Source organism: Streptomyces sp. SYP-A7185 (assembly GCF_046103685.1).
GTDB lineage: Bacteria > Actinomycetota > Actinomycetes > Streptomycetales > Streptomycetaceae > Streptomyces.
Genome location: NZ_CP122310.1, coordinates 2,859,590 through 3,087,769, shown reverse-complemented (window position 1 = coordinate 3,087,769; position 228,180 = coordinate 2,859,590). Strand labels below are relative to the sequence as shown.

Here is a 228,180-nt window from a genome sequence, read left to right as displayed (position 1 = left end):
TCCAGGGCGAGGAGGAGAAGCTCACCCTCGCGGCGCAGCGCCTCCAGGCCAAGGTCGACGCCTTCCGCACGAAGAAGGAGACGATCAAGGCCACGTACACCGCCGCCCAGGCGCAGACCCGGATCGGCGAGGCCTTCTCCGGCATCTCCGAGGAGATGGGCGACGTGGGCATGGCGATCCAGCGTGCCGAGGACAAGACCGCGCAGCTCCAGGCGCGGGCGGGCGCGATCGACGAGCTCCTTGCCTCCGGGGCCCTCGACGACTCCTCCGGGCTCGCCAAGGACGACATCCAGTCCGAGCTGGATCGCCTCTCCGGTGGTACTGATGTAGAGCTGGAACTGCAGCGCATGAAGGCCGAGCTGGCCGGGGGCTCGACGTCGAAGCAGGCCATCGAGCCGGGTCAGGGACAGCCCCAGGCCCAGCAGCCGCAGGACACCCCGCGCTTCGACAAGCAGTAGTCCACCGCTCACGTCCGAGGAGGGCGACATGATCGCAAGGATCATGGGGGAGGGGCAGGTGAAGCTGGCGGACAGCCACTTCGCCGAACTGAACGAGCTGGACGACGAGTTGCTCTCCGAGATGGAGAGCGGCGACGAGTCCGGCTTCCGCCGCACGCTGTCCGCGCTCCTGGGCAAGGTCCGGGAGCTGGGCGAACCCCTCCCGGACGACTCCCTGGAACCCTCGGAGCTGATCCTGCCCGCCGAGGACGCGACCCTGGACGAGGTCCGCCAGATGCTGAGCGACGACGGCCTGATCCCGGGCTAGGCGAAGACCCCGGCGCTGCCCCGTGAGGACGAGCACGTCGGACCGGCTCCCGCAGCCCGCAGGGCCCCGTACCGTTCGGGGTGTGACCACTCTCGTGCGAGGCCGCTGCTGGGCCAAGGCGCACCCCCTGGCTGTGGACGGCACCCTCGCGGCGGCCGTCCTCGTGTGCATGGTCATCGGCTCGTTCGCCGAGCCGTACGGACACGGCGGCGCCCCCACCTGGGGCACCCGCACCCCGAGCGCGCTCAGCCTCGTCCTGATGCTGCTCGGCGCCACCGCCCTGGTCTTCCGCCGCCGCGCCCCCTGGATCGTGCTCGCGGCGACCTGCGCCTTCACCGTCGTCGACCTGGTCACCGGCGAGTACCGCGGCAGCGTCGTGATGAGCGCGGTCATCGCCCTCTACACCGTCGCCGCCAGAACCAACCGCCCCACCACCTGGCGCGTCGGCCTGATCACCATGGCCGGCCTCACCGGCGTCGCGATGCTGGCGGGCCCCCTGCCCTGGTACGCCCAGGAGAACCTCGGCATCTTCGCCTGGACCGGCATGGCCTCGGCCGCCGGTGACGCCGTCCGCAGCCGCCGCGCCTTCGTGGACGCCATACGCGAGCGCGCCGAACGCGCCGAGCGCACCCGCGAGGAGGAGGCCCGGCGGCGCGTCGCCGAGGAGCGGCTGCGCATCGCCCGCGACCTGCACGACGTGGTCGCCCACCACATCGCCCTCGTCAACGTCCAGGCGGGCGTGGCCGCCCACGTCATGGACAAACGCCCCGACCAGGCCAAGGAAGCCCTCTCGCACGTCCGCGACGCCAGCCGCTCCGCGCTCAACGAACTGCGCGCCACCGTCGGCCTGTTGCGGCAGACCGGCGACCCGGAGGCGCCCACCGAACCGGCGCCGGGCCTGGCCCGTCTCGACGACCTCGTCGAGACGTTCCGCCACGCGGGCCTCCCCGTGGAGGTCACCGTCGACGACGCGGCGACGGACCTGCCGGCGGGGGTCGACCTGGCCGCCTACCGCATCATCCAGGAGGCCCTCACGAACGTGCAGAAGCACGCGGGGGCGGGCGCCAAGGCCGAGGTCAGCGTCATCCGCGTGGGGCCGAACGCCGAGGTCACGATCCTGGACGACGGAGGCGGCGAGAAGAAGGAGCCGAGCGGTGACGGCGACGGCGGCGGGCACGGACTGCTCGGCATGCGCGAGCGCGTCAGCGCCCTGAACGGCCGCTGCACCGCGGGACCCCGCTACGGCGGCGGTTTCCGCGTCCATGCGATCCTGCCGGTCACGGCAACGCCGGTCAGCCCGGCAGAGGGAGGGACCGCGTGACGATCCGGGTGCTGCTCGCCGACGACCAGGCCTTGCTGCGCAGCGCGTTCAAGGTGCTCGTCGACTCCGAGCCCGACATGGAGGTCGTCGCCGAGGCCTCGGACGGCGCGGAGGCCGTGGAGCTCGCCAGGACCCGGGCCGCCGACGTCGTCCTCATGGACATCCGCATGCCCGGCACGGACGGCCTCGCCGCCACCCGACTGATCAGCGCCGACCCCGACCTGGCGCACGTACGCGTGGTGATGCTGACGACCTTCGAGGTCGACGAGTACGTGGTGCAGTCGCTGCGCGCCGGCGCCTCCGGCTTCCTCGGCAAGGGCGCGGAGCCGGACGAACTGCTCGGCGCGATCCGGATCGCCGCCGCCGGTGACGCCCTGCTCTCCCCGGCGGCCACCAAGGGCCTGATCGCCAAGTTCCTCGCGCAGGGCGACGGTTCGGACGGCGACGGCGGGGCGCGCGGCGAACGGCTCGACGCGCTGACCGGGCGCGAGCGCGAGGTCCTCGTCCAGGTCGCGGGCGGGCACTCGAACGACGAGATCGCCGAGCGGCTCGAGGTCAGTCCGCTCACCGTGAAGACGCACGTGAACCGTGCGATGGCGAAGCTGGGAGCCCGTGACCGGGCACAACTCGTCGTCATTGCCTACGAATCGGGCCTGGTACGCCCAAGGGTGGAGTGAGGGCGGGCGTGACGTACTGCACCCGCAGTATGCGCCGCATAAGAACGGGTCCTCGGAGGGACGTTTCCTGCTCTGGACATGGCAGATCGTGTAGGGGGCACTGGCCTGCCGGTGCCCGTTCCTGCGCAGTACGCCACAGAGAGAGACCACCATGTCCTGGCTGTCCCGGTTCAGCCTCGCCCAACGGGCCCTCGTCGGGCTGATCTCGATCATCGCCCTCGTCTTCGGCGCGATCGCGATCCCCCAGCTCAAGCAGCAGCTGCTGCCCTCCATCGAACTGCCGATGGTGTCCGTCCTGGCCCCGTACCAGGGCGCGTCCCCCGATGTGGTCGAAAAGCAGGTCGTCGAACCCCTCGAATCCTCCCTGGACGCGGTCGACGGCATCACGGGCATCACCTCCACGGCGAGCGAGGGCAACGCCGTGATCATGGCCCAGTTCGACTACGGCAGCGGCTCCAAGCAGCTCGTCGCCGACGTCCAGCAGGCCGTGAACCGCGCCGGGGCGCAGCTCCCCGACGACGTCGACCCGCAGGTCGTCGCGGGCTCCACGGACGACATCCCGACCGTGGTCCTCTCGGTCACCTCCGACAAGGACCAGCAGGCGCTGTCCGACCGGCTCGACACCACGGTCATCCCCGCCCTGGAGGACATCGACGGCGTCGCCCAGGTCACCGTCGACGGCGTACGCGACCTCCAGGTCGACGTCACACCCGACGACAAGAAGCTGGCCGAGGCGGGCCTGAGCCCGGCCGCGCTCGGCAAGGCGCTCCAGGCAGGCGGCGCCACGCTGCCCGCGGGCTCCTTCGACGAGGACGGCAAGAACCGCACCGTGCAGGTGGGCGGCGGTTACTCCTCCCTGAAGCAGATCAAGTACCTGATGATCACCCCCGAGGCCGAGCCGGGGGAGCGGCCGGGCAAGCCGGTGCGCCTCGACGAGGTCGCCACGGTGAAGCAGCAGCCGTCGGAGGCCACCTCCATCACGCGCACCAACGGCAAGCCGAGCCTCGCCGTCGCGATCACGATGGACCAGGACGGCAGCGCGGTCGCCATCTCCGACGCCGTCAAGGACAAGCTGCCCGACCTGCGCAAGGACCTGGGCGCGGGCTCGGACCTCACGATCGCCAGCGACCAGGGCCCGGCGGTCTCCAAGTCCATCGACGGCCTCACCACCGAGGGCGCCCTCGGCCTGGTCTTCGCGGTCCTGGTCATCCTGGTCTTCCTGGCGTCGATCCGCTCGACGCTGGTCACCGCGGTCTCCATCCCGCTCTCGGTCGTCCTGGCCCTGATCGTGCTGTGGACGCGGGACCTCTCGCTCAACATGCTCACGCTCGGCGCCCTGACCATCGCCATCGGCCGCGTCGTCGACGACTCGATCGTGGTCCTGGAGAACATCAAGCGCCACCTCGGATACGGCGAGGAGCGCGAGGCCGCGATCATCACGGCGGTCAAGGAGGTCGCGGGCGCCGTGACGTCCTCGACCCTGACGACCGTCGCGGTCTTCCTGCCCATCGGCCTGGTCGGCGGCATGGTGGGCGAGCTCTTCGGCTCCTTCTCGCTGACGGTCACGGCGGCGCTCCTGGCGTCCCTGCTCGTCTCGCTGACGGTCGTGCCCGTCCTGTCGTACTGGTTCCTGCGTCCCCCCAAGGACGTCCGCGGCGCCGACCCGGAGGAGGCCCGCCGCAAGGCCGAGGAGAAGGAGGAGCGCAGCAGGCTCCAGCGCTTCTACGTGCCGGTGCTGCGCTTCGCGACCCGCCGCCGCTTCACCAGCCTCGCCATCGCCGTCGTGATCCTCGTGGGCACGTTCGGCATGGCACCGCTCCTGAAGACCAACTTCTTCGACCAGGGCGAGCAGGAAGTCCTGACCATCAAGCAGGAGCTGAAGCCGGGCACCAGCCTGGCCGCGTCCGACGCCTCGGCCAAGAAGATCGAGACGATGCTGGACGGCCTCGACGAGATCAAGGACTACCAGGTCACGGTCGGCTCCTCCGGTTTCATGGCGGCCTTCGGCGGCTCCACGGACACCAACCAGGCCTCGTACACCCTGACGCTCAAGGACAAGTCCTCCTACGACGCGACGCAGGACAAGGTCGAGGAGGAGCTGGGCAAGCTCTCCGGCATCGGCCAGACGTCCATCGCGGCCGGTGACGGCTTCGGCAGCCAGGACCTGAGCGTGGTCGTCAAGGCCGCCGACGGCGACGTGCTGCGCAAGGCGTCCGACGAGGTGCGCGACGAGGTCGCGAAGCTCGACGACGTCACGGACGTGCAGAGCGACCTGTCGCAGAGCATCCCGCGGATCTCGGTCAAGGCCAACGCCAAGGCCGCGGCGGCCGGGTTCGACGACACCACGCTCGGCCAGGCCGTCGCCCAGGCGGTCCGCGGCACCCAGAGCGGCAAGGCGATCCTGGACGACACCGAGCGCGACATCGTGATCAAGCCCCGGAAGCCGGCGACGACCCTCGCCGAGCTGCGCGCGCTCGACCTCGGCTCCGCGAAGCTCGGTGACATCGCCTCGGTCGACCTGGTCGACGGCCCGGTCTCCATGACCCGCATAGACGGCGCCCGCGCCGCGACGATCACCGCGAAGCCGACCGGCGAGAACACCGGCGCGGTCAGCGCCGACCTCACCAAGAAGCTCGACGCGCTGAAGCTGCCGGAGGGCGCCACGGCGTCCATCGGCGGTGTCTCCGAGGACCAGGACGAGGCGTTCGCCTCGCTGGGCCTGGCGATGCTCGCGGCGATCGCGATCGTCTTCATGCTGCTCGTGGCGACGTTCCGCTCGCTGATCCAGCCGCTCATCCTGCTGGTCTCGATCCCGTTCGCGGCCACGGGCGCCATCGGCCTCCTCATCGCGACGGACACCCCGATGGGCGTCCCGGCGATGATCGGCATGCTGATGCTCATCGGCATCGTGGTCACCAACGCGATCGTCCTGATCGACCTGATCAACCAGTACCGCAGGCAGGGTCACGGCGTGGTCGAGGCGGTCGTCGAGGGCGGCCGTCACCGGCTCCGCCCGATCCTCATGACGGCCCTGGCGACGATCTTCGCCCTGCTCCCGATGGCCCTCGGCATCACGGGCGAGGGCGGCTTCATCGCCCAGCCGCTCGCGGTGGTGGTCATCGGCGGTCTGATCACGTCGACGCTGCTCACCCTGCTCCTCGTCCCGACGCTGTACGCGATGGTGGAGCTGCGCAAGGAGAAGCGGCGTACGAAGCGCGAGGCCAAGCGGGCGAAGAAGGCGGGCGTCCCGTCTCAGTCGGGCTCCGAGGCAGCCGGCCAGGAGCCGGCCCAGGTGTAGCCACGCCGCCGATCTCCCGCCCGACCAGGAATGCGTAAGGGGCACCCCGCACATGCGGGGTGCCCCTTACGCGTGGCTCACGGCCCGCCTACGGCAGCGCCAGCATCCGCTCGAGTGCCAGCTTCGCGAACTGCTCGGTCTCGCGGTCGACCTCGATCTGGTTGACCAGCTTGCCCTCGGCGAGGGACTCCAGGGTCCAGACCAGGTGCGGCAGGTCGATGCGGTTCATGGTCGAGCAGAAGCAGACCGTCTTGTCGAGGAAGACGATCTCCTTGTCCTCGGCGGCGAAACGGTTCGCCAGGCGGCGTACGAGGTTCAGCTCGGTCCCGATCGCCCACTTGGAACCGGCGGGAGCCGCTTCCAGGGTCTGGATGATGTGCTCCGTGGAGCCCACGTGATCTGCCGCGGCCACGACCTCGTGCTTGCACTCGGGGTGGACCAGGACGTTCACGCCGGGGATCCGCGCGCGCACGTCCTCCACCGACTCCAGCGAGAAGCGCCCGTGCACCGAGCAGTGCCCGCGCCACAGGATCATCTTCGCGTCGCGCAGCTGCTCGGGGGTGAGGCCGCCGTTCGGCTTGTGCGGGTTGTAGAGGACGCAGTCCTCCAGGGTGAGGCCCATGTCCCGCACCGCGGTGTTGCGGCCCAGGTGCTGGTCGGGCAGGAAGAGGACCTTCTCGCCCTGCTCGAAGGCCCACTCCAGGGCCCGCTTGGCGTTGGACGAGGTGCAGATCGTCCCGCCGTGCTTGCCGGTGAAGGCCTTGATGTCGGCCGACGAGTTCATGTACGAGACGGGCACGACCTGCTCGGCGATCCCGGCCTCGGTCAGCACGTCCCAGCACTCCGCGACCTGCTCGGCGGTGGCCATGTCGGCCATCGAGCAGCCGGCGGCCAGGTCGGGCAGCACGACCTTCTGGTCGTCGCCGGTCAGGATGTCCGCGGACTCCGCCATGAAGTGCACGCCGCAGAAGACGATGTACTCGGCCTCCGGCCTGGCGGCGGCGTCCTTGGCCAGCTTGAAGGAGTCGCCGGTGACGTCCGCGAACTGGATGACCTCGTCGCGCTGGTAGTGGTGGCCGAGCACGAAGACCTTGTCGCCGAGCTTCTCCTTGGCGGCGCGTGCGCGCTCCACGAGGTCGGGGTCGGAGGGCGACGGCAGGTCGCCGGGGCACTCCACGCCGCGCTCGCTCCTGGGGTCGGCCTCGCGGCCGAGCAGCAGCAGGGCCAGCGGCGTCGGCTGGACGTCGAGATCCACGGGGGACTGGGCGGTGGTCACGAGACACGCACCCTTTCTTCGGAAATTAATGAGCGCGGCCGCAGCCGCTCCAGTGGAGCCGGTGCACGCACCGGAGGCTTTTCGTCTATTTGACGTTATCTATCATAACCGCTTCACGTCAGTTTGACGATGGCCATTGTGTCGATGTGACGCGTTCGCCTTCGACGGGCCGCTGCCCCCCGCGGCGGCATGTGCGAGCATGAAGGGACAGAGCCGAGAGACACAGCACTCGGCCCGGAATGAATCCGCGGCCCCGCCGGTTGAAACCGTCGGCAAGCAGTCTCCGTACAACCCGGGAGAGAAGCAGATGTCCGTATCGGACGAGACCACCACCGTGAGCGACGGCATCCTCCTGTCCGACGCCGCCGCGGCCAAGGTCAAGGGCCTTCTTGAGCAGGAGGGCCGGGACGACCTGGCGTTGCGCGTCGCCGTTCAGCCCGGCGGCTGCTCGGGCCTTCGCTACCAGCTCTTCTTCGACGAGCGCTCGCTCGACGGCGACGTGGTGAAGGACTTCGACGGCGTGAAGGTCGTCACCGACCGGATGAGCGCTCCTTACCTGGGCGGCGCCTCCATCGACTTCGTCGACACCATCGAGAAGCAGGGCTTCACGATCGACAACCCGAACGCCACGGGTTCCTGCGCCTGCGGTGACTCGTTCAGCTAGAGCTCCCCGCAGTGAGCTGAGCACGTACGAAGGCGGCCCCCGGAGAACTTCGGGGGCCGCCTTCGTGTGTCCGGATGTGCCGCGAGGCCGCCGCTACTTGCGCGGCACCGTCCCGCCGCCCGCCGCGTCCACGACCTTGCGGTCGCCGAGCGGCTCGTCGAGGGTCACGGTCTCGGTGAACTCCTTGGCCATCATCACGCAGACCTCGCCCTTCTTGTGGGTCTCGGTCACCTTCACGCGCACGCTGTCCGCGCTCTCGTCGGCCGAGGCCTTGAAGTCGGAGCAGACACCGCCGTAGAAGTGCACCGTCAGGGACGTGCCGTCCGCGCGGTAGGACTCGACGTGCGCGGTCAGGTCCTTCTGGCCCTGGCCCGGCTTCCCGGTGGGCGTCGGCTCGGCGGACGGGGCCTGCGTACTCGGCGAGGTGAGGAACTTCGGCTCGACCGCCGGGTGCGTCACGGTGAACGTTTCCTGCGCGCCCTGCGGCTTCACGTCGAACAGCCAGGCGGGCACGAGCGTCTGGCGCCCGTCCACGAAGTGCACCGCGAGCCCGAAGGTGGCGTCCTTCACCGTGACCGGCTGCGGCTTCGGGGGTGCGGAGGAGGGCTCCTCGCACGGCGCCTTCGTCCCGGTGCCGGCTTCCGCCTTGCCGGTCGCCGTGTCGCCGTCGGCACGCTCGCCCTTGGCGTTCGGCACCGCGGACGCGCAGCCGCCGATGCCGACGCGGCCGTCGCCGCCGCCGGACTTGTTGAGCTCGTCCAGGGTCTCCTGGGCGCCGATCACGGGGTACGTGGCGCCCTTCACCGGCGCCTTCAACTGGCCGCTGCCGCCGACCACTTCACCGTCCGAGCCGATCTGGACGCCGGTCGACCAGCCGTACGTGGGGAGTCCGCCCACCTTCGGGTCGGCGTTCACCACCCGTACGCCGCCCATGAGTTGGGTCGCGTCCAGCTTCGCGTCGTCCTGGCCCACGGCCTTCAGGACCGGCGCCGCCGCCTTCTTCGCCGCGCTCTCGCCGACCGGGTCGCCCTTGCCGTCCGGCGCGGTGGACGACTCCGCACAGGACTTGCCCTTCCGGCAGTTGTCCGTGCCGCCGGTGGCATACCGGGTGAACGTCCAGGTGCCCGGCGCTTCCTTGCCCACCTGGAGCGAGGGTCCCGAACCGTCCTTGGTGGGGCCGATCTTCCAGGCGCCGCCCTCGGAGACCGGCTTGCCCGCCACGCCCAGGGCCTTGGCCAGCGCGGAGACCTGCTCCTGGCTCACCGTGCCCCGCGCGTGGTACACGGGCGCCGTGTCGGGGCCGCCGGGCAGCTTGCCCTCGGCGCGGTAGGTGGCGCCGTTCGGGTCGGGCTCGCCCGGGGCGATGCCGTTCTCGCCGCCGGTGCCTTCGCCGCCCTCCTGGCGGTCACCGTCCGTGTGGCCGTCGAGAGCGAGCGGGGGAGGCGCGCCGCCGTCACCGGCCGGGGAACTGCCGGTGCCCCCGCCGCCGCCCGAGGCGGTCGCGGCGAAGTAGGCGCCGCCACCGCCGACGAGCAGCACCGTGGCCGCCACCGACGCGACGGCGAGGCGGGATCGCCGCCTGGGCTGCTCGGCCGCGTCATCAACGTCTCGGTCGGTGCTCACCGCATCGCTCCTTCGACTGCACTGCTGTCCCTGGAGGCCCGTGCGTGGGCCTCGTTCGTATGCCGCGTCCCCTTTACGGGGGACAGCGGTGGGACGCAGCGGGGGAGCGCGCGGTTCCCTCGGCGCGCGCCGAGGCGCTCGCCTCAGTCGCCGTACTCCGACATGCCGTCGATCAGCCGCGCGGACGCGGGCGGCACGCGGACGCCGTGGATCAGGGCGGGCGACACCGGGGCGCTCGCCGCCGCCGCGGGGGCCACCCAGTGCGGGGCCATGCGCGCGCAGTCGCCGCGCAGGGTCTCCATGGACTCGTGGGGCAGCTCGGCGGGACGGGGGGTGACGACATGCTTCGGGATAACGGCCATAACCGCACCGTACGCATCGCACACCTCGCGAAAAAAGACCTACTAACGGGTAGTTTGGCCTCTTCAGCAGGGGTGTACCGACCCGGTAGCGTGAAGTGTCAACCCCTCGCCCACCCGTCTCCCGCCACCGCCCTTGCAAGGTGCGCTTCGCGCGCGCCTCTGATTCCTCCACAGGAGCATGCCGCCGTGCGTATCGCAGTCACCGGCTCCATCGCCACCGACCACCTGATGACCTTCCCCGGCCGCTTCGCCGACCAACTGGTCGCGGATCAGCTGCACACGGTTTCTCTCTCTTTCCTGGTCGACGCCCTAGACGTCCGCAGGGGAGGCGTCGCCGCCAACATCTGCTTCGGCATGGGCCAGCTCGGCACCGGGCCGATCCTGGTCGGGGCCGCGGGCTCGGACTTCGACGAGTACCGCGCCTGGCTCGACCGGCACGGCGTGGACACGGCCTCGGTCCGTATCTCCGAGACCCTGCACACGGCCCGCTTCGTGTGCACCACGGACGCCGACCACAACCAGATCGGCTCGTTCTACACGGGCGCGATGAGCGAGGCCCGCCTCATCGAACTGAAGACCGTGGCCGACCGCGTGGCGGGGCTCGACCTGGTCCTCATCGGCGCGGACGACCCCGAGGCGATGCTGCGCCACACCGAGGAGTGCCGGACGCGGAAGATCCCCTTCGCCGCCGACTTCTCCCAGCAGATCGCGCGCATGGAGGGCGAGGAGATCCGGACCCTGCTCGACGGCGCCACGTACCTCTTCTCGAACGAGTACGAGAAGGGGCTCATCGAGTCCAAGACCGGCTGGACCGACGCCGAGATCCTCTCGAAGGTCGGCCACCGCGTGACGACCCTCGGCTCGCGCGGCGTGCGCATCGAGTCCAGCGGCCAGGACCCCATCGAGGTCGGCGTCCCCGAGGAGGAGGCGAAGGTCGAGCCCACCGGCGTCGGCGACGCCTTCCGCGCGGGCTTCCTGTCAGGCCTCGCCTGGGGCGTCTCCCACGAGCGCGCGGCGCAGGTCGGCTGCATGCTCGCCACACTGGTCATCGAGACCGTCGGCACGCAGGAGTACGAGCTCCGGCGCAGCAACTTCATGGACCGCTTCACCAAGGCGTACGGCCATGAAGCGGCGTCCGAGGTCCAGGTCCACCTGGCCTAGTCAGGAACTCCGGCGGACCACGTAGGCGACACCGTGGTCCGCCGGCTCCTCGCCCACGTACTCCTGGCCCCGCATCTCGCACCACGCCGGGATGTCCAGCCGGGCCGCCTCGTCGTCGGCGAGGACCGTCACCGTGCCGCCCACCGGCACGTCCCCGATGACCTTCGCCAGCTCGATCACCGGGAGCGGGCAGCGCTTGCCGAGCGCGTCCACGACGAGCGAGGCCGACTCCGGCCCCTTCACCAAAGCCGCCGGCGCCCCCAGCTGTTCCCGTACGCCGCTCACCACGCCCGGCAGAACCGCCAGGAAACGCTCGACGTCAGCTTCCTGGGTCCCCCGTGGGAGTGACACCCGGACGTTGCCCTCGCTCAGCACGCCCATCGCCTTCAGGACGTGGCTCGGGGTGAGCGTCGAGCTGGTGCAGGAGGAGCCGGACGAGACCGAGAAGCCCGCCCGGTCCAGCTCGTGAAGCACGGTCTCCCCGTCGACATAGAGACACGAGAAGGTCACCAGGTGCGGCAGGCGCCGCTCCGGGTCGCCCACCACCTCCACGTCCGGCACCAGCTCGGGCACCCGGGCCCTGATCCGCTCCGTGAGCTCCCGCAGCCGCGCGCCCTCCGCGGCGGCCTCGGCCTGCACGGCCCGCAGCGAGGCCGCGGCGGCGACCACCGCCGGGATGTTCTCGAAGCCGGGGGCGCGCCCCGACTCCCGCTCGTCGGCGGGCCCTTGCGGGGCGAACCGCACCCCCTTGCGCACCACCAGGAGCCCCGCACCCGCGGGCCCGCCCCACTTGTGGGCACTGGCGGCGAGCAGCGACCACTCCCCGCCCACCGGGCCCCAGGCGAGGGACTGCGCCGCGTCCACCAGGAGCGGCACCCCGGCGGCCCGGCACGCCGCGGCGGCCTCGGCCACCGGCTGCTCGGTGCCCACCTCGTGGTTGGCGGACTGGAGGCAGGCCAGCGCCGTGTCGGGCCGCAGGGCGGCGGCGTACGCGGCGGACGACACCGCGCCGGACCGGTCCACCGGGACCTCCGTCACCGCCCCGCCGTCGGCCACGAGGGACTGGGCCGCATGGAGCACCGAAGAGTGTTCGACCGCCGACACCACCAGATGCCGTCCGACACGCCGACGCCCCGCGAGGGTTCCGGCCATCCCGGAGTGCACCGCCCGGGTGCCCGACGAGGTGAAGGAGAGCTCGTCCGGACGGCATCCGACCGCATCGGCCGCGGCCTCCCGCGCCGCGTCCAGCAGCAGCCTGGCCCGCCGCCCCTCGCGGTAGAGCCGGGCCGGATCGGCCCACCCCTCGTCCAGCGAGGCCTGGAGCGCCTGCCGGGCCACGGGGTGCAGGGGAGCGGAGGAGGCGACATCGAAGTAGGGCACGGGCCAACGCTAAGCCGTGGGCCCGGGGGAGTGCCCCGAAGGGTCGCGGGCAGCGGGCGCGATCAGCCACGACGCGCCCGCAGTCGCGGACCGGCGGATTCCGCCGAGCCGGCGGGCGCCCGACCCCCCGTCAGAAAGGAGTGGACGGCGCAGGGTCCCACCCTTCGGAGTGACCCGCGGCGCGTTAGGCACCCTCCCCGCGCGACCCCAAATAGCGTCCAGTAAGGTTTGGCCCGCATAAACATCCAAACCCCTGCCCGCCGCAGGGCGGCGACCGACGACCGAGAAGGCCGCACCCGACCGCGCGGGCCGAGACTCTCGGGAAGGCGCTACGTGAGTCCCAACGGCTCCGACCGCTCGTCGCGGCGCCCGATGCGGCGGAAGCTGCCGCAGGTGCTGACTGCGGGCCTGATCTTGGCAACCGCGACAGGTTGCACATACAAGGACTTTCCCCGCCTTGGTATGCCCACCCCCGTAACGGAGGAGGCTCCCCGGATCCTCTCCCTCTGGCAGGGCTCGTGGGCGGCTGCGCTCGCCACGGGCGTGCTGGTCTGGGGTCTGATCCTGTGGAGTGTCATCTTCCACCGGCGCAGCCGCACCAAGGTCGAGGTACCTCCGCAGACGCGTTACAACATGCCCATCGAGGCGCTCTACACGGTGGTGCCCCTCATCATCGTCTCGGTGCTCTTCTACTTCACGGCACGTGATGAGTCGAAGCTCCTCCACCTGGACAAGAAGCCCGCCCACACGGTCAACGTGGTCGGCTACCAGTGGAGCTGGGGCTTCAACTACATCGAGGACGTCCCGGGTTCCAACAAGGACGACGCGAAGACGGCCAAGGAGCTGGAGGCCATCCCGGACAAGTTCCGCGATGCCTTCCCGTCCAACGCCGGCGGCGTCTACGACGTCGGTACGCCCGGCCAGCGGAACCCGCAGAACGGCAACCCGGGTCCGACCCTCTGGCTCCCCAAGGGCGAGAAGGTCCGCTTCGTGCTGACTTCGCGTGACGTCATCCACTCCTTCTGGGTGGTGCCGTTCCTCATGAAGCAGGACGTCATCCCGGGCCACACCAACGCCTTCGAGGTGACTCCGAACAAGGAGGGCACCTTCATGGGCAAGTGCGCCGAGCTCTGCGGTGTCGACCACTCCCGGATGCTCTTCAACGTCAAGGTCGTTTCCCCCGAGCGCTACCAGAAGCACCTCGAGGACCTGGCGAAGAAGAACCAGACCGGTTACATCCCGGCCGGCATCGAGCAGACGAAGCACGAGAAGAACCGGGAGACGAACAACCTGTGAGCATCCTCAACGAACCTCAGGGTGCCGCGGCAGCAGAAGACTCGTTCGAGAACGAGCTGCCGGTACGGCGCGCACAGCCGGGCGCTGTGGTCATCAAGTGGCTCACCACCACCGACCACAAGACGATCGGCACGCTCTACCTGGTCACGTCGTTCGCGTTCTTCTGCATCGGCGGCGTCATGGCGCTCTTCATGCGCGCCGAACTCGCTCGTCCCGGCTCGCAGCTCATGTCGAACGAGCAGTTCAACCAGGCGTTCACGATGCACGGCACGATCATGCTGCTGATGTTCGCGACGCCGCTGTTCGCCGGATTCGCGAACTGGATCATGCCGCTCCAGATCGGCGCGCCCGACGTGGCGTTCCCGCGGCTGAACATGTTCGCGTACTGGCTGTACCTCTTCGGCTCGCTCATCGCGGTGGCCGGCTTCCTCACCCCGCAGGGTGCGGCCGACTTCGGCTGGTTCGCCTACTCCCCGCTGTCGGACGCCGTCCGCTCGCCGGGCATCGGCGCCGACATGTGGATCATGGGTCTGGCCTTCTCCGGCTTCGGCACGATCCTCGGCTCGGTCAACTTCATCACCACGATCATCTGCATGCGCGCACCCGGCATGACGATGTTCCGGATGCCGATCTTCGTGTGGAACGTCCTGCTGACCGCCGTGCTGGTCCTGCTGGCCTTCCCGGTCCTGGCCGCCGCGCTGTTCGCCCTGGAGGCGGACCGTAAGTTCGGTGCCCACATCTTCGACGCCTCCAACGGCGGCGCACTGCTGTGGCAACACCTCTTCTGGTTCTTCGGCCATCCAGAGGTGTACATCATCGCGTTGCCGTTCTTCGGCATCATCTCCGAGGTCATCCCGGTCTTCTCCCGCAAGCCGATGTTCGGCTACATGGGCCTGATCGGCGCGACGATCGCGATCGCGGGTCTCTCCGTGACCGTGTGGGCGCACCACATGTACGTCACCGGTGGCGTGCTCCTGCCGTTCTTCTCCTTCATGACGTTCTTGATCGCCGTACCGACAGGCGTGAAGTTCTTCAACTGGATCGGCACGATGTGGAAGGGCTCACTGAGTTTCGAGACACCGATGCTCTGGGCCGTCGGCTTCCTGATCACCTTCACCTTCGGTGGTCTGACCGGCGTCATCCTGGCCTCGCCGCCGATGGACTTCCACGTCTCCGACTCGTACTTCGTGGTCGCGCACTTCCACTACGTCGTCTTCGGCACCGTGGTGTTCGCGATGTTCTCCGGCTTCCACTTCTGGTGGCCGAAGTTCACCGGCAAGATGCTGGACGAGCGGCTCGGCAAGATCACCTTCTGGACGCTGTTCGTGGGCTTCCACGGCACGTTCCTGGTGCAGCACTGGCTGGGCGCCGAGGGCATGCCGCGTCGATACGCGGACTACCTCGCGGCCGACGGCTTCACCGCCCTGAACACGATCTCGACGATCTGCTCGTTCCTGCTCGGTCTGTCGATCCTGCCGTTCTTCTACAACATCTGGAAGACCGCCAAGTACGGCAAGAAGATCGAGGTCGACGACCCGTGGGGCTACGGCCGTTCGCTCGAGTGGGCGACGTCCTGCCCGCCGCCGCGGCACAACTTCCTCACTCTGCCGCGGATCCGTTCCGAATCCCCGGCGTTCGACCTGCACCACCCTGAGATCGCGGCTCTCGACCAGCTCGAGAACAGCGGCCACGGTGCCACGGCGCTCGCGGGCGGCAAGGAGGCCGGCAAGTGAAGGTCCAAGGCAAGATGTTCATCTGGCTGAGCGTCTTCGTGCTCGTCATGGCGATCGTCTACGGCTGGTGGTCGAAGGAGCCGGCGGGTACGACCGCGCTGTTCCTCGCCTTCGGTCTGTGCATCATGATCGGCTACTACCTGGCCTTCACGGCCCGGCGTGTCGACGCGGCCGCACAGGACAACAAGGAAGCCGACGTGGCGGACGAGGCCGGCGAGGTGGGCTTCTTCAGCCCGCACAGCTGGCAGCCGCTCTCGCTGGCCATCGGTGGCGCGCTCGCCTTCATGGGCGTCGTCTTCGGCTGGTGGCTGCTCTACTTCTCGGCCCCGATCCTGATGATCGGTCTCTTCGGCTGGGTCTTCGAGTACTACCGGGGCGAGAACCAGACCCAGTGAGTCTGTGATCTCCTGCTCCACCGAGGGGCCCGGACACTCCGTCAGGAGCGTCCGGGCCCCTCGGCGTGTCGCGTCCGCCCCTCGTACGGGTCACTCGACGCGCCGCGGGCGATGAACCTTCATACCGTGTGTTCATGAGCCACTCACCGCGAATCCGCACGGTACTGAGCTGCACCATGCTGGTGGCCGCCCTCGGGGTGGGAACCACGGCGTGCGGCAGCTCCGACGGCCACCCGCTCTCGGCTAAGCCGTACGACGCGGCGGGCCAGATCGCCTTCAACGCCCCGGCGGGCACCCGGAAGGCGGATCCCGACAAGCCTCTCGAGGTGACCGCCCAGGGCGAGGACGGGCGCATCACCGACGTGACGGCCACCGACGCGCAGGGTCGGTACGTGGCGGGCGAACTCGCCGCCGACGGCGCCCGGTGGCACAGCACGGAGCCCCTCGCGGCGGGTGCGCACTACACGGTGCGGGTGAGCACGGAGGACGAGGAGGGCTCGCCGGGCCGCAAGGTCCTGGCGTTCGACACGGACGAGCCGACCAAGAAGAAGCGGCTCGACGTCACCTTCGGCCCCGACTCGGGCAAGTACGGCGTGGGCCAGCCGGTCACGGCCAAGCTCAGCGCCAAGGTGAAGGACAAGAAGGCCAGGGCGATCGTGGAGCGCTCGCTGAAGGTCGAGACGCAGCCCGCCACCCAGGGCGTGTGGCACTGGGTGGACAGCAAGACGCTGCACTACCGGCCCAAGGAGTACTGGCCCACGGGCGCCACCATCAACGTCCGGAGCAACCTCGAGGGCATCAAGGTCCGCGACCGGCTCTGGGGCGGCGAGGCCAAGCCGCTGAAGCTGACCATCGGCGACCGCATCGAGGCGGTGACGGACGCCGGGTCGCACTACATGACGGTCTACCGCAACGGCGAGGAGATCAACTCCATGCCGGTGACGACGGGCAAGCCCGGCTACTCCACGCGCAACGGCGTCAAGGTGGTGCTGGGCAAGGAGTACTCCGTACGTATGACCAGCGCCAGCATCGGCGCATCGGACTTCTACGACAAGATGGTCTACTACGCGACGCGGGTCACCGACTCCGGCGAGTACGTGCACGCCGCGCCCTGGTCGGTTGGCTCGCAGGGGTACGCGAACACCAGCCACGGCTGCACGGGCATGAGCACCGGCGACGCCGCCTGGTTCTACGAGACCGTCCGGATGGGCGACATCGTGAAGGTCGTCAACAGCTACGGCGCGGACATGGATCCGTTCGGCAACGGATACGGCGACTGGAACGTCGGCTGGAAGAAGTGGCGGGAGGGCAGCGCCCTGGTCGGAGGCGCCAAGGAGGGCCCCGCGGAGGTCGACGCGGCCCGACTGCGGCCGCAGGTCTAGAAGCCCCGCAGAACAGCACAGAAGGCCCCGTGCCCGGGCACGGGGCCTTCTGCCGTGGTCTCAGGCCTCGACGGCCAGCCTGGCGCGCAGCAGGGAGGCCAGGGCGTCCGCGAACTCGACCGGGTCGACCGGAAGGGTCACCGCGGACTCCGCGCGGCTCCAGGTGGCCAGCCAGGCGTCCTGGGGGCGCCCCATGAGCAGGAGCACGGGCGGGCAGTGGAAGATCTCGTCCTTGAGCTGACGGCAGACCCCCATGCCGCCGACGGGGGTGGCCTCGCCGTCCAGGACGCAGACGTCGACACCGCCCCGGTCGAGTTCCTTCAGCACGGCGGGCAGCGTCGCGCACTCGATGAACTCGACCGCGGGAACGTCCGCCGCCGGCCTGCGTCCGGTGGCCAACCGGACCTGCTCGCGGGTGCTCGCGTTGTCGCTGTAGACCAGCACCGTGGCGGTCGGCTGCATTGTTCCTCCGCTTCGTTGAGGGCATTCGGCCGGGGACCGATGCGCGGATGCTACTCCTCCGGACACCCCGTCAACAGCGGTTCGGACAGCCCTTCGATGGGCCATACGGGCTGGACACACCCCGCAGACACTCCGAACGGCACCCCCCGGGGTGAGGGCGGGATAAGCGACCGACATAATGTCGGTCGTGGCGACAGCAACGACAGTAGATACCGGGCACGCGCACCCGCCGGTCAATCGGCCGAACCTCACCAGCGTCGGAACCATCATTTGGCTGAGTTCCGAGCTGATGTTCTTCGCGGCCCTCTTCGCGATGTACTTCACCCTGCGATCGGTGACAGGACCTGAGCACTGGAAGGAAATGGCGTCCGCGCTGAACTTCCCGTTCTCGGCGACGAACACCACGATCCTGGTGCTCTCCTCCCTCACCTGCCAGCTAGGCGTGTTCGCCGCTGAGCGTGGTGACGTGAAGAAGCTCCGGATGTGGTTCATCGTCACCTTCATCATGGGTGCGGTCTTTATCGGTGGTCAGGTGTACGAGTACACCGAGCTGGTCAAGCACGAGGGCCTCTCGCTCTCGTCCGACCCGTACGGCTCGGTGTTCTACCTGACGACCGGCTTCCATGGCATGCACGTGACAGGCGGCCTCATCGCCTTCCTGCTGGTCCTCGGCAGGACGTACGCGGCCAAGAGGTTCACCCATGAGCAGGCGACCGCAGCCATCGTCGTGTCCTACTACTGGCACTTCGTCGATGTTGTCTGGATCGGTCTCTTTGCCACGATCTACATGATCAAGTAAACGGGGCCGGGCTCACGAAGGGCCTGACGTTCCGACTCATTCCAGAAGCATCGACGCAGAAGATCCTGACACCGGGGTAATCCGTGAAAAAGCTCTCCGCACGACGACGCCACCCGCTGGCGGCGGTCGTCGTCCTACTCCTCGCGCTGGCGGCCACCGGGGGGCTGTACGCCGCGTTCGCACCCGCGGACAAGGCGCAGGCCGACGACACCGCCCAGTCCCTTGCCATCGAAGAGGGCAAGAAGCTGTACTCCGTGGGCTGCTCCAGCTGCCACGGAACCGGCGGTCAGGGGTCCACCGACGGTCCTAGCCTGGTGGGCGTCGGCGCAGCCGCCGTCGACTTCCAGGTCAGCACCGGCCGCATGCCGCTCCAGCAGCCGGGCGCCCAGGCGCCGAAGAAGAAGGCCATCTACAACCAGGCCCAGATCGACCAGCTCGCGGCGTACATCGCCTCGCTGGGCGCGGGCCCGACCATCCCCACCGAGAAGCAGTACAGCCCGGACGGGGCGGACATCGCCAAGGGCGGCGAGCTGTTCCGCACCAACTGCGCGCAGTGCCACAACTTCACCGGTGAGGGCGGCGCGTTGACGAAGGGCAAGTTCGCTCCTTCGTTGGAGGATGTCTCCCCGAAGCACATCTACGAGGCCATGCAGACCGGCCCGCAGAACATGCCGTCCTTCCCCGACACGACGATGCCGGAGAAGAACAAGAAGGACATCATCGCGTACCTCGACGCGGTCAACGGCGAACAGACCGAGAGCCCTGGCGGTCTGAAGCTGGGTGGCCTGGGTCCGGTCAGTGAAGGCCTGTTCGGCTGGATCTTCGGTCTCGGCTCGCTGATCGCGGTCGCCGTGTGGGTCGCCGCTCGGACCGCAAAGGCCAAGAAGTCATGAGTAGCCAAGAGAAATCAGAAGAGAACCTGCCCAGCGCGCAGGAGACCGAGCACGGCTCGGTGGCTGTCGCGGACGAGAACCCGTTCGCCGACCCGGGGCTGCCGCCCCATGAGCACCGCGTCCAGGACATCGACGAGCGGGCCGCCAAGCGGTCCGAGCGCGCGATCGCCTTCCTGTTCACGCTCTCGATGCTCGCCACGATCGGCTTCATCGCCTCGTACGTGGCGTTCCCGGTCGACAAGCGCGTCTACATCTGGCCGATCGGCCACATCAGCGCGCTGAACTTCTCCCTGGGCATGACCCTGGGCGTGGCGCTCTTCTGCATCGGCGCGGGCGCGGTCCACTGGGCCCGCACCCTGATGTCCGACGTGGAGGTCGCCGACGACCGGCACCCCATCGAGGCGGAGCCCGAGGTCAAGGCCAAGGTCATGGCCGACTTCAAGGCCGGTGCCGCGGAGTCGCAGTTCGGCCGGCGCAAGCTGATCCGCAACACGATGTTCGGCGCGCTGGCCATGGTGCCGCTCTCCGGCGTCGTCCTGCTGCGTGACCTCGGTCCGCTGCCCGAGGACAAGCTGCGGCACACGCTGTGGTCCAAGGGCAAGCTGCTCGTGAACATGAACACGAACGAGCCGCTGCGGCCGTCGGACGTCCAGGTGGGCTCGCTGACCTTCGCCAAGCCCGAGGGCCTGGAGGAGCACGACCACGACTTCCAGAAGGAGATCGCCAAGGCGGCCCTGATGATCGTCCGCATCCAGCCGGACAACATCAAGGACAAGCAGGAACTCGAGTGGTCGCACGACGGCGTCGTCGCGTACTCGAAGATCTGCACGCACGTCGGCTGCCCGATCTCCCTGTACGAGCAGCAGACGCACCACGTCCTCTGCCCGTGCCACCAGTCCACCTTCGACCTCTCCGACGGTGCCCGAGTGATCTTCGGCCCGGCCGGTCACGCGCTGCCGCAGCTGCGCATCGGCGTGAACGAAGAGGGCTACCTCGAGGCGCTCGGCGACTTCGCCGAGCCCGTCGGTCCTGCTTTCTGGGAGCGCGGATGAGTACTCCGTCGAACGACAACCGCAAGAAGCAGGCACCCGCAGGTGAGCGGGTCGCCGATTGGGCCGACGGCCGCCTCGGGATCTACTCCCTGGCCAAGGCCAACATGCGCAAGATCTTCCCGGACCACTGGTCCTTCATGCTCGGTGAGATCTGCCTGTACAGCTTCATCATCATCATCCTCACGGGTGTGTACCTGACCCTGTTCTTCCACCCGTCGATGAACGAGGTGGAGTACCACGGCAGCTACATCCCGCTGCAGGGCCAGCTGATGTCCGAGGCGTTCAACTCGACCATGCACATCAGCTTCGACGTGCGCGGTGGTCTGCTCATCCGGCAGATCCACCACTGGGCGGCGCTGATCTTCCTCGCGGCGATGTTCGTGCACATGATGCGCGTCTTCTTCACGGGTGCCTTCCGCAAGCCCCGCGAGGTCAACTGGGTCTTCGGCTTCCTGCTGTTCGTCCTGGGCATGTTCACCGGCTTCACCGGTTACTCGCTCCCGGACGACCTGCTCTCCGGTACCGGTGTGCGCTTCATGCAGGGCGCCGTCCTGTCCGTGCCGATCGTGGGCACGTACCTGTCGATGTTCCTGTTCGGCGGGGAGTTCCCCGGCGGCGACTTCGTGGCCCGGTTCTACTCGGTGCACATCCTGCTGCTGCCGGGCATCATGCTCGGCCTCGTGGTGGCGCACCTGATCCTGGTCTTCTACCACAAGCACACGCAGTTCGCGGGCCCCGGCAAGACCAACAAGAACGTCGTCGGCATGCCGCTGCTGCCCGTCTACATGGCGAAGGCCGGAGGCTTCTTCTTCCTGGTCTTCGGTGTGATCGCGGCCATCTCGGCGATCGCCACGATCAACCCGATCTGGGCGCTCGGTCCCTACCGTCCGGACCAGGTGTCCACCGGAGCGCAGCCCGACTGGTACATGGGCTTCTCCGAGGGCCTGATCCGTGTCATGCCGGGCTGGGAGATCAACGCCTGGGGTCACACGCTCGTCCTGGGCGTGTTCATCCCGCTGGTCATCTTCCCGCTGGTCCTGGTCGCGATCGCGGTCTACCCGTTCATCGAGTCCTGGGTCACCGGGGACAAGCGCGAGCACCACATCCTGGACCGCCCGCGCAACGTCCCGACCCGTACGGCCTTCGGCGTCGCGTGGATCACCTGGTACTTCGTGCTGCTCGTCGGTGGTGGTAACGACCTCTGGGCCACGCACTTCCACCTGTCGATCAACTCGATCACCTGGTTCGTGCGCATCGCCTTCTTCGTGGCACCGGTCCTCGCCTTCATCGCCACCAAGCGGATCTGCCTGGGTCTGCAGCGGCGCGACAAGGACAAGGTCCTGCACGGCCGCGAGTCGGGCATCATCAAGCGCCTGCCGCACGGTGAGTTCATCGAGGTCCACGAGCCGCTCAACCGGGAGCAGCTGCACACGCTCACCGCGCACGAGCAGTACGCGCCGCTCGAGATCGGCCCCTCGGTCGACGAGAACGGCGTCGAGCGCAAGGTGTCCGGCACGCAGAAGCTCCGGGCCAAGCTGAGCAAGGGCTACTACGGGGAGGACAACCAGATCCCCAAGCCCACCACCGAGGAGTACAAGGAGATCACCAGCGGCCACGGCCACCACTGACCGATTGACCGACTGACAAGGTCGCCACGGCGAGAGCCCCGTCCCGCGCACGTTCAGTGCGTGGACGGGGCTCTTTGCCGTCCTTCGAGCTGGATAAGGTGTTCCTGTCCCATGTCTAGACGAACCCAGGAGCGGCAGATGAGCGCTGTGACCCCCGCAGGAGGCGACACCGCGGCGGCCCGTTCCTGGCCGAGTGTGCTGAACGGGCTGCTCGAGGGCCGTGACCAGAGCACGGAGGACACCGCCTGGGCCATGGACCGCATCATGCGCGGCGAGGCGACCGACGCGCAGATCGCCGGCTTCGTCGTCGCGCTGCGGGCCAAGGGCGAGACCGTGGAGGAGATCTCCGGCCTCGTCCGCACGATGTACGAACACGCCAACGTGATCGAGGTGCCGGGGCAGACCGTCGACATCGTCGGCACCGGCGGCGACGGCGCCAAGACCGTCAACATCTCCACGATGTCCGCGATCGTGGCCGCGGGCGCGGGCGCGAAGGTCGTCAAGCACGGCAACCGCGCGGCCTCCAGCGCCTCGGGCGCCTCCGACGTCCTGGAGAAGCTCGGGGTGAACCTGGAGCTGCCGCTGGACCGGGTCGTCGAGGTGGCCGAGGAAGCCGGGATCACCTTCTGCTTCGCCGTGAAGTTCCACCCCGCGCTGCGGCACGCGGGCGGGGCGCGCAGCCAGCTGGGCATCCGGACCGTGTTCAACGCGCTGGGTCCGCTCACCAACCCGGCCAAGGTGCGGGCCCAGGCGGTCGGCGTCGCCGACCCGCGGATGGCGCCGATCGTGGCCGGGGTCTTCGCCGAGCGCGGGAACTCCTCCCTCGTCTTCCGCGGCGACGACGGCCTGGACGAGCTGACGACCACGGCGACCTCCCGGGTCTGGGTCGTGCGCGACGGAGCCGTGCGCGAGGAGGCCTTCGACCCGCGGGACGTCGGCATCGACCTCGTTCCCGTGGAGGCCCTGCGCGGGGCCGACGCCTCGTACAACGCCGAGGTCGCGCGGCGGCTCCTGGACGGCGAGAAGGGCCCGGTGCGGGACGCCGTGCTGCTCAACACGGCGGCGGCCCTGGTGGCGCTCTCGCCGGGCGAGGGGACCCTCGTGGAGCAGATCGGCGCCGGTATCGGGCGGGCCGCGCAGGCCATCGACTCCGGGGCCGCGAAGAAGGCCCTTGAGCTGTGGGTGGCGGCCAGCAACCGCTGAATGTGGCGCACACCGCAGTCCGGATGCCGGACTGCGGTGGGCACCGGGAAGATCGTGTGGCAAGATGCTGCGCAGGTCATGAGTGACAGCGATTAGGCCCCGGCTCGCTGTCCGGCAACCCTCCGTCCGTGGCGGGGTGCCCCGGGTGAAGACCAGGCCGTGGACAGCAAGGTCCGTGGCAAGCGCGGACCCCTGCGAACCCTGGGGTCCTGGTCCTCAAGGGAGCAGTCTCGTGAGCAAGCGAATGCGATAGGGCTTCCGGCCCCCTTTCCGCACCCCCTTTTCTCTTCGTCACTGCAACGCCCTTCGTGCGCCCTTGCAGTGAACTCGCCTGCCTTCCCACGGGAGTTCGCCATGTCCGTCACCACCGCCGCCGCCGACCAGACCCTCTGTGCAACCCCGCTGCCCGTCCTCGGCCGTGACGTCACCGTGCCGCTCGTCACCGGCGGCGAGGTGACCTACGCGGCGCTCGACTACGCGGCGAGCGCCCCCGCCCTCCAGCGCGTGTGGGACGACGTGGCCGCGTACGCGCCGTACTACGGCAGCGTGCACCGCGGTGCCGGATACCTCTCGCAGCTCTCCACGGACCTCTTCGAGAACAGCCGGGTCACCGTCGCGGAGTTCCTCGGCTGCCGCGAGGACGACCAGGTCGTCTTCACCCGCTCGACCACCGACTCGCTGAACCTGCTGGCCGCCGCGCTGCCCGCCGACTGCCAGGTCTTCGTCTTCGAGACCGAGCACCACGCCTCGCTGCTGCCCTGGCGCGACGCCCGCGTGACCTACCTCAACGCCCCGCGCACCCCCGAGCAGGCCGTCGCCACCCTGGAGCGCGCCCTCGCCGACCGCGACCCCTACGGCCCGGCCCTGGTCTGCGTGACCGGCGCGTCGAACGTCACCGGCGAGCTGTGGCCGGTCAGGGAGCTCGCCGCCGCCGCCCACGCGCACGGCGCCCGCATCGTCCTGGACGCCGCGCAGCTCGCGCCGCACCACCCGGTCTCCATCAGCGAGCTGGACGTCGACTGGGTCGCCTTCTCCGGCCACAAGCTGTACGCGCCCTTCGGCTCGGGCGTCCTCGCGGGCCGCTCCGACTGGCTGAAGGAGGCCGAGCCGTACCTCGCGGGCGGCGGCGCCTCGCGCAAGGTGGCGCGGCGCCCCAAGGAAGCAGGCGGCGGCGTGGACGTCGAGTGGCACGACACCGCCGCGCGGCACGAGGCCGGCTCGCCGAACGTCATCGGCGTGTACTCCATCGCCTCCGCCTGCAAGGCGCTGACCGAGGCGGGCTTCGACTCGCTGGTGGCGCGTGAGCGCGAACTCATCGCGAAGGTCCGCGAGGGCCTCGCGGAGGTGCCCGCCGTGAAGGTGCTCTCGCTCTTCGGCGACGACGCGCCGCGCGTCGGCGTCATCTCCTTCGTCGTGGAGGGCTGGAACAGCTCGCACTTCGCCGCCGCGCTCTCCGCCGAGTACGGCATCGGCGTACGCGACGGCCTGTTCTGCGCCCACCCGCTGGTGCGCACCCTGCTCGGCAGCGACCCGCAGACCCAGGGCGAGTGCGGCGCCCCCGAGGCCGCGCCCGGCGAGAAGTCGCTGAACGCGATCCGCGTCAGCTTCGGCGCCGGCACCCCCGACGAGCACGTGGAGCGCTTCGTGCGCGCCGTCAAGGAGCTCGTGGCGGACGGCGCGCGCTGGAACTACCGCACCGAGGACGGGCGTTGCGTGCCGGACACCACCGCCTGAACCCGGGGCCGCCCCGGCAGGCGTGACCCCAGGACGATCATCCGCAGAGCGCGCTCGGTCGCGTCGGTGAGGAACTCGCCGCCCCGCCCGAGCGCCTCGGTGAGCGAGACCGGCGCGGGCAGGATCGCGCTGTAGGCGTCCACACCGATGGCCCGTACGTGGTGGGCGCCCTGGCCGATCGTGCCCGCGAGGACCAGGACCGGGCGGCCGGACCGCTTGGCGCGCCGGGCCACTTCGGCGGGGACCTTGCCGCGCGGGGTCTGGTGGTCCAGGGCGCCCTCGGCGGTGACGACGAGATCGGCGCGGGCCAGCCGCGCGTCCAGGTCCAGATGGCCGAGCAGGACGTCGAAGCGGGGCAGCAGCTGGGCGCCGAGCGCCGCGAGACCGGCTCCCAGGCCGCCGGACGCGCCCGTTCCGGGGCCGAGGGCCAGGTCCGAGGGGGCGCGCAGGTCGCGGGTCAGGACGTGCGCCCAGTGCTCCAGGGCCGCCGCGAGCTGCTCGACCTGTGCGGGAGTTGCGCCCTTCTGGGGGCCGAAGACGCGGGCGACGCCGCGCTCGCCGGTCAGGACGTTGAAGGGGTTGCAGGCGACCCGGATCTCGGTGTCCTTCAGGCGCGGGTCGAGGCCCGAGGGGTCGATGCGGCTCAGGCGGGTCAACTCCCTTCCTCCTTGCGGCAGTTCCCAGCCGTCGGCGTCCAGGAGCCGGGCGCCGAGCGCCTGGAGCGCGCCCGCGCCGCCGTCCGAGGTGCCCGAGTCGCCGCAGCCCACCAGGATCCGGCCGGCGCCGGCGTCCAGCGCGGCGCGGATCAGCTCGCCGACGCCGTACGTCGTCGTGGCGCCCGGGTCGCGCAGATCGCGCGGGACCAGCGAGAGCCCGGCGACGGCGGCCATCTCGACGACCGCCGTGCCGTCCGGCAGGAGGGCGAAGTGCGTGCCGATCCGCTGCCCGACGGGACCGGTGGCGGGCAGCGCGACCAGGCGGCCGCCGCCCGTGTGGGCCAGGGCGCGGGCGGTGCCCTCGCCGCCGTCCACCAGGGGGATCAGATCGGTCTCGGCGTGCGGGACGACCCGGCGTACTCCTTCGGCGATGGCCTCGGCCGCGGACCGCGCGGACAGGGACTCCTTGAAGCCGCTGGGGGCGATGGCGAAACGGGTCAGCATGGGGTCTCCAGTGCGGGCGGGATCAGGGCGGGATCAGCGGACGGGGACGCCGAGCAGCGGCCAGAGCGCCACGGCGAAGAGCAGGACGAGGGCGGCGGTCAGGGGCGCCAGGACCGCGGAGAGGCGCAGCAGGTCGCGCGGGGTGTAGGTGGGGGTGCCGGGGATGTCGGCGAAGAGCGTGACGGGCTTCGCGGAGGCGGGCAGGGTGTGGCAGAACCCGGCGGCCGCCGTGGAGGCCAGGGCCGCCGCGACCGGGTTGACGCCCGCGCCGACCGCCGCCGCGACGACGAGGGGGACCAGGACGGAGGAGCGGGCCGAGCGGGACTGGAGGACCAGGTGCGCGGCCGTGCTGACCGTCACCACCACGGCCAGGAAGAGCCAGGGCGAAACCTCCAGCGGGACCCCGCCCACCAGCCACTTCGCCGCCCCCGACTCGGCGAGCGCGACCCCCATCGCCATCGTCGCGGCCATGAAGAGGAGCAGCGACCACGGCACCGTCCGCAGCGCGTCCTTCAGGCGTACGGTGCCCAGGGCGGGGGAGGAGGCCACGACCGCGCCGATCAGCGCGACCACGGCGGGCGGCACCTGGTGCAGGGGTTCGCTGCACCACAGGGCGACGACCGTGGCCAGCAGGAGGGCGCAGCGGGTCTCGCCCGGCTCCCAGGCTCCGGTGACCGGCTGCTCGCTGTGCTCCTGGAGCTGCTCGACGGTGATGTGGACCGGGCCCTCGCGGTCGGCGCGCCGGGTGGTCGTCAGGAGGACGGCCTCCGCGGCCAGATGGGACGAGGCGACGGCGAGCGGCAGGCCGAGCAGCAGCCACTGCGTGAAGCCGATCCGCTCCCCGGTGGCCTCCCACAGCACCGACACGGTGATCAGATGCGCGCCCGCGCCGATCAGGGTCGCGACCGCGGAGAGCAGGATGACGGTCGGGAACAGCAGCGCGAGCATCACCACAAGCCGCCTCCGGTCGGAGAGGACCTTGGCGAGCGCGAGGAAGACCGGAAGCGCGAGCGCGGCCCGGCCCGAGGTGGCCGGCACCGCGAAGGCCGTCACGACCAGGGCGGCCGTCGTCAGATGCGTCAACTGCCGTACGCTGCGCGCCCCGCTGACGAGGAAGGCCGCCGCCCGGCCCGCCAGACCGCTGCGGGCCACCGCGGCGGCGAGCACGAAGGCGCAGATCAGCAGCCAGACCGTCTCGTCACCGAGGGTCCCGAAGAGCGTGTCGCTGCTGATCACGCCGGTCGCGGTGAGCGCGAGTCCGGCGCCGAGCGCGATGTACGTGTCGTCGATCGGCGTCGCGATCCACGCGCAGGTCGCCAGGGCGAACACGGCGAGGGTGATCCGCGCGTCGCCGCTCAGGCCGGGGAAGTTGCCCGGCACCACGAGCAGCGCGCACAGGCTCAGCGCGGCGCAGAGGGTGAGGGCCAGGCGGGGATTCAGGGTCACGCTTCGAGCCTCGGCCCCGGCCGTGAGTCCTCAATGAGGCGTGGATGAAAGGAAATTCACCCACGGTCCCGGCGCCCGGCTCCCGGCGCCCGCGCTCAGCTCGGCAGGCGGTAGCCCATCCCGCGTACGGTCTCCACCCGCTGGGCGCCCAGCTTCTTGCGCAGCGCCCGCACGTACACGTCCACGATGTTGGACCCGGGGTCGAAGTCGTACCCCCACACGTGCGACAGGATCTGCTCCCGGGAGAGCACCTGGCCCGGATGGCGCAGGAAGAGTTCGAGGAGCACGAACTCACGTGCCGTCAGATCCACCGTCCGCTCGCCCGACCGTGCCCGGCGCGTGCGCAGATCCAGGGTCAGGTCCCCGCCGCGCAGCACCGTCACCTCCGGGGCCCCGGCCGCCGTGCGCAGCCTCAGGCGCACCCGCGCGAGCAGCTCCTCGAAGCGGAACGGCTTGGTCATCCAGTCGTCGGCGCCGCCTTCGAGGCCCGCCACGGTGTCCCGGACCGAGTCGCGCGCGGTCAGCACGATGACCGGGGTGCTCACGCGGGCCTCGCGCAGCTGCCGCAGGACCGTGAAGCCGTCCTTGCCGGGCAGTCCGATGTCCAGGACGACCAGGTCGAAGCCGCCGGTCAGGGCGTAGTCGTAGGCGGCGTCGCCGTCCCCGACGACGCTGGTGGTGAAGCCGTTGGCGCGCAGGCCCTTCTCGACGAAGGAGGCGATGCGCTCCTCGTCCTCGACGATGAGAATCCGGTTCATGGCAGTCCTGGTTCCTGTTCTCGCGGTGCTTCTCGCTGTCCTTCTCGCTGTCCTTCTCGCGGTACTTCTCGCAGTACGAGCACGAAGGTGGCGCCGCCGCCTTGAGTGGGGCGCAGTTCGACCCGGCCGCCGTGTCCTTCGGCGATCGCCCGCACGATGGCGAGGCCGAGTCCGGCGCCGGTGGCGCGGGCGCCGCGCCGTGCGGTGCCGCGCCGGAACCGCTCGAAGATCACCGCCGCGTCCCGCTCCTGGACGCCGGGTCCGCTGTCGGCGACGTACAGCTCGATCCGGTCCGCGCCGGCGCGTGAGCCGATGCCGATGCGCTGGCCGGGGACGGTGTGCTGGACGGCGTTCTGGGCGAGCTGCACCATCGCCTGGGTGATGCGCTGCGGGTCCAGCGTCGCCTCGCCCTCGGCCACTTCGGCGAGCCGCCAGTCGCGGTCGCCGAGCGCCCGCGCCTTGACGAAGACGTCCGCGGTCAGCTCGGCGAGCTGCACCGGTTCCGGAGCGACGAAGTCGGGGCGCTCGGACTTGGCGAGCAGGAGGAGGTCCTCGACGATGCGGCTCATCCGGTCGAGCTCCTCCATCACGATCCGGACGGTCTCCTCGCGCTCGCCCGGATCGTCGCCCATCAGTTCCAGATGGCCGCGCACGATGGTGATGGGCGTGCGCAGCTCGTGCCCCGCGTCGTCGACGAACTCGCGCTGCGCGGCGAACGCCCGCTCCAGGCGGTCGAGCATGGCGTTGAACGTCTCGGCGAGCGCCGCGACGTCGTCCCTGCCCTGGACGGGGATGCGCTGGGTCAGATCCTGCTCGGTGAGCTGCGCGGCGGTCGTGCGCACCAGGCGTACGGGCCTGAGGATGCGGCCCGCGACCGCCCAGCCGATGCCGGTCGTCATCAGGAGCGCCACTCCGGAGATCGCGATCAGCATCGTGAACACCTCGCCCGCCTTGGCCCGTTCGCCCGCCGGGTGGAAGGCGACCACGAAGGCCGCCGGGGGCCGGCCCGCGCCCGGGTCGATGTCCACCTTCGCCCAGCGGACCTCGCCCTGGGCGCGGTGCAGGGTCCCGGTGGCGTGGGGGGAATCGAACACGGCGGTCAGGGCGGCGTCGTCCTTGGCCAGCGGGTGGTCGATGCGCTGCTCCCGGGACTGCTCCTTCTTGGCGGGGGCCCGGCCGGGGCGTGCGACGAGGCCGAGGAGCTCCTCGTCGGGGTCGGCGTACTGCCGCTCCAGGAAGAGCCGAAGCAGCGGGTCGGGGTCGGTGAACTTCTCGCCGGTGCGCGGATCGACGCCCTCGCGCACGAGGTTGGTGAACTCGCCGGTCTCCTGGGCCAGGAGCCGGTCGATGCGGTGGTCCACGTCCCGCAGGAGCACCGAGCGGGTGGTGGCGACCACCGCGGTCAGCGCGACGGCCATCACGAAGAGGAGCCAGAGCAGGATGCGGACCCGGGCGGAGACCCGGCGGCGCGCGGACTCAGCCGTCGTCACCGGGGCCGTCGTCGTCGTTGTCGTCACCGCTCCCGAGGCCGCCGCTGCGTCCGGTCGTCTCGTCCCCGTCGTCGTCGTTGCCGTCGCCGGAGGGGTTCTCGCTGACGGGCGGGGGCGACACGGTCTCGTCGCTCGGCGTCGGCCGCGGGGAGGCGGGCTTCGTGGTGGGCGAGCCGCTGTCGAGCCGGACCTTCGGCGGCACCTTGGGGGGCTCAGGGCTGTCGGTCAGGGCGTAGCTGGTCGCGGCGATGCCGAGGGGGATCGCCACGACGGCGGCCAGGGCGGCCATGCGGTGGGTGAAGACCATGGCAGTGAGCGTGCGGGGCGTACCGCGTCGGCAGCATGAGCCGCAGATGAAGAAACCCTCATCCGGAGCCTGCCCGCACGGACGGCCGGCGGACGCCCGTCGGCGGACGCCCCTCGGCGGACCCTAGGAGTCGAGGCCGATCGCGAACGCCGCTTCGAGGTCGTGCTGCGAGTACGTGCGGAACGCGACGTGCGTGTCCGTGCCCTCGACGCCCGGGATCTTGCTGATCTTGCCGGGGATGATGTCGGCCAGGTCGTCGTGGCGCCCGACGCGCACCATGGCGATCAGGTCGTACGTACCGGTCACGGAGAAGACCTCGCTGACGCAGTCGAGGGCGGCGATCGACTCGGCGATCTCCGGGATCCGGTCCACGCTGGTCCTGATGAGCACGATCGCGGTGATCACGGCTGACTGTCTCCCTCGGTAGCCGGTGCTGGCTCATTCACTCTAGCCGTCCTCCTGTAGCGCCCCCACGCGTACAGAAAGCCCAGCGAGAACCCGACCAGGTGGGCCAGATAGGCGACCCCCGGACCCTGCCCGCCCTGCCAGGCCGCGAGCCACTGCAACACCACCCAGAACGGCAGCACCACCCACGCGGGAAACCGCAGCGGCAGGAAGAAGAGGAACGGGAAGAGACTGGTGACGCGCGCCTTGGGGAAGAGGCGCAGGAAGGCGCCGAGCACCGCGGAGATCGCCCCCGACGCGCCCACCAGGGTCTGGTCGGAACCGGCGTGCGCGACCGCGTAGGCGAAGAGGGCGAGATAGCCGCAGCCGAGGTAGAAGAGCGCGAACTGAAGGTGGCCCATCCGCTCCTCGGTCATCGCCCCGAAGACGAAGAGGAACAGCATGTTGCCCAGCAGGTGCAGCCAGCTGCCGTGCACGAAGAGCGCGGTGGCCGGGGCGAGCAGGGGCCGGGCCGTCCCGCCGAACAGCTCCGAGGGGATCACGCCCCAGCGCTCGAAGTAGGTCCGCTGCGCGGCGAGCAGCTCGTCGCCGGTGCCGTACGCGGGATTGAGCCCGGACACCGGCGAGATCAAAAAGACCAGACAGCAGACGGCGATCAGGCCGTACGTCACCGGGGCGGACTGTCCTCTGAGCATCCGGCCGGCCGTCGAGCCCCACGTCTTGATCATGAACAGAGCATGACGTAAGGGCGGCAAACCGTACAGACCGCCCCGCCGCACGAGAGGCCGCCGCATGGAGACCCTTACAGGCCTTAGGGTTACGGGCACCACGCACCATGGAATTCCGAAGGAAAGCGAACAGCCACGATGACGGTTCCTCTGCCGACCGACACCACCAGGTGGCGCTGCCAGCTCTGCGGCAACCTCACGCGGTTCGACGTGACCCGCAGTTCGAAGGTCGTCGAATACGTGCACCTCGACCTGGCCGGTGAGTCGAACGTCGAGGAACGAGAGGTGGTCAGTGAGACCATCGAGTCGGTCCGCTGTCGCTGGTGCAACGCGGTGGACCAGGTGGAACTCGTGGACAGGCCGGGCGCCGGCTCCTGAGGGAGCGGGCCCCGCACAGCTAGTGGGGTGACGGATGGTGGAGAGCGCAAGCGGGGAGCCGGACGACGGCACCGCTGAGGTGCTCGACCGTCCGCTGCCCGACGGAGTGCGCCGGCGGGTCGTCCAGATCGTCTCGGACGGCTTCGGCGGACTCACGGTCGGCGAACTGCCCGCACAGCTGAGGCAGTACGCCCGCTTCACGCCGACCCGGCGCGTGAAGTTCGCGGGCAACGCGATGGCGGCCGCCCTGGAGGGCGACACGCTCTTCCGCCAGCGCATCGGCGAACGTCTCAGAGAGGCGCAGCCCGAGCTCACCGGCGCCCTGGACGCGGGTTCACCGCCCCCGGCCGCGGACCCCCTCGACGTGGCGGCCGCGGCCTATGTACTGCGTCCGGCCGGGTGGGTGAAGCTGGTGACCGCCGCGGGCGAGGAGGCCCTGCGGGCGGACGCCGAGCGCGTCGACGACGAGACCCGCGCCGAGCTCGAACGGCTGCGCGCGGAGCTCTCCGCGGCCCGCGGCCAGACGAAGGCCGACACCGAACGGCTGCGCGCGGAGCTGGAGTCGGCGAAGAAGGAAGCCGAATCGATGCATCGCAAGCTGCGCGGCGCTCTCAGCGACGTCAAGCGCGGCGAGGCGGCCCTGCGCAAGGCCGCCGCCGAGTCCGAGGCCGCGCGGGCCGAGGGCCAGGCGCAGCTGTCCGCCGCCGAGAGCGAGTCCCGGCGGCTCAAGGCCCGGCTCAGCGAGACCGAGGCCGCCCTGGAGGCCAGCCGCCGGGCGGCGCGCGAGGGCCGCAGCGTCGAGGACATGCGGGTGCGGCTGCTGCTCGACACGGTCCTTGAGTCCGCCCAGGGGCTGCGCCGCGAACTGGCCCTGCCGCCCGTCTCCGTACGGCCGGCCGAGACCGTGGACGCCGTGGAGCCGGGGCGGATGACGCCGAAGGACATCGCCGCCCGGGCGCTCTCCGAGAACGACCCGGCCATTCTCGACCAGCTGCTCGCGCTGCCGCAGGCGCACATGGTCGTGGACGGCTACAACGTCACCAAGACGGGCTATCCGACGATGCCCCTGGAGAAGCAGCGGCTGCGCCTTCTCGGCTCGCTCTCGCAGCTCGCCGCGCAGACCGGCGCCGAGATGACCTGCGTCTTCGACGGGGCCGAACTCGCCGCGCCGGTGCTGCTCGCGCCGCCGCGCGGGGTGCGGGTGCTCTTCTCCAAGCCCGGCGTCACCGCGGACGAGCTGATCCGCCAGCTGGTGCGCGCCGAGCCTCCCGGGCGCCCCGTGGTCGTCGTCTCGACCGACCGCGAAGTGGCCGACGGCATCGCGAAGGCGGGGGCGAGGCCCGTCGCTTCGGCCGTTCTCCTGAAGCGGCTCTCGCGGGGCTGACGCGCGCCGTTCCCGCACTCCGGCGTACGCCGGTTTCACGCACCTAAGGGCACGCAAGTAACTCCTGTTCCCTATGCCCGAATTGAGGCGTCGGCAGCGCGACGTAGCGTCAAGCATTCATCACCGCCTGTGCGTTATCGGTAAAATATGCGCCCCGCCCCTCACTTTTTACCCTTCAGGATTTGAACTGATCACAAGGAGGTCACTAAGGTCACGGCTCGAACCTCCGCTCGGTTGATCACCCATCCGGGGTGACGGCGGTGGTCCCCGCCGACCGGATCTCGGTAGGCGGCTGGAGGAAGAAGGAGCCGCCTTCGTGGCGTCCCACCGTCGACCCAAGCAGCCGAGCCGCGCGCGCGTGACCGTGCTCACCGCCACCGCCGCCGCTGCCGTCGCACTCACCTCCCAGGCGGCCAACGCGGCCCCGAGCGAGAAGCCGAGCAAGGACGAGGTCAAGTCCAAGGTCGACAAGCTCTACGAGGACGCGGGCCGGGCCACCGACCGGTACAACGGCGCCAAGGAGAAGCAGGAGAAGCTCGAGAAGGAGATCGGCGAGCTTCAGGACAAGGTCGCCCGCGGCCAGGAGGACCTCAACGACCTCCGCGGCGGTCTCGGTTCGATGGCCAGCGCGCAGTACCGCACCGGCGGCATCGACCCCTCCGTCCAGCTCTTCCTCTCCGCCGACCCGGACGACTACCTCGACAAGGCGTCCACCATGGACCAGTTGAGCGGTCAGCAGGTCGAGGCGCTCAAGAAGGTCCAGGAGAAGCAGCGGACCCTCGCGCAGGAGCGCAAGGAGGCCTCCGACAAGCTCAAGGACCTCGCCGACACGCGCAAGGAACTGGGCAAGAAGAAGCAGGAAGTCCAGAGCAAGCTCGGCGCCGCCCAGAAGCTGCTCAACACGCTCACCGCCAAGGAGAAGCAGGAGCTCGCCGCCAAGGAGCAGCGCGCGAGCCGCAGCGCCGGCGACCGCGTGGACCTCGGCAAGGAGGTCCCGGCCTCGCAGCGCGGCCAGGCCGCCCTGAGCGCCGCCGCCACGCAGATCGGCAAGCCCTACGTCTCCGGCGGCAGCGGCCCCAACTCGTACGACTGCTCGGGTCTCACGCAGTGGGCGTACAACCAGGCCGGCGTGCAGATCACCCGGACCACCTACACCCAGCAGAACGACGGCACGAAGATCGGTCGCGGCGAGCTCAAGCCGGGCGACCTGGTGTTCTTCAACAGCCTCGCGCACGTCGGTTTCTACGCCGGCAACGGCCAGGTGCTCCACGCCCCGAAGCCGGGCGCCGTCGTGCGCTACGAGTCGATGTCCACGATCGGCTCCTTCCAGTTCGGCGTCCGCATCTGAAACGACCGGAGCACCGCCCAAACGGGCGAATTCCGGTAACTCGGGCTGACCCCACGCCCCGTCGGTGACCTGCGTCTCCGGCGGGGCGTCACTTTGCGTACACGGCCGGGTCTTTGGCCGTGACGGGATCCCACGGCTACTGTCGCGCGCATTCCCCCGACGGATCGGGGGGGCTTTCCCCCGGTTCGTCCGTCGTCCGGGGGTCCGTCAGCGGAGGGAGAGCGGCTTCCCGTGGGGTCCCATCGTCGTCCCGCGCTGTCCGGCCTGGACCGGAGCACGCGCGTCACCGTCTTGTCCGCCGCGGCGGCCACCGCCGCGGCCGCACTCGCCGCCACACCGGCGGGCGCCGCACCGCAGGACACCCCGGCGACCACCAAGGCCAAGGTGGACCGCCTCTTCGAGCAGGCCGAGCAGGCCACCGAGGCGTACAACAAGGCCGACGAGCGCGCGGACACCCTGCGCGAGCAGGTGGAGCGGGCCAAGGACAGCGTCGCCCGCGGCCAGGAGCGCATCAACACGATGCGCGGCGCGCTCGGTTCGCTCGCCGGGGCGCAGTACCGCTCGGGCGGCATCGACCCCGCCGTCGCCCTGATGCTCTCCTCCGACCCGGACGGCTATCTGGACAAGGCGGCGGCGCTCGACCGCGTCAACGCCCGGCAGGCCCATGAGCTGACCGACCTCCAAAAAGCCCAGCGCGGCCTCGCCCAGGAGCGCACCGAGGCGGGCCGCAAGCTCGCCGAGCTGGAGAAGAGCCGCACCGCCGTGGCCCGCCACAAGCGCAGCGTCGAGCACAAGCTCGCCAAGGCGCGCAAGCTGCTCAACTCGCTGTCCTCGCAGGAACGCGAGAAGTACGACCGGGCCTCGCGCTCGGGACGGGACGAGATGCCGGCCCCCGGGGGCGCCGGGGCGTCCTCGTCGCGGGCCGCCGCCGCGCTCGAAGCGGCCCGGTCGGCGGTCGGCCGCCCGTACGTGTGGGGCGCCAACGGGCCGTCCGGCTTCGACTGTTCGGGCCTCACCCAGTGGTCGTACGCGCAGGCGGGCGTCGGTCTTCCGCGCACCTCGCAGGCGCAGCGGTACGCCGGGCGCCAGGTGCCGCTGTCCCAGGCGAAACCCGGTGACCTCGTCGCCTACCGCGACGACGCCAGCCACATCGGGATGTACGTCGGCGACGGCCAGGTCGTGCACGCCCCCTATCCCGGCGCTCCCGTGCGGTACGACCCGGTCGGCATGATGCCGGTGTCGTCCGTGACGCGGATCTGACCGGCCGGCCGCGGCCCGCTGCCCGTACGATCTGAAACGTGGCTGGTCGCGGGCGTGGGTCGTGGGTGCTGGGGATCTGTGTCGCCCTGCTCGTGGGGTGCGGCGGTCCTCCGTCGCCCGATGCCGCGCCCGGCGACGTGCGCAGACTGCTCGACCGGCGGGCGGACGCGGTGCTCGACCGGGACGCGGAGACCTACCGCGCGACGGGCGGCGGCGCCGCGGCCGACCGGGCCTTCGACAACCTGCGCGAGGTCCCGCTCCAGTCCTTGCGGTACCGCCTGACCGCGTTCCGGCGCGAGGGCGCGCGCGCCACGGCCACCGCCGACCTCCGCTACCGGATCAAGGGCTACGACAGCGAACCGCTCACCACGGAACGGGCGCTCACGCTGGAGGAGCGCGACGGACGGTGGTACGTCGCCGCTGAGCGGCCCGCGAAGAAGGCCACGCAGCAACTCTGGGACCAGGGGCCCGTGACGTCCGTACGGGGCGCACACAGCCTCGTGCTGGGCATCGGGCGCGGCGAGCGCCAGAAGGCGACGCTGCGCGGGTACGCACGGCTCGCCGACCGTGCCGTGCCCCTGGTGCGGGACGCCTGGCGGGAGAAGTGGCCGGAGCGGGTCGTCGTCATGGTGCCCAAGTCCCTGGACGGCATGGCGGGACTGCTCGGGGCGCCCGCGTCCGGCTACCGCGGGATCGCGGCGGTGACCACCGGGGAGACGGGCGGCTCCGGGGCGGCGCCCGCGGACCGGGTCATCGTCAACCCCGAGGCGTACGGCGTGCTCGGCGAGTTCGGCAAGCAGGTCGTGCTCACCCACGAGACGACCCATGTCGCCACCCGCGCGCACACCTCACCGGCGACCCCGCTGTGGCTCTCCGAGGGCTTCGCCGACTGGGTGGGATACCGCGGCACGGGCCGCACCGCCTCCCAGGCCGCCCCCGAACTGCGCCGCGCCGCCCAGCGGGAGCGGCTGCCCGCCGAGCTCCCCGACGACGACGCGTTCGGCTTCAGCGGTGACGCGGGCAAGCTGGCGCAGGCGTACGAAGGGGCGTGGCTGGCCTGCCGGATGATCGCGGACCAGTGGGGCGAGGAGGTGCTCACGGACTTCTACGAAGCGGTCGGCGCGCACGAGAAGCGGCCGGGCGCGCTGGAGGACGCGCTCCAGGACGTCCTGGACATCACCCCGGAGGAGTTCACGGCGCAGTGGCGTACGTATCTGCGCGCCGAGCTCGGCTGACCTCCTCGGGCGCGGGCCCGCGCTCCCGGGCCCTGGGTTCGGACACCGTCTGGCGCCACAGGGTGCGGCAGGCGATCAACGCGGCGGCGACGAGCAGGCCGTTGCGCACGACGAGCAGGCCGATGCCCAGCGGGTCGCTCGCCACGACGTGCGAGAACCAGACGGGGAACTCCAGGAACGTGACGAGCGTGGCCGCGAGCACCAGGCGCACGGGCAGGGCCATACGGCTCGCGCGGAACGCCGTGCACACGGCGGCGACCCCGACCAGCCACAGGAGGTACTGCGGGCTGATCACGCGGCTGGTCGCGGTGAACAGCAGGACGGCGACGAAGGCCGCGTCCGCGACCGTGCTCGCGGACCGGACGCGCGCCCGCAGGCGCCACACCAGGAGCCAGCAGAAGGCCGCCGCGGAGAGCCCCTGCGCCACCGTGCTGACCAGCGGGACGTACGGGCCGAGGAACTCCACCGAGCCGTAGTTGAGCTGCACCTCGCCCCGCCAGCCGGCGTGCCGCGCGACGTGGAAGACGAGCGCGCCCAGCGACTCGACCTCGGTGCCGCGGTCGCGCTGGAAGGTCAGGAAGGCCAGCGCGCCCGGCATCGTCACCAGGAAGGCCAGGGTCAGTCCGACCGCGGTGGCGAGCGCCGCGCCCCACGCACTGCGGGTGGCACGCGCGCGTGGCGTGCCGACGAGCAGCAGGGCGGGCCACACCTTGAGCAGCGCGCCGAATCCGGCGAGCGCCCCCATCGTGCGGGGATGCCGGGCCCCGGCGAGCAGCGCGGCGACCGCGACGGCCGTCACCATCACGTCGTAGCGGGCGTAGACGGTCGGCCCTAGCAGCGCCACGCCCATGACCCACACCCAGGCCCCGCGCAGGCACTTGCCGGGCCGCCGGCCCGCGTACAGGAGCAGTCCGCAGACGAGCGTGTCGGCGAGGAAGGCGAGCACGAAGAACGCCGACGCGTAGCCCATGAAGGGCAGCAGGGCGGGGGAGAGGACCGCGAGCGCGGCGGCCGGCGGGTACTGCCAGGTCACGTCGTCGAGGGGGAAGGTGCCGGTGCGCAGGACCTCGTACCAGCCCTGGTAGATGACCTCGACGTCGCTGGTCACGTCGGGGCCGGGGGCGGTCAGCACCCCGAAGACGCAGAGCAGCAGCACTGTCCTGGTCACGCCCCAGACGGTCAGGATCCGCACCACGCGCACCACGCCCCTTTTCGGCTGCTTCGTTGTGGTTCGGGAAGCCATGATGCCGGGCGCGGCCGTGCGGAGGCCATGAGGCGGGGCCGTCCCACGCGCCGCCGGGCTTTGGGTACTGTCGGCGACGATGCACAAGACCCTGATCGTCACGAACGACTTCCCGCCCAGGCCCGGTGGCATCCAGGCGTTCCTGCACAACATGGCGCTGCGCCTGGACCCCGAGCAGCTCGTCGTCTACGCCTCCACGTGGAAGCGGGGCCGCGAGGGTGCCGAGGCCACGGCCGCCTTCGACGCCGAGCAGCCCTTCACGGTCGTACGCGACCCCACGACGATGCTGCTGCCGACCCCGCGCGTCACGCGGCGCGCGGTCTCGCTGCTGCGGGAACACGGCTGCGGGTCGGTGTGGTTCGGGGCCGCGGCACCGCTGGGGCTCATGGCGCCCGCGCTGCGCAAGGCGGGCGCCCGGCGCCTGGTCGCCACGACGCACGGGCACGAGGCGGGGTGGGCGCAGCTGCCCGCCGCACGCCAACTGCTCCGCCGGATCGGCGAGTCGACGGACACGATCACCTATCTGGGTGAGTACACGCGCTCGCGCATCGCCGCCGCGCTGACGCCCGACGCGGCGGGGCGGATGGTCCAACTGCCGCCCGGCGTCGACGAGAAGACCTTCCACCCGGGATCGGGCGGGGACGCCGTGCGGGCCCGCCTCGGCCTCACCGACCGGCCGGTCGTGGTGTGCGTCTCGCGGCTGGTGCCGCGCAAGGGGCAGGACACGTTGATCCTGGCCATGCCGCGGATCCTGGCGGCGGAGCCGGAGGCGGTCCTGCTCGTGGTGGGCGGGGGGCCCTACGAGAAGGACCTGCGGAAGCTTGCCGCCGAGACGGGGGTCTCGGACTCCGTGCGGTTCACGGGGTCCGTGCCGTGGGAGGAACTGCCCGCGCACTACGGGGCGGGGGACGTCTTCGCCATGCCGTGCAGGACCAGGCGCGGGGGCCTTGACGTCGAGGGCCTCGGGATCGTCTACCTGGAGGCTTCGGCGACCGGGCTCCCGGTCGTGGCCGGTGACTCCGGAGGGGCGCCGGACGCGGTGCTGGACGGGGAGACCGGCTGGGTCGTCCGGGGCGGCTCCCCGGAGGCCGCGGCGGACCGGATCGTCACCCTGCTGGATGACGCGGAGCTGCGGGCGCGGATGGGGGAGCGGGGCCGGGAGTGGGTGGAGGAGCGGTGGCGCTGGGATCTCTTGGCCGAGCGTCTTAAGGAGCTTCTGTAGCGCCTACTGGGCTGCTGCCGCAGGTTCGTGCGCGACTGACTGCCGTCGTGGGCTGGTCGCGCAGTTCCCCGCGCCCCTAACGGGGCTCAGCTGGGCGCCCCTTAAGGGGCGCGGGGAACTGCGCGAGCAACCACAAGAGACCGTGAGCCGCGAAGAGGCAAGGCCCCCCACGGCGAGTGGGCGCCCCTGCTACCGCTACCCGCGGTAAATCGCCTCGATCTCGTCCGCGTAGTCCTTCGCCACGACGTTGCGCTTCAGCTTCAGCGACGGCGTCAGGTGCCCCGACTCCTCCGTGAACTGCGAGGACAGGACACGGAACTTCCGCACGGACTCCGCCTTGGAGACCGCCGCGTTGCCGTCGTCAACCGCGCTCTGGATCTCCGCGAGGAAGTCCGCGTCCTCCCGCAGGGACGCCGCCGTGGAGTCCGCCGGCTTCCCGTGGTCGGAGGCCCAGCGGCCCACGAACTCGTCGTCGACCGTGACGAGCGCGCCCACGAAGGGCCGCCCGTCGCCCACGACCATGCACTCCGCGACGAGCGCGTGCGCGCGGATGCGGTCCTCGATCACCGCGGGAGCGACGTTCTTGCCGCCCGCCGTCACGATGATCTCCTTCTTGCGGCCGGTGATCCGGAGGTAGCCGTCCTCGTCGAGCGTGCCGATGTCGCCGGTGTGGAACCAACCGTCGGCGAGCGCCTCTTCGGTCGCGCCCTCGTTGTTCCAGTACTCCGTGAACAGGTGCTCGCCGTGCAGCAGCACCTCGCCGTCGTCGGCGATCCGGACGACCGAGCCGGGCAGCGGCTGGCCGACCGTGCCGATCTTCTGGCGGTCCCACGGGTTGAACGCGGTGGCCGCGCACGACTCCGTCAGGCCGTAGCCCTCCAGGACCGTGAAGCCGATGCCGCGGAAGAAGTGGCCCAGGCGCTCGCCGAGCGGCGCGCCGCCCGAGATCGCGAACTCGCCGCGCCCGCCGAGCACGGCCCGCAGCTTGCTGTAGACCAGCTTGTCGAACGTCTTGTACTTGATCTTCAGGCCGAGCGAGGGGCCGCTCGGGGTGTCCAGGGCGCGGCTATACGCGATCGCCGTGTCCGCGGCCTTGTCGAAGATCTTGCCCTTGCCGTCGGCCTGCGCCTTGGCGCGCGCCGAGTTGTAGACCTTCTCGAAGACGCGCGGGACGCCCAGGATCATGGTCGGCCTGAACGACGCCAGCTCGTCCGTGAGGTTCTTGACGTCCGGCGCGTGGCCCAGCTTGATCGGCGCCATCAGGGCGGCGACCTCGACCAGGCGGCCGAAGACGTGCGCGACGGGAAGGAAGAGGAGGACGGAACACTCACCGGTGCGGAACAGCGGTTTCAGGCGCTCCACCACGTTGCCGCACTCCGCGAAGAAGCTGCGGTGGGTGAGCACGCAGCCCTTGGGGCGGCCCGTGGTGCCCGAGGTGTAGACGATGGTGGCCGGGTCGTCGGCGCCCGCGACCGCGCTGCGCTCGTCGACGGTCTCCTCCGGGACGTCGGCGCCCGCGCGGTTCAGCTCGTCCACGCCGCCGCGGTCGATCTGCCAGACGTGGACCAGGTCGGGGAGGCGGTCGCGCACGGCGTCGACGGCGGCGCTGTGCGCGTCCAGCTCGACGATGATGCCCACGGCGCCGGAGTCACCGAGGATCCACTGGATCTGCTCGGCCGAGCTGGTCTCGTACACCGGCACGGTGACCGCGCCCGCGCTCCAGATCGCGAAGTCGAGGAGCGTCCACTCGTAGCGGGTGCGGGACATCAGGGCGACGCGGTCGCCGGGGCGCACTCCGGAGGCGATGAGCCCCTTGGCCGCGGCGCGCACCTCGGCGAGGAAGGTCTTGGCGTCGACGTCCTGCCAGCTGCCGTTCACCTTGCGGCCGATGACGGCGACATCCGGGTGCTGCGCGGCATTTCTGCGGACGATGTCGGTCAGATTGCCGTCCGCAGGGACCTCGTACAGGGCCGGAAGGCTGAACTCGCGCAAGACTGCTGCTCCTACATAGGGCGCCGGCGCCACGACGTTGTGCGATGCGACGGTGCGGTCCAAGATCGGGCAGGTGCTCCGTGAACATGGGGGAAAGGCTGGAGCACTACTGGACTGCCCGGACGTTACCCATGGGTATGGCTTGTTCGGTAGGGGGTCCGGGCCAGATGTTCGGTGCGTCACACGTCGTTGTGGTCTGAACCGCACAGTACGCCACGCCCTTCCCGACTCGGAAGTAACCGCAGGTCCGCCCGCTTCTCCGCGCCTGCCCACGCCCCTACCCGAGTTTGCCCGCTCGTTCTAGGGTGATCGGCATGTCAGGTTTCCGGGTCAATGTGGTCAGTGACGTGCACGGCAACGCGGAAGACCTCGCCCGCGCGGGCGAGGGAGCCGACGCGCTCGTCTGCCTCGGCGACCTGGTCCTCTTCCTCGACTACGCCGACCACTCGCGCGGCATCTTCCCCGACCTCTTCGGCACGGAGAACGCCGATCACCTGGTGGAACTGCGCACGGCCCGCCGGTTCGAGGAGGCCAGGGAGTTCGGCGCCCGGCTGTGGGCCGGGATCGACCGCAGGCCCGCGATCGAGAAAGCGGTGCGCAAGCAATACGCCGAGATGTTCGCCGCCTTCCCCGCACCGACGTACGCCACCTACGGCAACGTCGACATGCCGGCCCTCTGGCCGGAGTACGCGGGCCCCGGCACCACCGTCCTCGACGGCGGCCGGGCCGAGATCGGCGGCCGGGTCTTCGGATTCGTCGGCGGCGGCCTGCGCACCCCCATGCGCACGCCCTACGAGATCAGCGACGAGGAGTACGCGGCCAAGATCGAGGCCGTCGGCGAGGTCGACGTGCTCTGCACGCACATCCCGCCGGAGGTCCCCGAGCTCGTGTACGACACCGTGGCGCGCCGCTTCGAGCGGGGCAGCCGCGCGCTGCTCGCGGCCATTCACAAGACCCGCCCGCGGTACGCACTTTTCGGCCACGTTCACCAGCCGTTGACGCGGCGGATGCGTGTCGGGGCGACGGAGTGTGTGAACGTGGGGCACTTCGCCAGCACGGGCAGGCCGTGGGCCCTGGAGTGGTGACGGTCGGCCACTTCGTGCGCGGTAGCCTTCACACGTCACACATGTACACACCACCCCCCGTACCGGACCGCATCTGGAGGAGCCACAGAGATGGCGGAACACACCAGCTCGAGCATCACGATCGAGGCGGCACCGGCCGAGGTGATGGGGGTGATCGCCGACTTCGCCCGCTACCCGGACTGGACGGGTGAGGTGAAGGAGGCGGAGGTGCTCGACACCGACGACCAGGGCCGCGCCAAGCAGGTCCGCCTCGTCATGGACGCGGGCGCCATCAAGGACGACCAGACCCTCGGATACACGTGGACCGGCGACAACGAGGTCAGCTGGACCCTCGTCAAGTCGCAGATGCTGCGCTCGCTCGACGGGTCCTACCTGCTGCGGCCCGTGGGCACCGGCACGGAGGTCACGTACAAGCTGACCGTCGACGTCAAGATCCCCATGCTCGGAATGATCAAGCGCAAGGCGGAGAAGGTCATCACCGACCGCGCGCTGGCGGGCCTGAAGAAGCGGGTGGAGTCCGGCGCCCAGAAGTGACGCCCGCGGAGTGACGCCCGCGCAGTGACGGGCCGGCGGGCGGGACACATCCCCCGCGGAGCGGGCGGAGAGCCCACGGTCCACGGGGCCCGCGGCCGAGGACGCCCCCGCCGGCTCCCGTACCGTTCACCCCTATGCGCACCCTTCTCCTCACCGGCCCCGGCGGCTCAGGCCGAACCACTGTCGCCGCGGCCACCGCGCTCTCCGCTGCCCGCGAGGGGCACCGGACCCTGCTGATCTCCGCGGACCGTGCCCTGGATGCCCTGGACGCCTTCGCCGCGCCGGGCGCGGACCATCCGAACCTCACCGTCCGCAGGCCGGCCCCCGGCGACGAGTTCCGCGACGACCTGCTCGCCCTCCAGGACCGCGCCGCGTCCGCGCTCGACCTGCTCGGCGCCGGACGCCTGGAGGGCGAGGAGCTCACCCCCCTGCCCGGCAGCGACGAGCTGGCCCTCCTGCGCGCCCTGCGCGACGCCGGGCAGAGCACGTACGACACCGTGGTGGTGGATCTGCCCCCGGTCTCCCGCGCCCTCGCGGTCCTCGCCCTGCCCGAGCAGCTGCGCCGCTACCTGCGCCGGCTCCTGCCGCCCGAGCGGCAGGCGGCACGCGCCCTGCGCCCCATGCTCGGCCGCATCGCGGGCGTCCCGATGCCCTCCGCCTGGCTGTACGAGACCGCGGCCCGCTGGGAGACCGAACTCGCCGCCGCGCAAGCCGTGATCGAGGCCCCCGGGACCACGGTCCGCCTGGTCGCCGAGCCCGGGCCCGGCGGCGCCGACGCCGTGCGCGCCGCCGCCACCGGCCTCGCCCTCCAGGGCTTGCGCACCGACGCCCTGCACGCCAACCGCGTCCTGCCCGACGACACCGCCGACCCGTGGTTCGCCACGCTCATCGCCCAGCAGCGCAAGACCCTGGCCGAGTGGCAGGAGACGTACGGCGCGAGCCTGCTCCCGCTGCCGCACCTGGGCCACGACCCCCGCGGCGCCGACGACCTGGCCGCCCTCGGCGTGCCCGCCCCCGGCCCGGCGCCGGAACCCGTGCGGTGGCCCGTGGTCGACGCCCTCGCCGATGACGGCGTCCTGGTCTGGCACATCCCGCTCCCCGGCGCCGTCCGCGAGGAGCTCGGACTGATCCGGCGCGGCGACGAACTCGTCGTGACCGCGGGACCCCTGCGGCGCATGGTGACCCTGCCGTCGGCCCTGCGCCGCTGCACGGTCGAGGGCGCCGGGCTGCGCGAGGGGGAGCTGCGGGTGCGGTTCGCGCCAGACCCTGGTCTGTGGCCGCGCGCACGGTGAACGGGCAACCGCCGTTCGGGTAACGTCGGGAGTACGAATCCATCCGCCCTCCGCAGGAGTCTGTCCGTCATGAGCGATGCCACCGGGCGCGAAGTGCCCGAACCGGAAGCGGCCGACACCGACGCCGACGCGTGGGCGAAGGCGTGCGCCGAGGACCTCGCGGCGGAGAAGGCCCGGCGCCGCGCGCAGTACGGCACCCAGCCCGGATCGGCCGCCGAGGAGCTGCGCAAGCTCGTCGACGCCGTGTCGGAGAAGCTGTCCGGGCTCCAGACGCCGCTGCTCGGCGCGGTCGCGCAGGGCGCCGTCGAGCAGACCGTCCGGCAGGTCGTCCAGCAGGCGAAGGCCGCCGTCGAACCGGTCATCGAGCGCAACCCCGACGTCTTCGACCACCTCGCCACGGCAGGCAGCGAACTGCTCGCCGCCTACCGCTCCGCGGTCGAGGGCCAGGAGGGCCGCTGGACCCGCGGGAGCGACGCCGCGAAGGGCCCCGAACCGCGCGACGAGGGGCCCGGCCCCGCGGAACACATCGACCTGGACTGAACACCCCTCGGGTACGGTTGCCCATAGCGGGGCTCGACCGAAACTGAGGGACACATGGGACTCACCATCGGCGTCGATATCGGCGGCACTAAAATCGCGGCCGGAGTGGTCGACGAAGAGGGCACCATTCTCGACACCCACACGGTGCCCACGCCGCCGACCGCCGAAGGCATCGTGGACGCGATCTGTGCCGCCGTCTCCGGGGCCGGCAAGGGGAACGACGTGGAGGCCGTCGGCATCGGCGCCGCCGGATACGTCGACGACAAGCGCGCCACCGTTCTCTTCGCACCGAACATCGACTGGCGCCACGAGCCGCTCAAGGACAAGGTCGAGCAGCGGGTCGGCATGCCGGTCGTCGTGGAGAACGACGCGAATGCCGCGGCCTGGGGCGAGTACCGCTTCGGCGCGGGCCAGGGCCACGAGGACGTCATCGTCATCACGCTGGGCACGGGCCTGGGCGGCGGCATCATCATCGGCAACAAGCTGCGGCGCGGACGCTTCGGCGTCGCCGCGGAGTTCGGCCACATCCGGGTGGTGCCCGACGGCCTGCTGTGCGGGTGCGGCAGCCAGGGCTGCTGGGAGCAGTACGCCTCCGGCCGCGCCCTCCTGCGGTACGGACGCCAGCGCGCCAACGCGACGCCCGAGTCCGCCGAGATCCTCCTCGGCATGGGCGACGGCACTGTGGACGGCATCGAGGGCAAGCACATCAGCGAGGCGGCCCGGCGGGGCGACCCCGTGTCCGTCGACTCGTACCGCGAGCTGGCCCGCTGGGTCGGCGCGGGCCTCGCCGACCTGGCCTCGCTCTTCGACCCCTCCGCGTTCATCGTCGGCGGCGGTCTCTCCGACGAGGGCGAGCTGGTGCTCGACCCGATCCGCAAGTCGTTCCGCCGGTGGCTCATCGGCGGCCAGTGGCGTCCGCACGCGCAGGTGCTCGCCGCCCAGCTGGGCAACAAGGCGGGGCTCGTGGGCGCCGCCGACCTGGCGCGCCAGGGCTAGTCCACGCCGGTCCCGACCGAGGCCCGCCGCCCCTTCCGGGGGCGGCGGGCCTCGTCGTGGCGCCGCCCCGCGGCGCGTATCTTGATCCCCATGGTGACGCTGCCCAACTCCCGGACCGAAGCCGACGGTTCAGCCGTGATCCGGGTGCTCAGTTACAACATCCGGTCCATGCGGGACGACACCGACGCGCTGGCCCGCGTCATCGCCGCCTGCGCGCCCGACCTCGTGCTCGTCCAGGAGGCACCGCGCTTCTTCCGGTGGCGCAAGAAGCTGGCCCGGCTCGCCCGCGCCGCCGACCTGGTGCTGCTCTCGGGCGGCGCCACCGCGTCGGGCCCCGCGCTGCTCTGCTCGCTGCGGGCCACCGTCGAGCGGACCGAGGACGTCCTGCTCCCGCTGACGCCGGGGCTGCACCGGCGCGGCTTCGCGACCGCCGTCGTACGGTTCGGTGGCGCCCGGCTCGGCGTCCTGAGCTGCCATCTGAGCCTCCAGACCGACGAGCGGTACGCGCAGGGCGGGATGCTGCTCGACCGGCTCGCCGGGATGGGCGTGGAGCACGCCGTCGCGGGCGGCGACCTCAACGACCGGCCCAAGGGGCGTACGTTCCGCAGGCTCGCCTCCCAGCTGCGGGACTGCTGGGCGACCGCGCCCTGGGGCGGCGAGAACACCTCCACGCCGGGGGACCCGCACCAGCGCATCGACGCGATCTTCGCGACCCCGGGGATCGAGATCCTCGCCTGCGGGGTGCCCCTGGAGCTCGACGGGGTGAGCGAGGCGGACCTGCGGGCGGCCACCGACCATCTGCCGGTGCTCGCCGCCCTCAGGATTCCCGCCGCCGCGAGGGGCTAGCTCCCTCAGACCACCGCGCCGCGGCCCGGGTCCTCGTCCTCTTCGTCGTCGTCGCCCTTCATCCGCCCCACCAGCGTGGCGAAGCCGCCGAGGAAGCCGCCGATGCTGAGCGTCGCAAGCCACCAGGTCATCTGCCAGCCGAGCAGCACGGTCAGCAGGAGCAGCAGCGGGCCGCCGAGCACCGCGAGCCAGGCGAACTTCGCCGTGACGTCCGCCGCGGGCAGCGGCGGCGGCTCCGGCGGCACGAAGTGGCCCTCGTCGTCCGGGCCCAGGTCGTCGTCCGACGCCTCGGGGGCGTCGTAGTCACGCGGGCCGCCGCCCACGCCGGGGGCGAAGGAGACGGAGCCGCCGAGCGACTTCTTCGACCCGGAGTCGTCCGGGTCCTCGGGGGCCGTGGGGTTCTTGACGGCCGTGCCGGCCTGCCCCGGGGTGTCGTTCGTCTCCGGTTCGAGCAGCGCCAGATCCTCGACGGACTTGAACGGCTTGGCGCCCGGCGGGTCCGCCGGCTCCTGGCCGTACCCCGCGACGATCGCCTGCCAGGCCGCGTCCTCGTCCAGCGGCAGGCCCCCGGAGGGCTCCTGCCGCTTCTCGGGCTCGCGGCTCTCGTCGCCGTCGGGTTCGATTCGGTCCTGCTCAGCCACCGGTGGCCGTCCCTTCCTTACCGACACTGGGGGCGAGCCGGCCGATGAACGCGTAGCTCTCCTCGAAGATCCGGTCCGCATCGTGGTCCAACGTCGCGACGTGGTAGCTCTGTTCCAGGATGGTCTCGGTGACATCCGTGGACGACACGCGGCTGAGGATCCTGGCCGAGTCCGCGGGCGGCACGACGTGGTCCTGCGGGCTGTGCAGGAGCAGCAACGGCTGGGTCACCTGCGGCAGTTCCCCGTCCACCCGCTGGAAGAACCGGCGCAGGGAGTGCGCCGCGTGCAGCGGGATGCGGTGGTAGCCGACCTCCTCCGAGCCTTCGAGGGCGATGTCGCTCACGATGCCCTTCGTCGACGGCACCAGATGCCGGGCGACCGGCAGGGCGTGCGCCGCGAGGCCGTGCACCTTGTTCCCCGGGTTGACCACGACGATGCCGCGCACCGCGTCGCCGTGCTTGGCGGCGAGCCGCAGCGCCAGTGCCCCGCCCATGGAGAGGCCGAAGACGAAGACCTCCGTGCACCGCTCGAGGAGTGCGCGCAGCTCGCGCTCCACCTCCGCGTACCAGTCCTGCCAGCCGGTGACCTGGAGGTCCTCCCAGCGCGTGCCGTGCCCGGGCAGCAGCGGGAGCGAGACGGTCAGGCCGCGGCCCGCGAGGTACTCCGCCCAGGGGCGCAGGGACTGGGGGGTTCCGGTGAAGCCGTGGCAGAGGAGGACGCCGACCTCGCCGCCCTCGTGGCGGTACGGCTCGGCTCCGGGGAGGACCGGCACTTCGGTCTCCTTCGTGAGATGTGGCTGCGGGGTGGGAGTACTTCACCGTACGCGACCGGACCGACACCGACCAGGGTCGTCGGGCCCTTTGGGCTTACTGCGGGTTAAGGTCTGATCCACACTTAACAGGAGGCACTCGGTTTGATCTACGGCGCAATGAAGGTCGCCATCGGAGGGCCGCTGAAGCTCGGCTTCAGGCCCTGGGTGGAGGGCCTTGAGAACGTACCCGCCGAGGGACCGGCCATCCTGGCGAGCAATCATCTCTCCTTCTCGGACTCCTTCTTCCTGCCCGCGGTGCTCGACCGCAAGGTCACCTTCATCGCGAAGGCGGAGTACTTCACGTCTCCGGGCGTGAAGGGCAAGCTCACGGCGGCCTTCTTCAAGGGCGTCGGCCAGCTGCCCGTGGACCGCTCCGGCGGCCGCGGCGCGGGCGAGGCGGCCATCAAGAGCGGCATCGAGGTCCTGGAGCGCGGTGAGCTCTTCGGCATCTACCCGGAAGGCACGCGTTCGCCCGACGGCAGGCTCTACCGTGGCAAGCCCGGCGGCCTCGCGCGCGTGGCCCTCGCCACGGGGGCGCCCGTGCTCCCCGTGGCGATGATCGACACGGAGAAGATCCAGCCGCCGGGCAAGGTGATGCCGAAGCTCATGCGGCCCGGCATCAAGATCGGCGAACCGCTCGACTTCAGCCGGTACCACGGCATGGAGCACGACCGGTTCGTCCTGCGGGCGGTGACCGACGAGGTCATGTACGAGATCATGAAGCTGTCCGGCCAGGAGTACGTGGACGAGTACGCGACGGCGGCCAAGCGCCGCATCTCGGACGCGGCGAAGGCCGAGAAGGAAGCGGAGAAGAAGGCGGAGAAAGCGGCGGCGGCGGCCGAGAAGGAACGGTCGGGCGCGTAAGCGCGTCGTTGCCGGGGGGAGCGGGGGAGCCGTCGGGCGACCCCAGGGGGTGCCCAAGGGGTGGGGACATGACCAAGCGGGTGCGTGTCATGAGGATGTCGGTCGAGCAGCCGCTGTGGCGTGCGCTCACGGGCTACCGCGTGCTGACCATGCTGTACGCGATCGGCCTCTTCGTGGCCGCGCACCAGAACTTCGACCGCCCCTGGGTGGCCGTCGCGTACTACGTGGTGCTCGCCGGCTGGACCGTCGGCACGCTGCCGAAGGTCGCGAACGCCGCGAGCTGCACCAAGCGGTTCCTGATCACCGACCTGACGATCGCGCTGGCCGGCATCCTGCTGACACCGGTCGCCGACTCGCACCAGCGGATCGTCCACGACGGCCCGACGCTGCCGTCGATATGGACGGCGGGCGCGGTGCTCGCCTTCGCGATCAAGGGCGGCTGGCGGTGGGCGGCGTTCGCGTCGGCGCTCGTCGGCGCCGCCAACATCGCGCAGCGCGGCCGGCCCACCCAGGACACGCTCCACAACGTCCTGCTCGTCTGCATCGCGTCCATCGCCATCGGCTACGTCGTCGAGGTGGCCCGCGCCTCCGAGCGCACCCTCGCCCGCGCCCTGGAGATCGAGGCCGCGACCCGCGAGCGGGAGCGGCTCGCCCGCGACATCCACGACAGCGTGCTCCAGGTCCTCGCGATGGTGCAGCGGCGCGGCAGCGCGCTCGGCGGCGAGGCGGCGGAGCTCGGCAGGATGGCCGGGGAGCAGGAGGTCGCGCTGCGCACCCTGGTGGCGGGCGGCCTGGTCCGGACGTCGCACGAGTCGGAGGACGCCTCGCTCGGGGCGGTGGTCCGCGCGGTCGAGGAGCCCGACGACATCGCCGACCCGGATGCGGGTGAGCCCTGTGACCTGCGGTCGCTGCTCTTCCCGTACGCGGGCGCGAAGGTCACCGTCTCGGAGCCGGGCGCTCCGGTCGCCCTCGCGCCGAAGGCCGCGCGGGAGCTGGCCGCCGCCGTCGGCGCGGCCCTGGACAACGTCCACCGGCACGCGGGCCCGGACGCCGGAGCCTGGATCCTGGTCGAGGACGAGCCGGACGCCGTGATCGTGACGGTGCGGGACGACGGCCCCGGCATCCCCGAGGGCCGGCTCGCGGAGGCCGAGGGCGAGGGGCGGCTCGGGGTCGCCCTGTCGATCCGGGGGCGGCTGCGGGACATCGGCGGCACGGCCGAGCTGATCTCGGTACCGGGCCAGGGAACGGAAGTGGAACTGAGGGTCCCGCGGCCGGCGAAGGCCGCGGCGCACCCTGCGCACGTCGGCAGCACACGGGGGAAGGCAGGCAAGGAACGATGAACGAACAGCGACTGCGGGACGCGGACGGCGGCAAGGGCCCGGTCAGGGTGATGGTCGTCGACGACCACCCGATGTGGCGGGACGCGGTCGCCCGCGACCTCGCGGAGGCCGGCTTCGACGTGGTCGCCACGGCGGGCGACGGCGAGCAGGCGGTGCGCCGCGCCCAGGCGGCGGCGCCCGACGTGCTCGTGCTCGACCTGAACCTGCCCCTGAAGCCGGGCGTCCAGGTCTGCAAGGAACTCGTCGCGGCCAACCCGGCCCTGCGCGTCCTGGTCCTGTCGGCCAGCGGTGAGCACGCCGACGTCCTGGAGGCGGTCAAGTCCGGTGCCACCGGCTACCTCCTGAAGTCGGCCTCCACCGCCGAGCTGACCGACGCGGTGCGCCGCACGGCCGTCGGCGACACGGTCTTCACGCCGGGGCTCGCGGGCCTCGTCCTCGGCGAGTACCGCCGCCTGGCCTCCGACCCGGCGCCCGGCACCCCGGACGAGCCGAAGGCCCCGCAGCTGACCGACCGCGAGACCGAGGTGCTGCGGCTCGTCGCCAAGGGGCTGAGCTACAAGCAGATCGCCGAGCGCCTGGTCATCTCGCACCGCACCGTGCAGAACCACGTGCAGAACACCCTGGGCAAGCTCCAGCTCCACAACCGCGTGGAGCTCGTGCGGTACGCGATCGAGCGGGGCCTCGACGACGAGTGACCCCTCGGGAAACCCCTCGTACGGGTGAACCCATGTGATCAACTCCCCATATCCGGACAGGAATTGACCATCCGGACCGTCCCTGAGTGACCTGGATCACCATTAGCGTGACTCGCATCAGGTCAACGAGGCGAAGGGACGTTTCCATGGCGGCCAAGAAAATCGGAGTACTGACCGGAGGCGGCGACTGCCCCGGGCTCAACGCCGTCATCCGGGGCGTCGTCCGCAAGGGCGTGCAGGAGTACGGCTATGACTTCGTCGGCTTCCGGGACGGCTGGCGCGGTCCGCTGGAGGGCGACACCGTCCCGCTCGACATCCCGGCCGTGCGCGGCATCCTGCCGCGCGGCGGCACCATCCTCGGCTCCTCGCGCACCAACCCGCTCAAGGCGGAGAACGGCATCCGCCGGATCAAGGAGAACCTCGCCAAGCACGAGGTCGACTCGCTCATCGCGATCGGCGGCGAGGACACCCTCGGCGTCGCCGCCCGGCTCACCGACGAGTACGGCATCAACGTCGTCGGCGTACCGAAGACGATCGACAACGACCTGTCCGCCACGGACTACACCTTCGGCTTCGACACGGCGGTGGGCATCGCCACCGAGGCGATCGACCGGCTGCACACGACCGCCGAGTCGCACATGCGCGTCCTCGTGGTCGAGGTCATGGGGCGGCACGCGGGCTGGATCGCGCTGCACTCCGGCCTCGCCGGCGGCGCGAACGTCATCCTCATCCCGGAGCAGCGCTTCGACATCGACCAGGTGTGCGCCTGGGTGACCTCGCGGTTCAAGGCGTCGTACGCGCCGATCGTGGTCGTGGCCGAAGGGGCCATGCCCAAGGACGGCGAGATGGTCCTCAAGGACGGGACGCAGGACTCCTTCGGGCACGTGCGGCTCTCGGGCGTGGGGGAGTGGCTGGCCAAGGAGATCGAGGGGCGCACCGGCAAGGAAGCGCGCACGACCGTCCTCGGACACGTCCAGCGCGGCGGGACGCCCAGCGCCTTCGACCGCTGGCTGGCCACGCGCTTCGGACTGCACGCGATCGAGGCCGTGCGGGACGGCGACTTCGGCAAGATGGTCGCGTTGCAGGGGACGGACATCGTGCGGGTGCCGATCGCCGACGCGACGGCCCGTCTGAAGACGGTGGATCCGGCCCTCTACCAGGAGGTCGGGGTCTTCTTCGGCTGAGCCGGACCACGTCGCCTCGCGACCGGACGGCACCCGGCGCTCCGGGTGCCGTCCCACCGGGCGGTACATAGACTCCCCGCATGGAGATCCTCGCCTTCGGCGTGCAGGCCGACGAGAAGCCGCTGATCGAGAAGGCCTTCGCCGGGCACCACGACGTGCGCTGCCTGGACGTCTTCCTCACCGAGGACACCGCCCCCATCGCCGCCGGCTACGAGATCGTCTCGACCAGCGTCAACGCCGATCTCGGCAACCGCGTCCTGCAGACCCTCGCCGCGGGCGGGACGCAGATGATCGCCCAGCGCTCGACCGGGTTCAACAACATCGACCTCCAGGTCGCCGAGCGCCTCGGCTTCACCATCGCCCGCGTCTCGTACTACTCGCCGTACTCCGTCGCGGAATTCGCCTGGACCCTGGCGATGGCCGTCAACCGCCGCATCGTCCGCGCCAGCAACCGCACCCGCGACTTCGACTTCCGCCTCGACGGTCTGATGGGCCGGGACCTGCGCGGCCGCACCGTCGGCGTGCTCGGCACCGGGAAGATCGGCGAGGCGTTCACCCGGATCGCGCACGGCTTCGGCATGCGCCTGCTCGGCTGGGACGTCGCCGAGAACCCCGCGTGCGTCGAGCTCGGCATGGAGTACGTCGCGAAGGAGGAGCTCTTCGCACAGGCCGATCTGATCAGCCTGCACGTCCCGCTGCTCCCCGCGACGCAGCACATCATCGGCGCCGACGCGCTGCGCACGATGAAGGCCGACGCGATCCTGGTGAACTCCAGCCGCGGAGGTCTGATCGACACCGACGCCCTGGTCTCCGAGCTGCGCAGGGGGCGCTTCACGGGCGTCGGCCTCGACGTGTACGAGGCGGAGGCCGGGCTGTTCTTCCTCGACAAGTCGCTCGAAGCCGTCGAGGACGACACCCTGGCCCGGCTGGTGACGTTCCCGAACGTGGTCGTCACCTCGCACCAGGCGTACTACACCGTGGACGCGGTCGGCCAGATCATCGACACCACCGTGCGCAACGTCCTGGACTACAAGGAGGGCCGCCGCAGCGAGAACGTGCTGGTCCCGGCGGCCCCCACGGCCTAGACCAGGACTCCGGACAGCAGGTCGCGCACGATCGCCGTCCCGCGCAGCGAGAGCACCGACTCCGGGTGGAACTGGACGCCCGCGAAACCGGCCCCGCGCAGTGCGTGCACCTCTCCCGTCGCCGTGTCCCGGCTGACCTCGATGCCGTGCGCCGCCAGCTCCTGGGCGCTCTCCTCGTCGCAGCGGGCCACGAAGCTGTTGTAGAAGCCGACCGTCTCCGGCCGCCCGAACAGGTCGATCCGCGTCTGGGCGCCCTGGTACGGGACCTCCTTGCGGACGATCTCCAGACCCAGCTCGGCGGCCAGCAGCTCGTGCCCCAGGCAGACGCCGAGGATCCCGTGCCGGTGGTCGCGCACGGCGTCGGCGGCCAGGGAGCGCAGGAAGACCATCTTCGGGTCGGCCGGGTCCGAGGGGTCGCCGGGGCCGGGGCCGAGGACCAGCGGACCCGCGTGCGACCGGACCGCTTCCCGCAGGCCCGGCTCGTCGTAGCGGCGCACCGAGACCGTCAGGCCCGAGGAGCGCAGCAGGTGCGCCAGCATCGCGGTGAACGTGTCCTCGCCGTCGATCACCAGGGCGTGCCCGCTCAGCTCCGCCGTCGGTGCCTGCATCCGCAGCCAGAACGGCGCGAGCCCGGCCCGCCTGCCGTCCAGGGCCGCCCGCACCCGTGGATCGTCGGCCAGGGCGGGGCGTACGCGCTCGGCGCGGGGCCGCCCTGGCCGCACCCCGAGGGCGGCGAGCACGCCCGCCGCCTTCGCGTGCGTCTCGGCCACCTCGCCCGCCGGGTCCGAGCCGCGCACCAGCGTCGCGCCGACCGGGACCCGCAGCCTGCCCTCCGGAGAGATGTCGGCGGTACGGATCAGGATCGGGGAGTCGAGGGTCTGCGCGCCGCCCGCGTCCCGGCCGAGCAGGGCGAGCGCGCCCGCGTAGTAGCCGCGCCCGCCCGCTTCGTGGCGCTCGATGACGCGGCAGGCGTTCTGCACGGGCGAGCCGGTGACGGTGGCCGCGAACATCGTCTCCTTGAGGACCTCGCGCGCGTCCAGCGACGACTTGCCGCGCAGCTCGTACTCGGTGTGCGCGAGGTGGGCCATCTCCTTGAGCCGCGGCCCGACGACGACACCGCCCATGTCGCCGACCGTGCACATCATCTTGAGCTCCTCGTCGACGACCATCGACAGCTCCTCGGTCTCCTTGCCGTCCGCGAGGAAGCCGAGCAGATCGTCCGCCGTGGGGCCCTCGGCCGGGTAGCGGTAGGTCCCGCTGATCGGGTTCATGACGACCGTCCCGCCGGACATCCGCACGTGCACCTCCGGGCTCGCCCCGACCAGCGTCCTCACCCCGGTGTGCACGACGTACGTCCAGTACGCGCCGCGCTCGCCCACCAGCAGCCTGCGGAAGAGGGCCAGGGCGTCCGCGCGGGAGAAGCCGGGGATCTCGCCCTCGTACGTGCGCCGGATGACGAAGTTGGCGCCCTCGCCCCGTCCGATCTCCTCGCGCAGGACCCGCCCGACGATCTCCCCGTACGCGGTGTCGTCGACGTCGAAGCCACCGCCCTCGACCCGCACCTCGTGCGCGGGCAGCGCCGCCAGTGCTTCGGCGAGCGGGAGCGCGTACGTCGTCTCGGGGGTGAGGACCGCGAGCGGCGTGCCGTCGTCGCGTACGTCGAAACCGCGCTCCCTGATCTGCCGGAAGGGGATGAGCGCGAGTCCCTCGTCGGGGAGGTCCGCGAGCCGGTCGACCGTGTGGACCGCGCCGATCAGGACCTCGACCGTGTCGTGGTCGTGGCCGGGCGTGCGGCGGCGGAGCACCGCGAACGGGCGGTCGTCGTCGAGGAGATCGGCCAGGTCGGGCTGGTGGTGCTGGTGGGTGGGAGCAGGCATCGGTTCGGTTCCTTCTCACTCGGAGGGGAACGGCCCGGCCCGGCGATCATCGCCCGGAAAACACTGAAGGCCGCCCCTCGGGCGGCCTTCGCGAGTCTTGGTACGCGCAGAATCAGTGGGCCGCCGGATGAGCGGGCCACCACCAGTTACGAGTCGTCTGCGCGTGCATGTCCCGCACCTTAACGCATCACGCCGTGTCTGGTCCGTCTCACTTGGTGAGCGGGGGGATGGACGGCGGACATCACCCCGTAATGTTGTGCGGGTGACCGTGAACGCTAAGACCACCCCTACCGGTGGCAACACCTGGCGAGACCTTCCCGCGGCGCAGCAGCCTGAGTACCCCGATGCCGAGGCTCTGCGCGATGTGATCGCGGACCTCGAGTCGTATCCGCCGCTCGTCTTCGCGGGCGAGTGCGACCAGCTGCGCGCCCGACTGGCCTCCGTCGCCAAGGGAGAGGCGTTCCTGCTTCAGGGCGGCGACTGCGCCGAGGCCTTCGACGCCGTGTCGGCCGACCACATCCGGAACAAGCTGAAGACGCTGCTCCAGATGGGCGCCGTCCTGACCTACGCGGCCTCCGTGCCCGTGGTGAAGGTGGGCCGCATCGCCGGGCAGTACTCGAAGCCGCGCTCCAAGGGCACCGAGACCCGCGACGGCGTGACCCTGCCGACGTACCGCGGCGACTCGGTCAACGGCTTCGACTTCGACGAGAAGTCCCGCGTCCCGGACCCCGAGCGCCTGAAGCGGATGTACAACGCCTCCGCGTCGACGCTCAACCTGGTGCGCGCCTTCACGACCGGCGGGTACGCCGACCTGCGCCAGGTGCACGCCTGGAACCAGGACTTCGTGAAGTCGTCCCCCTCGGGCCAGCGGTACGAGCAGCTGGCGCGCGAGATCGACAACGCGCTCAACTTCATGCGCGCCTGCGGGACGAACCCGGAGGAGTTCAAGACCGTCGAGTTCTACGCCTCGCACGAGGCGCTCCTCCTCGACTACGAGTCGGCCCTCACCCGGGTGGACTCGCGCACCGGCCGGCTCTACGACACCTCGGGCCACATGGTCTGGATCGGTGAGCGCACCCGTCAGCTGGACGGCGCGCACATCGAGTTCGCCTCCAAGGTGCGCAACCCGATCGGCATCAAGCTCGGCCCGACCACCACGTCGGAGGAGGCGCTCCAGTACATCGAGCGCCTCGACCCGGACCGTGAGCCCGGCCGTCTGACCTTCATCGTCCGCATGGGCGCCGACAAGGTCCGCGACAAGCTCCCCGAGCTGGTCGAGAAGGTCACCGCGTCCGGCGCGACCGTCGCCTGGGTCACCGACCCCATGCACGGCAACACGTACGAGGCGGCGTCCGGTCACAAGACCCGCCGGTTCGACGACGTGCTCGACGAGGTCAAGGGCTTCTTCGAGGTCCACAAGGGCCTGGGCACGCACCCGGGCGGCATCCATGTCGAGCTCACCGGTGACGACGTCACCGAGTGCGTGGGCGGCGGCGACGAGATCTTCGTCGACGACCTGCACCAGCGCTACGAGACGGCCTGCGACCCGCGCCTGAACCGCAGCCAGTCCCTGGACCTGGCGTTCCTGGTGGCGGAGATGTACCGCGACCAGTAGGTATTCCCGCACGACGCGAAGGTGGGGCACGGATCCATGTGATCCGTGCCCCACCGGCGTATCGGGGCTTTTGTGGACCCGGGGACGTGGGTAAGGTTAGGTTAGCCTCACCGATTAATCGGGACGGCGCCGCCGATAAGTCCTGTCCGGGAGGTGAACCGCGTGTACGTCTGCAACTGCTTCGGGGTCACCGAGGCGCAGGTGAAGCAGCACGCGGCCGACGGTGCCTGCACACCCCGCCAGATAGCGTCCGCCAGCAAGGCGGGCACCGACTGCGGCTCGTGTGTGCGCAGCATTCAGGCGCTCCTGGGCCGGGGCACGTGCCCCCGCAGGGAGCTCGCCGACCAGGGTCAGCCCGTCCTGACCGGCCTGGACGCGGCCGTGGACGCCGGTGTGAGTGCCGGTGTGGGCGCCGCCCTCGACGAGGCCGCCTAGCCCGTCAGCCCTCCGGCTGCTCGATGAGCTGCGCGATGTAGAGCGGCTCGCCCAACTTCTCGACCAGTTCGAGCTGGGTGTCGAGATAGTCGATGTGGTGCTCCTCGTCCGCGAGGATCGACTCGAAGATGTTCGCGGAAGTGACGTCTCCCTTGCCGCGCATCACCTCGATGCCGCGCCGCAGGCGGTCGATCGCCTCCGCCTCGATCTGCCGGTCGGCCTGGAACATCTCCGTGACGGTCTGGCCCACGCGCACGTGGAAGAGCCGCTGGTAATTGGGCAGGCCGTCGAGGAAGAGGATCCGGTCGGTCAGGATCTCCGCGTGCTTCATCTCGTCGATCGACTCGGACCGGGTGTATTTGGCGAGCTTGGGCCAGCCGAAGTTTTCCTGCATCTTGGCGTGGAGAAAGTACTGGTTGATCGCCGTGAGTTCGGCGGTCAGCTGCTCGTTGAGAAATTCGATGACCTCGGGGTCGCCCTGCATCGCAGAGGCTCCTTCCACGTGGTAACTGGGCAGGTTCCGCGCATCCTCGCACCGGTACGACAGGCCGTCCAGTAAGTGCATGCTTAGTAGGAGTTGCCCCAATCGACGTCCGGTCGGCGGCTGTCGGTGGCTGTCGGTGGGCTCCTGGTCACGTCCACCGCCCCGGGTCTGTCAGGATGGAGACATGGGTCAGCCGGCGGATCGCGCATCTCGGGAAGCAGTGGAGCCGGAGCTCCCGCCGGGCCAGCGACTTCAGCGGGGCTGGCCGGTCACGCACTACGGCCCGGTGCCGAAGTTCCGCCCCGAGCGCTGGGAGTTCAGGGTCTTCGGGGCCACCGCCGACGGCGACAAGCACTGCTGGACGCACGAGGAGTTCTCGGCTCTTCCGTACGCCACCGTGGTCGGCGATCTGCACTGCGTCACGAAGTTCAGCATGCTCGGCGCCGAGTGGGGCGGTGTGCCCGCGCGGGCGCTCCTGGAGATCGCGCCGCCCGCGCCGGACGCCACCCATGTGATGGTCTGGGCCGAGTACGGCTTCAGCTCGAACCTGCGGATGGTCGACTTCATGGACGAGCGCACCATCTTCGCCACCCATAAAGGGGGCGAGCTCCTGACGGCGGAGCACGGCTTTCCGCTGCGGCTCGTGGTGCCCCATCTGTACGCCTGGAAGGGCCCCAAGTGGGTCCGCGGCGTCGAGTACATGACCGCCGACCGCCGCGGCTTCTGGGAGGAGCGCGGCTACCACAACGTCGGCGACCCCTGGACCGAGCAGCGCTACTCGTACCAGGAAGAGCCCGGGGACGGCCCCGAGCTCTAGTCAGTGGTGGTACTGGTGCACCACGGCGTGGCCCTTGCCGCGGCCGATCATCCACTTGTTGACCGGGGTGGTGATCACGAACGCGGCGGCCAGCGCGATGGCGAGGATCCACCAGAACATGGCGTCCGACAGATGGGCGTCCATCGCCCCCGGCCAGAGCGCGATCACCCCGTTGTCGATCAGCTCCATCACCGCGATGGACAGGGTGTCCGCGGCGAGCGCGACCCGGAACGCCGTCCTGAAGCCGACGCCGGCCCTGAGGATGCCGCGCAGGGTCAGGGCGTAACCGAAGACGAAGGCCAGGATGATCGCGAGGATCATCGTCTCCATGTTGCCCCAGCCCAGCGCGGTGCCGATGACCATGCCGAGGATCTCGCCGATGGCGCACCCGGTGAGGCAGTGGAGGGTGGCCTGCGCCGCCATGCGCCAGCTGACCTTGCCGAGGCCGTGCTGTCCTTGACCATGCTGCCCCTGGGCATGGTGTGCGTGTTCGGCGTGCGTGCCGTGATCGTGCTGCATGAGAATCCCCCAACGTCGGACAGCGGTCCCTGCCGCTCGACAGGAACCGTATACCCCTAGGGGGTATTCCTCAAGAGATCTCTGGGACCTCTGGGATCTCGGGGATCGCCGGCAGCGGGGTCAGCTGCTCCTCAGCTCCTTCAGCCGCGCCACGTCCGCCGCGTGCCCTTCCTTGCCGCCGGGGGTCTCGATGATCAGCGGGACGTTCTCGGTCGCGGCGTGCGTCATCAGCTCCCGGAAGGGCTCCGCGCCGATGTGGCCGGTGCCGATGTTCTCGTGGCGGTCCTTGTGGGCGCCCACCACGTCCTTGGAGTCGTTGGCGTGCACCAGCTTCAGGCGGCCCTCGCCGACGGTGTCCACCAGCAGGTCGAGGGTCTGCTTCATGCCGCCGGGCCCGGCCAGATCGTGGCCCGCCGCGAAGATGTGGCAGGTGTCCAGGCACACGCCGAGCTTCGGGTGGGCGTCGAGAGCCTCGAAGTACGGGCCGAAGTCCCAGGTGCGGGAGCAGAGCGAGAAGCCCTGGCCCGCGGTCGACTCCAGGAGCAGGAACGGGTCGTCGTCGTGCGTCAGCTCGTCGAGCAGCGGCAGCATGCGCTCGCGCACCTGGCGCAGCGCGACGGCACGCTCCCGGCCGCCGGTCGCCGAGCCGGTGTGCACGACGACGCCGAGCGCGCCGATGTCCCGGGCCCGGCGCAGCGAGTGGCGCAGGGACTCCACGGACTTCTCGACGGTCGCCTCGGTGTGCGAGCCGAAGTTGATGAGATACGGCGCGTGGACGTACGCGGGAATGCCCTCGGCGGCGCAGGCCGCGCGGAACTGTTCGTCCTGCTTGGGGTTGCCGGGCGGCGTGGCCCAGCCCCGCGGATTGGCCACGAAGACCTGGACGGCCTCGGCGCCCAGCTCGCGGGCGTACGAGAGCCCGACGGAGGCGAGGCCGCCGGCCACGGGGACATGGCCGCCGACGGGGTTGCGGGACGGGATGCTGGGGGACTTGTCGCTGCTCACGCGCTCAAGGGTGGCACGAGCGCGGGAGCGTCACGTCAACGGATCTGGAGGGTGACCGTCGAGCCCTTGGGAGCCTCGTCGCCGCCCTCCACGGACTGGCCCTTCACCGTGTCCCCGAAGAGGCCGAGCAGGCCGCGGTCCTCGTCGACCTCGAAGCCGGCGTCCTCCAGCTCCCGGGTGGCGTCGTCGACACTCATGCCCTCGACGTCGGGGACCTCGACCATCTCCGGGCCGATGGAGATCGTCAGCGTGACCGTGTCGCCCTCGGCGAGCTGCTTCTGGCCCTCGCGCGGGGACTGGTCGAGGACCGTGCCCTTCTCCTCGTCGGTGTGGTCCCGGGCCTTCTCGGTCTTGACCTTGAGGCCCTCTTCCTCCAGCTCGGCGATCGCGTCCTGCCGGGAGTCGCCCGTCACGTCCGGAACGTCGATCGCGGGACCCTTGCTGACGACGAGCGCGACGGCGGAGCCCGCCTTGCGCTTGGTGTTCCCCTTCGGGTCCGTGCTGATCACCTGGCCCTTGCGGACGTCCTCGCTGAAGGCCCTCTTCGTCATCCCGGGGGCGAACCCGGCGTCCTTGAGCTCGTCCTTCGCGTCCGCCAGGCCGCTGCCCGCCACGTCCGGGACCTTCACGATCTCGGGGCCCAGCGAGACCGTCAGCTGCACGCGTCCGTTGTGGCGGATGCGCTCGCCCGCCTCGGGGTCGGTGGCCATGACCGTGCCGCGCTTGTCCGTGTCGCTGTAGGCGCGCTTGACGCCTTCGACGTCGAGTCCGGCCTCGCTCAGGCGCTTCTTGGCCGCCGACTCGGTCTTCGCCAGGACCGGCGGGACCTTCGTGAACTGGCCGGAGTTGATGTACCAGACACCGGCGCCGAGGCCCAGCGCGAGCAGGACGGCGGCGACGACCGTCATCGTGCGGCGGCGCGGGTCGAGGCGCCTGCGGCCGGGTGCCGCCGGGGGAGCGGGCGGCGGCGTCGCCAGGATGCTCGTGCGGTTGAGCCGGTCCTGCTCGCCCTCGGCGGGGGCTTCCGCGGGGAGCGGCGGCTGCACGGGGCGGCCCGTGCGCGGGATCACGTTCGTACGGTCGTTGGAGTTGTCGGGGGTGTCCGGGCCGTCCTGAGCGGCGCTCGCGGTCGCCGGGAGCGCCTGCGGCGGGATCGCGTCCAGCTGCTCCAGGGAGAGCGCGGCCCGCGCTTCCCTGGCCTGCGCGAGGAGCGCCACGGCGTCGTACGGGCGGACGTCCGGGGTGCGGGCGGTGGCGGACGCGACCAGCTCGTCCAGCTCGACGGGGAGCCCCGGGACGGCCGCCGACGGGGGCGGTACGTCCTCGTGGAGGTGCTGGTAGAGCACCTGGGCGGGCGACTCGCCGGTGTGCGGCTTGGCGCCGGTCAGCATCTCGTAGAGCACGACCCCGCACGCGTACACGTCCACCCGGGTGTCGGCCGTGCCGTGTTCTATCTGCTCGGGAGCGAGATAGGAGACGGTGCCGAGGATCGTGCCGGTCGTGTTCGTGACGGTGTCCACCGCGCGCACGAGGCCGAAGTCGGCGACCTTCACCCGTCCGTCGTCCCCTATGAGGACGTTCTCCGGCTTCATGTCGCGGTGCACGAACCCGGCGCGGTGCGCGGCGCCGAGCGCGGCGAGGACCGGCTCCAGGATGTCGAGGGCCGCGCGCGGCTGGAGGGCGCCGCGGTCGCGCAGCACGTCCCGCAGGGTGCAGCCGGCGACGTACTCCATGGCGAGGTACACGTACGCCCCGTCGGCGCCCTGGTCGAACACCCCCACGACGTTCGGGTGCGAGAGGCGGGCGATCGACTTCGCCTCGCGGATGAAGCGCTCGACGAACGAGACGTCGGTGGCCAGTGTCGGGTGCATCACCTTGAGCGCGAGCACGCGGTCGAGGCGGGTGTCCACGGCCCGGTAGACCGTGGCCATCCCGCCGACCGCGATCCGCCCGTCCACGCGATAGCGGCCGTCGAGCACTTGCCCGACGAGCGGGTCCTGGAGGGTCGTGTCCACGCAGGGAGTCTACGAGCCACCGCCGACACCGTTGCCCGCCCGGGCGTGCCCGGAGCCCGACTGCAGCCGAGCTGTGACAGGCGGGAGACGCCCTGAAAGCACGCGGCAAGCAGACGGAAAGCACGTGTAGAGCACGCGGAAAGCGCTCAGAAAGCGGGCCGCTCCGGATCCAGCCTGGCCATGCCCTCCACCGGCGAGGACGCCTCGGCGAAGTGTCGCCGCGGGATGCGCCCGGCCCGGTACGCGAGCCGCCCCGCCTCCACCCCGTGCCGCATGCCCTCGGCCATCAGGACCGGCTCCTGGGCGCGGGTGACGGCGGAGGCGAGCATCACACCCGCACACCCCAGTTCCATCGCGAGCGCCGCGTCGGACGCCGTTCCCGCCCCCGCGTCCAGGATCACCGGCACACCCGCCCGCTCGACGATCAGCTGGAAGTTGTGCGGGTTGCGGATGCCGAGCCCGGAGCCGATGGGCGAGCCGAGCGGCATGATCGCCGCGCAGCCCACGTCCTCCAGCTTCCGGGCGAGGACCGGGTCGTCGTTCGTGTACGGCAGGACCGTGAAGCCGTCGTCGACGAGTGTCTCCGCGGCGTCGATCAGCTCGATCGGGTCGGGAAGCAGCGTGCGCTCGTCCGCGATGACCTCCAGCTTGACCAGGTCGGTGCCGAGCGCCTCCCGCGCGAGGCGGGCGGTCAGGACGGCCTCGCCCGCGGTGAAGCAGCCCGCCGTGTTCGGCAGGACCCGGATGCCGAGCCGGTCGAGGACGGAGAGCACCGAGCCCTGTACCCCGGGGTCCAGGCGGCGCATCGCGACCGTCGTCAGCTCCGTACCGGAGGCCACGAGGGAGCGTTCGAGGACGTCCAGGCTCGGCGCACCGCCCGTTCCCATGATCAGGCGCGAGGAGAGCGTGAGCCCGCCGAGGACGAAGGGATCGTCTGCCATGCCGGTTCAGCCTCCTTGGACGGCGGTGAGGACCTCGACGCGGTCCCCGTCGGTGAGCGGCGTCGTGGACCACCGCGCGCGCGGGACGACGGTTTCGTTGAGCGCGGCGGCGACCCCGGAGGGGGCCGCGGTCAGCGTGGCGACCAGGGCTTCGAGCGTGGTGCCCGCCGCCACGTCGCGGGCCTCTCCGTTGACGGTGACGGCGGTGACGGCAGGGGCGGGAGTGCCGGGGGTGGCAGGAGTGCCGGGAGTGGTCATACGGGCTGCTCCATGAAGCGCGGCGTACGGGGGGTGCGGGCGAAACGCAGCGGTGTGAAGGGCCGCGCCTCGTCGGGGAGTTCGCCGGTGGTCAGGGCGTGTGCCATGACGTCGCCGGTGACGGGCGTCAGGAGGACGCCGTTGCGGTAGTGGCCGGTGGCCAGCTGGAGGCCGGGCAGCGCGGTCGGGCCGAGCAGCGGCGCGTTGTCGGGGGAGCCGGGGCGCAGGCCCGCGCGGGTCTCCGTCAGCGGCAGCTCCGTGATGCCCGGCACGAGCTCGTGGGCGTCCCGGAGCAGCTCGTACACGCCGCCCGCGGTGACCGTCGTGTCCCAGCCGAGCTCCTCGCTGGTCGCGCCGACGACGAGCTCTCCGTTCTCGCGCGGCACCAGATAGACGTGGCTGCCGCGCACGACGGCGCGCACGGTGCGGCTCAGGAACGGCGCGTACCGCTCCGGCACCGTGAGCCGGAGCACCTGCCCCTTCACCGGGCGCACGGGCGGCAGCACGCCCTCGGGGACACCGCCGAGGCGCCCGCTGAGGCTGCCCGCGGCCAGCACGGTCTGCCCGGCCTCCAGGGCCGTGCCGTCGGCGAGGACGACTCCGGTGGCCCGGTCCCCCGCGACCGACAGGCGCTCCGCCCACGTGCGGTGGAAGGCCACGCCCGCCCGTTCGCAGGCCACCAGGAGGGCGGCGGCGAGCCTGCGCGGGTCGATCTGGTGGTCGCCGTCGACCCGCAGCCCGCCCCGGACGCCCGGCGCGAGCATCGGTTCGAGGCGGCGGCACTCGCGCCCGCTCAGCCACTCCGACGCGAGGCCCGACCGCTGCTGGAGCGCGTGCAGCTCCCGCAGGTGCGCGCGGTCGTCGGCGTCCAGCGCGACGGCGAGCGTGCCGCACGCGCGGTAGCCGAGGTCGCGTCCGCTCGCCTCCGCGAGCTCGGCCGCGAAGTCGGGGTAGCGCCGCGCGGAGGCCAGGTTCAGGCCGAGCAGCGTCTGCTCCCCGTGGTGCAGCTCGGTGACGGCGGCCAGCATGCCCGCGGCGACCTGCGCCGCGCCGCCGCCCGGTTCGGGGTCCACGACCGCGGCCGTCAGGCCGCGTAGCGCCGCCCGCCAGGCCGTGACCAGGCCGATGATGCCGCCCCCGACGACGAGGACGTCAGGCGTCCCGTGGGGTGGTGTACGTGGCTGCATGGGTGTCCAGCCCCTCCCTTCGCCGGCATGACCCGGATCAGGTTCGTACGGTCGGAGGCCGTCCAGCCTCCCTCTCAGCCCGGTGCGTCCGGGCTCCCGCGAGTGCTCTGCACGGCAACCTTAGCCCTTGGCGCCCCGGGGCAGATAGGGCGGCCGTGCGGTCATGGGCAGTGACGGTGTGTCAGAGATCTCCCCGTCGTGCCCTCAGGGCGACGTCGTGCGCCGCCCTAGAGTGACCGGGTGAACGAGCAGAGGCGGGAAGAGCGGCACGTCGTCATCGTCGGCGCGGGAATGGCCGGTGTGCAGACCGCCGTGGCCCTGCGCGAGCAGGGGTTCCCCGGTGCGGTCACCCTGATCGGCGCCGAGCCCCACCAGCCGTACGACAGGCCGCCGTTGTCCAAGGCCGTGCTGCTCGGCAAGGCGGAGGGATCCGCCTTCGACATCGACTTCGAGGCGCTCGGCATCCGCCTGAGCCTGGGCCACGAGGTCACGGGCGTCCGCCCCGCCGACCACGAACTGGACACCGCTTCGGGCCCGGTCTCCTACGACGCCCTGGTCCTCGCCACCGGCGCCGAGCCGATCCTGCTGCCCGGCGTCGCCGGTGTGCCCGGCGTCCACCTGCTGCGCACCCTCGACGACGCCGAGCGGCTGCGCCCCGTGCTCGCCGAACAGCACCGCATCGTGGTCGTCGGCGCGGGCTGGATCGGCGCCGAGTTCGCGACCGCCGCACGTGAGGCGGGCTGCTCGGTCACCGTCGTCGAGGCCGCCGGGCGGCCGCTCGCCGGGGCGCTGCCCGCCGAGGTCGCCGCCCCCATGGCGTCCTGGTACGCCGACTCCGGAGCCGAACTGCGCACCCACGCGCGCGTGGAGCGCGTCGAACCCGGCAGCGTCCTCCTGGACGACGGCACCCGGCTGCCCGCGGACGCGGTCGTCGTCGGCATCGGCGCCCGCCCCGCCACGGCCTGGCTCGCGGACTCCGGCATCGCCCTCGGCGCCCACCGCGAGGTCCTCGCCGACGACCACCTGCGGACCTCGGAGCCCGACGTGTACGCGGTCGGCGACTGCTCCTCCTTCCCCTCGGGGCGGTACGGCGAGCGCCTCCTGGTCCACCACTGGGACAACGCCCTCCAGGGCCCGCGCACGGTGGCGGCGAACATCATCGGCGAGACCCCTTCGGCGTACGACCCCGTCCCGTACTTCTGGTCCGAGCAGTTCGGCCGCTTCGTCCAGTACGCCGGGCACCACGCCTCCGCCGACGAGCTGGTGTGGCGCGGTGACCCCTCGGGCGCGGCCTGGAGCGTGTGCTGGCTGCGCGAGGGCGCCCTGGTGGCCCTCCTCGCGGTGGGCCGCCCCAGGGACCTGGCGCAGGGCCGCAAGCTGATCGAGGCCGGCGCCCGCCTCCTGCCCGAGCTGGCCGAGGACCCCTCGGTACCGCTGAAGAAGGCCGTGCTGCCCTAGCCGCGGCGGGGCGGGGAGAGCCGGCGGGACCCGCTGCCCGGCCGCTGTCGGTGCCCGGAGCTACGCTTGTCCCCGTGACCGAGATTGACGCAAAGACTGATGCTCTCGTCCCCGAGTGGCTCCACCTCCCCGACATCGCAGAAATGCTCGACGTCGAGGTGACGCGTGTGCGCCAGCTGGTCAAGGAAGGCCAGCTGATCGCCGTGCGCCGTGGTGAGAACCGCGCGCTCGCGGTGCCGGCCGCCTTCATCGACGGCGACAAGATCGTCAAGGGCCTCACCGGCACCCTGACGCTCCTGCGGGACGACGGCTTCTCCGACGAAGAGATGCTGGAGTGGCTCTTCACTCCCGACCCGACCCTGCCCGGGACCCCCGCGCAGGCGCTGAGCGAGAATCGTGGCACGGAGGTGAAGCGCCGCGCCCAGGCGCTCGCCGTCTGACCGAACGCGCCTGACCGAAACGGAAAACCGTTGCGTACGGACCGCGGGTCCCCCGAGGACCCGCGGCCCGTGGGCGACCCACGACCCGGGGGGACCTCTTCATGGCCGCCAAGCCTGCCCGCGAGCAGCTCGCCGACGCCCGCCTCTACCTGTGCGTGGACGCCCGCAGGCGCCAGGGAGACCTCCCCGAGTTCCTCGACGCCGTCCTCGCGGGCGGCGTCGACATCGTGCAGCTGCGCGACAAGGGCATGGAGGCGGCCGAGGAGCTCGACCACCTCCAGGTCTTCGCCGAAGCGGCCCGCCGGCACGGCAAGCTCCTCGCGGTGAACGACCGCGCGGACGTCGCGCACGCCATCGGCGCCGACGTGCTGCACCTGGGCCAGGGCGACCTGCCGGTGCCCGCGGCCCGCGCCGTCCTCGGCCAGGACGTCCTGGTGGGCCGCTCCACGCACGCCGACTCCGAGGCCGCCGCCGCGGCCGCCCAGGACGGCGTGGACTACTTCTGCACCGGCCCCTGCTGGCCGACCCCCACCAAGCCGGGCCGTCACGCCCCGGGCCTCGACCTCGTCCGGTACACGGCCTCGCTCGGCACGGACCGCCCGTGGTTCGCCATCGGCGGCATCGACGCGGGCAACCTCGACGAGGTGCTCGAAGCGGGCGCCCGCCGCGTCGTCGTCGTCCGGGCGATCACGGAGGCGGACGATCCGGGTGCCGCGGCGGCCGACTTCGCGAAGCGCCTGCGTACGGCCTGATCGGCGATCTTCGGCCAACCTTCGCGGAGACTGTCCGCAGGGTGGACGGGGATTGGCCGGTAGCGGTGCCCCGTAGCTAACCTGCCCGTATGGCCCTAGGCACTGCTTCCACCAGATCTGATCGCGCACGCACCGTGCGCGACATGCTCGCGACCGGCAAGACGACGTACTCGTTCGAGTTCTCCGCGCCGAAGACCGCGAAGGGCGAGCGGAACCTGTGGAACGCCCTGCGCAGGGTCGAGGCGGTGGCCCCCAGCTTCGTCTCCGTCACGTACGGAGCGGGCGGGTCGACGCGTGCGGGCACGGTCAAGGAAACGCAGCAGATCGTCGCCGACTCCACGCTCACGCCGGTCGCCCACCTCACCGCGGTCGACCACTCCGTGGCCGAGCTGCGCAACATCATCGGGCAGTACGCGGACGCGGGCATCAGGAACATGCTCGCGGTCCGCGGAGACCCGCCCGGCGACCCCCTCGCCGACTGGGTCAAGCACCCCGAGGGCCTCACGTACGCCGCCGAACTGGTCCGGCTCATCAAGGAGTCGGGCGACTTCTGCGTGGGCGTCGCCGCCTTCCCCGCGATGCACCCGCGCTCGGAGGACTGGGACAACGACGTCCGGCACTTCGTCGACAAGTGCCGCGCCGGCGCCGACTACGCGATCACACAGATGTTCTTCTATCCGGAGGAGTATCTGCGCCTTCGTGACCGGGTCGAGGCCGCGGGCTGTTCGACTCCGATCATCCCGGAGATCATGCCGGTGACGAACGTGCGGATGCTGGAGCGGCTGCCCCAGCTCAGCAACGCTTCCTTCCCTCCGGCGCTCAAAGAGCGCATCCTCACAGCCAAAGACGATCCGGCGGCTGTACGCTCCATTGGCATCGAGTTCGCGACGGAGTTCTGCGCGCGGCTGCTGGACGAGGGTGTGCCGGGGCTGCACTTCATCACGCTGAACAACTCCACGGCGACGCTGGAAATTTACGAGAATCTGGGCCTGCATCACCCGCAGGCCTGACCGGCCGTACCCCTGGGGGCGGCGGCCGCGGGGAGAGGGGCGTACATGGGCTGGACGGTCCTCTACATCGCGTTCGGATGCGTCGCGCTGTGGCTGCTGGGCGAGGTGCTGCTCCAGTACAAGGCGCGGCTGCGCTGGCGGCTGCTCGCCTTCGGCGGCTTCCTCGGCGTGGTCATCGGCGTGCTGCTGCCGTCGGTGCTCGTCATCGGCGCCGGCGCGATCGCCTTCGCCACGGGGCAGACGTACGTGACGCTGTCCTTCCGGCGCGGCTTCTCGACCGGCTGGGCGCTCGGCGGCCAGCCCGGCCTGAGCAAGCGCCGCAAGTCGCCGCGGGGCGCGGGGGCCGCCCAGGACCCGACGCTCCAGGTCTCCGACCTGGAGTACGAGGACGCGGGCCCGGCCGGGCCGCCGCCCGAGACCGACCCCGGCACGGGGGTCTACGCGCCGGAGCCGCTGCCCGACGACACCGGGCAGTACGGCGTCTACAGCGACACGGCCTACGCACAGCAGCAGGCGGCCACCGCGGACAACGGCTACGGCTATGACACGTACGCCGCCGCGGGCTACGACCCCCAGCAGCCGTACGCGTACGGCGAGACGGGGCAGCAGCAGTACGCCGCGTACTCCGACCCGTACATCGGGACGCAGTCGTACGGCGGCCAGCAGAGCTACGACGCCTACGGCGACCAGCAGCAGTACGCCCCCTACCCGCCCGCCGACCCCTACGGCGGCAACGCCGGGACGTACCAGGAGACGCCGCCCGGCGGGGTCTGGGTGCCCCAGCAGCGCAGCGTCGAGGACCCCTACGGGCAGTACGGCGAGTACGGCGGCGAGCTGCCGCCCGAGCAGCCCTACCCCTACCAGGGCGAGCAGCCCCAGGGGAACGGCTACGACGCGGGCTACAACGAGCAGTACCGCTACTGACGACGAGCGGTACCGGCAGGGGAGAGCGGAGGCCCGCGGCGCGTCGGCGCCGCGGGCCTCCGCCGCTCACTGCGAGCCCCGGAAGTCCGGCCCTTCCACGATGAGTCCGGCGACCAGCGTGCCGGACATGCCCGCGTGCGGAAGGCCGCCGCCGGGGTGCGCCCAGCCGCCGGCCGCGAAGAGCCCGGGCAGGCGCGTGCTGTTGGCCGGGTGGAGCAGCCGTCCCCCGCCCGCCGCGAGCGACGGGGGCGGGACCGCGCCGCCGTCCGCGCCGGTGGCCTCCGCGATGTCGGCGGGGGTGCGGACCTCGTGCCACAGGAGGCGCTCCCGGAGGCCGGGCACGACGGCCTCGGCCCGGTCCAGCAACCGCTGCACGTCGGCTTCGGCGACCTCCGCGTACGCGGGCACCGTCACCGTCAGCGTGACCGCCTCGTGCCCGGCGTCGGGCGTGAGCGCGGGGTCGGCCGGGCGCAGCACCGTGAGGGTGGGGGCCGGGCAGAGCCCGGGGCGGCTTCCGAAGAGCCGGTCGAGCTCGTCCCCGCGGTCGGCGGCATGCAGCACCGTGCGGTGCGGCGTGCCGTCGGGGCGCGGGCCGCGCAGCGCGAGGAAGACCGTGAGCCGGCTGGGAAGTCCGGAGCGGGGCTGGACCTCACCCTCCGCCCGTATGTTCACACCGGATCCACCGGGCATCTCGGATACACCGGACAGCAAGCCGTCCAGTGCGCCGGGCGCGACACCGGCGACCACGAAGTCCGCCTCCCGCGCCGAGCCGTCCGCCAGTTCGACGCCGGCCGCGCGGCCGTCCTTCTCGACGATCCGGGTGACGGGGGAGTCGAACGCGAACTCGACCCGCCGGGCGAGGCACCGCTCGTACACCGCACGGGCGAGCGCGCGCATCCCGCCGCTCACGGACCAGGCGCCGAAGGTGTGCTCCAGGTACGGCAGGACGGCCGCGCTCGCCGGGGTCGTCCGGGGGTCGAGGCCCCACGCGAGGGCGTACTGCTCCAGGAGGGCCAGGAGGCGGGTGTCACCGCCCAGTTCGAGCTCGCCGGCCTCGGTGAGGGTGCTCGCGCGCCGCTCGCGCCGCAGGAGGCGCTTGTGCGCCACCGCGGGGTAGGGCTCGCGCTCGGCCAGGACCTGCCAGTTCGGCCACAGGGGCTCCTCCAGGAGGGGCCTGCGGGTACGGTCCCACGCCTCGCGGGCGCGGTTCATGTACGCCGACCAGCGGGCGCCCGCGCCGCTGCCGAGCGCCGCGTCCAGGGCCTCGCCGACGCCCGCGCGTGAGGCGTTCGGCAGATCGGCCGTCGTGCCGTCCGCGAAGACGTGCCGCACGGCGGGCTCCACCTGGGAGAGCTCGACGCACTTCTCCAGGGGTTCCTTGCCCGTCTTGACGAACAAGTCGCGGTAGACCGCGGGGAGGTGCAGGAGGCCCGGGCCGGTGTCGAAGGCGAAGCCGTCCCGCTCGACGCCGCCGAGCGCGCCGCCGTACGTCCCCGACCGCTCGTGGACCACCACCCGGTGGCCCGCGACGGCCAGCCGGGCGGCCGCCGCCATCGCGCCCATCCCGGCGCCGATCACCACAATCCGTGCCATGCCAGGGACTTTATCGGCCACCACCGACAGCGCCGCCGGGAGCCCTCGGCCGGGAGCCTTCCGCCGGGTGCCTCAGTCCGGTGGCCGTCCGCCGTGCCGGGGGTCTCAGTCCGGTGGCCGTCCGCCGTGGGCCGCGAGCTGCTTCTCCTCGCGCCGCTGTGCCCTGCGCCGCCGGAACCGCCGGATCCGCGAGATCAGGAAGTACAGCATGAGCAGGCCGAGCAGCAGCAGGACGGCCGCGATGATCGCCGCGGCCTCCGGATAGAACATCGCGAAGCTGACGATCCCGCCCACCCCGAGGTCCTCCGCCGTGCTCACCGCGATGTTGCTGAACGGCTCCGGCGAGGTGTTGATCGCCATCCGCGTGCCGGCCTTCACGAAGTGACTGGCCAGCGCCGTCGAACCGCCCACCGCGCCCGCAGCCAGATCGGAGAGCGAACCGCTCTGCCCGGCGAGCAGCGCGCCGACCACCGCGCCGGACACCGGCCGGATCACGGTGTGCGCCGTGTCCCACACCGAGTCGACGTAAGGGATCTTGTCGGCGACCGCCTCGCAGAGGAAGAGCACCCCGGCGGCGATCAGCACATCAGGACGTTGCAGCGACTCGGGCACCTCGTCGGTGATCCCGGTCGCGCCGAAGACGCCGAGCAGCAGGACCACCGCGTACGCGTTGATCCCGCTGGCCCAGCCGCTGGTGAACACCAGGGGGAGTACCGACACGGACGCGATCGTAACCAGTCGGGAACTTCCCGGCCTGGGGATGAGCACCCAGGTCTGAGTATCCGTACCTAGTGATGGAGATGAGTACCCGCGCGGATGGGGCCCGACCTGCACAGACGGAAGAGTGTGGGGCACGGAGAAGGGCGCGGCGCCGGCACCGCCGACACGGGGCGGCGGAACGGCGCGGCGCCCTTTACCGCTCCTCCCGCCCGATGACGGCGGGAGTGAGACGCGGGGAGACGGACGGTGTCTCGGGGAATGACCGCCCGAGGGGCCGAACGGGGGACGACGGGGGACGCGAGAAGCGCCGGCCCGGTCCCGCCTGGAGATCAGGCGGGACCGGGCCGGCGTCGTGCCGTTGCCGGCGCGGGCCCCGGCGTCCGTGGGCCGGGGCGGCTCAGCGGCCGCCGCTCACCCGGCCCTGGAGCAGCCGTGAGAGCGCCGAGTGCACGTCGTCCAGGGAGCGCTCCGGCTGGAAGGCCTGCCAGTCCAGGGCGGCCACCAGGACCATCCCGACGAGCGCGGCGGCCGTCAGGGGGATGTCGATCTCCTCGCTGAGCTCGCCGTTCTCCACGCCCGCGCGCAGCACGTCCTCGACGACCGCGACCGCCTGCTGCCTGACCACCATCAGGGTGGACTGCCAGGCGCGGTTGGTGCGCCACAGCTCGGCGACGTACAGCTGGGTGAAGGCCGGGTAGCGGTCGATGAAGACCAGACCCGCCCTGATCATCGCGTCCAGGGCGTCGACCTGGCTGCCGCCACCGCCCGCCGCCTTCTCGGACGCCTCCTTCAGGGAGGCGGTGAGCAGGCCGACGCCGTGCCGCAGCAGCTCCTCGAAGAGGACCGACTTGCTCGCGAAGTTGTAGTAGACCGTGCCTTTCGCGACCCCGGCCCGCTCGGCGATCTCGTCGACCGTCGTGGCCGAGAAGCCCTGCTCCGCGATGAGCGTGACGGCCGCCTCGTAGAGCTTCTGCCGGGTGGCCTCACGCCGGGTGCTGGTTGCGCTGCTGTCCATGCGCCCGATTCTCACAGGTCTTGGCGCCCCTACAGGCGTGGTTGCCGGTCTCACAGGCTCAGCTCCGGGTGCAGCCGGTCCAGCGTCCACACCTGCTTGCGGCGCGCGGAGAGCGCGGTGAGCGCGAGGGCGCCCGCCGTGAAGGCCGTGAGCACCACGCACGCCTGCCAGACGGGGCCGAGGCCGCCGCCCGTGATGAGCCTGCGCAGGGCGTCGACGACGTAACTCATCGGCAGGAAGGGGTGGATCGCGCCGAAGAAGGACGGGCTCGTCTGGACCGGGTACGTGCCGCCGGCCGAGGTCAGCTGGAGCATCAGGACCGCGAGGACGAGGATGCGCCCCGCCGCCCCGAAGCGGGCGTTCAGCCACTGCACGATCGCCGCGAAGCAGCACGTCACCAGGCAGAGGAAGCCCACCGTCCCGGCGGCCCGCGCCATCTGGAGGCCAAGGCCCCAGTGCAGGACCGACATCAGGGCCGCCGTCTGGAGCACGCCGAGCGCGGCGACCGGCAGCCACCCCGCGAACGCGATCCGCCAGGCGGACGCCCCCGCGGCGAGCGCGCGCCGGTTGAGCGGCTGGATCAGCATGTACGCCACCATCGCGCCCACCCACAGGGAGAGCGGGATGAAGTACGGGGCGAAGCCCGTGCCGTAGTTGGGCGCCTTGTGCATCGACTGGGAGGCGAGCTGGACCGGGTCGGCCATCACGTCGGTGCGCTGGTCGCGGTCCTTCTTGCCGTAGTCGGGGATCTTCTTGACGCCGTCGTGCAGACCGCCGGACAGCTTCCCGGAGCCGTCGGCCAGCTTGAACATGCCGCCCTTGAGGTCGGTCGCGCCCGTCTCCAGCTTGCCGATGCCCGTGTCGAGGTCGTCGGCGCCGGTCTTGGCGGTGCCGAGGCCCGTGTGCAGCTTCTTGGCGCCCTTGGCGACCTTGCCCGCGCCCTCGTTGAGGTCGTTGATCTGGGTGACGGCCGTGTTCAGGTCCTCGTCGAGGTGGGGCGCGCGCTCGGCGAGCGCCCGCGACTTCTTCTCCAGCGTGGCGAGGTGCTTGTCGAGCTTCTTGACGTCGCTGTTCTGGTCCTCGACCACGGTGTTCATGTCGTCCGCGATCGTCGACACGTTCTCGGCGGCCGTCTTGGCCTCCTTGAGCCGGGGGCAGGCGGGGTCGGGCACCGGGAGGTCCACGCAGCGCTCGGTGTAGAGGCCGCCGATGGTCTCGGAGCCCTTCTCGGCGCCTTCGGCCGCCACGGGGGCGAGCTTGACCCAGGTGCCCAGATCGTGGCGCAGGGCCTTGGAGGAGTCGGCGACGAGCTTGGCGGTGTCCCCGATGGTCTTGCCGTTGTCCTTCAGGAAGGGCCGCACCTGGTCCGCGGTGCCGTTGACCTTGTCGGCCAGCTTCTGGGTGCCGTCCGAGACCTTCTTCGAACCGTCCTGGAGGTCACCGGCGCCCTTGTCGAGCTTCTTGATGCCTCCGGCCAGGTCGCTGCTGCCCTTCTTGGCGTCCTTGAGGCCGGTCACGAGCTTCTTGGAGCCCTTCTTGGCCTCGCCTATGCCGCTGTCGAGCTTGTCGGCGCCCTTGGCGGCCTTCTCGGTCGCCCCGTGGATGTCGGAGAACGAGATGAAGATCTTGTCGAGGAAGGAGCGCGAGGCCTTGGTGGAGGCCGCGGTGCGCACCTCGGAGAAGACCGTCCGGGAGATCTGCCCGACGATGTAGTTGTTGGCGTCGTTCGTGCGGACCTGGAGGGCGCCGGTCTCCGGGGAGTCGCCCGAGCTCGACGCGACGCGCTCGCTGAAGTCGGAGGGCATCCGCAGGGACAGGTAGTACGTCCCGTCCTCGACGCCCTTGCGGGCCTCGGCCGAGCTCACCTCGTGCCAGTCGAAGGTCTTGCTGTCCCGGAGGCCGTCCACGATGCCGTCGCCCACCGCGAGCTTCTTGCCCGCGGCCGTGGCCCCCTTGTCGTCGTTGACCAGCGCCACGGGGATGCGGTCGAGACGGCCGTACGGGTCCCAGAACGAGCAGAGGTACAGCGCGCCGTACAGCAGGGGCAGCAGCAGGAGCGCGACGAGTGCCGCGCGCGGCAGCTTCCCCCTGCCGAAGCGCCTGAGCTCAAGCGCGGCGAGCTTCGGCGAGCGCATCGGCCGTCTCCTTGTCGTCGTTGCCGGGGGCATCCGGGCTGTCTGGGCTGTCGGGGCTGTCGGGGCTGTCGGGGCTGTCTGGGCTGTCGGCGCTGTTGGCGCCGTCGGGGTCTTCCGAGGTGCCCGAGGTGTTCGAGGTGTCCGATTGGTTCGAGTCGCGGTCCGTGGACACGGCGACGGCGTCCTGAGGGGCTTCGTTGCACACGGCCACGACGGTGATGCCGCTCTGTGCGAGAGACCGCAGCAGGGCCCAGGCCTCGTCCCGTTCGGCGTCCGACAGCTTGAGGTCGACGTCGTCGACGCCCAGCAGCCGCGGCCGCCCGATCAGGGCCAGGGCGATGGAGAGCCGCAGCACTTCGAGGCGCTCCAGGTCACGTACGGAGGTCCTGCGCCCCTTGGGCAGCGACTCCAGGTCGAGTCCGGCGTCCCGCAGGGCGGTGTCGATCCGCAGCCGGGTCTCCGTGGTCCGCTCGGCGCGCGGCCTCAGCAGCCCCCGCAGCGAGCCCCCGAACCGCCGCTGGAGGAGCGCCCGTTCGTGCAGGTGCTCGGCGACGGTCAGCGCCGGATCGAGGTCCGTCACGCCGGGCACGGGCCCGAGCGCGCTGATCCGGCGGACCGCGGCGAGCTGCTTGGGCAGCCGGAAGTCCCCCACCGAGGCCTCGCCCTCCGTGGGGCGCATCCGCCCGGTGAGCGCGAGCAGCAGACAGGTGCGGCCCGAGCCCGACGCCCCCTCGACCGCGATCAGCGATCCCGGCCCGGCCTCGATCCCGACCCCGCGGAACGCCCAGCCCCGCGGCCCCTTGAGTCCGAACTCCCGTGCGGTGACGGCGACTCCCCGCGTGCCGTCCTGCGGCCCGTCCACAGTTCCCCCTCGCGCCTTCTTTTGAACTGACTGGTCAGTGCAAAAACTAACGCGAACCCGCGATCGGGGCAAAGTCGCAGGTCAGAGCCGATTGTCAGTGGCGTACTACACGATGTGCACATACGGCCACAGAGCCGTTACGCGACGACAGGAGGTTCGTCATGGCCAGCACGTCCGCAGCAGCCGCACGTCGGCACCGCCCCGTCGGCCCCGCACCCTCACTCACCGGCCCCGCGAGCGACGTCCACCCCGTGCTGCGCCGGGCTGGCGCGCCGCCCGCCGCTCTCGAACTGCTCGCCCAGGCCCGCGCCGGCATCGACGAGGCCACGCACCTGGAGACCCCGAACGACCGCTATGCCACGGCCCACCTCGCGGCCCTGCGCACCGCCGCCGCGGTCCTCGCCGCCCGCGGCCGGCCCGAGCCGACCCCGCGACGCAGGCAGCGGATCCGGAGCGCCTGGGAAGTGCTCCCCGAGATAGCCCCCGAACTGACCGAGTGGAGCGCCCTCTTCGCCTCCGGCGCGGCGCGCAGGGCCCGCGCGGAGGCGGGCATCCAGGGCGCGGCCACGACCCGGGACGCGGACGACCTGCTGCGCGACGTCGGGATGTTCTTACGCCTGGTCGAGCGGATGCTGGTGCTCCAGCCCGTGCTGCCCCAGCCCAGGCAGGAGCCGCCGGACGCGACCCGGGAGGGGTGACGGGGCAGCCGCCCGAAGGCAATAGGGTGGGAGCGCCCGAACCCCCCTCCTCGCCGTGCGAGCAGACAGGGGGAATCCCCTAGCTCCGCCGCCGACGCGCGGTGGACGCGCCGAGGAGTCAACTGCCGTGTCGGACCCGATGCGCCCCCGCGCTTCTCTCCGTACCGCCGTGGTCTGGGAGGTCCTCAAGGACGCCCTGGACCGCCGGGTCAAGGCCACGGGCCGGGAGTCACACTCCCTCGACGTGCTCGACACCGGCGGCGGCAGCGGAAACTTCGCCGTGCCCGTCGCCCGGCTCGGCCATCGCGTCACCGTCGTCGACCCCAGCCCGAACGCCCTCTTCGCGCTGGAGCGCCGGGCCGCCGAGGCGGGCGTGGCCGACCGGGTGCGCGGCGTCCAGGGCGACGTGCACGGCCTCTTCGACGTCGTGGAGCGCGCCGGGTTCGACGCCGTCCTGTGCCACGGCGTCCTGGAGTACGTGGACGACCCCGCCGAGGGCGTGCGCAACGCGGTCGGCGCGCTGCGGCCCTCCGGCACCCTCAGCCTGCTCGCCGCGGGCCTCGGCGGAGCCGTGCTCGCCAGGGCGCTCGCCGGGCACTTCACCGAGGCCCGGCAGGCGCTCGACGACCCGGCGGGGCGCTGGGGCGAGGGTGACCCGGTGCCCCGGCGCTTCACCGCCGACCAGCTCACCGGGCTCGTCGAGGGCGCGGGCGTGCGGGTCGACGCCGTGCACGGCGTGCGGGTCTTCGCCGACCTGGTCCCCGGGGTCCTCGTGGACACCGAGCCGGGCGCCATGGAGGCCCTCCTGAAGCTGGAGGCGGCCGCCGCCGAGCTCCCCGCCTTCCACTCCGTGGCCACCCAGTTGCATGTGCTCGGTGAGACCCGGGATGCCGAAGAGGCCTGATGACGGGCACGGCCGCCCCGCTGATCAGCGGCGCAGCCGCACATGGAGTACGGCACACACCCCCCGAACGGGCTATGGGCGCCGTATGATCGAGGCAGACCGTCCGGCATGCCGGACCGGCCGCTGGGGAATGCAGCCTTCAGTGAGCCGGAGCGGCAGGGTGGTCCGGTTTGGCGAAGTTGGCGCAGAGGGGCGGGTTTCACGGGGGCGATTCCCTGCCTATCCTGAAGGGGACCCCCGGTCGCCCCGGCGACTGCACGATGAGGAGGACTCCGTGCCGCTCTCGGAGCACGAGCAGCGCATGCTCGAGCAAATGGAGCGAGCGCTGTACGCCGAAGATCCCAAGTTCGCGACAGCGCTCGAGGGAAGCGGGCTGCGTACGTACACCCGGCGACGGGTCTACCAAGCGGTCGCGGGCTTCCTTGTGGGTATCGCCCTTCTCATGGCCGGAATGGTCGCCCAGCAGATCTGGGTGAGCGTGGTGGGATTCCTCGTCATGCTGGGATGTGCGGTGCTCGCCGTCACCGGATGGCGCAAGGCGCCCAAACCAGGTGAACAACCGGCCGCAGGTACGCCCACGGCACCGGGCACCGCCCCGTCCCGTCGGCAGACCAGGCAGCGCCGCTCGATGATGGACCGGATCGAGCAGCGCTGGCAGCGCCGCCGCGACGAACAGGGCCAGTGAGTCTCCGGCTGCTTCCAGCAAGCGGCCCGACAGCCCTCAGCCGCCGGTCTCACCGAGACCGGCGGCTGACGTGTGCGCGGACATGGTTTCCGGACGTGTTCTCGGGCCGGTACTCACCTGTACTGGGACGCCCGCTCCGCCGCCTGATCGGACGCGTACGTAAGGGGTGACCGCCCAGGCGGCCACCCCTTACGCGCGCTCAGCCCTCCTGCTGTGACGGCTGGGCCGGCGCCGGCCGGGACGGCCTCCGCAGGGTCGCCCGCCGCCGGGCGACCCGATCGGCCCAGCGCGTCTTGAACGCCGTCCAGCGGTCCGAGACCGCCCACACCACCCGAGCGGCCGAACGCGGGGCGAGTGTCGCCCGCAGCCGGGCCGGGCGGCTCACCGCGGCCTCCAGACCGGCGGACACCCGGCGCACGTCGTCGGCCAGGCCCGCCACCGGCTGAGGCCGTGGCGCGTAAAGCACCTGCTCGACGGCGGCGGCCAGCCGGTGGACGGACTCCGCGGGCGCCGCCGTGAGCTCGCCGACACGCACGATCCGGGCCGCGGCCTTGCGCGGGGTCTGCGAGTCGTCCGGCGCGATCCCGTGGTCCCAGGCCGTGTCGGTCACCTCGAGCCAGGCCGCGAGGGTCCGCGCGGTCGCGTCCGCCTCCGTACGGCCCGCCGAGCCGAGGCGCACCGCACGCAGCCGCCTGCGCCACAGCATCGGCAGCAAGGGCAGGGCGATGACCACCAGGGCCCCCAGGGCCACGGTCACGATCATGCCGATCGGCGGTCCGTCGCCGCCCGAGCCGCCCGCGATCGCCGGGGCCGAGCTCGCGCAGCCGCCCTGCTTCTGCTGGTCGGGCGGGCAGCTCGCGGAGGCCGACGGCTCGTCCGAAGGCGCCGTCGAGGTGCTCGGCTCGGGGGCCGCCGGGTCGCTCGCGCCGTCGGTCGGGGTGTCCGGGCGGGTGTAGTCCGGCACCGTGCCGCGGTTCGGGGTCGGCTCGAAGCGGGTCCAGCCCACGCCCTCGAAGTACAGCTCGGGCCAGGCGTGCGCGTCCCGCAGACCGACCGACATCGAACCGTCCGCCTGCGCGGCGCCGGGCGTGAAGCCCACCGCGACGCGCGCCGGGATGTCCAGCGTCCGCGCCATCGAGGCCATCGCGAACGAGAAGTGGACGCAGAACCCTTCCTTCTGCTCCAGGAAGCGGGCGATCGCCGCCGGGCCGCTGCCCGCGCGCACCTGCGTGTTGTAGGTGAAGCCGCCCTCCGAGGCGAACCAGTCCTGGAGCTTCACCGCCTTCTCGTAGTCGTTCGAAGTGCCCTTGGTGATGCGGCGGGCCTCGGAGGCCACCACGGAGGGCAGGGTGTCGGGCACCTTGGTGAACTCGTCCGCGAGCTGCTTGGGCGGCGCGGCCGCGTTCGCGAGCTGCTCGGCCGTGGGCTGCACGACGAGGCTCTTGACCTCGTACTGCGCGCCGCGCGTCGTCTGCCCGCGGTCACCCACCAGGGCGCGCCCCACCGGCTCGTACCGCCAGCGGCCGTTGATCTTCACCTCGCTGGCCGGGTAGGGCATCGGCAGCCAGTTCTGCGCGTAGTCCTTGGCGGCCGCGATGTTCGTCTGGATCTCGGTCCTGGGGACGTCGGGGTAGAGCCCGGGCGGGTCCTCCAGGCGTGGCGGCACGTCGTCGATGCTGCGGACGGTGGTCTTCCAGGTCGTGCCGTCGAACTGGTCCAGGGAGACGATCCGCAGATAGAGGTTGTCGGTCTGCTTGGCGTTCGTCTTGTACGAGATGACCTCGCGGTCGTCCGGTTCGTTCAGGCTGTCCTGGAGGGCGACCAGCGGATTGACCGCGGAGATCGTGCCGCCCCCGCCGGTGCCCGAGCCCCCGGCACCGCCCGAACCGTTCAGGAGCCCGCCGTCCAGGGCGGGCAGGGCGAGCGGCACCACCAGGGCGATGCCCAGGGCCACCGCGCCGATGCGCCGCCCGGTGCGGACGGGTGCGATGGCGCCGCCGTCGGTCTCCAGGCCCCCGGAGATCCGGCCGGGCGCGCGCGCCGAGCCGCCGAAGACGCGCCCCCACTGGGAGAGCCGGTCCCGGCCCTCCGCCAGGAGCAGCAGCAGATAGCCGGCGGCCGCGAGCAGGAACCACAGCCACCCGGCGCCGTCCCCGGAGAGCCCGGCGGCGACCGAGTACAGCGCGAGCAGCGGCAGCCCCGCGGGCGCCGCCGTACGGAACGTCACCGCGAGGGCGTCCACCGCCAGGCCGATCACGAGGACGCCGCCGACCAGCATCAGCCGGATGCCGTCACTGAGCGGCGCCGGAATCGCGTACTGCCCGACGTCGTTGCCGCCCGCCTCCAGGAGCAGTCCGAACTCCCGGATCACGTCGGGGCCCGGCAGCACCCCGCCGATCGCCTGCTCGCGCGCGAAGACCAGCGTCAGGAGCAGCAGCGTCACCAGGGCCTGCACCCCGACCGTGACCGGCCGGGCCAGCGGCACCCGCCGGGTGAGCGCTCCCACGCCGCTCTGGAGCGCGAGCAGGATCGCCGCCTGGACGAACCACGTCGCCGGATCGACCAGCGGCAGCAGCGCCCCGGCCGCCATCAGCGTCGCCGCCGTGGCGCAGAGCGCGAGTCGCGCGCGCCCACTCATGTGCGTCCCCCTGTTGTCGTCCCGGTCGTCCCGGTCGTCCCACCGGACGGGCCCCCGCTCATGCCCAGCCCCCGGTCGTCGTCCCCGCGGCCGGAGCCGGGCCCGTGCTCGCCCGCAGATGGTCCGCCTGGCGCCACAGGTCCACCAGGGCGACCCCCGGCGGTACCGCCACGGCCGTCCAGCCCGCCTCGCGCAGCATCCGCACCCGCTCGTCGCCGGGGCCCGGAGGCCCGCCGGCGGCCTGGGACCAGGCCGTGCTGTCCAGGACGAAGGCGACCGCGGCCCCGCTGCGCTGGCGCATCTTGGCCGCCACCGTCGCCTGCTCCTCGTCGAGGTCGCCGAAGAAGGCGATCAGCAGGCCTTCGTTGCCCCCGCGCAGCACGTCGTACGCGGGGGAGAGCCCCGCGCCGTCCGAGTGGTCGATCACCGCGAGGGTGTCCATCATCAGTCCCGCCGCGTCCGCCGACTCCTGGCTCGCGCCCGCGAAGCCGTCCGCGCCCTCGCCGGGCACGGAGTTGCCGGTGTCGGTCAGGAGCCGGACCGAGAAGCCCCGTTCCAGCATGTGCACCAGGGCGGACGCCGTGCCCGAGACCGCCCACTCGAAGGCCGAGTCCGGCCCCGCGCCCCGGAAGGCGTGCGCCCGGGTGTCCAGGAGCACCGTGCAGCGGGCCCGCTGCGGCTGCTCCTCGCGGCGGACCATCAGCTCGCCGTAGCGAGCCGTGGAGCGCCAGTGGACGCGGCGCAGGTCGTCGCCGTGGCGGTAGCCCCGCGGGATCACGTCGTCCTCGCCCGCGAGGGCCAGCGAACGGTTGCGCCCGTCGCCGTACCCCTTGGCCTCGCCGGTCAGGCGCACCGGAGGCAGCGCCTCCACCCGCGGGATGACCGTCAGGGTGTCGTACGTGGAGAAGGAGCGGGTCAGTTCGCACATGCCGAACGGGTCCGTCAGGCGCAGTTGGAGCGGACCCAGCGGATAGCGCCCCCGCAGGTCCGAGCGGACGCGGTAGGACACCTCGCGGCGGCCGCCCGCCTCCACCCGGTCGAGGACGAACCGGGGCCGGGGCCCCAGGACGTAGGGCACCCGGTCCTGGAGCATCAGGAGGCCCGTGGGCAGGCGCGAGACGTTGTCCATCCGCAGGTGGACGCGCGCCTCCGAACTGGCGGGCACGCGCGCGGGGGAGAGCCTGCGGCTGCCCGCGACGCGGTAGCGGGTGCGGTAGAGCACCGTGGCGCACACCAGCGGCAGGACGGCGAGCAGCAGCCCGACCCGGAGCAGGTCACTCTGGCCGAGGACGTACGCGCAGACGGCGGCGGCGATCCCGGCGGCGAGGAACGAGCGCCCGCGTGTGGTCAGTCCCGCCAGGGCGGTCCGCAGACCGCCCTTGCCCTCCTCGGCCTGTGTCGGCTGCGGCCCCCCGGCCGCCATCACAGCCTCCGGGCGCCGGGCGGCTGCTGATTGAAGTACCCGCTGTTCGGCTGCACGGTGGCCGCCGGGACGGGCGTGCGCTGGAGGATCTCCAGGACGACCGACTCGGCCGTACGCCGGTTGAGCTGGGCCTGGGCCGTCGGCAGCAGCCGGTGCGCGAGCACCGCAACGGCCAGGGCCTGGACGTCGTCCGGAAGGGCGAACTCCCGGCCGCTGAGGGCCGCGGAGGCCTTGGCCGCCCGCAGCAGGTGCAGCGTCGCGCGCGGCGACGCCCCGAGTCTCAGGTCCGGGTGGTTGCGGGTCGCCCCCACCAGGTCCACGGCGTACCGGCGGACGGCGTCGGCGACGTGGACCGTGCGGACCGCGTCGATGAGCTTCACGATGTCGTGCGCGTGCGCCACCGGCTGGAGGTCGTCGAGGGGCGAGACACCGCCGTGCACGTCCAGCATCTGGAGCTCGGCCTCCGCGTTCGGATAACCGATCGAGACGCGCGCCATGAAGCGGTCGCGCTGCGCCTCGGGCAGCGGATAGGTGCCCTCCATCTCGACGGGGTTCTGCGTCGCCACCACCATGAAGGGGCTGGGCAGTTCGTAGGTCTGCCCGTCGATGGTGACCTGGCGCTCCTCCATGGACTCCAGGAGCGCGGACTGCGTCTTGGGGGACGCGCGGTTGATCTCGTCGCCGATCACGATCTGCGCGAAGATCGCGCCGGGCTTGAACTCGAAGTCCCGGCGCTGCTGGTCGAAGATCGACACACCCGTGATGTCCGACGGCAGCAGGTCGGGCGTGAACTGGATGCGCCGCACGGAGCAGTCGATGGACCGTGCCAGCGCCTTGGCGAGCATGGTCTTGCCCACGCCCGGTACATCCTCGATCAGCAGGTGCCCCTCGGCGAGGAGCACGGTCAGCGAAAGCCGTACGACCTCTGGCTTGCCCTCGATCACACCCTCGACCGACCTGCGGACACGCTCCGCCGTTGCGGTCAGATCAGTGAGGCTCGCTCGATCGTCATAGGTCGTCACCCGGCCCTCCTCGGACACGTTCTCCGGGCCGACGCATGTGTGTGCGGCCCGGCCCACCCCGAATCACGGACACCACGCACGAATCGTTCAGCGTGGTGCCCACCCCGCATTCTTGTTGGGCATACCGGGTTGTGTCACTCGCCCGCGGATAACTGGCGGCGATATGTCGGTGCTTGCGGGCTTTTGCCGGTCGGACCGTACCGGAAAGGTACGGTCCGGAGCCCGTCACCCAGGGTCGATCTCCCGCAGCAGACCGGTGGTCACATCGAAGACGAATCCGCGCACATCGTCGGTGTGCAGCAGGAACGGCGAGGTCCGTACCCGCTGCATCGACTGCCGCACGTCCTGGTCGACGTCACGGAAGGCCTCCACCGCCCAGGCGGGCCGCTGGCCGACCTCGAGCTCCAGCTCGTGCCGGAACTCCTCGGTCAGGCTCTCCAGGCCGCAGCTGGTGTGGTGGATCAGTACGACGCTGCGGGTGCCGAGGGCGCGCTGGCTGATCGTCAGGGAGCGGATGACGTCGTCGGTGACCACACCGCCCGCGTTGCGGATGGTGTGGCAGTCGCCCAGTTCGAGACCGAGCGCGTCGTGAAGGTCCAGGCGGGCGTCCATGCAGGCGACGACGGCCACGCCGAGCACGGGGCGGGCGTCCATGCCGGGGTCGGTGAAGCCGGAGGCATAGCGCTGGTTCGCCTCGACGAGACGGTCCGTGACGGTGCCGGCGGCTATGTCACCGCTCGGCTCTGCGGGGATGTGGCCCGTAGGGGATGCGGAAGTCGACATGCCTATGACGTTAGTCGGCACTGATCGCGGGGGCCCGCTGTGAGAAGGGACAAAGAACGTCAATGAGTCTTGTTGTGAGCTAACCCACAAAGGTCCGGCGCCTACGGCCGAACGGGTGACGAGGCGCGTTCCGCGGCTCGTCACGGGTTCGTCGGCGGCTCGTGGGGGACCCGCCCGCGACGCGCAGGCCAGTTGATTGACCGGGCGACAGGGTGGACTAAAGTGACGCGAAGTGGGAGGGCCGTGACCTGCTCCCCGCTGGACAGTTCACACCGGGGATTTTCCGAATCCCCCCGCGTGCGCGGTGCGTACGCACGGCTCGGCCTCCTCCCGCTCCCGGTCGGCTGACGCCACTTCCCCGGCGCCAGCAGGCCATTCCCCTTCCCGAGCGGGCGGGGACCCGGCCGTGCGCACGTCTCGCCGCGCCGGATCTGAGAGGGCCCTTTGAGCCAGACCCGACACGTCCCGGTGATGCTCCAGCGATGCCTGGACCTGTTGGCCCCCGCGCTCGCGGAGCCCGGCGCGGTCGTCGTCGACTGCACCCTCGGACTCGGCGGCCACAGCGAGGCGCTGCTCTCCACCTTCCCCGCGGCCCGCCTCATCGGCCTGGACCGCGACAAGGAGGCGCTGCGGCTCTCCGCGGAGCGGCTGGCCCCCTTCGGCGACCGGGCCGAACTGGTGCACGCCGTCTACGACGAACTGCCCGAGGTGCTCGACCGGCTCGGCATCGCCAAGGTGCAGGGCGTCCTGTTCGACCTCGGCGTCTCCTCGATGCAACTGGACGAGGCCGACCGCGGTTTCGCCTACGCGCAGGACGCGCCCCTGGACATGCGCATGGACCAGACGACCGGCGTCAGCGCCGCCGAGGTCCTCAACACCTACGCACCGGGCGAACTGGTGCGGATCCTGCGCCAGTACGGCGAGGAGAAGCAGGCCAAGCGGATCGTGAGCGCCGTGGTGCGCGAGCGCGAGAAGGAGCCGTTCAGCAACAGCGCACGGCTCGTCGAGCTGATCCGCGACTCCCTGCCGCAGGCCGCCAAGCGCACCGGCGGCAACCCCGCCAAACGCACCTTCCAGGCCCTGCGCATCGAGGTCAACGGCGAGCTGAGCGTCCTGGAGGCGGCCGTCCCGGCCGCCGTGAAGGCGCTCGCCGTCGGCGGCCGCATCGCCGTCCTGTCGTACCACTCGCTGGAGGACCGGCTGGTCAAGCAGGTGTTCGCGGCCGGTGCCACGACGACGGCGCCGCCCGGCCTGCCCATCGTCCCCGAGCGCTACCAGCCCCGGCTCAAGCTGCTCACCCGCGGTGCCGAACTCCCCACCGAGGAAGAGGTCGCCGAGAACCGCCGGGCCGCCCCGGCACGGCTGCGGGGTGCGCAGCGCATCCGCGAGGAGACCCCGTGAAGCGCGCCCGCCGGGAGGACCCGTGAACGGCGTCCCTGAGGAGGCCCCATGAGCAAGAAGCCCGAGCTGCGGGGGAGGGCCGCCCGGCTCGCCCGGCTGCTGCCCTCGGGGCCGAGCCAGGCCGCGCGCACGCCGTTCGTGCTGCTCGTCGTGCTGCTGCTCGGCGGCGGCCTGATCACGCTGCTCATCCTGAACTCCTCGCTCAACGAAGGCTCGTTCCAGCTGAGCGAGCTCAAGAAGGAGACGACGGAGCTCACGGACCAGGAGCAGGAGCTCCAGCGGGACGTGGACGCCTACGCGGCCCCCGATGCCCTCCAGCGCCGCGCCCGTGAGCTCGGCATGGTGCCGGGCGGCGGCCCGGCCTTCCTGAACCCGGACGGCACCGTGCGCGGCGTCCCCGGAGCCGCCGAGCAGTCCTCCGCCCTGGCGCCCGAGCCGCGCCCCCAGGAGGTGGCGTCCCCGGCGCCCTCGGTCTCTCTGCCGGTGACGCCGTCCCCCGCACCGGTCCCGGCGTCCCCCGCGCCCTCCGCCACGCCCCCGGAAGCCCTTCCCACGCCCGAACTCCCCGCGACGCCCGGCCCCACGACCTCCGGCAGGTGACGTAAGTGACGGACCGCCAACCCCCGCGACGCAGGGTCCCGGGTCCCGCGCGGCCCTCGCGCCCCGCCCGCCCCGGCGAACAGCGCCGCCCGTCCGGCGGGCCCCGCCCCGCCGCCCGCCGCCCGCGCCCCGCCGCCGGGCACCGGCCCCGCACCATCCGGCTGGGCAGCCCGCGCCCCCGGCTGCGCATGGTGAGCCTCGGCCTGACCCTGGTGATGCTGGCCTTCGTCGTACGCCTCCTTCAGGTGCAGGCGGTCGACGCGAGCGTGTACACGACCAAGGCCGAGAAGAACCGCTACTTCAGCCATGTCCTGACCGCCGAGCGCGGCGGCATCACCGACCGCAGCGGCGTCGAGCTGGCCGCCAGCGTGGACGCGTACGACATCACGGCCGACCCCACGATGTTCACCGCGAAGGAGATGGGCATCAAGGACGGGCCCGAGCAGGCCGCCGCGCTCCTCGCCCCGATCCTCGACAAGGACGTCGGCAGGCTCACCGAGCAGCTCAAGACCCCCAAGACGCGGTACGTCCTGCTGGCCCGCCGCCAGACCCCGGCGGTCTGGAAGCAGATCAAGGACCTGCGCGGCGCGCTCGCCGACAAGGAGCAGACCGACGAGAAGAGCGCCAACGTCCTCGCCGGCGTCTTCCAGGACCCCAGCAGCAAGCGCGTGTACCCGAACGACAACCTGGGCGCCGGGATACTGGGCTGGGTCAACGCCGAGGGCAAGGGCGCGGGCGGCCTGGAGCAGCAGCTCGACAAGGAGCTCGCGGGCAAGGACGGCAAGATCAGGTACGCCCAGTCCGGCGGCCACCAGGTGCCCACCGCGGGGAGCACGGAGACGCCCGCCGTGCCCGGCTCCGACGTCGAGCTGACGATCGACCGCGACATCCAGTGGGCCGCCCAGAACGCCATCACCGAGCAGGTGGAGAAGTCCAAGGCGGACCGCGGCTACGTGATAGTGCAGGACAACAAGACCGGCGAGATCCTCGCGATGGCCAACGCCCCGGGCTTCGACCCGAACGACCTCTCGCAGGCCGACGGCACGGCCCTGGGCAACGCCTCGCTCCAGGACGCCTTCGAGCCCGGTTCGACCGCCAAGATCATGTCGATGGCCGCCGTCCTGGAGGAGAACGCCGCCACGCCCGGCACGCACGTGACGGTCCCCAACCGGCTGCACCGCGGCGACCGGCTCTTCCAGGACGACATCGACCACCCGACCTGGCACCTCACGCTCAACGGCGTGCTCGCCAAGTCCAGCAACATCGGCACGATCCTGGCCACCGGCGAGCTGGGCAAGACCCAGCGGGAGGCCAACCGGTCGCTCTACTCGTACCTGCGCAAGTTCGGCATCGGCAAGGAGACCGGGCTCGGCTTCCCCGGCGAGACCTCCGGCATCTTCGCGCCGCCGGACAAGTGGTCCACCTCGCAGCAGTACACGATCCCGTTCGGCCAGGGCTTCTCGATCAACGCGATGCAGGCGGCCTCCGTCTACTCGACCATCGCCAACGACGGCGTACGCGTCGAGCCCACGCTGGTGCGCGGCACCAAGGGCCCCGACGGCCGCTTCACGCCGGCGGCCAAGCCCAAGAAGACCCGCGTGGTGAGCGCCAAGACGGCCAAGACGGTGTCACGGATGCTGGAGTCCGTCGTCGACGACGAAGAGGGCACGGGCACCAAGGCCCGCATCCCCGGCTACCGGGTCGCGGGCAAGACCGGTACGGCCAACCGGGTCGACCCGGAGACCGGCCGGTACAAGGGCTACACCTCGTCGTTCGCCGGGTTCGCGCCCGCCGACAAGCCGCGCGTCACCGTCTACTGCGCGATCCAGAACGCCACCAAGGGCAGTTACTTCGGCGGCCAGATCTGCGGCCCCATCTACAAGGAAGTCATGCAGTTCGCCCTCAAGACGCTCCAGGTCCCGCCCACCGGCAAGGGCCCGGCCCGTCTGCCCGTCACTTTCGAACCCTGAGCCCCACCAGGACAAACCCGTGACAACGATCACTCCGCGGCCGGGGAACCACCCCCCGCCACACCGCCCGCCCACCCGTCTCCCACCACCACCCTTGCCCGACCGCGCTCCGCGCGAGGCACCCCTTTTTGGCCCAACGACGGCTGAGCCCGGTACGCTCACCGCCGTGCCACACGCTGATCAGTCCCAAACCACCCAGAAGGGCGTTCCCGTGACATATCCGGGACCGCCGCGACCGGTCCAGGTCTCCGCGACCCCGCTCGACAGGATCGCCGATCAGCTGGGCGTCGCCGCCCCGGGCGCGGGGGAGGTCAGCGGCATCACGCACGACTCCCGCGCGGTCCGGCCCGGCGACATCTACGCCGCCCTGCCCGGCGCCCGGCTGCACGGCGCCGACTTCGTCGCCCAGGCGGCCGACCTCGGCGCCGCCGCGATCCTCACCGACCCGACGGGCGCCGAGCGCGCGGCCGTCACGGGGCTGCCGCTCCTGGTCGTCGACGATCCGCGCGGCGTCATGGGCGAGCTCGCGGCCACCGTCTACGGCCATCCGGGCCGCGATCTGCTCCAGATCGGCATCACCGGCACGTCCGGCAAGACCACCACGGCGTACCTCGTCGAGGGCGGTCTCAAGGGCGTCCGGTCGACCGGCCTCATCGGCACGGTCGAGATGCGCATCGGCGACGAGCGGATCAAGTCCGAGCGGACGACCCCCGAGGCGACCGACCTCCAGGCGCTGTTCGCGGTGATGCGCGAACGCGGCGTCGAGGCCGTCGCCATGGAGGTCTCCAGCCACGCCCTCGTGCTCGGCCGGGTGGACGGCTGCGTCTTCGACGTCGCCGTCTTCAACAACCTCTCGCCGGAGCACATGGAGTTCCACTCCGACATGGAGGACTACTTCCAGGCCAAGGCGCAGCTGTTCACCAAACAGCGCTCCAGGGTCGGCGTGGTCAACTTCGACGACGAGTACGGGCGCCGGCTCATCGACGAGTCCGAGGTCCCCGTCACGACCTTCTCCGCCGAGGGGCACCCCGACGCCGACTGGCGCGCGGAGGGTGTCGAGGTCACGCCGTTCGACTCCACGTTCGTCGCGGTCGGCCCGCAGGGCGAGCGGATCACCGCCAAGTCCCCGCTGGCCGGGCCGTTCAACGTCGCCAACACGCTCTCCGCGATCGTCTCGCTGGCCGTGGCGGGCATCGACCCGCAGCAGGCCGCCGACGGCATCGGCGCGGTGGCGGGCGTCCCGGGCCGCCTGGAGCGCATCGACGCGGGCCAGCCCTACCTCGCGGTCGTCGACTACGCCCACAAGACGGACGCCGTCGAATCGGTCCTGCGCGCCCTGCGCAAGGTCACCGAGAACAAGCTGCACATCGTCCTCGGCTGCGGCGGCGACCGGGACAAGACCAAGCGGATGCCGATGGGCGCCGCGGCGGCGCGGCTCGCCGACACCGCCGTACTGACCTCCGACAACCCCCGCGGCGAGGATCCCCTCGCGATTCTCGCCACGATGCTCGCGGGCGCCGCCGACGTGCCGTCGCACGAGCGCGGTGACGTCGCCGTCTTCGAGGACCGTGCCGCCGCCATCCGCGCGGCCGTCGCCCGGGCCCAGCCCGGCGACACCGTGCTCGTCGCCGGCAAGGGGCACGAGCAGGGACAGGACATCGCCGGGGTGGTGCGTCCCTTCGACGACCGCCAGGTACTTCGCGAAGCAATCCAGCAAACCCAGGGATGAATCTGTGATCGCCCTCTCCCTCGCCGAGATCGCCACTGTCGTCGGCGGGCAGACGTACGACATACCGGATCCGTCCGTCCAGGTCACCGGTCCTGTCGTCAGGGACTCCCGTGAAGTGGAGCCCGGCAGCCTCTTCGTCGCCTTCGTCGGCGAGCGCTCCGACGGCCACGACTACGCGTCCGCGGTGGTCGGGGCGGGCGCCGTCGCCGTCCTGGCCGCACGCCCCGTCGGGGTCCCGGCCATCGTCGTCGACGACGTGCAGAAGGCGCTCGGCGCCCTCGCCCGGCACGTCGTGGAGCGGCTCGGCGCGACGCTCGTGGCCCTCACCGGCTCCGTCGGCAAGACCAGCTCCAAGGACCTGCTCGCCCAGGTCCTGCGGAGCAAGGCGCCCACGGTCTTCACGCCCGGCTCGCTCAACAACGAGATCGGCCTGCCGCTCACCGCCCTCAGCGCCACCGACGAGACGCAGTTCCTCGTCCTGGAGATGGGCGCCCGCGGCATCGGCCACATCCGCTACCTCACCGGCCTCACCCCGCCCAAGATCGGCCTCGTGCTCAACGTCGGCACCGCCCACATCGGCGAGTTCGGCGGACGCGAGCAGATCGCAGTGGCGAAGGGTGAACTCGTCGAGAGCCTCCCCGCCGACGGCACCGCCGTCCTCAACGCCGACGACCCGCTCGTGCGCGCCATGGCCTCGCGCACGAAGGCGCGCGTCCTCCTCTTCGGGGAGTCCGCCGACGCCGACGTACGTGCCGAGAATGTCCGGCTCACGGAGATCGGACAGCCCGCCTTTACGCTGCACACACCCTCCGGGTGCAGCGACGTGACCTTGCGGCTGTACGGTGAGCACCACGTGTCGAACGCGCTTGCCGCGGCCGCCGTCGCCCATGAGCTGGGCATGTCCGCAGACGAGATCGCCCGTGCGCTCTCCGAGGCGGGCACGCTGTCCCGCTGGCGGATGGAGGTCACCGAGCGCCCGGACGGCGTGACGGTCGTCAACGACGCCTACAACGCGAACCCCGAGTCCATGCGAGCCGCCCTGCGCGCGCTCGCGGCCATGGCCAAGGGACGTCGTACGTGGGCGGTGCTCGGTCACATGGCCGAGCTCGGTGACGAGGGGCTCGCCGAACACGACGCGGTCGGACGGCTGGCCGTCCGGCTGAACGTGAGCAAGCTCGTGGCAGTCGGGGGCAGGGAAGCGGCCTGGCTCCAACTGGGCGCATACAACGAGGGTTCGTGGGGTGAGGAGTCGGTGCACGTGTCCGACGCACAGGCGGCGATCGACCTGCTGCGCAGCGAGCTGCGCCCGGGAGACGTCGTGCTGGTGAAGGCTTCCAGATCGGTCGGTCTCGAGCGGGTCGCCACGGCGCTGCTCGATGACGCCGCGTCTCCCGAGGGGCAGGTCGCCGGCCGATGAGGCAGATCCTCTTCGCGGGTGTGATCGGGCTCTTCCTGACCCTGGTCGGAACCCCGCTCCTTATCAAGTTCCTCGCCCGCAAGGGCTATGGGCAGTTCATCCGGGACGACGGCCCGCGCGAGCACCACAGCAAGCGCGGTACGCCGACCATGGGTGGCATCGCCTTCATCCTGGCCACGCTCATCGCGTACTTCCTCACGAAGATCATCACCGGCACGGAGACCACGCTCTCCGGCCTGCTGGTGCTCTTCCTGATGGCGGGCATGGGCCTGGTCGGCTTCCTCGACGACTACATCAAGATCGTCAAGCAGCGCTCGCTCGGTCTGCGCGCCAAGGCGAAGATGGCCGGTCAGCTGATCGTCGGCATCGGCTTCGCCGTGCTCGCGCTCAACTGGCCGGACAACCGCAACCAGACCCCGGCCTCCACCAAGCTGTCGTTCGTCACGGACTTCGGCTGGTCGATCGGCCCGGTGCTCTTCGTGGTCTGGGCGCTGTTCATGATCCTCGCGATGTCGAACGGCGTGAACCTCACCGACGGCCTCGACGGCCTCGCCACGGGCGCCTCCGTGATGGTCTTCGGCGCGTACACCTTCATCGGTGTCTGGCAGTACCAGGAGTCCTGCGCCAACGCCGTCACGCTGACCAACCCGCAGGCGTGTTTCGAGGTCAGAGACCCACTCGACCTGGCCGTGGTGGCCTCAGCCCTGATGGGTGCCTGCTTCGGCTTCCTGTGGTGGAACACCTCGCCCGCCAAGATCTTCATGGGTGACACCGGCTCGCTCGCCCTCGGCGGCGCGCTCGCCGGACTCGCGATCTGCTCGCGCACCGAGATGCTGCTCGCCCTGCTCGGCGGCCTCTTCGTCCTGATCACGATGTCCGTCGTCATCCAGGTCGGCTCGTTCCGCATGACCGGCAAGCGCGTCTTCCGCATGGCGCCGCTCCAGCACCACTTCGAACTCAAGGGGTGGTCCGAGGTCCTTGTGGTGGTCCGCTTCTGGATCATTCAGGGCATGTGCGTGATCGTCGGACTCGGCCTCTTCTACGCAGGATGGGCAGCCAAGAAGTGACCAGCTGGCAGGGGAAGAACGTCACCGTCGCCGGGCTCGGCGTCTCCGGGATCCCGGCGGCCCGCGTGCTGCACGGCCTCGGAGCCGTCGTCACCGTCGTCAACGACGGCGACGACGAGCGCTCCCGTACGCAGGCCGATGAGCTGAGGGCCGAGGGCATCTCCGTCCGCCTCGGCGACGGGGCCACCCTGCCCGAAGGCACCGAACTCGTCGTCACCACGCCCGGCTGGCAGCCGGACAAGCCGCTCTTCGCGGCGGCCGCCGCGGCGGACGTGCCGGTGTGGGGCGACGTCGAGCTGGCCTGGCGCCTGCGCGGCCCCGACGCCGCTCCCTGGCTCGCGGTCACCGGCACGAACGGCAAGACCACCACCGTGCGCATGCTCGCCTCGATCCTGGAGGCGGCCGGTCTGCGCACCGCCGCCGTCGGCAACATCGGGGTCTCGCTGCTCGACGTGGTCACCGGCGACGAGCCGTACGACGTGCTCGCCGTCGAGCTCTCCAGCTACCAGCTGCACTGGGCGCCCTCGCTGCGCGCCCACTCCGCGGCCGTCCTGAACCTCGCGCCGGACCACCTGGACTGGCACGGCTCCATGGAGGCGTACGCCGCCGACAAGGGCCGGGTCTACGCGGGCAATCAGATCGCCTGCGTCTACAACGTGGCGGACAAGGCGACCGAGGACCTCGTCCGCGAGGCCGACGTCGAAGAGGGCTGCCGCGCCATCGGTTTCACGCTGAACGCGCCCGCGCCCTCGCAACTGGGCGTCGTGGACGGCATTCTGGTCGACCGTGCGTTCGTGCCGGACCGTCAGAAGCAGGCGCAGGAGCTCGCCGAGATCTCCGATGTGCAGCCGCCCGCGCCGCACAACATCGCCAACGCCCTGGCCGCGGCGGCTCTCGCGCGCGCCTACGGCGTGCCCGCGACGGCCGTACGCGACGGTCTGCGCGCCTTCCGTCCCGACGCGCACCGCATCGAACACGTCGCCGACGTGGCCGGTGTGGCGTACGTCGACGACTCCAAGGCCACCAACACCCACGCCGCGGAAGCCTCGTTGGCGGCGTACGAGTCGATCGTCTGGATCGCGGGCGGGCTCGCCAAGGGCGCCACCTTCGACGAGCTGGTCACCAAGGCGGCGGGGCGCCTTCGCGGGGCCGTCCTGATCGGCGCCGACCGCGCGCTGATCCGTGAAGCCCTGGCGCGACACGCGCCCGAGGTCCCGGTCGTCGACCTCGACCGGACCGACACTGGGGCGATGTCCGAGGCAGTGGAGCAGGCGGCACGGCTCGCCGAGCCGGGGGACACCGTACTGATGGCTCCGGCCTGTGCGTCGATGGACATGTTCACCAACTACAACAAGCGTGGTGACGCGTTCGCGGACGCGGTCCGCGAACTCGGCGCGAGCGCCTGACGCGGACTCTGTGGTCCGGGGGCGCCCGGCACCCTGAGGAGGGCACGTGACAGCGTCGTGGTGGCTGGGCGGGGGTCCTGATGGCAGGCGGTAGCGGGCGTGCGCCCACGCGCCTGGCCAAGCGGCCGGCGCCGGTCCGTTCCGCGCGCGCCCCGCGCCCGCCGAGCGAGAACGCCGTACGGCGGTTCCACACCCGGGTCAAGCGGGCCTGGGACCGGCCGCTGACGGCGTATTACCTCATTTTCGGCAGCAGCCTGCTGATCACCGTGCTCGGCCTGGTGATGGTCTACTCGGCGTCGATGATCCAGGCGCTCCAGCTGGACCTGCCCGCCGCGTACTTCTTCCGCAAGCAGTTCGTCGCGGCCGTCCTCGGCTCGATCCTGCTGCTCGTGGCCATGCGGATGCCCCTCAAGCTGCACCGGGCACTGGCCTATCCCATCCTCGCGGTGACCGTCTTCCTGATGGTGCTCGTGCAGGTCCCCGGGATAGGGCGCAGCGTCAACGGAAACCAGAACTGGATCTATCTGGGCGGCCCGTTCCAGCTCCAGCCCAGTGAGTTCGCCAAGCTCGCCCTCGTCCTGTGGGGCGCGGACCTGCTCGCCCGTAAACAGGACAAGCGGCTGCTGACCCAGTGGAAACACATGCTGGTGCCGCTCGTCCCGGTCGCCTTCATGCTGCTCGGCCTGATCATGCTGGGCGGCGACATGGGCACGGCGATCATCCTCACGGCGATCCTTTTCGGCCTGCTCTGGCTCGCCGGTGCGCCCACGCGGCTGTTCGCCGGGGTGCTCTCGATCGCGGCCCTGCTCGGTGTGATCCTCATCAAGACCAGCCCCAACCGCATGGCCAGGCTCGCCTGCATCGGCGCGACGGATCCCGGCCCCGGCGACCAGTGCTGGCAGGCCGTGCACGGGATCTATGCCCTGGCCTCCGGCGGATTCTTCGGTTCCGGCCTCGGCGCGAGTGTGGAAAAATGGGGTCAACTGCCGGAACCGCACACCGACTTCATCTTCGCCATCACGGGGGAGGAACTCGGCCTTGCGGGGACGCTGTCGGTGCTCGCCCTGTTCGCGGCTCTAGGCTATGCGGGTATCCGCGTGGCCGGACGCACGGAGGACCCCTTCGTACGGTATGCCGCGGGAGGCGTGACCACCTGGATCACGGCGCAGGCCGTGATCAACGTCGGTGCGGTGCTCGGTCTGCTGCCGATCGCCGGTGTCCCGCTCCCGCTGTTCTCCTACGGGGGTTCGGCCCTGCTGCCGACCATGTTCGCCATCGGACTCCTCATCGCCTTCGCGCGGGAGGACCCGGCGGCAAAGGCGGCCCTGGCCATGCGGCAACCTCGGGTGAGATGGAACACGATGAGACGGCGCGTCAAGGCGCGTTCGTCCGGAGAGCGGTGAATTTCGGTGCATGTCGTACTCGCCGGTGGGGGGACCGCCGGCCACATCGAGCCCGCGCTCGCCCTCGCGGACGCCCTGCGGAGGCAGGACCCGACCGTGGGCATCACGGCCCTGGGCACGGAGCGTGGTCTGGAGACCCGGCTCGTGCCCGAGCGGGGCTACGAACTGGCGCTGATCCCGGCCGTTCCGCTGCCGCGCAAGCCCACCCCTGAGCTGATCACCGTCCCGGGGCGGCTGCGCGGCACGATCAAGGCGGCCGAGCAGATCCTGGAGCGGACCAAGGCGGACTGCGTGGTCGGCTTCGGCGGCTACGTCGCCCTGCCCGGCTACCTCGCCGCCAAGCGGACCGGTACGCCGATCGTCGTGCACGAGGCCAACGCGCGTCCCGGCCTCGCCAACAAGATCGGGTCGCGGTACGCCGCGGGGGTGGCCGTCGCCACGCCGGACAGCAAGCTGCGCAACTCGCGCTACATCGGCATCCCGCTGCGCCACACCATCGCCACGCTCGACCGGGCCCGGGTCCGCCCGGAGGCGCGCGCCGCCTTCGGTCTCGACCCGAACCTGCCGACGCTGCTGGTCTCCGGCGGCTCACAGGGCGCACGGCGGCTCAACGAGGTCGTCCAGCAGGTCGCTCCGGTCCTCCAGCGCGCCGGGATCCAGATCCTGCACGCGGTCGGCCCGAAGAACGAAATGCCGTACGTGGAGAACATGCCCGGTATGCCGCCCTACATCCCGGTACCGTACGTGGACCGGATGGACCTCGCGTACGCGGCGGCGGACATGATGCTCTGCCGTGCGGGCGCGATGACCGTCGCCGAACTCTCCGCCGTCGGACTGCCGGCCGCCTACGTCCCGCTGCCCATCGGTAACGGCGAACAGCGGCTGAACGCCCAGCCGGTGGTCAAGGCGGGCGGTGGACTCCTCGTGGACGACGCCGAACTGACGCCCGAGTGGGTGCAGGGCAACGTACTCCCGGTGCTCGCCGATCCGCACCGGCTGTACGAGATGTCCCGCGCCGCATCGGAGTTCGGCCGCAGGGATGCCGACGACCTCCTCGTCGGCATGGTGTACGAGGCGATCGCCTCACGCCGAAACGGGTGAGACGGCACTAGCAGGCACAGAGAAGGCAGGGGACCGTGGCCGGACCGACCACCGCCGAACGGCAGAAGACCGCTTCTGGTGGGTCCCGCCCGCCCCGCCCCTCGCGCTCCCGCGTCCGCATGCCGCGCCCGCGCACCTTGATCCTCGCGCTGATCGCGCTGGTGCTGCTCGGCGCGGGAGCCGTCTGGCTGCTCTACGGCTCGCAATGGCTGCGCGTGGAGCGCGTGACGACCTCCGGGACCCGGATCCTGACGCCGGGTGAGGTGCGCGAGGCGGCCGCCGCTCCGGTCGGCGCCCCCCTGGTCTCGGTCGACACCGAAGCCATCGAGGACCGGCTGCGGAAGAAACTCCGGCGTATCGACTCGGTCGACGTCGTCCGTTCCTGGCCGCACGGAATCGGTCTGAAAGTGACCGAACGCAAGCCGGTTCTCCTTATCGAAAAGGGCGGAAAGTTCGTCGAAGTGGACGCCAAGGGAGTGCGATTCGCCACGGTGGAACAAGCGCCGAAGGGGGTACCGCTCCTCGAATTGCGTCCGGACCGGGAGAACGCGCAGGCGAGTCTGCGCCGTTTCGACACCCACCGCCTGCGCCGCGAGGCGGTGCGGGTCGCGGGCGCGCTGCCCCCCGCGGTGGCACGCGACACCCGGGCCGTCAAGGTCCGTTCGTACGACTCGATCTCGCTGGAGTTGAGCGGTGAACGCACCGTAGCGTGGGGTAGCGGCGAGAAGGGTCGGACGAAGGCAAGCACACTCACCGCCCTGATGAAAGCCGCACCCAAGGCACGGCACTTCGACGTGAGTGTCCCCACCGCCCCTGCGTCATCGGCGAGTTGACGCATATCGTCGCAGGCCAGCACCCTGGTTCTGCAGCGCTACGGCTGATCACATAGGGTGAAAAGAAAAACGGGAGGTTCGGCGTGTTCGTTGAACGTGCGCCACTTGTCGACTTAGTGTCCTGTTCGGAAGAGTCCAAGGAACAGACACACTGGTAACCCTAAACTTCAGCGTTAGGGTTCGGGTCGGCGTTCGGACCGTCCCATTCGGCATCAGTCGTCGCGGCGCTTGACCGCGAGGCGGCGACACGTAACTCGAGGCGAGAGGCCTTCGACGTGGCAGCACCGCAGAACTACCTCGCAGTCATCAAAGTCATCGGTGTCGGCGGCGGTGGTGTCAATGCCATCAACCGGATGATCGAGGTCGGTCTCAAGGGCGTCGAGTTCATCGCCATCAACACCGACGCGCAAGCCCTGTTGATGAGCGACGCCGACGTCAAGCTCGACGTCGGCCGTGAACTCACCCGTGGCCTCGGCGCCGGAGCCAACCCGGCAGTCGGCCGCAAGGCGGCAGAAGACCACCGCGAGGAGATCGAGGAGGTCCTCAAGGGGGCCGACATGGTCTTCGTCACCGCCGGCGAAGGCGGCGGCACCGGCACGGGCGGCGCACCTGTCGTCGCCAACATCGCCCGCTCCCTGGGCGCCCTGACGATCGGCGTCGTGACCCGGCCGTTCACCTTCGAGGGCCGTCGTCGTGCCAACCAGGCCGAGGACGGGATCGCGGAGCTGCGCGAAGAGGTCGACACCCTCATCGTCATCCCCAACGACCGGCTCCTGTCCATCTCGGACCGCCAGGTCAGCGTTCTGGACGCCTTCAAGTCGGCGGACCAGGTCCTGCTCTCCGGTGTCCAGGGCATCACCGACCTCATCACGACCCCGGGTCTGATCAACCTCGACTTCGCCGACGTCAAGTCGGTCATGTCCGAGGCGGGTTCGGCCCTCATGGGAATCGGCTCGGCGCGCGGCGACGACCGCGCGGTGGCCGCCGCCGAGATGGCGATCTCCTCGCCGCTCCTGGAGGCGTCCATCGACGGAGCACGGGGAGTCCTGCTCTCCATCTCCGGCGGATCCGACCTCGGCCTCTTCGAGATCAACGAAGCGGCCCAGCTGGTCAGCGAGGCGGCCCACCCCGAGGCGAACATCATCTTCGGCGCCGTCATCGACGACGCCCTGGGCGACGAGGTCCGGGTCACCGTCATCGCGGCGGGCTTCGACGGCGGGCAGCCGCCGTCCAAGCGCGACACCGTCCTCAGCGCCTCGTCGGGCAAGCAGCGTGACGAGCAGCCCCCGGCCCCGAGCCGGCCGGCCGAGTCCCGCTCGCCCTACGGCGGTCTCGGCAGCGTCACGTCGCACGAGGAGCCCTCGGCTCCGGAGCCCGTCGAAACGGCTCCGGTGAACGAGGCACCCTCCGCGCCCGTGGCCCCGCCGCAGGTCCCGCCGGCCCGTCCCTACCAGGACAGCCAGGCCGAAGAGCTGGACGTGCCGGACTTCCTGAAGTGATAAGCCGGCACAGCACCGTGAGCGGCGCGCACTTCGCCTTCACCGACAGGTGGGGCGGGGTGAGCGCCGTTCCGTACGAAGAGCTCAATCTCGGCGGCGCGGTCGGCGACGACCCGCAGGCCGTGCGGACCAACCGCACGCTGGCCGCCACCTCCCTCGGCATCGACCCGGAGCGGGTCGTCTGGATGAACCAGGTCCACGGCCCCGACGTCGCCGTGGTCGACGGACCCTGGGGCTCCGACGCCGAGATCCCGGCGGTCGACGCCGTGGTGACCGCCCGCCGGGGCCTGGCCCTGGCGGTCCTCACCGCGGACTGCACGCCCGTCCTGCTCGCCGACCCGGTCGCCAAGGTCGCGGCGGTGGCACACGCGGGACGGCCGGGCATGCTGGCGGGGGTCGTCCCCGCCGCGGTCGAGGCGATGGTGAAGCTGGGCGCCGACCCGGCCCGCGTCGTCGCCCGCACCGGTCCCGCCGTCTGCGGCCGCTGCTACGAGGTGCCGTCACAGATGCGGGCGGACGCCGCCGCGATCGAGCCGGCGGCGTACGCCGAGACGAGTTGGGGCACTCCGGCGGTCGACGTGACCGCGGGGGTGCACGCCCAGCTGGAGCGGCTCGGGGTGCGCGACCGGGAGCAGTCGCCGGTGTGCACCCTGCAATCCGGTGACCATTTCTCCTACCGCCGCGACCGGACCACCGGTCGCCTCGCGGGCTATGTCTGGCTGGACTGATAGGGCATGACGGACCGTAAGTCTCAACTCGCCGCAAATCTGGCGCAGGTCGAGGAGCGCATCGCCGCCGCGTGCGCGGCGGCCGGGCGCAAGCGGGAGGAGGTGACCCTGATCGTGGTCACCAAGACCTATCCCGCGAGCGACGTGCGCCTTCTCGCGGAGCTCGGCGTGCGCCACGTCGCCGAGAACCGGGACCAGGACGCGGCCCCCAAGGCCGCCGACTGTGCGGATCTGCCCCTCACCTGGCACTTCGTGGGCCAGTTGCAGACCAACAAGGTCCGTTCCGTGGTCGGTTATGCCGATGTGGTGCAGTCCGTGGACCGCCCGAAGCTCGTCACGGCCCTGTCGGCCGGTGCGGTGCGGGCGGAGCGGGAGCTGGGCTGCCTGCTCCAGGTCGCGCTCGACGCCGAGGAGCACGGGCGGGGCGAGCGCGGGGGCGTGGGGCCCGGCGGGATCGAGGAGTTGGCCGGGCTCGTGGCGCAGGCCCCGGGGCTGCGGCTCGACGGTCTGATGACCGTGGCGCCGCTCACCGGTCCGTACGCGGGCCGGCAACAGGCGGCGTTCGAGCGGCTGATGGAATTCTCAACCCTCATGCGCGCGACTCATCCGGCTGCGAACATGGTGTCGGCAGGGATGAGTGCGGACCTTGAACAGGCCGTGGCGGCCGGAGCGACACATGTGCGCGTCGGTACGGCGGTACTCGGAGTCCGACCCGGGCTCGGGTAACGTCGCCAAGAAGTCGGACCACAGCAGAAAATATGGTCATTCTCGCTGTTGGGCGGGGAGACCTCGTGGATCGCGGGCAGTTGGTGACGACAGCCGATCCACCACAGAGCGGAGGACTCAGAGCATGGCCGGCGCGATGCGCAAGATGGCGGTCTACCTCGGCCTCGTGGAGGACGACGGGTACGACGGTCCGGGGTTCGACCCCGACGACGAATTCGAACCCGAGCCGGAGCCCGAGCGGGACCGCAGGCGGCACGAGCCGCCCCACCAGTCTCACCAATCCCGTCAGGCACACGTGTCGGATCGGGACGAATCGGTACGAGTGGTGCAGCCCCCCGCACAGCGTGAGCCGGTCGCCCATTCCGCTTCGCTAGGCGCGGAATCCGGACGTCCGGCGCGAATCGCCCCCGTGGCATCCATCACACCTGAACGCCAGAGCCTGGAGAAGAACGCACCGGTGATCATGCCCAAGGTCGTGTCCGAGCGGGAGCCCTACCGCATCACCACGCTGCACCCCCGGACCTACAACGAGGCCCGTACCATCGGGGAACACTTCCGCGAAGGCACTCCGGTGATCATGAATCTGACCGAGATGGACGACACGGATGCGAAGCGACTTGTCGACTTTGCCGCCGGTCTGGTGTTCGGTCTCCATGGCAGCATTGAACGAGTGACGCAGAAGGTGTTCCTGTTGTCGCCTGCTAACGTCGATGTAACGGCGGAGGACAAGGCTCGCATCGCAGAGGGCGGGTTCTTCAACCAGAGCTGAGACGTAAGTGACGCAGTAACGCAGAACCGGCAAACGCAGCACGAGTAACAGGGGAGAGGGAACCGCGGACATGAGCGTGGTCTTGCAGGTGCTTTACATCGCGCTGATGTGCTTCCTCATCGTGCTGATCTTCCGGTTGGTCATGGACTACGTCTTCCAGTTCGCCCGCTCATGGCAACCCGGCAAGGCGATGGTGGTCGTTCTGGAGGCCACCTACACTGTCACTGATCCACCGCTCAAGCTTCTGCGGCGGTTCATTCCGCCGCTGCGTCTCGGGGGCGTGGCGCTCGACCTGTCCTTCTTCGTACTGATGATCATCGTCTACATCCTGATCACCGTCGTGAGCGGCTTGTGAACGATACGGTCTTGCCGAATGCCGACGACTACGTTGAGGTGAAGAGATGCCGTTGACCCCCGAGGACGTGCGGAACAAGCAGTTCACGACCGTCCGCCTCCGAGAAGGCTATGACGAGGACGAGGTCGATGCCTTCCTCGATGAGGTCGAAGCCGAACTGACTCGCTTGCTCCGCGAGAACGAGGACCTGCGTGCCAAGCTGGCCGCAGCCACCCGTGCCGCTGCACAGAACCAGCAGCAGGGCGGGATGCGCAAGCCTCCGGAACCCCAGGACCAACGCGGTCCGGGAGCCCCGGTGCCCGCCGCAATATCGGGCCCGCAGCCGGTGCCGCCGCAGCAGCAGCACCCGCAGCAGCACCAGCAGATGGGCGGTCCGCCGCAGCTTCCCGGCGGTGCGCCGCAGCTGCCCGCGGGCCCCAGTGGACACGGCCCGCAGGGTGGTCCGCAGGGTCCCGGCCCGATGGGTCAGGGTCCGATGGGCGGCCCCATGGGCGGTCCCATGGGCGGCGGTCCCATGGGTGGCCCGCAGATGCCCCAGCCCGGCCAGGGCCCCGGCGGCGACAGCGCCGCGCGCGTGCTCTCGCTGGCCCAGCAGACCGCCGACCAGGCGATCGCGGAGGCCCGCTCCGAGGCCAACAAGATCGTCGGCGAGGCCCGTAGCCGCGCCGAGGGCCTGGAGCGGGATGCCCGTGCCAAGGCCGACGCCCTGGAGCGGGACGCGCAGGAGAAGCACCGCGTCGCGATGGGCTCCCTGGAGTCCGCCCGCGCCACGCTGGAGCGCAAGGTCGAGGACCTGCGCGGCTTCGAGCGCGAGTACCGCACGCGTCTGAAGTCCTACCTGGAGTCGCAGCTCCGTCAGCTGGAGACCCAGGCCGACGACTCGCTGGCCCCGCCGCGGACCCCGGCGGCGGCTTCCCTTCCGCCGTCCCCGGCGCCTTCCATGGCACCGGCCGGCGCGGGCGCCCCGTCGTACGGCGGCAACCAGTCGATGGGCGGCAACCAGCAGAACGCCGGTCCGTCCTACGGCGGCCAGCAGCAGATGTCCCCGGCGATGACCCAGCCGATGGCGCCGGTGCGGCCGCAGGCCCCGCAGCCCATGCAGCAGGCCCCGTCGCCGATGCGTGGCTTCCTCATCGACGAGGACGACAACTGACGGCCGTTTTCACGCCTTAGGCGTCGGCAGCGTTCAGGGCGAGGCCCCCAGCACTCCTGGGGGCCTCGCCCTTTTCCGTCTCCACCCGCTCCAGCTCGCTCCACCCGCAACGCCGAAGGCCCGGCCCCGCCAAGATCTCTGGCGGGGCCGGGCCTTCGCTGCTTTCCGGGAGCTACGCCTTGCGCAGGCGGAACGTCAGGGACAGGGACTCGTCCGTGAACGCCTCGCCGTACGCGTCGTCGGCCTCGCCCTGCTCGCTGGGCTCATTCAAGAAGGCCGTGGCGAGGACCTCGTCCGCGATGAGCCCGGAGTGGTCGGCCAGGGCCGTGGCCACCGCCGGGTCCGTGGAGGTCCAGCGCAGGGCGATCCGGTCCGCGACGTCCAGGCCGCTGTTCTTGCGGGCCTCCTGGATCAGGCGGATCGCGTCGCGGGCCAGGCCCGCCCGGCGCAGCTCCTCCGTGATCTCCAGGTCGAGGGCCACGGTGGCCCCGGAGTCGGACGCCACCGACCAGCCCTCGCGCGGGGTCTCCGTGATGATGACCTCGTCCGGGGCCAGCGTCACCGTCTCGCCGTCGACCTCGACCGACGCCGTGCCCTCGCGCAGGGCCAGGGACAGCGCGGCGGCGTCGGCGTCCGCGACGGCCTTGGCGACCGCCTGGACGCCCTTGCCGAACCGCTTGCCGAGCGCGCGGAAGTTGGCCTTGGCGGTGGTGTCGACGAGTGAGCCGCCGACCTCGGAGAGCGACGCGAGCGAGGAGACGTTGAGCTCCTCGGTGATCTGGGCGTGCAGCTCGGGGCCCAGCGCGTCGAAGCCCGTGGCCGCGACCAGGGCGCGCGAGAGCGGCTGGCGGGTCTTGACGCCCGACTCCGCGCGCGTGGCGCGCCCCAGCTCCACCAGGCGCCGCACGAGGACCATCTGCTTCGACAGCTCCGGGTCGATCGCCGCCAGGTCCGCCTCGGGCCAGGACGTCAGGTGGACCGACTCCGGGGCGTCCGGGGTGACCGGCACCACCAGGTCCTGCCAGACGCGCTCGGTGATGAACGGCGTCAGCGGGGCCATCAGGCGCGTGACCGTCTCCAGGACCTCGTGCAGGGTGCGCAGGGCCGCCTTGTCGCCCTGCCAGAAGCGGCGGCGGGAACGGCGTACGTACCAGTTCGAGAGGTTGTCGACGAACGTGGACAGGAGCTTGCCCGCGCGCTGGGTGTCGTAGCTCTCCAGGGCCTGGGTGACCTGGTCGGTCAGCGCGTGCAGCTCGCTGAGCAGCCAGCGGTCCAGGAGCGGGCGCTCGGCGGGCGCCGGGTCGGCGTCGCTCGGGGCCCACTTCGACGTACGGGCGTACAGGGCCTGGAAGGCGACCGTGTTCCAGTACGTGAGGAGCGTCTTGCGGACGACCTCCTGGATGGTGCCGTGGCCCACGCGGCGTGCCGCCCACGGGGAGCCGCCGGCCGCCATGAACCAGCGCACGGCGTCGGCGCCGTGCTGGTCCATGAGCGGGATCGGCTGGAGGATGTTGCCCAGGTGCTTGGACATCTTGCGGCCGTCCTCGGCGAGGATGTGGCCGAGGCAGACGACGTTCTCGTAACTCGACTTGTCGAAGACGAGCGTGCCCACCGCCATCAGCGTGTAGAACCAGCCGCGCGTCTGGTCGATGGCCTCCGAGATGAACTGCGCCGGGTACCGGCTCTCGAAGAGCTCCTTGTTCTTGTAGGGGTAGCCCCACTGCGCGAACGGCATCGAACCGGAGTCGTACCAGGCGTCGATGACCTCGGGGACGCGCGTCGCGGTCTCCCGGCAGGTCGGGCAGGGGAAGGTGACCGCGTCGATGTACGGGCGGTGCGGGTCGAGCTCCGACTGGTCGCTGCCCGTCAGGTCGGACAGCTCGGCGCGCGAACCGACGCACGTCAAGTGGCCTTCCTCGCAGCGCCAGATGGGCAGCGGGGTGCCCCAGTAGCGGTTGCGGGACAGGGCCCAGTCGACGTTGTTGTTCAGCCAGTCGCCGAAGCGGCCGTGCTTGACCGAGTCCGGGAACCAGTTGGTCTTCTCGTTCTCCTGGAGGAGGCGGTCCTTGATGGCGGTCGTCCGAATGTACCAGGACGGCTGCGCGTAGTAGAGGAGTGCCGTGTGGCAGCGCCAGCAGTGCGGATAGCTGTGCTCGTACGGGATGTGCCGGAAGAGCAGGCCGCGCTCCTGGAGGTCCGCGGTCAGCTGCTCGTCGGCCTTCTTGAAGAAGACGCCGCCCACGAGCGGGACGTCCTCCTCGAAGGTGCCGTCGGGGCGGACGGGGTTCACGACCGGCAGGCCGTACGCCCGGCAGACCTTGAGGTCGTCCTCACCGAAGGCGGGGGACTGGTGGACCAGACCGGTGCCGTCCTCGGTGGTCACGTACTCGGCGTTGACCACGTAGTGCGCGGGGGCCGGGAAGTCCACCAGCTCGAAGGGGCGCCGGTAGTTCCAGCGCTCCATCTCGGCGCCGGTGAACGTCTGGCCCGTGGTCTCCCAGCCCTCGCCGAGCGCCTTCTCGACGAGCGGCTCGGCGACGACGAGCTTCTCTTCGCCGTTCGTCGCCACGACGTACGTCACCTCGGGGTGTGCGGCGACCGCCGTGTTGGACACCAGGGTCCACGGGGTCGTCGTCCACACCAGGAGGGCCGCCTCGCCCGCGAGGGGGCCGGAGGTGAGCGGGAAGCGGACGAAGACGGAGGGGTCGACGACCGTCTCGTACCCTTGCGCGAGCTCGTGGTCGGAGAGGCCGGTGCCGCAGCGCGGGCACCAGGGGGCGACGCGGTGGTCCTGGACCAGGAGGTCCTTGTTGAAGATCTCCTTCAGGGACCACCAGACCGAGTCGACGTACTCGGGGTTCATCGTGCGGTACGCGTCGTCGAGGTCGACCCAGTAGCCCATGCGGGTCGTGAGGTCGGCGAAGGCGTCGGTGTGCCGGGTGACGGACTCGCGGCACTTGGCGTTGAACTCGGCGATGCCGTACGCCTCGATGTCCTTCTTGCCGTTGAACCCGAGCTCCTTCTCGACCGCGAGCTCGACCGGCAGGCCGTGGCAGTCCCAGCCGGCCTTGCGGGCGACGTGGTACCCCCGCATGGTGCGGAAGCGCGGGAAGACGTCCTTGAAGACGCGGGCCTCGATGTGGTGGGCGCCCGGCATGCCGTTGGCGGTGGGCGGGCCCTCGTAGAACACCCACTCGGGGCGGCCCTCGGACTGCTCCAGGCTCTTGGCGAAGATCTTCTGCTCGCGCCAGAAGTCGAGCACGGCGTGCTCCAGGGCGGGCAGGTCGACCTGGGCGGGCACCTGGCGGTACTGCGGCTGCAACGGCTGCGTGTTCAACGCGCTTCCTCCGGCGGACGATTCCGTTCCGTCGGAGGGACGAGAGCCGCTTGTCGCGCTCCCGCGGTACCACCCTCCTTGGCCTTCCCTGTGCGCGGGTGGCGCTCGGGAAAGCCCCCTCATTGGGGTCGCGATGCCGGGTCTACTGGCCGGTGGCGGACCAGTAGGCCCGCTGCCGGTGGTTCTTCCGGCGGCTCCGGGGTGATCTTCGCGTCGTGCCTGCCCCCGGGCTCACACCGTCCCCGGGTCGCTCATGGCCGCGTACGCCGCTACTCGTCCCCATCCACGCTTCTCGCTGCGCCCAGTGTACGGCGCCGGGGCGGACGGGGCCGACCGGTTATCCGGGGCGCCGGGACGGGGCCGGTCAGGCGTGCCGGGGGACCTCGTCCCGGAGGGATTCACGGACCGACCTGCGCAGCTCGGGGCTGTCGGTGTGGCCGTGGACGGAGACGGCGTGCTCGCTGGCGGCGCGGACCACTTCCTCCTCCTCGCCGGAGATGGCGAGGGTGCAGTGGGTCTCGCTCGGGAATTCTCTGCAGTCGGCTGTTTTACGCATGGCGCACCTTCTTGTTCGTGTCTTATTTTATGCCCTGATTTGGGTCGGCGGGCGAGGTCGCGTCCGAGGCGGACGGGGTGCGTGCGCTGACCCGAATGGCGACATGGCGGCGACCGGTTCCCGGGCCCGCGCGCCGGGCGGATTACCGGCCGGGGAGCTGGGAACAACGCATGCATGCTCGCCGCGCGGCACCCGTGGGGCGGGCGCATCTGGCGGCGTGCCCCGTTGCCGCGGGCTCCGAGTCGATTTATCGTCCCAGCACGATTCGCGTGCAAGATCACAAAATGTGAAGGGGCCGCGGCCATGGTGGCGAAGAAGACCGCCGTACATCATTCGGCGTCGGGCAGATCCACGGACGCGGCCACGAAGAAGACCGCCGCAGAGCCGACCGCCGCAAAGAAGACTGTCGCCAAGAAGGCGGTGGTGAAGAAGGCGGTGGTGAAGAAGGCGGCGGTGAAGAAGGCCGCCGCGAAGAAGGCGGTCGCCAAGGTAGCCGGCGTCGGCAAGAAGCCGGAGGACGGTGCCGGGGCCGGGGCCGCCGAGAGCGCGGCCGGGGCACCGGCCGCGGCGAAGAAGGCTCCCGCGGCCAAGAAGGCTCCCGCGGCCAAGAAGGCCGCCGCGGCGAAGAAGGCCTCCGCGGCCAAGAAAGCCCCCGCGGCCAAGAAGACGGCTGCCGAGAAGAGCACGGCCAGGAAGAGCACGGCCAAGAAGACGGCCGCGACAGCGGCCGAGGGTGCGGCTCAGGCCGCGGAGACGACAGGAGCCACGACCGTGGTGACGAAGAAGACTCCGGGCACGGCGACGGCGGCGAAGAAGCCGACGGCGGTGCCCAAGGCGCGGATCGCCGCAGCGGAGCCCGGAGAGCTCGCGGTCCGGCCCGGCGAGGACCCCTGGACGCCCGAGGAGGTCGGTGAGGCCCGCGCGGAGCTCCAGAGCGAGGCGCTGCGGCTCGGCAGCGAGATCAGCTCCTCCGAGGACGCGCTCGCGGGCCTGATGCGTGACTCCGGGGACGGCGCGGGCGACGACGACGCGGACACCGGCACGAAGAACATCACGCGGGAACACGAGATGTCGCTGGCCGCCAACGCGCGCGAGATGCTCGAACAGACCGAGCGGGCCCTGGAGCGCCTGGACGCCGGGACGTACGGCATCTGCGAGAACTGCGGCAATCCCATCGGCAAGGCGCGGATGCAGGCGTTCCCGCGGGCGACCCTGTGCATGGACTGCAAGCAGAAGCAGGAACGGCGCTACTGACGGGCCACTGAACCCGGCCTGACCACGTGGAGCCGTACGGGTGTGCCGTACCCTCGTCCCCAGTCAGGTACCTAGGTTGAGGGACTCACGTGGCAGAGGCGGAGCGCATCATCGGTACGCCGGATATCCCTGAGGCCGACGGGGCCGAGCCGGAGCACTCCGCCTCGCGCTCCGGCGACGCCGCGGGGCAGGACGAGCAGGCCGGCCAGGCCGCGGAGGCGGAGCAGCGGGCCAAGGGGAAGCGCAAGCTCGTGGCCCTGTTCGCGGTGGCCGTCGTGGCGTACGCCCTGGACCTCGTCAGCAAGATGATCGTCGTCGCGAAGCTGGAGCATCACGCGCCGATCGAGATCATCGGGGACTGGCTCCAGTTCAACGCCATCCGGAACGCGGGCGCGGCCTTCGGGATGGGCGAGGCGTTCACCGTCATCTTCACCTTCATCGCGGCCGCGGTGATCGTGGTGATCGCCCGTCTGGCCCGCAAGCTCTACAGCCTGCCCTGGGCGATCGCGCTCGGCCTGCTGCTCGGCGGCGCCCTGGGCAACCTCACCGACCGGATCTTCCGTGCCCCCGGAGTGTTCGAGGGAGCGGTGGTCGACTTCATCGCGCCGAAGGGCTTCGCGGTGTTCAACCTCGCGGACTCGGCGATCGTGTGCGGCGGCTTCCTGATCGTGATCCTCTCCTTCCGCGGCCTGGACCCGGACGGCACCGTCCACAAGGACTGACGGCACCGTCCACACGGGACCGAACAGCTGCGGGCCCGCGGGGCCGGGCTCGGCCTCGGGCGGGGCTCGCGGTGCGGGAGTGCCGGCGCACTCCTGCATACTCAATGGGTGAGCACGATTCCCGAGATCCGTACCCTGCCCGTGCCGGACGGCCTGGAGGGCGAGCGCGTCGACGCCGCCATCTCCCGCATGTTCGGTTTCTCCCGCACGAAGGCCGCCGAGCTGGCGGCGGCAGGCAAGGTGCTGGTCGACGGCAGCGTGGTCGGCAAGTCCGAGCGTGTGCACGGCGGCGCTTGGCTGGAGGTGGAGATGCCGCAGGCGCCCGCTCCGGTGCAGATCGTCGCCGAGCCCGTCGAGGGCATGGAGATCATCCATGACGACGACGACATCCTCGTGATCGTCAAGCCCGTCGGCGTGGCCGCGCACCCGAGCCCCGGCTGGACCGGCACCACGGTGATCGGCGGTCTCGCGGCCGCCGGGTACCGCATCTCGACCTCCGGTGCCGCCGAGCGCCAGGGCATCGTGCACCGCCTCGACGTGGGCACCTCCGGTCTGATGGCGGTCGCCAAGTCGGAGCGCGCGTACACCTCCCTGAAGCGCCAGTTCAAGGAGCGCACGGTCGACAAGCGCTACAACGCCCTCGTGCAGGGCCACCCGGACCCGATGAGCGGCACGATCGACGCCCCCATCGGCCGCCACCCGCAGCACGACTACAAGTGGGCGGTCACGGCCGAGGGCAAGCCCTCCGTCACGCACTACGACCTCATCGAGGCCTTCCGGGCGGCCTCGCTGCTCGACATCAAGCTGGAGACGGGGCGCACGCACCAGATCCGCGTGCACATGGCGGCCCACCGCCACCCGTGCGTGGGCGACCTGACGTACGGCGCGGACCCGACCCTCGGCAAGCGCCTGGGACTCACGCGCCAGTGGCTGCACGCGGTGCGGCTCGGCTTCGAGCACCCCGGCGACGGGCAGTGGGTCGAGTTCGAGAGCACCTACCCCGACGACCTCCAGCAGGCGCTGGACCGGGTGCGGGCGGAGAGCTCGTGAGCGCCGGGGTCACCTGCCGGGTCGCGGCCGAGCCGGACGACCTGGAGGCCTGCTTCGCGGTCCGCAAGGAAGTCTTCGTCGTGGAGCAGCGGGTCCCCGCGGATCTTGAGTACGACACGTACGACGCCGACGCGGTGCACGTCATCGCGGTCCGCGACGACGGCCAACCGCTGGGCACGGGCCGGCTGCTCACCGGAGAGGCCGCTGCCGCCAAGAACGGCGGCGACGCCCGGGTGGGCGCGCTCGGCCGACTCGCGGTGACGAAGGCCGCGCGCGGACTCGGGGTGGGCGCCGCCCTGGTGCGGGCCATCGAGGACGCGGCACGCGCGCGTGGCCTCACCGCGGTCGACCTGCACGCGCAGACCCACGCCCTCGGGTTCTACGAACGCCTGGGGTACGAGGCGTACGGCCCCGAGTTCCCCGACGCGGGGATCCCGCACCGGGCGATGCGCAAGGCCCTGGCCTAGCGGGGTTCTCGGGCGCGGCGTGGCAGGGTTGAGGTCTTGATCGTCTGACCCCGATCTTCCTCGACCGTCTCGAACCGCCGGAGGGCGCACCGTGGACCAGCTGGCGCTGCTGCTCGTTCTGTTGCTGGGGGCCGTGGTGACGGTGCCCCTGGGGGAGCGGCTCGGGCTGCCCGCCCCCGTCCTCATGACGCTGGCCGGCATCGTCCTGGCCTTCGTGAGCTGGGTCCCGAACGTCGAGGTCCCGCCGGACTACATCCTTCCGCTGGTCCTTCCGCCCCTGTTGTACGCGGCCGTCCAGCGCACCTCCTGGCGGCAGTTCGCGGCCAACAGACGCCCGATCTTCCTGCTCGCCGTGGCCCTGGTCTTCGTGACGACCGCCGCGGTCGCCGCGATCGCCAACTCGGTCGTCCCTGGCCTGCCGCTCGCCGCGGCCGTGGCCCTCGGGGCGCTGGTGGCGCCGCCCGACCCGGTCGCCGCGACCGCCGTCGCCGGATCGCTCGGGCTGCCGCGGCGGCTCGTGTCGATCCTGGAGGGCGAGGGCCTGTTCAACGACGTTACGGCGATCGTGCTCTACCACGTGGCGATCGCCGCCGCCGTGAGCGGGACGTTCTCATGGCCGTCCGCGGTGGGGCAGCTGGTGCTCTCCGCGGTCGTCGCCGTCGCCGTGGGGTTCGCGCTCGGCTGGCTCACCAACAAGCTCATGGGGGTGCTCGGCGAGGCCACCCTCCAGACCGGCCTGACGCTGCTGGTGCCCTTCGTCAGCTATGTGCTGGCGGAGGAACTGCTCGGCTCGGGCGTGCTCGCCGTCCTGACCACCGCGCTCTACCTCGCGGAGCACGCCGCCGACGCGGACGACGTGCTCGGGCGGATCACCGGGCAGACGTTCTGGCAGATCGTCGACACCCTCGTCACCGGCGTCGCCTTCGGGCTCATCGGGCTCGAACTGCACAACGTCTTCGGCACGGCGAGCGGGCGGGAGACGCAGATGCTCGGCTGGGGGGCCGCGGTCGTCGCGGTCGTCGTCGGCGTACGACTGCTGTGGCTGCTGCCGGCGACCTGGCTCGCCAAGCGGCTGCACAAGCGGCGGGACTACGACGAGGACATCCCGACGACCTGGCGCGAGACCGTCGTCATGTGGTGGTCCGGGATGCGCGGCGTGGCGTCGGTCGCCCTGGCCCTCGCCATCCCGCTCAAGACGGAGAGCGGCGATCCCTTCCCGGCCCGCGACGAGATCATCTTCATCGCCTTCTGCGTGATCATGGCCACCCTCGTCGTCCAGGGCCTCACGCTTCCCTGGCTGGTGAAGAGGCTCGGGGTGCGCGCGGACACCGACGCCGAGCGCGAGATCGAGCGGGACCTCGCCATCCGGGCGGCCAAGGCGGCCAAGCGCCGCCTCAAGGAGATCGAGGAGGTCGAGGAGCTGCCGGAGGATCTCTCGGAGCGGCTGCTGCGCGGGGCCTTCGACATCGGGGCCAGGATCAGCCCCGACATCGTCGACGACGAGCGGCGCGAGCGGTACTCCAAGCGCGCCGACCGCCTCAAGGCGGTCCAGCGCATCCAGCGCGACATGATGTCGGCCGCCCGCCACGAGATCCTGTCCGCACGCAGCGAACCCGGCGCCGATCCGGAGATCGTCGACCGGGTCCTGCACCAGCTCGACGTGCGCAGCCTGCGGTCCTGAGGCTCAGCCCCGGCCCGTGCGGGGCACGATCGGCGGCGGCGGATGCGGGTGGTCGTCCTCGGGCGGCAGTTCGGCCCAGGCGGTGTTGACCCGCGGCAGCGCGTACGCGTGGTGCTCGGTCAGCCAGCGGACCAGGTGCTCGCGCACGGTGACCCGCACGGTCCAGATGTCGTCCGCGTCCTTGGCGGTGACCAGGGCGCGGACCTGGATGGTGTTGGGCGTCGTGTCCGTGACCGCGAGGCCCCAGTCCCTGCCGTCCCAGGCGGCGCACTCGCGCAGGATGTCCTGGAGCTTCTCGCGCATCTCGATGACGGGCGCGCTGTGGTCCAGGTGGAAGAAGACCGTGCCGGTCATCTGGGCGCCGCCGCGCGACCAGTTCTCGAAGGGCTTCGACACGAAGTAGGAGACCGGCATCGTGATGCGGCGCTCGTCCCAGGTCCGTACGGCCAGGAAGGTGAGGGTGATCTCGTCGATCGTGCCCCACTCGCCGTCCACGACGACGGTGTCGCCGATCCGGACCATGTCGCCGAAGGCGATCTGGAGCCCCGCGAAGAGGTTCGACAGCGTGGACTGGGCCGCGACACCGGCGACGATGCCGAGGACACCGGCCGACGCGAGCAGCGAGGTCCCGGCCGCCTGCATGGCGGGGAAGGTCAGGAGCATCGCTCCGACGGCCACGACGCCGACGATGGCGGTGACCACCCGCTGGATGAGCGTGACCTGCGTGCGCACCCGCCGTATCCGGGCCGGGTCGCGGTGGGCGCTGGCATAGCGGGAGTAGGTGGACTCGACGATGGCCGTGGCGATGCGGACGAGGAGCCAGGCCACCGATCCGATGAGCACCAGGGACAGGGTCTGGCCGATGCCCGCCGAATGGTCCTCGGCGATCTTGGCCTGTTCGAAGAAGCCGCGCAGCAAGGTGGCGCACATGACGAGTTGGAGCGGCAGCCTGCAGCGGCGGAGCAGGCCCCACAGCGGGTTGTAGGGGTGACGGTCGTCGGCCCGGCGCAGCAGCACATCGGCCAGCCATCCCACGGCCAGCGTGAGCACGACCGAGCCGCCGACCACGATCAACGGACGCAGTACGTTCTCCATGCCCCCGAGGGTAAGTGGCACGATGGCCCCATGAACATCATGCTTTTCCACTCGACGTACGGGCTGCGGCCCGCGGTGCACGCGGCGGCGGACCGGCTGCGCGCCGAGGGACACGAGGTGTGGACGCCCGACCTCTTCGGCGGGCGCACCTTCGACACCGTCGAGGAAGGCATGGCCTTCAAGGACGAGCTGGGCAAGGACGAGCTCCTGAAGCGCGCGATCCTGGCCGCCGCGCCCTACTCCGAGAGGGGCCTCGTCTACGCCGGCTTCTCGTTCGGCGCGGCGACCGCGCAGACCCTGGCCCTCGGCGACGACAAGGCGCGTGGCCTGCTGCTTCTGCACGGCACGTCCGACATCGCGGAGAACACCACGGTCGACGAGCTGCCGGTGCAGCTGCACGTCGCCGAGCCGGACCCGTTCGAGACGGACGACTGGCTGAGCGCCTGGTACCTCCAGATGGGCCGCGCCGGAGCCGACGTCGAGGTCTACCGCTACGCCGGAGCCGGTCACCTCTACACCGACCCGGACCTGGACGACTACGACTCCGAGGCGGCGCAGGCCACCTGGCGGACGGCGATCGGTTTCCTGGAGACTCTGTAGCCGCCTCGGCCGCCGCGGGCTGAGACGTTTCTCACGCGCGCGTGCAGCGCCCCACCGGGGCGCTGGCGGGCGGCTTGCACATCACGCCGAAGTCGGCGCCGCTGGAGCTGAGATACCGCCCGGCGCAGTCCGTGTCGGTGGTCCTGCCGCGCTCCTCGCAGAACCGCAGGGCGGCCCTGCCGTCCTCGAAGGGCCCCGGAGCGTAGATCACCCAGAAGCCCGGCCGCAGGGACGCGTAGTCGTCGCTGCGCAGGTACCGCGCCTCCGGGACGTCCTCGCGCACGGCCCTGAGCCGCCGGTCGCGGTCCGCCGTGCCGGAGGCGACGGGCTCGGAGTAGAGCTGGGCGATCCAGCTGCCCGAGGCGGGCGGGGAGCCGGGGGAGGACTCCGGGGGCGCGGTCTTCCCCTTGTCCGGGTCCGTGTCCCCGGGCGCCTTGATCGGCTCCGGCGACGCCTTGTCCGAGGCCCTCGCGGAGGCCGCCCCGCCGCCCTTGCCCTCGGTCCCGTCCGTGCCCGCGCCGCCGCGCAGGGCGACCACCAGGGCGGCGCCCGCCACCGCGGCGAGCGCCACGGCGACGGCCGCGGCGACCAGGGGCGTACGGCGCCGGGGCCGGGCGGGCGGCGGCGGCACCGGGAGAGCAGGCCGGTCGGTGGCCCCGGGGCGGTCCGCGAGCGTCGGAGGGCGCTCGGTCTCCGGCTGCCGCGAGACCTCCGTCACCTGCCGCGAGATCTCCGTCGCCTGCCGGGTGGTGCCGTTCGCCACCGGGGCGAGCAGCGCGTCCAGGCGCGCCGCGTCCGGGCGCAGCGCCGGGTCCCGCACCAGCAGGCCGGTCAGGACCGGTGTGAGCGCCCCCGCCCGCACCGGCGGCGGCACCGGCTCGTCGAGCACGGCGGCGAGCGTGCCGAGCGTCGTGGTGCGGCGCAGCGGGCTGACGCCCTCCACGGCGACGTACAGGACGACGCCGAGCGACCAGAGGTCGGCCGCCGGGCCCTGGTCGGTGCCGCGGATGCGCTCGGGCGCGATGTACTCCGGGGAGCCGATGAGCTCGCCGGTCTCGGTGAGCTGTGTGGAGCCCTGGAGCGAGGCGATGCCGAAGTCGGTGAGGACCACGGAGACCCCTTCACCGGAGGCGTCCTCGCGCACCAGGACGTTCGCGGGCTTCACGTCCCGGTGCCAGATGCCCGCCGCGTGGGCGACGCGCAGCGCCGAGAGCAGCTGGCGGCCGATGCGCGCCGCCTCGTGCGGCGGCAAGGTGCCCTGTTCCAAAAGGTCCTGGAGCGTGCCCCCGGGCAGCAGCTCCATCACGAGCCAGGGGTGCGGACCAGTGTCCACGATGTGATGGATCGTCACCACGTGCGGGTGGTTGAGCCGGGCCAGCGCCCTGGCCTCGCGCAGCACCCGCTCCCGCAGGACGCGCGACTGCTCGGCCGTCAGATCGCGCCCCGCGGGGCGCACCTCCTTGACGGCCACCTCTCGGTGCAGCACGGTGTCGCGCGCCCGCCACACCGTGCCCATGCCTCCGCTGCCGAGCCGTTCGATGAGCTCGAAACGACCGTCCACCACGTCCCCCGGGTCACTCATGCCGACAGAGTAAAGGGCGGCGTCGGCGCCGGTGCAGGGGACCCGGTCAGCGCACCGGGGAGGAGGCCCGCTCGACCCGCTGGGTGCCGCTGAGGGTGCGGTACGAACGCGCCCACCGTGACGTCGCCCGGGGGTCCTTGCGGTCGGACAGGACGTAGTAGTCCATCTGCGAGCGCTCGGCCGTGACGTCCAGGACGCCGTAGCCGTGCGAGTCCATGTCCAGCCACTTCACGTGGCGGTTGGCCGCCTTGATCGCGCCCACCGCGACCAGGGAGAGGGTCTGCGGGGCGACGTGCAGCATGTCGTCGACGTTGTCGGAGGTCACCGACGTGACCACGAACTCCGTCGCCGCCGACGGGGACGCGGGGTACGTGGCGGCCTTGACCGGCACGTCGTTCGCCCACGCCATGTGGATGTCCCCGGTGAGGAAGACCGTGTTGCGCACGGCCTTGTCGACCAGGTGGGAGATGAGCTCCTTGCGGTCGTCGGTGTAGCCGTCCCACTGGTCGGCGTTGACGGCGAGGCCCTCCTTGGGCAGGCCGAGCAGCTCCGCGAGCGGTTCGAGCAGATGGGCCGGCACGGAACCGAAGGCGACCGGCGAGATCATCACCGAGGTGCCGACCAGCTTCCAGGAGGCGTCCGACGCGGCCAGGCCCGCCTTCAGCCAGTCCAGCTGGGCGCGGCCCGTGATGGTGCGGTCCGGGTCGTCGACGCCGCCGCTGCCGAAGCCCGCCTGCTCGGAGCGGAAGGAGCGCAGGTCCAGCAGATGCAGGTCGGCCAGCTTGCCGAAGCGCAGCCGGCGGTAGACCGTGCCCTCGGTGGAGGGGCGTACGGGCATCCACTCGAAGTACGCCTGCTTGGCGGCCGCCATGCGCTGGGCCCAGCCGCCCTCGGTGTCCGGCGAGTGGTTCACCGCGCCGCCCGACCAGGTGTTGTCGGCGAACTCGTGGTCGTCCCAGATCGCGAGGAGGGGGTGCGTGGCGTGCATCGCCTGCGCGTCCGGGTCGGTCTTGTGGACGCCGTGCCGGACGCGGTAGTCGGCGAGGCTGACGGTCTCGTGCCGCGGCTCGTGCTGCCGCACCCCGTACCGGGCGGCCGGGTACTCGCCGCTCCGGTACTCGTAGACGTAGTCGCCGAGGTGGAGCACCGCGTCGAGCTCGGTGCGGGCCGCGAGATGGCGGTACGCGGAGAAGTAGCCGGCCTCCCAGTTGGCGCAGGACACCACGCCGAACCGGACACCGGGAGCCGCCGCGTCGTGCGCGGGGGTGGTGCGGGTGCGGCCCACGGGGGAGTGCACCAGCGTGCTCTCGTCCCCGGAGCCGCCCGGCGGAGAAGCGGAAGTAATAGGTGGTCGCCGGGCTCAAGCCCCTGACGTCGGCCTTGACGGTGTGGTCGGCCGCGGCCGACGCGGTCGTGCTGCCGTGGCCGACGACCTGGGTGAAGCCCTTGTCCTCGGCTATCTCCCAGCTCACCGTCAGGTCCGACCCCTTGCCGGAGCCCGGCGTGGCCTCCGGCACCGGCGTCACACGGGTCCACAGCAGGACGCCGTCGGGCAGCGGGTCGCCCGAGGCGACCCCGTGGTGGAAAGCGGGCCCGTCGGCGGCGTGCGCGAGGGGCGCCGCGGCGAGCGGTGCGAGGGCCGCGGTGGCGGCAGCGGCCTTGACGACCGTACGGCGGCTCGGGGCCGGGGAGTTGAGCGATCTGGGGGCGCTGATTCGACTGGTCACGGGCGATTACCTTACTGATCAGTAATCGCCAAGAGCGGGCGAACCGCGAAACGTTCGCCCGCTCTTCGGCCGTGCGCCGCCCAAGGGGCGGCTTTTGTGTCGGCTCAGGCCTTGAGGGCCGCGTCGATGGCCGTCTTGTAGTCCTCGACCGTCGAGGGCGCGTTCTTCTTGTCCGGGCCGGTCAGCTTCTTGCCGTCCATGACGAAGGAGGGCGTGCCGTCCACGCCGTCCTTGTTGTCGTCGAACTTCTTCGACATCTCCAGGGCCCAGCGGTCGTACGTGCCGTCCTTGACGTCCTTCGCGAAGGCCTTGCTCGCCTTGAGCTCCGGCACCTGGTTCGCGATCTTGGTCAGGTAGGCGTCGTCCTTGAACTTGTCCTCCGTCTCGGAGGGGTGGTTCTCCTTGGAGAACAGCGCCTTCTTGTAGTCGAGGAAGGCCTGGTCGCTCACGTTCAGGGCCGCGCCCAGCGCGCTGAGCGCGTTCTTGGAGCCCTCACCGGTGAGGTTGCGGTCCAGGAACGTGGCGCCCACGAACTGGATCTTGTACTTGCCGTCCTTCAGGTCCTTCTCGACCGTCGGGCCGACCGTCTGCTCGAAGCTGGCGCAGACCGGGCAGCGCGGGTCCTCGTAGACCTTGAGGGTCTTCTTCGCGCTGTCCTTGCCGAGCACGACGGTCGTGCCGTCCGTGCCCGTGGAGTTGGCCGGCTTGACGAGCTTCTCGTCCTTGGCGGCTTCCCAGTGGTCGGGCTTGTTGGCCTGCATGACGGCGTAGCCGATGCCGCCGGCGATCGCCAGGACCGCGACGACGGAGACGCCGACGATCATCGACCGCTTCCGCTTCTGCCGCTTGCGCTCGGCTTCCTGCTGGGCGCGGATCCGTTCGCGGGCCGCCGACTTGGCCGCCTGGCTGTTGCGCTTGCTCATGATGGTGTTCTCCGTAGAAATGACCTGCGTGGGGACGGTGGTGCTCAGGCGAAGACGGCCGAGCACGGCGGTCCACGCCGTCCCACGCAGTGCACGAGAAGCCGCGTGCGCGCGGTCCGCACCCGGCGCGCGGGGCGCGGGGCGCGCCGCACGGGCCGCGGGCGCACGCTCACCGCGGCGACCGCGACGAGCAGCGGCCGGAAGGTGGCCGCGGTCATCGCGCCCAGGACCTGGGCCAGGGCGCGTTCGCCCCGCCGCAGCCAGGCCGCGGCGAGCAGGCCGACCGCCACGTGCGCGCCGAGCAGCAGCCAGGCGGCGCCCGGGTCGGCGTCGGCCAGCAGGACGGCGGCGCGGTGTCCTTCGCCGCCGGTCATCCGGGCCAGCGGGGTGCCCACGCTCGCCCCGCCGCACAGCACGTCGAAGCCGACGGAGCGCAGCGGACCCGCGACGGGACCGCCCGCCTCGCCGTAACAGACGTGCTGCCCGGTGGTGAACACCGTGTCGGCGGCCAGCTCCAGCGGGATCAGGAGGGCGGCGATGCGGCCGAAGCCGCGCTCGCGGCCCGCGAGGGCGTACGCGATCACGAAGACCGCGGCGCCCAGCACGGCGACGGTGGCCAGGGGGAGCGGGGCGCGGGACAGCAGGACGTGCGACGCGGCGGAGAGCGTCACGACGAGCGTCGTGAAGAGCGCCGCGCGCACGGCTCTGAGCTGGGTCCCGGATATGTCCATCGCGCAAGTGAGTGTGCCATGCGCTGCCATAAGGCAGCCCTAAAGGGTGGCTGTGAGCCGCACGGCGCCGCCCTCGTGCCTACAGGCCCGGAATCCGGCCGTTGCGGAACAGGTCGACGAAGATCTGGTGGTCCTTGCGGGCCCGAGCGCCGTACTCGTGCGCGAAGTCCACCAGCAGGTCCCCGAAGCCCTCTTCGTCCGCCGCGATGGCGGCGTCGATCGCGCGCTCCGTGGAGAACGGCACCAGGTCCGAGTGGCCGCTCTCGTCGTCCGCGGCGGAGTGCATCGTGGCGGTGGCGCGGCCCAGGTCGGCGATGACCGCGGCGATCTCGTCCAGGTCGTCGATGTCCGACCAGTCCAGGTCCACGGCGTACGGAGAGACCTCGGCGACCAGCTGTCCCGCGCCGTCCAGCTCGGTCCAGCCCAGCCACGGGTCGGCGTGCGCCTGGAGCGCGCGCTGCGAGATGACCGTGCGGTGGCCCTCGTGCCGGAAGTAGTCACGGGCCGCGCCGTCGGTGATGTGCCGCGAGACGGCCGGGGTCTGCGCCTGCTTGAGGTAGATCACGACGTCGTTCTCCAGGGCGTCGCTGTTGCCCTCGAGGAGGATGTTGTACGAGGGCAGGCCCGCGGAGCCGATGCCGATGCCGCGGCGGCCGACGACGTCCTTCACGCGGTACGAGTCGGGGCGGGTGAGCGAGGACTCGGGCAGCGTCTCCAGATAGCCGTCGAAGGCGGCCAGCACCTTGTACCGCGTGGCCGCGTCGAGCTCGATGGAGCCGCCGCCCGGGGCGAAGCGGCGCTCGAAGTCGCGGATCTCCGTCATGGAGTCCAGGAGGCCGAAGCGGGTCAGCGAGCGGGCGTCGCGCAGGGCGTCCAGGAGCGGGCCCTGGGCGGTGTCCAGGGTGAAGGGCGGCACCTCGTCGCTCTTGGCGCCGGTCGCCAGGTCGTGGATCCGCTCGCGGTACGCGGCGGCGTAGACCCGGACCAGCTCGGTGATCTGCTCGTCGCTGAGCGCCTTGGTGTACCCGATCAGGGCCACGGAGGCCGCGAAGCGCTTCAGGTCCCAGGTGAAGGGGCCGACGTACGCCTCGTCGAAGTCGTTCACGTTGAAGATCAGGCGGCCCTGGGCGTCCATGTACGTGCCGAAGTTCTCCGCGTGCAGGTCGCCGTGGATCCACACCCGGCCCGTGCGCTCGTCCAGATACGGACCGCCGTGCTGCTCGCGCTCCAGGTCCCCGTAGAAGAGACAGGCCGTGCCGCGGTAGAACGCGAAGGCCGATGCGGCCATCTTCCGGAACTTCACCCGGAACGCGGCGGGGTCCGCTGCGAGCAGCTCGCCGAACGCGGTGTCGAAGACGGAGAGGATCTGCTCGCCGCGCTGTTCAGCGGTGGGCTGCGGTTCCGACATCGCGGGGTGCCTCCAGATAACGGGTGGTGCCAGGTCGTGCATGACATTCGGGACAGGCGTTCCGACCTGTCCAACGCACGACGGTACCCCCGAGTGCCCGCCGGTTGTCAGTGCTCCGGATTAGACTTCCACGCTGTCCCCCCAGACTGCCCGCAGTCCGTCGCCGATGTTCTCCGGAGGCCTCCCGCCGTGACCAAGCCGCCCTTTACGCACCTCCACGTCCACACCCAGTACTCGCTGCTGGACGGTGCCGCGCGGCTCAAGGACATGTTCGACGCCTGTAATGAGATGGGCATGACGCACGTCGCCATGTCCGACCACGGCAACCTCCACGGGGCGTACGACTTCTTCCACTCGGCGCAGAAGGCCGGCGTGACCCCGATCATCGGCATCGAGGCGTACGTGGCGCCGGAGTCCCGCCGCAACAAGCGGAAGATCAAGTGGGGCCAGCCGCACCAGAAGCGCGACGACGTCTCCGGTTCGGGTGGTTACACCCACAAGACGATCTGGGCGTCGAACAGCACCGGCCTGCACAACCTCTTCCGGCTGTCCTCGGACGCGTACGCCGAGGGCTGGTTGCAGAAGTGGCCGCGCATGGACAAGGAGACGATCTCCCAGTGGTCGGAGGGCCTGATCGCCTCCACCGGCTGCCCCTCGGGAGAGCTCCAGACCCGCCTGCGCCTGGGGCAGTACGAGGAGGCCCGCAAGGCCGCCGCCGAGTACCAGGACATCTTCGGCAAGGACCGGTACTTCCTGGAGCTGATGGACCACGGCATCGAGATCGAGCGCCGCGTCCGTGACGACCTCCTGAAGATCGGCAAGGAGCTGGGGATCCCGCCCCTGGTCACGAACGACTCGCACTACACGTACGCCCACGAGTCCACCGCGCACGACGCCCTGCTCTGCATCCAGACCGGCAAGAACCTCTCGGACCCCGACCGCTTCCGCTTCGACGGCACCGGCTACTACCTCAAGTCCACGGACGAGATGTACGCCATCGACTCCTCGGACGCCTGGCAGGAAGGCTGCCGCAACACCCTCCTGGTCGCCGAGCAGATCGACACCACCGGGATGTTCGAGAAGCGCGACCTGATGCCGAAGTTCGAGATCCCGGACGGCTTCACCGAGGTCACCTGGTTCCAGGAGGAGGTCCGCGCCGGCATGGCCCGGCGCTATCCCGGAGGTGTCCCGGACGACCGGCAGAAGCAGGCCGAGTACGAGATGGACATCATCATCCAGATGGGGTTCCCCGGGTACTTCCTCGTGGTCGCCGACTTCATCATGTGGGCCAAGAACAACGGCATCGCGGTGGGCCCGGGGCGCGGCTCCGCGGCCGGCTCGATCGTCGCGTACGCCATGGGCATCACCGACCTCGACCCCATCACGCACGGCCTGATCTTCGAGCGGTTCCTCAACCCCGAGCGCGTCTCCATGCCCGACGTCGACATCGACTTCGACGAGCGCAGGCGCGTCGAGGTGATCCGGTACGTGACCGAGAAGTACGGCGCCGACAAGGTCGCCATGATCGGCACGTACGGCAAGATCAAGGCGAAGAACGCCATCAAGGACTCCGCGCGCGTGCTCGGATATCCGTACGCGATGGGCGACCGCCTCACCAAGGCGATGCCCGCCGACGTCCTCGGCAAGGGCATCGACCTCTCCGGCATCACCGACCCCAAGCACCCGCGCTACAGCGAGGCGGGCGAGATCCGGGGGATGTACGAGAACGAACCGGACGTGAAGAAGGTCATCGACACCGCCAAGGGCGTGGAGGGCCTGGTCCGGCAGATGGGCGTGCACGCGGCCGGCGTCATCATGTCCAGCGAGCCGATCGTCGACCACGCGCCGATCTGGGTGCGGCACACCGACGGCGTGACGATCACGCAGTGGGACTACCCCCAGTGCGAGTCGCTCGGCCTGCTCAAGATGGACTTCCTGGGCCTGCGCAACCTCACCATCATGGACGACGCCGTCAAGATGGTGCGCAACGACAAGGGCATCGACCTGGAGATGCTCTCGCTCCCGCTCGACGACCCCAAGACCTTCGAACTGCTCTGCCGCGGCGACACGCTCGGCGTCTTCCAGTTCGACGGCGGCCCGATGCGCTCGCTGCTGCGCCAGATGCAGCCCGACAACTTCGAGGACATTTCCGCCGTCTCGGCCCTCTACCGCCCGGGCCCGATGGGCATGAACTCGCACATCAACTACGCGGAGCGCAAGAACGGCCGCCAGGAGATCACGCCGATCCACCCGGAGCTCGAAGAGCCCCTGAAGGAGACGCTCGGCCTGACCTACGGCCTCATCGTGTACCAGGAGCAGGTGCAGAAGGCCGCCCAGATCATCGCCGGCTACTCCCTGGGCGAAGCCGACATCCTCCGCCGCGTGATGGGCAAGAAGAAGCCCGACGAGCTGGCGAAGAACTTCGTCCTCTTCCAGGAGGGCGCGAAGAAGAACGGCTACTCGGACGCCGCGATCCAGGCCCTGTGGGACGTCCTGGTCCCCTTCGCCGGATACGCCTTCAACAAGGCCCATTCCTCCGCGTACGGCCTCGTCACGTACTGGACCGCCTACCTCAAGGCGAACTACCCCGCCGAGTACATGGCGGCGCTGCTCACCTCGGTGAAGGACGACAAGGACAAGTCGGCCATCTACCTGAACGAGTGCCGGCGCATGGGCATCAAGGTCCTGCCGCCGAACGTGAACGAGTCCGTGCACAACTTCGCCGCCCAGGGCGACGACGTGATCCTCTTCGGCCTGGAGGCCGTCCGGAACGTCGGCACGAACGTGGTCGAGTCGATCGTCCGCTCGCGCAAGGCGAAGGGGAAGTTCGCCTCCTTCCCCGACTACCTCGACAAGGTCGAGGCCGCCGCCTGCAACAAGCGGACCACGGAGTCGCTGATCAAGGCGGGCGCCTTCGACACCATGGGGCACACCCGCAAGGGCCTGACCGCGCAGTACGAACCCATGATCGACAACGTGGTCCAGGTCAAGCGCAAGGAGGCGGAAGGCCAGTTCGACCTCTTCGGCGGGGGCGACGAGGCCGGCGACGAGCCTGGCTTCGGACTCGACGTGGAGTTCTCCACCGACGAGTGGGAGAAGACGTATCTGCTCGCCCAGGAGCGGGAGATGCTCGGTCTGTACGTCTCCGACCACCCGCTGTTCGGGCTGGAGCACGTCCTGTCCGACAAGGCCGACGCGGGCATCGGACAGCTCACCGGCGGTGACTACTCGGACGGCTCGATCGTCACCATCGGCGGCATCATCTCCGGCCTCCAGCGCAAGATGACCAAGCAGGGCAACGCCTGGGCGATCGCGACCGTCGAGGACCTCGCGGGCTCCATCGAGTGCATGTTCTTCCCGGCGACCTACCAGCTCGTGTCGACCCAACTCGTCGAGGACGCCGTCGTGTTCGTCAAGGGCCGCCTCGACAAGCGCGAGGACGTGCCGCGCCTGGTCGCGATGGAGCTCCAGGTCCCCGACCTGTCGAACGCGGGCACCAACGCCCCCGTCCTGATCACCATCCCGACGGTGAAGGTGACCCCGCCGATGGTCAGCCGGCTCGGCGAGATCCTCAGCCACCACCGCGGCAACAGCGAGGTGCGGATCAAGCTCCAGGGGTCCCAGAAGACGACGCTGCTGCGGCTCGACCGCCACCGCGTACAGCCGGATCCCGCCCTTTTCGGTGACCTGAAGGTCCTGCTCGGCCCGTCCTGCCTGGCCGGCTAGGACACGCCCTCACCCAGGGAAGGGGCGCCCCCGGAAATCCGGGTGCGCCCCTTCACGCATATACGCCTGGGTCGGCGTCAGTTGTGGCCGAAGCGACGCTGATGCTTGCGCGCGACCTCTGCCGGGCTGCCCTGCGACTGCACCGCGTCCTTCATCCTCGACTCGGCCTGCTCCGCGGACGACTTGGCCTGCTCCTGGGCCTGCTCCGCCGCCGAAGCGCGGTTCTGGTCGTCGCCCTGCCTGCGGTTCTTGTTCTTGGCCATGGTGATCTTCCTCCTGAGGGGGATCTGGGGGCCAGACGCGACCAGATTCACATATGGCGACACACCGCGCATTTCAGAGAATTACCGTGCGTAATAAGCGCTGTCGGCGAGCGGAGCCGAGATACGCCACGCCGAAGATCGAGTTCCGGCCGTTAACCTCCGCCGGGTCGGGCAGACTCGAAGGAAACCCGAACCATTGCTTCCAGGGAATCTCCAGGGAAAGAGGGTGGATCGCGTGGACCGCTGCATCGTCCTGGTGGACGCCGGGTATCTGCTGGGTGCGGCCGCGAGTCTCCTCGCGGGCGAGCCGTCGCGGTCCCGGATCACCGTCGATCACACCGCCCTGATCCAGGGCATCCGTGAGCGCGCCGAATCCGACACCGAGCGCCCCCTGCTGCGGATCTACTGGTTCGACGGAGCCCCCGACCGCGTGCCGCAGCCCGAGCACCGCAGGCTGCGGGTCATGCCGCGCGTGACGGTCCGGCTCGGCGCCCTGACCCGCAGCGACGGCCGCTGGGCCCAGAAGGGCGTCGACGCCGCCATGCACGCCGAGCTGACGGAGCTGGCCCGCAACCGCGCCTGCTCGGACATCGTGCTCGTCACCGGCGACGGGGACCTGCTGCCCGGCATGATGGCCGCCAAGGAGCACGGCGTCGCCGTCCACCTCTGGGCAGTCCAGGCCGCCGACGGGGACTACAACCAGTCCGAGGACCTCGTGGCCGAGGCCGACGAGCGCCGCGTGCTCGACCGGGTCTGGATCACCAAGGCCGTCCGCCCCAAGGAGCTCACCGGCGTCTGCGCGCCCTCGCCGATCCCGCGCCCCGAGATCGCCGCGATCCTCTCCGCGCCCCTGCCGGAGTCCGCCCTCGCCGCCGGCGCCCAGCGGGCCGCGGACGAGGCCGCGGCGGCCCAGCACGCCCAGCACGGCCAGCACGCCGAGGCCGGGAGCAACGGCGACGGCGGCGGCGCCCACCACATCCCGCCCGGCAAGGGCGTGCCCACCCCCAAGGACCTCGCCGCCCTGCGCGGCCCCGGCACCCAGCCCGCACAGCACCCCGCGAACGCCACGCTGCGCTGGTCGTCCGACAAGGGCTGGGTCGAGCGCCCCGGCGGCGCCGCCGAGAGCCCCGAGGCCGCCGCCCTGCCCACGCTGGCCCAGCTGACGACCGCCGAGCAGCGCTGGGCCGACCGCGAGGAGGACATCACCACCGTCGGCGGTGACCCCTTCGAGGTCGGGCAGGTCTTCGCGCGCCGCTGGATGGCCCGCCTGCCCGAACAGCACAACCTCCAGAAGCTCTCGACGATGTACCCGCGTATCCCGCACCGCGTCGACGGCGAGCTCCTGCGGTACGCCGCGCGCTTCGGCCTCCTCGCCCACAAGGACGACCAGATCGACGAACACGACCGGTACGCGATCCGGGCGGGCTTCTGGCGCGAGATCGACGTCCACACGGCGGTGGAGCACGCCCCGGCGGGCGACCGCTCCGGCGAGTGACCGAACAGGCACGCGAACGAGTGACGGAACACGTCCGCAGATGACTGATACGGGGCGTACTGGGCGCCCCGGGCGTCGTACCGGGCGCGGGACCCCGTACCCTCGTCCTTCGTGAGTACGCGCTCGGCACAGGCAGTCCGACAAGGGCTCCGACAGGGTCACGGCAGTGATGCCGTCTGCGCGGTGCGCGACCTCGTCAAGACGTATCCCGCCGCCCGTGGCAGGCGCGGCACGCCCGCGACACCCGAGGTGCGCGCCACCGACGGCATCAGCCTCGAGGTCAGACGCGGCGAGATCTTCGGCCTCCTGGGGCCCAACGGCGCCGGGAAGTCCACCCTCGTACGCCAGCTGACCGGCCTGATGCGGCCCGACGGCGGAAGCGTCGAGATCCTCGGCCACGACATCCTGCGCCACCCCGAGCGGGCCGCCCGGATCCTGGCCTACCTGGGGCAGGAGTCCACCGCGCTCGACGAGCTGACCGTCTCGCTCGCCGTCGAGACGACCGCGCGGCTGCGCGGCCTCGACGTGCGCGCCGCGCGCGCCGAGCGGGACGACGTCCTCGAAGAACTCGCGCTCACCCCGCTCGCCTCCCGGCCGCTGAAGAAGCTCTCCGGCGGCCAGCGCAGGCTCGCCTGCTTCGCCACCGCCCTGGTGGGGGAGCGGCCGCTGCTCGTCCTGGACGAGCCGACGACCGGCATGGACCCCATCGCGCGGCGCGCGGTGTGGGGCGCGGTCGACCGGCGCCGGGCCGAGCACGGCACGACGGTGCTGCTCGTCACCCACAACGTCATCGAGGCCGAGACGGTCCTGGACCGCGTCGCCGTGCTCGACCACGGCAAGGTCATCGCCTGCGACAGCCCGCAGGGCCTGAAGGAACAGGTCGCGGGCGAGGTGCGGGTCGAGCTCGTGTGGCGGGAGCGGGCCCCGCTCGACGTCCCCGAGGTCGCCGCGCTGCGCTCCTCCGCTATGGAGTCCGGCCGCAAGTGGTCCCTGCGGCTCGCCCCCGACGAGGCGCGGGCCGCCGTCGCGGCGGTCACCGGCGGGGCCGCCTTCTCCGCCCTGGACGACTTCACCCTGGCCACACCCAGCCTGGAGGACGTGTACCTCGCCCTCGGCGGGAACGGCGAGGGGCTGGTGAAGGCGTGAACCTGTTTTCCGCCCGCCCCGCAGCACGGAACATCAGCAACAGGAAGGTCGTCCGGTGAGTGCCGTTCCTCTGGAAACCGCGGTACGGACCGACGACCGTGCGTGGCAGGCCGAGGCCGCCGAGCCCCTGGGCGCCCGTGCGCGGCTGTTCCCCGCGCTCGCGGCCGTCTACCGGGCCCAGCTGTCCCGGGCGCGCGTCGCGCGCATCCCGCTGCTCTTCGTGGCCACCTTCCAGTCCGTCGGGATCATGATCCTGATGCGGGGCGTTGTCGACGGGGGCGGCGAGGCGCGCGCCGTCGTCGCCGGCTCCTCCGTGCTCGTCGTCGCGTTCGTCGCCCTCAACCTGCTCGCGCAGTACTTCGGCCAGCTGCGGGCCGACGGCGGCCTCGACCACTACGCCACCCTGCCCGTGCCGCCCGCCTCGGTGGTCCTGGGCGCCGCGGCGGCCTATGCCTCCTTCACCGTGCCCGGCACCCTGGTCACCGCGGTCGTCGGCTGCGGCCTCTTCGGGCTCCCGATGGCCAATCTGTGGGTGCTCGCCGCGGTGATCCCGCTGGCCGGTGCCGCGCTCGCCGGGCTCGGCGCCGCCCTCGGGCTGCTCGCGCCCCGGCCCGAACTGGCCACGCTGCTGGGCCAGCTGGGCATGTCGGCGGCGCTGCTCCTCGGCGTGCTCCCGGCCGAGCGGATGCCGCAGGTCCTCCAGTACGCCCGCGACCTGCTGCCCTCCACGTACGGCGTCGAGGCGTTCGCCCGCACCTTCGGGCCGCATCCGGACTGGGCGGCCGTCGTCCTCGACCTCGCGGTGTGCGCGGGGGTCGGCGTCGCCTCCCTGGCGATCGCCACCTGGGCCTACCGCCGGGCGGCCGTGCGCTGACGCGGTCCTCGCCCTGCGGTGAAGCGGTCCTCAGGTAGTACTGGCACCATGTGTGGGTGACTGCACCGCTGACGCCCTCCCAGCCGCCCCACGACCAGCCGCACGACCCCTGGCAGCAAGCCGCTCAGCCGTACGGCGCCGTTCCCGCGCGGGCGCACGAGGAGGACGGTCCCGGCATGAAGACCGAAGTGCGGCAGGCCGCCGTGATCGCGGTCGCGGTGGCCGTCTGCGGTGTCCTGCTCGGGCTGCTGTGGCTGTGGCTCGCGCCGCGCGTGCCGTTGATCGCGGACAACGACGCGGTGTACCTCAAGGACACCGAGGGGGAGCAGGCGGTCGGGGTCGACGGAACGTTCACCCTGCTCGCGCTCGCGTTCGGCGCGGTGACCGGCGTCGTCGTGTTCCTGCTGCGCAGGCGGGGCGGCATCCCGCTGGTCGTCGGGCTGACGGCCGGGAGTCTGCTGGGGGCCGTGCTCGCCTGGCGCCTGGGGATCTTCCTCGGGCCCGAGACGGATGTCGTCGCGCACGCGAAGTCGGTGGGCAAGGGCGTCGCCTTCGACGCCCCCATGGAGCTCAAGGCCAAGGGCGCGCTGCTGGCCTGGCCCGTGGCCGCGCTGCTCGTGCACCTGGGCCTCACCGGCCTCTTCGGGCCCCGGGACCCCGAGCCCTACCCCCTGCCCTACGGGGACCCCGGGCGGGCAGAGGGCGGATCGGGTCCCGCCGGGGCGTGAGGCCGCCCGAGGGCTCCCCGGGGGGCTCCCTGAGGACTCCCCGGGGGCTCCCTGAGGGCTCCCCGGGGGCGTGAGACCTCAGGCGGGGCGCCGGCCGTGGTTCGCCTTGCCCTTGCGCACCCGCCACTTCCTCTTGCGCGTCTTCTTCGACATGGGGGTGTACCTAGTCGAGCCCGCGCCCCCCGTCGAGGGTCTATTCACGCCCGATCGGGGCCAGCACCGCGGCCGTGAGCCGCGCCAGGTCGCCGGGCGCCAGCTCCACCTCCAGGCCCCTGCGGCCCGCCGACACGCAGATCGTGGCGTGCGACGAGGCCGAGTCGTCCAGGACCGTGCGGAGCTTCTTGCGCTGGCCGAGCGGCGAGATGCCGCCCCGTACGTATCCCGTGGTGCGTTCGGCGGCCGCGGGGTCCGCCATCACCGCGCGCTTGCCGGACACCGCCGTGGCCAGGGCCTTGAGGTTCAGGGTGCCCGCCACCGGGACCACGGCCACCGTCAGCTCGCCGTCGACCTCGGCCACCAGGGTCTTGAAGACCCGGTCGGGCGAGACGCCCATGGCCTGGGCCGCCTCCTCGCCGTACGAGGGATGGGCGGGGTCGTGTTCGTACGCGTGGACCGTGAAGTCGGCGCCGGCCGCGGTGAGGGCCACCGTCGCCGGGGTGCCGCCCGTGCCCGACTGCTTCTTCTGCTTCTTCGCCACAGCGCTCGCGCCTTACGTCAGTTGAGACTCGTGGTGCCGCGCGTGAGGTCCGTCGCGGGCAACGACGGCAGATTACGGATGATCGCGGTCTCGGCGCGCAGGAGTTTCAGCTCCTCGTGCAGGCGCGACGCCGTGTCCGGCGCCTCCAGGAGCCGCTGCTTCGTGGGGGTGTCCAGGACCGCGGCGGCCGCGACCAGGTACGACACCACGGAGGGGTCGTCCGGCAGGTCGGCGCCCGTGGACAGGGAGCGCTCGCGCGCCCCGGCCAGCCGCTTCTGGTAGGAGCGGAACGCCCGCAGGACGCCCTCGGCCAGCGCGCCCGCCTCCTCGCCCGGTTCCTCGGGCAGCTCCTCGACCTCGGCGGTCAGGAAGGCGCCCGACGTGTCCACGGACGTCAGCCGCACCCGTGAGGTGCCGGTGGCGAGGACCTCGAAGCCGCCGTCGGCGCGCTCCCTGATCGTCGCCGCGTCCGCGATGCAGCCCACCGCGTGGAAGGCCGTCAGCGGGTCGTCGCCGAAGCCGGCGGTCGGCCCCTGCTCGGGCTGCGCGGTGGGGTCCGGCAGGCCGGGGGCGCTCGGGGCGACCTCCAGGCCGTCGCGGATGGCGACGACCGCGAAGAGGCGCTGCTCCTCGTCGGGCGTCTTGAGCAGATCGCGCATCATGGCGCGATAACGCTCCTCGAACACGTTCAGCGGGAGCACGAGCCCCGGGAACAGAACCGAGTTGAGCGGGAAGAGCGGAAGCCGGACGGTGGTCACGAGCCTGAAGCCTAATGGTCGCCGGAGCCGGGACGGCCGCCGCCGGTGCGCAGCGGGGTCTCGGCGGCCACCTCGATGCGGATGCCGTCGCGCAGTTCCAGGAACTGGCCGAGCGGATCGTCGGACATCCGGTCCCAGGGGAACGAGGTCGCGTACGGCCCGATGAGGCGCAGCTGTTCGAGGGCGTCGCTCCAGCGCTCCAGGCGTACGAGGACGAACGCGAGGACGTTGCGGACCTCCGCGGGCCAGGGGTCCCCGGCCCCGTACTCCCGGGAGAGGGCGATCCCGAGGTCGGCGGCGGCGTCCAGGCGCTCGCGCGGCACGCTGCCCGACGCGCTGGTGAGGTAGGCGAAGGCGGCCCGCGCGGGCAGCGCCTGGATCAGCGAGCCGGGCAGGGCGTCCCGTGCGGCGTGCTCGGCGAAGTCGAAGCACTGGCGGTGCGAGCCGTACCAGGAGGCCGAAAGGTACTGCAAGGCCGAGGCGTGGCAGCCGTAGTGGTGCGAGGAGCGGTGCACGGCCTCGGCCCTGAGCGCGTCGAAGACCGACTGCGGGGCGTGGGTGCCGCGTGCGTGGTCCAGGGCGATCCGCCACGGCACGGGGTCGCGCGGGTCCGCCTCGGCCGCCGCGGTGATCAGGGGCGCCGTGTCGCGCAGGAGTTCGGCGCGGGCGGGCGACTCCCAGCCGCGGACGACCGCGAGCTCGGCCTTGACGAGCAGCGCGTCCGGGTCGTGCGGCGCGGCGGCCTGCCAGTCGTCGAACCACTCCGAGCGGGAGCGGGCGAAGGCGGCCAGACGTGTCGTGTAGCGGTCGCGGTTCTCCCACTCGTTGTCCTCGCGGGTCATGGCGAGCAGCTTGGCGGCGGGGTCGTAGTCGCCCCGGCCCGCGGCGACGAGCGCGGGGCCGAGACGGTCGTCGGGTGCGTCGAGGAGCACCTCGTCGTCGGGGGTCAGCCCGGCGGAGAGGAGCGGAGTGTTCCTGACCATGCGGGTGGTACGGATCAGGGCGCGCAGAAATGCCATCGTGCGGTCATTGAAATCCGCAGGTCGGGGCAGGAGCCAGAGGGCGGGCGGTGAAGCTTTCGCATCGATCGTCCGGTTGCCTGACATATGGTCAAGGAAGAGTAAAATATCTGCTCTCCATGGACCCCTCGGTCAGTTCCTCCGCAGCAGCCGCGTCGCCCCCGCCGCGACCGTCGTCGCCAGGACCCAGCCGAGCAGGATCAGGATCGCCGCGAACCACTGCCAGCCGCCGCGCAGCTGCCAGTAGCTGTCCTGGCCGAGGTTGATGACCGGCAGCAGCAGGTCGAGCGAGAAGAGCGCGGGGTTCCAGTTCGGGTGCTCGCCCGGTTTGATCGCCGGGTGGTCGGAGTGCGTGAAGGCCACCGCGCTCACCGCCCAGAGCACCGCCATCCACAGGGCGGCGCGGCCCGGGCGGTAGCCGTACGCCACCGTCCAGTCCTGGGCGAAGCCCCAGAGCTTCGCCGCGAGCGGCAGGGTCTCGCGGCGCCGGCGCTGCTTGGCCAGCAGGACCTCGCGGGCGTCCGCGTCCTCGCCGCCGTTGCGCAGGACGGTGGCCAGCTTCTCGTACGGCTCGGGGTTGTACTCGGCGGTCGCGGCCGCCACCCAGGCCAGCCGCCGGGCGAGCGGGAAGCTGCCCTGCGGGACGAGGGTCTCGTAGCTGAAGCCGCCCATCTGGAGGCCGCCGGGCCCGGGCCAGCTGGTCGACTTGTCGATGAGCGTGACGACCTTGGCGCCGGACAGGATGACCTTGCCGCGCTGCGGGGCCTCGCCGAGGAAGCGCAGCTCCGGGGTCTGGACGCGGCGCAGCGACACCTCCTGGTCGTTCTCCAGGGTGAAGCGCGCCTGGCCCAGGTCGACGGCGTCGCCGAAGCGCCCGTCGTCGAGCCGTATGCCGCCCTGGCACTCGAAGCGCTGGACGCGGGTGCCGCGCGGGGGCGTCATGCCGCTGGTCATCGGGGGATCGCCGAGCGCGGACGGCGTCATGTACAGCGTGCGCTCCACGGTCATCTGCGGGGCGTTGAGCGCCCGGGGGCCGTACGGATTGGCGAGCTTGCTGCCGCGCAGGCTGAAGGAGACGCCGATCTTCGCGCCGCGCAGGCTCAGCTGGCCGTGCGACTCCATCATCTCGGCCTGGAGGTCCTGCCCGACCGAGAGCCCGTCGCCCATGATCGAGTTGCCGCGCCGGTCGCGGTAGATCACGGCCTGGTTGATCAGCAGGTCGGTGCCGATCTGGGCGTCCGTGAGGCGCATGCCGTTGTGGATGCGGCAGCGCGGCAGGTGCAGGTCGCCCTCCGTGTGCACGCGGGCGGCCTCCACGCGCGGGATCGAGCAGTTGACGAGCCGCAGGGTGGTGAACTTGGCCTCCGGCAGGAGCACTTCCTTCTCGAAGCGGCAGTGCTTCAGCTCGGCGTAGGGCAGGATCTCGCCGCCCGCCAGATCGAGCACGTCGGTGATCTGGAGGCCCGAGAGCTTCAGGGACGAGACCCGGCCCGAGAGCGCCGGCGGCCCCTCCAGGAGCAGCCAGCACACGATGCGGGCGCGCACGCTGCGCTCCGGACCCCAGGGATGGCCGCCGTGCGGATCGTCCGCCATCGCGTCCCCCGACCTGAGGTCGTAGACGCTGCCGTTGCGGAAGGCCTGCCACATGCCGATCTCGGCGGCGGTCAGTCCGTCCGGCGGGTCACCGATGCCGGTGTCGTCGACCACTGCTGTTGTCCTCCCCGTACTGCGATCCGTACTGCGTTTCCCGTGCCGCGATGCGCCTGGTCTCGTACACCTGTTTCATGCCCGCTCCGTGACGGGCTGAACGCTAGTGGTGAACGTGGTCTTCCGGGATCCATATCAGCCAGTGATACGGCGTTCGGCCGGGAATCAGGGTCTGAGAGAATTGGCCGTGTGATCTCCCGAATCGATCTGCGCGGCGACGCCCTCCCCGAGGGTCCCGCCCTGCGCGCCCTGCTGCCCCGTGCCGACTTCGACGTCGCGGCCGCCCTGGACAAGGTGCGGCCCATCTGCGAGGACGTGCATCATCGTGGCGACGCGGCGCTGATCGCATACGCGGAGAAGTTCGACGGAGTACGCCTGACGCAGGTCCGTGTCCCCGCAGCCGCCCTCGCCGAGGCCCTGGCCGGCCTCGACCCGGTCGTGCGCGAGGCCCTGGAGGAGTCGATCAGGCGCGCCCGCATCGTCCACCGCGAGCAGCGCCGCGCCCCGCACACCACCCAGGTCGTGCCCGGCGGCTCGGTCACCGAGAAGTGGGTCCCGGTCGAGCGCGTCGGGCTCTACGCCCCCGGCGGCCTCTCGGTCTACCCCTCCTCCGTGATCATGAACGCGGTCCCGGCCCAGGAGGCCGGCGTCGCGTCGATGGCGCTCGCGTCACCGCCGCAGAAGGAGTTCGGCGGCCTTCCGCACCCCACGATCCTCGCCGCCTGCGCCCTCCTCGGCATCGACGAGGTGTACGCCGTGGGCGGCGCCCAGGCCGTCGCGATGTTCGCGTACGGCACCGAGACCTGCGCCCCGGCCAACATGGTCACCGGGCCCGGCAACATCTGGGTCGCGGCCGCCAAGCGCTACTTCACCGGGCGCATCGGCATCGACACCGAGGCCGGGCCCACCGAGATCGCGGTCCTCGCAGACGACACCGCCGACGCGGTGCACGTCGCGTCCGACCTGATCAGCCAGGCCGAGCACGACCCGCTCGCGGCCGCCGTCCTGGTCACCGACTCCGTGGCCCTGGCCGACGCCGTCGCCAAGGAGCTCGAACCGCAGATCGCGGCGACCAAGCACGTCGAGGACCGGATCGTCCCCGCCCTGAGCGGCCGCCAGTCCGCGATCGTCCTGGTCGACGGCCTGGACGAGGGCCTGCGCGTCGTCGACGCGTACGGCGCCGAGCACCTGGAGATCCAGACCGCCGACGCCGCCGCCGTGGCGGAGCGCGTCAAGAACGCCGGCGCGATCTTCGTCGGCCCCTGGGCGCCCGTCTCCCTCGGCGACTACTGCGCGGGCTCCAACCACGTGCTGCCGACCGGCGGCTGCGCCTGCCACTCCTCGGGCCTGTCGGTCCAGTCGTTCCTGCGCGGCATCCACATCGTCGACTACACCCGTGACGCGCTCGCCGACGTCGCCCGCCACGTGGTGACGCTCGCCGAGGCCGAGGACCTGCCCGCCCACGGCGCGGCCGTCAAGGCCCGCTTCGGATGGAAGGTGCCCCAGAGCAAGTGACCACCATCGACGACCTCCCCGTACGCGACGAACTGCGCGGCAAGTCCCCTTACGGCGCGCCCCAGCTCGACGTCCCCGTCCGCCTGAACACGAACGAGAACCCCTACCCGCTGCCCGAACCGCTCGTCGAGCGCATCGCCGAGCGCGTCCGCGAGGCGGCCCGCGACCTCAACCGCTACCCCGACCGCGACGCGGTCGAGCTGCGCACCGAGCTCGCGCGCTACCTCACGGGCACCGGCGGCCACGAGGTCACCCTCGGCAACGTCTGGGCGGCCAACGGCTCGAACGAAGTCATCCAGCAGCTCCTCCAGACCTTCGGCGGGCCCGGCCGCACCGCCCTCGGCTTCGAGCCCTCGTACTCGATGCACGGACTCATCGCCCGCGGCACCGGCACCGGCTGGATCTCGGGCCCCCGCGGCGACGACTTCACCATCGACGTCGACGCGGCCACGAAGGCCATCGCCGAGAACCGGCCCGACGTCGTCTTCATCACCACGCCCAACAACCCCACGGGCAACGCAGTCAGCGGCGAGACCGTCCTCGCGCTCCACGAGGCCGCGCAGGCCGCGGGGCCGTCGATGGTCGTGGTCGACGAGGCCTACGTCGAGTTCAGCCACGGCGACTCGCTGCTCCCGCTCCTCGCGGGGCGGCCGAACCTGGTCATCTCGCGCACGATGTCGAAGGCCTTCGGAGCGGCCGGGCTGCGCCTGGGCTACCTCGCCGCCGACCCGGCGGTCGTGGACGCCGTACAGCTCGTGCGCCTGCCCTACCACCTGTCGGCCGTCACCCAGGCCACGGCGCTGGCCGCCCTGGAGCACACCGACACGCTCCTGAAGTACGTCGAGCAGCTCAAGCAGGAGCGCGACCGGCTGGTCGGCGAGCTGCGTGCGATCGGCTACGAAGTGACCGACTCCGACGCCAACTTCGTCCAGTTCGGACGGTTCGACGGCGAAGGGGCCGCCCACGCGATGTGGCGGCGGATCCTCGACCGGGGCGTCCTGGTCCGGGACAACGGAGTACCGGGCTGGCTGCGGGTCACCGCGGGAACCCCCGAAGAGAACGACGCGTTCCTCGATGCGGTACGCGAACTGAAGAAGGAGCAGCAGGCATGAGCCGCCTTGGACGGGTCGAACGGACCACGAAGGAGACGTCGGTCCTCGTCGAGATCGATCTCGACGGCACCGGCAAGGTCGAGGTGTCGACGGGCGTCGGTTTCTACGACCACATGCTCGACCAGCTCGGCCGCCACGGCCTCTTCGACCTCACGGTCAAGACCGAGGGCGACCTGCACATCGACACCCACCACACCATCGAGGACACCGCCCTCGCCCTGGGCGCCGCCTTCAAGCAGGCGCTCGGCGACAAGGTCGGCATCTACCGCTTCGGCAACTGCACGGTCCCCCTCGACGAGTCGCTCGCCCAGGTGACCGTCGACCTGAGCGGCCGCCCGTACCTCGTGCACACCGAGCCCGAGACCATGGCGCCGATGATCGGCACGTACGACACGACGATGACCCGGCACATCCTGGAGTCCTTCGTCGCGCAGGCCCAGATCGCCCTGCACGTGCACGTGCCCTACGGCCGCAACGCCCACCACATCGTGGAGTGCCAGTTCAAGGCCCTGGCCCGCGCGCTGCGTTACGCCTCCGAGCGTGACCCGCGCGCCGCCGGGATCCTTCCCTCCACGAAGGGCGCGCTGTAAAGCCATGACCGGTCTGAACACCATCCTCATCGTCGTCGGTCTCTTCCTGATCGGCGGCATCATCTCCTTCGTCAAGCAGGGGATGCCCAAGGGCCTGATCGTGCTGCTCTCCATCGCCGCGGTCATGTGTCTGACGGCGGGGATCCTGCGGCTCGACTACTGGAACTGAGGGGCGACGCGACATGAGCACTCCCCAGAAGAAGGTCGTCGTCTTCGACTACGGCTTCGGGAACGTCCGTTCCGCCGAGCGCGCCCTCGCGCGCGCGGGCGCGGACGTCGAGATCACCCGTGACTACGACACGGCCATGGCCGCCGACGGCCTCCTCGTCCCCGGCGTGGGCGCCTTCGCCGCCTGCATGCAGGGGCTCAAGGAGGCGCGCGGCGACTGGATCGTGGGCCGCAGGCTCGCGGGCGGCCGTCCCGTGCTGGGCATCTGCGTCGGCATGCAGATCCTCTTCGCGCGCGGCATCGAGCACGACGTGGAGGCCGAGGGCCTCGACGAGTGGCCCGGCACCGTCGAGCCGCTGAAGGCCGAGATCGTCCCGCACATGGGCTGGAACACCGTCGAGGCCCCCGAGGGCTCGCAGCTGTTCGCGGGCCTGGACGCCGAAGCCCGCTACTACTTCGTGCACTCGTACGCCGTGCACCACTGGGACTTCGAGGCCGGCAACCCCGCCTTCCGCGCGCCCAAGGTCGCCTGGACCACGCACGGCGAGCCCTTCGTGGCCGCCGTCGAGAACGGCGCGCTGTGGGCCACCCAGTTCCACCCCGAGAAGTCCGGCGACGCCGGTGCCCAGCTCCTCACCAACTGGATCGGAACCCTCTAGGAATGTCAGGGATCTCTGTGAGCAAGCTCGAACTCCTCCCCGCCGTCGACGTCCGCGACGGCCAGGCCGTGCGCCTCGTCCACGGTGAGTCCGGATCGGAGACCTCCTACGGCTCGCCGCTGGAGGCCGCCCTGTCCTGGCAGCGGTCGGGCGCCGAGTGGCTGCACCTGGTCGACCTGGACGCCGCGTTCGGCACCGGCGACAACCGCGCGCTCATCGCCGAGGTCGCGGGCGCCATGGACATCAAGGTCGAGCTGTCCGGCGGCATCCGCGACGACGCCTCCCTGGAGGCCGCGCTCGCCACCGGCTGCACGCGCGTGAACCTCGGTACGGCCGCCCTGGAGACCCCGGAGTGGGTCGCCAAGATCATCGCGTCGCACGGCGACAAGATCGCGGTCGGTCTCGACGTGCGCGGCACCACGCTGCGCGGCCGCGGCTGGACCCGCGACGGCGGCGACCTCTACGAGACCCTGGCGCGCCTCGACTCCGAGGGCTGCGCCCGGTACGTCGTCACCGACATCGCCAAGGACGGCACGCTCCAGGGCCCGAACCTGGAGCTCCTGAAGAACGTCTGCGCGGCCACCGACCGCCCGGTCGTCGCCTCCGGCGGCGTCTCCTCGCTGGACGACCTGCGCGCGATCGCCGAGCTCGTCCCGCAGGGCGTCGAGGGTGCCATCGTCGGCAAGGCGCTGTACGCGAAGGCCTTCACGCTCGAAGAGGCACTGGCCGCGGTGGCCTCGTCATGACGTACCTCGTGCGCAGGGTGAACTCCGGCGGACCGTGGGAGGAGGCCATCGGCTACTCCCGTGCCGTCGAGCTGCCCAACGGCCTCGTCATGGTGTCGGGCTGCACGTCGGTCGTGAACGGCGTGATCGACGCCGGAACGCCCTACGAGCAGGCGATGAACGCCTTCCAGGTCGCCTTCGACGCCCTGAAGAAGCTGGGCCTGGGCCGCGAGCACGTCGTCCGCACCCGCATGTACCTGACCCACGCGCGGGACGTGGAGGAGGTCGGCCGGGCCCACAAGGAGCTCTTCGACGACGTCCGCCCCGCCGCCTCGCTGCTCATCGTCTCCGGCTTCGTCGACCCGAGTCTGGTCGTCGAGGTCGAGGTGGAGGCGTACGGCCCGAGGGCGGGTGACAGGGAATGACCCTCTCCGTACGGGTGATCCCCTGCCTCGACGTGGACAACGGCCGCGTCGTCAAGGGCGTCAACTTCCAGAACCTGCGCGACGCGGGCGACCCCGTCGAGATGGCCAAGGTGTACGACGCCGAGGGCGCCGACGAGCTCACCTTCCTGGACATCACCGCGTCCTCCGGCAACCGCGAGACGACGTACGACGTGGTCCGGCGCACCGCCGAGCAGGTCTTCATCCCGCTCACGGTCGGCGGCGGCGTCCGCACCGCCGAGGACGTCGACAAGCTGCTGCGGGCCGGCGCGGACAAGGTCGGCGTGAACACGGCCGCCATCGCGCGCCCCGAGCTGATCCGTGAGATCGCGGAGCGGTTCGGCCGCCAGGTGCTCGTCCTGTCGGTGGACGCGCGGCGCACCGCCTCCGGGAGCTTCGAGGTGACGACCCACGGCGGCCGCGAGTCCGCCGGGATCGACGCCGTCGAGTGGGCCCACCAGGCCGCCGAGCTCGGCGCGGGGGAGATCCTGCTGAACTCGATGGACGCGGACGGCACCAAGGACGGCTACGACATCGAGATGATCGCCGCCGTCCGCAAGCACGTCACCGTCCCGGTCATCGCGTCCGGCGGCGCGGGCCGCCTCGACCACTTCCCGCCCGCGATCGCGGCGGGCGCGGACGCGGTCCTCGCCGCGTCGGTCTTCCACTTCGGGGACCTGCGGATCGGCGAGGTCAAGGACACCTTGCGGGAGGCGGGCCACCCGGTCCGCTGAACCGCGCGTCGTCTCGCGAGAGCCCCGGTCACCGAGTGGTGGCCGGGGCTTTTCGACGCCCTCTTGCCGCCCGCATGCGAAAGGAAAGTTGCGCAATTTATATTGCGCAATGTTTCTTTCGTATCTACGGTGAGGTCATGGACGACGACGCTCCCGGCGGCACCAACCGCCGCATTACCGACCTCGGCACGCTCAAGGCGCTCGGCCACCCGCTGCGGATGAGGGTCTACGGCGCTCTGCGCGTGGCGGGCCCCTCGACGGCGTCGCAGCTGGCCGCGCAGGTCGACGAGGCGGTCTCCCTGGTCAGCTACCACCTGCGCAAGCTCGCGGAGCACGGCCTCATCGAGGAGGCCGGGGCGCGGAGCGGGGACGCGCGGGAGCGCTGGTGGCAGGCGGCCCAGGAGACCCTGAGCTTCCGGCACGAGGACTTCAGGGACACGCCGGAGGGCGCGGCCACCCACACGGCCGTCGTGCGCGGCCTGCTCTCGTACCGCCGCGAGCAGTACGAGACCTACCTCGACCAGCAGGAGGCGTGGGGCGCCGAGTGGCGGGTCGCGGCCGACCAGTCGGACTTCCTCGCCCGGCTGAACCCGGCCGAACTCACCCGGCTGAACGCCGAGATCCACGCCCTGATCAGGACGTACGAAGCACAGGGCAAGGCCGCCGAGGCGGCGGGCGACACCGAGGGGCGCGAGAACGTCGCGCTGCACCTGGCCAGCTTTCCGTTCCGGATCTGAGAGGCCCACCGCCCATGACCACCACCGGCATACGCCCCTCGCCCGCCACGGAGAGACCGGCACACCGGGACGGCAACGTCCTGCGCTGGCTCGGTGCGTACAGCGCGTCGGCCGTCGGCGACAACGTCTACTACCTCGCGCTCTCCTGGGCCGTCATCCAGTCCGGGAGCCCCGCGCAGGCGGGCCTCGTCATGGCCGTCAGCGCCGTGCCGCGCGCGCTCCTGATGCTGGGCGGGGGAGTCGTCGCCGACCGGTTCGGGCCCCGCCGGGTCGTCATCGGCAGTGACGCGGTGCGCTGCGTGGCGGTGTTCTCGGTGGCGGGGCTGCTCCTCCTCACGAGCCCCGGGGTGTGGGCCCTCGCGGCGCTCGGCTTCGTCTTCGGGGCCGTCGACGCGCTGTTCATGCCCGCGGTGGGCGCGCTCCCGGCCCGCATCACGGCCCGGCACCAACTGGCCCGCGTCCAGGGCATGCGCGGCCTCGTGATCCGGCTCGCCAACGTGGTGGGGGCGCCGCTCGGCGGTCTCGGCGTCGCGCTCGGCGGACCGGCCGCCGCGTTCGGCGTCGCCGGGCTGCTCTTCGCGGCCTCGCTGCCGCTGCTGATGTCGGTCCGCATCGCGAAGCTGCCCGCCGAGCGGGGCGGACAGCGGGGAGAACGGCGGGGAGAACACCGGGGAGAACACCGGGGAGAACACCGGGGAGAACACCGGGGAGAACAGGGAGAAGGGGCGGCGGAAGGAACGGAGGCCGGCCGGACCGCGTGGCACGAACTCGCCGACGGGCTGCGCTACATCAGAGGGCACCGCGTCCTCGCCCCGCTGATGGTGGTCGTCGCCCTCGCGGACCTGGGCTTCGTCGGGCCGCTGAACATCGGGCTCACCCTGCTGGCCGACGAGCGGGGCTGGGGCGCCTCGGGGGTGGGCCTGGTCCTCGCCGGGTTCGGGGCGGGAGCCGGCGGCTCGGCGCTCCTGCTGACCGTGCGGGGGCGGCTGCCGCGGGCCGGGCTGCTGCTCTGCGTGACGTGCGCGACGGGAGCCGTGGGGATCGCGGCCGTGGCGTACCTCCCGAGCCTGGCGGCCGCGGCCGGGGCGGCGCTCCTCGTCGGTCTCCTGGTGGGGCTCACCGGAGCCCTGGCCTCCGCGCTCGCGCAGACCGAGTCCGATCCCCGGTACGTCGGCCGGGTCACCTCCGTCGCCGGACTGGTCAGCCTGGGCGTGGCACCGCTGACGTACCCGCTGACCGGCTGGGCGGTGGGGGCCTGGGGGACGGCGCCCGTCTTCACCGCCGGCGCGGCCACGTGCGCGCTGGCCGGGGTGTACGGGCTCGGCTCGCGGGCGCTGCGGGCGGCCGAACTGCCGACCGCGGCACCGCGAGGGTGAGCCCCGCGGTTAAGCGCCCCGCGCGGTCTGCATCAGCTGCACCAAATTCCCCACCGTGTCGTCGAGCACCGCCGTGATCACCGGGCCCTGCGTCCGCGGCCCGTGCGTGAACCGCACGCCGAGCCCCTTCAGCCGCTCGTGCTCGGCCCGCACGTCGTCGACCCCGAGCACGATGCACGGGATCCCCGCCTCGTGCAGGGCCTTGTGGTACGGCTCGGCGATGGGCCCCTCGCCCGGTTCGAGCAGCAGCTCCACGTCACCGTGACCGCCTGCCGCGCCGACCGTGACGAAGGGCGTGCCGCCGCCCGGCACCACGTGGTTGCGGGTCTCGAAGCCCAGGATGTCGGTGTAGAAGGCGTGCGCCTTGGCCACGTCGTCCACGTACACCCCGGCCATCGCGACCCTGATCATCAGATGCCCAGTTGCTTCGTCTCGTGCAGCGTGGCGATCGCGTCCTTGTCGCCCTCCAGCTCGACGTTCGCCGCGTCCTGCCGCCCGTGCGCGAACATCAGCAGCTCGGACGGCTCACCGGTCACCGTCACCACGGGAGTGCCGCGGTGCGCCACCACCGTCTGGCCGTCGGGGCGCCGCAGGACCACGCCCACCGGCGCCTTGCGGCCCACCAGGCGGGCCATCCGCTCCAGACGTGACCACAGGGCGTCCGCGAAGACCGGGTCCAGCTCGCGCGGCGTCCAGTCGGGCCGCGCGCGGCGCACGTCCTCGGTGTGCACGTAGAACTCGACGGCGTTCGACGCCTCGTCGATCTGCTTGAGGGAGAAGGGGGAGAAGCGTGGCGGTCCCGTCCTGATCAGCTGGATCAGTTCCTCGTACGGCTTCGCGGCGAACTCGGCCTGCACCCGTTCGAGACGCGGGGCGAGCTGCTTGATCACCAGCCCGCCCGCCGCGTCGGCGCGGCGCTCGCGGACCACCACGTGGGCCGCGAGATCACGGGTGTTCCAGCCCTCGCAGAGGGTGGGGGCATCAGGGCCCTCGGCCTCCAACAGATCGGCCAGGAGAAGTCGTTCACGCTTGGCATGGGTCGACATACGCCCCAGCGTACGACTCCGTACCCGGTCCGCCCAGTGGACAGGGCCCTCCCGCCTCGCCGGGCGCGGCACAATGGGCCCATGACCGCCACGCCCCCGCCCAGCAGCCTCGACCCCGAGATCGCCGCCCGCCTCAAGCGCGGCGCGGACGGCCTCGTCCCCGCCGTCGCCCAGCAGTACGACACCGGCGAGGTCCTGATGCTGGGCTGGATGGACGACGAGGCACTGCACCGCACCCTCACCACGGGCCGCTGCACGTACTGGTCGCGCAGCCGCCAGGAGTACTGGGTCAAGGGCGACACGTCGGGCCACTTCCAGTACGTGAAGTCCGTGGCCCTCGACTGCGACGCGGACACCGTCCTGGTCCAGGTCGACCAGATCGGCGCCGCCTGTCACACCGGCACCCGCACCTGCTTCGACACCGACGTCCTCCCCGTCACCTTCACCGGCACCGGAGCGTGATCGTCTCGCCGTCCCGCAGCACGACGCGGGTCGGATCGGCCCAGTGGCGCCCGGCGACGTCCGCGTCGCACTTCTCCCGTACGCCGCCGATGCCCCACTCGGTCATGAACTGACCCAGCGTGAAGTCCCGCCAGCGCTCGGACTCCACGTGCAGGGTGCCCGTCGTGTCGTGCGTGTGCAGCGGGCTGTAGCGGGGCTTGGGCCCCGAGCGGTCGATGCCGATGTCCGCGGGCACCGTGACGGGGCTCGAGCCGGAGTAGACCTTCAGGGTGGTGTGGATGTGCATGTCCATCGCCTCGGAGTCGAGCATCTCCAGGCCCGCGGCGCGCACCCGCTCGGGCACGTCCTTCGGGGCGGGCCACACCACCGGGTCGGGCGCGCCGGCCGCGAACGCGGTCGAGGCGAGGAGGAGGGCACAGGCGGTCAGCGTACGGCGGTCGGTCATCGTCCCGTTCTAGTGGCAGGCGCCGCGGCTTTGTGCCCGCGACACCGCCCGCCACCCGCACGGCCGTAAGCTCCTCCCATGGATCTCGAGACCTTCCGCAAGCTCGCGAGCGACCGCCGTGTGATCCCCGTCAGCCGCAGGCTCCTCGCGGACGGCGACACTCCCGTCGGCCTCTACCGCAAGCTCGCCGCAGAGCGGCCCGGCACGTTCCTCCTGGAGTCCGCGGAGAACGGCCGCTCCTGGTCTCGCTACTCCTTCGTCGGTGTCCGCAGCGCCGCCACCCTCACCAGCCGCGACGGCGAGGCCCACTGGCTGGGCACCCCGCCCGTCGGCGTCCCCACGTCGGGCGACCCGCTGGACGCCCTGCGCGCCACCGTCGAGGCCCTGCACACCCCGCGCGACCTGGCCTCCGGCATGCCGCCCTTCACCGGCGGCATGGTCGGCTACCTCGGCTACGACATCGTGCGGCGCCTGGAGAAGATCGGCCCCGGCGAGCAGGACGACCTCAAGCTGCCCGAGCTGACGATGCTGCTCACCAGCGACCTCGCCGTCCTGGACCACTGGGACGGCTCGGTGCTCCTGATCGCCAACGCGATCAACCACAACGACCTGGAGACGGGCGTCGACGCGGCGTACGCCGACGCCGTGGCCCGCCTCGACGCGATGGAGGCCGACCTGTCGCGGGCGGTCTCCCAGCCCCCGGCCGCGCTGCCGGCGTCCGAACTGCCCCCGTACACCGAGCGGTGGGGCGGCGAGCAGTACCAAGCGGTCGTCGAGGACATCAAGGAGCGCATCCGCGCGGGCGAGGCCTTCCAGGTCGTCCCCTCGCAGCGCTTCGAGACGCCGTGCGAGGCCAGCGCGCTGGACGTCTACCGCGTGCTGCGGGCCACCAACCCGTCGCCGTACATGTACCTCCTGCGCTTCGAGGGCTTCGACGTCGTCGGGTCCTCGCCCGAGGCACTCGTCAAGGTCGAGGACGGCCGCGCCATGGTGCACCCCATCGCGGGCACCCGGCCGCGCGGCGCCACCCCGCAGGAGGACCAGGCGCTCGCCGACGAACTGCTCGCCGACCCCAAGGAGCGGGCCGAGCACCTGATGCTCGTCGACCTGGGCCGCAACGACCTGGGCCGCGTCTGCGAGCCCGGCTCGGTCGAGGTCGTCGACTTCATGTCCGTCGAGCGCTACTCCCACGTCATGCACATCGTGTCGACGGTCACCGGGCAGGTCGCCGAGGGCCGCACCGCCTTCGACGTCCTCACCGCCTGCTTCCCCGCGGGCACCCTCTCCGGCGCCCCCAAGCCCCGCGCGATGCAGATCATCGACGAGCTGGAACCCTCCCGGCGCGGCCTGTACGGCGGCTGTGTCGGATATCTCGACTTCGCCGGCGACTCCGACACCGCCATCGCCATCCGCACCGCGCTCCTGCGCGAGGGCACGGCATATGTCCAGGCCGGAGCCGGGGTCGTCGCCGACTCCGACCCGGTGGCCGAGGACACCGAGTGCCGCAACAAGGCGGCGGCGGTCCTGCGGGCCATCCACACGGCCAACCGGCTGCGGAGCACCGATGAACGTGAGGGATAGTGGAGGGGTGACTTCAGCCGTACCACCGCCCCGCACCCAGGCCGCCGACGCCGCCGAGGCCGACGCCGGGCCCGAGACCCGGGCCCAGCGCAGCGGGCGGCGCACCATCGGCGTCGCCCTCCTGTGCGGCGCGGTCGGCGCGGCCCTCGCCCTGCTCGCCTCCCGCCAGACCTGGGCCGACGGCACCGCCTCGGTGGCCGGCGGCGACCTGCCGCTGAGCGCCACGGGCAGCGACGTCACGGGCGTGCCCGCGGCGCTCGCCATAGTGGGCCTCGCCGCGCTCGTCGCCGTCTTCGCCGTCCGCAAGGCCGGACGGATGCTCGTCTCGCTGCTGCTCGCCCTGAGCGGCGCGGGCACGGTGGTCGCCGCCCTCCTCGGCGCGAACGACAGCGACGCCCTGGACGAGAAGGCCGCCGAGGCCTCCGGCGACACCGCCGCCACCATCGGTGATCTCAGCCACACCGCCTGGCCGTACGCCGCGGCCGCCGCGGGCGCGCTGATCCTGGTCGCCGGGCTGCTCGCCCTGACGTACGGCAGGTCCTGGCCCGCGATGTCGGGGCGCTACGAACGCGACGGCGCACCCCGCCCGCGCAAGGCCCCGCCGAAGGTCGACCCGGACCGCCCCGAGGACCTGTGGAAGGCCCTCGACCGCGGCGAGGACCCCACGCGCGAGGCATAGACCCCGCGCTCACGGCACGTGCGCGAGTACGGGACAATGGAGCCGTGAGCGTTCGACTCACCACCACGCATACAGCAACGAGGAGCAAGTCATGGCGGGCAGCAGCCACGGACACACCCCGGCCGCCTGGACCGGTGTCATCATCGCCTTCATCGGTTTCTGCGTATCGGGTGCCTTCATGGTGATGGCCAACCCGATGGGCTTCTGGGCCGGCATGGTCATCGTCGTCGCCGGTGGCGTCGTGGGCATGGCCATGCGTGCCGCGGGCCTGGGCCAGGCCAAGCGCCAGCCGCAGCCGAAGGCCGCTCAGCTCGCGCACTCCGAGGGCTGACTCCTCCGGGCCCGCCCGGACGTACGAGGAGGCGGTACCGGCAGCGGCCGGGACCGCCTCTTTTCGCGTTTCCCTGCCGGGCACCGGCCGCCCCCGAGGGGCACAATGCGTCGGGTGAACGCTGAACCCGAGAGCGCGGCACCGCCCGCCGGCACCACCGGCACCGCCCTGCGGCGCCTCGCCGTGCCCGTCGGCGTGCTCGGCGCGGTGATCGCCGCCTTCGCCTACGTGGGGACGGTCGACCCGAACGAGCCCGGCCACTACCCCGCCTGCCCGCTGCTCCAGCTCACCGGCGTCTTCTGCCCCGGCTGCGGCGGACTGCGCAGCGCGCACGCCGTCGTCCACGGCGACCTCGCGACGGCCCTGGGCGCCAACGCGCTCGCCGTCGCCGGGTACGGCGTCTTCGCGGTCCTGTGGACGCTCTGGGCGGTCCGCGCGGCCCGCGGCCGACGCCTGCGGATCGAGTTGGGGCCCGCGCAGCTGTACGCGGCCGGGGCGCTGATCGGGGTGTTCACCCTCGTGCGCAATCTGCCGTTCGGGGCATGGCTGCACCCGTGACAATTCGAGAAACCGCAGGCGGCGGGCCCTTTCGGTGTCCAGGACGTGGGACTGGCGTCAACCGGATGCGGGCCCTTCGCCCTCCTGCGGATACCATCGCAGTGACCATCGGAATGCCGGATGAGGCAGCCGAACAGCCTGAGGTTCAAACAGCAGCTTCACCGTCAGGGAAGGGGGCCGCTCGCGTGAGTGTGCTCGACGAGATCATCGACGGAGTCCGTGCCGACCTCGCGGAGCGGCAGGCGCGCGTCAGCCTCGACGAGCTCAAGGAGCGCGCGGCGAAGGCTCCTGCGGCCAAGGACGGGGTCGCCGCCCTGCGCGGTGACGGCGTCAAGGTCATCTGCGAGGTCAAGCGCTCCAGCCCGTCCAAGGGCGCGCTCGCCGCGATCGCCGACCCGGCCGGGCTCGCCGCCGACTACGAGGCGGGCGGCGCCGCCGTCATCTCCGTGCTCACCGAGCAGCGTCGCTTCGGCGGATCGCTCGCCGACCTGGAGGCCGTCCGCGCCAAGGTCGACATCCCGGTGCTCCGCAAGGACTTCATCGTCACCTCGTACCAGCTGTGGGAGGCCCGGGCGTACGGCGCCGACCTCGCCCTGCTGATCGTCGCCGCCCTGGAGCAGCCCGCCCTGGAGTCGCTCATCGAGCGCGCCCATTCGATCGGCCTCACGCCGATCGTCGAGGTGCACGACGAGGACGAGGCCGAGCGGGCCGTGGACGCGGGCGCCCGGGTCATCGGCGTGAACAACCGCGACCTCAAGACCCTGAAGGTCGACCGCTCCACCTTCGAGCGCGTCGCGCCCGAGCTGCCGGACAGCGTCGTCAAGATTGCCGAGTCCGGTGTGCGCGGTCCGCACGACCTCATCGCGTTCGCCAACGCCGGCGCCGACGCGGTGCTGGTCGGAGAGTCCCTGGTCACCGGGCGCGACCCGAAGGGCGCGGTCTCCGACCTCGTCGCCGCGGGCGCGCACCCGGCCCTGCGCCACGGGCGGAGCTGACCCCTCCCGATGACCGCCTTCGCCCGCCTCGCCCCCGGCTGCCGCCCCCGCGGCTGCCGGGCGCCCGCGCGGCGCGTGCGGGGCCGCCGGGTGCGGTACGTCATCGGCGACGAGCCGGGCCAGGTGAACGGGATGCGATGGCCGAGCGCCCCGTCAGGGGCGCGGGGAACTGCGCGACCAGCCACGGCGTCGCGTCGGCCGGACGAATCGTCCGCCTTTCACGGCGCGTAGCCGTCCTCCACTCCGGTGGGGCTTGCTCGCGCAGTTCCCCGCGCCCCTGGCGGGGGCGATCGCATCGCAGATCACCCATTCACGCCACGTGAGGTAGAGCCATGCCCAGCGAGTACTTCCACCCCGACCCGGAGGGTCAAGTCCCCAGCGCCGAGGGCTACTTCGGCGCGTTCGGCGGCAAGTTCATCCCGGAGGCCCTCGTCGCCGCCGTGGACGAGGTCGCCGTCGAGTACGACAAGGCCAAGAGCGACCCCGAGTTCGCCCGCGAACTCGACGACCTGCTCGTCCACTACACCGGGCGCCCGAGCAGCCTCACCGAGGTGCCCCGGTTCGCCGAACACGCCGGTGGCGCCCGGGTCTTCCTCAAGCGCGAGGACCTGAACCACACCGGCTCGCACAAGATCAACAACGTGCTCGGCCAGGCCCTGCTCACCAAGCGCATGGGCAAGACCCGCGTCATCGCGGAGACCGGCGCCGGACAGCACGGCGTCGCCACCGCCACCGCCTGCGCGCTCTTCGGCCTCGAATGCACCATCTACATGGGTGAGATCGACACCGAGCGCCAGGCCCTGAACGTGGCCCGCATGCGCATGCTCGGCGCCGAGGTCATCGCCGTGAAGTCCGGCAGCAGGACCCTGAAGGACGCCATCAACGAGGCGTTCCGCGACTGGGTCGCCAACGTGGACCGCACGCACTACCTCTTCGGGACCGTCGCGGGCCCGCACCCCTTCCCCGCCATGGTGCGCGACTTCCACCGCGTCATCGGCGTGGAGGCCCGCCGCCAGATCCTGGAGCGCGCCGGACGCCTGCCCGACGCCGCCGTCGCCTGCGTGGGCGGCGGCTCGAACGCCATCGGCCTCTTCCACGCCTTCATCCCGGACGCCGGGGTCCGGCTCATCGGGTGCGAGCCCGCGGGCCACGGAGTCGAGACCGGCGAGCACGCGGCCACGCTGACCGCGGGCGAGCCGGGCATCCTGCACGGCTCGCGGTCGTACGTCCTCCAGGACGAGGAGGGCCAGATCACCGAGCCCTACTCGATCTCCGCCGGACTGGACTACCCGGGCATCGGCCCCGAGCACGCCTACCTCAAGGACAGCGGCCGCGGCGAGTACCGCGCCGTCACCGACGACGCGGCCATGCAGGCCCTGCGCCTCCTGTCGCGCACCGAGGGCATCATCCCGGCGATCGAGAGCGCCCACGCGCTCGCCGGAGCCCTGGAGGTCGGCAAGGAGCTCGGCAAGGACGGGCTGATCGTCATCAACCTGTCCGGCCGCGGCGACAAGGACATGGACACGGCCGCCCGCTACTTCGGCCTGTACGACACGGACGCCGCCGTCGAGGCGGACGCGGGCAGTGACGCCGCGGAGATCGAGGGGGACGCCAAGTGAGCGGCAACATCCGGCTGTTGGACGACACCCTCGCGGCCGCCAAGGCGGAGGGGCGCTCCGCCCTCATCGCCTACCTCCCGGCCGGGTTCCCGACCGTGGACGGCGGCATCGCGGCCATCAAGGCCGTCTTCGACGGCGGCGCCGACGTGGTCGAGGTCGGCCTCCCGCACAGCGACCCGGTCCTCGACGGCCCCGTCATCCAGACCGCCGACGACATCGCGCTCAAGGCGGGCCTGAAGATCGCCGACGTGATGCGCACGGTCCGCGAGGCCCACGAGGCCACCGGCAAGCCCGTGCTCGTCATGACGTACTGGAACCCGATCGACCGCTACGGCGTCGAGCGTTTCACCGCCGAGCTCGCCGAGGCGGGCGGCGCCGGGTGCATCCTGCCCGACCTGCCCGTCCAGGAGTCGGGCCTGTGGAGGGAGCACGCCGACAAGCACGGCCTGGCGACGGTCTTCGTCGTCGCGCCGAGCAGCAAGGACGCGCGGCTCGCCACCATCACCGCGGCCGGCTCCGGCTTCGTGTACGCGGCCTCGCTGATGGGCGTCACGGGTACCCGCGAGTCCGTCGGGGAGCAGGCGCAGGAGCTGGTGCGCCGCACCAAGGCCACCACGGAGCTGCCGGTCTGCGTCGGCCTCGGAGTCTCCAACGCCCGCCAGGCCGCCGAGGTCGCGGGCTTCGCCGACGGCGTGATCGTCGGTTCGGCGTTCGTCCAGCGTCTCCTCGACGCCCCGGACGAGGCCGCGGGGCTCGAAGCCGTCCGCGCACTGGCGAGCGACCTCGCCCGGGGAGTTCGCGGCACGGCGTAACTCGTACGGGTGGACCTGGGACCGGGGAGGCATGCTCGTGCCTCCCCGGTTCGTTGGCGGGGTGTGAGCGAGAAGAACCGTGAGGGAAAGCGTGCGGCCCGCGACCGGCTGGCGGAAGAGCGAGAGCGGCAGAAGGGGCGGGACAAGCGGCGCAGGGTGTTGATCGTGAGTGCCGCCGTCGTGGGCGTGCTCGCGCTCGCCGCCGTGGCCGGCCTGGTCGCCGCCAACTCGGGTGACGACAAGGACACCGCGGGTCCCCTGTCGGCGCCCAAGGGGGCGAGCGGCGAGGACCAGCTCGCGATCCCCGTCGGCAAGGACGGCGCCAAGTCCACCCTCACCATCTGGGAGGACTTCCGCTGCCCCGCCTGCAAGCAGTTCGAGGACATGTACCGCAAGACGATCCACGAGCTCACCGACAAGGGCCAGCTCAAGGTCGAGTACCACCTCGCGACGATCATCGACGGGAACATGGGCGGCAGCGGCTCCCTGCGCGCGGCCAACGCCGCGGCCTGCGCCCAGGACGCCGGGAAGTTCACCCCGTACCACGACGTGCTCTACACGAACCAGCCGCCGGAGACGGACGACGCGTTCAGCAAGAACAGCAAGCTGATCGAGCTCGCGGGCAAGGTCGACGGACTCGTCACCGACTCCTTCAAGAAGTGCGTGGACGACGGCACGCACGACAGCTGGGCCACCAAGTCGAACAAGGCGTTCCAGGAGTCGGGCCTCCAGGGCACGCCGAGCGTCCTGCTCGACGGCAAGAACATCTTCGGCGACCAGAAGAACCCGCTGACGCCGGCGAAGCTCAAGGCGAAGGTGGAAGAGGCCAACAGGGGCTAGCGGAGCCTCGCGGCGAGGCTCTTCGGGGGCCTCGTCGGGCGGCCCTGTTATGGAGACGTAGCCGGGCTGGTTGCCCCGGGCGCCATCCGGCACGGTAGCGTCGGACCTGCCATGGACCTTGCCTTCATTCCCAGCCCGTCGCGCGGTGTGGTCGAACTCGGACCCATTCCGCTGCGCGGCTACGCGTTCTGCATCATCATCGGCGTCTTCGTCGCCGTCTGGCTCGGCAACAAGCGGTGGATCGCTCGCGGGGGCCGCCCAGGCACCGTGGCCGACATCTCCGTCTGGGCCGTGCCGTTCGGCCTCGTCGGCGGGCGTCTCTACCACGTGATCACGGACTACCAGCTGTACTTCAGCGAGGGCCGTGACTGGGTGGACGCCTTCAAGATCTGGGAGGGCGGCCTCGGTATCTGGGGCGCGATCGCGTTCGGCGCGGTCGGTGCCTGGATCGGCTGTCGCCGGCGCGGCATCCCGCTGCCGGCCTGGGCCGACGCCCTCGCCCCCGGCATCGCCTTCGCCCAGGCGATCGGCCGCTGGGGCAACTGGTTCAACCAGGAGCTGTACGGCAAGGCCACGGATCTGCCGTGGGCCCTGAAGATCACGTCGGCGGAGGACGGCCGGGTCCCCGGCACGTACCACCCGACGTTCCTCTACGAGTCCCTCTGGTGCATCGGCGTCGGCTTCCTGGTCATCTGGGCCGACCGCCGCTTCAAGCTGGGACACGGCCGGGCGTTCGCGCTGTACGTCGCCTCGTACTGCGCCGGGCGCGGCTGGATCGAGTACATGCGGGTCGACGACGCGCACCACATTCTCGGCCTGCGTCTCAACGTCTGGACCGCCATCGCGGTGTTCGTGCTCGCCGTCGTCTACTTCGTGCTCTCCGCGAAGAAGCGCCCCGGACGCGAGGAGATCGTCGAGCCCGCGCCGGAGGGCGAGGACGCCGCGGACGCCGCGCCCAAGGACAAGGACAAGGCCGAGGACGAGGCGAAGGCCACCGAGGCCGCGGACAGTGCGGACAGTGCGGACAAGGACGCGGTCAAGGACACGGACAAGGACGGCGCCGGAGCCGAGTCCGCCAAGAAGGCGTGACGCGCCTCCTCCCTCGTACGCCGACGGGGCCGCCGGATCACCGATCCGGCGGCCCCGTCGCCATGTGCCGCTACCGGCGCCGCCGCGCCAGGTCCAGGACCCGCCGCGCCCCCTCCACCACGGCCTTGTCCACGAACGTCCCGTCCGGCAGCGCCAGGGCGCCCGACTCCGTGGTGGACGCCTTGACGATCTGCTCGGCGTGGTCGACCTCCTCCGGGGTGGGGAGATAGGCGCGTTCGATGGCCGGGAGCTGGCGGGGGTGGATCGCGGCGCGGCCCAGGAAGCCGAGGGAGCGCCCGTGCGCACAGGACGCCGCCAGGCCCTGGAGGTCGCGGATGTCGGCGTACACCGACTGGGCGGGCGGCGCCAGCCCCGCGGCCCGGGCGGCCACCACCACGCGCGCCCGGGACCAGTCGAGCCCCGCGTCCTCCCGTACCCCCAGGTCCGCGCGGAGGTCCGCCTCGCCCAGGGAGAGCCCGTGCAGGGCCGGGTGCGCGGTGGCGATGGCGAAGGCGTGCTCCAGACCGAGGGCCGACTCGATCAGGGCGTGCAGGGCGGGGGCGCCGCCGTCCGCGGGAGCCGCCCGCTCGGCGACGCGGACGACGTCGGCGGGGCAGGTCACCTTGGGCAGCCGCAGCCCGCAGACCCCGGGCAGGTGCGCGAGCGCCCGGAGGTCGGCGTCGGCCAGGGGGCCGTCCAGGGCGTTCACGCGGACGTGCACCGGGATCGGCTGGGGCGTGGCGAGCAGTTCGGCCGTCGCCGCGCGCGCGTACTCCTTGCGGTCGGGGGCGACCGCGTCCTCCAGGTCGACGATGACCGCGTCGGCGCCCGCCAGCAGCGCCTTCGCCACCACGGCCGGCCGGTCTCCGGGCGCGTACAGCCAGGTCAGAGGCGTGTCCCTCACAGGGCGCCCTCCGTGCGCAGCCCCGCGATCTCGCCTTCCGTCAGGCCCAGTTCGGTCAGGACCTCCTGGGTGTCCGCCCCGTGCGGGCGGCCGGCCCAGCCGATCGAGCCCGGGGTCTCGGAGAGCCGGAAGAGGACGTTCTGCATGCGGATCGGGCCGAGCTCCGGGTCGTCGACGGTGGTGACGGTGTCCAGGGCCGTGTACTGGGGATCGGTCATCACGTCGCGTACGTCCTGGATGGGGGCGACCGCCGCCTCCGCCTTCTCGAAGGCCTCGATCACCTCGGCGCGGGTGTGCAGGGCGATCCAGCCGCCGACCGCGCCGTCGAGCACGTCCGCGTGGGCCGCCCGGTCCGCGCCCGTCGCGAACCAGGGCTCGGCGATCAGCTCCGGGCGGCCCACCAGGCGCATCACGCGCTCGGCGATCGACTGGGCCGAGGTGGAGACGGCGACCCAACTGCCGTCCGCCGTACGGTAGGTGTTGCGGGGCGCGTTGTTGGTGGAGCGGTTGCCGGTGCGGGGCTGGACGTGGCCCAGCTGGTCGTACCAGAGCGGCTGCGGGCCGAGGACCGTGAGGATCGGCTCGATGATCGCCATGTCGACCACCTGCCCCGTGCCCGTGCGGTCGCGGGCCGCGAGCGCCGTCATCACCGCGTACGCCGTCGCCAGCCCCGCGATCGAGTCGGCGAGGCCGAAGGGCGGCAGGGTCGGCGGCCCGTCCGGCTCACCGGTGATCGCGGCGAAGCCGCTCATCGCCTCCGCGAGGGTGCCGAAGCCGGGGCGGCGGGAGTAGGGGCCGAACTGGCCGAAGCCCGTGACGCGGGTCAGGACGAGGCGGGGGTTCACCTCGCTCAGCTCCTCCCAGCCCAGGTCCCATTTCTCCAGGGTCCCGGGGCGGAAGTTCTCCACGATCACGTCCGCCGTGGCGGCCAGGCGCAGCAGGGTCGCGCGGCCGCCGGGCGTGGAGAGATCGAGCGTCATCGTGCGCTTGTTGCGGCCCAGGATCTTCCACCAGAGGCCGACGCCGTCCTTGGCGGGGCCGTGGCCGCGGGAGGGGTCGGGCCGGCGGGGGTGCTCGACCTTGATGACCTCCGCGCCGAAGTCGCCGAGCATCGTGGCGGCGAGCGGGCCCGCGAAGAGCGTCGCCAGGTCCAGGACGCGCAGGCCGGTGAGGGGTGCGGTCATGAGGCCGTGCCGTCCGTCCCGGATCCGTTCGCCTGGGTGTCGATCTCGGAGCGGAACGGCATGGACGCCGAAGCCCCCGGGCGCTGGACGGAGAGCGCGGCGGCGGACGACGCCCACGCGAGCGCGTCCGGCACGGATCCGCCCTCGGCGAGGGCCACCGCGAGGGTGCCGACGAAGGTGTCGCCCGCGCCGGTCGTGTCCACGGCGGTGACGTGCGGGGCCTCGACCAGGACCGGCTCGGCGCCCCGGGCGGCGTACAGGCTGCCGCGTGCGCCGAGCGTGACGACGACCTCGGGGACCTGGGAGAGGAGGGAGCGGGCGGCGGCGTGCGGGTCGGTGAGTCCGGTGAGGGTGGCCGCCTCGTGTGCGTTCGGCACCAACAGGTCGATGGAGTCGAGGAGTTCGGGCGGCAGGGGCTGGGCGGGCGCCGGGGTGAGGATGGTGCGCACGCCGTGCCTGCGGGCGGCCCGCGCGGCGGCGAGCACGCCCTCGACGGGGATCTCCAGCTGGAGCAGGAGGGCGTCGGCGGAGGCGATCAGGCCCTCGTCGCCGGGGGCGAGCGCGCCGAGCGTGCCGTTGGCGCCCGGGATGACGACGATCGCGTTGCCGCCCTCGTCGTCGACCACGATGTGGGCGGTGCCGGTGGCCTCGGTGTCCACGGTGCGCAGCAGGTCGGTGTCGACGCCGGAGTGGTCGAGGGCGCCGCGCAGCCGGGTGCCGAAGGCGTCGGCGCCGACCGCGCCGATCATCGACACGGCGTCGGCGCCCGCGCGGGCCGCGGCGACGGCCTGGTTGGCGCCCTTGCCGCCGGGGAGCGTGCGGAACTCGCGCCCGGTGACGGTCTCTCCGCGCTGGGGCGCCTTGGCGACGTACGCGACGAGGTCCATGTTCGTGCTGCCGAGCACGGCGATGTGGGTCATGGGTGGGGTCTCTCCTGGGCGGGTGTCGGGGATGCGGGGAGGCCGGGAGGCGCGGGGAGTTCGGCGAGTTCGGCGGCGAGTTCGGCGGTGAGGTCGGCGAGGGTGTCGAAGCCGGTGCCGTCGAAGCCCGGTACGGAGCTGGCGAGGCGGTTCTTGAGCGGGGCCGTCCAGCGTTCGGGCAGCGCGTCGGGGTGGCCCGCGAGCAGGCCGGCGATCGAGCCCGCGGTCGCGCCGTTCGAGTCGGTGTCCCAGCCGCCGGACACGGCGCGCGTGATGGAGCCGGTGAAGTCGCCGTCGGCGTGGGTGAGGGCGGCGGCCAGGAGTGCGGTGTTGGGAATGACGTGTACCCAGTGGTGGTGGCCGTAGGCGGCGTGCAGATCGTCGACCACCCGGTCGAAGTCGGGGGTACGGGAGGCCAGCCGGATGCCGTGACGGACCGCGCGGGCAAGCCGGGACTCCGGCGGTACGGCGTCGAGGCCCGCGCGCAGGCACCGGTGGAGGTCTCCGGTGCCCGCCGCCGCCTCGGCGATGGCGGCCGCAGCGAACATCGCGCCGTACACGCCGTTGGCGGTGTGGGTGAGGCACGCGTCGCGGTACGCGCTGTCGGCTGCCGCCGCGGGGGCGCCGGGGTGGGTCCAGCCGTGCACGTCGGCGCGGATCAGGGCGCCGATCCACTCGCGGAAGGGGTTGTGGTGGGTGGCGGTGTGCGGCGGCTCGATGCCGTTGAGGAGGTTGCGGTAGGCGATGCGTTCGGCGGTGAAGGTGCGGGCGGCGGGCAGCTCGTCCAGCCAGAGCCTGGCCACGTCCGCGGTGGTGAAGTCTTGGCCGTAACGCTGGAGGAGGCGGAGGTTGAGGAGGGGGTAGTTGAGGTCGTCGTCCTCGGGCATGCCGTCGATGTTCTCGGCGAGGGAGGTGGGGGCGGAGCGTCTGTTCCAGGGGTGGGCTTCCAGGAGTTCGCGGGGGACGCCCTTCTCCGTGAACCAGGTGGTGAGGGGCCAGTTGCCCGCTGCCTTGGCCAGGCTTCTGATGGCGGTGAGGGAGAGCTTCTCGACCGGCTTGCCCAGGAGGCAGCCTGCCGCTCTGCCCAGCCAGGCCGCGTGCAGGCGGTGACGCAGGGCCTCTTTCTCCCCGATCCCGCCCCTTCCCGGGACCGCCTGCTGCGGGGAGCGGGGGAGACCCCCGTCGCCCCGCGGAACGCCTGCCCTCGACAGGGGCGTCAGCGTGGACAGTTCGTCCAGCAGGTGGTGTGCCAGGGTGCGTAGTTCCGGGGACGGTGTCGTGGTGGAGGCGCCCGCCCTTGGCGGGGCCAGGTGGCCGCCCGCGTTCAGCCAGCGGGACCGGATGGCCTCGACGTCCTTGCCCTCCTCCGCCGACTGGCGCAGTTCATGGCCCACCAGGTCCTCCGGCTGGACCCACGTGAGGCGGATCATGGGGTGGCCGTCAGGGCCGCGTACGCCGACTCGTGGGCGCGGCGGCGGCGCAGGTCGCGGGTGAAGATCTCCCGGGTGACCTCGGTGAGCGTCGCCGCGGGGGCGTGCAGATCCAGGCGGCTCGCCTCCGCGACCGTCTTCGACCACTCGCGCGGGGCCTCGGAGCCGAGCGCGCCGGCGAGCGCGCCGCTCATGGTCGCGATGGAGTCGCAGTCGCGGCCGTAGTTGACCGAGCCGAGAACCGTGTGGCGGTAGTCGCCGTCGCCCACCAGGAGCATCCCGAGCGCGATCGGAAGCTCCTCGACGGCGTGCAGGCGGGAGGGGCGGCGGGCGCCGAGGGACGGGGCGCGGTAGTCGGGGCCGACCGTGTCGAAGGGGGTGACGGCGGTGCGCAGCGGGACGAGCGCCGACTCGAAGTCCCGGTGATGGGAGGCGACTTCGGCCACGGACTCGATCGCGGCCCGCGTTCCGTCCTTGGCGAAGGACAGGGCCGTGTCGACCACCGACGTCGGGGTCGCGCCCGGTGCGCAGGCCGCCGCCACGGCCGCCGCGAAGACCGCGGCCGCCTCGCGCCCGTACGAGGACTGGTGGGCGCCCGCGACGTCGAGGGCCTCGGCGTAGGCGCCCGCCGGGTTCGCCGCGTTGACCAGGCCGACCGGCGCCATGTACATCGCGGCGCCGCAGTTCACGATGTTGCCGGTGCCGGCCTCGCGGGGGTCGACGTGGCCGTAGTGGATGCGGGCGACGATCCACTTCTCGGCGAGGAAGACCCGGTGGAGCGGGATGGTCTCCGTCTCCAGCTCCGGGATCCAGCGGGGGGTGTGCATGAGGTCGGGGACCAGGTGGTCGGCGACCGCGTAGGCGTCCAGGTGGTCGCGGACGGTGGCGTACACGCGGATCAGGGCGTGCGTCATCAGGGTGTCGTCGGTGACGTGTCCGTCGCCCTTGTGGTACGGCGCGATGGGGCGTGCGGTGCGCCACTGGTCGCCGTTCCAGGGGCCGACGATGCCGTGGACGCGGCCGCCGTGCCGTTCGACGATCTGCTCGGGGGAGTAGCCCTCGACGGGACCGCCGAGCGCGTCGCCGACGGCCGCTCCGACCAGGCAGGCGGTGACGCGTTCGGACAGGGGCAGGTCGGTGGAGAGGAGGTCAGTGGCCGGGGTCCGGGGTGTTGGTGACGTCATGTCGGAATTGTCCTCCCGGAGTGGTCAGTTCCGTGGCTGCGAGATGCCCGGCGAGTTCCACCAGGTCGGTGCCCGCGAGCCGGGGCAGCGCGCAGCCGGAGAGGGTGCGGCAGGCGTCGCGCCACGCTTCGGGGACGGCGGTGGCCGTGCCGAGCGCCCCGGTCAGCGCACCCGCGAGGGCGGGAGCGGAGTCGGCGACGCGGGAGAGGCAGGCGGCGGCGGGGACCGCCTCGCTGATGCGGCCGCGGGCCGCGGTGGTCAGGGCGAGGGCGACCGGGACGGTCTCGGCGGCGGCGATCCCGTAGCTGTAGACGTGGTCGACGATCTGGTGCTCCAGGAGCGGGACCAGGCCGAAGGCGCCGTCCTCCGGCTGGGTGCGGGCGAGCTTGACGGCGTGCCAGGCGTTGCGGCCGATCTCGGTGTGCTCCGGCAGCTGCGCCAGGGCGGCGTCCACGGTCGCGTCGACACCGGCGCCGCCGAGCGCCGCCGCGATCGCCGCGGCCATGGCGCGCGCTCCGTGCACGCCGTCGCCGTCCTGGGTGTAGCGGGCGTCGAACTCGGCGAGGGCGGCGGCCTGTTCGGGGTCGCCCGGGTGCACCAGGGCGAGGACGCAGGCGCGTACGCAGGCGGCGTCGTCGAAGTAGTGGGGGTTGTCGTGGCCGGTGGCGGGCGGCCGCAGACCGGTGGCGAGGTTGCCGAGGCCCGCCCGTACGGAGATGCGGGCGCGCAGGGGGAGTACGGCGGACTCGACCTCGGGGGCGCGGGCCGCGGCGGCGGCGATCTCGCTGGCGAGGGTGTTCCAGGCGAGGTCGAGCGCCGCGCGGACCCGGCGGCCGGGGGACAGCTGGGGGCCGAGGGTGCCGTCCGCCGCGCGGAGCAGCGATTCGGCGGCGAAGGCGGCCCACTCGGCGTCGTCCGAGGGCCCGAGGCGCAGGGGCTCCGGGGGCTGGTTCAGGGCGATGGGCACGGGGAGGGTGGTGGTGGCGTTCTGCTCGGCGAAGGTGTCGAGCTCCCGGGTCAGCCTCCGGGTCCACTCGGGCATGCGGGCGGCCCGGTGCCTGGCGGCGGGCCACCCGGCGGCATCACCCGCCGCGAGCCCCAGGAGCAGCCCCTCGATCCGCTGCCTGCCTCGCTCGTCCGCTGCCGGGTGAACGGGTGGGTGGGTGGGGAAGATCCGGCGCGGAGCGCCGGGCTCGTCGGCGGTCATGAGGCCCCCAGGCCAGAAACAAGCAGGTCCGCCACGTCCAGTACGTGATGTCCCCGCATCGAGGGAAGGCAACTGCCCCGCGCGGGCCCGATCGCGGCGGCCCATGGCGGAGGAATCGCCGAGGCCCCCCAGGTGGCCCCGGCCAGCGCCCCCGCCACCGCCGCGGTGGTGTCCGCGTCCCGCCCCATGTTCACGGCGGTGAGCACCGCACCGGAGAACTCCCCGCAGGCCGCCGCGTACGCCCCGAAGGCGAGCCCCACCGCCTCGGGGGCGAGATCGGTCCAGGGGTAGCCGCCGATCACCACGGCGGAGCGGACCGCGCGCTCGCCCCGGTGCGCCACCGCCACCGCACGCCGCAGCGAGCGGGAGGTCCAGCAGTCCTCCGGGATGACGGAGAGAGCCGCGGCCACCACGGAGTCCACCGGCGCCCCGTCCATCGCCGCCGCGACCCCCGCGGCCACCGCCTGCCCGCCGTAGATGCCCTCGCCGTCATGGCTGACCGAGCCGTCGATCGCCACGAGCCGGGCCGCTTCGGCGGGCCGGCCCGCGGCGAAGACCCCGAACGGCGCGGCCCGCATCGCCAGGCCGTCGCTCCACGCGTGCCGGTGCTGCGCCGAGATCGGCGCCGCGAGGCCCCGGCGCAGGTTCTCCAGCGTGCCGCGCTCGCTGAAGCCCGCGCCCCGGAAGGGCCCCTCGTCCAGGTCCGCGATCCACTCGTGCCAAGCCGCCTCCACGTGCGCGACGGTGAGCGCCGAGCCGTGCCGGGCGAGCAGGAGCCCGGAGAAGATCGCGTACTCGGTGTCGTCCGTGCCCGAGGGGTGCTCGGCGACGTATCCGGTGATGCGTCCCCAGCGGCGGCGGATCTCCGAGGGCTTCATGTTCTCGGCGGGCGCGCCGAGCGCGTCGCCGACCGCGAGGCCGAGAAGGGCGCCGCGCGCCCGCTCTCTCAGGCCGGTCGCTCCTGTCACACCGGTCAAGCCCGTCATGCTGTGCCTCCCTGGTGCCGAGACGTGTGGCTGTATCCCTGCCACGCGGCGGCCCCGACGCGAGCATCCGCGCGGCCGACGTCACCCCTCCGACGCATGCGCTCACCGGTTCGAGGAACCCCCGTTCACATACGCGCAAGCGCAGGTAAGTACGGCCTTCCTTGCTGGCGAGAGCGATTTTTCGCGCGTATTTTCGAGATCGTCCAAGCACTGAGGGGGCCACCATGGCGATCATCGAGACCGAAGCGGCACTGCACGAGGCGCACCGCGACAACCACACCCACCGCGACGTCAACGGCGGCTGGCTGCGCCCCGCCGTCTTCGGCGCGATGGACGGCCTGGTGTCCAACCTGGCCCTGATGACCGGTGTCGCCGGCGGAGCCGTCTCGCAGCGGACCATCGTCGTGACGGGCCTGGTCGGCCTCGCCGCGGGCGCCTTCTCGATGGCCGCGGGCGAATACACCTCCGTGGCCTCGCAGCGCGAACTCGTGGAGGCCGAACTCGACGTGGAGCGGCGCGAGTTGCGCAAGCACCCCGCGGACGAGGAGAAGGAGCTCGCCGAGCTGTACGAGTCCCGTGGCGTCGAGCCCGGCCTCGCCCGCGAGGTCGCCAAGCAGCTGTCCAAGGACCCCGAGCAGGCCCTGGAGATCCACGCGCGCGAGGAGCTGGGCATCGACCCCGGCGATCTGCCCTCCCCGCTGGTCGCCGCGGTCTCCTCCTTCGGCGCCTTCGCGCTCGGCGCGCTGCTGCCCGTCCTGCCGTACCTGCTGGGTGCCGCCACGCTCTGGCCCGCGCTGCTGCTCGCGCTGGTCGGGCTCTTCGGCTGTGGTGCCGTCGTGGCGAAGGTGACCGCGCGTTCCTGGTGGTTCAGCGGGCTGCGGCAGCTCGCGCTCGGCGGTGCGGCGGCAGGTGTGACGTACGCCCTGGGCAGTCTGTTCGGTACCGCCGTAGGATGAACCCTTGCAGTCCTATGCGGGATGCTGCATAACTAGCCGTTACTCGGCGGTTTCGAATCCTTAACCACCGGGCATGAGCCGTAAGCGCTGCGGGCAATGAGGCCCATGCCGCGCTCGGGCCTTTCGGTCATTGATCTGTCCGCATAGGTCCCCCTCTCGATCGCTCTCCACGGGTATGAGCGGTGTCCACATGGTGGAATGAGCTATCCGCTTTTCGAGAAGCGTTCCATCATGTAACCTGCACGAAATTTCGCCTGGGCCAACGTCGTCCCACGCTTATTGCATATGCCACGACGACGACGGGAGAGCCAATGCGTACGCACGCCTGGTCGCCCATGGACGGTCGCCCCGCCCCCCAGGGCATGTACGACCCCCGTAACGAACACGACGCCTGTGGTGTCGGGTTCGTGGCCACCCTCACCGGTGTAGCCAGCCACGAGCTGGTCGAACAGGCGCTGACCGTACTGCGCAATCTCGAACACCGCGGTGCCACCGGTTCCGAGCCGGACTCCGGTGACGGCGCGGGCATCCTGCTCCAGGTGCCGGACGCCTTCCTGCGCGAGGTCTCCGGCTTCGCTCTCCCCGAGGCCGGCGCGTACGCCGTCGGCATCGCCTTCCTGCCGGTCGACACCGCGGGCACGACCGACGGAGCCGTCTCACAGATCGAGACGATCGCCTCCGAGGAGGGCCTGACGGTCCTCGGCTGGCGCGACGTCCCCGTCGCCCCCGAGCTGCTCGGCTCCACCGCGCGCTCGACGATGCCGGTCTTCCGGCAGATCTTCGTGGCCGACGGCGAGAGCACCGGCGTCCGGCTCGACCGCAAGGCCTTTGTCCTGCGCAAGCGTGCCGAGCGTGAGGCCGGGACCTACTTCCCGTCGCTCTCCGCCCGGACCATCGTCTACAAGGGCATGCTCACCACCGGCCAGCTGGAGCCGTTCTTCCCCGACCTGTCCGACCGCCGGTTCGCCACGGCCGTCGCGCTCGTCCACTCGCGCTTCTCCACGAACACGTTCCCGAGCTGGCCGCTCGCACACCCGTACCGCTTCGTCGCGCACAACGGTGAGATCAACACCGTCAAGGGCAACCGGAACTGGATGCGGGCGCGAGAGTCGCAGCTCGCCTCCGACCTGTTCGCCTCCGCCGGTGAGCGCAGCACGGACAAGCTGGACCGGGTCTTCCCGATCTGCACGCCGGACGCGTCCGACTCGGCCTCCTTCGACGAGGTGCTCGAACTCCTCCACCTCGGTGGACGTTCGCTTCCGCACTCGGTCCTGATGATGATCCCCGAGGCGTGGGAGAACCACGGCTCGATGGACCCGGCCCGCCGCGCCTTTTACCAGTACCACTCCACGATGATGGAGCCCTGGGACGGCCCGGCCTGTGTCACCTTCACCGACGGCGTCCAGGTCGGCGCCGTTCTCGACCGCAACGGTCTGCGTCCCGGCCGCTACTGGGTCACCGACGACGGCCTCGTCGTCCTCGGCTCCGAGGTCGGCGTCCTCGACATCGACCCCGCCAAGGTCGTCCGCAAGGGCCGCCTCCAGCCCGGCAAGATGTTCCTCGTCGACACCGCCGAGCACCGCATCGTCGAGGACGACGAGATCAAGGCCGCCCTCGCCGCCGAGAACCCGTACCAGGAGTGGCTGGAAGCGGGCGAGATCGAGCTCTCCGACCTGCCCGAGCGCGAGCACATCGTGCACACGCACGCCTCCGTCACGCGCCGCCAGCAGACCTTCGGCTACACCGAGGAAGAGCTGCGCGTCATCCTCGCCCCGATGGCCAAGACCGGCGGCGAGCCGCTCGGCTCCATGGGCACGGACACCCCGATCGCGGCCCTCTCCGAGCGCCCGCGGCTGATCTTCGACTACTTCACGCAGCTGTTCGCGCAGGTCACCAACCCGCCGCTCGACGCCATCCGTGAAGAGCTCGTCACCTCGCTCCACTCCTCGCTGGGCCCGCAGGGCAACATCCTGGAGCCGACCGCCGCGACCTGTCGCAGCGTCACGCTGCCCTTCCCGGTGATCGACAACGACGAGCTCGCCAAGCTCATCCACATCAACGCCGACGGCGACATGCCCGGCATGACGGCCGCGACCCTCTCCGGCCTCTACCGCGTCAGCGGCGGCGGCGACGCCCTCGCGGCCCGCATCGAGGAGATCTGCGCCGAGGCCGACGCCGCCATAGAGGCCGGCGCCCGCCTGATCGTGCTCTCCGACCGGCACTCCGACGCCGAGCACGCGCCGATCCCCTCGCTGCTGCTCACCGCGGCCGTCCACCACCACCTCATCCGCACGAAGCAGCGCACCCAGGTGGGTCTGCTCGTCGAGGCCGGCGACGTCCGCGAGGTCCACCACGTGGCCCTCCTCATCGGCTACGGCGCCGCGGCCGTCAACCCCTACCTCGCCATGGAGTCCGTCGAGGACCTCGTCCGCGCGGGCACCTTCCTGCCCGGCATCGAGGCCGAGACGGCCATCCGGAACCTGATCTACGCCCTCGGCAAGGGCGTCCTGAAGGTCATGTCCAAGATGGGCATCTCGACCGTCGCCTCCTACCGCGGCGCGCAGGTCTTCGAGGCCGTCGGCCTCCAGGAGAACTTCGTCGCGAAGTACTTCGTCGGCACGACCTCCAAGATCGGCGGAGTCGGCATCGACGTCATCGCCCAGGAGGTCGCCGCCCGGCACGCCAAGGCGTACCCGGTCTCCGGCATCGCCTCCGCGCACCGCGCGCTCGACATAGGCGGCGAGTACCAGTGGCGCCGCGAGGGCGAGCCGCACCTCTTCGACCCGGAGACGGTCTTCCGCCTCCAGCACTCCACGCGCACCCGCCGCTACGACATCTTCAAGAAGTACACGGACCGCGTGAACGAGCAGTCCGAGCGCCTCATGACGCTGCGCGGCCTGTTCAACCTGAAGTCGGACCGCCCCTCGATCCCCCTGGACGAGGTCGAGTCGGCCGCCGACATCGTCAAGCGGTTCTCGACCGGCGCCATGTCGTACGGCTCGATCTCCCGCGAGGCGCACGAGACCCTCGCCATCGCCATGAACCAGCTGGGCGGCAAGTCCAACACCGGTGAGGGCGGCGAGGACGCGGACCGCCTGTACGACCCGGCCCGCCGCTCGTCCATCAAGCAGGTCGCCTCCGGCCGCTTCGGCGTGACCTCGGAGTACCTGGTCAACGCGGACGACATCCAGATCAAGATGGCGCAGGGCGCCAAGCCCGGCGAGGGCGGCCAGCTGCCCGGCCACAAGGTCTACCCGTGGGTCGCCAAGACGCGTCACTCGACGCCGGGCGTGGGCCTGATCTCCCCGCCGCCGCACCACGACATCTACTCGATCGAAGACCTCGCCCAGCTGATCCACGACCTGAAGAACGCGAACCCGCAGGCGCGGATCCACGTGAAGCTGGTCTCCGAGGTCGGCGTCGGCACGGTCGCCGCGGGTGTCTCCAAGGCCCACGCGGACGTCGTCCTGATCTCCGGCCACGACGGCGGCACCGGCGCATCGCCGCTGACCTCCCTCAAGCACGCGGGCGGCCCCTGGGAGCTCGGCCTCGCCGAGACCCAGCAGACACTGCTGCTCAACGGCCTGCGCGACCGCATCGTGGTCCAGACGGACGGCCAGCTCAAGACCGGCCGTGACGTCGTCATCGCCGCGCTGCTCGGCGCCGAGGAGTTCGGTTTCGCCACCGCGCCGCTCGTCGTCTCCGGCTGCGTCATGATGCGCGTCTGCCACCTGGACACCTGCCCGGTCGGCATCGCCACGCAGAACCCGGCGCTGCGCGAGCGGTTCTCCGGCAAGGCCGAGTACATCGTCAACTTCTTCGAGTTCATCGCCGAAGAGGTCCGCGAGATCCTCGCCGAGCTGGGCTTCCGCACCATCGAGGAGGCCGTCGGCCACGCCGAGCTCCTCGACACCGAGCGCGCAGTGAAGCACTGGAAGGCGCAGGGCCTCGACCTGGAGCCCCTCTTCCACGTGCCGGCGCTGCCCGGCGGCGCCGTGCGCCACCAGATCGCCGTCCAGGACCACGGTCTGGAGAAGGCGCTCGACAACGAGCTGATCAAGCTCGCCGCCGACGCGCTCTCCGCCTCCGGCGCCACCGACGCCCAGCCGGTCCGCGCCCAGGTCGCGATCCGCAACATCAACCGCACGGTCGGCACCATGCTCGGCCACGAGGTGACGAAGAAGTTCGGTGGAGCGGGCCTGCCCGACGACACCATCGACATCACCTTCACCGGCTCGGCGGGCCAGTCGTTCGGCGCGTTCGTGCCGCGCGGCGTGACCCTGCGCCTGGAGGGCGACGCCAACGACTACGTCGGCAAGGGCCTCTCGGGTGGCCGGATCATCGTCCGCCCGGACCGCGGCGCCGACCACCTCGCCGAGTACTCGACGATCGCCGGCAACACCATCGCGTACGGCGCCACGGGCGGGGAGCTGTTCCTGCGCGGCCGGACGGGCGAGCGGTTCTGCGTCCGCAACTCCGGTGCGACGGTCGTGTCCGAGGGCGTGGGCGACCACGGCTGCGAGTACATGACCGGCGGCCACGCGGTGGTCATCGGCGAGACGGGCCGCAACTTCGCGGCCGGCATGTCCGGCGGCATCGCGTACGTCATCGACCTGGACCGGGACAACGTCAACCCCGGCAACCTGGGCGCCGTCGAGGCCCTGGACGACTCCGACAAGCAGTGGCTGCACGACGTCGTGCGCCGCCACCAGGAGGAGACCGGCTCGACCGTCGCCGAGAAGCTGCTCGCCGAGTGGGACACCGCCGTGGACCGCTTCAGCAGGATCATCCCCAGCACGTACAAGGCAGTGCTCGCCGCCAAGGACGCCGCCGAGCGAGACGGTCTGACCGAGACCGAGATCACCGAGAAGATGATGGAGGCGGCGACCAATGGCTGATCCCAAGGGCTTTTTGAACCATGGCCGCGAGGTCGCGCAGACCCGCCCGGTCGGCGAGCGCGTCCAGGACTGGAACGAGGTCTACGTTCCGGGCTCCCTCCTCCCGATCATCTCCAAGCAGGCCTCGCGCTGCATGGACTGCGGCATCCCGTTCTGCCACCAGGGCTGTCCGCTGGGCAACCTGATCCCGGAGTGGAACGACTTCGCGTACCGCGAGGACTGGTCGGCCGCCTCCGAGCGGCTGCACGCCACGAACAACTTCCCGGAGTTCACCGGCCGCCTGTGCCCGGCGCCCTGCGAGTCGGCGTGCGTGCTCGGCATCAACCAGCCGGCCGTCACCATCAAGAACGTCGAAGTCTCGATCATCGACAAGGCGTGGGACGCCAACGACGTGCTGCCGCAGGCGCCCGACCGGCTCTCCGGCAAGACCGTCGCCGTCATCGGCTCGGGCCCGGCCGGTCTGGCCGCCGCCCAGCAGCTGACGCGGGCGGGCCACACGGTCGTCGTGTACGAGCGCGCCGACCGCATCGGCGGCCTCCTGCGCTACGGCATCCCCGAGTTCAAGATGGAGAAGCGCCACATCAACCGCCGCATCGAGCAGATGCGCGCGGAGGGCACCAAGTTCCGTACGGGCGTGGAGATCGGCCGCGACATAGACGCGGTGAAGCTGCGCAAGCGGCACGACGCGGTGGTCATCGCCGCGGGCGCCACGATGGCGCGCGACCTCCCGGTCCCCGGCCGTGAGCTCAAGGGCGTCTACCAGGCGATGGAGTTCCTGCCCCTGGCCAACAAGGTCCAGGAGGGCGACTACGTCACCACGCCCGTCTCCGCCGAGGGCAAGCACGTCGTGGTCATCGGCGGCGGCGACACCGGCGCGGACTGCGTGGGCACCGCCCACCGCCAGGGCGCGGCCTCTGTCACGCAGCTGGAGATCATGCCGCGTCCGGGCGAGGAGCGGAACCCGAACCAGCCGTGGCCGACCTTCCCGATGCTCTACAAGGTGACCTCCGCGCACGAGGAGGGCGGCGAGCGGGTCTACTCCGTCTCGACCACCCACTTCGAGGGCGACGAGGACGGGAACGTCCAGTCCCTGCACCTCATCGAGGTCGAGTTCGTCGACGGCAAGCTGACCCAGAAGCCGGGCACGGAGCGCAAGATCCCCGCCCAGCTGGTGACGCTCGCGATGGGCTTCACGGGCACGGACCGCGAGAACGGCCTGGTGGACCAGTTCTCCCTGGAGCTCGACGAGCGCGGCAACGTCGCGCGTGACGCCGAGTTCCAGACCAACGTCCCCGGTGTCTTCGTCGCCGGTGACGCCGGCCGCGGTCAGTCGCTCATCGTCTGGGCGATCGCCGAGGGCCGTTCGGCCGCACGCGGCGTGGACCGTTTCCTCACCGGAGCGAGCGACCTCCCGTCGCCGATTCGACCCACGGACCGATCTCTGATGGTCTGATCCCTGCACAACCCCTCATACGTCCCGTACAACGGCGTACGGAACTGATGCGACGCCCGCCTAGTCCCCGACCGGACCAGGGCGGGCGTCGTGGCGTTTCCGGGCCGTGACGGCGCGCCTTTGCGTTGCAGTGTGTGCAACGTGCATTGCTTGCAACGCAAATCACGTTTCGGCCCCGCTAGCCGAATGGGTCTAGACCGCGCCCGGAGCGTGTGACCACAATCGCTCCCACAAACGGATCGGCGCAGTGACAGCACGTACCCATGAGGGGGCCGGTATGAAGCGACGGGTCATCGCGGCAGGTATCGCCATGACGCTCGGACTGACCGCGACGGCATGCGGCAGCGATGACGGGAGCGACAGCGGGGACAAGGCGACCGACGGCAAGGGCAAGACCCTCACCGTCTGGATCATGGAGGGGACCAACCCCGACGCCAGGCCCTTCTTCGCCGAGGCCGGCAAGGCCTTCGAGAAGAAGACCGGCGCCAAGATCCACGTCGAGTACCAGCAGTGGGCCACCGCGCAGAAGAAGTTCACCACTGCCATCGAGGGCGGCGAGGACCAGGTCCCCGACGTGGCCGAGGTCGGCACGACCTGGGTGCCGCAGTTCGCCGAGACCGGCGCCCTCGTCGACGTGACCGACGACGTCAAGAAGTCGGGCCTCAACGGTGACCTCGTGGAGGGCCTCAAGGACGCGGGCACGCTGGAGGGCAAGCAGTACGGCATGCCGTGGTACGCGGGCGTCCGCAGCATCGTCTACCGCAAGGACGTCTTCGAGAAGCACAAGCTCAAGGCCCCGACCACCTGGAAGGAGCTCCAGTCCGCGGCCAAGACGCTCAAGGACAAGGAGCCCGGGATGATCCCCTTCCCGGTCGCGGGCGGCGCCGAGATGTTCGCCACCCCCTTCATCTGGGGCGCCGGCGGCGAACTGGCCACCGAGCGGGGCGGCAGCTGGAAGTCCGGCATCAACTCGCCCGAGGCCGTCAAGGGCATCGAGTTCTACACGGGCCTCGCCACCAAGGACAAGGTCTCCCCGGCCAAGGTCAACACCTGGACGGAGAAGGAGGTCGGCGACGCCTGGGGCAAGGGCCAGGTCGCGATGTCCGTCAACGGCAACTGGACGCCGAAGGCCATCGTCGAGGCCAACCCCGACCTCAAGGGCAAGCTGGGCGCCGTGCCGATCCCCGGCCAGACCGGCGGCATGAGCAAGTCCTTCCTCGGCGGCTCCTACCTGTCCACGTTCAACACGGACAAGAAGGACCTCGCCTGGGAGTTCGTGAAGATGCTGACCACGGGTGACTTCGCGGCCAAGTGGGCCGAGGAGACCAACTACTTCCCGGGCCAGAACTCCGAGCTGAAGAAGATCGAGGCGAAGAAGGACCCGCTGGTCGAGCCGTTCGCCAAGCAGATGCTGGAGGCCGGCGCGACCGTCCCCAAGACCAAGGCGTACGGCGAGATCCAGGCCTCGAAGGTCATCCCCGGCATGGTGCAGTCCATCCTGACCGGGAAGTCCTCCGTCCAGGAGGCGGCGGACAAGGCCGCCAAGGACATGGACGCCATCTTCGCCAAGGACAAGTAGGCAAGGGCGAGTCGACGCCATGAAAGACACGCTGGTCGGGGACGGACCGAAGGTGACCGAGGTCCGTCCCCCCGCCCCCCGCCCGGAACACGAGGCGGCCCTCCGCAAGAAGAAGCTGGTCGCTCTCGCCCGGCCGTGGCTGCTCCTCGCCCCGTCCCTCCTGGTCCTCGCCGGCCTGCTGCTCTGGCCGCTGATCCAGGTCGGCAAGCTCTCGATGCAGGACTACGCCGTCAAGTTCGGCGGCGGGGTCGGCACCTTCACCGGGTTCGACCACTACGCCGACCTGCTCGGCAGCGGCCTTCTGTGGAAGACGGTCCTGCCCAACACGGCGTTCTTCGCGATCGCCTGCGTCGGCCTCACCGTCGCCCTCGGCACGCTCGTCGCGCTGCTGCTCAACCGCCTCGGCCCGGCCTGGCGGCTGATCTGCTCCATCGCGATCCTCGCGGCCTGGGCGATGCCCGCCGTCACCGGGACGTACGTCTGGATCTGGCTCTTCCAGCCGCAGGACGGCATGGTCAGCCAGATCGCCGGCTCGATGGGGCTCATCGACCCCGAGACGACCAACTGGTTCACCGAACGCGGGCCGTTCTACGCGATCGCGACCCTGAACGTCGTCCACCACGGCTTCCCGTTCGTCGCCATCACCGTCCTCGCGGGCCTGATGACGATCCCCAAGGAGCTCTACGAAGCGGGGGAGCTGGACGGCGCCAACGCCTGGCAGCGGTTCTGGAAGATCACGGTTCCGACGATCAAGCCCGTCTTCCTGGTGGTGACCATCCTCTCCACCATCTGGGACTTCAAGGTCTTCACCCAGATCTATCTGATGCCGGGCGGCGACGGCGCCAACGAAGAGGTCTACAACCTCGGCGTCTTCTCCTACATCCAGGCCTTCGCCAAGAACGACTACGGCACCGGAGCGGCGGCCGCCGTCCTGCTGACCCTGCTGCTCCTCGCCATCACGGTCGTCTACATCCGCACGCTGTTCCGGCAGGGGGAGGAGGACCTGTGAGCGTCCGCCGCACCACACTCGCCACCCGCATCGGCCTGCCCGTCGGGGTCGCCGCGCTGCTGCTCTTCGCGCTCTTCCCCGTGTACTGGATGATCTCCACGGCACTCGACCCGAAGGCGATCACGCGCGGCGCGGACGTGCTGCCGAGCGGCCTCAGCTTCGAGCACTTCACCTACGTGTTCGAGAAGGGCAACTTCGGCACGTACCTCCTGAACTCGGCGCTCGTCGGCTTCGGCACCATCCTGGCCGCCGCGCTGCTCTCGCTCTTCGCGGCGATCGCCGTGGCCCGCTTCAAGTTCCGGTTCCGCACCTCCGTACTGATCATGGTTCTGATCGTGCAGATGGTGCCGCTGGAGGCGCTCGTCATCCCGCTCTTCATCCAGATGCGGGACTACGACATGCTCAACTCGCTGCTCGGCCTGACGATCGTCTACGTCGCGCTCTCGCTGCCCTTCGCGATCTGGACCCTGCGCGGCTTCGTCCAGACCGTGCCCAAGGAGGTCGAGGAAGCCGCGTACATCGACGGGGCGTCCTGGTTCCGGATGTTCCGGTCGGTGCTGCTGCCGCTGGTGGCGCCCGGACTCGTCGCGACCTCGATCTTCGCCTTCATCACGGCGTGGAACGAGTTCGTCTTCGCGTACACCTTCATGAAGGGCAGCGACAAGTACACGGCCGCCGTGGGCATCTACCAGTTCTTCGGCGAGAACTCCACGGCCTGGGGTCCGGTCATGGCCAGCTCCACGCTGGTCACCGTGCCGGTGATGATCTTCTTCGTGATCGTGCACCGCAAGCTGGGCTCGGGCCTGGCGGCGGGAGCCGTCAAGGGCTGAGCCCCGCGCGCACGGACGGCGCTCCCACGGGGAGCGTTCGGGGCGGCTACGGCACCCTGAACGTCTCCCCGTACACCTTCCAGGTCAGCGGCGTCTTCAGGCTCAGATTGCCGTCGTAGAGGAACTGGCGCTGCGCCGTGTCGATGCGGGTCGTGTCGCGGTGCGCCTCGTGCGACTTCTCGGACTTCATCGCCGTGCGGCGGATGTCCAGGAAGATGTCGAGGTAGGCCTTCTCCTTGCCGCCCTGCGCGGGGGTGTCGGCCTCCTTCAGGGCCGCCTCGCGCAGGCCGTAGAAACCGCGCGGGCCGGTGCCCGGGCCGTGCAGGACCATCGCGTCGTAGTAGATGAACTGCCCGAGCGTGCCGAGTCCGTCCAGCTTGGCGAGGCGGACCGCCGGGTCGAAGTAGATCCGGTCGCGGGCGGTGTTCTGCGCCTTGCGGAAGTCGGGCTCCTCGGCCTCCGCCTTCCAGGCCTTGGTGAAGCCGGGGTCGAGGCCCTCGTGCGAGTCGCTGCCGTCGACCTTGCGCAGCGCGGGCAGATAGCGGGCGAGGCCGTTGTCCGGGTGGTCCTTCGTGTACCGCTCGACGAGGGTGAGCAGATCGTGCGTGCCGGTGCAGAAGCCGATGATCCCGGCGGTGTAGCCGTGCCCGTCGTCGATGTCCTCGATGTAGCCGTACTGCCCGCGCCAGTTCAGCGTGGAGTTCTCCGCGCTGGCGATCAGCTGCTGGGCCAGGTCCTTCTTGGCGGGCGACGCGAGGCCTGCCGGGAGGTCCGCGATCAGCTCGTCGTCGGCCTTGATCTCGGCGGCCGACTTGTCCTTGTCGTACGGCCGCTGGGTGCCGGGCCCCCGCTGGTCCGCTCCGGAGGCGGCGCTGTCCGAGTCCCCGCCCATGAGGTAGACGGCGACGGTGGCGACCGGGGCGACGGCGAGAAGAAGGAGGCCTGCACGTTTCATTCGCACAAGATTACGTGTGCTTCCGCGGTAGCGCGCCTTCCGGATCCGCCTCTATTGACTATTAGTCAATTTCGCCGCAGTCTCAGGACCGGTCCGTACCGATCCGTACCGGTCATGGGAGGCCCTATGAGCACCGAAGCACGGGAGCGGCTGAGCGCGGAGCTGCGGGACGAACCACCGCCGTCGTTCGCCGAATTGGCGCCCGACCAGCTCGCCCTGCTGGCCGACGCCCTCAAGCGCGAACGCGAGAGCCGCGCGTCGGGTCTGAACGAGGCCGCCGAGGAGGCGCTCAAGCTGGTGCCCGCGCTGGCCCGGGGCCCCGTACGCCGGATTCTCTTCCGATGAGCGCGATAAGCCCGAAAGGTCGGTCAGGTCGGACGAGGAGGCGAGGGTAGGCCATGGACAAGCTGCGGAGCAGGGCGGAGACCCTGAAGATCGCGCGCCTTCTCGACGTGGAACCGGAGCGGCTCGGCTTCCTGGCGGCGCTCCCCGTCGAAGACGTACGCCGCTTCCGCGAGAGCTGCGTCGCGGCGCTCTTCGACCGTACGCCGGAGATGCTGGACCGGATCGCGTCCGCGACGAAGCTGGTGCCGGCCGGGGTCGCCGCCGCGATCTCGCAGAAGGCCCTGGGCCCGCGGCTCGCCGCCGGGGTCGCGGGGCGCCTGGAACCCACCCGGGCCGCGGACATCATCGAGAAGCTGCCGGTGCCGTTCACGGCGGAGTCCTGCGGGCATCTCGACCCGCGCAGGATCAAGGGCATCGTCGACCGGCTCGACGAGGGCCTGGTCGTACGGATCGCGGTGACGCTCGCCGAGCGCGGCGACCACCTCACGATGGGCCGCTTCGTCGGCCACCTGCCCGACTCGGCGCTGCGGCGGATCCTGCCGCAGGTCGACGACGCGGCCGTCCTGCGCACGGGGTTCGCCATCGACCGGCCCGAACGCCTCGGCCAGATCATCGACCTGATGGGCCCGGAGCGGCTCGCGTCGGTCATCGCCTCCGCTTCGGGCGAGGGGCTGTGGCCCGAGGCGCTGGCCGTCGCGGGGATGGTGACGGGGGAGCAGCGGGGGCGCATCGCCTCGCTGGCCGCGGGGCAGCCCCAGGACCGGCTGGACTCGCTGGTCGTCACGGTGGCGGAACAGGACCTCTGGGAATCCCTGCTGCCGCTGGTCGCGCTCCTCGGCGAGGACGAGCGGCGGGCGGTCGCGGTGCTGCCCTCCCTGCGGGACGCGGGGGTGCTGGGCGGGGTCGTGCGGGCGGTGGTGGCGACGGGACTGTGGGCGGAGTTCCTGCCGCTGGTGGAGGTGTTGCCGCAGGAGTCCCGGAAGGTGGTGGCCGATGCGGCGGGGGCGCTGCCCGGGGCCGACCTGGACGCGCTGGCCCTTGAGGTGGACAAGCGGGATCTGTGGGAGCTGGTCCTGCCGCTGGTGGAGCTGATGGACGATGCCGCCAAGACACGGATCTTCGAACTGCCGGCGTTCCAGGGGCGGGCGGAGTAAGGGGCCTTGACGGCCGGAGGGGCCGGGGACCAGCCCCTCCGGCGCCCCGCAGGGACCGCCTCACCCCGCCGTCGACCCCCCGTCCACGGCGAACTCCGCCCCCGTCACGTACGACGACGCCTCCGACGCGAGGAAGAGGATGATCTCCCCGACCTCCTCGGGGCGCCCCATCCGCCCCAGCGGCAGATGGGACCAGTCCCGCCCGGCGGAGGCCGAGGAGATCATCGGGGTGTCGATCGCCCCGGGATGCACGGAGTTGACCCGCACCCCGTACCGCGCGAGGTCGAGCGCCGAGGACCGCGTCAGCCCCCGGAGCCCGAACTTCGTCGAGCCGTACGCCGCGTGCCCGGGGATCCCCACCAGACCCGCGGTCGACGAGACGTTCACGATCGAGCCGCCGCCCGCCTCACGCAACGCGGGCAGCACCGCCTGGATCCCCAGGAACGGGCCGAGCAGATTGACCCGGAGCAGGGCCTCGAAGTTCTCGTACGTCTCCTGCTCCACCGACGCCGTCCGCCACAGCGCCGCGTTGTTCACGAGCGCGTCCAGACGCCCGAAGGCCGCAACCCCGGCCGCCACGGCCGACGACCAGCTCTCCGCGTCCGTGACGTCATGGCGGACGAACAGGCCCTGCTCGCCCAGGGACTCGGCGACCTCGCGCCCCTCCTCCTCCCGTACGTCGGTGACCACGACCCGCGCCCCGGCCTCCGCGAAGAGCCGTGCCTCGGCGGCCCCTTGGCCCCGGCCCGCACCCGTGATCAGGACGGCCTTGCCCTCCAGTCCGTAAGAGATCACTTCACGCCACCCGCCTCTCCCGTACCCTCGGCCCTCTGCGACGGACGGGAGAGTGGAGCCGCACATGGGACCGGCGATCAGCCTGCACAAGGTGGAAGAGGCGGCGCCCGCGCTCGTGAGCCTCTACAAGTCCGCCGGCGTCAGCCTCCGCAAGCACGGCCTGGCGGGCGAGCGCGCCGCCGTCTACCTCGTCGTCGACTACTCCGGCTCCATGAAGCCGTACTACAAGGACGGCACCGTCCAGGCCCTGGCCGACCGCGTCCTCGGTCTGTCCGCGCACTTCGACGACGACGGAACCGTGCCCACGGTCTTCTTCTCCACGGACGTCGACGCCGTCACGGAGATCGCCCTCGACCGCCACCACGGGCGGGTCGAGGAGATCGTCGCCGGGCTCGGGCACATGGGCAAGACCAGCTACCACCTGGCGATGGACGCCGTCATCGACCACTACGTGGACAGCGGGTCCACGGCGCCCGCCCTGGTCGTCTTCCAGACTGACGGCGGCCCCGTCAACAAGCTCGCCGCCGAGCGGTATCTGTGCAAGGCGTCCAAGCTGCCGCTGTTCTGGCAGTTCATCGGCTTCGGCGACGCGAAGAGCAAGCAGTTCGACTACCTCCGCAAGCTCGACGAACTCGCCGTCCCCGCCAAGCGCGCCGTCGACAACGCGGGCTTCTTCCACGCGGGACACGATCCCCGCACCGTCCGGGACGACGACCTGTACGACCGGTTGGTGGGGGAGTTCCCGGCCTGGCTCGCGGCGGCGCGGGCGCAGGGGATCGTGACCACCTGACCTCCGCCGCCTCCCCGGGCCGTATGCCCTAGCCGACCATTCGCTCCCGCAGCGCGAGAATCGTCCGTGCGTCAAGCCCGAGTCCCTTCGTCAGATAGCCGCCGAGGCCGCCGTACTCCCTCTGCGCCTCGGCCAGTGCCGCCTCCAGATAGCCGGTGCGGACCTCCTGGAGCGGGATCAGCAGATCGGGGTTCTGCATCAGACCGCCCTGCTTCAAACCCTCGCGGACCTTCGCGTCATAGGCGGCCCGGTAGGTGTTGGACGCCAGGAAGTCGTCCACGGCGGTGCGTTCGGGGACGCCGACGGCGCGCAGCAGCAGATAGCTGGTCCAGCCGGTGCGGTCCTTGCCGGCCGTGCAGTGGTAGAGCAGAGGTGACGCCGTGCCGCCGCGGGCGATGTCGCGCAGGGTCGCGGCGAACTGCGCGCGGTTCGCCGCGTCGGTGACGAAGGTGCGGTAGACGTCGCGCATGAAGGCGTCCGCCTTGCCGCTGCCCAGCATCTCCTCCTGCTTGACCGGGTCCCTGGAGCCGATCACGGTCATCAGCTTCGCGAAGAGGCCGTTGTCGTTGACGGCCCGTGGTGTCACGGCGAGCCCGGCGGGCAGCCGGTCGGGCCCGTCGTACCGGACCTCGGCCGGCACCCGGAAGTCGACGACCTTCTTCAGGCGCAGCCCGACGAGGGTGGCGACGTCGGCGTCGGTGAGCTTGGCGAGGGCGTCGGCGCGGAAGACCTGCCCGTAGCGGACCCGCTCGCCGTCATAGGTGCGGTAGCCGCCCAGGTCCCGCACGTTCACGGCGCCCTGAAGCGGAATCTGGCGTACGCCGTCGGCCGCCGGGCGGGGGTGGTGGGGGGCGTGCCGGGCGGTGCCGCGCTCGGCTGCGGCGGGCGCGGCGGGCTCGGCGTGGGCCGCCCAGACGGGCAGGGTGCCCAGGGCGAGCGCGGAGAGCGCGACTCCGACTGCCGTACGGGTCCGGGTGATGCGCATTGGGCCGCCTTCCTCGGGAGCGGTCGCCCTGGCCATTCGTCGCTCAACCAAGCGATTGTTCGGCAGAAGGTAGTGGGGCGCTCCGGCAGGTGGAAGACACGTCTAGTGGGTCTCCGGCGCGGCGTTACAGCGGGGGCGGGTCCGCGAAGAGGGGCGGCGAGGGCGGAGGCCCGGCCCCGCACGGCGACGAGGGGCCGGAAACGGCCGGTCCCTCGTCCGTGTTAGGCTTATGCGTCGCAGTTTTGGTACCCATGAACTTTATGTGCGCCTGACGGGAACACTCCGAAGGCGCATTATTGTTTTTTTCCGGTCTCTCCGGGATGGGGGTCATTGCAGCGCTTGGAATCCACAATTCCGTGGTTTTCCTTACTCTGCCCCTGTTGAGGAGATTGACATGGCAACTGGCACCGTTAAGTGGTTCAACGCTGAAAAGGGCTTCGGCTTCATCGAGCAGGACGGCGGCGGCCCCGACGTCTTCGCCCACTACTCGAACATCGCGTCCTCGGGCTTCCGTGAGCTCCTCGAGGGCCAGAAGGTCTCCTTCGACGTCACGCAGGGCCAGAAGGGCCTGCAGGCGGAGAACATCGTTCCCGCCTGATCGTCGTAGCACGCGAACCTCAGAGCCGGGGCCCGCACCGGAAAGGTGCGGGTCCCGGCTTGTGCTGTCACCAGGCCCAGGAAGGCATTTCCGTATGAATCGCTCCGATCGCCCCGCACGTCCTGCCCGCGGGCGCTCCACGAACGCACGCGGAAAGGCTCCGGTGGCCGGCGGCCAGGCGAGGGGCGCCGCGAAGAAGCCCGGCCGCGCCAAGGCGAAGCCCGTCGGCGGCGAATTCGCGCTGCCCGAGAGCATCACGCCCGCGCTGCCCGCCGTCGAGGCGTTCGCCGACCTCGACATGCCCGAGGCCCTCCTGAAGACGCTGGCCGCACAGGGCGTCACCGAGCCCTTCCCGATCCAGGCGGCCACCCTGCCCAACTCGCTCGCGGGCCGCGACATCCTCGGCCGTGGCCGCACCGGCTCCGGCAAAACCCTCGCCTTCGGCCTCGCGCTCCTGGCCCGCACCGCGGGCCGCCGCGCCGAGCCGCGCTCCCCCCTCGCCCTGGTCCTGGTCCCCACACGTGAGCTCGCCCAGCAGGTGACGGACGCGCTGACGCCGTACGCGACCTCCGTGAACCTGCGCATGTCGACGGTCGTCGGCGGTCTCTCCATCACCAAGCAGGCGGGCACGCTGCGCCGCGGCGCCGAGATCATGGTGGCGACCCCCGGCCGGCTCAAGGACCTCATCGAGCGCGGCGACGCCGATCTGTCGCAGGTGCGCACGACCGTCCTCGACGAGGCCGACCAGATGGCCGACATGGGCTTCATGCCGCAGGTCACCGCGCTCCTGAAGCAGGTCGAGCAAGGCGGGCAGACGATGCTCTTCTCCGCGACGCTCGACAAGAACATCGACCGCCTGGTCCGGATGTTCCTGACGGACCCGGTCGTCCACTCGGTCGACCCGTCCGCGGGCGCGGTCACGACGATGGAACACCACGTCCTGTACGTCGCCGACGAGACCGACAAGAAGGCCGTCGCCCTGCGCATCGCCGCCCGCGAGGGCCGCGTGATCATGTTCCTGGACACCAAGCGCGCGGTGGACCGCTTCACCAAGCGGCTGCTCGCCAACGGTGTGCGCGCCTCCGGCCTGCACGGCGGCCGTTCGCAGCCGCAGCGCAACCGCACCCTGGACCAGTTCAAGACCGGCCAGGTCACCGCGCTGATCGCCACCAACGTGGCGGCCCGCGGCATCCACGTCGACGACCTCGACCTGGTCGTGAACGTGGACCCGCCCACCGACCACAAGGACTACCTCCACCGCGGCGGCCGCACGGCCCGCGCCGGTGAGTCCGGCAGTGTCGTCACGCTCGTCCTGCCGGACGAGAAGCGCGAGATGACGCGCCTGATGTCCGACGCGGAGATCAGCCCGAAGACCGCGCGCGTGAAGTCCACGGACGAGGAGCTCGCGCGGATCACCGGGGCGCGCGAGCCGTCCGGGGTGCCCGTCGTGGTCGAGGTTCCGCAGCAGCAGCAGGCTTCGCCGCAGCGGGGGCGGCGGCGTCCCGCCGGGCAGGGCGGTGGCGGTCAGCGCCGGTCGCGCCCGCAGGGGCAGTCGTCCTCCCAGGGCCAGGGCCAGGGTCAGTCCAGGTCTCAGGGCCAGTCCCGGTCCCAGTCCCAGGGCGGGCAGGGCCGGACTCCTTCGCAGGGCGGCCAGGCGCGGACCCCCGCGCAGGGCGGCCAGTCCCGGAACTCGTCGCAGGGCGGCCAGACCCGGACCCCCTCGCAGGGCGGCGGCAGGTCCGCTGCCGGGGGCGGCAGCGGTAGCGGCACCGGAGGCGGGCGCGCCCGCCGCGGAGGTGCGGGCCGCCGGGCCGCGTAGCCCGTCCCACCGGTCGGTTCGTGTCCCCGGCGGGGGTTCCCTGCCGGGACAGGACCGGTCCGAACCGGACCGAACCGGATAGGACTGGACTGAACCGGACCGCGCCGGACCTGACCGGACCGGACTGCATCGGACAGGCCTCGGACCGCACCGCGCCGGACCGCACAGAACCGGACAGAACCGCACCGAACCGGACCGCGCCGGGTTCATCCGGCCCGCACTCGTCCTCACCGAACACGCCGTTCCGCCCAGCACCCGATGCCCGGGGTGACGGGCGGGAGCCCGACGACGGGCCGGGGCAGGGGAGTTGCCTTGGCCGGTCTCCCCACCAGCCCGGCCAAGGCCCGAGGGAAGCCCTGAATGACTGACGACCAGCAGCAGCGGAATCAGCCCCGGCCGGAAGCCCTGCCGGAAGCCCGGCCCGGCTCCCACCCCGAGGCCCCGGCCGCGCCGGACGGCCGGACGCCGCTGCCCCTCGCCGAGGACGGCGACCGGCAGGATCTGCGGGCCGACTGCGGCAGTTGCTTCGGGCTCTGCTGCGTGGCCCTCACCTTCGCCAAGTCCGCGGACTTTCCGGTGGACAAGGCCGCCGGCACGCCCTGCACCAACCTGCGGCAGGACTTCCGCTGCGGCATCCACCAGAAGCTGCGCAGCACGGGCTACTCGGGCTGCACGGTCTACGACTGCTTCGGCGCGGGCCAGAAGGTCTCCCAGGTCACCTACGGCGGCACCGACTGGCGCCAAGACCCGGACTCCGCCCGCCAGATGTTCGACGTCTTCCCGGTGATGCGCCAACTCCACGAGCTGCTCTGGTACTTGACCGAGGCGCTCACCCTGCCGCAGACCCGCCCGATCCGGGCCGAACTCCGGCGCGCGCTGGACAGGACCGAGCACCTCACCCAGGGCGCCCCCGCCGCCGTGGCCGCGACGGACGTGGCCGCGCACCGCGAGGACGTCAACGTCCTGCTCCTGCGCACCAGCGACCTCGTGCGCGCGGACGTCCGCCGCAAGAAGAAGGACCGCCGGGGCGCCGACCTCTTCGGTGCCCGGCTGCGCGGCGCCGATCTCCGTGGCGTCACCCTCCGCGGCGCGTACCTCATCGCCGCCGACCTGCGGGACGCCGACCTCCGCCGGGCCGACCTGATCGGCGCGGACCTGCGGGACGCGGACCTGCGGGGCGCGGACCTCACCGGCAGCATCTTCCTCACGCAGTCACAGGTGAACGCCGCGAAGGGCGACGCGGGGACGAAGCTGCCGCCGTCCTTGGTGCGCCCCGGCCACTGGGCCTAGCCGGGCACCCGTCCGTCAGGTGTCGCACTCCAGCACCGTCCGGCACAGCGTGCACCGTGCCCGCATCCGCCCCCGCGCGGGCAGCCGGATCCGCTGCCGGCAGGTGGGGCAGGGGAACGACACCCGCAGCGGCTCGCCGCCGCCCCGCCCGGGGGAGAACGCGTACGCCTCGCCCGGGGGCGAGACCTCCGCCCCGCCGGAGCGGTGCTCCAGCGCGTACCGCCGGTCCTTCGCGTACCGCCGGCGCCCCGCCCAGCCCGCGGCCGTCAGCGGCGGCTGCTGCTCGTCGCGCCGGGCGCGCGCCAGCCCTTTCGTATAGGCGGTGTACGCCTGGGCGCTGGTGAACCACGTCTCGGGCGCCTCACCGAAGGCGATGGCCCGCTTGGCCAGGACGTAGCCGAACTCCTCCGGCGTGAGATAGCCGAGCTTCTGCGAGGAGGCGCCGTCCTCGCGGTAGGCGTCCAGGAGGAGCCAGCCCGCGCCCAGATACGTGGTGGCGGTGTCCGTGAGGATCTCGTTGTCGCGGGTGCCGGGGAACGACAGGTCGAGCCGGTGCAGATACACGTGCATGACCTCGTGGGCGAGCGCCGCGCCGATGTCCCTGCGGTGCGTGCGGAACCGGTCGTTGAGCTCGATGAAGTACTCGGGCCCGGCGGTGAGTTCGACGTTCGCCGCGTGCGTCATCTCGCGGAATCCGACGATCATGCGGGCGTCCGGCAGCCGGAGGTGGCGCACCATCTCGCGGGCCACGCGCTGCACGCCCAGGTACAGGTCGTCCTGGTCGGAGAAGGCGACGTCGGCGGGCGTGATGCTGGTGTCGAAGGTGTGGACGGTGTCGTACGACAGGCGTTTGTAGAGCGCGGTGATCGCGGAGCGCACCGTCTCCAGATGGGGGTAGCCGTGGACCACCGGCCCGCCGTCCGCCATGCCGGCACCCCCTGGAGACGTCTGCCATCCGTCTCCACTGTAGGACGGGTCCGCGTCGGCGGTACCAGGCCATGAGAGGGGCACTGGCCGAAAACCGCCCCTTGCTCCCTGCGGACACCGATCTCCATAATCCGCAACAACGCTTTGGCGGGCTCATGCCATTCTCGCGTCGTCGTGGGGAGGGCAGCGGGTCCGCCGTCGCGTGTGACCCCCCACAACCCCCCACGAAGGGACACCCGTTGAACACCAAGCTGCGTGGAGTCAAGAGAGCCGCCACCCTCGGTGCCATCGCCCTCGCCACCGTCAGTCTCCAGCCCGTCGCCGCGTCCGCGGCCCCGCACCCGGGCCCCACCCCGGGCGAGCGCGTGGTCGGCGGCACCCCCGCCGAGCAGGGTGAGTTCCCGTTCATGGTCCGTCTGTCGATGGGCTGTGGCGGCGCGCTGTACGCCCAGGACATCGTGCTCACCGCCGCCCACTGCGTGGACGGCTCGGGCGACAACACGAGCATCACCGCCACCGGCGGTGTCGTGGACCTGGAGAGCCCGGACGCGATCACGGTGAAGTCCACGAAGGTCCTCCAGGCGCCGGGTTACGACGGCAAGGGCAAGGACTGGGCGCTCATCAAGCTCGCGAAGCCCATCGACCAGCCCACCCTGAAGATCGCCAAGGACGACAAGCTCAACAACGGCGACTTCGACATCGCCGGCTGGGGCGCCGACAAGGAAGGCGGCCAGCAGCAGCGCCACCTCCTCAAGGCGAAGGTCCCGTTCGTCAGCGACGCGGACTGCGAGGCCGCGTACGGCGCGGACCTCACGCCCGGCGAGGAGCTCTGCGCCGGGAACCTGGCGCAGGGCGGCACCGACACCTGCCAGGGCGACTCCGGCGGCCCCATGTTCCGCAAGGACGAGGCCGGGGAGTACGTCCAGGTCGGCATCGTCAGCTGGGGCAACGGGTGCGCGCGCCCGAAGTTCCCCGGGGTCTACACCGAGGTGTCGACGTTCGCCGGTGACATAGAGAAGGCGGCGTCGGAACTCTGAGTTCCCGCCGTACGCGGGGCCGGACCAGCCACTGGTCCGGCCCCGCGGTCGTGTCGGGGCGCCCCCGGGCGTGCGGCGTGCCGGCCCGCGTTAGTCCAAGACCTGCCTCCCCTTTGTCCATGGGCGCACCCGTCCCTCCCGGCGGAGGGTGACCGCACCGAGATCCGTCCCACGGAGGGGTGCCATGCAGCCGTCAGACACGTCCGGCCCAAGCCGCAGAGCCGTAGTCGCCACGGGCGCGCTGGCCGGGGTCAGCGCCGCCGTCGGCCTCGCGGGCGCCGCCCCGGCCTCGGCGCGGCCCGCGGCGGCGGGCGAAGTCGTCCTGCGCTCCGCCGACCTGGAAGTGCGCGTCGCCACCGACTTCCCCCGCGTCGTCTCGTACACCGACCGTGCCTCCAAAGCCGTCCTGCACGCGCAGCCCGAAGCGGTCACCACCCTGCTGGTGGACGACGTCACGCACACCCCGGAGGTGACCGTCACCGACCGGGCGAGCGCCCGGATCGCGTACGGCCTGGCCCTCGGCGGCGGCACCACCCTCACCGTCGAGATCGCCGTCAAGGGCCGCCAGGTGCACTGGCGCGTGACCGGGATCGACGACACCGACGCCCTGCGCGTCGGCACGCTCCGCATCCCCGGGCTGACCCTGCTCGCCGTGCGCAGCGACCAGCCCGGCGCCACCCTCCTCGCCGCCAAGGTCCAGCTCGACAAGGCCAAGAGCGGGGACACCGAGGTCAGGCTCACCCCGGAGACCGCCGCGGAAGCGGCCACCGGATGCGCCTACGCCGTCGTCGCGCACGACGGTCTCGGCGGCGCCGTCGAGACCAACACCGTCCACGACAAACCCACCACCGAGGCCGGGACCACCTGGGACAACGGCAGGCTCCGGCGCGAGACCGTCCGGAAGAACGGCCACGTGGAGGCCCGCCTGGCCCCCGGCGAGTGGACCCACCGCGCGGCCACCGCCGCCGTCCGCGACACCGAGCCGCTGCCGTACGCCACCGTCGTCATCACCGGCGACCGCAACGGCGACGGCAAGGTCGACTGGCAGGACGCCGCCATCGCCTTCCGCGACATCATGGTCACACCGCTCGGCGCGGACGAGCAGCACCTGCGCGTCGTCCCGCACATCCCGTTCAACTTCGCCTCGCAGGCCACCAATCCGTTCCTCGCGACCCTCGACGAGGTCAAGCACATCCACCTGGCCACGGACGGCCTGCGGCAGTACACGCTGCTCAAGGGCTACCAGTCCGAGGGGCACGACTCCGCCCACCCCGACTACGCGGGCAACTACAACACGCGCGCGGGCGGCCTGGCCGACCTCAACACTTTGGTCAGAGAAGGCAAGAAATGGAACAGCGGCTTCAGCGTCCACGTGAACGCCACGGAGTCCTATCCCGTCGCCCGCGCCTTCTCCGAAAAGCTCGTCGACAAGACGAACGAGCAGTGGGACTGGCTGGACCAGAGCTACCGCATCGACCAGCGCCGTGACCTGGTGTCGGGCGACATCATCCGGCGGTTCGGCGATCTGCGCGACGAGACCGACAAAGGGCTCGACGCGCTCTACATCGACGTGTTCCGTGAGTCCGGATGGACCTCCGACCGGTTGCAGCGCGCCCTGCGCGCACAGGGCTGGCTCGTCACCAGCGAATGGGGCCACGGCTTCGAGCGCTCCTCCGTCTGGTCGCACTGGGCCACGGAGACGGATTACGGCCCCGACACCTCCCGGGGCATCAATTCACGGCTCATCCGATTCATCCGGAACCACCAGAAGGACGTGTTCGCCGACAAATGGCCGACCCTTCTCGGCATCGCCCGCATGGGCAATTTCGAGGGCTGGGTCGGCAAGACCGACTGGTCGTATTTCTACGACCTGATCTGGACCGACTCCCTGCCCGCCAAATACCTCCAGGCCCACCCCATCAAATCCTGGGGCGAGCACGAGATCGCCTTCTTCGGCGAGGGCGCGACCACGGTCTCCGACACCGACGGCGCCCGCCGGATCGTCACCGACGGCCGTGTCGTCTACGACGGGGGCAGCTATCTGCTGCCCTGGGAGCCCCGCAAGGCCACCGACCCCCCGAAGCTCTACCACTACAACCCCGCGGGCGGTGACAGCAGCTGGCGGCTGCCCCGCGGATGGTCCGGCCTCTCCAAGGTCGCGCTGTACCGGCTCACCGACCAGGGCCGGGCCTTCGTCGCCGATGTCCCGGTGCGCGGCGGCAAGGTCACCCTCGACGCCGAGGCCAAGCAGCCCTACGTCCTGTACCGCCGGCGCGCCGCGCCACTGCCCGACCCCGCCTGGGGGCAGGCCACGCCCCTGCACGACCCCGGGTTCCACTCCGGTTCGCTGCGCGGCTGGAAGGTCTCCGGGCCCGCCTCCGTGCGGCTCAGCGAGCTCGGCGACCACGAACTCGTCCTCTCCGCGGGCGGCAAGGCCGCCGTCGGCCAGCGGCTGCGCCGCCTGAAGGCGGGGGCGTACGTGGCCTCCGTACAGGTCGAGGTCGGCGAGAAGGCGGGCGACGAGCGCCGGGCCGCCCTGGAGGTGCGCACCGCCGACGGTGTCACCGCCGCCAACTGGACGCGCACCTCCACGGCCGGCAACTACGTGGCGGCCGACCGCAAGCACGGGACCCGCTTCCAGCGGATGTTCGTGCCCTTCACCGTCCCCGACGGGGGCGGCCCGGTCGAGCTGACGCTGCGGGCCGACGCGGGCGACGCGCGCGTGCGCTTCGACAACGTGCGCGTCGCCCCCGCCCCGGGCGGCGGCGCACCGCAGCGCGGCACCCTCGTCTCGGAGGACTTCGAGCACGTGCCGCAGGGCTGGGGGCCGTTCGTGAAGGGCGACGCGGGAGACGTCACCGACCCGCGCACGCACATCGCGCAACGGCACGCCCCCTACACGCAGCGCGGCTGGAACGGCAAGGCCATCGACGACGTCATCGACGGCTCGCAGTCCCTCAAGTCCCGCGGCGAGAACACCGGGCTCGTCTACCGCACCGTCCCGCACACCGCCCGCTTCGAGCCGGGCAAGCGCTACCGCGTCTCCTTCCGGTACGAGAACGAGAAGGCGGGGCAGTACGCGTGGATCACCGCCGTCGACGAACCCGCGGCACGCGAACTCGACCGCAAGGAACTGCCCGTCGCCACCGCGCCCACCGTCCTGACCTACGAGTTCACCGCCCCCGCCCAGGGCGAGGCATGGGTCGGACTGCGCAAGAGCGGGGACGACGGCACCGCGGAGTTCACCCTGGACGCCTTTGAGGTACGCGAGATCTGACGCACCCCGGGGGAGCCGGTAGGGCCGCTCACGCCGGCCCTTCCGGCTCCCGAGGGGACGCTCAGGTCCCTGCCGGCCGCCCCGGAACCGGCGACAGGGCGATCTCCCCGTCACCCGCCCCCTCCAGTTCGAGCACCCACACCTCGTTCACGCCCTCCCGCAGCACGGGACCAGGCACGAACAGCGAGCTCTGCGGACCCACCGCCCAGTAGCGGCCCACGTTGAAGCCGTTCACCCAGACGAACCCCCGCGTCCAGGAGGGGAGGCGGAGCACCGCATCGCCGGGACCCGCCACCTCGACCGTCCCGCGATACAGGCCGGGCAGACCCGACCCCACATCGCCGGACGCCACGACGCCCCGTACGGCCGACGGCACGTCGAACGCGTCGAGCCGCAGCCCCTGGGCCTCCACCCCGTGCAGATACTGCCGCTCGTGCAGCACCCCGCCGGTGATCCCCTTGGCCTCCCCGGTCCGCGGCCCGTAGTTGACCCGCCCCAGGGACTCCACCCACAGCTCCACGCGCGCGTGCCCCGCCACGGGCTCGGGCAGCGCCGGCTCCTCCTCGGTGAGGACCCCCGCCCGCACCCCGTCCACGTACACCACGGCCAGATCCCGCAGCCCCCGCACCCGCAGCGGATACGGCCGCCGCGGACCCGGCACGGTCAGCGCGTACCGGACCAGACCGCGGTCGACGTCGAGCTCCTCGAACGTGGGCGGCACGGCGTACTCCTCCACCGGCCCGCCGAGCGACTCCATGACGGCGGACAGCGGCGCCCGCTCCGCGAGAGCGACCACCGCCGCCTCACCGAGCGCGGCCGGGGGCGCGGGCGGCTCCGGCAGTGGACCGCGCGCGTAGGGGGCGAGCACCTCGCGAAAGAGCCAGAACTTCTCCGTGGGCCGCCCGAACTCGTCGACGGGCGCGCCATAGTCGTACGAGGTGACGTCCGGCTCCAGGACACCGTCGTGCAGCGCGCCACCGCCCCGGTTCGCCCCCGCCCACCCGGCGAAGTTCGTGCCGCCGTGCGCCATGTAGAGGTTGACCGACGCCCCGCACTCCAGGATCTCGCGCAGCGCGTCCGCCGCGTCGGCGGCATCCCGCGTCACGTGCTCGGCGCCCCAGTGGTCGAACCAGCCGCACCAGAACTCCATGCACATCAACGGCCCCTTGGGCCGGTGCTGCCGCAGCGTCGCGAAGCCCGCCCGGGCCTGCGAACCGAAGTTGGCCGTCGCCAGGACACCGGGCACGGACCCGCCGGTGAGCATGTGGTCCTCGGGGCCGTCGGACGTGAACAGCGGCACGCTCACCCCCTCGTCCCGCAGCAGGTCGACGAGATGACGCAGGTACACCTGGTCCGAGCCGTAGCTGCCGTACTCGTTCTCCACCTGCACCATGATCACCGGGCCGCCCCGGTCGTGCTGGCGCGGGACCACCTGCGTCAGGAGGCGCCCGAACCAGCGGTCCACGTGCGCCAGATACTCCGCGTCCCGCGTGCGCGCGCGTGCCCCCACCGCGCCCGTCAGCCAGTGCGGCAGACCGCCGTTCTCCCACTCGGCGCAGATGTACGGCCCCGGCCGGACGACCGCCCACAGACCCGCGTCCCGCGCGGCGTCCAAGAAGCGGCCGAGCGCCTCCACGTCGGCGAACTCCCCGGGGCGCGGCTCGTGCAGATTCCACGGCACGTACGTCTCCACGCAGTTGAGCCCCATCGCGCGCAGCATCGCGAGGCGGTGGCCCCACTGCGCCTCGTGCACCCGGAAGTAGTGCAGCGCCCCGGACAGCAGCCGTACGGGCCGCCCGTCCAGTTCGAAATCGTCCTCGCCCACCCTGAAGCCGTTCATCGCTCCCTCTCGCTCACGTACCGCTCCGCCACGATCACCTCTGGCGGGCGGCAGGGTCCATGGACAAAGATCTAGGCGGGTTGGACGCAGCGAGCGGGCCGCGGCCCGGACGAAAGGGGCACCAGCGGATGTACCACACGTGGATGCGGTATTTCACGCCGAGCCCGGCCCACCACCGCCTCGGCCTCGCCTGCCTCGGCGTCGGCCTCCAGCACGGCCTCCTGCCGACCGTGGGCCCGCGCACCCTCGACCACCACGTCGCCGTCGTCGTCAGCGCGGGCGGCGGCTGGTTCCGGCACACCGACGGCCGGCGCACCACGGTGACGGCACCCGCCCTGATCTGGCTCACCCCCGGAGTGCGCCACCACTACGGGCCCGACCCGGAGAGCGGCTGGGACGAGTGCTTCGTCGACTTCACCGGGCCCGCCACGGCCACCTACACCGAACTCGGCTACATCGAACCCGACCGGCCCGTGGTGCCCCTCTCCGACGCCACCGGCGCGCGGGCCGCCGTCGGACGCATCGCACGCGCCGCACGGCGCGGCAACCCCCTCCTGGAAGTCGAGACGGGCGCCGCCGTCCACGAACTCCTCGTCGCGCTGCGCAGGGCCCGCGCCGACATCGCCCCCGACGGCGACCCCGTCCTCCAGGCCCTGGCCCGCGACGCCTTCCAGCCACTTTCCGTCGCCGGGCACGCGGCACGGCACGGCATGACCCCCGCGGAACTGCGCACGGCGGTCCGCAGGGGCGCCGGATGCAGCCCCAAGGACTACCTCCTCGGCATCCGCCTGGGCCGCGCCAAGGAACTGCTCGCCGCCACGGAACTGCCGGTCGCCGCCGTCGCCCGCCGCGTCGGCTACGACGACCCCGCCTACTTCTCGCGGCTGTTCACACGCCGCGTGGGCACGGCACCCGTCCGCTTCCGCGAACAGCAGGGGCGCGCCGTCCCCGGCGGCTGGTCGCAGCAGATCCCCGACCCGGACCACCCGCCGATTTTGCGCTCTTCCCCCGTCGGCGGCGAAGGACCGGCAACGTAGGCTCGTGGACCATGACCACCAGCCACACAAGTGACGCGAACGGCGCCGGGGCCACGGACGAGGCCGTGCGCGCCGAGCTGTCCCGCCTGCGCGACAGCATCGACAACATCGACGCCGCCGTCGTCCACATGCTCGCCGAGCGCTTCAAATGCACCCAGCAGGTCGGCCACCTCAAGGCCAACCACCACCTCCCGCCCGCCGACCCGGACCGCGAGGCCCGCCAGATCGCCCGCCTGCGCCAGCTCGCGGAGAGCGCGAAGCTGGACCCGGCGTTCGCCGAGAAGCTGCTCAACTTCATCATCGCGGAGGTCATCCGCCACCACGAGACCATCGCCAAGTCGTCGTGAAGCGGACCACCGGGCCTGCCCGCCGGTGACATCAGGCAGCATGGACCCATGCCCGTACTGACGCGCGACGAAGCGCAGACCCGAGCCCGGCTCATCGACGTCCACCGGTACACGGTCGAGCTCGACCTGACCCGCGGGACCGAGACCTTCGACTCCCGTACCGTCATCCGGTTCACGGCACTCGGCGAGCCCACGGCCACGGTCGACACCTTCGTCGAGCTCAAGCCCGCCGAGCTGCGCTCCGCCACCCTCGACGGCCGGCCGCTCGACCCGGCCGGCCTCGCCGAGAACCGGCTCGCGCTCACCGGGCTCGCCGCGGGCGAGCACGAACTGCGCGTCGACGCGGCCATGCGCTACTCGCACACCGGCGAGGGCATGCACCGCTTCACCGACCCCACGGACGGCGAGACGTACACGTACACGCAGCTGTTCATGGACGACGTGCAGCGGGTCTTCGCCGCCTTCGACCAGCCCGACCTGAAGTCCGTCTTCGAGCTGACCGTCACCGCCCCCGAGGGCTGGACCGTCCTCGCGAACGGCGTCACCGAGCACCTCGGCGACGGCACCTGGCGGGCCGCCCCCACCCCCCTGATCTCCACCTACCTCGTCGCCGTCGCCGCCGGCCCCTGGCACTCGGTCCGCACCGAACACCGCGGCCTGCCCTTCGGCATCCACTGCCGCCGCTCGCTGGCACCCTTCCTGGACGCCGACGCCGACGAGATCCTCGACGTCACGCGCGCGTGCTACGACCGGTACCACGAGAAGTTCGAGGAGCCCTACCCCTTCGACTCCTACGACCAGGCGTTCGTCCCGGAGTTCAACGCCGGCGCGATGGAGAACCCCGGGCTCGTCACCTTCCGCGACGAGTTCATCTACCGCTCCGCCGTCACCGAGACCGAGCGGCAGACCCGCGCCATGGTCATCGCCCACGAGATGGCCCACATGTGGTTCGGCGACCTCGTCACCCTCAGGTGGTGGGACGACATCTGGCTGAACGAATCCTTCGCCGAGTACATGGGCTTCCAGACCACCGCCGAAGCCACCCGCTTCACCGACACCTGGACCGACTTCGGCGTCGCCCGCAAGTCCTGGGGATACGACGCCGACCAGCGCCCCTCCACCCACCCCGTCGCCCCCGCCCCGGACGCCGTGCCCGACACCGCGTCCGCGATGCTCAACTTCGACGGCATCTCGTACGCCAAGGGCGCCTCCGCCCTGCGCCAGCTCGTCGCCTGGCTCGGCGAGAAGGACTTCCTCGCCGGCATCAACACCCACATCGCCCGGCACAAGTTCGCCAACGCCACCCTGGCCGACTTCATCGAGTCCCTCGCGCACGCCACCGACCGCGACGTGCACGGCTGGGCCGACCAGTGGCTGCGCACCACCGGCGTCGACACGCTCACCTCGGTGGTCTCCCACGACGCCCGCGAGTGGACCCTCTCCCTCGACCGCGACGGCAGCCGCCCCCACCGCGTCGCCGTCGGCGTGTACGACCGCGGCCTCACCGGCGGCCAGGACCTGGTCCTGCGCGAGCGGTACGAGCGCGACGTCCCCGGCACCGGGGACCCCGAGCCCCGCGACGGCGGCCGCCCCGCGCTGATCGTCCCCAACGACCAGGACCTCACGTACGCCAAGGTCCGCCTCGACGACGTCTCCATGGAGACGGCCCTGCGCAGCCTCTCCCGCGTCCCCGACGCCCTCACCCGCGCCGTCCTGTGGAACAGCCTGCGCGACATGGTCCGCGACGGCGAACTGGACGGCACGGTCTACCTGGAGACGGCCCGCGCGCACCTGCCCGACGAGACCGACCTCGCCCTCGTCCAGGGCGTCCTCGCCTTCGCCACCACCTACGTCGCGGGCCGCTTCCTGCCGCCCGCGCGGCGGACCGTCGCCCTCACCACCCTCACCGAGCTGTGCCGCGACCTCATCCGGCGCACGGAGGACGGCTCCCACCCGGGGCTGCGGCTCACCGCCGTCCGCGGCTTCATCGACGTGGCGACGCGCCCCGACCCGCTCCAGGAGTGGCTCGCCGAGGGCACCGTCCCGGGCGGGCCCGAACTCGACCCCGAGCTGCGCTGGCGCGTCCTGACCCGCCTCGCCGTCCTCGGCGTCGCCGACGAGGCCGCGATCGCCGCCGAGCTGGAGCGGGACCCGAGCGCCACCGGCCAGGAGGGCGCGGCCCGCTGCCGTGCCGCGCTGCCCGACCCGCAGGCCAAGCGCCGCGCGTGGGACGCGATGTTCGCCTCCGACGACCTGTCCAACTACCTCCTGACGGCCACCGCCCAGGGCTTCTGGCAGCCCGAACAGGCCGACCTCGTCCGGGAGTACGTCCCCCGCTACTTCGAGGACGCGGTCGCCGTCGCGGCCCGCCGCGGCCCCGCCATCGCGGACGTCGCGGGCCGCTGGGCCTTCCCGGCACCGATGGTCGACCCCGAAACCCTCCGCCTCGGCACCGAATGCCTCCGGACGACGACCCCCACCCCGGCCCTCCACCGCAAACTGACGGACCAACTGGACGACTTGACCCGAGCCCTACGCGTACGCGAGACGACCACCCCCTAACCCCGCAAGGGGCGCGATCAGCCACGACGGTGGCGCGGCCGAGGTGGGGCAGGGGCGCCCCGTAAGGGGCGCGGGGAACGGCGCGCTCAGCCACGACGGTGGCGCGCCCGACAAGGGGCGCGAGGAACCGCGCGCTCAGCCACGACGGTGGCGCGCCCAAGGTACGGCAGGGGCGCCCCGCAAGGGGGCGCGGGGAACGGCGCGGCAAGGCCCCGACGGGCCAGCGGTTGACAAAGGGGCGCGGGGAACGGCGCGGCCAAGCCCCGACGGGCCAGCAGTCGAGGAGGGTCCACGCCGCTCGGAGCGCCTAGCACTGACGCCCCACCCCCCACCCCCTCTCCGCCCGGCAGTACCACTTTCGGGTTCGGATCGTTGAGCTCTTCGGGCGTGCCGTCCGCACGGCAGACAGGCTGGCTGTCCCCGCCCGCGCGCACCCGAAGGACGTCGCCCATGAGCACTCCGCCGCCCCTCGCCGGAGGAGCCCAAGGCCCCGCCTCACTGCGACCGTTGCTCACCACCGCCCTGGACGCCCTGCGCACCGGTGCGAGCGCCCGCGGCGGCCCCCTCCCCGCAGGCGGCCCGGCCGCCGTGGCCGCCCGGGTACGTGAAGCCACCGGCGACATCCTGCCCACCCGCGGCACCGGCGCCGACACCGCCCTGCGCACACTGGTCCACGCGCTCGCCGAAGGCGCAGCCGACCCCGCACACGCCCTCTGCGCGGCCCACCTGCACTGCCCCCCGCTGGCACTCGCCGTCGCCGCCGACCTGGCCGCCTGCGCGCTCAACCCCTCCATGGACTCCTGGGACCAGGCCCCCGCGGCCTCGGAGATCGAAACCCTGGTCACCCGCGCCCTCGCCGCCGAGGCCTACGGACCCGGCGGCGCCGACGCCCTCGTCACCACCGGCGGCACCGAAGCCAACCAGCTCGCCCTGCTCCTGGCCCGCGAACACCACGCCACGCACGCCACACCCCCCACGCACACCCCCCACGCCACGCCCCCCACGCACCACCCCGTCCAGCTGATCGTCGGCGACAACGCCCACCACTCCCTCGCCCGCGCCGCCTGGCTCCTCGGCATGCCCCCACCGGTCACCGTCCCCGCCCCCGCAGGCATCCTCGACCCGGCCGCACTCGACGACACGCTGGCCCACCTCACCGAAACCCCGGCCCCACTCCTCGTCGCCGCCACCGCGGGCACCACCGACGCCGGACTCATCGACCCCCTCGACCGGATCGCCGACCTCTGCACGGCCCACGGCGCCCGCCTGCACGTCGACGCCGCGTACGGCGGCCCCCTCCTGTTCAGCGACACGCGCAAAGCACTCCTGCACGGCATGGAGCGCGCCGACAGCATCACCTTCGACCTGCACAAACTCGGCTGGCAGCCCGTCGCGGCCGGCCTGCTCCTGGTCCGCGACGGCCGCGACCTCACGGCGCTCGGCCACCACGCCGACTACCTCAACGCCGACGACGACACCGAAGCGGGCCTCCCCGACCTCCTCGGCCGCTCCCTGCGCACCACCCGCCGCCCCGACGCACTGAAGATCGCCGTCACCCTCAAAGCCCTCGGACGACAGGGCATCGGCGCCCTCGTCGACCAAGTCTGCGCCCAGGCAACGGAGTTCGCCGCCCTCGTCGACGCCCACCCCGGCTTCGAGCTGTACGAGCGGCCCGTCATCAGCACGGTCCTCTTCCGCCCCGCAGACGCCACCGACGACCACATCGCCCACGTCCGGCGCGAACTGCTCTCCCAAGGGCGCGCCGTCCTCGGCCGGGCCACCCTCGACGGACGCCGCTGGCTCAAGGCCACCCTGCTCAACCCGCACACCCGGCCCGGCGACCTCGCCGAGCTCCTGAAGCTCGTGGAAGGAACCACCCCCCGATGACCGGCCAGAACGACAAGCCCGCCCCGCCGCTCACCACCCCCGAGGACCCCCGGGACCTGGTCGGCATCGGCATCGGCCCCTTCAACCTCTCCCTCGCCGCCCTCGCCCAGCCCCTGGCCGGACTCGACGCCGCCTTCTACGAACAGCGGCCCGCCTTCCACTGGCACCCCGGCATCCTCATCGACGGCGCCAGCCTCCAAGTCCCGTTCCTCGCCGACCTGGTGACCCTCGCCGACCCCGCGAGCCCCTGGACCTTCCTCAACTACCTCAAGACCCGCGAGCGCCTCTTCCCCTTCTACTTCGCCGAGCGCTTCCACATCCAGCGCGCCGAGTACGACGCGTACTGCCGCTGGGTCAGCGAGAACCTCCCCGCACTGCACTTCGGGCACCAGATCGACGCCGTGCGCTGGAACCCCGAACGGGACCTCTTCGAGGTCGACTTCACCCAGCTCGACGCCGACGGAGAGGCCGAGGCACTCGGCCGGACCTACACGAAGAACATCGCCGTCGGCGTCGGCACCGCGCCCTACGTCCCCGAACCCCTCAAGCCCCTCGCCGACGCCCCCGCCGTCCCCGTCATCCACTCCGCGGACTACCTCCTGCACCGCGACCGGCTGCTCGCCGCCGACCACGTCACCGTGATCGGCTCCGGCCAGTCCGGCGCCGAGATCTTCCTCGACCTCCTCAAGCACCGCCCCGTGGGCGCCGAGAAGATCCACTGGCTCGCCCGCACCGAGGCCTTCGCCCCCATGGAGTACTCCAAGCTCGGCCTGGAACACTTCACCCCGGACTACACCCGCTACTTCCACGCCCTGCCCGAAGCCGTCCGCGACGGACTCGTGACCCACCAGTGGCAGCTCCACAAGGGCATCGACGCCGACACCATCGCCGCCATCCACGCCGAGCTCTACCAGCGCACCCTGCACGGCGGCTGGCCCGACGCCGTCCTCACTCCGGGCGTCTCCGTGCGCACCGCGGGCCGCGTCGCCACCACCCGCGTCGAACTGCACCTGGAACACCTCCAGCAAGGCACCCGCTCCCGCCTCACCACCGACGCCGTCGTGCTCGCCACCGGCTACCGCGAACGCCCCCTCGACCAGCTCCTCGCGGGCCTCGACCCCTACATGCGCCGGGACTCCGCGGAGCGCCCCCGCATCGACGAGCGGTACCGCCTCGTCCTGGACCCCTCCGTCACCGGCAGCGGCAGCAACGTCTTCGTCCAGAACGCCGAACGCCACACCCACGGCGTCGGCGCCCCCGACCTCGGCCTCGCCGCCTGGCGCAGCGCCACCATCCTCAACGCCCTCACGGGGGAGACCCCCTACCCGCTCCCGCAGCGCACCGCGTTCACCAGCTTCGGCCTCCAGACGCCGCAGACCCACCCCTCCACCGCCGGCCGCATCGGCGAACAACGCAGAAACCTCGTACACCTCAAGGGCTGACGCACAGCACCCACCGGGCCGGCCGCAGCCGGCCCGGCCGGGCGCCTAGAAGACGGGCGTACCGTCGCGGGTCAGCTTCCAGTCCACCGACGCGAACTGACCCGGGTCGACCGTGCCCTTCGCCTGCACCCACTGGATGATCGTGTTGCGGATCTCGTCCGAGTTCGCCCACAGCTGCTTCGCGCCCGCCACATGCGGGAAGTTGCCGCCGCCGCTCGCCCGGTAGTTGTTCACCGCGAGCACGAACTCCGCCTTCGGATCCAGCTCCTTGCCCTCGAAGCTCAGCTTCGCGATCCGGGAACCCGCGGGCTTGGCGATGTCGATCTCGTACGTCACCCCGTACAGCGCGTCATAGTTGTAGTCCGGCGTGTTGCCGGCGTTCGTCAGCTTCGCCGGGTCCACCGGGGCACCCGCCGCCGTCTGTACGTAGTAGCGCGCCGAGAACTCCAGATAGTCCTTCAGCTGCGCACCCGTGATCAGCCGCGCCTCAAGGGTGTTCTCGAACGGGTAGAGCCCCGCCGCGTCCTTGATCGTCACCTCGCCCGCCGGGATCCCCGCCGTACGCGAGAAACACGAGGCCTGCGAGAGCACGGGAAGCGCCGCGTACGGCCCGCCCTTGAGCGCCTCCTTCACCGTCTCCGCCTGGACATGGCTGATCAAGTCGATGATCGCGACATCCTTGTACGGGCCTTCGGCCGTGCTCATCGCCTGGGTGGACGTGCCGATCACCTGGTTGACGTAGGCGACGACCTTCTTGTGCTCGTCGGCCAGCAGCCGGGTGATCTTCCGGTCCTCCGCCGCCGTGTTCGAGTTGAGGACCTTCGCGCCGGCCTTCTCCACCGTCCAGCGGCCCTTGACCCACACCAGGTCGAAGTCGAAGAGCGTCAGCCGCTGCCCCCACTTCAGCGGCTCGGACAGCACGACCTTCTTCCCGGTCTCCTTGTTCTCCACGAAGTACTCGGGAATCTCCGTGTGCGCGTGCCCCACGAGGATCGCGTCGATCCCGGGCACCTGCTCCGCCACCAGACCCGCCGCGTTCTCCACGTACGGAAGCTGATCACCGTACGAGGACGTGCCGCTGGAACCGGAGTGCGCCGACACGATCACGACGTCCGCACCCATCGAGCGCAGCTTCGGCACCCACTTCGCCGCCTGCTCCTCCAGACCCGGGAACGTCATCTTGCCCTGCACGTTCGCCTTGTCCCAGATCGCGATCCCGGGATTGGTCAGACCCAGCACCGCCACCTTCACGTCACGGCCGTGCGGAGTGCGCAGCCGCTTCATGAAGTACGGCGGGAAAGCGGGCCTCTGCGTCTTCGCGTCGAGCGCGTTGGCACCCAGCAGCGGGAAGTCGCACTGCTCCTCGAACTTCCGCAGCACGGGAATGCCGTAATTGAACTCGTGATTTCCCAGCGCCGCCGCGTCATAACCGATGGCGTTCATCGCCTGCGCCATCGGATGCACCGGACCGTGCTGCGCCGTGATCGGGTCGATCTTCGCGTAGTAATAGGAGAGCTGCGTGCCCTGAATGGTGTCTCCCGCGTCGATGAGGAGCGTGTTGCGCCGGCCCCTCTCCTCGCGGATCTCGTTCACGAGCGTGGAGATCTTCGCCAGGCCCACGTCATTGTGGTCCTTGTCGTCGAACTCCTTGTCCGTGAAGTAGTCCCAGTTGAAGACATTGCCGTGCAGATCCGTCGTGCCCAGGACGGTGAACGAGTACCGCTTCTCGCGCCGGGCGGGCTTCCCGGCCGCCTGCGCCGACACGGAGGGCGCGGCGGCCACACCGCCCGCGAGCGCCACGCCCGTGGCGGCGGCGGACTTGCCCAGGAACTTCCGACGGTTCAGCGGCATTGCTTGACTCCCCTTGGACCTTCGATCGACCGATGTAACGCGCGTAGATTCTGACCCCGGTCACCCCACCGGCAACAGACCCCGCAGGTTTCGATCCGATGACTGTCCGGTGCCGCCCCCCGGTGCGACAGTGGCCGCATGGACGAGACCACCCCCGCCCCCACCCCCTACGGCACCGCCGGCGCCCCCCGCCTCGCCGTCAAAGGCAAAGCCCACCTCGAGGTCGACCCCGAGATCGCCCGCATCGGCATCACCGTCAGCGCACGCGGCACCGACCGCCGCGACGCCCTGAACGACCTGACCCGCCGCAACGCCACCGTCATCGACCTCGTCAAGACCTACGGCGAATCCGTCGAAACCCTGGAGACCGGCGCCTTCTCCATCAGCCCCGAACTGACCAAACACGGCCGCGGCGAACGCGTCCGCGCCTACCACGGACGGGTCCACATCACCGTCGAACTCACCGACTTCACCGCACTCGGCGAACTCACCACCCGCCTCGCGGACCTCGAACTGACCCGCGTCGACGGCCCCTACTGGGCCCTGCGCCCCGGCTCACCCACCCACCGCGAAGCCCGCCAGCAAGCGGTCAGGGAAGCGGTACAGCGCGGCAGGGAATACGCCGAAGCACTCGGCACCACCCTCGCCGCCCTCGTCGAGCTCGCCGACATCGGCGCCGAGAACGCCCAGCCGTTCGGCTACGGCGGCCCGCCCTCCGCCATGCGCAGCGTCGCCTACGGCGGCGCGGCCGACATGGTCCAGGAAGCCGCCCCCCTCGACCTCGAACCCCAGCGCCAGCACGTCTACGCACAGGTCAACGCGCGCTTCACCATGACACCGCCCCGGCTGTAACCGGACCAGGCCATTCCCGACGCGGGGCGCCCCGGATCGCTCATCAGAGCGGCGCCCCGCACAATTCAACACTTGTCAATAACCTTTCATGCAAAGGTTGTTGAGTAGTCATGCCCAGCCAATTCTCTACCGGCCGGTAAGGCCTAGGCTCGAAACATGCGCCGAGCAAAAATCGTCTGCACCCTGGGCCCCGCCACCGACTCGTACGACCAGATCAAGGCACTGGTCGAAGCCGGAATGGACGTGGCCCGATTCAATCTGAGCCACGGCACCTACGCCGAGCACGAGGAGCGCTACCAGCGCGTACGGAAGGCGTCCGACGAGACCGGCCGCAGCGTCGGCATCCTCGCCGACCTTCAAGGCCCGAAGATCCGCCTCGGCCGCTTCAGCGAAGGCCCCGTACTTCTCGAACGGGGCGACGAGTTCACCATCACCGTGGAAGAAGGCGTCGAAGGCGACCGCCAGACCTGCGGCACCACCTACGGCGGCCTCGCCGAAGACGTCACCCCCGGCGAACGCATCCTCGTCGACGACGGCAAAGTGACCCTTGAGGTCACCGCGGTCGACGGGCCCCGCGTCACCACCACCGTGGTCGAAGGCGGCATGGTCTCCGACCACAAGGGACTCAACCTCCCCGGCGTCGCCGTGTCCGTCCCCGCACTCTCCGACAAAGACCAAGCGGACCTGCGCTGGGCCCTGCGTTCAGGATTCGACGTCATCGCCCTGTCCTTCGTCCGCAGCGGACGCGACATCGAAGACGTCCACCGCATCATGGACGAAGAAGGCCGCCGCCTCCCCGTCATCGCCAAGGTGGAAAAGCCACAAGCCGTCGAAGCCATCGACGACATCGTCGCCGCCTTCGACGCCATCATGGTCGCCCGCGGCGACCTCGGCGTCGAAATGCCCCTCGAACAAGTGCCGATCGTCCAGAAGCGCGCCATCAAACTCGCCAAGCGCAACGCCAAACCCGTCATCGTCGCGACCCAGATGCTCGACTCGATGATCGACAACTCCCGGCCCACCCGCGCCGAAGCCTCCGACGTCGCCAACGCCGTCATCGACGGCACCGACGCCGTCATGCTCTCCGGCGAGACCAGCGTCGGCAAATACCCCATCGAAACGGTCCGCACGATGAGCCGCATCGTCGAAGCCGCCGAGGAAGACATCCTCGCCAAGGGCCTGCCGCCCCTGACCGAGCGGAACAAACCCCGCACCCAAGGCGGCGCCGTGGCCCGCGCCGCCGCCGAAATGGGCGACTTCCTCGGCGCCAAATGCCTCGTCGCCTTCACCCAGTCCGGCGACACCGTCCGCCGCCTCTCCCGCTACCGCTCACCCATCCCCCTGCTCGCCTTCACCCCCGACCGGGCCACCCGCTCCCAGCTCAACCTCACCTGGGGCGTCGAGACCTTCCTCGGCCCCCACGTCGAATCCACCGACGCCATGGTCCGCCAGGTCGACGAACTCCTCCTCAAATACGGACGCTGCGAGAAGGGCGACGTGGTCGTCATCACCGCCGGATCCCCACCCGGAGTCGCCGGCTCCACCAACCTCGTACGCATCCACCACATCGGCGAGGACGACAGCCCCAAGTAGCCGTGTGCCATGCGTGAGTTGAGGGGCCGCTTCGGAAAGAAGCGGCCCCTCACTCATGCCCGCCAGCCCCGGCCCCCGCGCCCGCCCCCGCGCCCCCTCACGGCGTCACGATCGCGAAATCCGGATCAGGCTTGTCCACCACACCCAGCAGACGCGCCAGAAGCGACGCGTCACCCTCGACGACGATGCCCCCCAACCCCTTCCCACCCAACATCCCGAGCAACTGAGCCTTCGTCATCGTCAACGTGACACCCGCCCCCGGATCCCTCTTCGCATCACTGCGATACGTCAACACACCGTGCCGCAACGTCAGATGCCAGACCCTCCCCAACGCCGGAAGGCTCCAGTCCATCCGCACCACCAGATCCCACGCCTTCGGCCCGTTCACCCGCACCGCCACCGAATCGATCAACTGATCCACGGAAAGCGCCATCCGTAGATCCGCACTCACCACCGAAGCCGGCGACGCCTCCACACCCCCACGCAACTCCTGAGCACCCATCAAATAGAAGTTCCGCCACACCGCGTTCTCCGAAGCCTGCCCCAACTCCACGTACAACCGCGCAAGCTCGGCCTTCGCCGCACGATGCCCCGGATCCGCGAACACCACATGATTGAGCAACGTCACCGCGAACCGCCGATCACCCCCGCGCGCGAACGCCTTCGCCTTCGCCACCGTCGCCGCACGACCCCCCAGAGCCTTCACATACCGCCTCGCCTCCTCGACCGGCGGATGCTCCCACAAATGCGCCGGATTACCGTCGAACCACCCCATGTACCGCTGATAAATCCCCTTCACGTTATGACTCAGCGACCCGTAATACCCCCGATTCGCCCACACACCGGCCAGCGCGGGCGGCAACTCGATCTCCTCCGCGATCTCCCGCCCCGTCATACCGGCATTGATCATCCGCAACGTCTGGTCATGCATGTACGCATACAAATCCCGCTGCTGCTCCAACAACTCCACAATGGTGTCCCCACCCCACGTCGGCCAATGATGCGAAGCGAACGCCACATCGACCCGCCCGTCGAACAACACCACCGACTCGTCCAGATACCGCGCCCACTGCCGCGCATCCCGCACCTGCGCCCCACGCAACGTGACGATGTTGTGCATCGTGTGCGTCGCGTTCTCCGCCATACAGACCGCACGCAACTCCGGCAGCACGAAATTCATCTCCGCCGGCGCCTCCGTCCCCGGCGTCATCTGAAACTCGAACCGCACCCCGTCGACCGTCTCCACCTGACCGGTCCGCGTGATGTCCTTCGTCGGCGGCAACAACCCGATCGACCCCACCGAAACCGTCTGCCCCAACCCACAACCGATCTGCCCCGCCGCAGACTTGGGAAGCCGCGCCCCATACATGTACCCGGAGCGCCGCTGCATCGCCGTACCGGCATACACGTTCTCCGACACGGCGTGCTCCATGAACCCCTCCGGAGCGAGAATCGGCACACCGTCCTCCGCGCCGTCCGGCAGCACACCACGGCAACCACCGAAATGGTCCACGTGCGGATGCGTGTAGACGAGCCCGGTGACCTTCTTCTCGCCCCGGTGCTCCCGGAACAGCTTCAGCGCGGCGGCGGCCGTCTCGGCCGAGATCAGCGGATCGATGACCACGATCCCCGTGTCACCCTCGACGATCGTCATGTTCGACAGATCAAGACCCCGCACCTGATACACACGGTCCGTGACCTTGTAGAGCCCCTGCTTCGACACCAGCCGCGACTGCCGCCACAGACTCTTGTGCGCGGACTTCGGAGCATCACCCTTGAGGAAGCCGTACGCGTCGTTGTCCCAGACGACCTTGCCCTCGGCGTTCTTCACCACCCCCGGAGTGAGCGCCGCGATGAACCCCTTGTCGGCATCGGCGAAGTCGTCCCCGCCGCTGCCGCTGCCGGAGCCACCGCCCTCACCATCGCCGTCGAGAGCTGAGGCGGTCTGCGGATTCATGGCCACGGCTGCTGCGGCAGCACCCGCGGCGGCAGCGACGAAGCTACGCCGGTTCAAGGGAGTCATGCGGCCGAAGATCGCAGCGGGGAGCAGGGCGGGGCAAGGGTTCACCGCCGATTTGGGACAGCTCCCAGGCCGGGCGGGGCAGGGGAGTGACCCGTCCTATTGCGCGGGCCGGGAGCGGGTCAGTATTTGGGACCGACGTGGGTGTCCATGAGGGCCACGGATGCTTTTCGGGCGACGGAGATGTTGTACGGGTTGCCGTGGCGGGTGCAGTGCTTCCACTCGACGCCGAGCTTGTCGAGGGTGTCGGTGTAGAGCGTGCGGATGTCGTCGGAGACATTGGTGAACCAGTACCGGGGGTACTCGTACCGCTTGCGCTCCCCGCCGACGACGCGAGTCGTCCAGTTCATGTTCCGGCACCCGTCGGAATGGATGAGCCCGCGCACGAATTCCCAGGGGTGGGCGTCGACGATCTCCTGCTGCCAGGGCTCCAGAGCGATCGTGCGCTCGTGCTTCTTGCCGGGGCCGTGCTGGGGGAACATGCAGCCCAGGTGGTTCGAGTAGACCTTGACGTTGCTGCACCCTGCCCTCCGTACGCGGCAGACGGAGTTGTCCGGGAAGACGGCGCTCATGGCCTGCTCGCAGGCGTCCATGAGGCCCGGCCAGGACTGAGTGCAGGTGATCATGAGGTTGGGGACACGGTGGCCGGAGTACCGGCTGATGTGCCCGTCTCCCAGGTAGAGCCCGAGGAGGTAGGCATACGCCGGTCCGTCGAGATCGCGGCCGTCGCACCGGGGGCATGCGGGCTCGAGTCTGCCGGGGCACTCCCCGCGCTTGGCGCGGTCCATGTGCCGCCAGTACGCGATGGTGCCGCTCGGGACATTCAGCCGGCGGGCGACCTCGGCATTCTTCGAGCCGCTTCGCAGCAGCGTGAGGGCCTTTTGACGCACCTCCGTGTCGTGGAACTTCATGACACGACTCTGCGTGATCGGCCGTGTCAGTGAGTAGCAAAAAGCGGATGTTCACGAGAACGTGAACATCCGCTTTGCACGCTGGTGCCGGGTGCGGGATTCGAACCCGCAAGCCCTTTCAGGCAGAGGTGTTTGAGACCTCCGTGTATACCGTTCCACCAACCCGGCAGCACACGGCCGGAACTATACCGGGTCACCGTGGGCAGCTGCAGCTAGGTAGGCTGCAGAGGCAGCAATACCTGCCCGGCCCGCAACAAGGAGCCCCCGTGACTTCCCCCGAGTCGCCCCAGCCCGTAGCCGATGACGACGACAAGTCGCACGTGCCTCCGCTGACGACCCGTGTCGTCATCGCCGAGGACGAGGCTCTCATCCGGCTCGACCTCAAGGAGATGCTCGAGGAAGAGGGATACACCGTCGTCGGCGAGGCCGGTGACGGCGAGAAGGCCGTCGAGCTGGCCCGCGAGCACAAGCCGGACCTGGTGATCCTGGACGTGAAGATGCCCGTCATGGACGGCATCTCCGCGGCCGAGAAGATCGCCGAGGAGTCCATCGCCCCGGTGCTCATGCTGACCGCGTTCTCGCAGCGTGACCTGGTCGAGCGGGCCAGGGACGCGGGCGCGATGGCGTATCTCGTGAAGCCCTTCAGCAAGACCGACGTCGTCCCGGCGATCGAGATGGCCGTCTCGCGGTTCACGGAGCTGAAGACGCTGGAGAAGGAGGTCGCGGACCTCACCCTGCGTCTTGAGACGCGGAAGCTGGTGGACCGCGCGAAGTCGATCCTTCAGACGGAGTACGGCCTGACGGAGCCCGCCGCGTTCCGGTGGATCCAGAAGACGTCGATGGACCGCCGTCTGTCGATGCAGCAGGTCGCGGAGGCGGTCATCGAGGACGCCGACGAGAAGAAGGCGGCGAAGGGGCAGTAGCTCCCTCCCGTGGACGAATTCGCGGACGTACGAGGAAGGCCCGCACCCCGGAGATTCGGGGTGCGGGCCTTCCTCGTACGCGGGCTACTCGGGGTAGGCCGGGACGCCGGTCCCTAGTCCTCGCCGAGGTACGCCTTGCGCACGGACTCGTCGTGCAGCAGGTCGCTTCCGGTGCCGGACAGGACGATCTTGCCGACCTCCATGACGTGACCGTGGTCGGCGAGCGAGAGCGCCGCTTGGGCGTTCTGTTCGACGAGCAGGATGGTCGTGCCCTGGGATTTGAGTTCGGAGATGGTCGCCATGATCTTCTGCATCATGATCGGTGAGAGTCCCATGGAGGGCTCGTCGAGCATGAGCAGTTTCGGCTGGGACATGAGGGCGCGGCCCATGGCGAGCATTTGCTGTTCGCCGCCGGAGAGCGTGCCCGCGGCTTGCTTTCGGCGTTCCCCGAGGATGGGGAAGAGCTCGTAGGCGCGTGCGATGTCTTTTTCGATGCCGGCTTTGTCGCTGCGGAGGTATGCGCCGAGCCGCAGATTGTTCTCGATCGTCATGCGGGGGAAAATGTGCCGGCCCTCGGGGGAGTGGGCGAGGCCGAGGGAGACGATCTGGTCGGCGCGGTATTTCCGCAGTGCTTTTCCGTTGAATTTGATGGAGCCCGCGACCGGCTTGAGGAGTCCGGAGAGGGTGCGCAGTGTGGTGGTCTTGCCTGCGCCGTTGGTGCCGATCAGGGTGACGACCTCGCCGGCTTCGACCTTGAAGGAGATGCCTTTGACGGCTTCGATCTTGCCGTAGGCGACCTTGAGGTCTTCGACTTCGAGCAGTGCGGTCATCGGTTGTTCTCCTCGTCGCCCGTCGCGTCGGCGTCTGTGCTGCCGGGGGCGCCTTCGAAGGGCTCGCCCAGGTAGGCGGCGATGACGCGGTCGTCCTGTTGGACGGTTTCACTGTCGCCTTCGACGAGTTTTTCGCCTTGGACGAGTACGGCCACGCGGTCGCACAGGTTGAAGATGAAGCGCATGTCGTGCTCGATGACGAGGACGGCGATGCCCATGTCCCGGATGGCGAGGACGAGTTCCTCGGTGGCGCGGGTCTCCTGCGGGTTCATGCCGGCGGTGGGCTCGTCGAGGAGGAGGAGGCCGGGTTCGCTGGCGAGTGCGCGGGCGATTTCCAGCTTGCGCTGTTCGCCGTAGGGCAGGTTGCGGGAGAGGTGGTCGGCCTTGTCGGCGAGGCCGACGAATTCGAGGAGTTCCAGGGCGCGTGCCTTGGACTTGGCCTCCGCCTTGTGGAAGCCGGGGCCGCGCAGGAGGGCTGACCAGAGGCCTTCCTTGGTGCGGGTGTGGCGGCCGACGAGGACGTTTTCCAGGACCGTCATGTTCGCGAACAGGCGGATGTTCTGGAAGGTGCGGGCGACGCCGGCCGCGGTGACCTTGAAGGATTTGCTGGGCAGGACCGTGCCTTTGTACCGGACTTCGCCCTCGGTGGGGATGTAGAGGCCGGTGAGGCAGTTGAAGAAGGTGGTCTTGCCGGCGCCGTTGGGGCCGATGAGGCCGACGATTTCGCCGCTGTTGACGGTGAGGTCGACGGAGCGTACGGCGGTGAGGCCGCCGAAGCGCATGGTGACGCCTCTGGCGTCGAGGACGGTTTCTCCGGCCGGCGTGGCGGCGGGGCTGTCCTTGCTGGTGGTGGTGTCGGTGGTCATGGCTCAGGCCCCTGTCTTGCTGAGGACTGTGGGTGGCGGCGTGTCGCCGGGGGCCAGTTCGGCTTCGTGGAATTCGAGCTGGCGGCGGCGGTTGGGGATGAGGCCTTCGGGGCGGAAGCGCATGAGCAGGACGAGCGCGAGGCCGAAGGCGAACAGCTGGTAGTCGCCCAGGAACGAGAGCTTGCTCGGGATGAGGTAGAGCAGTGCGGCGCCGACGAGGGGTCCGCTGATGGTTCCCATGCCGCCGAGGACGACGGCGGCGAGGAGGAACGCGGAGTTCGGCGGGACGGTGTTGGCGAACTGGTACTGCTCGGGTGTCACGGTGTAGGTGACGTGTGCTTGGACGGTGCCGGCGAGTCCGGCGAGGGTGGCGCCGAGTGCGAAGGCGATGAGCTTGACGCGGAAGCCGTTGATGCCCATGGCGAGTGCGGCGGTCTCGTCTTCGCGGATGGCGACCCAGGCGCGTCCGATGCGGGAGTCGCCGCTGCGCCGGAAGACCAGCACGACGACGAGGGTGATGAGCAGCATCAGGAAGAAGTAGTTCGCGAAGCGTCCGATGGTGACGCCGAGGATGGTGTGTTCGGCGCCGAGGTCGAAGCCCAGGATCTTCAGGTTTGGGATCGAGGAGATGCCGTTCGAGCCGTTGGTGATGTCCGGGCCCGACGTGCCGTCGGAGTTCATGGCGACGAGGCGGAAGATCTCTCCGAAGCCGAGGGTGACGATGGCGAGGTAGTCGCCGCGCAGGCGCAGGGTGGGTGCGCCGATGAGGACGCCGAAGATGAGCGAGGCTCCTGCGCCGACGAGGATGGCGCCCCAGAACGGCAGGTGGACGTCGAAGGGGGAGGACGGCGATCCGGAGACCATGGATGCGGCGTAGGCGCCGACGCCGAGGAAGGCGACGTATCCGAGGTCGAGGAGGCCGGCGAGGCCGACGACGATGTTCAGGCCGAGGGCGACGGTGGCGAAGATGAGGATGTAGACGCCGATGGTGGCGTACTGGTCGTCGCTCTGGGTGAAGGGGAAGGCCGCGGCGGCGGCGAAGGCGCCGCCGAGGGTGATGTTGCGGTGTCGTGCGGTGTAGGTGGAGACCTGGGCGACGAGGCCGGCTTTGGAGAGCGCGGCGAAGCTGAACGCCACGGTGACGAGGAAGCCGATGAAGAGTTCGTCGTATTCGGTGCCGATGCCGTAGGTGAAGACGAGCAGGCCGACGGCGAGTGCGGCGACGATGATCAGGATCTCGATGTAGCTGGGGAGTTTGCGCGGGGTGGGCGGGGCTTCGGCGGCGAAGGCGCCCTTGAAGATGATCACGCCGTTGCGCAGGCGGTGCTTGAGCTGTTCGCTGCCGCTGTCTTCGGGGTCGACCGCGTAGGTGTGCGGGCGGGTGAAGGGCAGGGCGAGGGCGCCGAGGAACGCGCCGAGGGTGGCGATGGCGGCGACCCAGCCGCCGGGTTCCAGGTTGGCGAGGCCGCCGAGCTGGTAGCTGATCGAGATGATCGTGTACCAGGTGGTGGCGAAGGCGGCGAGTGCCGCGTATTTCAGTGCGGCGTCGGCTCCGCCGGGGGCGAGGCCGCGGACGCCTTTGACGCCGTAGGAGGCGAGGCCGAAGACCGTGGTGAGGGCGCCGGCGATCAGGACGAGCACCTGGAGGCCGCCGGGGTATCCGTAGACGGTGAGGTCGCCGGGGAAGGCCGAGGTCCAGGTCCACGCCATGAAGGTGGAGATGATGGTGAGGATGCCGCCGCCGGTGGCCATGGCGCGGGCGGTGCCCTCGGGGATGGCGATGAGTCCGGTGCGGGTGTGGTCCTGCTGGGGGCTGGGCGCGTCGGCCGCAGTGGTCTGTGTGGTCATGGTGGTCACGCCCTGTCCGCGACGCGCTCGCCAAGGAGACCTTGTGGCCTGACGAGGAGTACGACGATGAGGAGTACGAAGGCCCAGACGTCGGCCCAGGACTGCCCGCCGAGCTGGCTCATGCCGGGGATGTCGTTCATGTAGGCGGTGGCCATGGCTTCGGCGATGCCGAGGACGAGGCCGCCGATCATGGCGCCGTAGATGTTGCCGATGCCTCCGAGTACGGCTGCCGTGAAGGCCTTGAGGCCCCAGAGGAAGCCCATGCGGAACTGGACTTCTCCGTAGCGGAATCCGTAGGCGACGGCGGCGATGCCGGCGAAGGCGGCGCCGATCGCGAAGGCCACGACGATGACGCGGTCGGTGTTGACGCCCATGAGTTTGGCGGTGTCGGGGTCTTGTGCGGTGGCTTGCATGCCGCGTCCGACGCGGGTCTTCATCACGAAGTAGCCGAGGGCGAACATGCAGATCGGTGCGGTGATCAGCAGGAAGATGTCGCCGGGCTGGATGGTGACGGAGCCGAGGTGGATGGAGTCGCCGGGCATTTCGGGGAAGGTGCGGGACGACTTGGCGTTGGGGTACCAGGCCCAGACGGCTTGCTGGAGTGCGAGCGAGAGGCCGATGGCGGTGATGAGGGGTGCGAGGCGGGGTGCGCCGCGCAGGGGGCGGTAGGCGAAGCGTTCGGCTCCGACCGCTATGAGGGTGGAGACGATCACGGCGCCTATGAGCATGAGCGGCAGGGCGAGCCACATGCTGGTGCCGCCCGGGAGCCACAGCCAGACGGTGAGGGCGCCGAAGCCGCCGACCATGAAGATCTCGCCGTGGGCGAAGTTGATGAGCTGGACGATGCCGTAGACCATTGTGTAGCCGATGGCGATCAGGCCGTACATGGATCCCAGTAGCAGGCCGTTGACCAGCTGTTGCGGCAGTTCGTGCACCGCAGGTCCTCCGAGTCTTTCGGTGTCGTTCGGCCTGCGGTGCGGTGGCGGTGGGCCTCGCTGGCCGTACGGCTTAGGTGACGGATGCGACGCCGCGCGGGGCGCTGCATGAGGCAGCGCCCCGCGCGGTGGTGTCGTTGGCTGCGCGGTCGATCAGCCGGTGAAGGTGCCGGACTTGACCGGCTTCCAGCCCTTGGTCGGGTCCTCGGTGGACTTCACCTGGTACACGGTGAGCTGCTTGTTGGTGGCGTCGCCGTACTTGTCGAAGGAGACCTTGCCGGTCACGCCGTCGAAGGAGACGTTCTGCATGGCGTCGACGATCTTGGCGCGTGCGTCGTCGGGCAGCTTGCCGTCGTTGTCCTCGACGACCTTCTTGACCGCTTCGATGATCGCCCAGGCCGAGTCGTAGGAGTAGCCGCCGTAGGCCTCGTAGGCCTCCTTGTAGCCGGCCTTCTTGTAGTTGGCGATGAACTCCTTGGCGGAGGGCAGTTCCTCGACGGGCTGGCCGACGGAGGTGGCGTAGTCGCCCTTGCCTTCCTTGCCGGCGAGCTTGACGAAGTCGGCGCTGTAGATGCCGTCTCCGCCGACGAGCGGGATCTTGGCTCCGGCCTTCTTCATCTGCTTGCTGAGCGGGCCGGCCGCGGGGTATTCGCCGCCGTAGTAGACGACGTCCGCGTCGGAGTTCTTGATCTTGGTGGCGACCGCGCCGAAGTCCTTCGTGTCCGGGTTCACGTGCTCGGTGCCGGCGACCTTGCCGCCGAGCTTGGTGAACTCGTCCTTGAAGGTGGCGGCCAGGCCGGCGCCGTAGGTCTTCTTGTCGTCGACGACGAAGACCTTCTTCTTCTTCGCCTCGTTGTACAGGTACTGCGCGGCGAAGGGGCCTTGGATGGCGTCCGTGGTGGCCGTACGGAAGTAGGCCTTGTACGGGCGGACCTTCTTGCCGCCGTTCCAGTCCTGGCCCTGGGTCATGGCCGGGTTGGTGTTGGCGGGGGAGACCTGGACGAGCTTCGCGTCGTCGAAGACCTTCTGCATCGACTCGCCGACGGAGGAGTTCAGGGGGCCGACGGCGCCGAGTATGTCCTTGTTGGCGACGAACTTGGTCGCGTTGGTCTGGCCCGACGCGGGCTGTCCCTGGTCGTCGGCGGGCTGCACCTTGAAGGTGATGCCGTCGACGTACTTCTTCTCGTTGGCCTGCTTGGCGGCGAGGTCCACGGAGTTGCGGATGCCGAGGCCCAGCGCGGACAGGTCGCCGGTCAGTGGCGCGTCGACGCCGATGACCACGGTGGTGCCGCCGCCCCCGGCCTCGTCCTTGTCCTTGTCGTCGCGTGAGCCACAGGCGGTGAGGCTGAGTGCCCCCGCGGTGAGTGCAGCGGTGATGGCTATGAGCGAACGTTGACGCACGATCAGTCCTTTCCCCTGGCACGGCCGTCCCCTGTTGGGTGGCCGAGTCGAGCGCAGAACCGAACTGACAGGAATCCGGTGGGCGCGGTGACTGGCCGTGACTCTAAGGGGCGCTTTGTTCCTGGTGGAGTGGTCAGGCCAAAGGTGTGACGCTCTTGTTATGCCACGGAGTATTCCGGGCTGGAACTCAGGGGGTGGTTGGGGCGTAATGCGCCATCTTCGGCGCATCCCGCATGCTGAGAACTTGCAGGACTGTCAGGGTGTTTTACTCATGACATCAGTGTTCGGGGGGCATGCGGCTGTCAGGGCCTCCGAAAGATCTTTTGCGTATCTCTCGCCGAGGATGAAGCTCTGCAACTGCATTGCCCGCACATTACGCAGTGTTACGACCAGGAAAGGGAGTCCGGCATTCCGTTGCACATTTCCACATTCGCGAATGTGCATCGAGATACGTGCCGTCCGGGGTCTTCCCGTATTCACCGTGAATGGGGTATGGGGGGCGACGGTGACCGACAGCGCCTCCGAGGGCTGTGTGATCCGCCGCACGGACACCGGCGGCCCCGAGTCCTGGCGGACGACGACGGTGAAGCTGAACGTGCGGTCACCGGCCCGCGGGTGCGTCATGTCGCCCCCGTAGGCCACGGCGACCGTCTGCGAGGGGTAGAGCGGGGGAGGGGGCGCCGGGGGGCGCGGGCGGGTCACGTAGAGGCCGAAACCGGCGGCTGCGACGGCCACGGCCGTGGCGACGGCCAGGGCGGTGCGGCGGCGCGGGGTGAGCGGCGGGCGGGACCGCGCGCGGCGTGCGGCGGCCTGGTCCGGGTCGCGGTCCTGGTCGGGGCCGGTGCCGGGGTCCGTGGCGGCGGTGCGGGCGTCGTAGGTGTGGTCACCGGGCTCGACGGGGCCGATGGCGTTCACACCCACGGCCCCCCGCTCGGCTCACCGTGGCGGTAGCGCTCCGCGCACCGCTCGCGGGCCTGACGGGTGATCAACTTCCGTCCCGAGGCGGCCCCGTGGCGCTTGCGCTCGGCGCGGGCCAGGTCGAGGGTGTCCCGCAGGATCATGTACTGCCCGTTGGACAGGCCCATCGACTGGTAGTCGCCGTACGTCTCCTGGCCCGCGTCGTAGATCTGCCGCCCCCACTTGGTGATCAGGGCCGTGCAGAGGTCCTCGGGGGAGGTGGTCGAGGGGGAGGGCGCGGGGGTGGTCTCGGGGGCTTCGCCGGAGGGCGGGCTCCCGCATCCGGCGGTGGTGAGGAGGGCCGCCAGGAGAGCGGCGAGAGGGGTGGCGAAGGCGAGCGCACTGAGCGGTTTCCGGTGCCTCATGCACCGACGCTAGACCGGCGGCCCTGGCTCCGACAATGCGTGGGGCGCACCCGCTCGGCCTGGGCCGATGCGGGCGCGCCCCGCGCCAACCGCCTTATCCCGCCGAGCCGTTGGGCCGCACGTCGCGCAGCATGCAGGTCAGCCGCGCGGTGCACACGCGCTTGTCCTGCTCGTCGGTGATGACGATCTCGTACGTCGCCGTCGAGCGACCCCGGTGCACGGGCGTCGCCACGCCGGTGACCAGGCCCGAACGCGCGCCGCGGTGGTGCGTGCAGTTCAGGTCGACGCCGACGGCGAGCTTGGAGCTGCCGCCGTGCAGCATCGAGCCGACCGAGCCGAGGGTCTCGGCGAGCACGGCGGAGGCGCCGCCGTGCAGCAGGCCGTACGGCTGGGTGTTGCCCTCGACCGGCATGGTGCCCACGACGCGCTCAGCGGACGCCTCGACGATCTCCACGCCCATCCGGCTGCCCAGGTCGCCCGCCGAGAAGAGGGCGGGCAGGTCCACGCCGAGCGCGGCGTACTCGTCGATGACCTCTTGCGGGAACTTCACGCTGTGCTGCTCGCCCATGGGGCCCGGCTCCGTTCGTCGTCCTCACCTGTCGCTGAGCGAACGCTCAGTCGGTTCCCGATTGTTCCAGGCGTACGACGACGGACTTGCTGGCGGGGGTGTTGCTGGTGTCGGCGGTCGCGTCCAGCGGGACCAGGACGTTCGTCTCGGGGTAGTACGCCGCCGCGCAGCCCCGGGCCGTCGGATAGTGCACGATCCGGAAGCCCGGCGCGCGCCGCTCGACGCCGTCCTTCCACTCGCTGACCAGATCGGCGTACGACCCGTCGGCGAGGTCCAGCTCGCGGGCGTCCTCGGGGTTGACCAGGACGACGCGGCGGCCGTTCTTGATGCCGCGGTAGCGGTCGTCCAGGCCGTAGATCGTGGTGTTGTACTGGTCGTGCGAGCGCAGCGTCTGCAACAGCAGCCGCCCCTCGGGGAGGGCGGGGAACTCGACGGGCGCCGCGGTGAAGTTGGCCTTGCCGGTGGCCGTGGGGAAGCGCCGCTCGTCGCGCGGGGCGTGCGGCAGGGCGAAGCCCGAGGGGTCGGCCACGCGCGCGTTGAAGTCCTCGAAGCCGGGGATCACGCGCGCGATGCGGTCGCGCACCGTGGCGTAGTCCTTCTCGAACTCCTCCCAGGGGGTGGCGGAAGCGGGGCCGAGGACGCGGCGGGCCAGGCGGCACACGATCGCGGGCTCGGACAGCAGGTGCGGGCTCGCGGGCTCCAGACGGCCGCGTGAGGCGTGCACCATGCCCATGGAGTCCTCGACGGTCACGAACTGCTCGGCGTGCTTCCCTTCCGGGGTGACCTGCACGTCCCGCTCGGTGCGGCCGAGCGTCGGCAGGATCAGGGCGCGGGCGCCGGTGACGGCGTGCGAGCGGTTCAGCTTCGTCGACACGTGGACGGTCAGGCGGGCCTTGCGCATGGCCGCCTCCGTGACGTCCGTGTCCGGCGAGGCCGCCACGAAGTTGCCGCCCATCGCGAAGAACACCTTCGCCTTGCCGTCCCGCAGCGCCTCGATCGCGCGGACGACGTCGAAGCCGTGCTCGCGCGGCGGCGCGAAACCGAACTCCTTCTCCAGGGCGTCCAGGAACGCCGGCGCGGGCCGCTCGAAGATGCCCATCGTGCGGTCGCCCTGGACGTTCGAGTGCCCGCGCACCGGGCACACGCCCGCGCCCGGACGGCCGATGTTGCCGCGCAGCAGCAGGAAGTTGACGACCTCGCGGATGGTCGGCACGGCGTGCTTGTGCTGGGTCAGGCCCATCGCCCAGCACACGACGGTGCGCCGGGAGGCCAGGACCATGGCGAGTGCTTCCTCGATGCGCTCGCGGGGCAGGCCGGTGGCGGCGAGGGTCTCGTCCCAGTCGGCGCGGCGCGCGGCCTCGGCGAACTCCTCGTACCCATGGGTGTGCTCCCGGACGAACTCCTCGTCGACCGCGCCCTCGGTCTCCAGGACGAGCTTGTTCAGGAGCCGGAACAGGGCCTGGTCGCCGCCGAGGCGGATCTGGAGGAAGAGGTCGGTGAGGGCGGTGCCCTTGAGCATGCCCTGCGGGGTCTGCGGGTTCTTGAAGCGCTCCAGGCCCGCCTCGGGCAGCGGATTGACCGTGATGATCTTCGCGCCGCCGTGCTTCGCCTTCTCCAGGGCGGAGAGCATGCGCGGGTGGTTCGTGCCCGGGTTCTGCCCGGCGACGATGATCAGGTCCGCCTGGTGGAGGTCCTCCAGGAGGACGCTGCCCTTGCCGACGCCGATCGTCTCGGTGAGCGCGGAGCCCGACGACTCGTGGCACATGTTCGAGCAGTCGGGGAGGTTGTTCGTGCCCAGCTCACGGGCGAACAGCTGGTACAGGAACGCCGCTTCGTTGCTGGTGCGCCCCGAGGTGTAGTAGACGGATTCGTCCGGGCTCTTCAGGGCTGCCAGTTCCTCGCCGACGATGTCGAAGGCCTGCTCCCACGAGACGGGTTCGTAGCGCTCGGCGCCCTCCGCCAGGTACATCGGGTGGGTGAGGCGGCCCTGCTGGCCCAGCCAGTACCCGCTGCGGGTGGCGAGGTCGGTGACGGGGTGCGCGGCGAAGAAGTCCGGCGTGACGCGGCGCAGCGTCGCCTCCTCGGCGACCGCCTTCGCGCCGTTCTCGCAGAACTCCGCCGCGTGCCGGTGCTCCGGCTCGGGCCAGGCGCAGCCGGGACAGTCGAAGCCGTCCTTCTGATTGACCCGTAGCAGCGTCAGCGCCGTGCGGCGCACGCCCATCTGCCGCTGGGCCATGCGCAGCGAGTGCCCGATGGCGGGAAGGCCCGCCGCGGCGTGCTGCGCCGGCGCGACCTGCGGCGCGTCCTGGACGGGATCACCCTTGGGCGACTTCCTTGCCATGGTCGGCTCCCCTTCGAGCACGTGCGTGAGCTACGTCCGCGATCCTCCCACGCGCCGCTGACGGCGTGGTCGCGGGTGAGGGTTGGGCCGGACTGTCAGTGGGGCGTGGCAGGATCGGGGACGTGGCAGAAAAAGCAGCGAAGAAGAAGTCCGAGACCGCGACGAAGCCGAGTGGCGAGCAGCGTCCGCGCCTGCTCCTCATGGACGGGCATTCCCTGGCCTACCGGGCGTTCTTCGCGCTGCCCGCGGAGAACTTCACGACCGCGACCGGCCAGCCGACGAACGCGATCTACGGCTTCGCGTCGATGCTGGCGAACACCCTGCGCGACGAGGCGCCCACGCACTTCGCGGTCGCCTTCGACGTCTCGCGCAAGACGTGGCGCTCCACGGAGTTCCCCGAGTACAAGGCGAACCGCTCCAAGACCCCGGACGAGTTCAAGGGCCAGGTCGAGCTGATCGGCGAGGTGCTCGACGCGATGAACGCCGTGCGCTTCGCGGTGGACGGCTTCGAGGCCGACGACGTCATCGCCACGCTCGCCACCCAGGCGGAGGCGGCCGGCTTCGACGTCCTGATCGTCACCGGCGACCGCGACTCCTTCCAGCTGATCACGGACCACGTGACCGTGCTGTATCCCACGAAGGGCGTCTCCGAGCTGACGCGCTTCACCCCGGAGAAGGTCGAGGAGAAGTACGGCCTCACGCCCAGCCAGTATCCGGACTTCGCGGCCCTGCGCGGCGACCCGTCCGACAACCTCCCGGGCATCCCCGGCGTCGGCGAGAAGACCGCCGCGAAGTGGATCAACCAGTTCGGTTCCTTCGCTGACCTGGTGGAGCGCGCCGACGAGGTCAAGGGCAAGGCCGGACAGAACTTCCGCGACCACCTGGACGCCGTGAAGCTGAACCGCCGCCTCACGGAGATGGTGCGTGACGTCGAGCTCCCCAAGCAGGTCGGCGACCTGGAGCGCGCCGCGTACGACCGCACGGCCCTCGCCCTGGTCCTGGACACCCTGGAGATCCGCAACCCCTCGCTGCGCGAGCGGCTCCTGGCCGTCGACCCCGGCGCCCAGGAGGCCGAGGCGACCCCGGCCGAGCCGGGCGTGGAGCTGGACGGCTCGGTGCTCGGCGCCGGGGAGCTCGCGCCGTGGCTCGCCGAGCACGGCAAGGCGGTCCTCGGCATGGCCACGGTCGACACCTGGCAGCTGGGCACCGGCTCGGTGACCGAGGTCGCCCTCGCGGCGGCCGGGGGAGCGGCGGCCTGGTTCGACCCCTCCGCCCTGGACGAGGCCGACGAGAACGCCTTCGCGGCCTGGGTCCGCGACCCGAAGAAGCCCAAGGTCCTGCACAACGCCAAGGCCACGATGCGGGTCTTCCCCGAGCACGGCTGGACGGTCGACGGCGTCTCGATGGACACGGCCCTCGCCGCGTACCTCGTCAAGCCCGGCCGCCGCTCCTTCGCCCTGGACGCCCTGTCCCTGGAGTACCTCGGCCGGGAGCTCGCGCCGGCGTCCGCGCCCGACGGCCAGCTCGCCTTCGGCACGGAGGAGGACGACCGGGCCGAGGCCGAGTCGCTGATGCACCAGGCCCGGACGATCCTGGACCTGGGCGCCGCCTTCGGCGAGAAGCTTCCCGAGGTCGGGGCGGGCAATCTCCTCACGGACATCGAGCTGCCGACGTCCCTGCTCCTGGCCCGCCTGGAGCGGCACGGCATCGCGGCGGACCGCGCGCACCTCGAAGCGATGGAGCAGCAGTTCGCCGGCGCGGTGCAGCAGGCGGTCAAGGAGGCCCACGCGGCCGCGGGCCACGAGTTCAACCTCGGCTCGCCCAAGCAGCTCCAGGAAGTCCTCTTCGGCGAGCTGAACCTCCCCAAGACGAAGAAGACGAAGACCGGGTACACCACGGACGCGGACGCCCTGGCCTGGCTCGCGGCCCAGACCGAGAACGAACTGCCGGTCATCATGCTGCGCCACCGCGAGCAGGCGAAGCTCCGCGTCACGGTCGAAGGCCTGATCAAGGCGATCGCCGCGGACACCCGCATCCACACGACGTTCAACCAGACCGTCGCGGCGACGGGCCGCCTGTCCTCCACCGACCCGAACCTCCAGAACATCCCCGTCCGCACGGACGAGGGCCGCGCCATCCGCCGCGGCTTCGTGGTCGGCGAGGGCTTCGAGTCCCTGATGACCGCGGACTACAGCCAGATCGAACTGCGCGTGATGGCGCACCTCTCCGAGGACGAGGGCCTCCTGGAGGCGTTCACCTCGGGCGAGGACCTGCACACGACGGTGGCGTCCCAGGTGTTCGGCGTGGAGCGCTCCGCCGTCGACGCCGAGATGCGCCGCAAGATCAAGGCCATGTCGTACGGCTTGGCGTACGGCCTCTCCGCGTTCGGCCTCTCCCAGCAGCTGAACATCGAGGCGGGCGAGGCCCGTGCGCTGATGGACACGTACTTCGAGCGGTTCGGCGGCGTACGCGACTATCTGCGCCGAGCCGTCGACGAGGCGCGCGCGACGGGGTACACGGAGACGATGCTGGGCCGCCGCCGCTATCTCCCCGACCTCAACAGCGACAACCGCCAGCGCCGCGAGATGGCCGAGCGGATGGCCCTGAACGCCCCGATCCAGGGCACGGCCGCGGACATCGTCAAGATCGCCATGCTGAACGTGCACCGCGCCCTGACCGAAGCGGAACTCGACTCCCGCATGCTGCTCCAGGTCCACGACGAAATCGTCCTGGAGATCGCCCCGGGCGAGCGCACCAAGGTGGAAGAACTGGTCCGCCGCGAAATGGCGGGCGCGGTGTCGCTGCGAGCACCGCTGGACGTCTCGGTGGGCGTGGGCCCGGACTGGGAATCGGCCGCGCACTAGCCCTGCGGGGCGGTGGGGGCAGGCCGGGGCAGGCGCTGCGGGACGCGTCTGCCCGGCGTGCGGCCCGGCCCGCCCCACGGACATCGGTGTGGCGCCCCGGGCCCAGAGCCCGGGGCGGTGCCCCGGAGCAGTGCTCCGGGGCACTGTGGCGGCCCCGGGCCGTGAGGAGCGGGGGCACGGGGCATCGCCGGAGGGCCTCACTCGCGTGGTCCCTGTCCTCGTGCCCCGTGCAGGGGCGCCCGCCACGATGACCGCATGGCCCTTCACCTGCGAAAGTGCCGCATAGCGATAGCCACGGCACTGGTCACCACGCTGCTCACCCCCCTCCCCGCGACCGCCGCCAGGGCGAGCTCGGCGCAACGCGCGGCCTCCTGCACGGCCCGCAGCGACCCCGCCCTCGCCGCCCAGCTCTCCCGCGACATCCGCGCCGTCCTGACCGCCCGGCGGGGCACCGTCTCCGTGGCCCTCCACGACCCCGCCTCCGGCCTCAGCTGCACCTTCGGCAGAAGCCACCGCTACGACACCGCGAGCGTCGCCAAAGTCATGATCATGGAGGCCGCCCTCCGCCGCGCACAGGACTGGGGCCGTGGCCTGACCACCTGGGAGCGCGGCAAGATCCGCCCGATGATCACCCGCTCGGACAACACCGCCGCCCGGCGCCTCTTCGACGACCTGGGCCAGTCCTACATCGCCCGCTTCCTGAACCGCGCCGGCACCGCGGCCACCACCCTCAACCCCTACGGCCTGTGGGGCCTGACCCGCACCTCCGCCGCCGACCAGCTCCGCCTCCTCGGCGTCCTCACCGGCACCAGGACCCGCGCCCTGCTCGGCGCGAGCTCACGCGCGTACGGCCTGAAGCAGCTGAACGAGGTGCGCCGCGACCAGCGCTGGGGCGTGCCCGCCGGCATGCCGCGCGGCACCCGGGCGTACCTGAAGAACGGCTGGCTGCCCCGGTCCACGCACGGCTGGCGGGTGCACAGCGTCGGCGCGTTCGCCCGCGCCGGAAGCGGTTCGGGCACCGGGGCGAAGGTGCGCTCCCGCATGTACCGCATCGTGGTTCTCTCGCACGACAACCCCACGATGAAGTACGGAGTCCGTACCATCGAACGCGTCGCCCAAGCGGTGCACCGCGCCCTCGGCAAGGGCCGCTCCGCGGTGCAGGAGCTCACCCCGGAGGACCTAATCAGCGAAGTCCCCGACGGTTCGGCCCCGGCCGAGGCGCCGGCGGGCGCCGCCACGCAAGCGCCGCCCGAACAGGACACGGCCAACCGGTAAATACCGGGCACGAACGGGTGTCTGGGCGCCGGAAGTTGTCGTAGTGTCGCCTGAGTCGGCCCGCTGGGGAGCACGACGGGGAAGTACAGCAGAGCGGGCGGCGACAGGCTCAGTCGTCAAGGGGAGGGATTCACGGTCATGGCGGCGGTATTCGGCAGGCGGTTGCGCAGGGGAGCGGTGACCACCGCGGTGGCCGCGGCGGCGGTGGCCGCACTCGCGGCCTCCCAGGCCCCGGGCGTGACGGACATCCCCCGCGAGGAGCGAGCGGGGGCATCCGGCTCCACACCGCCACCGGAGGAGTCGGCGACCGGCAACTCCCCTTACTACACCGACCTGCCGCGCCTCAAGAGCCCGGTCCCGCCGACCGAAGCGCCCACCGGCGACGCCGAGGAGAGCGACTCGGGCATACCCGCCACGGTCCTGGACGCGTACAAGAAGGCCGAGTCGTCCCTCGCCTCCTCCAAGCCCGGCTGCAAGCTCCCCTGGCAGCTGCTCGCCGCGATAGGCCACGTCGAGTCCGGCCAGGCGAGCGGCGGCCGCGTGGACGCCAACGGCACGACGCTGAAGCCCATCCTCGGCCCCGCCCTCAACGGCAACGGCTTCGCGAAGATCACCGACACCGACGGCGGCGCGTACGACGACGACACGAAGCACGACCGCGCGGTCGGCCCCATGCAGTTCATCCCCTCGACGTGGGAAACCTGGGCGCAGGACGGCAACGCGGACGGCAAGAAGGACCCGAACAACATCTACGACGCCGCGCTCGCGGCGGGCAACTACCTCTGCGCGAACGACCGCGACCTCTCCGTCGACGCCGAGCTGCACAAGGCGATCCTGAGTTACAACCACTCGACCGAGTATCTGAACCTGGTCCTGACGTGGCTTGAGCACTACCGCAAGGGCACCCACGAGATCCCCGACGGCACGGGCGTCCTGCCCAGCGACCGCAGCGACTCGCGCACCCCGGGCACGGGCCCCACGACGACCCCCACGCCCCCGGCGTCCGGCTCGCCCTCGCCGAAGCCGCCCAAGGACAAGGACGACGGCAAGCCCGGCGACAAGCCCACGAAGCCCCCGACGTCCGGGGGCGGCGGTGGCAGCGGCGAACCGACCACACCTCCGTCGAACGGCGGCGGCTCCCAGACCCCCACGCCCGTCGAGCGGGTGGCGAGCCTGGAGAACGCCGGCACGGGCAAGCTCGCCGCGACGGCGGGCGACGCCTTCGCCGAGCGCGTCGAGGTGCGCACGCAGTCCGCTTCGGGCTCGGGCGTGGCCAAGGTCAAGGTGAGGTTCGCGATCGTCGGCGACACCGACGCACGCTTCACCGGCGGCGCCACCAGCGCGACCGTCACCACGGGCGCCTCGGGCAAGGCCACGGCCCCGGCGCTCAAGGCGGGCGAGAAGACGGGCGAGTTCACGGTCCGGGCCACGGTCGTCGGACGCTCGCTGCCCGCCCTCGGCTTCAAGGCGACGGTCACCGCGCGTCAGGCCGACGCCCTCGCCAGGACCAGCGACAAGGCCCTGACGTGCGAGCCGGGCAAGGAGTTCGCCGACCAGGTGGAGGTCAAGGCGACGTACAAGGGACAGGTCGCCGGCCGTGTCGCGGCCACCGCCACCATGGTCACGTCGGCGACGGACGCCACGGCCAACGACAAGGGCCCGTACTTCAAGGACGCGGACGGCAAGGCGGTGCGCACCCTCAAGGGCCTGAAGACGGACGCGAACGGCGTGCTCAAGCTCCCCAAGATGTACGCGGACGACGCGGCGGGCACCTACCTCCTGCGGGTCACCACCGCGGGCGGCGCGCAGCTCACCGTCGAACTGAAGGTGGCGGCAGCCGCGTCCCCGGCCGCCTAGACCCGCACAAACACCCCTTCGGGGAACGTTCCGCGCGACGCCCCTTCGCCACCACGGCGGAGGGGCGTTCCGCTGTGTGCGACGTGTTCTCATCTGGCCGCCGCGTTGCTACGGTGCCCCAGCCCTGACGCCCTGTCAGTTCATGCCGGGAGGATCCGCATGCGCGCTCTCGTCGCCGCCGCGACCGGTCTTGCCGTCGCCTTCGCCCTGGTCCTGACGATCACGGCGATGGGCGCCCCGCCCGGCGAGACATCGCCGAAGCCCCTGCTCACCACCGTCCCCAAGCACCCCTGACCGTCCACCGCCCGTCTCCGTAGGGAGGGCCGCCGCGATGCGCCGCAAGGCAAGCCTGATCCTGCTCGCCTTCGCCGTGTTCTTCACGGCGATGTCCCCGCTCATGCGCTGGTACGCCTTCCCGCGCCTGGCCAAGATCCCGCCCAGCCAGTACCAGGAGGCGGTGCTGGAGGCCGAGAACCCGACCCTCATCGACTACGGCAGCATGCGGGCCAAGAAGGTCGACAAGGTCACCATCGTGCAGACCCTCAAGGGCAACGTGGAGGCCTCGGAGAAGATCGAGAAGAGCGCGGACCGTGACGTCGTCGTCTGGGACGCCCTCTCCTACGTCCAGGACGGGGAGGGAAAGATGGTCTCCAAGGTCCCCGAGCGCTACATCTTCGACGCGCACAGCCAGGAACCGGTGCACGCCACGGGCGAGATGGTCGACGGCGACCCGGTCAAGCGCCAGGGCATCGAATTCAAGTGGCCCTTCCTGACCGAGAAGCGCGACTACGAGTACTTCGACGCGCAGGCCCGCGTCACCAAGCCCATCCACTACAAGGGCACACGGACCTTCCGCGGCGTGGACGTCTACTACTTCGAGCAGACCATCCCCTGGACCAAGGTGCCCTTCCCCAAGACCATGCCGGTCAAGGGCATCACCCCCGAGTCCCTCGACAAGACGGGCACGACCCGCTGGTACACGACCGTCCGCAAGTTCTGGGTCGAGCCGACCACCGGGGCGCCCGTCTACGGCGAGGAGATCCAGCGCAACGAACTGCGCGGCGGCACGCTCCTGGGCGGGCGCGACAAGGTCACGGTCTTCGCCGGGCACGTGAAGATGCGCGAGGACTACATCAAGGACACCGTCGACCTCGTGAAGTCCCAGCGCGTCCTGGTCCTGCTCATGACGGCCTATCTCCCCTGGGGCTTTCTGGGCCTCGGCCTGCTCCTGCTCGCCCTCTCCCTGTGGCTGGAGGCGCGCAGCCGCAGGCCCGGCGAACCGGAGGCGACGGCGGCCTCGGAGCCGGAACCGGTCAACGCCTGAGCCGGGCGTTGGTGAACCGCGTCGCCTGCGCGGCCGCCGGGTCCTCGGGCCACGGGTGCTTCGGGTACCGCCCGCGCAGCTCGGCCCGTACGGCCCGGTAGCCGTCCCGCCAGAACGAGGCGAGATCGGCGGTGACGGCCGCCGGGCGCCCGGCGGGGGACAGCAGATGGACCAGGACGGGTACGCCGCCGTCGGCGATCCGCGGGGTCTCGGCGAGCCCGAACATCTCCTGCAACTTCACCGCGAGCACGGGCTGTTCGGGGTCGGAGTAGTCGATTCGGATCCTGGACCCACTGGGCACGGCCACCCGCTCGGGGGCCAGGGCGTCCAGGCGGGTGGCCTCACCGGTCGCCCACGGCAGGAGCCGGTTGAGGGCCTGCCCCGCGTCGATGCGCCGCAGGTCGGCCCGGCGCCGGGCCTTGGAGAGCTCGGGCTCCAGCCACTCGTCCACGCGCGCGTGCAGGGCACTTTCCGACACGTCGGGCCAAGGCGCCCCCAGGTGCCGGTGCAGGAAAGCGAGCCGCTCCCGCAGCTCCCGCGCCCCCTGGGACCAGTGCAGGAGCCCGGTCCCTTCCTCCTCCAGACCCGCGAGCAGCCCTTCCCGTACGAGTGCGGGGGCGGGCTTCTTCAGGGGCCGAACCGCCAGTTCCACGGCGCCCAGCCGCTCGACGTGCCGGGCGACGAGATCCCCGTCCACCCAGGCGACCTCGTCCCCCTCGCCGTACAGCGGCGCCGCCGCGCTCTTGGCGACGTCCTCGTCGATGTGCCCGCCGAGCAGCACGCGCGCGTGCCCGGCGCCCACCGGCCGGTCGGCCACGGCCACGGCGACCCACTCGGCGCCCGTCAGCGCGGAGCCCGGCCGCACCTCGGCGCGGGTGCCGTTCACCATGAGGTACGTGCCGTCGCCCCTGCCCCGGGCGACACGCTCGGGAAAGGCGAGGGCGGCGACGAGGCCCGCGACGCGCTCGTCGCTTCCCCCGCCCGCTGCGGAGTGCCCCGTGGGCGTGCTCGCGGCCCGCGGCAGCGAGGTCTCCGGAAGCGAGGTCTCCGGAAGCGAGGTCTCCGGCAGTGAGGTTCCCGGCAGTGAGGTCCCCGGCAGTGACGCCTCCGCCGCCGCGGTCAGCCGCCGTACCTCCGTGCGCCACCGCGCCGCGTACCCGTCACGGCCCCGCCGGGCCTCGCGCCAGGCCGCCGCCAGGTCGTCCCCGTACTCCCGCGGCGGCTCCTCGCTCAGGAGGGCCACCACCTCCGCCGAGCGCCGCGCCCCGATCAGCGGGGCCGCGTCGAGCAGGGCCCGCGCCAGCCGGGGATGCAGCCCGACCCGCGCCATCCGCGCGCCCCGGTCCGTGACCCGCCCCGACTCCGGGGCCACCGCGCCGACCGCCGTCAGGACGGCACGCGCCGCCGCCATCGCGCCGCCCGGAGGGGGATCGAGCAGCGCGAGCCCGGAGGCGTCGGGATCCCCCCAGCAGGCCGTCTGAAGCGCGAACGCGGAGAGGTCCGCCAGCTTGATCTCCGGGGCCGGAAAGCGCGGCAGACGGCCGTCCTCGGCCTCCGCCCAGCACCGGTACACGGCCCCCGGCGCCTCACGCCCCGCACGGCCGGCCCGCTGCCGGCCCGACGCCTGCGAAGCCCGTACCGTCGTCAGCGCGCTCAGCCCGCGCGCGTGGTCCACCCGCGGCTCACGCGCGAGCCCCGAGTCGACCACCACCCGCACCCCGGGCACCGTCAGGGACGACTCGGCCACCGACGTCGCGAGGACGACCCGCCGGGCGCCGTCGGCCGAGCCCGCGAGCACCGCGTCCTGCACCTGCGCGGACGCCCGCCCGTGCACCTGGAGGACCTCGGCGGGCACGTCCCCCAGTTGCCCCGCCACCCGCGCTATCTCACCGACCCCGGGCAGGAAGCACAGGACGTCACCCGCCCGCTCGGCGAGCGCCCGCCGCACCACCGACGCCACATGCGTGAGCAGCGCCGGATCCACCCGCATGCCGTGCGGCGGCCGCACCGGGCGTACGGGCGGCGCCCAGACCACCTCCACCGGGTACGAGGTGCCATACGCCTCCACCACGGGGGCGTCCCCGAGGATCCGCGCCCACCCCTGCGCGTCCGTGGTCGCCGACGCGGCCACCAGCCGCAGCTCGGGCCGCAGCGCCGCCCGCACGTCGACCAGGAACGCCGCCACGGTGTCCGCGTCCAAGTGCCGCTCGTGGCACTCGTCGATGATCACCACGTCTACGCCGGCCAGCTCCTGGTCCCGCTGGAGCCGCTGCAACAGGACACCCGTCGTGACGACCTCCACGCGTGCGTGGCGGCCCACCACGCGCTCGCCGCGCACGGTGTACCCCACGCTCTCCCCGGCCTTCTCGCCCAGGAGCCAGGCCATCCGCCGCGCGGCGGCCCGGGCGGCGATCCGCCGCGGCTCGGCCACCACCACGCGCCGCAGGGGCCCGTCCCCGAGCAGCCCCGCCAGGGCCAGCGGCACCAGCGTCGTCTTGCCCGTGCCGGGAGGCGCGCACAGCACGGCACTGCCCGGCCCCTCCAGAGCGGAGCGCAGCGCGGGCAGGGCATCGCGTACGGGCAGGTCCAGGGCTTCGTTACGGAGACGGATCACGCACTCAGTCTCGTACGCAGACGTAGATCGCCGTCCCCGGGATCAGATTCCCGCGCAGCGGGGACCAGCCGCCCCACTCCTGGGTGTTCCACGCGGGCCACTCCGGCTCCACCACGTCGACGAGCCGCAGGCCCGCCGCCACGATGTCCCGCACCCGGTCGCCGAGCGTGCGGTGGTGCTCCACGTAGACGGCGTCGCCGTTCTCGTCCTGCTCCACATAAGGAGTGCGGTCGAAGTAGGAGGCCGCCACGGACAGACCCTCGGGGCCGGGCTCGTCCGGGAAGGCCCAGCGCATCGGATGCGTCGCGGAGAACACGAACCGGCCGCCGGGCCGCAGCACGCGGTGCACGTCCTTGAGGACCCGCACCGGGTCGGCGACGAACGGCAGCGCCCCGTACGCCGAGCAGGCCAGGTCGAAGCTGCCGTCGGCGAACGGCAGCGCCCCCGCGTCCGCCTCCACCAGCGGCACCCCGCCGCCGATCCGCAGCGCGTGCTGGAGCTGCCGGTGGGAGAGGTCGAGGGCGACCGGGCGCGCGCCCTGGGCGGCGAGCCAGCGCGAGCACTGTGCCGCGCCCGCGCCGATCTCCAGGATGTCCTTGCCCTTCAGCTCCTCGGCCGGACCGAGCAGCTCGGCCTCCACCTCGTCGAGTCCTTCGGGACCCCACACGAAGCGGTCGTCACCGAGGAAGGTGCCGTGCTCGATCTGGTAGTCGTCCGCGTTCCTGTCCCACCAGCCGCGATTGGCGCGGCTGCTCTCCGTGACGTCGGCGTCACGGCGGGTGGCTTCCGGTTCGGGCGTCTCGGGCAGCTCGGACTCTTGGATGATCGGCTCCATCGTCGTACTCTTCCGTCTGGCTTGTCACGGCTGTCGCAGCAGGAGGGCGGGGCGGGGCGGGCCGGAAGCGGTCGCGACAGGGTGCCGTGCGGCCCATGTGGCCTCACGCGACAGCATTTGTGCCGGGTATGCGGCGTTCCGCCCCGGGTGTGCGCCTTCGCGCATTGACCCTGTCCGGCTGCCCCCGTATGCTACAAGTTGCGCTGCGAGCCTGCCGTCCTCAGACCTAGCGGGATGCGCTCGCATCTGTTGCATGTCCCCTCGGTTGTCGAGGCGCCTTCCGTTTCTTCGGAAACGGAATCGGCGCTTCCCAGGCTGTCCGGCTTCTTCAGAGCGAAATCGGTTCCGGCGCTAGCAGTACCTACGACTCACTGTCCGTACCGGAGCCCTTACCCACATGACGAGCAGCACCGAGACCACCGCCACCACCCCGCAGGTAGCGGTCAACGACATCGGTAACGAGGAAGCCTTCCTCGCCGCGATCGACGAGACGATCAAGTACTTCAACGACGGCGACATCGTCGACGGCGTCATCGTGAAGGTCGACCGGGACGAGGTCCTGCTCGACATCGGTTACAAGACCGAAGGCGTCATCCCGAGCCGCGAGCTCTCCATCAAGCACGACGTCGACCCGAACGAGGTCGTCGCCGTCGGTGACGAGATCGAGGCCCTGGTTCTCCAGAAGGAGGACAAGGAAGGCCGTCTGATCCTGTCCAAGAAGCGCGCTCAGTACGAGCGTGCCTGGGGCACGATCGAGAAGATCAAGGAAGAAGACGGCATCGTCACCGGTACCGTCATCGAGGTCGTCAAGGGTGGTCTCATCCTCGACATCGGCCTCCGTGGCTTCCTGCCGGCTTCCCTCGTCGAGATGCGCCGCGTCCGCGACCTCCAGCCCTACGTGGGCAAGGAGCTCGAGGCCAAGATCATCGAGCTGGACAAGAACCGCAACAACGTGGTCCTGTCCCGCCGTGCCTGGCTCGAGCAGACCCAGAGCGAGGTCCGTCAGACCTTCCTCACGACCCTGCAGAAGGGTCAGGTCCGCTCCGGCGTCGTTTCCTCGATCGTCAACTTCGGTGCGTTCGTGGACCTCGGCGGCGTCGACGGTCTCGTGCACGTCTCCGAGCTTTCCTGGAAGCACATCGACCACCCCTCCGAGGTTGTCGAGGTCGGCCAGGAAGTCACCGTCGAGGTTCTCGACGTGGACATGGACCGCGAGCGCGTGTCCCTGTCGCTCAAGGCGACGCAGGAAGACCCGTGGCAGCAGTTCGCCCGCACGCACCAGATCGGGCAGGTTGTTCCCGGTAAGGTCACCAAGCTCGTTCCGTTCGGTGCGTTCGTGCGCGTCGACGAGGGCATCGAGGGCCTGGTCCACATCTCCGAGCTGGCCGAGCGCCACGTGGAGATCCCGGAGCAGGTCGTCCAGGTCAACGACGAGATCTTCGTCAAGGTCATCGACATCGACCTCGAGCGTCGCCGGATCTCGCTGTCGCTGAAGCAGGCCAACGAGTCCTTCGGCGCCGACCCGTCGGCCGTCGAGTTCGACCCGACCCTGTACGGCATGGCCGCGTCCTACGACGACCAGGGCAACTACATCTACCCCGAGGGCTTCGACCCCGAGACGAACGACTGGCTCGAGGGCTTCGAGACCCAGCGCGAGGCTTGGGAGGGCCAGTACGCCGAGGCGCAGCAGCGCTTCGAGCAGCACCAGGCCCAGGTCATCAAGTCCCGCGAGGCGGACGCCCAGGCCGAGGCCGAGGGCGCTGCGGCTCCCGCGTCCTCGACCGGTGCCCCGGCTGCCGGTGGCAGCGGTGGCGGCGGCGGTTCGTACTCCTCGGAGTCGGACGACAACTCCGGCGCCCTGGCGTCGGACGAGGCGCTTGCCGCGCTGCGCGAGAAGCTGGCCGGCGGCCAGAGCTGACACTCGCCTCCGGGCGGTTGTAGCTGAACAACGCCGCGGGCCCGCACCTCTTCGGAGGTGCGGGCCCGCTGTTCTGTTTCCGGGTGCCCGCCCGTGGGGTTCCGGGTGCCCGTCCCGTGGGGCTGGGCGCGCGGTTTCCGGCGCCGGCCCTTCGGGTGGCTTCCCCGGGGTGCTAAGGAGTCACCGTGATGTTGGTCAGGCCCTTGCCGCCCGTCACCGTGTTGCTCGCGTAGACCGTCGTCTTGCAACTGCCGCTGTAGTTCGTGACGTTGATGGCCAGCTGCTTGTCGCCCGTCGAGCCGGTCAGGGTCGACCTGTTGCCGCGGAACACCGTGCCGCATCCCCAGCCGGACTGCTGGCTGTGGGTCTCGTAGCCGTTGTTGGTGGTGTTCTTGCCGGTGTTGTTCTCGACGACGTAGTTGTTGCCCTTCACGTCGATCCACGAGTCGTCGTAGTTGTTGCCGGTCAGGCCCTTGCCGTCGAAGGTGTTGCCGCTGACCTTGCCGCCGGTGGTGCCCTCCTTGAGGTCGACTGCCTCGCCGCCGACGTCGGGGCCGACGGTGTTGTTCAGGATCTGTACGTTGTCGCTCTTGTCGGAGAGCGTGTTGGCGCTGCCCACGTAGACGCCCTCTCCCATGCCGCGGCCGTCGTTCCCGGTGTCGTAGATCCTCGAGTTCTTGATGACGCCGTCGGTGCTCGACTTGCGGAAGTGGACGCCCTCCATGTCCAGGCCGTGCACCGTGACCGTGTCCACGGTGACGCCCCTCGCGGAGTCGATCATGATGCCCTTCTGGCCGCCGGTGACGGTGATGCCCTTCACCGTCCAGTACGAGGCGCCGTTCAGGTGCAGGCCATAGCCGCCGCCCGCCGTGAGCACCGCCTTCGAGGAGCCGGTCAGGGTGATGCGGGCACCTGAGCTCGCGGCCGTGGCCGTCTTGAAGTTCCCGGTGTACGTGCCGTCCGCGAGGTGGATCGTGTCGCCCGGGGATGCGCTGCTGAGCGCGGACTTGAGCTGGGCCGCCGTGGAGACCTCGATGGTGCCGGCCGCCGTCGCCGCGGGGGAGGCCGTGGCTGTCGCGGCCGGGCTTACGGTGACGGCAACCGCGCCCGCCGCGGCGGTGACGGCGAGCGCGGTCATGAGCAGGGTGCGTGGGGTGCGTGGAGTGCGTGGAGTGCGTCGGGTGTGCATGGGGGTGACCCTCCGGTTCTTGTACGTGAACGATGGGTGTGCATCTGAACGTAGAGGTAGGTCATGTCCGCGTCAAGGTCTGGACCAGGCCGGCCGAGAGGAAGGTCACCACGAGGAACGCGGTTTCCCTGCACGGCTGTTCGGCGTGACCTTGGACGTGACATAAGAAGCCGCTGCGAGGAGCCGAAGGGGGAATGCGCCCGCCCTTGCGGGCGTTCTGCTGTACGAGTCACGACGAAGAGGGCGAGGAGCGGTCACAGTGCTTGATCCGCAGGGTTTGTACGCATGGGAGCCGAAGGGCCTCGCGGTCGTCGACATGGCGCTCGCCCAGGAATCGGCCGGACTGGTCATGCTCTACCACTTCGACGGCTACATCGACGCGGGCGAGACCGGCGACCAGATCGTCGAGCGGCTCACGGACGGCCTGCCGGGCCAGGTGGTGGCGCGTTTCGACCACGACCGGCTCGTCGACTACCGCGCACGGCGCCCGCTGCTCACCTTCCGCCGCGACCGCTGGACCGACTACGAGGTGCCCACGCTCGACGTGCGGCTGCTCCAGGACGCCACGGGCGCACCCTTCCTGCTGCTCTCCGGGCCCGAGCCCGACATCGAGTGGGAGCGCTTCGCCGCGGCGATCGAGCAGATCGTCGAGCGGCTCGGCGTACGCCTCGCGGTGAACTTCCACGGCATCCCCATGGGTGTGCCGCACACCCGCCCGGTGGGCCTCACGCCGCACGGCAACCGCACCGACCTGGTGCCGGGCCACCGCAGCCCCTTCGACGAGGCGCAGGTGCCGGGCAGTGCGGCCTCGCTCGTCGAGTACCGCCTCCTGGAGGCAGGCCACGACGTGCTCGGTGTCGCCGCGCACGTCCCGCACTACATCGCGCGCTCCGCCTACCCGGACGCCGCGCTCACGGTCCTGGAGGCGATCACCGCGGCGACGGGCCTCGTGCTGCCGACCGTCGCGCACGGCCTGCGCACCGAGGCGCACCGCACCCAGACCGAGATCGACCGGCAGATCCAGGAGGGCGACGAGGAACTGGTCGCCCTCGTACAGGGCCTTGAGCACCAGTACGACGCGGCGGCCGGTGCCGACGCGCGCGGCAACATGCTCGCCGAACCCGTGGACATCCCGTCGGCCGACGAGATCGGCCAGGAATTCGAGCGCTTCCTCGCCGAGCGGGAGGGCGACGCGTAGCCGGGAGGGCGATGCGCGGCCGGGAGGGCGATGCGCGGCCGGGAAGGCGACGCGTAGCCGGGAAGGCGACGCGTAGCCGGGAAGGCGGAGCGTCAAGCCACCCCCTAAGCTGCCGGTCATGCTGAAGGTGGGCCTGACCGGCGGTATCGGCGCCGGCAAGAGTGAAGTATCGCGTCTGCTCGTCGCGTCGGGAGCCGTGCTCATCGACGCCGACAAGATCGCGCGGGAAGTGGTGGAACCCGGAACTCCGGGCCTGGCGAAGGTCGTTGAAGCCTTCGGGCAGGAGATCCTCGCCCCGGACGGCACCCTCGACCGGCCGAAGCTCGGCTCGATCGTCTTCGCCGACCCCGAGAAGCTGGCCGTCCTGAACGCGATCGTGCACCCCCTGGTCGGCGCCCGCTCCGCCGCGCTGGAAGAGGCGGCCTCCGCGGACGCGGTGGTCGTCCACGACGTGCCGCTGCTCGCGGAGAACGGCCTGGCGCCGCTGTACGACCTCGTGGTCGTCGTCGACGCGAGCCCCGAGACCCAGCTGGAGCGTCTCGTGGGGCCGCGCGGCATGAGCGAGGAAGACGCCCGCGCCCGGATGGCCGCCCAGGCCACGCGCGAGAAGCGGCTGGAGATCGCCGACGTCGTGATCGACAACGATGGCCCGCTGGAAGGCCTCCGGGAGCGCGTCGACGCCGTCTGGGCGGACCTCGCACGGCGGGCGCGAGCGGCCTAGAGGGAGGCGGGGGAGTGGTCGTACTGGCGGTGGTCACCGCGCTGGGCGGCCTGGTCGCGCTGCTGGCCGGCGCGTACGGCCTGCGGCGGACCCGGCGCATCACGACGGCGGGCGAGGTGGCGGACGCCCTGGTCAAAGCGGTGCCGCCGGGGGCCGAGCGGCCGACGCTCCAGTTCGGGACGGGGGACGGGCGGGTCGTCGAGGTGGTCTCACCGGTGCCGCCGAGCGACACGTTTCCGCTCGCCGCGGGGGACCGGGTGCGCGTCGCGTACGACAGCGACGACCCCCGGGAGGCGGTCGTGCTCGGCCGCGAGCGCAGGGGTGTCGACCGGGGGTTCGTGGGAGCGGGAGCGGCGGTGCTGGCGCTCGGCCTGGTGCTGGTGGTGCTCGCGTGGTGAAGCTTGCGGACCGTCGGCGGAATAGGTGGCGGCGCGACGGGCGTTGACACAGTGCAGCGAGGGAAGGAGTCACGCGTGCCCGAAATTACTCCGGAGACCCATGTCATCGACTTCCGTGCGGCGGAGCAGCTCCTTGCCGCGCGGGATCCCAGAGGCGCCGTGAAGCTGCTCGACACGGTCATCGCGGCCCATCCCGAGAACACGGCCGCGCGGCTGCTGCGGGCTCGTGCCTTCTTCGCCGCCGCACAACTGCGTGCCGCAGAGCTGGAGTTCAGCATCGTCTTGGAGCGCGAGCCGGACAACGCGTTCGCCCACTTCGCCCTCGCCCGCACGTACGAACGCGCGGCGCGGCCCGACCAGGCCCGGCGCCACTTCCGGCTCGCGGCGGCGCTCGATCCGCAGCCGGAGTATCTCGCGGCGGCGCGCTTCGACGACGGCGAGGGCTGAGGCGCGGGCGCGGCCTGCGGCCAGCCGGTGTTCGGGGGCAGGTCGGCGCTCGGGGCCAGCCGGGTCTTGGGGGCCAGCCTGCGCTCAGGGGCCAGCCTGCTCTTAGGGGCTAGCCTTCTCTCGGTGGCTCGTACGGCGGGACGTCGCGGCCCGGCTGGTAGTGCGGGCCCTGGCGGAGGTGGCGCAGCACCATCGCCAGGTCGGCGGTGACGATCAGCCAGAGCACGCCGCATGCCGCGGCCCACGCGGGGCGCCCCACGAGGGCGAAGGCGACGGTGCCGAACGTGGCCCAGACCAGACCCCACATGCCGAGCCAGAAACGCATGCGCAGCGGACTGCGCGCGGTCACGGGTTCACTGCCTGTGCGCACCATGAGAGGTCTCTCCTCCTCTGCCTGCTCCACCCTTTCTGCCCTGGCTTTCTCCACCTTTCTCCACCTCCCAGGATCCACCCGTGGGTGGTGGACCGGAAGGGCCCGAGGCTTCAAGATCGTAGATGTGTCGATCGGGGGGATGGCTGTGCTGGACGTACTGAAGAACAGGGCGAGGACGGACGAGCGGCTCGCCGCGTGGCTGAAGGATCTCGAGGGCGCCGAGGAGCCACGGGCCGAGGCGGTGCTGCCCTCGGCGGACGAGCTGCCGGACGTGCTCCTCGACCTGGCGGTGCCGCACGAGGACATCAACGACCTGCTGGCCCTGCGCGGACGGCTGGCGCGCGACCCGGAGGCGCGGTGGCTGCTCGACCGGACCGTGGACGCGACGGTCCGTGACATGGGAAAACCGGGGGCCGGCCCGTTGTACGTGCCGTTGCCGGTGGAGCTGGGCACTCTCGGGGCCTACTTCCCGGTGTACGTGTTCGTGGCGACGCTGCCGTACGTCCGCGCGTACCACCGAAGCCGCGGCATCCCGGACGACGTCTCCCGGCGTACGCTCGCGGACCTCGGGCGGCACATGGCGGTGCACCGCCGGGCGCGCGGCGGCCCCGGGCTGCTGCACCCGGAGTGGAACTCCCTGCACTTCCGGGGCGAGCTCTATCAGCTGGGCCGACTACAGTTCCAGCGCGCCGTTCTGGGGGAGCGGATGGGCGGGGCGGTGGCCGCGGCGGGGCATTGCGCCGGCCGGGGCGACCCCTGTCTGAACCTCCACATCACCGACTTCAGGGGACCGCTGTCCCCGGAGTCCTGTGACCGGTCGATCGTGCTGGCGCGGGAGTTCTTCGCTCGGCACTTCCCGGAGGAGCGGTATGAGACAGCGATATGCCACTCCTGGCTGCTCGATCCGCAGCTGAAGCAGTATCTTCCGGCGGACTCGAACATCATTCGCTTCCAGGAGCGTTTCCGCCCGGCGGAAGGCTATGAGCGGGAGCCGGACGACAGGGCCCCCATCGCCTTCGTCTTCGGCGACGGTGATCTGCCCGTGGCCTCACTGCCCAGGCGGACCACGGTGGAGCGGGCCGTGGGCGACCACTTGCGGGCGGGCGGGCACTGGTATGGCGGGCGTGGCTGGTTCGCGCTCTAGACCACGGGGCGGCGGGGAGAAGGGGGAACGGGCCCTTGGAGCGCTTCGTTCTGGGGGCATGACTGTTGAGATGCGTGAGGGACACGAGGGGACGGGCCCCGGAGCGATCACGCCGGACGGCTGCGCGGTGGAGCTGTACACGCGCCTGGTCGCCGGGGACGAGCCCGACGTCATCGCCGGTGCGGTGCCGGCCGGGGCGCACATCCTGGAGCTGGGCAGCGGCGCGGGGCGGGTGACGCGGCCGTTGCTGGAGCGGGGGTTCCGGGTGACGGCGGTGGACGAGTCCGCCGAGATGCTGGAGAAGGTCGCCGAGCTCGGGGGACGGGTG

Annotated in this window: 203 protein-coding genes, 1 tRNA gene, 2 pseudogenes and 2 riboswitches (2 of these 208 only partly in view); of the genes and pseudogenes, 127 read left to right on the top strand and 79 right to left on the bottom strand. The window is 71.2% G+C overall.

The window, feature by feature from the left end; all coding sequences use genetic code 11:
- The 5 genes from QBL25_RS13605 to QBL25_RS13585 form a co-directional block, all read left to right on the top strand.
- Positions 1 to 458 carry the 3' portion of a PspA/IM30 family protein gene (locus QBL25_RS13605; protein ID WP_397710843.1) on the top strand. 334 nt of this gene lie to the left of the window's left edge, so only the last 458 of its 792 coding nucleotides appear in the window; the start codon falls outside the window, past its left edge; the stop codon is at positions 456 to 458.
- Between the two features lie 28 nt (positions 459 to 486).
- The gene (gene pspAA / locus QBL25_RS13600) at positions 487 to 765 is read left to right on the top strand and encodes a PspA-associated protein PspAA (RefSeq protein ID WP_409057300.1); all 279 of its coding nucleotides are present in this window, start codon (positions 487 to 489) and stop codon (positions 763 to 765) included.
- An 82-nt stretch (positions 766 to 847) separates the two neighbouring features.
- Positions 848 to 2,086, top strand: coding sequence for a sensor histidine kinase (locus QBL25_RS13595; protein ID WP_409057299.1), 1,239 nt, complete (start codon positions 848 to 850; stop codon positions 2,084 to 2,086).
- On the top strand, positions 2,083 to 2,763 hold the full coding sequence (locus tag QBL25_RS13590) for a response regulator (protein ID WP_409057298.1): 681 nt from the start codon (positions 2,083 to 2,085) through the stop codon (positions 2,761 to 2,763). The genes QBL25_RS13595 and QBL25_RS13590 overlap by 4 nt, the downstream gene beginning before the upstream one ends.
- 151 nt (positions 2,764 to 2,914) lie before the next feature.
- The gene (locus QBL25_RS13585) at positions 2,915 to 6,061 is read left to right on the top strand and encodes an efflux RND transporter permease subunit (protein WP_409057297.1); all 3,147 of its coding nucleotides are present in this window, start codon (positions 2,915 to 2,917) and stop codon (positions 6,059 to 6,061) included.
- An 88-nt stretch (positions 6,062 to 6,149) separates the two neighbouring features.
- Here the strand turns inward: QBL25_RS13585 and nadA are convergent, their stop codons facing one another.
- Positions 6,150 to 7,337 carry a quinolinate synthase NadA gene (gene nadA / locus QBL25_RS13580; protein ID WP_409057296.1) on the bottom strand — a complete coding sequence of 396 codons (1,188 nt, stop codon included), beginning with the start codon at positions 7,335 to 7,337 and terminating at the stop codon, positions 6,150 to 6,152.
- A 307-nt stretch (positions 7,338 to 7,644) separates the two neighbouring features.
- Between nadA and QBL25_RS13575 the strand changes: the two genes are divergently transcribed.
- A complete protein-coding gene (locus QBL25_RS13575) occupies positions 7,645 to 8,001 on the top strand; it encodes an iron-sulfur cluster assembly accessory protein (RefSeq protein ID WP_030933606.1) in 357 nt (118 codons plus the stop codon).
- Between the two features lie 93 nt (positions 8,002 to 8,094).
- Here QBL25_RS13575 and QBL25_RS13570 read toward each other — a convergent pair whose 3' ends face one another.
- Together QBL25_RS13570 and QBL25_RS13565 are read right to left on the bottom strand one after the other, a co-directional pair.
- Positions 8,095 to 9,624, bottom strand: coding sequence for a hypothetical protein (locus QBL25_RS13570; RefSeq protein ID WP_409057295.1), 1,530 nt, complete (start codon positions 9,622 to 9,624; stop codon positions 8,095 to 8,097).
- 143 nt (positions 9,625 to 9,767) lie between these two features.
- Positions 9,768 to 9,986 carry a hypothetical protein gene (locus tag QBL25_RS13565; RefSeq protein WP_409062972.1) on the bottom strand — a complete coding sequence of 73 codons (219 nt, stop codon included), beginning with the start codon at positions 9,984 to 9,986 and terminating at the stop codon, positions 9,768 to 9,770.
- Between the two features lie 186 nt (positions 9,987 to 10,172).
- On the opposite strand from QBL25_RS13565, the gene QBL25_RS13560 reads away from it, so the two are divergent.
- Positions 10,173 to 11,147: a carbohydrate kinase family protein gene (locus QBL25_RS13560; RefSeq protein WP_409057294.1), complete on the top strand. Its 975-nt coding sequence runs from the start codon at positions 10,173 to 10,175 to the stop codon at positions 11,145 to 11,147.
- Here QBL25_RS13560 and QBL25_RS13555 read toward each other — a convergent pair whose 3' ends face one another.
- Positions 11,148 to 12,527: a cysteine desulfurase/sulfurtransferase TusA family protein gene (locus QBL25_RS13555; protein WP_409057293.1), complete on the bottom strand. Its 1,380-nt coding sequence runs from the start codon at positions 12,525 to 12,527 to the stop codon at positions 11,148 to 11,150.
- 333 nt (positions 12,528 to 12,860) lie between these two features.
- Here QBL25_RS13555 and coxB point away from each other — a divergent pair, with 333 nt between their 5' ends.
- The 4 genes from coxB to QBL25_RS13535 all read left to right on the top strand — a co-directional run bounded on the left by coxB (position 12,861) and on the right by QBL25_RS13535 (position 17,333).
- A complete protein-coding gene (gene coxB, locus QBL25_RS13550) occupies positions 12,861 to 13,823 on the top strand; it encodes a cytochrome c oxidase subunit II (RefSeq protein WP_409057292.1) in 963 nt (320 codons plus the stop codon).
- Entirely contained in the window at positions 13,820 to 15,556 is a 1,737-nt protein-coding gene (gene ctaD / locus QBL25_RS13545; protein ID WP_409057291.1) for a cytochrome c oxidase subunit I, read from the top strand. The genes coxB and ctaD overlap by 4 nt, the downstream gene beginning before the upstream one ends.
- Positions 15,553 to 15,951, top strand: coding sequence for a cytochrome c oxidase subunit 4 (locus QBL25_RS13540; protein WP_363208294.1), 399 nt, complete (start codon positions 15,553 to 15,555; stop codon positions 15,949 to 15,951). Before ctaD ends, QBL25_RS13540 begins: the two co-directional genes overlap by 4 nt.
- Before the next feature lie 134 nt (positions 15,952 to 16,085).
- Positions 16,086 to 17,333, top strand: coding sequence for an Ig-like domain-containing protein (locus tag QBL25_RS13535; RefSeq protein WP_409057290.1), 1,248 nt, complete (start codon positions 16,086 to 16,088; stop codon positions 17,331 to 17,333).
- A gap of 60 nt (positions 17,334 to 17,393) precedes the next feature.
- Here the strand turns inward: QBL25_RS13535 and QBL25_RS13530 are convergent, their stop codons facing one another.
- Positions 17,394 to 17,795, bottom strand: coding sequence for a hypothetical protein (locus QBL25_RS13530; protein WP_409057289.1), 402 nt, complete (start codon positions 17,793 to 17,795; stop codon positions 17,394 to 17,396).
- A 178-nt stretch (positions 17,796 to 17,973) separates the two neighbouring features.
- On the opposite strand from QBL25_RS13530, the gene QBL25_RS13525 reads away from it, so the two are divergent.
- From QBL25_RS13525 to QBL25_RS13500, 6 genes are all read left to right on the top strand, one after another.
- Complete coding sequence (locus tag QBL25_RS13525; protein ID WP_160504601.1) at positions 17,974 to 18,594, top strand: heme-copper oxidase subunit III; 621 nt, start codon at positions 17,974 to 17,976, stop codon at positions 18,592 to 18,594.
- Between the two features lie 83 nt (positions 18,595 to 18,677).
- The gene (locus tag QBL25_RS13520; RefSeq protein ID WP_409057288.1) at positions 18,678 to 19,487 is read left to right on the top strand and encodes a c-type cytochrome; all 810 of its coding nucleotides are present in this window, start codon (positions 18,678 to 18,680) and stop codon (positions 19,485 to 19,487) included.
- Entirely contained in the window at positions 19,484 to 20,539 is a 1,056-nt protein-coding gene (locus QBL25_RS13515) for a Rieske 2Fe-2S domain-containing protein (protein WP_409057287.1), read from the top strand. The genes QBL25_RS13520 and QBL25_RS13515 overlap by 4 nt, the downstream gene beginning before the upstream one ends.
- On the top strand, positions 20,536 to 22,167 hold the full coding sequence (locus QBL25_RS13510; protein WP_409057286.1) for a cytochrome b: 1,632 nt from the start codon (positions 20,536 to 20,538) through the stop codon (positions 22,165 to 22,167). Before QBL25_RS13515 ends, QBL25_RS13510 begins: the two co-directional genes overlap by 4 nt.
- A 138-nt stretch (positions 22,168 to 22,305) precedes the next feature.
- Entirely contained in the window at positions 22,306 to 23,370 is a 1,065-nt protein-coding gene (gene trpD / locus QBL25_RS13505; protein ID WP_409057285.1) for an anthranilate phosphoribosyltransferase, read from the top strand.
- A 74-nt stretch (positions 23,371 to 23,444) separates the two neighbouring features.
- Positions 23,445 to 23,561, top strand: a riboswitch (SAM riboswitch).
- Between the two features lie 163 nt (positions 23,562 to 23,724).
- Positions 23,725 to 25,104 carry an aminotransferase class V-fold PLP-dependent enzyme gene (locus QBL25_RS13500; protein ID WP_409057284.1) on the top strand — a complete coding sequence of 460 codons (1,380 nt, stop codon included), beginning with the start codon at positions 23,725 to 23,727 and terminating at the stop codon, positions 25,102 to 25,104.
- Here the strand turns inward: QBL25_RS13500 and QBL25_RS13495 are convergent.
- The 7 genes from QBL25_RS13495 to QBL25_RS13465 form a co-directional block, all read right to left on the bottom strand.
- Positions 25,059 to 26,264: a glycerate kinase gene (locus tag QBL25_RS13495; protein ID WP_409057283.1), complete on the bottom strand. Its 1,206-nt coding sequence runs from the start codon at positions 26,262 to 26,264 to the stop codon at positions 25,059 to 25,061. The genes QBL25_RS13500 and QBL25_RS13495 overlap by 46 nt on opposite strands.
- Before the next feature lie 33 nt (positions 26,265 to 26,297).
- On the bottom strand, positions 26,298 to 27,710 hold the full coding sequence (locus QBL25_RS13490; protein ID WP_409057282.1) for an SLC13 family permease: 1,413 nt from the start codon (positions 27,708 to 27,710) through the stop codon (positions 26,298 to 26,300).
- 95 nt (positions 27,711 to 27,805) lie between these two features.
- Positions 27,806 to 28,468: a response regulator transcription factor gene (locus QBL25_RS13485; RefSeq protein ID WP_409057281.1), complete on the bottom strand. Its 663-nt coding sequence runs from the start codon at positions 28,466 to 28,468 to the stop codon at positions 27,806 to 27,808.
- The gene (locus QBL25_RS13480; protein WP_409057280.1) at positions 28,465 to 29,958 is read right to left on the bottom strand and encodes an ATP-binding protein; all 1,494 of its coding nucleotides are present in this window, start codon (positions 29,956 to 29,958) and stop codon (positions 28,465 to 28,467) included. The genes QBL25_RS13485 and QBL25_RS13480 overlap by 4 nt, the downstream gene beginning before the upstream one ends.
- Positions 29,945 to 30,265, bottom strand: a complete 321-nt coding sequence (locus QBL25_RS13475) for a small secreted hydrophilic protein (RefSeq protein WP_409057279.1) — start codon at positions 30,263 to 30,265, stop codon at positions 29,945 to 29,947. The genes QBL25_RS13480 and QBL25_RS13475 overlap by 14 nt, the downstream gene beginning before the upstream one ends.
- A 123-nt stretch (positions 30,266 to 30,388) precedes the next feature.
- Positions 30,389 to 30,670 carry an Lrp/AsnC family transcriptional regulator gene (locus QBL25_RS13470; protein WP_409057278.1) on the bottom strand — a complete coding sequence of 94 codons (282 nt, stop codon included), beginning with the start codon at positions 30,668 to 30,670 and terminating at the stop codon, positions 30,389 to 30,391.
- On the bottom strand, positions 30,667 to 31,398 hold the full coding sequence (locus QBL25_RS13465) for a rhomboid family intramembrane serine protease (protein ID WP_409057277.1): 732 nt from the start codon (positions 31,396 to 31,398) through the stop codon (positions 30,667 to 30,669). The genes QBL25_RS13470 and QBL25_RS13465 overlap by 4 nt, the downstream gene beginning before the upstream one ends.
- Before the next feature lie 138 nt (positions 31,399 to 31,536).
- Between QBL25_RS13465 and QBL25_RS13460 the strand changes: the two genes are divergently transcribed.
- The 5 genes from QBL25_RS13460 (at position 31,537) to QBL25_RS13440 (ending at position 37,003) form a co-directional block, all read left to right on the top strand.
- Positions 31,537 to 31,776 carry a hypothetical protein gene (locus QBL25_RS13460; protein ID WP_160504588.1) on the top strand — a complete coding sequence of 80 codons (240 nt, stop codon included), beginning with the start codon at positions 31,537 to 31,539 and terminating at the stop codon, positions 31,774 to 31,776.
- Positions 31,777 to 31,810: 34 nt separating this feature from the next.
- Positions 31,811 to 33,160, top strand: coding sequence for an NYN domain-containing protein (locus tag QBL25_RS13455; RefSeq protein WP_409057276.1), 1,350 nt, complete (start codon positions 31,811 to 31,813; stop codon positions 33,158 to 33,160).
- 316 nt (positions 33,161 to 33,476) lie between these two features.
- On the top strand, positions 33,477 to 34,508 hold the full coding sequence (locus QBL25_RS13450; RefSeq protein ID WP_409057275.1) for a C40 family peptidase: 1,032 nt from the start codon (positions 33,477 to 33,479) through the stop codon (positions 34,506 to 34,508).
- Between the two features lie 231 nt (positions 34,509 to 34,739).
- Positions 34,740 to 35,768, top strand: coding sequence for an NlpC/P60 family protein (locus tag QBL25_RS13445; RefSeq protein WP_409057274.1), 1,029 nt, complete (start codon positions 34,740 to 34,742; stop codon positions 35,766 to 35,768).
- A 38-nt stretch (positions 35,769 to 35,806) separates the two neighbouring features.
- A complete protein-coding gene (locus tag QBL25_RS13440) occupies positions 35,807 to 37,003 on the top strand; it encodes a hypothetical protein (RefSeq protein WP_409057273.1) in 1,197 nt (398 codons plus the stop codon).
- Here the strand turns inward: QBL25_RS13440 and QBL25_RS13435 are convergent.
- A complete protein-coding gene (locus tag QBL25_RS13435; RefSeq protein WP_409057272.1) occupies positions 36,960 to 38,246 on the bottom strand; it encodes a glycosyltransferase 87 family protein in 1,287 nt (428 codons plus the stop codon). The two genes, QBL25_RS13440 and QBL25_RS13435, sit on opposite strands and share 44 nt — an antisense overlap.
- Positions 38,247 to 38,325: 79 nt before the next feature.
- Here QBL25_RS13435 and QBL25_RS13430 point away from each other — a divergent pair, with 79 nt between their 5' ends.
- Positions 38,326 to 39,468, top strand: a complete 1,143-nt coding sequence (locus QBL25_RS13430; RefSeq protein ID WP_409057271.1) for a glycosyltransferase family 4 protein — start codon at positions 38,326 to 38,328, stop codon at positions 39,466 to 39,468.
- A gap of 195 nt (positions 39,469 to 39,663) precedes the next feature.
- On the opposite strand, the gene QBL25_RS13425 is transcribed toward QBL25_RS13430, so the two are convergent.
- A complete protein-coding gene (locus QBL25_RS13425) occupies positions 39,664 to 41,460 on the bottom strand; it encodes an AMP-dependent synthetase/ligase (protein WP_409057270.1) in 1,797 nt (598 codons plus the stop codon).
- A 335-nt stretch (positions 41,461 to 41,795) separates the two neighbouring features.
- On the opposite strand from QBL25_RS13425, the gene QBL25_RS13420 reads away from it, so the two are divergent.
- The 6 genes from QBL25_RS13420 (at position 41,796) to QBL25_RS13395 (ending at position 46,753) form a co-directional block, all read left to right on the top strand.
- The gene (locus QBL25_RS13420) at positions 41,796 to 42,545 is read left to right on the top strand and encodes a metallophosphoesterase (RefSeq protein WP_409062632.1); all 750 of its coding nucleotides are present in this window, start codon (positions 41,796 to 41,798) and stop codon (positions 42,543 to 42,545) included.
- Positions 42,546 to 42,635: 90 nt separating this feature from the next.
- Entirely contained in the window at positions 42,636 to 43,079 is a 444-nt protein-coding gene (locus QBL25_RS13415; protein WP_409057269.1) for an SRPBCC family protein, read from the top strand.
- 134 nt (positions 43,080 to 43,213) lie between these two features.
- Positions 43,214 to 44,371 (top strand): ArsA family ATPase, encoded by a 1,158-nt coding sequence (locus QBL25_RS13410; RefSeq protein ID WP_409057268.1) that lies wholly within the window; start codon positions 43,214 to 43,216, stop codon positions 44,369 to 44,371.
- A gap of 69 nt (positions 44,372 to 44,440) precedes the next feature.
- Positions 44,441 to 44,911, top strand: coding sequence for a DUF5304 domain-containing protein (locus tag QBL25_RS13405; protein WP_409057267.1), 471 nt, complete (start codon positions 44,441 to 44,443; stop codon positions 44,909 to 44,911).
- A 54-nt stretch (positions 44,912 to 44,965) separates the two neighbouring features.
- A complete protein-coding gene (locus QBL25_RS13400) occupies positions 44,966 to 45,907 on the top strand; it encodes an ROK family glucokinase (RefSeq protein WP_409057266.1) in 942 nt (313 codons plus the stop codon).
- 90 nt (positions 45,908 to 45,997) lie between these two features.
- The gene (locus QBL25_RS13395; protein WP_409057265.1) at positions 45,998 to 46,753 is read left to right on the top strand and encodes an endonuclease/exonuclease/phosphatase family protein; all 756 of its coding nucleotides are present in this window, start codon (positions 45,998 to 46,000) and stop codon (positions 46,751 to 46,753) included.
- Positions 46,754 to 46,758: 5 nt separating this feature from the next.
- On the opposite strand, the gene QBL25_RS13390 is transcribed toward QBL25_RS13395, so the two are convergent.
- Positions 46,759 to 47,394: a hypothetical protein gene (locus tag QBL25_RS13390; RefSeq protein WP_409057264.1), complete on the bottom strand. Its 636-nt coding sequence runs from the start codon at positions 47,392 to 47,394 to the stop codon at positions 46,759 to 46,761.
- Positions 47,387 to 48,166: an alpha/beta hydrolase gene (locus tag QBL25_RS13385; RefSeq protein ID WP_409057263.1), complete on the bottom strand. Its 780-nt coding sequence runs from the start codon at positions 48,164 to 48,166 to the stop codon at positions 47,387 to 47,389. The genes QBL25_RS13390 and QBL25_RS13385 overlap by 8 nt, the downstream gene beginning before the upstream one ends.
- 156 nt (positions 48,167 to 48,322) lie before the next feature.
- Here QBL25_RS13385 and QBL25_RS13380 point away from each other — a divergent pair, with 156 nt between their 5' ends.
- The 5 genes from QBL25_RS13380 to QBL25_RS13360 all read left to right on the top strand — a co-directional run bounded on the left by QBL25_RS13380 (position 48,323) and on the right by QBL25_RS13360 (position 53,373).
- Positions 48,323 to 49,069 (top strand): lysophospholipid acyltransferase family protein, encoded by a 747-nt coding sequence (locus QBL25_RS13380; RefSeq protein ID WP_409062631.1) that lies wholly within the window; start codon positions 48,323 to 48,325, stop codon positions 49,067 to 49,069.
- A 68-nt stretch (positions 49,070 to 49,137) separates the two neighbouring features.
- Entirely contained in the window at positions 49,138 to 50,409 is a 1,272-nt protein-coding gene (macS, locus tag QBL25_RS13375) for a MacS family sensor histidine kinase (protein ID WP_409057262.1), read from the top strand.
- Positions 50,406 to 51,104: a response regulator gene (locus tag QBL25_RS13370; protein WP_409057261.1), complete on the top strand. Its 699-nt coding sequence runs from the start codon at positions 50,406 to 50,408 to the stop codon at positions 51,102 to 51,104. The genes macS and QBL25_RS13370 overlap by 4 nt, the downstream gene beginning before the upstream one ends.
- A gap of 146 nt (positions 51,105 to 51,250) precedes the next feature.
- The gene (locus QBL25_RS13365) at positions 51,251 to 52,288 is read left to right on the top strand and encodes a 6-phosphofructokinase (protein WP_409057260.1); all 1,038 of its coding nucleotides are present in this window, start codon (positions 51,251 to 51,253) and stop codon (positions 52,286 to 52,288) included.
- An 80-nt stretch (positions 52,289 to 52,368) separates the two neighbouring features.
- Positions 52,369 to 53,373: a 2-hydroxyacid dehydrogenase gene (locus QBL25_RS13360; RefSeq protein ID WP_409057259.1), complete on the top strand. Its 1,005-nt coding sequence runs from the start codon at positions 52,369 to 52,371 to the stop codon at positions 53,371 to 53,373.
- Here QBL25_RS13360 and QBL25_RS13355 read toward each other — a convergent pair.
- Both QBL25_RS13355 and QBL25_RS13350 read right to left on the bottom strand, forming a co-directional pair.
- Positions 53,370 to 55,250, bottom strand: coding sequence for an anthranilate synthase family protein (locus QBL25_RS13355; RefSeq protein ID WP_409057258.1), 1,881 nt, complete (start codon positions 55,248 to 55,250; stop codon positions 53,370 to 53,372). The genes QBL25_RS13360 and QBL25_RS13355 overlap by 4 nt on opposite strands.
- Positions 55,251 to 55,362: 112 nt before the next feature.
- Entirely contained in the window at positions 55,363 to 55,419 is a 57-nt protein-coding gene (locus QBL25_RS13350; RefSeq protein WP_351162541.1) for a trp operon leader peptide, read from the bottom strand.
- Between the two features lie 93 nt (positions 55,420 to 55,512).
- Here QBL25_RS13350 and QBL25_RS13345 point away from each other — a divergent pair, with 93 nt between their 5' ends.
- Together QBL25_RS13345 and QBL25_RS13340 are read left to right on the top strand one after the other, a co-directional pair.
- Complete coding sequence (locus tag QBL25_RS13345; RefSeq protein ID WP_409057257.1) at positions 55,513 to 56,865, top strand: class II 3-deoxy-7-phosphoheptulonate synthase; 1,353 nt, start codon at positions 55,513 to 55,515, stop codon at positions 56,863 to 56,865.
- A gap of 153 nt (positions 56,866 to 57,018) precedes the next feature.
- Positions 57,019 to 57,300, top strand: coding sequence for a bacterioferritin-associated ferredoxin (locus QBL25_RS13340; RefSeq protein ID WP_409057256.1), 282 nt, complete (start codon positions 57,019 to 57,021; stop codon positions 57,298 to 57,300).
- Between the two features lie 4 nt (positions 57,301 to 57,304).
- On the opposite strand, the gene bfr is transcribed toward QBL25_RS13340, so the two are convergent.
- Positions 57,305 to 57,784, bottom strand: a complete 480-nt coding sequence (gene bfr / locus QBL25_RS13335; RefSeq protein WP_409057255.1) for a bacterioferritin — start codon at positions 57,782 to 57,784, stop codon at positions 57,305 to 57,307.
- Between the two features lie 184 nt (positions 57,785 to 57,968).
- Here bfr and QBL25_RS13330 point away from each other — a divergent pair, with 184 nt between their 5' ends.
- Positions 57,969 to 58,601, top strand: coding sequence for a sulfite oxidase-like oxidoreductase (locus QBL25_RS13330; RefSeq protein ID WP_409057254.1), 633 nt, complete (start codon positions 57,969 to 57,971; stop codon positions 58,599 to 58,601).
- Here the strand turns inward: QBL25_RS13330 and QBL25_RS13325 are convergent, their stop codons facing one another.
- The 6 genes from QBL25_RS13325 to thiO form a co-directional block, all read right to left on the bottom strand.
- On the bottom strand, positions 58,602 to 59,120 hold the full coding sequence (locus QBL25_RS13325) for a DUF4396 domain-containing protein (protein WP_409057253.1): 519 nt from the start codon (positions 59,118 to 59,120) through the stop codon (positions 58,602 to 58,604).
- Positions 59,121 to 59,240: 120 nt separating this feature from the next.
- A complete protein-coding gene (locus QBL25_RS13320) occupies positions 59,241 to 60,125 on the bottom strand; it encodes a deoxyribonuclease IV (protein WP_409057252.1) in 885 nt (294 codons plus the stop codon).
- Between the two features lie 35 nt (positions 60,126 to 60,160).
- Positions 60,161 to 62,140, bottom strand: coding sequence for a Stk1 family PASTA domain-containing Ser/Thr kinase (gene pknB / locus QBL25_RS13315; protein ID WP_409057251.1), 1,980 nt, complete (start codon positions 62,138 to 62,140; stop codon positions 60,161 to 60,163).
- A gap of 146 nt (positions 62,141 to 62,286) precedes the next feature.
- Positions 62,287 to 63,081: a thiazole synthase gene (locus tag QBL25_RS13310; RefSeq protein WP_409057250.1), complete on the bottom strand. Its 795-nt coding sequence runs from the start codon at positions 63,079 to 63,081 to the stop codon at positions 62,287 to 62,289.
- A 6-nt stretch (positions 63,082 to 63,087) separates the two neighbouring features.
- The gene (gene thiS / locus QBL25_RS13305; RefSeq protein WP_409057249.1) at positions 63,088 to 63,339 is read right to left on the bottom strand and encodes a sulfur carrier protein ThiS; all 252 of its coding nucleotides are present in this window, start codon (positions 63,337 to 63,339) and stop codon (positions 63,088 to 63,090) included.
- Entirely contained in the window at positions 63,336 to 64,526 is a 1,191-nt protein-coding gene (gene thiO / locus QBL25_RS13300; RefSeq protein ID WP_409057248.1) for a glycine oxidase ThiO, read from the bottom strand. The genes thiS and thiO overlap by 4 nt, the downstream gene beginning before the upstream one ends.
- A riboswitch (TPP riboswitch) is annotated at positions 64,524 to 64,636 on the bottom strand. Its footprint overlaps the gene before it by 3 nt.
- Positions 64,637 to 64,817: 181 nt before the next feature.
- Here thiO and QBL25_RS13295 point away from each other — a divergent pair.
- The 5 genes from QBL25_RS13295 (at position 64,818) to QBL25_RS13275 (ending at position 69,110) form a co-directional block, all read left to right on the top strand.
- Positions 64,818 to 65,984, top strand: a complete 1,167-nt coding sequence (locus tag QBL25_RS13295; RefSeq protein WP_409062630.1) for an NAD(P)/FAD-dependent oxidoreductase — start codon at positions 64,818 to 64,820, stop codon at positions 65,982 to 65,984.
- A gap of 74 nt (positions 65,985 to 66,058) precedes the next feature.
- Positions 66,059 to 66,424 carry an Rv2175c family DNA-binding protein gene (locus QBL25_RS13290; protein ID WP_249590410.1) on the top strand — a complete coding sequence of 122 codons (366 nt, stop codon included), beginning with the start codon at positions 66,059 to 66,061 and terminating at the stop codon, positions 66,422 to 66,424.
- Between the two features lie 101 nt (positions 66,425 to 66,525).
- Positions 66,526 to 67,176 (top strand): thiamine phosphate synthase, encoded by a 651-nt coding sequence (gene thiE / locus QBL25_RS13285; protein WP_409057247.1) that lies wholly within the window; start codon positions 66,526 to 66,528, stop codon positions 67,174 to 67,176.
- 89 nt (positions 67,177 to 67,265) lie between these two features.
- On the top strand, positions 67,266 to 68,186 hold the full coding sequence (gene metF / locus QBL25_RS13280; protein ID WP_409057246.1) for a methylenetetrahydrofolate reductase [NAD(P)H]: 921 nt from the start codon (positions 67,266 to 67,268) through the stop codon (positions 68,184 to 68,186).
- A gap of 45 nt (positions 68,187 to 68,231) precedes the next feature.
- On the top strand, positions 68,232 to 69,110 hold the full coding sequence (locus QBL25_RS13275; RefSeq protein WP_409057245.1) for a hypothetical protein: 879 nt from the start codon (positions 68,232 to 68,234) through the stop codon (positions 69,108 to 69,110).
- A 66-nt stretch (positions 69,111 to 69,176) separates the two neighbouring features.
- On the opposite strand, the gene QBL25_RS13270 is transcribed toward QBL25_RS13275, so the two are convergent.
- The 5 genes from QBL25_RS13270 to QBL25_RS13250 all read right to left on the bottom strand — a co-directional run bounded on the left by QBL25_RS13270 (position 69,177) and on the right by QBL25_RS13250 (position 75,435).
- Positions 69,177 to 70,703 carry a phytoene desaturase family protein gene (locus tag QBL25_RS13270; RefSeq protein ID WP_409057244.1) on the bottom strand — a complete coding sequence of 509 codons (1,527 nt, stop codon included), beginning with the start codon at positions 70,701 to 70,703 and terminating at the stop codon, positions 69,177 to 69,179.
- Positions 70,704 to 70,808: 105 nt separating this feature from the next.
- Positions 70,809 to 71,423, bottom strand: a complete 615-nt coding sequence (locus QBL25_RS13265; protein ID WP_409057243.1) for a DUF4126 domain-containing protein — start codon at positions 71,421 to 71,423, stop codon at positions 70,809 to 70,811.
- 397 nt (positions 71,424 to 71,820) lie between these two features.
- Positions 71,821 to 72,438 (bottom strand): TetR/AcrR family transcriptional regulator, encoded by a 618-nt coding sequence (locus tag QBL25_RS13260; protein ID WP_409057242.1) that lies wholly within the window; start codon positions 72,436 to 72,438, stop codon positions 71,821 to 71,823.
- A gap of 50 nt (positions 72,439 to 72,488) precedes the next feature.
- Positions 72,489 to 74,573 carry a YhgE/Pip family protein gene (locus QBL25_RS13255; RefSeq protein WP_409057241.1) on the bottom strand — a complete coding sequence of 695 codons (2,085 nt, stop codon included), beginning with the start codon at positions 74,571 to 74,573 and terminating at the stop codon, positions 72,489 to 72,491.
- Positions 74,545 to 75,435, bottom strand: a complete 891-nt coding sequence (locus tag QBL25_RS13250) for an ATP-binding cassette domain-containing protein (protein WP_409057240.1) — start codon at positions 75,433 to 75,435, stop codon at positions 74,545 to 74,547. Before QBL25_RS13250 ends, QBL25_RS13255 begins: the two co-directional genes overlap by 29 nt.
- A gap of 161 nt (positions 75,436 to 75,596) precedes the next feature.
- On the opposite strand from QBL25_RS13250, the gene QBL25_RS13245 reads away from it, so the two are divergent.
- The 3 genes from QBL25_RS13245 (at position 75,597) to QBL25_RS13235 (ending at position 77,722) form a co-directional block, all read left to right on the top strand.
- Positions 75,597 to 76,133 carry an SAV_6107 family HEPN domain-containing protein gene (locus tag QBL25_RS13245; RefSeq protein ID WP_409057239.1) on the top strand — a complete coding sequence of 179 codons (537 nt, stop codon included), beginning with the start codon at positions 75,597 to 75,599 and terminating at the stop codon, positions 76,131 to 76,133.
- A gap of 127 nt (positions 76,134 to 76,260) precedes the next feature.
- A complete protein-coding gene (locus QBL25_RS13240; protein ID WP_409057238.1) occupies positions 76,261 to 77,037 on the top strand; it encodes a methyltransferase in 777 nt (258 codons plus the stop codon).
- Between the two features lie 274 nt (positions 77,038 to 77,311).
- On the top strand, positions 77,312 to 77,722 hold the full coding sequence (locus QBL25_RS13235; RefSeq protein WP_409057237.1) for a DUF3040 domain-containing protein: 411 nt from the start codon (positions 77,312 to 77,314) through the stop codon (positions 77,720 to 77,722).
- A gap of 199 nt (positions 77,723 to 77,921) precedes the next feature.
- Here QBL25_RS13235 and QBL25_RS13230 read toward each other — a convergent pair whose 3' ends face one another.
- The 4 genes from QBL25_RS13230 to QBL25_RS13215 all read right to left on the bottom strand — a co-directional run bounded on the left by QBL25_RS13230 (position 77,922) and on the right by QBL25_RS13215 (position 83,651).
- The gene (locus QBL25_RS13230; RefSeq protein ID WP_409057236.1) at positions 77,922 to 80,360 is read right to left on the bottom strand and encodes a DUF3488 and DUF4129 domain-containing transglutaminase family protein; all 2,439 of its coding nucleotides are present in this window, start codon (positions 80,358 to 80,360) and stop codon (positions 77,922 to 77,924) included.
- 58 nt (positions 80,361 to 80,418) lie between these two features.
- Positions 80,419 to 81,783 (bottom strand): DUF58 domain-containing protein, encoded by a 1,365-nt coding sequence (locus QBL25_RS13225; protein WP_409057235.1) that lies wholly within the window; start codon positions 81,781 to 81,783, stop codon positions 80,419 to 80,421.
- Positions 81,783 to 82,805 (bottom strand): AAA family ATPase, encoded by a 1,023-nt coding sequence (locus tag QBL25_RS13220; protein WP_409057234.1) that lies wholly within the window; start codon positions 82,803 to 82,805, stop codon positions 81,783 to 81,785. Before QBL25_RS13220 ends, QBL25_RS13225 begins: the two co-directional genes overlap by 1 nt.
- A 225-nt stretch (positions 82,806 to 83,030) precedes the next feature.
- Positions 83,031 to 83,651, bottom strand: coding sequence for a beta-class carbonic anhydrase (locus tag QBL25_RS13215; RefSeq protein ID WP_409057233.1), 621 nt, complete (start codon positions 83,649 to 83,651; stop codon positions 83,031 to 83,033).
- A 381-nt stretch (positions 83,652 to 84,032) separates the two neighbouring features.
- On the opposite strand from QBL25_RS13215, the gene rsmH reads away from it, so the two are divergent.
- The 16 genes from rsmH (at position 84,033) to QBL25_RS13135 (ending at position 101,745) form a co-directional block, all read left to right on the top strand.
- Entirely contained in the window at positions 84,033 to 84,989 is a 957-nt protein-coding gene (rsmH, locus tag QBL25_RS13210) for a 16S rRNA (cytosine(1402)-N(4))-methyltransferase RsmH (protein WP_409057232.1), read from the top strand.
- Between the two features lie 48 nt (positions 84,990 to 85,037).
- Entirely contained in the window at positions 85,038 to 85,589 is a 552-nt protein-coding gene (locus QBL25_RS13205; RefSeq protein ID WP_409057231.1) for a cell division protein FtsL, read from the top strand.
- 5 nt (positions 85,590 to 85,594) lie between these two features.
- Positions 85,595 to 87,559 carry a peptidoglycan D,D-transpeptidase FtsI family protein gene (locus QBL25_RS13200; RefSeq protein WP_409057230.1) on the top strand — a complete coding sequence of 655 codons (1,965 nt, stop codon included), beginning with the start codon at positions 85,595 to 85,597 and terminating at the stop codon, positions 87,557 to 87,559.
- 94 nt (positions 87,560 to 87,653) lie between these two features.
- Positions 87,654 to 89,288 (top strand): UDP-N-acetylmuramoyl-L-alanyl-D-glutamate--2,6-diaminopimelate ligase, encoded by a 1,635-nt coding sequence (locus tag QBL25_RS13195; RefSeq protein WP_409057229.1) that lies wholly within the window; start codon positions 87,654 to 87,656, stop codon positions 89,286 to 89,288.
- A gap of 4 nt (positions 89,289 to 89,292) precedes the next feature.
- On the top strand, positions 89,293 to 90,705 hold the full coding sequence (gene murF, locus QBL25_RS13190) for a UDP-N-acetylmuramoyl-tripeptide--D-alanyl-D-alanine ligase (RefSeq protein WP_409057228.1): 1,413 nt from the start codon (positions 89,293 to 89,295) through the stop codon (positions 90,703 to 90,705).
- Entirely contained in the window at positions 90,702 to 91,772 is a 1,071-nt protein-coding gene (mraY, locus tag QBL25_RS13185; protein WP_160504534.1) for a phospho-N-acetylmuramoyl-pentapeptide-transferase, read from the top strand. Before murF ends, mraY begins: the two co-directional genes overlap by 4 nt.
- The gene (gene murD / locus QBL25_RS13180; RefSeq protein ID WP_409057227.1) at positions 91,754 to 93,178 is read left to right on the top strand and encodes a UDP-N-acetylmuramoyl-L-alanine--D-glutamate ligase; all 1,425 of its coding nucleotides are present in this window, start codon (positions 91,754 to 91,756) and stop codon (positions 93,176 to 93,178) included. Before mraY ends, murD begins: the two co-directional genes overlap by 19 nt.
- Before the next feature lie 80 nt (positions 93,179 to 93,258).
- Positions 93,259 to 94,581, top strand: a complete 1,323-nt coding sequence (ftsW, locus tag QBL25_RS13175; RefSeq protein ID WP_409057226.1) for a putative lipid II flippase FtsW — start codon at positions 93,259 to 93,261, stop codon at positions 94,579 to 94,581.
- Positions 94,582 to 94,587: 6 nt separating this feature from the next.
- Positions 94,588 to 95,682: an undecaprenyldiphospho-muramoylpentapeptide beta-N-acetylglucosaminyltransferase gene (gene murG, locus QBL25_RS13170; protein WP_361188817.1), complete on the top strand. Its 1,095-nt coding sequence runs from the start codon at positions 94,588 to 94,590 to the stop codon at positions 95,680 to 95,682.
- 35 nt (positions 95,683 to 95,717) lie between these two features.
- A complete protein-coding gene (locus QBL25_RS13165) occupies positions 95,718 to 96,515 on the top strand; it encodes a cell division protein FtsQ/DivIB (RefSeq protein ID WP_409057225.1) in 798 nt (265 codons plus the stop codon).
- Positions 96,516 to 96,790: 275 nt separating this feature from the next.
- A complete protein-coding gene (gene ftsZ / locus QBL25_RS13160; RefSeq protein WP_409057224.1) occupies positions 96,791 to 98,014 on the top strand; it encodes a cell division protein FtsZ in 1,224 nt (407 codons plus the stop codon).
- The gene (gene pgeF / locus QBL25_RS13155) at positions 98,011 to 98,742 is read left to right on the top strand and encodes a peptidoglycan editing factor PgeF (protein WP_409057223.1); all 732 of its coding nucleotides are present in this window, start codon (positions 98,011 to 98,013) and stop codon (positions 98,740 to 98,742) included. Before ftsZ ends, pgeF begins: the two co-directional genes overlap by 4 nt.
- Before the next feature lie 6 nt (positions 98,743 to 98,748).
- Positions 98,749 to 99,468: a YggS family pyridoxal phosphate-dependent enzyme gene (locus tag QBL25_RS13150; protein ID WP_409057222.1), complete on the top strand. Its 720-nt coding sequence runs from the start codon at positions 98,749 to 98,751 to the stop codon at positions 99,466 to 99,468.
- A gap of 124 nt (positions 99,469 to 99,592) precedes the next feature.
- Positions 99,593 to 100,237 carry a cell division protein SepF gene (locus QBL25_RS13145; RefSeq protein WP_361826872.1) on the top strand — a complete coding sequence of 215 codons (645 nt, stop codon included), beginning with the start codon at positions 99,593 to 99,595 and terminating at the stop codon, positions 100,235 to 100,237.
- Positions 100,238 to 100,307: 70 nt separating this feature from the next.
- Entirely contained in the window at positions 100,308 to 100,592 is a 285-nt protein-coding gene (locus tag QBL25_RS13140; protein ID WP_249590439.1) for a YggT family protein, read from the top strand.
- Positions 100,593 to 100,638: 46 nt separating this feature from the next.
- The gene (locus tag QBL25_RS13135) at positions 100,639 to 101,745 is read left to right on the top strand and encodes a DivIVA domain-containing protein (protein WP_409057221.1); all 1,107 of its coding nucleotides are present in this window, start codon (positions 100,639 to 100,641) and stop codon (positions 101,743 to 101,745) included.
- 172 nt (positions 101,746 to 101,917) lie between these two features.
- Here the strand turns inward: QBL25_RS13135 and ileS are convergent, their stop codons facing one another.
- Both ileS and QBL25_RS13125 read right to left on the bottom strand, forming a co-directional pair.
- On the bottom strand, positions 101,918 to 105,082 hold the full coding sequence (ileS, locus tag QBL25_RS13130; protein WP_409057220.1) for an isoleucine--tRNA ligase: 3,165 nt from the start codon (positions 105,080 to 105,082) through the stop codon (positions 101,918 to 101,920).
- A gap of 364 nt (positions 105,083 to 105,446) precedes the next feature.
- Positions 105,447 to 105,638, bottom strand: coding sequence for a DUF1059 domain-containing protein (locus tag QBL25_RS13125; RefSeq protein WP_409057219.1), 192 nt, complete (start codon positions 105,636 to 105,638; stop codon positions 105,447 to 105,449).
- A gap of 303 nt (positions 105,639 to 105,941) precedes the next feature.
- Between QBL25_RS13125 and QBL25_RS13120 the strand changes: the two genes are divergently transcribed.
- The 5 genes from QBL25_RS13120 to QBL25_RS13100 all read left to right on the top strand — a co-directional run bounded on the left by QBL25_RS13120 (position 105,942) and on the right by QBL25_RS13100 (position 110,812).
- Positions 105,942 to 106,892: a TraR/DksA family transcriptional regulator gene (locus QBL25_RS13120; RefSeq protein ID WP_409057218.1), complete on the top strand. Its 951-nt coding sequence runs from the start codon at positions 105,942 to 105,944 to the stop codon at positions 106,890 to 106,892.
- An 89-nt stretch (positions 106,893 to 106,981) separates the two neighbouring features.
- Positions 106,982 to 107,614 (top strand): signal peptidase II, encoded by a 633-nt coding sequence (gene lspA, locus QBL25_RS13115; RefSeq protein ID WP_409057217.1) that lies wholly within the window; start codon positions 106,982 to 106,984, stop codon positions 107,612 to 107,614.
- A gap of 108 nt (positions 107,615 to 107,722) precedes the next feature.
- Positions 107,723 to 108,664, top strand: a complete 942-nt coding sequence (locus QBL25_RS13110; protein WP_409057216.1) for an RluA family pseudouridine synthase — start codon at positions 107,723 to 107,725, stop codon at positions 108,662 to 108,664.
- Complete coding sequence (locus tag QBL25_RS13105; RefSeq protein WP_409057215.1) at positions 108,661 to 109,131, top strand: GNAT family N-acetyltransferase; 471 nt, start codon at positions 108,661 to 108,663, stop codon at positions 109,129 to 109,131. Before QBL25_RS13110 ends, QBL25_RS13105 begins: the two co-directional genes overlap by 4 nt.
- A gap of 91 nt (positions 109,132 to 109,222) precedes the next feature.
- Entirely contained in the window at positions 109,223 to 110,812 is a 1,590-nt protein-coding gene (locus tag QBL25_RS13100; protein WP_409057214.1) for a Na+/H+ antiporter, read from the top strand.
- A 3-nt stretch (positions 110,813 to 110,815) separates the two neighbouring features.
- On the opposite strand, the gene QBL25_RS13095 is transcribed toward QBL25_RS13100, so the two are convergent.
- On the bottom strand, positions 110,816 to 111,907 hold the full coding sequence (locus tag QBL25_RS13095; RefSeq protein WP_409057213.1) for a mechanosensitive ion channel family protein: 1,092 nt from the start codon (positions 111,905 to 111,907) through the stop codon (positions 110,816 to 110,818).
- Positions 111,908 to 111,937: 30 nt separating this feature from the next.
- Here QBL25_RS13095 and QBL25_RS13090 point away from each other — a divergent pair, with 30 nt between their 5' ends.
- Positions 111,938 to 112,507: a dienelactone hydrolase family protein gene (locus QBL25_RS13090; protein ID WP_409057212.1), complete on the top strand. Its 570-nt coding sequence runs from the start codon at positions 111,938 to 111,940 to the stop codon at positions 112,505 to 112,507.
- Positions 112,508 to 112,538: 31 nt separating this feature from the next.
- Here QBL25_RS13090 and QBL25_RS13085 read toward each other — a convergent pair whose 3' ends face one another.
- The 5 genes and pseudogenes from QBL25_RS13085 to QBL25_RS13065 form a co-directional block, all read right to left on the bottom strand.
- Positions 112,539 to 114,089 carry a serine/threonine-protein kinase gene (locus QBL25_RS13085; RefSeq protein WP_409057211.1) on the bottom strand — a complete coding sequence of 517 codons (1,551 nt, stop codon included), beginning with the start codon at positions 114,087 to 114,089 and terminating at the stop codon, positions 112,539 to 112,541.
- 46 nt (positions 114,090 to 114,135) lie between these two features.
- Positions 114,136 to 115,816: pseudogene (locus QBL25_RS13080) on the bottom strand (alkaline phosphatase D family protein).
- A gap of 104 nt (positions 115,817 to 115,920) precedes the next feature.
- Complete coding sequence (locus tag QBL25_RS13075; protein ID WP_409057210.1) at positions 115,921 to 116,739, bottom strand: thioredoxin domain-containing protein; 819 nt, start codon at positions 116,737 to 116,739, stop codon at positions 115,921 to 115,923.
- Positions 116,740 to 116,783: 44 nt separating this feature from the next.
- Positions 116,784 to 117,470: a hypothetical protein gene (locus QBL25_RS13070; RefSeq protein WP_409057209.1), complete on the bottom strand. Its 687-nt coding sequence runs from the start codon at positions 117,468 to 117,470 to the stop codon at positions 116,784 to 116,786.
- 79 nt (positions 117,471 to 117,549) lie between these two features.
- Complete coding sequence (locus QBL25_RS13065; RefSeq protein ID WP_409057208.1) at positions 117,550 to 118,878, bottom strand: DUF2252 domain-containing protein; 1,329 nt, start codon at positions 118,876 to 118,878, stop codon at positions 117,550 to 117,552.
- A 189-nt stretch (positions 118,879 to 119,067) separates the two neighbouring features.
- Here QBL25_RS13065 and dnaE point away from each other — a divergent pair, with 189 nt between their 5' ends.
- A complete protein-coding gene (gene dnaE / locus QBL25_RS13060) occupies positions 119,068 to 122,604 on the top strand; it encodes a DNA polymerase III subunit alpha (RefSeq protein ID WP_409057207.1) in 3,537 nt (1,178 codons plus the stop codon).
- A gap of 77 nt (positions 122,605 to 122,681) precedes the next feature.
- Here the strand turns inward: dnaE and QBL25_RS13055 are convergent, their stop codons facing one another.
- The gene (locus QBL25_RS13055; protein ID WP_409057206.1) at positions 122,682 to 122,867 is read right to left on the bottom strand and encodes a hypothetical protein; all 186 of its coding nucleotides are present in this window, start codon (positions 122,865 to 122,867) and stop codon (positions 122,682 to 122,684) included.
- A gap of 235 nt (positions 122,868 to 123,102) precedes the next feature.
- Between QBL25_RS13055 and QBL25_RS13050 the strand changes: the two genes are divergently transcribed.
- The 4 genes and pseudogenes from QBL25_RS13050 to QBL25_RS13035 all read left to right on the top strand — a co-directional run bounded on the left by QBL25_RS13050 (position 123,103) and on the right by QBL25_RS13035 (position 127,110).
- Positions 123,103 to 124,362 carry an NYN domain-containing protein gene (locus QBL25_RS13050; RefSeq protein WP_409057205.1) on the top strand — a complete coding sequence of 420 codons (1,260 nt, stop codon included), beginning with the start codon at positions 123,103 to 123,105 and terminating at the stop codon, positions 124,360 to 124,362.
- A 270-nt stretch (positions 124,363 to 124,632) separates the two neighbouring features.
- Positions 124,633 to 125,508 (top strand): annotated as a pseudogene (locus QBL25_RS13045) (ABC transporter ATP-binding protein); the annotation flags it as partial.
- Between the two features lie 55 nt (positions 125,509 to 125,563).
- Positions 125,564 to 126,382, top strand: coding sequence for an ABC transporter permease (locus QBL25_RS13040; RefSeq protein WP_409057204.1), 819 nt, complete (start codon positions 125,564 to 125,566; stop codon positions 126,380 to 126,382).
- Positions 126,383 to 126,438: 56 nt separating this feature from the next.
- Positions 126,439 to 127,110 (top strand): DUF2567 domain-containing protein, encoded by a 672-nt coding sequence (locus tag QBL25_RS13035; RefSeq protein ID WP_409057203.1) that lies wholly within the window; start codon positions 126,439 to 126,441, stop codon positions 127,108 to 127,110.
- Positions 127,111 to 127,303: 193 nt separating this feature from the next.
- On the opposite strand, the gene ybaK is transcribed toward QBL25_RS13035, so the two are convergent.
- The 4 genes from ybaK to QBL25_RS13015 form a co-directional block, all read right to left on the bottom strand.
- Complete coding sequence (gene ybaK, locus QBL25_RS13030) at positions 127,304 to 127,807, bottom strand: Cys-tRNA(Pro) deacylase (RefSeq protein ID WP_409057202.1); 504 nt, start codon at positions 127,805 to 127,807, stop codon at positions 127,304 to 127,306.
- A gap of 17 nt (positions 127,808 to 127,824) precedes the next feature.
- Positions 127,825 to 128,565, bottom strand: a complete 741-nt coding sequence (locus tag QBL25_RS13025) for an LON peptidase substrate-binding domain-containing protein (RefSeq protein ID WP_409057201.1) — start codon at positions 128,563 to 128,565, stop codon at positions 127,825 to 127,827.
- Positions 128,566 to 128,576: 11 nt separating this feature from the next.
- A complete protein-coding gene (locus QBL25_RS13020) occupies positions 128,577 to 129,584 on the bottom strand; it encodes a hypothetical protein (protein ID WP_409057200.1) in 1,008 nt (335 codons plus the stop codon).
- A 132-nt stretch (positions 129,585 to 129,716) separates the two neighbouring features.
- Positions 129,717 to 131,231, bottom strand: coding sequence for an oxidoreductase (locus QBL25_RS13015; protein ID WP_409062629.1), 1,515 nt, complete (start codon positions 131,229 to 131,231; stop codon positions 129,717 to 129,719).
- 249 nt (positions 131,232 to 131,480) lie between these two features.
- On the opposite strand from QBL25_RS13015, the gene hisD reads away from it, so the two are divergent.
- From hisD to QBL25_RS12965, 10 genes are all read left to right on the top strand, one after another.
- A complete protein-coding gene (hisD, locus tag QBL25_RS13010) occupies positions 131,481 to 132,806 on the top strand; it encodes a histidinol dehydrogenase (RefSeq protein ID WP_409057199.1) in 1,326 nt (441 codons plus the stop codon).
- On the top strand, positions 132,803 to 133,918 hold the full coding sequence (locus tag QBL25_RS13005; RefSeq protein WP_409057198.1) for a histidinol-phosphate transaminase: 1,116 nt from the start codon (positions 132,803 to 132,805) through the stop codon (positions 133,916 to 133,918). Before hisD ends, QBL25_RS13005 begins: the two co-directional genes overlap by 4 nt.
- Positions 133,915 to 134,508, top strand: a complete 594-nt coding sequence (hisB, locus tag QBL25_RS13000; protein WP_409057197.1) for an imidazoleglycerol-phosphate dehydratase HisB — start codon at positions 133,915 to 133,917, stop codon at positions 134,506 to 134,508. Before QBL25_RS13005 ends, hisB begins: the two co-directional genes overlap by 4 nt.
- A gap of 4 nt (positions 134,509 to 134,512) precedes the next feature.
- Positions 134,513 to 134,677, top strand: a complete 165-nt coding sequence (locus QBL25_RS12995; RefSeq protein ID WP_409057196.1) for a hypothetical protein — start codon at positions 134,513 to 134,515, stop codon at positions 134,675 to 134,677.
- Positions 134,678 to 134,690: 13 nt separating this feature from the next.
- Positions 134,691 to 135,335, top strand: a complete 645-nt coding sequence (hisH, locus tag QBL25_RS12990) for an imidazole glycerol phosphate synthase subunit HisH (protein WP_409057195.1) — start codon at positions 134,691 to 134,693, stop codon at positions 135,333 to 135,335.
- A 17-nt stretch (positions 135,336 to 135,352) separates the two neighbouring features.
- Positions 135,353 to 136,081, top strand: a complete 729-nt coding sequence (gene priA, locus QBL25_RS12985; protein WP_409062628.1) for a bifunctional 1-(5-phosphoribosyl)-5-((5-phosphoribosylamino)methylideneamino)imidazole-4-carboxamide isomerase/phosphoribosylanthranilate isomerase PriA — start codon at positions 135,353 to 135,355, stop codon at positions 136,079 to 136,081.
- The gene (locus tag QBL25_RS12980; protein WP_409057194.1) at positions 136,078 to 136,485 is read left to right on the top strand and encodes a RidA family protein; all 408 of its coding nucleotides are present in this window, start codon (positions 136,078 to 136,080) and stop codon (positions 136,483 to 136,485) included. Before priA ends, QBL25_RS12980 begins: the two co-directional genes overlap by 4 nt.
- The gene (gene hisF, locus QBL25_RS12975; protein WP_409057193.1) at positions 136,482 to 137,237 is read left to right on the top strand and encodes an imidazole glycerol phosphate synthase subunit HisF; all 756 of its coding nucleotides are present in this window, start codon (positions 136,482 to 136,484) and stop codon (positions 137,235 to 137,237) included. The genes QBL25_RS12980 and hisF overlap by 4 nt, the downstream gene beginning before the upstream one ends.
- Positions 137,238 to 137,374: 137 nt before the next feature.
- A complete protein-coding gene (locus QBL25_RS12970; RefSeq protein WP_409057192.1) occupies positions 137,375 to 137,974 on the top strand; it encodes a winged helix-turn-helix domain-containing protein in 600 nt (199 codons plus the stop codon).
- A gap of 14 nt (positions 137,975 to 137,988) precedes the next feature.
- The gene (locus tag QBL25_RS12965; RefSeq protein ID WP_409057191.1) at positions 137,989 to 139,350 is read left to right on the top strand and encodes an MFS transporter; all 1,362 of its coding nucleotides are present in this window, start codon (positions 137,989 to 137,991) and stop codon (positions 139,348 to 139,350) included.
- A 9-nt stretch (positions 139,351 to 139,359) separates the two neighbouring features.
- On the opposite strand, the gene QBL25_RS12960 is transcribed toward QBL25_RS12965, so the two are convergent.
- Together QBL25_RS12960 and QBL25_RS12955 are read right to left on the bottom strand one after the other, a co-directional pair.
- Positions 139,360 to 139,761, bottom strand: a complete 402-nt coding sequence (locus QBL25_RS12960) for a VOC family protein (protein ID WP_409057190.1) — start codon at positions 139,759 to 139,761, stop codon at positions 139,360 to 139,362.
- Positions 139,761 to 140,396, bottom strand: coding sequence for a TIGR03085 family metal-binding protein (locus QBL25_RS12955; protein ID WP_409057189.1), 636 nt, complete (start codon positions 140,394 to 140,396; stop codon positions 139,761 to 139,763). Before QBL25_RS12955 ends, QBL25_RS12960 begins: the two co-directional genes overlap by 1 nt.
- An 81-nt stretch (positions 140,397 to 140,477) precedes the next feature.
- On the opposite strand from QBL25_RS12955, the gene hisI reads away from it, so the two are divergent.
- Positions 140,478 to 140,858, top strand: coding sequence for a phosphoribosyl-AMP cyclohydrolase (gene hisI / locus QBL25_RS12950; RefSeq protein ID WP_409057188.1), 381 nt, complete (start codon positions 140,478 to 140,480; stop codon positions 140,856 to 140,858).
- Here hisI and QBL25_RS12945 read toward each other — a convergent pair.
- Positions 140,839 to 141,303, bottom strand: coding sequence for a hypothetical protein (locus QBL25_RS12945; RefSeq protein ID WP_409057187.1), 465 nt, complete (start codon positions 141,301 to 141,303; stop codon positions 140,839 to 140,841). The genes hisI and QBL25_RS12945 overlap by 20 nt on opposite strands.
- Positions 141,304 to 141,381: 78 nt before the next feature.
- Here QBL25_RS12945 and QBL25_RS12940 point away from each other — a divergent pair, with 78 nt between their 5' ends.
- From QBL25_RS12940 to lgt, 10 genes are all read left to right on the top strand, one after another.
- Positions 141,382 to 142,884 (top strand): anthranilate synthase component I, encoded by a 1,503-nt coding sequence (locus QBL25_RS12940; protein ID WP_409057186.1) that lies wholly within the window; start codon positions 141,382 to 141,384, stop codon positions 142,882 to 142,884.
- Complete coding sequence (locus tag QBL25_RS12935; protein WP_409057185.1) at positions 142,868 to 143,563, top strand: TIGR02234 family membrane protein; 696 nt, start codon at positions 142,868 to 142,870, stop codon at positions 143,561 to 143,563. Before QBL25_RS12940 ends, QBL25_RS12935 begins: the two co-directional genes overlap by 17 nt.
- Before the next feature lie 91 nt (positions 143,564 to 143,654).
- Positions 143,655 to 143,894, top strand: a complete 240-nt coding sequence (locus tag QBL25_RS12930; protein WP_409057184.1) for an HGxxPAAW family protein — start codon at positions 143,655 to 143,657, stop codon at positions 143,892 to 143,894.
- 105 nt (positions 143,895 to 143,999) lie between these two features.
- Positions 144,000 to 144,452, top strand: a complete 453-nt coding sequence (locus tag QBL25_RS12925) for a DUF2752 domain-containing protein (RefSeq protein ID WP_409057183.1) — start codon at positions 144,000 to 144,002, stop codon at positions 144,450 to 144,452.
- Positions 144,453 to 144,637: 185 nt separating this feature from the next.
- On the top strand, positions 144,638 to 145,447 hold the full coding sequence (gene trpC, locus QBL25_RS12920; RefSeq protein WP_409057182.1) for an indole-3-glycerol phosphate synthase TrpC: 810 nt from the start codon (positions 144,638 to 144,640) through the stop codon (positions 145,445 to 145,447).
- A 9-nt stretch (positions 145,448 to 145,456) separates the two neighbouring features.
- Positions 145,457 to 145,678 (top strand): tryptophan biosynthesis modulator TrpM, encoded by a 222-nt coding sequence (gene trpM, locus QBL25_RS12915; protein ID WP_409057181.1) that lies wholly within the window; start codon positions 145,457 to 145,459, stop codon positions 145,676 to 145,678.
- 101 nt (positions 145,679 to 145,779) lie between these two features.
- On the top strand, positions 145,780 to 147,066 hold the full coding sequence (gene trpB / locus QBL25_RS12910) for a tryptophan synthase subunit beta (RefSeq protein ID WP_409057180.1): 1,287 nt from the start codon (positions 145,780 to 145,782) through the stop codon (positions 147,064 to 147,066).
- A complete protein-coding gene (gene trpA, locus QBL25_RS12905; RefSeq protein WP_409057179.1) occupies positions 147,063 to 147,878 on the top strand; it encodes a tryptophan synthase subunit alpha in 816 nt (271 codons plus the stop codon). Before trpB ends, trpA begins: the two co-directional genes overlap by 4 nt.
- Before the next feature lie 63 nt (positions 147,879 to 147,941).
- Entirely contained in the window at positions 147,942 to 148,718 is a 777-nt protein-coding gene (locus tag QBL25_RS12900) for a thioredoxin domain-containing protein (protein ID WP_409057178.1), read from the top strand.
- 111 nt (positions 148,719 to 148,829) lie between these two features.
- On the top strand, positions 148,830 to 149,807 hold the full coding sequence (lgt, locus tag QBL25_RS12895) for a prolipoprotein diacylglyceryl transferase (RefSeq protein ID WP_409057177.1): 978 nt from the start codon (positions 148,830 to 148,832) through the stop codon (positions 149,805 to 149,807).
- Between the two features lie 70 nt (positions 149,808 to 149,877).
- On the opposite strand, the gene QBL25_RS12890 is transcribed toward lgt, so the two are convergent.
- The 7 genes from QBL25_RS12890 to QBL25_RS12860 are packed head-to-tail and all read right to left on the bottom strand — an operon-like array spanning position 149,878 to position 157,622.
- Positions 149,878 to 150,711 (bottom strand): HpcH/HpaI aldolase/citrate lyase family protein, encoded by an 834-nt coding sequence (locus tag QBL25_RS12890; protein WP_409057176.1) that lies wholly within the window; start codon positions 150,709 to 150,711, stop codon positions 149,878 to 149,880.
- Complete coding sequence (locus tag QBL25_RS12885) at positions 150,708 to 151,895, bottom strand: CaiB/BaiF CoA transferase family protein (RefSeq protein ID WP_409057175.1); 1,188 nt, start codon at positions 151,893 to 151,895, stop codon at positions 150,708 to 150,710. Before QBL25_RS12885 ends, QBL25_RS12890 begins: the two co-directional genes overlap by 4 nt.
- The gene (gene rbsK, locus QBL25_RS12880) at positions 151,892 to 152,815 is read right to left on the bottom strand and encodes a ribokinase (protein ID WP_409057174.1); all 924 of its coding nucleotides are present in this window, start codon (positions 152,813 to 152,815) and stop codon (positions 151,892 to 151,894) included. The genes QBL25_RS12885 and rbsK overlap by 4 nt, the downstream gene beginning before the upstream one ends.
- Positions 152,812 to 154,245, bottom strand: coding sequence for an ADP-ribosylglycohydrolase family protein (locus QBL25_RS12875; RefSeq protein ID WP_409057173.1), 1,434 nt, complete (start codon positions 154,243 to 154,245; stop codon positions 152,812 to 152,814). Before QBL25_RS12875 ends, rbsK begins: the two co-directional genes overlap by 4 nt.
- Positions 154,242 to 155,429 carry an ADP-ribosylglycohydrolase family protein gene (locus QBL25_RS12870; protein WP_409057172.1) on the bottom strand — a complete coding sequence of 396 codons (1,188 nt, stop codon included), beginning with the start codon at positions 155,427 to 155,429 and terminating at the stop codon, positions 154,242 to 154,244. Before QBL25_RS12870 ends, QBL25_RS12875 begins: the two co-directional genes overlap by 4 nt.
- Positions 155,395 to 156,636 carry an ADP-ribosylglycohydrolase family protein gene (locus QBL25_RS12865; protein WP_409057171.1) on the bottom strand — a complete coding sequence of 414 codons (1,242 nt, stop codon included), beginning with the start codon at positions 156,634 to 156,636 and terminating at the stop codon, positions 155,395 to 155,397. Before QBL25_RS12865 ends, QBL25_RS12870 begins: the two co-directional genes overlap by 35 nt.
- Positions 156,633 to 157,622, bottom strand: coding sequence for an ADP-ribosylglycohydrolase family protein (locus tag QBL25_RS12860; protein ID WP_409057170.1), 990 nt, complete (start codon positions 157,620 to 157,622; stop codon positions 156,633 to 156,635). Before QBL25_RS12860 ends, QBL25_RS12865 begins: the two co-directional genes overlap by 4 nt.
- 224 nt (positions 157,623 to 157,846) lie before the next feature.
- Here QBL25_RS12860 and QBL25_RS12855 point away from each other — a divergent pair, with 224 nt between their 5' ends.
- From QBL25_RS12855 to QBL25_RS12830, 6 genes are all read left to right on the top strand, one after another.
- Positions 157,847 to 158,578: a VIT1/CCC1 transporter family protein gene (locus QBL25_RS12855; RefSeq protein ID WP_409057169.1), complete on the top strand. Its 732-nt coding sequence runs from the start codon at positions 157,847 to 157,849 to the stop codon at positions 158,576 to 158,578.
- A gap of 311 nt (positions 158,579 to 158,889) precedes the next feature.
- Positions 158,890 to 163,476 carry a glutamate synthase large subunit gene (gene gltB, locus QBL25_RS12850; protein WP_409057168.1) on the top strand — a complete coding sequence of 1,529 codons (4,587 nt, stop codon included), beginning with the start codon at positions 158,890 to 158,892 and terminating at the stop codon, positions 163,474 to 163,476.
- A complete protein-coding gene (locus QBL25_RS12845; RefSeq protein ID WP_409057167.1) occupies positions 163,469 to 164,929 on the top strand; it encodes a glutamate synthase subunit beta in 1,461 nt (486 codons plus the stop codon). The genes gltB and QBL25_RS12845 overlap by 8 nt, the downstream gene beginning before the upstream one ends.
- Positions 164,930 to 165,206: 277 nt before the next feature.
- Positions 165,207 to 166,508 carry a sugar ABC transporter substrate-binding protein gene (locus tag QBL25_RS12840; protein WP_409057166.1) on the top strand — a complete coding sequence of 434 codons (1,302 nt, stop codon included), beginning with the start codon at positions 165,207 to 165,209 and terminating at the stop codon, positions 166,506 to 166,508.
- A gap of 19 nt (positions 166,509 to 166,527) precedes the next feature.
- On the top strand, positions 166,528 to 167,517 hold the full coding sequence (locus QBL25_RS12835; protein WP_409057165.1) for a carbohydrate ABC transporter permease: 990 nt from the start codon (positions 166,528 to 166,530) through the stop codon (positions 167,515 to 167,517).
- Entirely contained in the window at positions 167,514 to 168,347 is an 834-nt protein-coding gene (locus QBL25_RS12830; RefSeq protein ID WP_409057164.1) for a carbohydrate ABC transporter permease, read from the top strand. Before QBL25_RS12835 ends, QBL25_RS12830 begins: the two co-directional genes overlap by 4 nt.
- Before the next feature lie 46 nt (positions 168,348 to 168,393).
- Here QBL25_RS12830 and QBL25_RS12825 read toward each other — a convergent pair whose 3' ends face one another.
- The gene (locus QBL25_RS12825; RefSeq protein WP_409057163.1) at positions 168,394 to 169,302 is read right to left on the bottom strand and encodes a chitosanase; all 909 of its coding nucleotides are present in this window, start codon (positions 169,300 to 169,302) and stop codon (positions 168,394 to 168,396) included.
- 126 nt (positions 169,303 to 169,428) lie between these two features.
- On the opposite strand from QBL25_RS12825, the gene QBL25_RS12820 reads away from it, so the two are divergent.
- Together QBL25_RS12820 and QBL25_RS12815 are read left to right on the top strand one after the other, a co-directional pair.
- Complete coding sequence (locus QBL25_RS12820; RefSeq protein ID WP_409057162.1) at positions 169,429 to 169,647, top strand: hypothetical protein; 219 nt, start codon at positions 169,429 to 169,431, stop codon at positions 169,645 to 169,647.
- A gap of 53 nt (positions 169,648 to 169,700) precedes the next feature.
- Entirely contained in the window at positions 169,701 to 170,801 is a 1,101-nt protein-coding gene (locus QBL25_RS12815) for a hypothetical protein (RefSeq protein ID WP_409057161.1), read from the top strand.
- 60 nt (positions 170,802 to 170,861) lie between these two features.
- On the opposite strand, the gene QBL25_RS12810 is transcribed toward QBL25_RS12815, so the two are convergent.
- Complete coding sequence (locus tag QBL25_RS12810; protein WP_409062627.1) at positions 170,862 to 171,593, bottom strand: SDR family NAD(P)-dependent oxidoreductase; 732 nt, start codon at positions 171,591 to 171,593, stop codon at positions 170,862 to 170,864.
- A 67-nt stretch (positions 171,594 to 171,660) separates the two neighbouring features.
- Here QBL25_RS12810 and QBL25_RS12805 point away from each other — a divergent pair, with 67 nt between their 5' ends.
- Positions 171,661 to 172,386: a vWA domain-containing protein gene (locus QBL25_RS12805; protein WP_409057160.1), complete on the top strand. Its 726-nt coding sequence runs from the start codon at positions 171,661 to 171,663 to the stop codon at positions 172,384 to 172,386.
- 28 nt (positions 172,387 to 172,414) lie between these two features.
- Here QBL25_RS12805 and QBL25_RS12800 read toward each other — a convergent pair whose 3' ends face one another.
- Entirely contained in the window at positions 172,415 to 173,371 is a 957-nt protein-coding gene (locus QBL25_RS12800; RefSeq protein ID WP_409057159.1) for a tyrosine-protein phosphatase, read from the bottom strand.
- Between the two features lie 394 nt (positions 173,372 to 173,765).
- Between QBL25_RS12800 and QBL25_RS12795 the strand changes: the two genes are divergently transcribed.
- The 3 genes from QBL25_RS12795 (at position 173,766) to QBL25_RS12785 (ending at position 177,078) form a co-directional block, all read left to right on the top strand.
- On the top strand, positions 173,766 to 173,969 hold the full coding sequence (locus tag QBL25_RS12795) for a cold-shock protein (RefSeq protein WP_160504463.1): 204 nt from the start codon (positions 173,766 to 173,768) through the stop codon (positions 173,967 to 173,969).
- A 94-nt stretch (positions 173,970 to 174,063) separates the two neighbouring features.
- A complete protein-coding gene (locus tag QBL25_RS12790; RefSeq protein ID WP_409057158.1) occupies positions 174,064 to 175,788 on the top strand; it encodes a DEAD/DEAH box helicase in 1,725 nt (574 codons plus the stop codon).
- Positions 175,789 to 176,148: 360 nt separating this feature from the next.
- A complete protein-coding gene (locus QBL25_RS12785; protein WP_409057157.1) occupies positions 176,149 to 177,078 on the top strand; it encodes a pentapeptide repeat-containing protein in 930 nt (309 codons plus the stop codon).
- Positions 177,079 to 177,093: 15 nt separating this feature from the next.
- Here the strand turns inward: QBL25_RS12785 and QBL25_RS12780 are convergent, their stop codons facing one another.
- Positions 177,094 to 178,005, bottom strand: a complete 912-nt coding sequence (locus QBL25_RS12780; protein ID WP_409057156.1) for a hypothetical protein — start codon at positions 178,003 to 178,005, stop codon at positions 177,094 to 177,096.
- A gap of 239 nt (positions 178,006 to 178,244) precedes the next feature.
- Here QBL25_RS12780 and QBL25_RS12775 point away from each other — a divergent pair, with 239 nt between their 5' ends.
- Positions 178,245 to 179,042: a S1 family peptidase gene (locus tag QBL25_RS12775; RefSeq protein ID WP_409057155.1), complete on the top strand. Its 798-nt coding sequence runs from the start codon at positions 178,245 to 178,247 to the stop codon at positions 179,040 to 179,042.
- Between the two features lie 184 nt (positions 179,043 to 179,226).
- Positions 179,227 to 182,319 carry an endo-alpha-N-acetylgalactosaminidase family protein gene (locus QBL25_RS12770; RefSeq protein WP_409057154.1) on the top strand — a complete coding sequence of 1,031 codons (3,093 nt, stop codon included), beginning with the start codon at positions 179,227 to 179,229 and terminating at the stop codon, positions 182,317 to 182,319.
- Between the two features lie 61 nt (positions 182,320 to 182,380).
- On the opposite strand, the gene QBL25_RS12765 is transcribed toward QBL25_RS12770, so the two are convergent.
- A complete protein-coding gene (locus QBL25_RS12765) occupies positions 182,381 to 184,159 on the bottom strand; it encodes a glycoside hydrolase family 35 protein (protein WP_409057153.1) in 1,779 nt (592 codons plus the stop codon).
- Between the two features lie 128 nt (positions 184,160 to 184,287).
- Here QBL25_RS12765 and QBL25_RS12760 point away from each other — a divergent pair, with 128 nt between their 5' ends.
- The 5 genes from QBL25_RS12760 to QBL25_RS12740 all read left to right on the top strand — a co-directional run bounded on the left by QBL25_RS12760 (position 184,288) and on the right by QBL25_RS12740 (position 191,434).
- Positions 184,288 to 185,196, top strand: a complete 909-nt coding sequence (locus tag QBL25_RS12760; RefSeq protein ID WP_409057152.1) for a helix-turn-helix domain-containing protein — start codon at positions 184,288 to 184,290, stop codon at positions 185,194 to 185,196.
- 11 nt (positions 185,197 to 185,207) lie between these two features.
- Positions 185,208 to 185,543: a chorismate mutase gene (locus QBL25_RS12755; protein WP_409057151.1), complete on the top strand. Its 336-nt coding sequence runs from the start codon at positions 185,208 to 185,210 to the stop codon at positions 185,541 to 185,543.
- A 48-nt stretch (positions 185,544 to 185,591) separates the two neighbouring features.
- Complete coding sequence (pepN, locus tag QBL25_RS12750; protein WP_409057150.1) at positions 185,592 to 188,105, top strand: aminopeptidase N; 2,514 nt, start codon at positions 185,592 to 185,594, stop codon at positions 188,103 to 188,105.
- Between the two features lie 450 nt (positions 188,106 to 188,555).
- Positions 188,556 to 189,992, top strand: coding sequence for a pyridoxal phosphate-dependent decarboxylase family protein (locus QBL25_RS12745; RefSeq protein WP_409057149.1), 1,437 nt, complete (start codon positions 188,556 to 188,558; stop codon positions 189,990 to 189,992).
- Entirely contained in the window at positions 189,989 to 191,434 is a 1,446-nt protein-coding gene (locus tag QBL25_RS12740; protein ID WP_409057148.1) for a lysine N(6)-hydroxylase/L-ornithine N(5)-oxygenase family protein, read from the top strand. Before QBL25_RS12745 ends, QBL25_RS12740 begins: the two co-directional genes overlap by 4 nt.
- A 45-nt stretch (positions 191,435 to 191,479) precedes the next feature.
- Here QBL25_RS12740 and QBL25_RS12735 read toward each other — a convergent pair whose 3' ends face one another.
- Positions 191,480 to 193,285 (bottom strand): bifunctional metallophosphatase/5'-nucleotidase, encoded by a 1,806-nt coding sequence (locus tag QBL25_RS12735; RefSeq protein WP_409057147.1) that lies wholly within the window; start codon positions 193,283 to 193,285, stop codon positions 191,480 to 191,482.
- 138 nt (positions 193,286 to 193,423) lie between these two features.
- Here QBL25_RS12735 and QBL25_RS12730 point away from each other — a divergent pair, with 138 nt between their 5' ends.
- The gene (locus QBL25_RS12730) at positions 193,424 to 194,137 is read left to right on the top strand and encodes an SIMPL domain-containing protein (RefSeq protein WP_409057146.1); all 714 of its coding nucleotides are present in this window, start codon (positions 193,424 to 193,426) and stop codon (positions 194,135 to 194,137) included.
- A 156-nt stretch (positions 194,138 to 194,293) separates the two neighbouring features.
- Positions 194,294 to 195,730 carry a pyruvate kinase gene (gene pyk / locus QBL25_RS12725; RefSeq protein ID WP_409057145.1) on the top strand — a complete coding sequence of 479 codons (1,437 nt, stop codon included), beginning with the start codon at positions 194,294 to 194,296 and terminating at the stop codon, positions 195,728 to 195,730.
- A 97-nt stretch (positions 195,731 to 195,827) separates the two neighbouring features.
- On the opposite strand, the gene QBL25_RS12720 is transcribed toward pyk, so the two are convergent.
- The 3 genes from QBL25_RS12720 to QBL25_RS12710 all read right to left on the bottom strand — a co-directional run bounded on the left by QBL25_RS12720 (position 195,828) and on the right by QBL25_RS12710 (position 198,829).
- Complete coding sequence (locus QBL25_RS12720) at positions 195,828 to 197,753, bottom strand: alkyl/aryl-sulfatase (RefSeq protein WP_409057144.1); 1,926 nt, start codon at positions 197,751 to 197,753, stop codon at positions 195,828 to 195,830.
- Positions 197,754 to 197,872: 119 nt separating this feature from the next.
- Positions 197,873 to 198,661: a helix-turn-helix domain-containing protein gene (locus QBL25_RS12715; RefSeq protein ID WP_409057143.1), complete on the bottom strand. Its 789-nt coding sequence runs from the start codon at positions 198,659 to 198,661 to the stop codon at positions 197,873 to 197,875.
- An 82-nt stretch (positions 198,662 to 198,743) separates the two neighbouring features.
- Positions 198,744 to 198,829, bottom strand: a tRNA-Leu gene (locus QBL25_RS12710).
- A gap of 98 nt (positions 198,830 to 198,927) precedes the next feature.
- Between QBL25_RS12710 and QBL25_RS12705 the strand changes: the two genes are divergently transcribed.
- Complete coding sequence (locus QBL25_RS12705) at positions 198,928 to 199,584, top strand: response regulator (protein WP_344526157.1); 657 nt, start codon at positions 198,928 to 198,930, stop codon at positions 199,582 to 199,584.
- A gap of 113 nt (positions 199,585 to 199,697) precedes the next feature.
- Here QBL25_RS12705 and QBL25_RS12700 read toward each other — a convergent pair whose 3' ends face one another.
- From QBL25_RS12700 to QBL25_RS12660, 9 genes are all read right to left on the bottom strand, one after another.
- Entirely contained in the window at positions 199,698 to 200,414 is a 717-nt protein-coding gene (locus QBL25_RS12700; RefSeq protein WP_409057142.1) for an ABC transporter ATP-binding protein, read from the bottom strand.
- On the bottom strand, positions 200,411 to 201,280 hold the full coding sequence (locus QBL25_RS12695; RefSeq protein ID WP_409057141.1) for an ABC transporter ATP-binding protein: 870 nt from the start codon (positions 201,278 to 201,280) through the stop codon (positions 200,411 to 200,413). Before QBL25_RS12695 ends, QBL25_RS12700 begins: the two co-directional genes overlap by 4 nt.
- 3 nt (positions 201,281 to 201,283) lie before the next feature.
- A complete protein-coding gene (locus QBL25_RS12690) occupies positions 201,284 to 203,128 on the bottom strand; it encodes a branched-chain amino acid ABC transporter permease (protein ID WP_409057140.1) in 1,845 nt (614 codons plus the stop codon).
- Positions 203,129 to 203,133: 5 nt separating this feature from the next.
- Positions 203,134 to 204,063 carry a branched-chain amino acid ABC transporter permease gene (locus QBL25_RS12685; RefSeq protein ID WP_409057139.1) on the bottom strand — a complete coding sequence of 310 codons (930 nt, stop codon included), beginning with the start codon at positions 204,061 to 204,063 and terminating at the stop codon, positions 203,134 to 203,136.
- 153 nt (positions 204,064 to 204,216) lie between these two features.
- Positions 204,217 to 205,464 carry a branched-chain amino acid ABC transporter substrate-binding protein gene (locus QBL25_RS12680; protein WP_409057138.1) on the bottom strand — a complete coding sequence of 416 codons (1,248 nt, stop codon included), beginning with the start codon at positions 205,462 to 205,464 and terminating at the stop codon, positions 204,217 to 204,219.
- A 255-nt stretch (positions 205,465 to 205,719) separates the two neighbouring features.
- Positions 205,720 to 206,379: a Tat pathway signal sequence domain protein gene (locus QBL25_RS12675; RefSeq protein WP_409057137.1), complete on the bottom strand. Its 660-nt coding sequence runs from the start codon at positions 206,377 to 206,379 to the stop codon at positions 205,720 to 205,722.
- Positions 206,376 to 206,786 (bottom strand): hypothetical protein, encoded by a 411-nt coding sequence (locus QBL25_RS12670; protein WP_409057136.1) that lies wholly within the window; start codon positions 206,784 to 206,786, stop codon positions 206,376 to 206,378. Before QBL25_RS12670 ends, QBL25_RS12675 begins: the two co-directional genes overlap by 4 nt.
- Before the next feature lie 94 nt (positions 206,787 to 206,880).
- Entirely contained in the window at positions 206,881 to 207,354 is a 474-nt protein-coding gene (locus QBL25_RS12665; RefSeq protein WP_409057135.1) for a PaaI family thioesterase, read from the bottom strand.
- A 46-nt stretch (positions 207,355 to 207,400) separates the two neighbouring features.
- A complete protein-coding gene (locus QBL25_RS12660; RefSeq protein WP_409057134.1) occupies positions 207,401 to 209,695 on the bottom strand; it encodes an FdhF/YdeP family oxidoreductase in 2,295 nt (764 codons plus the stop codon).
- Between the two features lie 122 nt (positions 209,696 to 209,817).
- Between QBL25_RS12660 and polA the strand changes: the two genes are divergently transcribed.
- The 5 genes from polA (at position 209,818) to QBL25_RS12635 (ending at position 217,015) form a co-directional block, all read left to right on the top strand.
- Positions 209,818 to 212,559 carry a DNA polymerase I gene (gene polA, locus QBL25_RS12655; protein WP_409057133.1) on the top strand — a complete coding sequence of 914 codons (2,742 nt, stop codon included), beginning with the start codon at positions 209,818 to 209,820 and terminating at the stop codon, positions 212,557 to 212,559.
- 255 nt (positions 212,560 to 212,814) lie between these two features.
- Positions 212,815 to 213,834 (top strand): serine hydrolase, encoded by a 1,020-nt coding sequence (locus tag QBL25_RS12650; RefSeq protein ID WP_409057132.1) that lies wholly within the window; start codon positions 212,815 to 212,817, stop codon positions 213,832 to 213,834.
- 138 nt (positions 213,835 to 213,972) lie between these two features.
- Positions 213,973 to 215,691, top strand: a complete 1,719-nt coding sequence (locus tag QBL25_RS12645; RefSeq protein WP_409057131.1) for a lytic transglycosylase domain-containing protein — start codon at positions 213,973 to 213,975, stop codon at positions 215,689 to 215,691.
- A 159-nt stretch (positions 215,692 to 215,850) separates the two neighbouring features.
- On the top strand, positions 215,851 to 215,985 hold the full coding sequence (locus QBL25_RS12640) for an SPW_0924 family protein (protein ID WP_383322959.1): 135 nt from the start codon (positions 215,851 to 215,853) through the stop codon (positions 215,983 to 215,985).
- Between the two features lie 37 nt (positions 215,986 to 216,022).
- Positions 216,023 to 217,015, top strand: coding sequence for a DUF3068 domain-containing protein (locus tag QBL25_RS12635; protein ID WP_409057130.1), 993 nt, complete (start codon positions 216,023 to 216,025; stop codon positions 217,013 to 217,015).
- Here the strand turns inward: QBL25_RS12635 and QBL25_RS12630 are convergent.
- On the bottom strand, positions 217,005 to 219,629 hold the full coding sequence (locus QBL25_RS12630; protein WP_409057129.1) for an ATP-dependent RNA helicase: 2,625 nt from the start codon (positions 219,627 to 219,629) through the stop codon (positions 217,005 to 217,007). The genes QBL25_RS12635 and QBL25_RS12630 overlap by 11 nt on opposite strands.
- Positions 219,630 to 219,633: 4 nt before the next feature.
- On the bottom strand, positions 219,634 to 220,464 hold the full coding sequence (locus QBL25_RS12625; protein ID WP_409057128.1) for a class I SAM-dependent methyltransferase: 831 nt from the start codon (positions 220,462 to 220,464) through the stop codon (positions 219,634 to 219,636).
- A gap of 397 nt (positions 220,465 to 220,861) precedes the next feature.
- On the opposite strand from QBL25_RS12625, the gene rpsA reads away from it, so the two are divergent.
- Positions 220,862 to 222,382: a 30S ribosomal protein S1 gene (gene rpsA, locus QBL25_RS12620; protein WP_190083195.1), complete on the top strand. Its 1,521-nt coding sequence runs from the start codon at positions 220,862 to 220,864 to the stop codon at positions 222,380 to 222,382.
- Positions 222,383 to 222,554: 172 nt separating this feature from the next.
- Here rpsA and QBL25_RS12615 read toward each other — a convergent pair whose 3' ends face one another.
- The gene (locus QBL25_RS12615; protein WP_409062626.1) at positions 222,555 to 223,520 is read right to left on the bottom strand and encodes a sheath polysaccharide-degrading enzyme; all 966 of its coding nucleotides are present in this window, start codon (positions 223,518 to 223,520) and stop codon (positions 222,555 to 222,557) included.
- A 310-nt stretch (positions 223,521 to 223,830) separates the two neighbouring features.
- Between QBL25_RS12615 and QBL25_RS12610 the strand changes: the two genes are divergently transcribed.
- The 4 genes from QBL25_RS12610 (at position 223,831) to QBL25_RS12595 (ending at position 226,335) form a co-directional block, all read left to right on the top strand.
- Complete coding sequence (locus QBL25_RS12610; RefSeq protein WP_409057127.1) at positions 223,831 to 224,769, top strand: PAC2 family protein; 939 nt, start codon at positions 223,831 to 223,833, stop codon at positions 224,767 to 224,769.
- A 118-nt stretch (positions 224,770 to 224,887) separates the two neighbouring features.
- Positions 224,888 to 225,490 carry a dephospho-CoA kinase gene (gene coaE, locus QBL25_RS12605; RefSeq protein WP_409057126.1) on the top strand — a complete coding sequence of 201 codons (603 nt, stop codon included), beginning with the start codon at positions 224,888 to 224,890 and terminating at the stop codon, positions 225,488 to 225,490.
- 14 nt (positions 225,491 to 225,504) lie between these two features.
- A complete protein-coding gene (locus QBL25_RS12600; protein ID WP_409057125.1) occupies positions 225,505 to 225,888 on the top strand; it encodes a DUF3592 domain-containing protein in 384 nt (127 codons plus the stop codon).
- Positions 225,889 to 225,963: 75 nt separating this feature from the next.
- On the top strand, positions 225,964 to 226,335 hold the full coding sequence (locus QBL25_RS12595; protein WP_409057124.1) for a tetratricopeptide repeat protein: 372 nt from the start codon (positions 225,964 to 225,966) through the stop codon (positions 226,333 to 226,335).
- A gap of 109 nt (positions 226,336 to 226,444) precedes the next feature.
- Here the strand turns inward: QBL25_RS12595 and QBL25_RS12590 are convergent, their stop codons facing one another.
- Entirely contained in the window at positions 226,445 to 226,708 is a 264-nt protein-coding gene (locus QBL25_RS12590) for a DUF6343 family protein (RefSeq protein ID WP_409057123.1), read from the bottom strand.
- A 139-nt stretch (positions 226,709 to 226,847) separates the two neighbouring features.
- Here QBL25_RS12590 and QBL25_RS12585 point away from each other — a divergent pair, with 139 nt between their 5' ends.
- Both QBL25_RS12585 and QBL25_RS12580 read left to right on the top strand, forming a co-directional pair.
- Entirely contained in the window at positions 226,848 to 227,852 is a 1,005-nt protein-coding gene (locus QBL25_RS12585; protein WP_409057122.1) for an acyltransferase domain-containing protein, read from the top strand.
- Between the two features lie 70 nt (positions 227,853 to 227,922).
- Positions 227,923 to 228,180, top strand: partial view of a class I SAM-dependent methyltransferase gene (locus tag QBL25_RS12580; protein ID WP_409057121.1) — the 5' portion only. Its footprint extends 435 nt past the window's final position; the window shows 258 of its 693 coding nt (coding positions 1-258); its start codon is at positions 227,923 to 227,925; its stop codon lies beyond the right edge, outside the window.

What these genes read in the sequence shown, in the direction of transcription:
- pspAA (WP_409057300.1), top strand. Translation starts at nt 487, where the DNA reads ATGATCGCAAGGATCATGGGGGAGGGGCAGGTGAAGCTGGCGGACAGC.
- QBL25_RS13585 (WP_409057297.1), top strand. Translation starts at nt 2,915, where the DNA reads ATGTCCTGGCTGTCCCGGTTCAGCCTCGCCCAACGGGCCCTCGTCGGG.
- QBL25_RS13575 (WP_030933606.1), top strand. Translation starts at nt 7,645, where the DNA reads ATGTCCGTATCGGACGAGACCACCACCGTGAGCGACGGCATCCTCCTG.
- QBL25_RS13565 (WP_409062972.1), bottom strand. Translation starts at nt 9,986, where the DNA reads ATGGCCGTTATCCCGAAGCATGTCGTCACCCCCCGTCCCGCCGAGCTG.
- QBL25_RS13535 (WP_409057290.1), top strand. Translation starts at nt 16,086, where the DNA reads ATGAGCCACTCACCGCGAATCCGCACGGTACTGAGCTGCACCATGCTG.
- QBL25_RS13530 (WP_409057289.1), bottom strand. Translation starts at nt 17,795, where the DNA reads ATGCAGCCGACCGCCACGGTGCTGGTCTACAGCGACAACGCGAGCACC.
- QBL25_RS13525 (WP_160504601.1), top strand. Translation starts at nt 17,974, where the DNA reads ATGTCGGTCGTGGCGACAGCAACGACAGTAGATACCGGGCACGCGCAC.
- QBL25_RS13515 (WP_409057287.1), top strand. Translation starts at nt 19,484, where the DNA reads ATGAGTAGCCAAGAGAAATCAGAAGAGAACCTGCCCAGCGCGCAGGAG.
- QBL25_RS13510 (WP_409057286.1), top strand. Translation starts at nt 20,536, where the DNA reads ATGAGTACTCCGTCGAACGACAACCGCAAGAAGCAGGCACCCGCAGGT.
- trpD (WP_409057285.1), top strand. Translation starts at nt 22,306, where the DNA reads ATGAGCGCTGTGACCCCCGCAGGAGGCGACACCGCGGCGGCCCGTTCC.
- QBL25_RS13500 (WP_409057284.1), top strand. Translation starts at nt 23,725, where the DNA reads ATGTCCGTCACCACCGCCGCCGCCGACCAGACCCTCTGTGCAACCCCG.
- QBL25_RS13495 (WP_409057283.1), bottom strand. Translation starts at nt 26,264, where the DNA reads ATGCTGACCCGTTTCGCCATCGCCCCCAGCGGCTTCAAGGAGTCCCTG.
- QBL25_RS13485 (WP_409057281.1), bottom strand. Translation starts at nt 28,468, where the DNA reads ATGAACCGGATTCTCATCGTCGAGGACGAGGAGCGCATCGCCTCCTTC.
- QBL25_RS13475 (WP_409057279.1), bottom strand. Translation starts at nt 30,265, where the DNA reads ATGGTCTTCACCCACCGCATGGCCGCCCTGGCCGCCGTCGTGGCGATC.
- QBL25_RS13465 (WP_409057277.1), bottom strand. Translation starts at nt 31,398, where the DNA reads ATGATCAAGACGTGGGGCTCGACGGCCGGCCGGATGCTCAGAGGACAG.
- QBL25_RS13460 (WP_160504588.1), top strand. Translation starts at nt 31,537, where the DNA reads ATGACGGTTCCTCTGCCGACCGACACCACCAGGTGGCGCTGCCAGCTC.
- QBL25_RS13455 (WP_409057276.1), top strand. Translation starts at nt 31,811, where the DNA reads ATGGTGGAGAGCGCAAGCGGGGAGCCGGACGACGGCACCGCTGAGGTG.
- QBL25_RS13435 (WP_409057272.1), bottom strand. Translation starts at nt 38,246, where the DNA reads ATGGCTTCCCGAACCACAACGAAGCAGCCGAAAAGGGGCGTGGTGCGC.
- QBL25_RS13430 (WP_409057271.1), top strand. Translation starts at nt 38,326, where the DNA reads ATGCACAAGACCCTGATCGTCACGAACGACTTCCCGCCCAGGCCCGGT.
- QBL25_RS13415 (WP_409057269.1), top strand. Translation starts at nt 42,636, where the DNA reads ATGGCGGAACACACCAGCTCGAGCATCACGATCGAGGCGGCACCGGCC.
- QBL25_RS13410 (WP_409057268.1), top strand. Translation starts at nt 43,214, where the DNA reads ATGCGCACCCTTCTCCTCACCGGCCCCGGCGGCTCAGGCCGAACCACT.
- QBL25_RS13405 (WP_409057267.1), top strand. Translation starts at nt 44,441, where the DNA reads ATGAGCGATGCCACCGGGCGCGAAGTGCCCGAACCGGAAGCGGCCGAC.
- QBL25_RS13400 (WP_409057266.1), top strand. Translation starts at nt 44,966, where the DNA reads ATGGGACTCACCATCGGCGTCGATATCGGCGGCACTAAAATCGCGGCC.
- QBL25_RS13395 (WP_409057265.1), top strand. Translation starts at nt 45,998, where the DNA reads ATGGTGACGCTGCCCAACTCCCGGACCGAAGCCGACGGTTCAGCCGTG.
- QBL25_RS13380 (WP_409062631.1), top strand. Translation starts at nt 48,323, where the DNA reads ATGAAGGTCGCCATCGGAGGGCCGCTGAAGCTCGGCTTCAGGCCCTGG.
- macS (WP_409057262.1), top strand. Translation starts at nt 49,138, where the DNA reads ATGACCAAGCGGGTGCGTGTCATGAGGATGTCGGTCGAGCAGCCGCTG.
- QBL25_RS13370 (WP_409057261.1), top strand. Translation starts at nt 50,406, where the DNA reads ATGAACGAACAGCGACTGCGGGACGCGGACGGCGGCAAGGGCCCGGTC.
- QBL25_RS13365 (WP_409057260.1), top strand. Translation starts at nt 51,251, where the DNA reads ATGGCGGCCAAGAAAATCGGAGTACTGACCGGAGGCGGCGACTGCCCC.
- QBL25_RS13360 (WP_409057259.1), top strand. Translation starts at nt 52,369, where the DNA reads ATGGAGATCCTCGCCTTCGGCGTGCAGGCCGACGAGAAGCCGCTGATC.
- QBL25_RS13355 (WP_409057258.1), bottom strand. Translation starts at nt 55,250, where the DNA reads ATGCCTGCTCCCACCCACCAGCACCACCAGCCCGACCTGGCCGATCTC.
- bfr (WP_409057255.1), bottom strand. Translation starts at nt 57,784, where the DNA reads ATGCAGGGCGACCCCGAGGTCATCGAATTTCTCAACGAGCAGCTGACC.
- QBL25_RS13330 (WP_409057254.1), top strand. Translation starts at nt 57,969, where the DNA reads ATGGGTCAGCCGGCGGATCGCGCATCTCGGGAAGCAGTGGAGCCGGAG.
- QBL25_RS13325 (WP_409057253.1), bottom strand. Translation starts at nt 59,120, where the DNA reads ATGCAGCACGATCACGGCACGCACGCCGAACACGCACACCATGCCCAG.
- QBL25_RS13310 (WP_409057250.1), bottom strand. Translation starts at nt 63,081, where the DNA reads ATGGCAGACGATCCCTTCGTCCTCGGCGGGCTCACGCTCTCCTCGCGC.
- thiS (WP_409057249.1), bottom strand. Translation starts at nt 63,339, where the DNA reads ATGACCACTCCCGGCACTCCTGCCACCCCCGGCACTCCCGCCCCTGCC.
- thiO (WP_409057248.1), bottom strand. Translation starts at nt 64,526, where the DNA reads ATGCAGCCACGTACACCACCCCACGGGACGCCTGACGTCCTCGTCGTC.
- QBL25_RS13295 (WP_409062630.1), top strand. Translation starts at nt 64,818, where the DNA reads ATGGCCGGTGTGCAGACCGCCGTGGCCCTGCGCGAGCAGGGGTTCCCC.
- thiE (WP_409057247.1), top strand. Translation starts at nt 66,526, where the DNA reads ATGGCCGCCAAGCCTGCCCGCGAGCAGCTCGCCGACGCCCGCCTCTAC.
- metF (WP_409057246.1), top strand. Translation starts at nt 67,266, where the DNA reads ATGGCCCTAGGCACTGCTTCCACCAGATCTGATCGCGCACGCACCGTG.
- QBL25_RS13275 (WP_409057245.1), top strand. Translation starts at nt 68,232, where the DNA reads ATGGGCTGGACGGTCCTCTACATCGCGTTCGGATGCGTCGCGCTGTGG.
- QBL25_RS13270 (WP_409057244.1), bottom strand. Translation starts at nt 70,703, where the DNA reads ATGGCACGGATTGTGGTGATCGGCGCCGGGATGGGCGCGATGGCGGCG.
- QBL25_RS13260 (WP_409057242.1), bottom strand. Translation starts at nt 72,438, where the DNA reads ATGGACAGCAGCGCAACCAGCACCCGGCGTGAGGCCACCCGGCAGAAG.
- QBL25_RS13255 (WP_409057241.1), bottom strand. Translation starts at nt 74,573, where the DNA reads ATGCGCTCGCCGAAGCTCGCCGCGCTTGAGCTCAGGCGCTTCGGCAGG.
- QBL25_RS13245 (WP_409057239.1), top strand. Translation starts at nt 75,597, where the DNA reads ATGGCCAGCACGTCCGCAGCAGCCGCACGTCGGCACCGCCCCGTCGGC.
- QBL25_RS13230 (WP_409057236.1), bottom strand. Translation starts at nt 80,360, where the DNA reads ATGAGTGGGCGCGCGCGACTCGCGCTCTGCGCCACGGCGGCGACGCTG.
- QBL25_RS13225 (WP_409057235.1), bottom strand. Translation starts at nt 81,783, where the DNA reads ATGGCGGCCGGGGGGCCGCAGCCGACACAGGCCGAGGAGGGCAAGGGC.
- QBL25_RS13205 (WP_409057231.1), top strand. Translation starts at nt 85,038, where the DNA reads ATGAGCAAGAAGCCCGAGCTGCGGGGGAGGGCCGCCCGGCTCGCCCGG.
- mraY (WP_160504534.1), top strand. Translation starts at nt 90,702, where the DNA reads ATGAGGCAGATCCTCTTCGCGGGTGTGATCGGGCTCTTCCTGACCCTG.
- murD (WP_409057227.1), top strand. Translation starts at nt 91,754, where the DNA reads ATGGGCAGCCAAGAAGTGACCAGCTGGCAGGGGAAGAACGTCACCGTC.
- ftsW (WP_409057226.1), top strand. Translation starts at nt 93,259, where the DNA reads ATGGCAGGCGGTAGCGGGCGTGCGCCCACGCGCCTGGCCAAGCGGCCG.
- QBL25_RS13150 (WP_409057222.1), top strand. Translation starts at nt 98,749, where the DNA reads ATGACGGACCGTAAGTCTCAACTCGCCGCAAATCTGGCGCAGGTCGAG.
- QBL25_RS13145 (WP_361826872.1), top strand. Translation starts at nt 99,593, where the DNA reads ATGGCCGGCGCGATGCGCAAGATGGCGGTCTACCTCGGCCTCGTGGAG.
- QBL25_RS13140 (WP_249590439.1), top strand. Translation starts at nt 100,308, where the DNA reads ATGAGCGTGGTCTTGCAGGTGCTTTACATCGCGCTGATGTGCTTCCTC.
- QBL25_RS13135 (WP_409057221.1), top strand. Translation starts at nt 100,639, where the DNA reads ATGCCGTTGACCCCCGAGGACGTGCGGAACAAGCAGTTCACGACCGTC.
- QBL25_RS13125 (WP_409057219.1), bottom strand. Translation starts at nt 105,638, where the DNA reads ATGCGTAAAACAGCCGACTGCAGAGAATTCCCGAGCGAGACCCACTGC.
- QBL25_RS13120 (WP_409057218.1), top strand. Translation starts at nt 105,942, where the DNA reads ATGGTGGCGAAGAAGACCGCCGTACATCATTCGGCGTCGGGCAGATCC.
- QBL25_RS13095 (WP_409057213.1), bottom strand. Translation starts at nt 111,907, where the DNA reads ATGGAGAACGTACTGCGTCCGTTGATCGTGGTCGGCGGCTCGGTCGTG.
- QBL25_RS13090 (WP_409057212.1), top strand. Translation starts at nt 111,938, where the DNA reads ATGAACATCATGCTTTTCCACTCGACGTACGGGCTGCGGCCCGCGGTG.
- QBL25_RS13085 (WP_409057211.1), bottom strand. Translation starts at nt 114,089, where the DNA reads ATGAGTGACCCGGGGGACGTGGTGGACGGTCGTTTCGAGCTCATCGAA.
- QBL25_RS13075 (WP_409057210.1), bottom strand. Translation starts at nt 116,739, where the DNA reads ATGAGCAAGCGCAACAGCCAGGCGGCCAAGTCGGCGGCCCGCGAACGG.
- QBL25_RS13070 (WP_409057209.1), bottom strand. Translation starts at nt 117,470, where the DNA reads ATGGACATATCCGGGACCCAGCTCAGAGCCGTGCGCGCGGCGCTCTTC.
- QBL25_RS13065 (WP_409057208.1), bottom strand. Translation starts at nt 118,878, where the DNA reads ATGTCGGAACCGCAGCCCACCGCTGAACAGCGCGGCGAGCAGATCCTC.
- QBL25_RS13055 (WP_409057206.1), bottom strand. Translation starts at nt 122,867, where the DNA reads ATGGCCAAGAACAAGAACCGCAGGCAGGGCGACGACCAGAACCGCGCT.
- QBL25_RS13020 (WP_409057200.1), bottom strand. Translation starts at nt 129,584, where the DNA reads ATGGCATTTCTGCGCGCCCTGATCCGTACCACCCGCATGGTCAGGAAC.
- QBL25_RS13015 (WP_409062629.1), bottom strand. Translation starts at nt 131,231, where the DNA reads ATGTGGCAGGCCTTCCGCAACGGCAGCGTCTACGACCTCAGGTCGGGG.
- hisB (WP_409057197.1), top strand. Translation starts at nt 133,915, where the DNA reads ATGAGCCGCCTTGGACGGGTCGAACGGACCACGAAGGAGACGTCGGTC.
- QBL25_RS12995 (WP_409057196.1), top strand. Translation starts at nt 134,513, where the DNA reads ATGACCGGTCTGAACACCATCCTCATCGTCGTCGGTCTCTTCCTGATC.
- hisH (WP_409057195.1), top strand. Translation starts at nt 134,691, where the DNA reads ATGAGCACTCCCCAGAAGAAGGTCGTCGTCTTCGACTACGGCTTCGGG.
- QBL25_RS12980 (WP_409057194.1), top strand. Translation starts at nt 136,078, where the DNA reads ATGACGTACCTCGTGCGCAGGGTGAACTCCGGCGGACCGTGGGAGGAG.
- hisF (WP_409057193.1), top strand. Translation starts at nt 136,482, where the DNA reads ATGACCCTCTCCGTACGGGTGATCCCCTGCCTCGACGTGGACAACGGC.
- QBL25_RS12970 (WP_409057192.1), top strand. Translation starts at nt 137,375, where the DNA reads ATGGACGACGACGCTCCCGGCGGCACCAACCGCCGCATTACCGACCTC.
- QBL25_RS12965 (WP_409057191.1), top strand. Translation starts at nt 137,989, where the DNA reads ATGACCACCACCGGCATACGCCCCTCGCCCGCCACGGAGAGACCGGCA.
- QBL25_RS12960 (WP_409057190.1), bottom strand. Translation starts at nt 139,761, where the DNA reads ATGATCAGGGTCGCGATGGCCGGGGTGTACGTGGACGACGTGGCCAAG.
- QBL25_RS12955 (WP_409057189.1), bottom strand. Translation starts at nt 140,396, where the DNA reads ATGTCGACCCATGCCAAGCGTGAACGACTTCTCCTGGCCGATCTGTTG.
- hisI (WP_409057188.1), top strand. Translation starts at nt 140,478, where the DNA reads ATGACCGCCACGCCCCCGCCCAGCAGCCTCGACCCCGAGATCGCCGCC.
- QBL25_RS12945 (WP_409057187.1), bottom strand. Translation starts at nt 141,303, where the DNA reads ATGACCGACCGCCGTACGCTGACCGCCTGTGCCCTCCTCCTCGCCTCG.
- QBL25_RS12940 (WP_409057186.1), top strand. Translation starts at nt 141,382, where the DNA reads ATGGATCTCGAGACCTTCCGCAAGCTCGCGAGCGACCGCCGTGTGATC.
- QBL25_RS12935 (WP_409057185.1), top strand. Translation starts at nt 142,868, where the DNA reads ATGAACGTGAGGGATAGTGGAGGGGTGACTTCAGCCGTACCACCGCCC.
- QBL25_RS12930 (WP_409057184.1), top strand. Translation starts at nt 143,655, where the DNA reads ATGGCGGGCAGCAGCCACGGACACACCCCGGCCGCCTGGACCGGTGTC.
- QBL25_RS12925 (WP_409057183.1), top strand. Translation starts at nt 144,000, where the DNA reads ATGCGTCGGGTGAACGCTGAACCCGAGAGCGCGGCACCGCCCGCCGGC.
- trpM (WP_409057181.1), top strand. Translation starts at nt 145,457, where the DNA reads ATGACCGCCTTCGCCCGCCTCGCCCCCGGCTGCCGCCCCCGCGGCTGC.
- trpB (WP_409057180.1), top strand. Translation starts at nt 145,780, where the DNA reads ATGCCCAGCGAGTACTTCCACCCCGACCCGGAGGGTCAAGTCCCCAGC.
- lgt (WP_409057177.1), top strand. Translation starts at nt 148,830, where the DNA reads ATGGACCTTGCCTTCATTCCCAGCCCGTCGCGCGGTGTGGTCGAACTC.
- QBL25_RS12885 (WP_409057175.1), bottom strand. Translation starts at nt 151,895, where the DNA reads ATGACCGCACCCCTCACCGGCCTGCGCGTCCTGGACCTGGCGACGCTC.
- rbsK (WP_409057174.1), bottom strand. Translation starts at nt 152,815, where the DNA reads ATGACCCACATCGCCGTGCTCGGCAGCACGAACATGGACCTCGTCGCG.
- QBL25_RS12875 (WP_409057173.1), bottom strand. Translation starts at nt 154,245, where the DNA reads ATGATCCGCCTCACGTGGGTCCAGCCGGAGGACCTGGTGGGCCATGAA.
- QBL25_RS12870 (WP_409057172.1), bottom strand. Translation starts at nt 155,429, where the DNA reads ATGACGTCACCAACACCCCGGACCCCGGCCACTGACCTCCTCTCCACC.
- QBL25_RS12865 (WP_409057171.1), bottom strand. Translation starts at nt 156,636, where the DNA reads ATGACCGCCGACGAGCCCGGCGCTCCGCGCCGGATCTTCCCCACCCAC.
- QBL25_RS12860 (WP_409057170.1), bottom strand. Translation starts at nt 157,622, where the DNA reads ATGACGGGCTTGACCGGTGTGACAGGAGCGACCGGCCTGAGAGAGCGG.
- QBL25_RS12855 (WP_409057169.1), top strand. Translation starts at nt 157,847, where the DNA reads ATGGCGATCATCGAGACCGAAGCGGCACTGCACGAGGCGCACCGCGAC.
- gltB (WP_409057168.1), top strand. Translation starts at nt 158,890, where the DNA reads ATGCGTACGCACGCCTGGTCGCCCATGGACGGTCGCCCCGCCCCCCAG.
- QBL25_RS12845 (WP_409057167.1), top strand. Translation starts at nt 163,469, where the DNA reads ATGGCTGATCCCAAGGGCTTTTTGAACCATGGCCGCGAGGTCGCGCAG.
- QBL25_RS12840 (WP_409057166.1), top strand. Translation starts at nt 165,207, where the DNA reads ATGAAGCGACGGGTCATCGCGGCAGGTATCGCCATGACGCTCGGACTG.
- QBL25_RS12835 (WP_409057165.1), top strand. Translation starts at nt 166,528, where the DNA reads ATGAAAGACACGCTGGTCGGGGACGGACCGAAGGTGACCGAGGTCCGT.
- QBL25_RS12825 (WP_409057163.1), bottom strand. Translation starts at nt 169,302, where the DNA reads ATGAAACGTGCAGGCCTCCTTCTTCTCGCCGTCGCCCCGGTCGCCACC.
- QBL25_RS12820 (WP_409057162.1), top strand. Translation starts at nt 169,429, where the DNA reads ATGAGCACCGAAGCACGGGAGCGGCTGAGCGCGGAGCTGCGGGACGAA.
- QBL25_RS12815 (WP_409057161.1), top strand. Translation starts at nt 169,701, where the DNA reads ATGGACAAGCTGCGGAGCAGGGCGGAGACCCTGAAGATCGCGCGCCTT.
- QBL25_RS12805 (WP_409057160.1), top strand. Translation starts at nt 171,661, where the DNA reads ATGGGACCGGCGATCAGCCTGCACAAGGTGGAAGAGGCGGCGCCCGCG.
- QBL25_RS12800 (WP_409057159.1), bottom strand. Translation starts at nt 173,371, where the DNA reads ATGCGCATCACCCGGACCCGTACGGCAGTCGGAGTCGCGCTCTCCGCG.
- QBL25_RS12795 (WP_160504463.1), top strand. Translation starts at nt 173,766, where the DNA reads ATGGCAACTGGCACCGTTAAGTGGTTCAACGCTGAAAAGGGCTTCGGC.
- QBL25_RS12790 (WP_409057158.1), top strand. Translation starts at nt 174,064, where the DNA reads ATGAATCGCTCCGATCGCCCCGCACGTCCTGCCCGCGGGCGCTCCACG.
- QBL25_RS12785 (WP_409057157.1), top strand. Translation starts at nt 176,149, where the DNA reads ATGACTGACGACCAGCAGCAGCGGAATCAGCCCCGGCCGGAAGCCCTG.
- QBL25_RS12780 (WP_409057156.1), bottom strand. Translation starts at nt 178,005, where the DNA reads ATGGCGGACGGCGGGCCGGTGGTCCACGGCTACCCCCATCTGGAGACG.
- QBL25_RS12770 (WP_409057154.1), top strand. Translation starts at nt 179,227, where the DNA reads ATGCAGCCGTCAGACACGTCCGGCCCAAGCCGCAGAGCCGTAGTCGCC.
- QBL25_RS12765 (WP_409057153.1), bottom strand. Translation starts at nt 184,159, where the DNA reads ATGAACGGCTTCAGGGTGGGCGAGGACGATTTCGAACTGGACGGGCGG.
- QBL25_RS12760 (WP_409057152.1), top strand. Translation starts at nt 184,288, where the DNA reads ATGTACCACACGTGGATGCGGTATTTCACGCCGAGCCCGGCCCACCAC.
- QBL25_RS12755 (WP_409057151.1), top strand. Translation starts at nt 185,208, where the DNA reads ATGACCACCAGCCACACAAGTGACGCGAACGGCGCCGGGGCCACGGAC.
- pepN (WP_409057150.1), top strand. Translation starts at nt 185,592, where the DNA reads ATGCCCGTACTGACGCGCGACGAAGCGCAGACCCGAGCCCGGCTCATC.
- QBL25_RS12745 (WP_409057149.1), top strand. Translation starts at nt 188,556, where the DNA reads ATGAGCACTCCGCCGCCCCTCGCCGGAGGAGCCCAAGGCCCCGCCTCA.
- QBL25_RS12740 (WP_409057148.1), top strand. Translation starts at nt 189,989, where the DNA reads ATGACCGGCCAGAACGACAAGCCCGCCCCGCCGCTCACCACCCCCGAG.
- QBL25_RS12735 (WP_409057147.1), bottom strand. Translation starts at nt 193,285, where the DNA reads ATGCCGCTGAACCGTCGGAAGTTCCTGGGCAAGTCCGCCGCCGCCACG.
- QBL25_RS12730 (WP_409057146.1), top strand. Translation starts at nt 193,424, where the DNA reads ATGGACGAGACCACCCCCGCCCCCACCCCCTACGGCACCGCCGGCGCC.
- pyk (WP_409057145.1), top strand. Translation starts at nt 194,294, where the DNA reads ATGCGCCGAGCAAAAATCGTCTGCACCCTGGGCCCCGCCACCGACTCG.
- QBL25_RS12720 (WP_409057144.1), bottom strand. Translation starts at nt 197,753, where the DNA reads ATGACTCCCTTGAACCGGCGTAGCTTCGTCGCTGCCGCCGCGGGTGCT.
- QBL25_RS12715 (WP_409057143.1), bottom strand. Translation starts at nt 198,661, where the DNA reads ATGAAGTTCCACGACACGGAGGTGCGTCAAAAGGCCCTCACGCTGCTG.
- QBL25_RS12700 (WP_409057142.1), bottom strand. Translation starts at nt 200,414, where the DNA reads ATGACCGCACTGCTCGAAGTCGAAGACCTCAAGGTCGCCTACGGCAAG.
- QBL25_RS12695 (WP_409057141.1), bottom strand. Translation starts at nt 201,280, where the DNA reads ATGACCACCGACACCACCACCAGCAAGGACAGCCCCGCCGCCACGCCG.
- QBL25_RS12690 (WP_409057140.1), bottom strand. Translation starts at nt 203,128, where the DNA reads ATGACCACACAGACCACTGCGGCCGACGCGCCCAGCCCCCAGCAGGAC.
- QBL25_RS12670 (WP_409057136.1), bottom strand. Translation starts at nt 206,786, where the DNA reads ATGAGGCACCGGAAACCGCTCAGTGCGCTCGCCTTCGCCACCCCTCTC.
- QBL25_RS12665 (WP_409057135.1), bottom strand. Translation starts at nt 207,354, where the DNA reads ATGGGCGAGCAGCACAGCGTGAAGTTCCCGCAAGAGGTCATCGACGAG.
- QBL25_RS12660 (WP_409057134.1), bottom strand. Translation starts at nt 209,695, where the DNA reads ATGGCAAGGAAGTCGCCCAAGGGTGATCCCGTCCAGGACGCGCCGCAG.
- QBL25_RS12650 (WP_409057132.1), top strand. Translation starts at nt 212,815, where the DNA reads ATGGCCCTTCACCTGCGAAAGTGCCGCATAGCGATAGCCACGGCACTG.
- QBL25_RS12645 (WP_409057131.1), top strand. Translation starts at nt 213,973, where the DNA reads ATGGCGGCGGTATTCGGCAGGCGGTTGCGCAGGGGAGCGGTGACCACC.
- QBL25_RS12640 (WP_383322959.1), top strand. Translation starts at nt 215,851, where the DNA reads ATGCGCGCTCTCGTCGCCGCCGCGACCGGTCTTGCCGTCGCCTTCGCC.
- QBL25_RS12635 (WP_409057130.1), top strand. Translation starts at nt 216,023, where the DNA reads ATGCGCCGCAAGGCAAGCCTGATCCTGCTCGCCTTCGCCGTGTTCTTC.
- QBL25_RS12625 (WP_409057128.1), bottom strand. Translation starts at nt 220,464, where the DNA reads ATGGAGCCGATCATCCAAGAGTCCGAGCTGCCCGAGACGCCCGAACCG.
- rpsA (WP_190083195.1), top strand. Translation starts at nt 220,862, where the DNA reads ATGACGAGCAGCACCGAGACCACCGCCACCACCCCGCAGGTAGCGGTC.
- QBL25_RS12615 (WP_409062626.1), bottom strand. Translation starts at nt 223,520, where the DNA reads ATGACCGCGCTCGCCGTCACCGCCGCGGCGGGCGCGGTTGCCGTCACC.
- coaE (WP_409057126.1), top strand. Translation starts at nt 224,888, where the DNA reads ATGCTGAAGGTGGGCCTGACCGGCGGTATCGGCGCCGGCAAGAGTGAA.
- QBL25_RS12590 (WP_409057123.1), bottom strand. Translation starts at nt 226,708, where the DNA reads ATGGTGCGCACAGGCAGTGAACCCGTGACCGCGCGCAGTCCGCTGCGC.
- QBL25_RS12585 (WP_409057122.1), top strand. Translation starts at nt 226,848, where the DNA reads ATGGCTGTGCTGGACGTACTGAAGAACAGGGCGAGGACGGACGAGCGG.